This is a genomic window from Dissulfurimicrobium hydrothermale, assembly GCF_022026155.1.
Lineage (GTDB): Bacteria > Desulfobacterota > Dissulfuribacteria > Dissulfuribacterales > Sh68 > Dissulfurimicrobium > Dissulfurimicrobium hydrothermale.
The window spans coordinates 1092217-1322902 of record NZ_CP085041.1 but is presented as its reverse complement, the minus strand read 5'-3'; the positions used below and the strand labels follow the sequence as shown (position 1 = coordinate 1322902).

General features: G+C 49.1%; 206 protein-coding genes, 4 pseudogenes and 2 riboswitches (1 of these 212 cut by a window edge). Of the genes and pseudogenes, 99 read left to right on the top strand and 111 right to left on the bottom strand.

Annotated elements, in window-relative coordinates; translation table 11 throughout:
- The 3 genes in view from LGS26_RS06335 to LGS26_RS06325 are tightly spaced (each overlapping or abutting the next) and all read left to right on the top strand, a layout consistent with a single transcriptional unit that may run on beyond the window.
- Positions 1-601, top strand: partial view of a LemA family protein gene (locus LGS26_RS06335; RefSeq protein WP_237888028.1) — the 3' portion only. It extends 59 nt beyond the left edge of the window; only the last 601 of its 660 coding nucleotides appear in the window; the start codon falls outside the window, past its left edge; its stop codon occupies positions 599-601.
- Positions 598-1455 carry a TPM domain-containing protein gene (locus LGS26_RS06330; protein ID WP_237888026.1) on the top strand — a complete coding sequence of 286 codons (858 nt, stop codon included), beginning with the start codon at positions 598-600 and terminating at the stop codon, positions 1453-1455. The genes LGS26_RS06335 and LGS26_RS06330 overlap by 4 nt, the downstream gene beginning before the upstream one ends.
- Complete coding sequence (locus LGS26_RS06325) at positions 1445-2203, top strand: ATP-binding protein (protein WP_237888024.1); 759 nt, start codon at positions 1445-1447, stop codon at positions 2201-2203. Before LGS26_RS06330 ends, LGS26_RS06325 begins: the two co-directional genes overlap by 11 nt.
- Here LGS26_RS06325 and LGS26_RS06320 read toward each other — a convergent pair.
- The 3 genes from LGS26_RS06320 to LGS26_RS06310 are packed head-to-tail and all read right to left on the bottom strand — an operon-like array spanning position 2154 to position 6621.
- Positions 2154-2783: an L-threonylcarbamoyladenylate synthase gene (locus tag LGS26_RS06320; protein WP_237888022.1), complete on the bottom strand. Its 630-nt coding sequence runs from the start codon at positions 2781-2783 to the stop codon at positions 2154-2156. The genes LGS26_RS06325 and LGS26_RS06320 overlap by 50 nt on opposite strands.
- Positions 2780-4573 carry a phosphoribosylamine--glycine ligase gene (gene purD, locus LGS26_RS06315; protein WP_237888019.1) on the bottom strand — a complete coding sequence of 598 codons (1794 nt, stop codon included), beginning with the start codon at positions 4571-4573 and terminating at the stop codon, positions 2780-2782. Before purD ends, LGS26_RS06320 begins: the two co-directional genes overlap by 4 nt.
- 26 nt (positions 4574-4599) lie before the next feature.
- The gene (locus tag LGS26_RS06310) at positions 4600-6621 is read right to left on the bottom strand and encodes a chloride channel protein (RefSeq protein ID WP_237888017.1); all 2022 of its coding nucleotides are present in this window, start codon (positions 6619-6621) and stop codon (positions 4600-4602) included.
- Between the two features lie 448 nt (positions 6622-7069).
- Here LGS26_RS06310 and LGS26_RS06305 point away from each other — a divergent pair, with 448 nt between their 5' ends.
- Entirely contained in the window at positions 7070-8401 is a 1332-nt protein-coding gene (locus LGS26_RS06305) for a chloride channel protein (RefSeq protein WP_237888016.1), read from the top strand.
- A 58-nt stretch (positions 8402-8459) separates the two neighbouring features.
- Here LGS26_RS06305 and LGS26_RS06300 read toward each other — a convergent pair whose 3' ends face one another.
- On the bottom strand, positions 8460-9092 hold the full coding sequence (locus LGS26_RS06300) for a class I SAM-dependent methyltransferase (protein WP_237888014.1): 633 nt from the start codon (positions 9090-9092) through the stop codon (positions 8460-8462).
- A 247-nt stretch (positions 9093-9339) separates the two neighbouring features.
- Here LGS26_RS06300 and LGS26_RS06295 point away from each other — a divergent pair, with 247 nt between their 5' ends.
- From LGS26_RS06295 to LGS26_RS06270, 6 genes are all read left to right on the top strand, one after another.
- Positions 9340-9804 carry a YMGG-like glycine zipper-containing protein gene (locus LGS26_RS06295; protein WP_237888012.1) on the top strand — a complete coding sequence of 155 codons (465 nt, stop codon included), beginning with the start codon at positions 9340-9342 and terminating at the stop codon, positions 9802-9804.
- 213 nt (positions 9805-10017) lie between these two features.
- Entirely contained in the window at positions 10018-11352 is a 1335-nt protein-coding gene (gene hisS, locus LGS26_RS06290; RefSeq protein ID WP_237888010.1) for a histidine--tRNA ligase, read from the top strand.
- A gap of 45 nt (positions 11353-11397) precedes the next feature.
- The gene (aspS, locus tag LGS26_RS06285) at positions 11398-13200 is read left to right on the top strand and encodes an aspartate--tRNA ligase (RefSeq protein WP_237888008.1); all 1803 of its coding nucleotides are present in this window, start codon (positions 11398-11400) and stop codon (positions 13198-13200) included.
- 1 nt (position 13201) lies between these two features.
- Positions 13202-15031, top strand: a complete 1830-nt coding sequence (locus LGS26_RS06280; RefSeq protein ID WP_237888006.1) for a triose-phosphate isomerase — start codon at positions 13202-13204, stop codon at positions 15029-15031.
- On the top strand, positions 14991-16739 hold the full coding sequence (locus LGS26_RS06275; protein ID WP_237888005.1) for a radical SAM protein: 1749 nt from the start codon (positions 14991-14993) through the stop codon (positions 16737-16739). Before LGS26_RS06280 ends, LGS26_RS06275 begins: the two co-directional genes overlap by 41 nt.
- The gene (locus tag LGS26_RS06270; protein WP_237887996.1) at positions 16736-18457 is read left to right on the top strand and encodes a flagellar assembly protein A; all 1722 of its coding nucleotides are present in this window, start codon (positions 16736-16738) and stop codon (positions 18455-18457) included. The genes LGS26_RS06275 and LGS26_RS06270 overlap by 4 nt, the downstream gene beginning before the upstream one ends.
- A 54-nt stretch (positions 18458-18511) precedes the next feature.
- Here the strand turns inward: LGS26_RS06270 and LGS26_RS06265 are convergent.
- Positions 18512-18807 (bottom strand): annotated as a pseudogene (locus tag LGS26_RS06265) (IS3 family transposase); the annotation flags it as partial.
- A 366-nt stretch (positions 18808-19173) separates the two neighbouring features.
- Here LGS26_RS06265 and LGS26_RS06260 point away from each other — a divergent pair.
- Genes LGS26_RS06260 through LGS26_RS06245 form a run of 4 tightly spaced genes read left to right on the top strand, consistent with a single transcriptional unit; the run spans position 19174 to position 23366 of the window.
- Entirely contained in the window at positions 19174-19833 is a 660-nt protein-coding gene (locus tag LGS26_RS06260; RefSeq protein WP_237887994.1) for a DUF5752 family protein, read from the top strand.
- A 9-nt stretch (positions 19834-19842) separates the two neighbouring features.
- Complete coding sequence (locus LGS26_RS06255) at positions 19843-21084, top strand: glycosyltransferase (protein ID WP_237887992.1); 1242 nt, start codon at positions 19843-19845, stop codon at positions 21082-21084.
- Positions 21081-21881 carry a trehalose-phosphatase gene (gene otsB, locus LGS26_RS06250; RefSeq protein ID WP_237887990.1) on the top strand — a complete coding sequence of 267 codons (801 nt, stop codon included), beginning with the start codon at positions 21081-21083 and terminating at the stop codon, positions 21879-21881. The genes LGS26_RS06255 and otsB overlap by 4 nt, the downstream gene beginning before the upstream one ends.
- A gap of 6 nt (positions 21882-21887) precedes the next feature.
- Positions 21888-23366: an alpha,alpha-trehalose-phosphate synthase (UDP-forming) gene (locus LGS26_RS06245; protein WP_237887988.1), complete on the top strand. Its 1479-nt coding sequence runs from the start codon at positions 21888-21890 to the stop codon at positions 23364-23366.
- A gap of 42 nt (positions 23367-23408) precedes the next feature.
- Here the strand turns inward: LGS26_RS06245 and LGS26_RS06240 are convergent, their stop codons facing one another.
- The 14 genes and pseudogenes from LGS26_RS06240 to pilM form a co-directional block, all read right to left on the bottom strand.
- Positions 23409-24182: an MBL fold metallo-hydrolase gene (locus tag LGS26_RS06240; RefSeq protein WP_237887986.1), complete on the bottom strand. Its 774-nt coding sequence runs from the start codon at positions 24180-24182 to the stop codon at positions 23409-23411.
- Positions 24183-24254: 72 nt separating this feature from the next.
- Positions 24255-24389, bottom strand: a complete 135-nt coding sequence (locus LGS26_RS09785; RefSeq protein ID WP_407932006.1) for a hypothetical protein — start codon at positions 24387-24389, stop codon at positions 24255-24257.
- Between the two features lie 344 nt (positions 24390-24733).
- Positions 24734-24889: pseudogene (locus LGS26_RS06235) on the bottom strand (IS481 family transposase); the annotation flags it as partial.
- Positions 24879-25025 carry a hypothetical protein gene (locus tag LGS26_RS06230; RefSeq protein ID WP_237887981.1) on the bottom strand — a complete coding sequence of 49 codons (147 nt, stop codon included), beginning with the start codon at positions 25023-25025 and terminating at the stop codon, positions 24879-24881. The gene LGS26_RS06230 and the pseudogene LGS26_RS06235, both read right to left, overlap by 11 nt.
- A 230-nt stretch (positions 25026-25255) precedes the next feature.
- Complete coding sequence (locus tag LGS26_RS06225) at positions 25256-25993, bottom strand: UPF0280 family protein (protein WP_237887979.1); 738 nt, start codon at positions 25991-25993, stop codon at positions 25256-25258.
- 34 nt (positions 25994-26027) lie between these two features.
- Positions 26028-27056: an NAD(P)H-dependent glycerol-3-phosphate dehydrogenase gene (locus tag LGS26_RS06220; protein ID WP_237887977.1), complete on the bottom strand. Its 1029-nt coding sequence runs from the start codon at positions 27054-27056 to the stop codon at positions 26028-26030.
- Positions 27053-29509 (bottom strand): DNA gyrase subunit A, encoded by a 2457-nt coding sequence (gyrA, locus tag LGS26_RS06215; protein ID WP_237887974.1) that lies wholly within the window; start codon positions 29507-29509, stop codon positions 27053-27055. The genes LGS26_RS06220 and gyrA overlap by 4 nt, the downstream gene beginning before the upstream one ends.
- 228 nt (positions 29510-29737) lie before the next feature.
- The gene (gene nikR, locus LGS26_RS06210; RefSeq protein WP_237887972.1) at positions 29738-30181 is read right to left on the bottom strand and encodes a nickel-responsive transcriptional regulator NikR; all 444 of its coding nucleotides are present in this window, start codon (positions 30179-30181) and stop codon (positions 29738-29740) included.
- A 425-nt stretch (positions 30182-30606) separates the two neighbouring features.
- Positions 30607-32505, bottom strand: a complete 1899-nt coding sequence (gene mshL / locus LGS26_RS06205; RefSeq protein WP_237887970.1) for a pilus (MSHA type) biogenesis protein MshL — start codon at positions 32503-32505, stop codon at positions 30607-30609.
- Between the two features lie 27 nt (positions 32506-32532).
- Entirely contained in the window at positions 32533-33705 is a 1173-nt protein-coding gene (locus LGS26_RS06200) for a tetratricopeptide repeat protein (protein WP_237887968.1), read from the bottom strand.
- Entirely contained in the window at positions 33705-34250 is a 546-nt protein-coding gene (locus tag LGS26_RS06195; RefSeq protein ID WP_237887966.1) for a pilus assembly protein PilP, read from the bottom strand. Before LGS26_RS06195 ends, LGS26_RS06200 begins: the two co-directional genes overlap by 1 nt.
- Before the next feature lie 21 nt (positions 34251-34271).
- Positions 34272-35021 carry a type IV pilus inner membrane component PilO gene (locus LGS26_RS06190; protein ID WP_237887964.1) on the bottom strand — a complete coding sequence of 250 codons (750 nt, stop codon included), beginning with the start codon at positions 35019-35021 and terminating at the stop codon, positions 34272-34274.
- Positions 35022-35618, bottom strand: coding sequence for a PilN domain-containing protein (locus LGS26_RS06185; RefSeq protein WP_237887962.1), 597 nt, complete (start codon positions 35616-35618; stop codon positions 35022-35024).
- Between the two features lie 2 nt (positions 35619-35620).
- Positions 35621-36703, bottom strand: a complete 1083-nt coding sequence (pilM, locus tag LGS26_RS06180) for a type IV pilus assembly protein PilM (RefSeq protein WP_237887960.1) — start codon at positions 36701-36703, stop codon at positions 35621-35623.
- Positions 36704-37003: 300 nt separating this feature from the next.
- Here pilM and lepA point away from each other — a divergent pair, with 300 nt between their 5' ends.
- Together lepA and LGS26_RS06170 are read left to right on the top strand one after the other, a co-directional pair.
- Positions 37004-38800 carry a translation elongation factor 4 gene (gene lepA / locus LGS26_RS06175; RefSeq protein WP_237887958.1) on the top strand — a complete coding sequence of 599 codons (1797 nt, stop codon included), beginning with the start codon at positions 37004-37006 and terminating at the stop codon, positions 38798-38800.
- A gap of 6 nt (positions 38801-38806) precedes the next feature.
- Positions 38807-39592 (top strand): prepilin peptidase, encoded by a 786-nt coding sequence (locus LGS26_RS06170; RefSeq protein ID WP_237887956.1) that lies wholly within the window; start codon positions 38807-38809, stop codon positions 39590-39592.
- Positions 39593-39805: 213 nt separating this feature from the next.
- On the opposite strand, the gene LGS26_RS06165 is transcribed toward LGS26_RS06170, so the two are convergent.
- Together LGS26_RS06165 and LGS26_RS06160 are read right to left on the bottom strand one after the other, a co-directional pair.
- Complete coding sequence (locus LGS26_RS06165; RefSeq protein ID WP_237889885.1) at positions 39806-42130, bottom strand: heavy metal translocating P-type ATPase; 2325 nt, start codon at positions 42128-42130, stop codon at positions 39806-39808.
- A 94-nt stretch (positions 42131-42224) separates the two neighbouring features.
- Positions 42225-43052 (bottom strand): prenyltransferase/squalene oxidase repeat-containing protein, encoded by an 828-nt coding sequence (locus LGS26_RS06160; RefSeq protein ID WP_237887954.1) that lies wholly within the window; start codon positions 43050-43052, stop codon positions 42225-42227.
- Between the two features lie 374 nt (positions 43053-43426).
- Between LGS26_RS06160 and LGS26_RS06155 the strand changes: the two genes are divergently transcribed.
- Complete coding sequence (locus LGS26_RS06155) at positions 43427-46126, top strand: glycosyltransferase (RefSeq protein ID WP_237887952.1); 2700 nt, start codon at positions 43427-43429, stop codon at positions 46124-46126.
- A gap of 205 nt (positions 46127-46331) precedes the next feature.
- Entirely contained in the window at positions 46332-47192 is an 861-nt protein-coding gene (locus tag LGS26_RS06150) for a YihY/virulence factor BrkB family protein (RefSeq protein WP_237887950.1), read from the top strand.
- Here the strand turns inward: LGS26_RS06150 and recO are convergent.
- Both recO and LGS26_RS06140 read right to left on the bottom strand, forming a co-directional pair.
- Positions 47178-47957: a DNA repair protein RecO gene (gene recO, locus LGS26_RS06145; RefSeq protein ID WP_237887948.1), complete on the bottom strand. Its 780-nt coding sequence runs from the start codon at positions 47955-47957 to the stop codon at positions 47178-47180. The two genes, LGS26_RS06150 and recO, sit on opposite strands and share 15 nt — an antisense overlap.
- 14 nt (positions 47958-47971) lie before the next feature.
- Positions 47972-48988, bottom strand: a complete 1017-nt coding sequence (locus LGS26_RS06140) for a peptidylprolyl isomerase (protein ID WP_237887947.1) — start codon at positions 48986-48988, stop codon at positions 47972-47974.
- Positions 48989-49079: 91 nt separating this feature from the next.
- On the opposite strand from LGS26_RS06140, the gene LGS26_RS06135 reads away from it, so the two are divergent.
- Both LGS26_RS06135 and LGS26_RS06130 read left to right on the top strand, forming a co-directional pair.
- On the top strand, positions 49080-52271 hold the full coding sequence (locus LGS26_RS06135) for a UvrD-helicase domain-containing protein (RefSeq protein WP_237889884.1): 3192 nt from the start codon (positions 49080-49082) through the stop codon (positions 52269-52271).
- A 123-nt stretch (positions 52272-52394) separates the two neighbouring features.
- Entirely contained in the window at positions 52395-53300 is a 906-nt protein-coding gene (locus LGS26_RS06130; protein ID WP_237887945.1) for a selenium metabolism-associated LysR family transcriptional regulator, read from the top strand.
- A 13-nt stretch (positions 53301-53313) separates the two neighbouring features.
- On the opposite strand, the gene LGS26_RS06125 is transcribed toward LGS26_RS06130, so the two are convergent.
- The 5 genes from LGS26_RS06125 to LGS26_RS06105 all read right to left on the bottom strand — a co-directional run bounded on the left by LGS26_RS06125 (position 53314) and on the right by LGS26_RS06105 (position 58271).
- Positions 53314-54111 (bottom strand): outer membrane protein assembly factor BamD, encoded by a 798-nt coding sequence (locus tag LGS26_RS06125; protein WP_237887943.1) that lies wholly within the window; start codon positions 54109-54111, stop codon positions 53314-53316.
- Between the two features lie 17 nt (positions 54112-54128).
- On the bottom strand, positions 54129-55046 hold the full coding sequence (gene trxB / locus LGS26_RS06120; protein WP_237887941.1) for a thioredoxin-disulfide reductase: 918 nt from the start codon (positions 55044-55046) through the stop codon (positions 54129-54131).
- Positions 55046-55378, bottom strand: a complete 333-nt coding sequence (trxA, locus tag LGS26_RS06115; protein WP_237887939.1) for a thioredoxin — start codon at positions 55376-55378, stop codon at positions 55046-55048. The genes trxB and trxA overlap by 1 nt, the downstream gene beginning before the upstream one ends.
- A gap of 131 nt (positions 55379-55509) precedes the next feature.
- The gene (gene radA / locus LGS26_RS06110; RefSeq protein WP_237887937.1) at positions 55510-56880 is read right to left on the bottom strand and encodes a DNA repair protein RadA; all 1371 of its coding nucleotides are present in this window, start codon (positions 56878-56880) and stop codon (positions 55510-55512) included.
- Positions 56877-58271 (bottom strand): sensor histidine kinase, encoded by a 1395-nt coding sequence (locus LGS26_RS06105; protein ID WP_237887935.1) that lies wholly within the window; start codon positions 58269-58271, stop codon positions 56877-56879. The genes radA and LGS26_RS06105 overlap by 4 nt, the downstream gene beginning before the upstream one ends.
- Positions 58272-58406: 135 nt before the next feature.
- Positions 58407-58602: riboswitch (cobalamin riboswitch) on the top strand.
- 171 nt (positions 58603-58773) lie between these two features.
- On the opposite strand from LGS26_RS06105, the gene LGS26_RS06100 reads away from it, so the two are divergent.
- From LGS26_RS06100 to aat, 23 genes are all read left to right on the top strand, one after another.
- The gene (locus LGS26_RS06100; RefSeq protein WP_237887933.1) at positions 58774-59766 is read left to right on the top strand and encodes a sirohydrochlorin cobaltochelatase; all 993 of its coding nucleotides are present in this window, start codon (positions 58774-58776) and stop codon (positions 59764-59766) included.
- A gap of 11 nt (positions 59767-59777) precedes the next feature.
- Positions 59778-61208 carry a cobyrinate a,c-diamide synthase gene (locus LGS26_RS06095; RefSeq protein WP_237887931.1) on the top strand — a complete coding sequence of 477 codons (1431 nt, stop codon included), beginning with the start codon at positions 59778-59780 and terminating at the stop codon, positions 61206-61208.
- Positions 61198-61833 carry a precorrin-8X methylmutase gene (locus LGS26_RS06090; protein ID WP_237887929.1) on the top strand — a complete coding sequence of 212 codons (636 nt, stop codon included), beginning with the start codon at positions 61198-61200 and terminating at the stop codon, positions 61831-61833. Before LGS26_RS06095 ends, LGS26_RS06090 begins: the two co-directional genes overlap by 11 nt.
- On the top strand, positions 61830-62900 hold the full coding sequence (locus tag LGS26_RS06085; RefSeq protein ID WP_237887927.1) for a cobalt-precorrin-5B (C(1))-methyltransferase: 1071 nt from the start codon (positions 61830-61832) through the stop codon (positions 62898-62900). The genes LGS26_RS06090 and LGS26_RS06085 overlap by 4 nt, the downstream gene beginning before the upstream one ends.
- Positions 62893-64101: a precorrin-6y C5,15-methyltransferase (decarboxylating) subunit CbiE gene (gene cbiE, locus LGS26_RS06080; RefSeq protein ID WP_237887925.1), complete on the top strand. Its 1209-nt coding sequence runs from the start codon at positions 62893-62895 to the stop codon at positions 64099-64101. The genes LGS26_RS06085 and cbiE overlap by 8 nt, the downstream gene beginning before the upstream one ends.
- Entirely contained in the window at positions 64098-64841 is a 744-nt protein-coding gene (gene cobI / locus LGS26_RS06075) for a precorrin-2 C(20)-methyltransferase (RefSeq protein WP_237887923.1), read from the top strand. Before cbiE ends, cobI begins: the two co-directional genes overlap by 4 nt.
- Positions 64838-65590, top strand: a complete 753-nt coding sequence (gene cobM, locus LGS26_RS06070; RefSeq protein ID WP_237887921.1) for a precorrin-4 C(11)-methyltransferase — start codon at positions 64838-64840, stop codon at positions 65588-65590. The genes cobI and cobM overlap by 4 nt, the downstream gene beginning before the upstream one ends.
- Positions 65587-66570, top strand: coding sequence for a cobalt-precorrin 5A hydrolase (locus LGS26_RS06065; protein ID WP_237887919.1), 984 nt, complete (start codon positions 65587-65589; stop codon positions 66568-66570). Before cobM ends, LGS26_RS06065 begins: the two co-directional genes overlap by 4 nt.
- On the top strand, positions 66522-67292 hold the full coding sequence (gene cobJ / locus LGS26_RS06060; RefSeq protein WP_237887917.1) for a precorrin-3B C(17)-methyltransferase: 771 nt from the start codon (positions 66522-66524) through the stop codon (positions 67290-67292). Before LGS26_RS06065 ends, cobJ begins: the two co-directional genes overlap by 49 nt.
- 11 nt (positions 67293-67303) lie before the next feature.
- A complete protein-coding gene (locus tag LGS26_RS06055) occupies positions 67304-67579 on the top strand; it encodes a lipid-A-disaccharide synthase N-terminal domain-containing protein (protein WP_237887916.1) in 276 nt (91 codons plus the stop codon).
- Between the two features lie 27 nt (positions 67580-67606).
- Positions 67607-68131: a (Fe-S)-binding protein gene (locus LGS26_RS06050; RefSeq protein WP_237887914.1), complete on the top strand. Its 525-nt coding sequence runs from the start codon at positions 67607-67609 to the stop codon at positions 68129-68131.
- Positions 68132-68296: 165 nt separating this feature from the next.
- Positions 68297-68971, top strand: a complete 675-nt coding sequence (locus LGS26_RS06045; RefSeq protein WP_237887912.1) for a winged helix-turn-helix domain-containing protein — start codon at positions 68297-68299, stop codon at positions 68969-68971.
- Positions 68952-70421 (top strand): sensor histidine kinase, encoded by a 1470-nt coding sequence (locus LGS26_RS06040; protein WP_237887910.1) that lies wholly within the window; start codon positions 68952-68954, stop codon positions 70419-70421. Before LGS26_RS06045 ends, LGS26_RS06040 begins: the two co-directional genes overlap by 20 nt.
- A 115-nt stretch (positions 70422-70536) precedes the next feature.
- Positions 70537-72201 carry an ArnT family glycosyltransferase gene (locus LGS26_RS06035; RefSeq protein ID WP_237887908.1) on the top strand — a complete coding sequence of 555 codons (1665 nt, stop codon included), beginning with the start codon at positions 70537-70539 and terminating at the stop codon, positions 72199-72201.
- On the top strand, positions 72198-72569 hold the full coding sequence (locus LGS26_RS06030) for an EamA family transporter (RefSeq protein WP_237887906.1): 372 nt from the start codon (positions 72198-72200) through the stop codon (positions 72567-72569). The genes LGS26_RS06035 and LGS26_RS06030 overlap by 4 nt, the downstream gene beginning before the upstream one ends.
- The gene (locus LGS26_RS06025) at positions 72569-73759 is read left to right on the top strand and encodes an aminotransferase class I/II-fold pyridoxal phosphate-dependent enzyme (protein WP_237887904.1); all 1191 of its coding nucleotides are present in this window, start codon (positions 72569-72571) and stop codon (positions 73757-73759) included. Before LGS26_RS06030 ends, LGS26_RS06025 begins: the two co-directional genes overlap by 1 nt.
- Before the next feature lie 13 nt (positions 73760-73772).
- Complete coding sequence (locus LGS26_RS06020) at positions 73773-74720, top strand: glycosyltransferase (RefSeq protein ID WP_237887902.1); 948 nt, start codon at positions 73773-73775, stop codon at positions 74718-74720.
- Positions 74713-76437, top strand: coding sequence for an ArnT family glycosyltransferase (locus LGS26_RS06015; protein WP_237887900.1), 1725 nt, complete (start codon positions 74713-74715; stop codon positions 76435-76437). Before LGS26_RS06020 ends, LGS26_RS06015 begins: the two co-directional genes overlap by 8 nt.
- Positions 76437-77372, top strand: coding sequence for a formyltransferase (locus LGS26_RS06010; RefSeq protein WP_237887898.1), 936 nt, complete (start codon positions 76437-76439; stop codon positions 77370-77372). The genes LGS26_RS06015 and LGS26_RS06010 overlap by 1 nt, the downstream gene beginning before the upstream one ends.
- Positions 77373-77416: 44 nt before the next feature.
- Positions 77417-78475: a bifunctional UDP-4-keto-pentose/UDP-xylose synthase gene (locus LGS26_RS06005; protein ID WP_237887896.1), complete on the top strand. Its 1059-nt coding sequence runs from the start codon at positions 77417-77419 to the stop codon at positions 78473-78475.
- 157 nt (positions 78476-78632) lie between these two features.
- Positions 78633-79589 (top strand): polysaccharide deacetylase family protein, encoded by a 957-nt coding sequence (locus LGS26_RS06000; protein ID WP_237887894.1) that lies wholly within the window; start codon positions 78633-78635, stop codon positions 79587-79589.
- Between the two features lie 10 nt (positions 79590-79599).
- Positions 79600-80088: a ribonuclease HI gene (rnhA, locus tag LGS26_RS05995; protein WP_237887892.1), complete on the top strand. Its 489-nt coding sequence runs from the start codon at positions 79600-79602 to the stop codon at positions 80086-80088.
- Positions 80089-80101: 13 nt separating this feature from the next.
- Positions 80102-80821 carry a leucyl/phenylalanyl-tRNA--protein transferase gene (aat, locus tag LGS26_RS05990; RefSeq protein WP_237887890.1) on the top strand — a complete coding sequence of 240 codons (720 nt, stop codon included), beginning with the start codon at positions 80102-80104 and terminating at the stop codon, positions 80819-80821.
- A 6-nt stretch (positions 80822-80827) separates the two neighbouring features.
- Here aat and LGS26_RS05985 read toward each other — a convergent pair whose 3' ends face one another.
- The 9 genes from LGS26_RS05985 to LGS26_RS05945 all read right to left on the bottom strand — a co-directional run bounded on the left by LGS26_RS05985 (position 80828) and on the right by LGS26_RS05945 (position 88412).
- Positions 80828-81403, bottom strand: a complete 576-nt coding sequence (locus LGS26_RS05985; RefSeq protein WP_237887888.1) for a flavodoxin family protein — start codon at positions 81401-81403, stop codon at positions 80828-80830.
- A 92-nt stretch (positions 81404-81495) separates the two neighbouring features.
- Positions 81496-82692 carry a deoxyguanosinetriphosphate triphosphohydrolase family protein gene (locus LGS26_RS05980; protein WP_237887887.1) on the bottom strand — a complete coding sequence of 399 codons (1197 nt, stop codon included), beginning with the start codon at positions 82690-82692 and terminating at the stop codon, positions 81496-81498.
- A gap of 125 nt (positions 82693-82817) precedes the next feature.
- Positions 82818-83297 (bottom strand): hypothetical protein, encoded by a 480-nt coding sequence (locus LGS26_RS05975; RefSeq protein ID WP_237887885.1) that lies wholly within the window; start codon positions 83295-83297, stop codon positions 82818-82820.
- 153 nt (positions 83298-83450) lie between these two features.
- Positions 83451-84569: a glycosyltransferase family 4 protein gene (locus tag LGS26_RS05970; RefSeq protein ID WP_237887883.1), complete on the bottom strand. Its 1119-nt coding sequence runs from the start codon at positions 84567-84569 to the stop codon at positions 83451-83453.
- The gene (locus LGS26_RS05965; protein WP_237887881.1) at positions 84566-85396 is read right to left on the bottom strand and encodes a lipopolysaccharide kinase InaA family protein; all 831 of its coding nucleotides are present in this window, start codon (positions 85394-85396) and stop codon (positions 84566-84568) included. The genes LGS26_RS05970 and LGS26_RS05965 overlap by 4 nt, the downstream gene beginning before the upstream one ends.
- A complete protein-coding gene (locus LGS26_RS05960) occupies positions 85396-86160 on the bottom strand; it encodes a methyltransferase domain-containing protein (RefSeq protein ID WP_237887880.1) in 765 nt (254 codons plus the stop codon). The genes LGS26_RS05965 and LGS26_RS05960 overlap by 1 nt, the downstream gene beginning before the upstream one ends.
- A complete protein-coding gene (locus LGS26_RS05955; protein WP_237887878.1) occupies positions 86157-86843 on the bottom strand; it encodes an alpha/beta fold hydrolase in 687 nt (228 codons plus the stop codon). Before LGS26_RS05955 ends, LGS26_RS05960 begins: the two co-directional genes overlap by 4 nt.
- The gene (bioF, locus tag LGS26_RS05950; protein ID WP_237887876.1) at positions 86840-88006 is read right to left on the bottom strand and encodes an 8-amino-7-oxononanoate synthase; all 1167 of its coding nucleotides are present in this window, start codon (positions 88004-88006) and stop codon (positions 86840-86842) included. The genes LGS26_RS05955 and bioF overlap by 4 nt, the downstream gene beginning before the upstream one ends.
- Positions 88007-88070: 64 nt before the next feature.
- Positions 88071-88412, bottom strand: a complete 342-nt coding sequence (locus LGS26_RS05945) for a cytochrome c3 family protein (protein WP_237887874.1) — start codon at positions 88410-88412, stop codon at positions 88071-88073.
- Between the two features lie 136 nt (positions 88413-88548).
- On the opposite strand from LGS26_RS05945, the gene LGS26_RS05940 reads away from it, so the two are divergent.
- Together LGS26_RS05940 and LGS26_RS05935 are read left to right on the top strand one after the other, a co-directional pair.
- Positions 88549-89376, top strand: coding sequence for a purine-nucleoside phosphorylase (locus LGS26_RS05940; protein ID WP_237887872.1), 828 nt, complete (start codon positions 88549-88551; stop codon positions 89374-89376).
- Entirely contained in the window at positions 89364-90662 is a 1299-nt protein-coding gene (locus tag LGS26_RS05935) for an amidohydrolase (protein WP_237887870.1), read from the top strand. The genes LGS26_RS05940 and LGS26_RS05935 overlap by 13 nt, the downstream gene beginning before the upstream one ends.
- Positions 90663-90760: 98 nt before the next feature.
- Here LGS26_RS05935 and pdxA read toward each other — a convergent pair whose 3' ends face one another.
- Together pdxA and pyrR are read right to left on the bottom strand one after the other, a co-directional pair.
- On the bottom strand, positions 90761-91795 hold the full coding sequence (gene pdxA / locus LGS26_RS05930) for a 4-hydroxythreonine-4-phosphate dehydrogenase PdxA (protein WP_237887868.1): 1035 nt from the start codon (positions 91793-91795) through the stop codon (positions 90761-90763).
- The gene (gene pyrR, locus LGS26_RS05925) at positions 91788-92336 is read right to left on the bottom strand and encodes a bifunctional pyr operon transcriptional regulator/uracil phosphoribosyltransferase PyrR (RefSeq protein WP_237887866.1); all 549 of its coding nucleotides are present in this window, start codon (positions 92334-92336) and stop codon (positions 91788-91790) included. Before pyrR ends, pdxA begins: the two co-directional genes overlap by 8 nt.
- Before the next feature lie 133 nt (positions 92337-92469).
- On the opposite strand from pyrR, the gene fusA reads away from it, so the two are divergent.
- From fusA to LGS26_RS05900, 5 genes are all read left to right on the top strand, one after another.
- Positions 92470-94506 carry an elongation factor G gene (gene fusA, locus LGS26_RS05920; RefSeq protein ID WP_237887864.1) on the top strand — a complete coding sequence of 679 codons (2037 nt, stop codon included), beginning with the start codon at positions 92470-92472 and terminating at the stop codon, positions 94504-94506.
- 137 nt (positions 94507-94643) lie between these two features.
- Complete coding sequence (locus tag LGS26_RS05915) at positions 94644-95141, top strand: DUF2934 domain-containing protein (protein ID WP_237887862.1); 498 nt, start codon at positions 94644-94646, stop codon at positions 95139-95141.
- 5 nt (positions 95142-95146) lie between these two features.
- Positions 95147-96892: a YcaO-like family protein gene (locus tag LGS26_RS05910; RefSeq protein ID WP_237887860.1), complete on the top strand. Its 1746-nt coding sequence runs from the start codon at positions 95147-95149 to the stop codon at positions 96890-96892.
- 237 nt (positions 96893-97129) lie between these two features.
- Positions 97130-97450: a TusE/DsrC/DsvC family sulfur relay protein gene (locus LGS26_RS05905; RefSeq protein WP_237887858.1), complete on the top strand. Its 321-nt coding sequence runs from the start codon at positions 97130-97132 to the stop codon at positions 97448-97450.
- 188 nt (positions 97451-97638) lie between these two features.
- Complete coding sequence (locus tag LGS26_RS05900; protein ID WP_237887856.1) at positions 97639-99252, top strand: hypothetical protein; 1614 nt, start codon at positions 97639-97641, stop codon at positions 99250-99252.
- A 54-nt stretch (positions 99253-99306) separates the two neighbouring features.
- Here LGS26_RS05900 and LGS26_RS05895 read toward each other — a convergent pair whose 3' ends face one another.
- Genes LGS26_RS05895 through LGS26_RS05885 form a run of 3 tightly spaced genes read right to left on the bottom strand, consistent with a single transcriptional unit; the run spans position 99307 to position 100881 of the window.
- Positions 99307-100077 carry an ATP-grasp domain-containing protein gene (locus tag LGS26_RS05895; protein ID WP_237887854.1) on the bottom strand — a complete coding sequence of 257 codons (771 nt, stop codon included), beginning with the start codon at positions 100075-100077 and terminating at the stop codon, positions 99307-99309.
- Positions 100074-100376, bottom strand: coding sequence for a hypothetical protein (locus tag LGS26_RS05890; protein WP_237887852.1), 303 nt, complete (start codon positions 100374-100376; stop codon positions 100074-100076). Before LGS26_RS05890 ends, LGS26_RS05895 begins: the two co-directional genes overlap by 4 nt.
- Before the next feature lie 37 nt (positions 100377-100413).
- Entirely contained in the window at positions 100414-100881 is a 468-nt protein-coding gene (locus tag LGS26_RS05885; protein ID WP_237887850.1) for a YbhB/YbcL family Raf kinase inhibitor-like protein, read from the bottom strand.
- Positions 100882-101188: 307 nt separating this feature from the next.
- Here LGS26_RS05885 and LGS26_RS05880 point away from each other — a divergent pair, with 307 nt between their 5' ends.
- The 3 genes from LGS26_RS05880 to LGS26_RS05870 all read left to right on the top strand — a co-directional run bounded on the left by LGS26_RS05880 (position 101189) and on the right by LGS26_RS05870 (position 104209).
- Positions 101189-102871: a phosphoheptose isomerase gene (locus LGS26_RS05880; protein ID WP_237887848.1), complete on the top strand. Its 1683-nt coding sequence runs from the start codon at positions 101189-101191 to the stop codon at positions 102869-102871.
- Positions 102872-102885: 14 nt separating this feature from the next.
- Positions 102886-103881, top strand: coding sequence for a potassium channel family protein (locus LGS26_RS05875; RefSeq protein ID WP_237887846.1), 996 nt, complete (start codon positions 102886-102888; stop codon positions 103879-103881).
- A gap of 88 nt (positions 103882-103969) precedes the next feature.
- The gene (locus LGS26_RS05870) at positions 103970-104209 is read left to right on the top strand and encodes a YgaP family membrane protein (RefSeq protein ID WP_237887844.1); all 240 of its coding nucleotides are present in this window, start codon (positions 103970-103972) and stop codon (positions 104207-104209) included.
- On the opposite strand, the gene LGS26_RS05865 is transcribed toward LGS26_RS05870, so the two are convergent.
- The 3 genes from LGS26_RS05865 to LGS26_RS05855 all read right to left on the bottom strand — a co-directional run bounded on the left by LGS26_RS05865 (position 104206) and on the right by LGS26_RS05855 (position 107592).
- Positions 104206-104796, bottom strand: a complete 591-nt coding sequence (locus tag LGS26_RS05865; RefSeq protein WP_237887843.1) for a 5-formyltetrahydrofolate cyclo-ligase — start codon at positions 104794-104796, stop codon at positions 104206-104208. The genes LGS26_RS05870 and LGS26_RS05865 overlap by 4 nt on opposite strands.
- 28 nt (positions 104797-104824) lie before the next feature.
- On the bottom strand, positions 104825-105313 hold the full coding sequence (locus LGS26_RS05860; protein ID WP_237887841.1) for a hypothetical protein: 489 nt from the start codon (positions 105311-105313) through the stop codon (positions 104825-104827).
- A gap of 914 nt (positions 105314-106227) precedes the next feature.
- Positions 106228-107592: a sigma-54-dependent transcriptional regulator gene (locus tag LGS26_RS05855; protein ID WP_237887839.1), complete on the bottom strand. Its 1365-nt coding sequence runs from the start codon at positions 107590-107592 to the stop codon at positions 106228-106230.
- A gap of 43 nt (positions 107593-107635) precedes the next feature.
- Between LGS26_RS05855 and LGS26_RS05850 the strand changes: the two genes are divergently transcribed.
- Both LGS26_RS05850 and LGS26_RS05845 read left to right on the top strand, forming a co-directional pair.
- Positions 107636-108712, top strand: a complete 1077-nt coding sequence (locus LGS26_RS05850; protein ID WP_237887837.1) for a diacylglycerol/lipid kinase family protein — start codon at positions 107636-107638, stop codon at positions 108710-108712.
- A gap of 72 nt (positions 108713-108784) precedes the next feature.
- Positions 108785-109183 carry a PilZ domain-containing protein gene (locus tag LGS26_RS05845; RefSeq protein ID WP_237887835.1) on the top strand — a complete coding sequence of 133 codons (399 nt, stop codon included), beginning with the start codon at positions 108785-108787 and terminating at the stop codon, positions 109181-109183.
- A 37-nt stretch (positions 109184-109220) separates the two neighbouring features.
- On the opposite strand, the gene pyk is transcribed toward LGS26_RS05845, so the two are convergent.
- From pyk to LGS26_RS05810, 7 genes are read right to left on the bottom strand one after another with little or no spacing between them, the layout of a single operon-like run.
- Positions 109221-110663 (bottom strand): pyruvate kinase, encoded by a 1443-nt coding sequence (gene pyk, locus LGS26_RS05840; protein ID WP_237887833.1) that lies wholly within the window; start codon positions 110661-110663, stop codon positions 109221-109223.
- On the bottom strand, positions 110660-111391 hold the full coding sequence (locus LGS26_RS05835; protein ID WP_237887832.1) for a lysophospholipid acyltransferase family protein: 732 nt from the start codon (positions 111389-111391) through the stop codon (positions 110660-110662). The genes pyk and LGS26_RS05835 overlap by 4 nt, the downstream gene beginning before the upstream one ends.
- Before the next feature lie 17 nt (positions 111392-111408).
- On the bottom strand, positions 111409-111786 hold the full coding sequence (locus tag LGS26_RS05830; RefSeq protein WP_237887830.1) for a NifB/NifX family molybdenum-iron cluster-binding protein: 378 nt from the start codon (positions 111784-111786) through the stop codon (positions 111409-111411).
- A 23-nt stretch (positions 111787-111809) separates the two neighbouring features.
- Complete coding sequence (locus LGS26_RS05825) at positions 111810-112691, bottom strand: Mrp/NBP35 family ATP-binding protein (RefSeq protein ID WP_237887828.1); 882 nt, start codon at positions 112689-112691, stop codon at positions 111810-111812.
- A 28-nt stretch (positions 112692-112719) separates the two neighbouring features.
- Positions 112720-113586: an ATP-binding protein gene (locus tag LGS26_RS05820; protein WP_237887826.1), complete on the bottom strand. Its 867-nt coding sequence runs from the start codon at positions 113584-113586 to the stop codon at positions 112720-112722.
- On the bottom strand, positions 113583-114437 hold the full coding sequence (locus LGS26_RS05815) for an ATP-binding protein (RefSeq protein WP_237887824.1): 855 nt from the start codon (positions 114435-114437) through the stop codon (positions 113583-113585). The genes LGS26_RS05820 and LGS26_RS05815 overlap by 4 nt, the downstream gene beginning before the upstream one ends.
- A 3-nt stretch (positions 114438-114440) precedes the next feature.
- The gene (locus LGS26_RS05810) at positions 114441-115037 is read right to left on the bottom strand and encodes a NifB/NifX family molybdenum-iron cluster-binding protein (RefSeq protein WP_237887822.1); all 597 of its coding nucleotides are present in this window, start codon (positions 115035-115037) and stop codon (positions 114441-114443) included.
- A gap of 227 nt (positions 115038-115264) precedes the next feature.
- Between LGS26_RS05810 and LGS26_RS05805 the strand changes: the two genes are divergently transcribed.
- From LGS26_RS05805 to LGS26_RS05750, 12 genes are all read left to right on the top strand, one after another.
- Positions 115265-115516, top strand: a complete 252-nt coding sequence (locus LGS26_RS05805; RefSeq protein ID WP_237887820.1) for a sulfurtransferase TusA family protein — start codon at positions 115265-115267, stop codon at positions 115514-115516.
- A 28-nt stretch (positions 115517-115544) separates the two neighbouring features.
- Positions 115545-115955 (top strand): hydrogenase iron-sulfur subunit, encoded by a 411-nt coding sequence (locus LGS26_RS05800; protein WP_237887818.1) that lies wholly within the window; start codon positions 115545-115547, stop codon positions 115953-115955.
- A 15-nt stretch (positions 115956-115970) separates the two neighbouring features.
- A complete protein-coding gene (locus LGS26_RS05795) occupies positions 115971-118214 on the top strand; it encodes an FAD-dependent oxidoreductase (RefSeq protein ID WP_237887816.1) in 2244 nt (747 codons plus the stop codon).
- Complete coding sequence (locus tag LGS26_RS05790; RefSeq protein ID WP_237887814.1) at positions 118204-119937, top strand: CoB--CoM heterodisulfide reductase iron-sulfur subunit A family protein; 1734 nt, start codon at positions 118204-118206, stop codon at positions 119935-119937. Before LGS26_RS05795 ends, LGS26_RS05790 begins: the two co-directional genes overlap by 11 nt.
- On the top strand, positions 119937-120203 hold the full coding sequence (locus LGS26_RS05785; RefSeq protein WP_237887812.1) for a MarR family transcriptional regulator: 267 nt from the start codon (positions 119937-119939) through the stop codon (positions 120201-120203). Before LGS26_RS05790 ends, LGS26_RS05785 begins: the two co-directional genes overlap by 1 nt.
- Positions 120190-120492: a 4Fe-4S dicluster domain-containing protein gene (locus LGS26_RS05780; RefSeq protein WP_237887810.1), complete on the top strand. Its 303-nt coding sequence runs from the start codon at positions 120190-120192 to the stop codon at positions 120490-120492. The genes LGS26_RS05785 and LGS26_RS05780 overlap by 14 nt, the downstream gene beginning before the upstream one ends.
- 12 nt (positions 120493-120504) lie before the next feature.
- Complete coding sequence (locus tag LGS26_RS05775) at positions 120505-121479, top strand: (Fe-S)-binding protein (RefSeq protein ID WP_237887808.1); 975 nt, start codon at positions 120505-120507, stop codon at positions 121477-121479.
- A gap of 140 nt (positions 121480-121619) precedes the next feature.
- On the top strand, positions 121620-121994 hold the full coding sequence (locus LGS26_RS05770; RefSeq protein WP_237887806.1) for a DsrE family protein: 375 nt from the start codon (positions 121620-121622) through the stop codon (positions 121992-121994).
- Positions 121995-122355: 361 nt separating this feature from the next.
- Positions 122356-123705 carry a cytochrome c biogenesis protein ResB gene (gene resB / locus LGS26_RS05765; RefSeq protein ID WP_237887805.1) on the top strand — a complete coding sequence of 450 codons (1350 nt, stop codon included), beginning with the start codon at positions 122356-122358 and terminating at the stop codon, positions 123703-123705.
- Positions 123702-124556 carry a c-type cytochrome biogenesis protein CcsB gene (gene ccsB, locus LGS26_RS05760; protein ID WP_237887803.1) on the top strand — a complete coding sequence of 285 codons (855 nt, stop codon included), beginning with the start codon at positions 123702-123704 and terminating at the stop codon, positions 124554-124556. The genes resB and ccsB overlap by 4 nt, the downstream gene beginning before the upstream one ends.
- A 101-nt stretch (positions 124557-124657) precedes the next feature.
- Positions 124658-124882 carry a twin-arginine translocase TatA/TatE family subunit gene (gene tatA / locus LGS26_RS05755; protein ID WP_237887801.1) on the top strand — a complete coding sequence of 75 codons (225 nt, stop codon included), beginning with the start codon at positions 124658-124660 and terminating at the stop codon, positions 124880-124882.
- A 17-nt stretch (positions 124883-124899) separates the two neighbouring features.
- On the top strand, positions 124900-125805 hold the full coding sequence (locus tag LGS26_RS05750; RefSeq protein ID WP_237887799.1) for a sugar phosphate nucleotidyltransferase: 906 nt from the start codon (positions 124900-124902) through the stop codon (positions 125803-125805).
- Here the strand turns inward: LGS26_RS05750 and LGS26_RS05745 are convergent.
- The 3 genes and pseudogenes from LGS26_RS05745 to LGS26_RS05735 form a co-directional block, all read right to left on the bottom strand.
- Positions 125769-126128: a hypothetical protein gene (locus LGS26_RS05745; RefSeq protein ID WP_237887797.1), complete on the bottom strand. Its 360-nt coding sequence runs from the start codon at positions 126126-126128 to the stop codon at positions 125769-125771. The genes LGS26_RS05750 and LGS26_RS05745 overlap by 37 nt on opposite strands.
- A 3-nt stretch (positions 126129-126131) precedes the next feature.
- Positions 126132-126578 (bottom strand): annotated as a pseudogene (locus LGS26_RS05740) (cellulose synthase subunit BcsC-related outer membrane protein).
- Positions 126568-126744 carry a hypothetical protein gene (locus LGS26_RS05735; protein WP_237887795.1) on the bottom strand — a complete coding sequence of 59 codons (177 nt, stop codon included), beginning with the start codon at positions 126742-126744 and terminating at the stop codon, positions 126568-126570. The pseudogene LGS26_RS05740 and the gene LGS26_RS05735 overlap by 11 nt, the downstream one beginning before the upstream one ends.
- A 611-nt stretch (positions 126745-127355) precedes the next feature.
- On the opposite strand from LGS26_RS05735, the gene hcp reads away from it, so the two are divergent.
- The 7 genes from hcp (at position 127356) to LGS26_RS05700 (ending at position 133940) form a co-directional block, all read left to right on the top strand.
- On the top strand, positions 127356-128987 hold the full coding sequence (gene hcp / locus LGS26_RS05730; RefSeq protein ID WP_237887793.1) for a hydroxylamine reductase: 1632 nt from the start codon (positions 127356-127358) through the stop codon (positions 128985-128987).
- Positions 128988-129052: 65 nt separating this feature from the next.
- Positions 129053-129352 (top strand): hypothetical protein, encoded by a 300-nt coding sequence (locus LGS26_RS05725; RefSeq protein ID WP_237887791.1) that lies wholly within the window; start codon positions 129053-129055, stop codon positions 129350-129352.
- A complete protein-coding gene (locus LGS26_RS05720) occupies positions 129327-130076 on the top strand; it encodes an ATP-binding protein (RefSeq protein WP_237887789.1) in 750 nt (249 codons plus the stop codon). Before LGS26_RS05725 ends, LGS26_RS05720 begins: the two co-directional genes overlap by 26 nt.
- A 111-nt stretch (positions 130077-130187) precedes the next feature.
- Complete coding sequence (locus LGS26_RS05715; protein ID WP_237887787.1) at positions 130188-131459, top strand: multiheme c-type cytochrome; 1272 nt, start codon at positions 130188-130190, stop codon at positions 131457-131459.
- A 154-nt stretch (positions 131460-131613) separates the two neighbouring features.
- Positions 131614-132564: a 4Fe-4S binding protein gene (locus LGS26_RS05710; RefSeq protein ID WP_237887785.1), complete on the top strand. Its 951-nt coding sequence runs from the start codon at positions 131614-131616 to the stop codon at positions 132562-132564.
- A gap of 135 nt (positions 132565-132699) precedes the next feature.
- Positions 132700-133404, top strand: a complete 705-nt coding sequence (locus LGS26_RS05705) for an OmpA family protein (RefSeq protein WP_237887783.1) — start codon at positions 132700-132702, stop codon at positions 133402-133404.
- Positions 133401-133940, top strand: coding sequence for a hypothetical protein (locus LGS26_RS05700; RefSeq protein WP_237887781.1), 540 nt, complete (start codon positions 133401-133403; stop codon positions 133938-133940). The genes LGS26_RS05705 and LGS26_RS05700 overlap by 4 nt, the downstream gene beginning before the upstream one ends.
- On the opposite strand, the gene LGS26_RS05695 is transcribed toward LGS26_RS05700, so the two are convergent.
- From LGS26_RS05695 to LGS26_RS05635, 13 genes are all read right to left on the bottom strand, one after another.
- Positions 133937-136381, bottom strand: a complete 2445-nt coding sequence (locus LGS26_RS05695) for a Lon protease family protein (RefSeq protein ID WP_237887779.1) — start codon at positions 136379-136381, stop codon at positions 133937-133939. The genes LGS26_RS05700 and LGS26_RS05695 overlap by 4 nt on opposite strands.
- A 30-nt stretch (positions 136382-136411) precedes the next feature.
- Positions 136412-137428, bottom strand: a complete 1017-nt coding sequence (gene ruvB / locus LGS26_RS05690) for a Holliday junction branch migration DNA helicase RuvB (protein ID WP_237889879.1) — start codon at positions 137426-137428, stop codon at positions 136412-136414.
- On the bottom strand, positions 137425-138057 hold the full coding sequence (gene ruvA, locus LGS26_RS05685; RefSeq protein ID WP_237887777.1) for a Holliday junction branch migration protein RuvA: 633 nt from the start codon (positions 138055-138057) through the stop codon (positions 137425-137427). Before ruvA ends, ruvB begins: the two co-directional genes overlap by 4 nt.
- Positions 138054-138599: a crossover junction endodeoxyribonuclease RuvC gene (ruvC, locus tag LGS26_RS05680; protein ID WP_237887775.1), complete on the bottom strand. Its 546-nt coding sequence runs from the start codon at positions 138597-138599 to the stop codon at positions 138054-138056. The genes ruvA and ruvC overlap by 4 nt, the downstream gene beginning before the upstream one ends.
- Positions 138600-138601: 2 nt before the next feature.
- A complete protein-coding gene (locus tag LGS26_RS05675) occupies positions 138602-139351 on the bottom strand; it encodes a YebC/PmpR family DNA-binding transcriptional regulator (RefSeq protein WP_237887773.1) in 750 nt (249 codons plus the stop codon).
- A 107-nt stretch (positions 139352-139458) separates the two neighbouring features.
- Complete coding sequence (locus LGS26_RS05670) at positions 139459-140628, bottom strand: geranylgeranyl reductase family protein (RefSeq protein WP_237887771.1); 1170 nt, start codon at positions 140626-140628, stop codon at positions 139459-139461.
- Positions 140615-141988 (bottom strand): protoporphyrinogen oxidase, encoded by a 1374-nt coding sequence (gene hemG / locus LGS26_RS05665; protein WP_237887770.1) that lies wholly within the window; start codon positions 141986-141988, stop codon positions 140615-140617. Before hemG ends, LGS26_RS05670 begins: the two co-directional genes overlap by 14 nt.
- A complete protein-coding gene (gene hemH, locus LGS26_RS05660) occupies positions 141976-142968 on the bottom strand; it encodes a ferrochelatase (RefSeq protein ID WP_237887768.1) in 993 nt (330 codons plus the stop codon). The genes hemG and hemH overlap by 13 nt, the downstream gene beginning before the upstream one ends.
- On the bottom strand, positions 142965-143987 hold the full coding sequence (gene hemE / locus LGS26_RS05655; protein WP_237887766.1) for a uroporphyrinogen decarboxylase: 1023 nt from the start codon (positions 143985-143987) through the stop codon (positions 142965-142967). Before hemE ends, hemH begins: the two co-directional genes overlap by 4 nt.
- A complete protein-coding gene (locus tag LGS26_RS05650) occupies positions 143984-145057 on the bottom strand; it encodes a radical SAM/SPASM domain-containing protein (protein WP_237887764.1) in 1074 nt (357 codons plus the stop codon). The genes hemE and LGS26_RS05650 overlap by 4 nt, the downstream gene beginning before the upstream one ends.
- Before the next feature lie 77 nt (positions 145058-145134).
- Entirely contained in the window at positions 145135-146445 is a 1311-nt protein-coding gene (mtaB, locus tag LGS26_RS05645; protein ID WP_237887762.1) for a tRNA (N(6)-L-threonylcarbamoyladenosine(37)-C(2))-methylthiotransferase MtaB, read from the bottom strand.
- Positions 146436-147467, bottom strand: a complete 1032-nt coding sequence (gene mnmA, locus LGS26_RS05640) for a tRNA 2-thiouridine(34) synthase MnmA (protein WP_237887760.1) — start codon at positions 147465-147467, stop codon at positions 146436-146438. The genes mtaB and mnmA overlap by 10 nt, the downstream gene beginning before the upstream one ends.
- 9 nt (positions 147468-147476) lie before the next feature.
- Entirely contained in the window at positions 147477-147905 is a 429-nt protein-coding gene (locus LGS26_RS05635) for an NIL domain-containing protein (protein ID WP_237887758.1), read from the bottom strand.
- 520 nt (positions 147906-148425) lie between these two features.
- On the opposite strand from LGS26_RS05635, the gene LGS26_RS05630 reads away from it, so the two are divergent.
- Genes LGS26_RS05630 through LGS26_RS05620 form a run of 3 tightly spaced genes read left to right on the top strand, consistent with a single transcriptional unit; the run spans position 148426 to position 151947 of the window.
- Positions 148426-149922: a sensor domain-containing diguanylate cyclase gene (locus LGS26_RS05630; protein ID WP_237887756.1), complete on the top strand. Its 1497-nt coding sequence runs from the start codon at positions 148426-148428 to the stop codon at positions 149920-149922.
- A gap of 32 nt (positions 149923-149954) precedes the next feature.
- A complete protein-coding gene (locus tag LGS26_RS05625; RefSeq protein WP_237887754.1) occupies positions 149955-150572 on the top strand; it encodes a protein phosphatase CheZ in 618 nt (205 codons plus the stop codon).
- Positions 150573-150579: 7 nt separating this feature from the next.
- Positions 150580-151947, top strand: a complete 1368-nt coding sequence (locus LGS26_RS05620; protein ID WP_237887752.1) for a DUF342 domain-containing protein — start codon at positions 150580-150582, stop codon at positions 151945-151947.
- A gap of 37 nt (positions 151948-151984) precedes the next feature.
- Here the strand turns inward: LGS26_RS05620 and LGS26_RS05615 are convergent, their stop codons facing one another.
- From LGS26_RS05615 to LGS26_RS05595, 5 genes are read right to left on the bottom strand one after another with little or no spacing between them, the layout of a single operon-like run.
- The gene (locus LGS26_RS05615; RefSeq protein ID WP_237887750.1) at positions 151985-154549 is read right to left on the bottom strand and encodes a cation-translocating P-type ATPase; all 2565 of its coding nucleotides are present in this window, start codon (positions 154547-154549) and stop codon (positions 151985-151987) included.
- A gap of 53 nt (positions 154550-154602) precedes the next feature.
- Positions 154603-154932 carry an ArsR/SmtB family transcription factor gene (locus LGS26_RS05610; protein ID WP_237887748.1) on the bottom strand — a complete coding sequence of 110 codons (330 nt, stop codon included), beginning with the start codon at positions 154930-154932 and terminating at the stop codon, positions 154603-154605.
- A gap of 38 nt (positions 154933-154970) precedes the next feature.
- A complete protein-coding gene (locus LGS26_RS05605) occupies positions 154971-158102 on the bottom strand; it encodes an efflux RND transporter permease subunit (protein WP_237887746.1) in 3132 nt (1043 codons plus the stop codon).
- Positions 158099-159241: an efflux RND transporter periplasmic adaptor subunit gene (locus LGS26_RS05600; protein WP_237887744.1), complete on the bottom strand. Its 1143-nt coding sequence runs from the start codon at positions 159239-159241 to the stop codon at positions 158099-158101. The genes LGS26_RS05605 and LGS26_RS05600 overlap by 4 nt, the downstream gene beginning before the upstream one ends.
- Positions 159238-160545 carry a TolC family protein gene (locus LGS26_RS05595; RefSeq protein WP_237887742.1) on the bottom strand — a complete coding sequence of 436 codons (1308 nt, stop codon included), beginning with the start codon at positions 160543-160545 and terminating at the stop codon, positions 159238-159240. Before LGS26_RS05595 ends, LGS26_RS05600 begins: the two co-directional genes overlap by 4 nt.
- A 530-nt stretch (positions 160546-161075) precedes the next feature.
- Here LGS26_RS05595 and LGS26_RS05590 point away from each other — a divergent pair.
- Positions 161076-161597 carry a MerR family transcriptional regulator gene (locus tag LGS26_RS05590; protein ID WP_237887740.1) on the top strand — a complete coding sequence of 174 codons (522 nt, stop codon included), beginning with the start codon at positions 161076-161078 and terminating at the stop codon, positions 161595-161597.
- Between the two features lie 37 nt (positions 161598-161634).
- Here the strand turns inward: LGS26_RS05590 and LGS26_RS05585 are convergent, their stop codons facing one another.
- The gene (locus LGS26_RS05585) at positions 161635-161949 is read right to left on the bottom strand and encodes an FmdB family zinc ribbon protein (protein WP_237887739.1); all 315 of its coding nucleotides are present in this window, start codon (positions 161947-161949) and stop codon (positions 161635-161637) included.
- A gap of 42 nt (positions 161950-161991) precedes the next feature.
- Positions 161992-162267, bottom strand: a complete 276-nt coding sequence (locus LGS26_RS05580) for a TMEM165/GDT1 family protein (RefSeq protein ID WP_237887737.1) — start codon at positions 162265-162267, stop codon at positions 161992-161994.
- A 255-nt stretch (positions 162268-162522) separates the two neighbouring features.
- On the opposite strand from LGS26_RS05580, the pseudogene LGS26_RS09670 reads away from it, so the two are divergent.
- Positions 162523-163635 (top strand): annotated as a pseudogene (locus tag LGS26_RS09670) (ATP-binding cassette domain-containing protein); the annotation flags it as partial.
- 22 nt (positions 163636-163657) lie between these two features.
- Here LGS26_RS09670 and LGS26_RS05560 read toward each other — a convergent pair.
- From LGS26_RS05560 to LGS26_RS05550, 3 genes are read right to left on the bottom strand one after another with little or no spacing between them, the layout of a single operon-like run.
- The gene (locus tag LGS26_RS05560; RefSeq protein WP_237887733.1) at positions 163658-164389 is read right to left on the bottom strand and encodes a DUF190 domain-containing protein; all 732 of its coding nucleotides are present in this window, start codon (positions 164387-164389) and stop codon (positions 163658-163660) included.
- An 8-nt stretch (positions 164390-164397) separates the two neighbouring features.
- Entirely contained in the window at positions 164398-164769 is a 372-nt protein-coding gene (gene crcB, locus LGS26_RS05555; protein ID WP_237887731.1) for a fluoride efflux transporter CrcB, read from the bottom strand.
- A 44-nt stretch (positions 164770-164813) separates the two neighbouring features.
- Positions 164814-166244, bottom strand: coding sequence for a mannose-1-phosphate guanylyltransferase/mannose-6-phosphate isomerase (locus LGS26_RS05550; RefSeq protein WP_237887729.1), 1431 nt, complete (start codon positions 166242-166244; stop codon positions 164814-164816).
- 203 nt (positions 166245-166447) lie between these two features.
- Here LGS26_RS05550 and LGS26_RS05545 point away from each other — a divergent pair, with 203 nt between their 5' ends.
- Positions 166448-166981, top strand: coding sequence for a ferritin family protein (locus LGS26_RS05545; protein WP_237887727.1), 534 nt, complete (start codon positions 166448-166450; stop codon positions 166979-166981).
- Between the two features lie 39 nt (positions 166982-167020).
- On the opposite strand, the gene LGS26_RS05540 is transcribed toward LGS26_RS05545, so the two are convergent.
- The 13 genes from LGS26_RS05540 to ftsE form a co-directional block, all read right to left on the bottom strand.
- Positions 167021-167806 (bottom strand): sirohydrochlorin cobaltochelatase, encoded by a 786-nt coding sequence (locus LGS26_RS05540; protein WP_237887725.1) that lies wholly within the window; start codon positions 167804-167806, stop codon positions 167021-167023.
- The gene (locus tag LGS26_RS05535) at positions 167790-168149 is read right to left on the bottom strand and encodes a DUF2149 domain-containing protein (RefSeq protein ID WP_237887723.1); all 360 of its coding nucleotides are present in this window, start codon (positions 168147-168149) and stop codon (positions 167790-167792) included. Before LGS26_RS05535 ends, LGS26_RS05540 begins: the two co-directional genes overlap by 17 nt.
- The gene (locus LGS26_RS05530; protein ID WP_237887721.1) at positions 168139-168750 is read right to left on the bottom strand and encodes a MotA/TolQ/ExbB proton channel family protein; all 612 of its coding nucleotides are present in this window, start codon (positions 168748-168750) and stop codon (positions 168139-168141) included. The genes LGS26_RS05535 and LGS26_RS05530 overlap by 11 nt, the downstream gene beginning before the upstream one ends.
- Positions 168741-169481 (bottom strand): DUF2162 family putative transporter, encoded by a 741-nt coding sequence (locus LGS26_RS05525; RefSeq protein WP_237887719.1) that lies wholly within the window; start codon positions 169479-169481, stop codon positions 168741-168743. The genes LGS26_RS05530 and LGS26_RS05525 overlap by 10 nt, the downstream gene beginning before the upstream one ends.
- Positions 169482-169487: 6 nt before the next feature.
- A complete protein-coding gene (locus LGS26_RS05520) occupies positions 169488-173468 on the bottom strand; it encodes a cobaltochelatase subunit CobN (protein ID WP_237887717.1) in 3981 nt (1326 codons plus the stop codon).
- Positions 173469-173620: 152 nt separating this feature from the next.
- A riboswitch (cobalamin riboswitch) is annotated at positions 173621-173799 on the bottom strand.
- Positions 173800-173907: 108 nt separating this feature from the next.
- The gene (locus LGS26_RS05515) at positions 173908-174303 is read right to left on the bottom strand and encodes a YidH family protein (protein ID WP_237887716.1); all 396 of its coding nucleotides are present in this window, start codon (positions 174301-174303) and stop codon (positions 173908-173910) included.
- Between the two features lie 20 nt (positions 174304-174323).
- Entirely contained in the window at positions 174324-176312 is a 1989-nt protein-coding gene (gene acs / locus LGS26_RS05510) for an acetate--CoA ligase (RefSeq protein ID WP_237887714.1), read from the bottom strand.
- Between the two features lie 122 nt (positions 176313-176434).
- The gene (gene queF, locus LGS26_RS05505; protein WP_237887712.1) at positions 176435-176794 is read right to left on the bottom strand and encodes a preQ(1) synthase; all 360 of its coding nucleotides are present in this window, start codon (positions 176792-176794) and stop codon (positions 176435-176437) included.
- A gap of 42 nt (positions 176795-176836) precedes the next feature.
- A complete protein-coding gene (locus tag LGS26_RS05500) occupies positions 176837-177838 on the bottom strand; it encodes a divergent polysaccharide deacetylase family protein (protein WP_237887710.1) in 1002 nt (333 codons plus the stop codon).
- A 68-nt stretch (positions 177839-177906) separates the two neighbouring features.
- Positions 177907-179277, bottom strand: coding sequence for a S41 family peptidase (locus tag LGS26_RS05495; RefSeq protein WP_237887708.1), 1371 nt, complete (start codon positions 179275-179277; stop codon positions 177907-177909).
- A gap of 68 nt (positions 179278-179345) precedes the next feature.
- Positions 179346-180524, bottom strand: coding sequence for a murein hydrolase activator EnvC family protein (locus tag LGS26_RS05490; RefSeq protein ID WP_237887707.1), 1179 nt, complete (start codon positions 180522-180524; stop codon positions 179346-179348).
- Positions 180524-181408: a cell division protein FtsX gene (locus LGS26_RS05485; RefSeq protein ID WP_237887705.1), complete on the bottom strand. Its 885-nt coding sequence runs from the start codon at positions 181406-181408 to the stop codon at positions 180524-180526. Before LGS26_RS05485 ends, LGS26_RS05490 begins: the two co-directional genes overlap by 1 nt.
- Positions 181405-182079: a cell division ATP-binding protein FtsE gene (gene ftsE, locus LGS26_RS05480; protein WP_237887703.1), complete on the bottom strand. Its 675-nt coding sequence runs from the start codon at positions 182077-182079 to the stop codon at positions 181405-181407. Before ftsE ends, LGS26_RS05485 begins: the two co-directional genes overlap by 4 nt.
- A gap of 177 nt (positions 182080-182256) precedes the next feature.
- Here ftsE and LGS26_RS05475 point away from each other — a divergent pair, with 177 nt between their 5' ends.
- The 3 genes from LGS26_RS05475 to LGS26_RS05465 are packed head-to-tail and all read left to right on the top strand — an operon-like array spanning position 182257 to position 185168.
- Positions 182257-183342, top strand: a complete 1086-nt coding sequence (locus LGS26_RS05475; RefSeq protein WP_237887701.1) for a type IV pilus twitching motility protein PilT — start codon at positions 182257-182259, stop codon at positions 183340-183342.
- Complete coding sequence (locus tag LGS26_RS05470) at positions 183343-184515, top strand: type IV pilus twitching motility protein PilT (protein WP_237887700.1); 1173 nt, start codon at positions 183343-183345, stop codon at positions 184513-184515.
- Entirely contained in the window at positions 184491-185168 is a 678-nt protein-coding gene (locus LGS26_RS05465) for a zinc-ribbon domain-containing protein (RefSeq protein WP_237887698.1), read from the top strand. Before LGS26_RS05470 ends, LGS26_RS05465 begins: the two co-directional genes overlap by 25 nt.
- A 285-nt stretch (positions 185169-185453) precedes the next feature.
- Here the strand turns inward: LGS26_RS05465 and LGS26_RS05460 are convergent, their stop codons facing one another.
- A complete protein-coding gene (locus LGS26_RS05460; protein WP_237887696.1) occupies positions 185454-186116 on the bottom strand; it encodes a class I SAM-dependent methyltransferase in 663 nt (220 codons plus the stop codon).
- A gap of 4 nt (positions 186117-186120) precedes the next feature.
- Entirely contained in the window at positions 186121-187179 is a 1059-nt protein-coding gene (locus tag LGS26_RS05455; RefSeq protein ID WP_237887694.1) for an Mrp/NBP35 family ATP-binding protein, read from the bottom strand.
- Positions 187180-187317: 138 nt separating this feature from the next.
- On the opposite strand from LGS26_RS05455, the gene LGS26_RS05450 reads away from it, so the two are divergent.
- The 4 genes from LGS26_RS05450 to glgP all read left to right on the top strand — a co-directional run bounded on the left by LGS26_RS05450 (position 187318) and on the right by glgP (position 193463).
- Positions 187318-188073, top strand: coding sequence for a TlyA family RNA methyltransferase (locus LGS26_RS05450; protein WP_237887692.1), 756 nt, complete (start codon positions 187318-187320; stop codon positions 188071-188073).
- The gene (gene clpS, locus LGS26_RS05445) at positions 188066-188386 is read left to right on the top strand and encodes an ATP-dependent Clp protease adapter ClpS (protein ID WP_237887690.1); all 321 of its coding nucleotides are present in this window, start codon (positions 188066-188068) and stop codon (positions 188384-188386) included. Before LGS26_RS05450 ends, clpS begins: the two co-directional genes overlap by 8 nt.
- Before the next feature lie 229 nt (positions 188387-188615).
- Positions 188616-190862: an ATP-dependent Clp protease ATP-binding subunit ClpA gene (clpA, locus tag LGS26_RS05440; protein WP_237887688.1), complete on the top strand. Its 2247-nt coding sequence runs from the start codon at positions 188616-188618 to the stop codon at positions 190860-190862.
- A gap of 39 nt (positions 190863-190901) precedes the next feature.
- Positions 190902-193463 carry an alpha-glucan family phosphorylase gene (gene glgP, locus LGS26_RS05435; RefSeq protein WP_237887686.1) on the top strand — a complete coding sequence of 854 codons (2562 nt, stop codon included), beginning with the start codon at positions 190902-190904 and terminating at the stop codon, positions 193461-193463.
- 86 nt (positions 193464-193549) lie between these two features.
- Here the strand turns inward: glgP and adk are convergent, their stop codons facing one another.
- The 3 genes from adk to LGS26_RS05420 form a co-directional block, all read right to left on the bottom strand.
- A complete protein-coding gene (gene adk / locus LGS26_RS05430; RefSeq protein WP_237887684.1) occupies positions 193550-194209 on the bottom strand; it encodes an adenylate kinase in 660 nt (219 codons plus the stop codon).
- Between the two features lie 181 nt (positions 194210-194390).
- Positions 194391-196412: a biotin/lipoyl-containing protein gene (locus LGS26_RS05425; RefSeq protein ID WP_237887682.1), complete on the bottom strand. Its 2022-nt coding sequence runs from the start codon at positions 196410-196412 to the stop codon at positions 194391-194393.
- A 1-nt stretch (position 196413) separates the two neighbouring features.
- Complete coding sequence (locus LGS26_RS05420) at positions 196414-197871, bottom strand: acetyl-CoA carboxylase biotin carboxylase subunit (protein WP_237887680.1); 1458 nt, start codon at positions 197869-197871, stop codon at positions 196414-196416.
- Between the two features lie 350 nt (positions 197872-198221).
- Here LGS26_RS05420 and LGS26_RS05415 point away from each other — a divergent pair, with 350 nt between their 5' ends.
- The 7 genes from LGS26_RS05415 to LGS26_RS05385 are packed head-to-tail and all read left to right on the top strand — an operon-like array spanning position 198222 to position 206232.
- A complete protein-coding gene (locus LGS26_RS05415) occupies positions 198222-198899 on the top strand; it encodes a helix-turn-helix domain-containing protein (RefSeq protein ID WP_237887678.1) in 678 nt (225 codons plus the stop codon).
- Positions 198896-200869, top strand: coding sequence for a proton-conducting transporter transmembrane domain-containing protein (locus tag LGS26_RS05410; protein ID WP_237887676.1), 1974 nt, complete (start codon positions 198896-198898; stop codon positions 200867-200869). Before LGS26_RS05415 ends, LGS26_RS05410 begins: the two co-directional genes overlap by 4 nt.
- Before the next feature lie 4 nt (positions 200870-200873).
- A complete protein-coding gene (locus LGS26_RS05405) occupies positions 200874-201788 on the top strand; it encodes a respiratory chain complex I subunit 1 family protein (protein WP_237887674.1) in 915 nt (304 codons plus the stop codon).
- On the top strand, positions 201788-202441 hold the full coding sequence (locus LGS26_RS05400) for a hydrogenase (protein ID WP_237887672.1): 654 nt from the start codon (positions 201788-201790) through the stop codon (positions 202439-202441). Before LGS26_RS05405 ends, LGS26_RS05400 begins: the two co-directional genes overlap by 1 nt.
- Before the next feature lie 12 nt (positions 202442-202453).
- The gene (locus LGS26_RS05395; protein WP_237887670.1) at positions 202454-203881 is read left to right on the top strand and encodes a proton-conducting transporter transmembrane domain-containing protein; all 1428 of its coding nucleotides are present in this window, start codon (positions 202454-202456) and stop codon (positions 203879-203881) included.
- Positions 203874-205448, top strand: a complete 1575-nt coding sequence (locus tag LGS26_RS05390; protein ID WP_237887668.1) for a hydrogenase large subunit — start codon at positions 203874-203876, stop codon at positions 205446-205448. The genes LGS26_RS05395 and LGS26_RS05390 overlap by 8 nt, the downstream gene beginning before the upstream one ends.
- A 37-nt stretch (positions 205449-205485) precedes the next feature.
- Entirely contained in the window at positions 205486-206232 is a 747-nt protein-coding gene (locus tag LGS26_RS05385; RefSeq protein WP_237887666.1) for an NADH-quinone oxidoreductase subunit B family protein, read from the top strand.
- Positions 206233-206317: 85 nt separating this feature from the next.
- Here the strand turns inward: LGS26_RS05385 and LGS26_RS05380 are convergent, their stop codons facing one another.
- The 11 genes from LGS26_RS05380 to LGS26_RS05330 all read right to left on the bottom strand — a co-directional run bounded on the left by LGS26_RS05380 (position 206318) and on the right by LGS26_RS05330 (position 218503).
- Positions 206318-206719, bottom strand: coding sequence for a hypothetical protein (locus LGS26_RS05380; RefSeq protein ID WP_237887665.1), 402 nt, complete (start codon positions 206717-206719; stop codon positions 206318-206320).
- On the bottom strand, positions 206716-207357 hold the full coding sequence (locus LGS26_RS05375; RefSeq protein WP_237887663.1) for a hypothetical protein: 642 nt from the start codon (positions 207355-207357) through the stop codon (positions 206716-206718). Before LGS26_RS05375 ends, LGS26_RS05380 begins: the two co-directional genes overlap by 4 nt.
- Entirely contained in the window at positions 207335-207559 is a 225-nt protein-coding gene (locus tag LGS26_RS05370) for a hypothetical protein (RefSeq protein ID WP_237887661.1), read from the bottom strand. The genes LGS26_RS05375 and LGS26_RS05370 overlap by 23 nt, the downstream gene beginning before the upstream one ends.
- Before the next feature lie 135 nt (positions 207560-207694).
- Positions 207695-209068: a hypothetical protein gene (locus LGS26_RS05365; RefSeq protein ID WP_237887659.1), complete on the bottom strand. Its 1374-nt coding sequence runs from the start codon at positions 209066-209068 to the stop codon at positions 207695-207697.
- A gap of 119 nt (positions 209069-209187) precedes the next feature.
- The gene (locus LGS26_RS05360; RefSeq protein ID WP_237887657.1) at positions 209188-209967 is read right to left on the bottom strand and encodes a rhodanese-like domain-containing protein; all 780 of its coding nucleotides are present in this window, start codon (positions 209965-209967) and stop codon (positions 209188-209190) included.
- Positions 209968-209985: 18 nt separating this feature from the next.
- On the bottom strand, positions 209986-213210 hold the full coding sequence (locus tag LGS26_RS05355) for a molybdopterin-dependent oxidoreductase (RefSeq protein ID WP_237887655.1): 3225 nt from the start codon (positions 213208-213210) through the stop codon (positions 209986-209988).
- Positions 213210-214472 (bottom strand): NrfD/PsrC family molybdoenzyme membrane anchor subunit, encoded by a 1263-nt coding sequence (gene nrfD / locus LGS26_RS05350; protein ID WP_237887653.1) that lies wholly within the window; start codon positions 214470-214472, stop codon positions 213210-213212. The genes LGS26_RS05355 and nrfD overlap by 1 nt, the downstream gene beginning before the upstream one ends.
- Before the next feature lie 17 nt (positions 214473-214489).
- Positions 214490-215218 carry a 4Fe-4S dicluster domain-containing protein gene (locus tag LGS26_RS05345; protein ID WP_237887651.1) on the bottom strand — a complete coding sequence of 243 codons (729 nt, stop codon included), beginning with the start codon at positions 215216-215218 and terminating at the stop codon, positions 214490-214492.
- A 167-nt stretch (positions 215219-215385) separates the two neighbouring features.
- Entirely contained in the window at positions 215386-216069 is a 684-nt protein-coding gene (locus tag LGS26_RS05340; protein WP_237887649.1) for a response regulator transcription factor, read from the bottom strand.
- A complete protein-coding gene (locus tag LGS26_RS05335; RefSeq protein WP_237887647.1) occupies positions 216066-217571 on the bottom strand; it encodes an ATP-binding protein in 1506 nt (501 codons plus the stop codon). The genes LGS26_RS05340 and LGS26_RS05335 overlap by 4 nt, the downstream gene beginning before the upstream one ends.
- Positions 217535-218503 (bottom strand): substrate-binding domain-containing protein, encoded by a 969-nt coding sequence (locus tag LGS26_RS05330; protein WP_237887645.1) that lies wholly within the window; start codon positions 218501-218503, stop codon positions 217535-217537. Before LGS26_RS05330 ends, LGS26_RS05335 begins: the two co-directional genes overlap by 37 nt.
- 234 nt (positions 218504-218737) lie before the next feature.
- On the opposite strand from LGS26_RS05330, the gene LGS26_RS05325 reads away from it, so the two are divergent.
- From LGS26_RS05325 to LGS26_RS05305, 5 genes are all read left to right on the top strand, one after another.
- Positions 218738-220576: an AAA family ATPase gene (locus tag LGS26_RS05325; RefSeq protein WP_237887643.1), complete on the top strand. Its 1839-nt coding sequence runs from the start codon at positions 218738-218740 to the stop codon at positions 220574-220576.
- Positions 220573-220944, top strand: a complete 372-nt coding sequence (locus tag LGS26_RS05320; RefSeq protein WP_237887641.1) for a response regulator — start codon at positions 220573-220575, stop codon at positions 220942-220944. Before LGS26_RS05325 ends, LGS26_RS05320 begins: the two co-directional genes overlap by 4 nt.
- On the top strand, positions 220941-221912 hold the full coding sequence (gene hemB / locus LGS26_RS05315; RefSeq protein ID WP_237887639.1) for a porphobilinogen synthase: 972 nt from the start codon (positions 220941-220943) through the stop codon (positions 221910-221912). The genes LGS26_RS05320 and hemB overlap by 4 nt, the downstream gene beginning before the upstream one ends.
- Positions 221913-221991: 79 nt before the next feature.
- Positions 221992-222990, top strand: coding sequence for an ABC transporter substrate-binding protein (locus LGS26_RS05310; RefSeq protein ID WP_237887637.1), 999 nt, complete (start codon positions 221992-221994; stop codon positions 222988-222990).
- A 5-nt stretch (positions 222991-222995) separates the two neighbouring features.
- Positions 222996-225359, top strand: a complete 2364-nt coding sequence (locus LGS26_RS05305) for an ATP-binding protein (RefSeq protein ID WP_237887635.1) — start codon at positions 222996-222998, stop codon at positions 225357-225359.
- Here the strand turns inward: LGS26_RS05305 and LGS26_RS05300 are convergent.
- Genes LGS26_RS05300 through LGS26_RS05285 form a run of 4 tightly spaced genes read right to left on the bottom strand, consistent with a single transcriptional unit; the run spans position 225356 to position 230494 of the window.
- Positions 225356-226465: an ABC transporter permease gene (locus LGS26_RS05300; RefSeq protein WP_237887633.1), complete on the bottom strand. Its 1110-nt coding sequence runs from the start codon at positions 226463-226465 to the stop codon at positions 225356-225358. The two genes, LGS26_RS05305 and LGS26_RS05300, sit on opposite strands and share 4 nt — an antisense overlap.
- 6 nt (positions 226466-226471) lie before the next feature.
- Positions 226472-227593, bottom strand: coding sequence for an ABC transporter permease (locus LGS26_RS05295; protein ID WP_237887631.1), 1122 nt, complete (start codon positions 227591-227593; stop codon positions 226472-226474).
- Positions 227583-229451 (bottom strand): ATP-binding cassette domain-containing protein, encoded by a 1869-nt coding sequence (locus LGS26_RS05290; RefSeq protein WP_237887629.1) that lies wholly within the window; start codon positions 229449-229451, stop codon positions 227583-227585. The genes LGS26_RS05295 and LGS26_RS05290 overlap by 11 nt, the downstream gene beginning before the upstream one ends.
- A gap of 5 nt (positions 229452-229456) precedes the next feature.
- A complete protein-coding gene (locus LGS26_RS05285; RefSeq protein ID WP_237887627.1) occupies positions 229457-230494 on the bottom strand; it encodes an efflux RND transporter periplasmic adaptor subunit in 1038 nt (345 codons plus the stop codon).
- Positions 230495-230686: the final 192 nt, after the last annotated feature.

The following is a 230686-nucleotide window of genomic DNA, read 5'->3' as shown; positions in this document are numbered from 1 at the left end:
TTTGGTGTCGCTGCTGTTCTTGCTCTCCGGCTGCGGTTACAACACCATTCAACAGCAGGATGAGGCAGTCAAGGCTGCATGGGCAGAGGTGTTGAATCAGTATCAAAGGCGGGCCGACCTTGTCCCCAATCTCGTAAAGGTCGTCCAAGGCTATGCAGCCCATGAAAAAGGTGTCCTAACGCAGGTCACAGAGGCCAGGGCAAAGATCGGAAGCATACAGGCATCAGAAGAACTCCTGAGGAATGAAGAGGCCTTCAAGCGCTTCATCAAGGCCCAGGCGGAAATGACATCGGCCCTATCAAGACTTCTAGCCGTCTCCGAAAACTATCCCCAGCTAAAGGCCGACGGCCTCTTCCGCGACCTACAGGCCCAGTTGGAAGGCACTGAAAACCGCATAGCGGTGGCAAGAAACCGCTATATAAAGGCAGTAGAGGCCTATAACGTGACCATACGCTCCTTTCCTAGCAACCTAACTGCCAAGGCCTTCGGATATGCCCCAAGACCCACCTTTCAACCGGAAAACGAAGGTGCAGTCTCCAAACCACCTGCGGTTGATTTTGACATCCATACCAATGAGAAGGCCATACCCGCATCAAAATGACCCTATCGAGGCGAAAGGCGCTGCACTTCATCGCAGCGCAACGGCTTCTTCTATGTTTATTTGCCTTATTTGCGCTGTTGCTTTCGGCAGCAGCCTATGCACAGGGACTCCAGCCCATTCCAGAACTCAGCGCCCGCGTTACCGACTTGACGGGGACACTTTCGAACATACAAAAGACGGAGCTCGAATCAAAGCTTGCAAAACTTGAAGAGAAAAAGGGCAGTCAGATAGCTATCCTGATGGTGCCTACCACAAAGCCTGAGGATATAGCATCCTTTTCAATCCGCGTGGCCGAGGCCTGGCAGCTTGGCAGAAAAGGGGTTGACGACGGCGTCCTGATACTGGTAGCTAAAAACGACAGAAGAGCCCGTATAGAAGTAGGCTATGGGCTCGAAGGGGCTATCCCCGATGCAGTTGCCAAAAGGATCATAAGCGAGATCATGGCGCCGCGTTTCAAAGACGGTGACTACTACGGAGGATTGTCGGCAGCAGTAGATGCACTGGCTGGGTTCATAGAAGGGGAACCGCTTCCGGTGCCTAATATGCAAAAGACCCCTGCGACTGCACAGACAGGTGCGGCAGGATTCTGGCAAACACTCGTCTTAATCATCCCGTTCATGATCATACTGGGTATTGTTACAGCCAGAATATTAGGCCGCATCCTGGGTGGCTTGATCGGTTTTTTTGTTGCAACCATGGCCGTTTGGTTCATCTTGGGCTCACTGCTTCTTGCCCTGGTCATAGGGGTTTTTGTATTTCTGCTGATACTGTCAGGTGAATGGGGGGGAGGTTATACTGGAGGCTTTGGCGGTGGGGGCGGGTTCGGCGGCGGAGGTGCCTCAGGTGACTGGTAAGACAGAAAAGTCATCCTACTTTCTCCGAGTAAACCGACTAGTAGGCAAGGCCATCCATGGATACGGTCTTCTCCATCAAGGGGATCGCATCATGGTCGCACTGTCAGGTGGATCAGACAGTCTGCTTACCCTGTGGTTTCTAAGGAACTGGCTCAAAAAGGCTCCTATCTCCTATGAAATCCTGCCGGTACATCTGGATATGGGCTTTGGTGGCGGGACAGTCGAGACATTGTGGCGCTACCTCTCCGAGAATGGGCTTTCATACCATATCGAAGAGACAGGTTTCGGCATATATGCCCACAGTCCTGGAAACCGCGGCAAAAGCCCATGCTTCATCTGCTCCATGCTAAGACGCAAGCGTCTTTTTGAACTCGCTGCAAGATTCGGCTACAACAAGATTGCGCTAGGTCACAATCTGGATGACATGATAGAAACATTCTTCATCAACCTAAGCTTCATTGGCGAAATGAGCACGCATGTGCCAAGACAGGAGATGTTTGGAGGGCTGATCACTATCATCAGACCTCTGGCATTGGTCAATAAGGGGCAGATCGAACGCCTTTCACGCGAATTAGGACTGCCAATTACAAAAAATGCCTGCCCTTCCTCTGGAAGGACCAGACGGGAAGAGATTAAGGGACTGCTTGAAAACTTCTATCGATTGAACCGCCATGCAAGGGGCAACATCGCCAAGGCGCTTACCCGCATAAGGCCAGAATATCTTCCGCTCCTATCGCCCCTTCCCTGATGATAGCCGGGGGATTGACCGTCACGTCCACTATACTCGATGGCGGTTCACCTGGACTTGGACCGCCATCGAGTATATAATCAGGGGCCGGATCGATCAAATATTCGGCCACCTCTTGAGCGGTCCTTGCTGCAATAAGACCTGAACGATTGGCACTTGTAGCTGTTACAGGCCTTCCAACCTCATTGACCAAGGCCCTGGCCACAGGGTGGCTGGAGATACGCAAACCTATCTTCCCTGTCTGTCCGCATAAAGGCCACGGCAGACCAGCCTTTGCAGGAAAAAGGATGGTGAGCGGTCCGGGCCAAAACCGCTCCATAAGCATTTTTGCCTGGTCTGGCACACAAGCGGCCAGTTCACTCAAAAAGGCAGGATCACCGATTATCACCAACAGTGGTTTGTCTTTTCTCCTGGCCTTGACCTCAAAGATCCGGGACAATGCGCCTTTGCAATCTATAACCGCACCAAGACCATAGCTGGTCTCAGTCGGATAGGCTACAACCCCGCCTGCGCGAAGGACCTTCGCAGCCTCTGATACGGCCCGATCCAGATCGGAGCCTGTCAAATCAGCCTCTTTCAATACGCCTCCCTGTTTAATCCTTTTATTTCATCTGCCTGCCTCTTTCGAAAAGCCTCTAGGGCCGCCCTTAATCCATGATCCTTAAGAGCAAGTATCTGAAGGGCCAAATACGCAGCGTTCTTGGCCCCTGCCTTACCTATGGACACGGTAGCCACAGGTATACCAGGCGGCATCTGGACCGTGGAAAGCAAGGAATCCAAGCCGTTAAGAGGCGAACCGTCCAAGGGAACGCCGATCACTGGAAGTACTGTGTGCGCTGCCATGGCCCCGGCCAGGTGCGCAGCCATACCAGCCCCAGCGATTATCACCTCGATACCCCTTTCAGCCGCACCTTTTGCGTATCCGGCTGCAAGTTCAGGGCTCCTGTGTGCAGAAAGGACCATCGTCTCACAAGAAACCCCGAATTCCTCTAATATCTCTGATGCCTTATGCATAACCTCCATGTCGCTCTTGCTCCCCATTACAACAGCCACCCTTGCAGATCTTGCCCGGGCCTTTAGGTGTCTGAAGGCCTTCTGCCCTATGTCACGGCGATAATGCATACCGTCCCAACTAATTTTGGCAACAGCCTCATAGACAGTCTCCACTGCCTTGGGTATGGTCTCACCCAAGGCAGTGACGCCCAAGACCCTGCCACCCGAAGTGACCAGACGGCCGTCCTTTACAGCTGTGCCGGCATGAAAAACCTTTACATCTCCCAAGGTTTCGGCCTCTTCTATCCCATCGATAACCTTACCTGTCTCATAACGGCCTGGATATCCCTTCGAAGCCATAACTACGGTTACCGCCGGCCTAGGATCCCACTCAGGCCTCATTTCATCAAGCCTGCCGTCTACAGCAGCCATAAGCAGCTCAAAGAGGTCGGTCTTCATGCGCATAAGTATGGGCTGGGCCTCAGGATCGCCGAAACGGCAATTGAACTCAAGGACCTTTGCATCACCATCCTTTATCATAAGCCCTGCATATAGTACGCCCATGAACAGCCTTCCTAGTGACTCCATCGCCTTAACGGTCGGAAGCATAATCCTGTCCATAATCCTATTGAAGAGCCGCTCATCTATGACGGGGGCCGGGGAATATGCCCCCATGCCGCCTGTATTGGGCCCTTGATCCCGATCAAATACGGCCTTGTGGTCCTGCGACGTGGCAAGGGGTATCACGGTCTTTCCGTCGGTTACGACCATAAACGAGGCCTCCTCACCATCAAGAAACTCCTCTACCAGCAGCCTGGCACCCGCCTCGCCAAAGGCCTTCTCTTCCAAGATAAGCGAAACCGCATCTTTGGCCTCATCGATAGTCTTCGCTATTACTACGCCTTTTCCAGCGGCCAGGCCATCGGCCTTGAGGACAACGGGGACTCCCATCTCCCTTTCTATAAACCGCACCGCCTCTCCCGGCTCGCTAAAGACCTTATAGGCGCCGGTAGGTATACCGAACCGCCTGAGCATGTCCTTTGCAAAGACCTTGCTTGCCTCTATCTCGGCTGCAAGCCTTGACGGACCGAATATGGAAAGCCCCTCAGCCTTGAACCTGTCCACGATCCCGCAGGCAAGCGGCGCCTCAGGACCTACCACCGTAAGGTCTATCCCTTCCCTTTTGGCAAAATCCAGCAGGCCGTCAATATCAGATGACTTTATGGGGACACATGTCGCATGCCGGCTGATACCCGCATTGCCTGGGGCGCAAAATACCTCCTGGACCCCTGGGCTCTGGACAAGTTTCCAGACAATGGCATGTTCTCTGCCCCCACTTCCGATCACCAGCACCTTATTATTCTTATTCCTGCTCATGAGACCTCCTTGATAAAATAAAAAAACTATCGACAAGGCATGGACATATCAACCTGGCCTTGTGGCTCATCGGTCCAGGAATCCTTTGTCACCACCACAATGACGTCATCACCCTGGAGCACAGTCTCGCCATGGGGTATTATGAGCCTGTGCCCCCTCCTTATGGAGACCACAAGGGCGTCCCCTGGCCAGGCTACCTCGCTGATCTTCTTTCCTGCACAAGAAGATCCAGGCCTCACGACAAACTCCCTGACGGTAGCGCCGCTTACTGCCCCGAGCCTTATCTGTTGCATATGATGCCGCCCCTCCGCCCTCAAGGTAAGAGCAACGTTATAGGCCCGAATGATGTCGTCCCGCTGCAAGAGGCCTATAATACGCCGGCGATTGCCCTTTTCGACCACCGGAAGCATACCTATATCCCTAATCCCCATCTTTCTAAGTGCCTCTGCCGAGGTCTCTTCGGGATAAGTTACCAACAGTTCCCTTGTACACGCCTCACCCACGTTCTTTTTGCCCTCGCCATACGCCCTGTCCAGATCCTGCATTGTAAAGATACCGACAAGCCAGCCGTCGGAATCGACCACAGGAAGACTATGAGTTCGCAAACGCATAAAGGTATTTGAAGCGGCTGCAAGTGAATCGCTTTCATGAAGCACTTCTATCTCGCGTTTCATGATCTGGGAAACGGTAAGCCCTTCCAACACCTCCACATCCCTGCCATGCTCTATGCGGATCCCACGCCTTGCAAAGGCGTAAAAATAAATCGAATCCCGCTGCAGACGCCTTGATACAAAAAAACTCACGGCGACAGCAAGCATCAGCGGTGGCATCACAGTATAATCTTTGGTCATCTCAAAGATAAGTAGGATGGCGGTCAGGGGGGCATGTACCGCGCCTGCAAGAAGCGCTGCCATGCCTATCATCGCAAAGGAGGATGGATCTATGAATAGGGTCGGAAAGAGACTATCCGCTACCGAACCATATGCCGCCCCGAGTATTGCACCGATAAACAAGGCCGGTGCAAATAGTCCACCTTGAAAACCACTTGCTATGCTCATAGGTGTAACGATAAGCTTTGCGGCCAATATGGCAAACAGCAGCAACAGGCCCAGATGTTGCCCGCCCAACACCCCTTCTATAGTCCTGTAGCCTACTCCTAAGACCTGCGGCAGAAATACCCCAATGATCCCCAGAAACACGCCGGCAATAGCTGGTTTCAGCCAGCCAGGAAACCGCCATGCCGAAAACATGTCTTTAAATATATAGAGAAGTCTTGTGTAAATGGCTGAGATAGGACCTGAAACCAGGCCAAGCCCAAGATAAAGCGGGAGGTCTTTGAATGCACTGATTGAGCGGTGAAAGACATGGAAGGCAGGCTCAGGCCCGCTAGCCCACTGGGTAAAGATTGCAGATATCACCGATGACAATATCACGATGCCCAATGCCCCACCGCTTATCTCGCCCAAAACTATCTCCATGGAGAAAAAGACGCCTGCGATAGGGGCGTTGAATGCGGCTGATATCCCACCTGCAGCTCCGGCCGCTACAAGTATCTTAATACGCTCGTCCGAGAGTCTGAGCTTCTGGCCGAGCATTGAACCAAAACTTGCACCTATTTGAACCGATGGGTCCTCTGGTCCGACTGATCCTCCAGAACCTATTGAAAGGGCGGATGCTACAGCCTTAACAGGCGCAAACATATAGGGTAACCGCCCGCCGGCTATGGCGACCGCCTCTATAAGACCCGAGACACCCTGTAACCGCTTCTGACCTCCAACCAAATATACAAGCAGGCCTACTGCAAACCCACCCAAAACCGGCAATGGAAGCACACGCCACGGACCCAAAAAATTTAAAAAATAACCCAATCTTTCAAAAAAGAACAGGTGCGCAAGGCCGATCAAGCATTTAAACAGCCATACCCCTACGCCACTTCCAAGCCCTATAAACAAGGCCGCTCCGCCCAGCACCATAGACTCGGATGGCTGCCAACGCTCTAAAAGGCGCTGCAAATTAAAGATGTTATAAAGATATCTATGGCGATTCATTTTAGATCACAGCCAGATCACGATCCCTTGATCTAAGGAGATCATAGTCATTGATAGACATAACTTTGTCAAGGATTAAAGCAATGTTGGGGTATCATGAAACATATTTGTCGACCCATTATACCGCGTAATTAATTTGTCCTTTTTCATAGTCTCAGGAGATCTGGACCATGAGCAGTTGAGATCACCACAGAAGGTTTTACAGATCTAATTTGGATAGGCACACAATTGAAAGAGGCGCGTTCTTCAAACCGAGGTGGTTTGCTTGACCGTCTATGTCGCCTCTGATATATGTTTGACATCTTGATATGATTATTATACACGATGAGAAATCAGCTAGTGACCTAACCGATCTAAATACCGCCATGCCAGAGATAGAAGTGGGGGTCACATCATGGGCGCAGACTTGTGCAATAGCAGCATTTTGCCTTCTCAACTCAAATAGACGTTGAAAGCCTTGATTCCTTCCGATCTTCCACAGCCTGCCTACAACACCTCCTCCGATCTACATCTGTTGCGGATGCTTGCCCTTGCGATTGCAGTCGGCATACTAGGTGCATTTGCCGTACTGTCATTCCGCTGGCTTCTGATCTTCAGCGAAACCTGCATCTATGGAACGCGGCTGGGGCTGGTGGCGGATGCAGCCATGCTCCCGCCTCTACTACGCGCTGTCTCGCCAGCCATAGGCGGACTGCTGGCGGGCTTGATCCTGGAGTATCTCGCAGGGCAGGGCAAAGGCAAAAACGGCGCAGACTATATGGAGGCGATAGTCGCGGGAAGAGACCTGCCGGCGCGTGATTCGCTCCTGAAATCAGCCGCATCGGCTGCATCGGTGGTCTCGGGCGGCTCTATTGGACGCGAGGGTTCGATGGTGCAGCTTGCAGCGCTTACCGGATCCGCCATTTCTGACTGGCTCCATTCCGCCCCTAGCGAACGCCATTTTTTGATCGCATGCGGCGCGGCTGCCGGTGTAGCCGGCGCCTACAACACACCCATCGCCGGGTCGCTTTTTGTAGCGGAGATCGTGCTCGGAGGCATCACCATAAGCAGACTCGGGCCGCTTCTCCTTGCATCCACTGTATCCGATCTAGTGGTGCGCCATATTACCCATGTCGGGCCGATCTATGCCGCCGCCCCTGGTAAGCTCTCCACGGCACCAGAATTGATGCTCGTCGCACTGCTCGGAATCGGCGCCGGGGTACTCGGTTCTGTTTTTGTCCGCCTTATGGACACTACACATAACGCCTTCAGACATCTAACCCTGCCGCTCTGGATAAAAATGGCAACAGCCGGGCTTGCGGTAGGCACCCTTTCGACCATACGTCCTGAGGTCTGGGGCAACGGCTATTCTGTAATCAACTCGCTGCTGCATAGACCCCATGCCTGGGACATAGTTCTGCTTATCCTTATCCTAAAGACCGCTGCTACAATATTAACAACCGGTTCAGGGGCGGTTGGCGGCGTGTTTACGCCTACACTATTTGTAGGCGCGGCGCTTGGCAGTCTAGGTGGGTCTGGTATACACATGATACTGTCAGGCGCCTCGGAAAATGCCTACGCCATCGTAGGCATGGGTGCCTTTCTCGCGGCGGTCACACATGCCCCGCTCACATCGGTGATTATGGTCAGCGAAATGACATTTGGTTTTACGCTGGTGCCGGCGCTTACCCTTGGGTGCTTAAGCGGCTATTATGTCTCGGCATCACTCCATCCAGCCTCAGTCTATGGACATTCCAAGCCGCCTACGCACCCAACGGAACACCTTGACACAGGATCATGAAATCGTCCCGATTTCAATCAAAAAGTATGCCGGGGATCCGGCCGGGCAACAGATAATCTTAATCCCTTTCACAACAGATGAGCTTTGTCTTTCCATTTGCGGTGATCTCCCTGGAGACATTGCTGAATATACCCTGCAGCTCCTGTATCTCGTTTTGAACTATCCGACGCCCCTCCTTCCCCATGGAAAGGAGCCTTATGTGATACAAAAATCTTGTTATGGGCCTTTTTGGTTCCTCATGCTCCATCATACAGAAACGACCCATAGGCGCCAGAATACGTTTTATCTCTTTCAGCGCCGAACCTCTGGTCTGTCCTGTCAATTCATAAATTGCATGGGAACAGGTAACGACATCAAATATATTCGCCTTGAAAGGCAGATCAGCCGCATCGGCAACGACAAAAAATATATTTTTCAAACCTTTTTGGTCCGCCTTCTCCATGGCCTTTTTCAACATCCCGAAAGAAAAATCCGCCCCTACGACCAAACCATCCTGTACATATTCCGACATAACCGATGCCACCGCACCCGTCCCTGTACACAGATCAAGCGCCCGATCCCCAGGCTTGACCTTTGTACTCCTGGCAAGGTAATGTCTCAGAGAAAGGGTCTTGTCCTTGGAATGCAGACTGATAACCCAGTCATAAAAATGAGAAAAGATATCATAGTATTTACGTCTGTAATGTATCATAGTCAGTCTCAAACAAAGTCATATTAATGGCTTATAATCCCAACGATACCGGTCAGCTTCAGTCGATTAGAGGCAGATCGACAACAATATGGGCGGCATCATCTTGCTATTTAAACCCTATTCGTTTAATTTTATATCCTAAGTTAGGACCTGCCTATACACAAGGCAGGTGCACCATATTCAGCAAAAATTTAAAGACAACCTGTCCGCCGCTGGACAGGGCAACAAAAAACAAGAGGAGATGACAATGATGGGAAGAACACAAAGATTGGAACGGCTGATTACGGCAATAAAGGTCAATCGATTCCGCTGGATCAAAGGCCTGTCCTTCCTGACCGCGTTTATCTTTTCATGCAGTATCATGGCAGGATGCGCTCCTACGCAGTCAAACTATGAGGGCGCAGGCGTAGGGGGCGCTATAGGGGCTGCCGCCGGCGCACTTCTTGACAGAAGCAATCCGTGGCGCGGCGCTGTCATAGGAGGTGCCCTCGGTGCGGTTGCCGGCGGGACTATGGCCGAGATCTCGAAGAGGGCGGCCATGGAGGCCAGGGATCAGGGTAGACCTGTAGTTTATGAACGCCGGACCTCCGAAGGGGGCTGGCAAAAGGTGGAGGCCACCCCTACAAACAGATACAATGGTACAAAGCGATGTGTGTCCGTCAAAACCTATGAAAACGGCCACCTTGTAGACGAAACCATGAACTGCGATTAGCACAGCTGATCTACCTGCCGCCATCTGCCTGCTTGTAAACATGATAAGTAGGCAGATGTGTATTTCTCTACTAGAAAGGTGACGTCTTCGTCCTAAGCGCAGGCGGAAGCAGCAGTCAACAAATCAGCGCAGAATAACCAGTGCAAAAGGCCGGTGCATCCCGGCCTTTTTCTCGTTATTTTAAAATGCGACACTGAGATTAAGGATCAATAGATGTCAATAAACGCAATACGCGGCTTTAAAGACATATTGCCGGACGAAAGCGGCATATGGAGCGGGATAGAGACGACTGCTAGGAAGGTATTGGCCTCTTTCGGCCTTAGAGAGATACGCGTACCCATACTTGAAAGGACCGATGTCTTCACCCGCGGCATAGGAGAACATACCGATATAGTCGAAAAGGAGATGTACACCTTCTCCGACAGAAATGGCGATTCCATAAGCCTTAGACCAGAAGCCACCGCAGGTATTATCAGGGCAGTAATAGAACACAAACTCTATACCGCTTCAAAGGTCTTGAAACTCTTCACCATCGGCCCGATGTTCAGGCATGAGCGGCCTCAGAAGGGCAGACTCAGACAATTCCATCAGATAGATGCAGAAATAATCGGAACTGATGCGCCGCTTTCAGACGCCGAGGTGATTGCCGCACCTTGGGAGGTCATAAAACAACTCGGAGTTGATGACGTAAGGGTCGAGATCAATTCCCTTGGCTGTCGTATCTGTAGAACTACCTACAGAAAGACACTCGACGATTTTCTTGACGAAGTACAAAAAGATCTATGTCCCGACTGCCAAAGGAGGAGCAAGACCAACCCATTGCGGGTCTTCGATTGCAAACAAGAGGGATGCAGGGTTGCATTAAAGCCTGCGCCGCTCATAAGAGATCATCTATGTGAAGCATGTACACGACACATGGAGGCGGTGTCGGACTACCTGCTCCTGTCTGATGTCCCGTTTACGGTCAATCCCTATCTAGTAAGGGGGCTTGATTACTATGTAAGGACCACATTCGAAATAGTCTCGTCTGCCCTTGGGGCCCAGGGCGCCGTTGCAGCCGGCGGGAGATATGATGGACTTTTAAAGACCATTGGGGGGCCTGATTTGCCGGGCGTAGGGATGGCAATAGGGTTAGAACGTCTAGCATTGATGGTGTCCGGTAGGAAGGCCGCACCGGAAAATATCGATCTTTTCATAGCTGCCCTTGGAAAAGAGGCGAGACGAACGGCCCTTCCATGGATAAATTCCTTAAGAAGGATGGGATTTGAGGTACAAACCGTTTACGAGGAAGACAGAGGGCTGAAGTCTCAACTCAAAGACGCCGATAGATTAGGCGCCAGGTTCGTTCTTATAATTGGGGAAAACGAGATAGATTCAGGGAAATTGATCTTGAGAAATCTTGTCTCCCATGAACAGCAGGAAATACAAATAGATAATAACATAGTTGATGAAATTACACTAAAGATAAAAAAGGCAAAAATCATAACACCGCGCAGAAACGGCTTTCACGCCAGCAACAAAAGAGATACGAATGAAATTAATAAATAAACGGCCGACTGACGACTCTGCAACGCAAGGAGGCGCAAGGATTTGATGGATTCTATAAACGGGCTTAAACGCACCCACGACTGTTCGAGCCTCACGGAGGCTGCCTTTAATCAGGAGGTGACGCTAATGGGCTGGGTCCTGAGGCGGAGGGACCACGGAGGGCTCATATTTATCGACCTAAGAGATAAGACAGGCATCACCCAAGTGGTCTTTGCACCCGAGGTGGACGCCAAGACCCATAAAAAGGCCCACAGGCTCAGGAGCGAATATGTAATAGCAGTGAGGGGCAAGGTCAGAAGGCGCCCTGAGGGGATGGAAAACCCTAAGATAAAGACCGGCATGATAGAAGTAGCCTGCAACGAATTGAGGATATTGAACACATCCAATACCCCACCGTTTCCACTGGATGACGATGAGGCAGAGCCATCAGAGACCTTGAGGCTCAGATACCGCTATCTAGACCTCAGGAGGCCCAAGATGATGGAAAACATCATCTTCCGCCACAAGGTATGCCAGGCCGCGCGTTCATATCTAAACGACCATAACTTTATCGAGGTTGAAACGCCCGTCCTGACCAGGAGCACACCTGAGGGCGCCCGAGATTATCTTGTCCCGAGCAGACTGAACCCGGGTTGCTTCTATGCCCTTCCGCAATCGCCGCAACTTTACAAACAGATGCTCATGGTAGCCGGTTTGGAGAGATACTACCAGATAGTACGTTGTTTCAGGGATGAAGATCTAAGGGCCGATCGTCAGCCCGAATTCTCTCAACTCGATATAGAACTTTCCTTTGTAGATGAGGAAGACATCATCGTCCTCATAGAAGGCCTGATCTCTCACATATTCAGAGAAACCACAGGGAAAAGGTTGACGACGCCTTTTCCAAGGCTCACATACAACGAGGCCATGGAGCGCTTCGGAACCGATCGCCCTGACGTCCGCTTCGGTCTTGAGCTGAGGGATATAAGCGATATAGCAGCAGGGTGCGGATTTTCCGTATTTGCAAACGCAACAGCATCAGGCGGGGTGGTCAAGGCCGTAAACGGGAAAGGAATGACGGATATCTCAAGAAAAGATCTGGATGACCTTACAGAATTCGCAAAGGGATTCGGCGCGAAAGGACTTGCGTGGGTAAAGATAAAAGAAGATGGTTCATGGCAATCCCCGATTGCAAAATTTTTCACCGAAGACGAAAAACGTGCGATAGAGTCGCGGCTCGACGCTGCAACCGGAGACATCTTGTTTTTCGGGGCCGATCAGAAGCCTGTCGTATATAAAGTCCTTGGCGAACTCAGGCTTGAGATCGCAAGGCGGAGGGGGATCATCCCAAAAGAGGTTTTTGATTTTGTCTGGGTGACCGACTTCCCGTTGTTTGAATATGATCAGGGAGAAAAACGTTTCGTCGCAGTCCATCATCCATTCACCGCACCGAAAAACGAAGATATAGATATCCTTGAAAAGGACCCGGCGTCTGTAAGGTCAAGGGCCTATGACCTGGTACTCAACGGTATTGAGATAGGGGGTGGGAGTATCCGCATCCATCAATACCCGCTTCAGAAAAAGATATTCGAGGCACTTTCGATACCTGAAGAGGAGGCGAAGGACAAGTTCGGATTTCTCCTTGAGGCCCTTGAATTCGGTGCGCCGCCCCACGGCGGTATAGCCTTTGGCCTTGACCGTCTTGTGATGCTCATGAAAAACTTGGAGACCATAAGGGATGTAATAGCCTTTCCTAAAACCCAAAAGGCCCAGTGCCTACTCACCCATGCACCTGCAGAGGTGAGCATGACTCAGCTTGCCGAGCTTTATCTCAGGCCGGGTTGGAATCCAGACAAAAAGGAGGTGTAGTATGGCAAAATGGAATCCTGATCGCGGACTGCTGGATCATGTGCACAGCAAACACTGGCGCCATAGGCTCCAGGATGTGTCTGAACCCAATCTCATGCGTGAGATATTCCCTTACAGTGAGGTCTGCCGCATTGATTTCGAACACAAATATCTCATTCCATCCCCTTCTAAAGAGATGCTCATCACCGATACGACATTCAGGGACGGGCAACAGGCCCGCCCTCCCTACACAGTGGAGCAAATCTGCAGGATATTCGACTTTTTAAAGAGGCTCAGCGGACCGCGCGGCATAATCAGGCAATCCGAGTTCTTCCTCTATACAAACAAAGACAAGGAGGCGGTCGCAAAATGTCTTGAAAAGGGCTATGAGTTCCCTGAGATAACCGGCTGGATAAGGGCGAAAAAAGAAGACCTCAAACTCGTAAAAGATATGGGTCTGAGGGAGGCTGGGATACTCACATCCGCCTCCGACTATCATATATTCCTAAAACTCAACAAGACCCGGAGGGAGGCGCTGGATTCATATCTTGCCATAGTAAAAGCTGCCTTGGAGTTGGGGATAAGGCCGAGATGCCATTTTGAAGACGTAACCAGGGCCGACATCTATGGCTTTTGCGTCCCATTCGCCATCGAGCTTATGAAACTAAGGGAGGAAAGCGGGATAGATATAAAGATAAGGCTCTGCGATACCCTTGGTCTGGGTGTGCCATACCCAGGGGCCGCCTTACCGAGAAGCGTCGCTGGCCTTGCGAGGGCTATGATCGACGATGCAGGGGTCCCAGGTGCACTCCTTGAGTGGCACGGCCATAACGACTTCCATAAGGGATTTGTAAATGCGGTGACGGCATGGCTCTATGGCTGCGAGGCAGTGAACGGGACGCTCCTCGGTTTCGGAGAAAGAACCGGCAATACGCCTATCGAAGCGCTTCTGATAGAAAGAATGGCCCTGAGGGCCACAGATGACGGAATAGACACCCTGGCTATAACGGAAATGGCAAGTTACTTTGAAAAGGAATTGGGCGTACATATACCTAAAAACTATCCCCTTGTCGGGGCAGATTTCAATACGACCAGTGCAGGCATCCATGCCGACGGCCTTTTGAAAAACGAAGAAATATACAACATCTTCGACACAGCCAAGATATTGGGTCGCCCGGTCTCCGTTAACATTTCCGACAAGGCCGGCACGGCCGGCATAGCCCATTGGGTCAATACAAGGCTAGGGGTCACTGATGAAAAGATGGTGGACAAAAAACACCCTGGCGTCGTTAAAATATATAAAAAGATCATGCAACAATATGAACAGGGCAGGGTTACATCGATGTCTGACGAGGAAATGGAGGTCTTGGCAAGGAAATATATCCCGGAACTCTTTAAATCAGACTTTGATGAACTCAAGGCAGAGGCCCATGACCTTGCCTTCCACCTTATAGGTTCACTTGTGGAAGGACCGGAGATCAGGTCAATGGATCCTGCACGGATAGAACCAACTCTGAAACAGGTCATAGACGATTATCCGTTTATCCAATTTCTCTATGTCGTTAATGCCGATGGCAAGAAGATCACGCGTAACATCACCCACTTAAAATACAGGGCTAAATATGCAACCTTTAGGCTTGACGAGGACTTCTCCGACCGCCCATGGTTCATAGAACCCATGCAAAACGGTAAGGTCTATATCTCTGACTTTTACACCTCAAAGATCACAGGTGCCCTATGCATAACCGTCTCAGCGCCCATATTGAACAACGAAGACGAAATCGTTGGCATACTGGGCATGGATATAAGATTTGAAGACCTCGCAAAAATGGAACAAGACGAAGAGGATTGAAAAGGGAGCGATCCGCAAAAAACGAACCGGGCGGACGCCTATCGCTCTGGTCTTCCCAGATACCTATCAACTGGGCATGGCCAACCTGGGCCTCCAAACAGTATATGGCGTACTCAATAGCGATGATCGAGTAGTAGCGGAACGTTTTTTCGTGCCTGGGCCACCGTTTGACCCACTAAATGATGCCCTGCTCTCAGAGGAATCAGGAAGACCGCTTACAGACTTCAGGATAATCGTCTTTTCGATAAGCTTTGAGTCAAGCTATCCAAATCTCGTAAAGGCCTTGGCCTCTGCCCGCATCCCGTTAGATTCCAATGAAAGAGGCGAAGGAGACCCTGTCATTATAGCTGGCGGGATTGCAACGATCATAAATCCAGAACCGGTAGCGGCGTTTATAGACATATTTCTGCTCGGAGATATAGAGGCCATGACCCCGCAACTTACGGTTGTGTTGACTGCGCTTGAGGATGCCAAGGCCTCAAGAAGAGAACGACTGCGGGAACTGGCTGCGCGCATGAATGGGGTTTATGTCCCGCAGGCATACACGCCTATCCACAAGGACGGCGCACTCACAGGCTGGGGGCATGAGGACGGCTTTAATATACCGGTCGCCCCTGCCGTATTTCTTGACAGGCCCGAGATCGCACCGCACACCCAGATCATCTCATCCGATTCGGCCTTTCCAAATATGTTCATGGTCGAGGTCTCAAGGGGTTGCGGACGGGGCTGTAGATTCTGTGCCGCAGGGTTTGTCTACCGTCCACCGCGCCGATGGCCCATGGAGGCGGTAGCCTCCGCCCTTGCGCAACGCAAAGATGCAAAGGATATCGGACTAGTAGGTCTTGAATATCTAGGGCTGGATGAGATAGAATGGCTTTCCGAGCGGCTTACGTCAGAGGGCTTAAGGCTTTCGTTTTCATCATTGAGGGCTGACGCTGTAACTCCGTCATTTGTAAGGTTGCTCAGGGCATCAGGGGCCAAGGTGGCTACCATTGCACCAGAAGCCGGATCCGAAGCCTTGAGGCGTACGATAAACAAGAATCTTACTGATGACCAGATACTTATAGCTGTCGATGCGATAGCCTCAGGCGGCGTGCCGAACCTTAAGCTCTACTTCATGCTTGGGCTCCCGTTTGAGACGGATGAAGATGCGCTGGCCATCGTGGAACTCGTAGACAGGATACGCTTGACCATGAGGCCAATTGGCCAGGCCAACAAACGGCTTGGCAATATAACCGTATCCGTGAGCGCTTTTGTCCCAAAGGCCTGGACTCCATTTCAATGGGCGGCCTTCGCCGATGAAAAGACCATGATAAAAAGGATCAGGATTCTAAAAGACGGATTAAGGCTTCCGAATGTTATTATACGTATGGAGCCTTTTAAAAACGCAAGACTCCAGGCCCTCCTGAGCAGAGGGGACAGATTGCTTGCACCAGTTGTCAAAGAAATAGCGCTTTCCAGGACCTCGTTGCATATGATATTAAACAAAAATGACCTGTTTGCCGAAAAATATCTTAGCGGCAGGGAGATAGGTGCCATTTTGGCATGGGAGATAATCAAACATAGGGTAAGGAAGGATTATCTTGCCATGGAATGGAGAAAGGCTGCAGCGGCCAGGCAAACAGGTTTCTGCAATCCCCCTGCCTGTAAAAGATGCGGCGCATGTGGGTCTGCCGCCATCGGTCCCCAGATTGGCAAAACATCATGAAAGACGACTTGCTCAAATCTCCGGCATACCTTGCAGACGCCATCTCAGATACCATGCTTGAGGTATTTGTTGATGAAAGCATCCAGGCCTCGTTTATGACCCTTCCACCGGTCGGCATGTTCGATGAAGCCATATTGGCAGAAGCGATCAGGATCGTGTTGAAGAGATTCAACATAGACATGCCAGGGGAAATATATGAAAAAATAAGGTCAGGCGCCCAAGAAAAATTCGTCTTCCAGGTCGATACCATAATAAAAGGCCTGCCGCGCTTCAGAACGATAAATGTAAATTGCGTGGTGACGGCAAGAAATCTGACCATCACTGGCGAGCCGCCTTCAAACGGAGAGGATGGGGAGGCGGCTATCTATTTTGACTATAGTTTCATGCCAAATGCCGTATCTTTTAAAGGAGACAGCGCATTTGATTTAAAAGATCTTCAATATCTACCACAGACAAAAGGAAATGAACTGCTTCTCAATATCTATGGACCAACCGCTGGATCGCCAGGCCTGGACGTCTTCGGCACTCCTATACTGCCGAAACCAGGCAAACCGTTTATGCTGGAATTAGGTGAAGGTATCGTCGAAAAAACCTGTGCATCCCAAGATAAAGACCGTTCATGTACAGCAGTATATTCACTGAATCATGGCATTATATTTGCTGAATTTAAAGACAAATTAAGAAGACCTCAGAACCTAACCAAGATATCAATACTCAATCACATAAAAATCCTACCGCTCAATCTAACGCCAGCCAATATAGTAGATTATCCAGACGAAATAACATCAATGGCTGACATGTTTGTCCAAGGAGACATTCGCGGTCCAATTTCAATTTTTGTAAATGGCAATTTAACAGTTGATGGAGCAATAGAGTGCAAAAAAATAGAAGCATCTAAAATAATAAAGGCAAATTTTGCTAAAACTGAAGCAAAGGCAGGAAACTTAATAGATATAGCAATAGTTTCAAATGCAATCTTGCAAGCAGAAAAAATGATTAAAATTACAAAAGAAATTGTACATTCCAAAATTACTACAAGACATCTAATATTACAAAAAGAAGACAAAACAGAAATTCTATGTGCATATCTACAAATTATAGCAGAAAAAATTGAGATGAATGGTGTAAGTATAAGAAATATAGTAGAAATAAATCTAGGAAAGACTATTTTTAATGAACTGAGAGAATTAAATGAAAAAGCATCGAAAATTTTAGCTTTACTGGAAAATATAATAAAAGATATACGTGAAATGATAATTATACTGATTGAAAAAATCAAACTGATGATTACAGAAACAGACAAACAACAAAAAAAAATACTTATTTCACTATTAGATATTTTAATAGGAATGGTTAAAGGTTATAATTCTCCATTTAAGGTAACTGAAGAAGTTAAAAATTGGATTAAAATATATGGACATCAATTTTATAACATTACCAAAAAAACTATGCAACTAATTCCTCTATTGGATGGCTATAATACAGCACAGACTGAATTTCAAACTATCACTAATCAAAAAAAAGATATCTCAAATAGATTAAAAAATATCAAGGCTGATATAAAAGGTAATATATTTACATCTGGTCTCATTATAATCAAATGCGACGATCAAGAACTAAAATTCGGATGCAGGCCACAGATAGCTAAAGAGCAGATTGACATTTCTTTATTCTATGTGCCTGACAAAGGATTGATATCATCAAAAGATATGTCTTAAAAAACTTCTAAAAGTTGTAATGATGCTTAAAGATATTAATTCTTCAGTCCATGTCTCCCTCCTAGTTGCAAATTGACAATGATGGACAAGCTCGTTTTTAAGGGTACCCCAGAAACTCTTCATAGGGACGTTATCATAACAATCGCCCTTTTCACTCATCGATACCTTCATAATCTAATAATTGATTGAGCAGTTTACGGTATTTCCGTGGACCCATGGCATATCCCACAATCTCTCCGAAAGAAGTCCTTGTGACCTGCAAGATAAAGCCAGCCTTCTGTAATATCTGTAAGCCATATCTGGTTCGGGGCCCTAGCCTTGAATTGCCGATTGAGCAGGTTCTCGGCGACCCAATATCCAATTGTCGAAGAGGATACTAATAACCTGCGACCTGCCTCAGATATGCTCAACCCACCCTCTGTTATGAGCTTAACCGCTTCTCTCGAAACTTCGTACAAACCGCTGCGGAATCCCATCCATGTTGACACCTTTATATTGATATTATACCGTAACTTTGGTTCCCACTAAAACCACATAAGTCAATTGGAATAAATCAAATATCTCATAAGGAAAGGATATGGATACTAGCTAGACAAAAATGATAAATATTTTTGGACGATGAAGCTAATTGACACATCGCTACATTATTAAGTATTTGGAAGCAATATTGCTTAGACGTAATGATGATATAAAAATGTGTAGACAGAGGGGGATTTATGCCAACAAAAAATGAACCCTTCAGGATCATGGATTGCGCGCTCGTGGGTATCTCTACTGGTTATAAGGCACAGAATCTCAGAGAGCTAAGGGATTGCCTTTCAAAGGCCCCCAAAAACAGCATATACAACCATTTTTGGGGAAGATTCCTGCAGCCACATTTTGACGAACCTGAGTATAATAACGACTTTGCCGCCTGGATATACAGGGGATTGCACGTAAAGGCCCTTGCTGAAAAGCTCAGCGTAATAGATCCCACGGATTACTCCGATATCGAAGCATTGAGACAGGAGCTTCTGGAGGTCATCGATGAATATCTGGATGAATCTGAATACGTGCCCTGGGCAAAGGCGGACGACATGTTTTATTTCATACAATCTCAAATAATCATCTTCGATACCAATCGCATGATAAATCATCCCGCTGAACTTGTTCAGACCGTACCTGCAATGGGGCGCGGAAGCATTTTTTATCACTATATAGATGCTAGGAGACGGACGCCGGACAGATCCGATGACTTCAGCGCCTGGCTCATGGCATGGGGCGATGGATATAACGATCTTAGGCTTAAGATAATGTCAATAGATCCATATTTCAGTTCATTAAATGAAATAAAAGAAAAATTAAGCAGGATCTTCACAGAATATTTTTTGGGGTAACTACGAACAATGAATGATCTATTAAAACAATATGCAGAGGCCGCAGGCTACGATGCAATAGGGCACCTCCTGCAGATTGCAGAAAAGATAAAAGGAAAAAGGATAGTCCATGTCAATTCCACTAAGGAAGGAGGGGGTGTAGCAGAAATCTTGAGGAAGATGGTCCCATTGATGGAGGCCCTTGATCTTGATGTAAAATGGGCCGTAATAAAGGGAACGGCTGACTTTTTCCAGTGCACAAAGGGCTTTCACAACGCGCTTCAGGGCTACAAAATAAGCGTCAAAGAAGGGCTCCTCAAGACATACGAAAGGGTAAATAAAGAAAACGCCGAGGAATTGAGGCCCTTGCTCTCCGATGCGGACTTTGTGATAATACACGACCCGCAGCCTGCCGCGCTGTTGAATTACATGCCTGAGAGACGCGGTAAGTGGGTATGGAGATGCCACATTGACTGCAGCAGGCCTTACCGCCCGGTCTGGAAATATCTGAAAAACTGGGTAGGCGGCTATGACGCCAGCATCTTTTCGCTGCCCGAATTCGCCCAGCCGCTCCCGCATACGCAATACATCATCGCGCCAAGCATCGATCCGATCAGCGACAAGAATATACCCTTGCCTGACAAGGAGGTTGAAAACGTGTTCGAACGATTTGGACTCGAAAGAGACCTTCCCCTTCTTGTTCAGGTGTCCCGTTTCGATCGGTTCAAAGACCCAGTTGGGGTGATTCAGGCATTTAAACAGGTACACAAGATGACGCCTTGTCAGCTGGTGCTGGCTGGGGGTGGTGCAACAGACGACCCTGAGGGAGAAGTAGTGTTCAAAGAGGTGATGGAGGCCGCAAACGGCGACCCTAACATACACATCCTCTTGCTTCCGCCCGATGCACACAGGACCATAAACGCCATTCAAAGGGCTGCCGACATCATCATCCAGAAATCCCTGAAAGAAGGCTTCGGCCTCACTGTGACAGAGGCCATGTGGAAGGGGAAACCCGTTGTGGCCGGAGACACCGGTGGCATCAAACTACAGGTAGTGGACCACTACACAGGCTTTAGGGTCAAAACCCCCGAAGGTGCGGCGCTCCGCATACGTTACCTGCTATCTCATAGAGACATAATGGCTAGGATGGGCGAAAAGGCTCATCGGTTTGTATATGAGAATTTTTTGATCACCCGCCATGTCAGGGAATATCTCACATTGATGATCAGTCTGATGAACGGACTTAGCGATAGGATAGACATGACGTTATGAAATTGCTAAACGATGGCCTATCAATCGATTCATTCTGGGGGCGCCTGGCATCGAGCGGCAACCGCATCCTGATGCTGGATTACGACGGGACCCTTGCACCTTTCAGGCTGGAAAGGGACAAGGCTATGCCGTACTCAGGCGTTAAAGATGCACTAACAAGGATAATGGACATTCCAAGATGTCGGGTAGTCCTCGTGACCGGAAGGACGGTAAGCGACATAGCCTCGCTCATAGACATACATCCGCTCCCTGAAATATGGGGGGCTCACGCCATGGAACGACTGGACAAAGACGGAATATATGAGCGGAATCCCGTTCCGCCACAGACCGAACAACTCGTGACCGATCTTTATAATTGGCTGTTTTTAAAAGGATACAAAAGCCAAACAGAACTGAAACCAGGCTGTCTCGCCTTTCACACAAGAGGGATGGAGGAGGATGATGCGAAGAGGCTCATTCTTGAGATAAAAGACAAGTATTTGGAACTTATCAAGAATAATAAACGGGAAGACGATTTAGAGACACATTTATTCGACGGAGGAATCGAATTCAGAACCAGGGGCGCAGATAAGGGCAGGGCTGTAAATGCCGTTCTGAGAGAAGGCGGTATGGATGCGGCTGTTGCATATCTCGGGGATGATTTCACCGACGAAGACGCATTCAAGGCCATCAAGGAAAAGGGCTTAGGGGTTTTAGTCAGACGGAAATATAGGGAAACGGCCGCCGATCTCTGGATCTCGCCGCCTGATGAATTGATCGATTTTTTATCGTACTGGGAAGAGATGTGCAGGAGGTGAAAAAATATGGCAAACACTCCGGAAAGACTCGTTGTGGTCTCCAACCGCCTGCCGGTTTCCATCAAGAAGACCTCCGCCGGCTGGGAGATCAGGCCAGGGAGCGGCGGGTTAGTCACGGCCCTCGCACCTGTACTGAAGGATCAGGGAGGTATATGGATAGGATGGTCAGGGGGCATAGGAGATCAGGAAATTATGGAGCACATCAAAACGGCCTCGGCCGATTCAGGCTTTGATCTCCATACAGTGCCGCTTACCGCCGATGAAATAAAAGACTATTATTATGGCTTTTCGAATGAGATCATCTGGCCTCTTTTTCACGATCTGCAGACAAGGTGCAATTTCAGACCTGAATATTGGTACCGATACATCGAGGTAAATAAAAAATTCGCCGATAGGATCGCCGCCTTGTCAGATGAGAATGATTTTGTCTGGGTCCATGACTATCATCTGATATTGACTGCCCAAAAACTAAAAGAAGCCGACGCATCAAGAAAAATAGGTTTTTTCCTTCACATCCCCTTTCCATCTGTGGATATATTCATCAAACTGCCCTGGAGGGGTCAGATATTAAAAGCCTTGCTCAACTATGACATAATCGGTTTTCAGACCGCCAGAGACAGAAGAAATTTTGTAAACTGTATACACATGCTCTATCCTGATATAGACATAGATTGGGAAGCCCATATTGCAATAACGACGGTAGGGGGAAGGGAAGTCAGGATCGGTGCGTTCCCCATCAGCATAGACTTCGGGGCCTTTGCAAGGGATGCTGCCTCCCGCGAGACCAAAGAAAGGGTGCAATACCTCAAAGAGGCGATGCCAGAGTGCCAGGTGATCCTGGGGGTGGATCGTCTGGACTACACGAAGGGCATACCCGAACGGCTTGAAGCCATGCGCAACGCCCTCAGGCGATATCCGGATCTGCATAGAAAGATCACACTAGTCCAGGTAGTTGTACCAAGCAGACAGAATATCCCCGAATACGGCCTGCTCAAGGCGAGGATAGAACGTATGGTTGGCGAAATCAATGGCGAATTCACCAAGGCGGGGTGGGTCCCTATTCATTATTTGTATCGGCACCTGGACCGATGCGAGCTCCTTTCCTATTACAGATTGGCGGACATCGCCCTGGTAACACCGCTCAAGGATGGCATGAATCTGGTTGCAAAGGAATATTGTGCCTGCAATTATACAAACCGCGGCGTACTCATCTTGAGCGAGTTCGCAGGCGCTGCATCCCAATTGCATCAGTGGGCATTAATAGTTAACCCATATGATATCGAAGGGGTATCGGATGCAATACACAGCGCCTTTTATATGGATGAAAAAGAAAAGATGGACAGGATGAAAAAACTGAGGGCATCAATAAAAAAAAGGGATATCTTCTGGTGGGTCAAGAATTATCTCGAAACTGCACTTTCCAAACACCCTTCAAGCAGACCTACAAACAAGGAAACCACTTCCCTGGCAGCTAAGGTTCCATGACCATATGGTCGCCTAGTGCTGTCTTCGATCCCAACCGCCATACTAAAAGTCCATCACGATACGCATGAGGTCTTCAGCCAGAATCACGGCGCCGTCGTAGACAGCCTTGCATGGACCCATGATATCATGTTCATCACAGATAGGATAGAAATGCGTAAGGAGGAGCGCCTTTACACCGGCTTCCGCGGCGATGCGCCCGGCCTCTGACGGAACGAGATGGCCCCCGACCTTGAACCCTTCAGGTGCCGCACATTCACACACCAATAAATCCGCCCCGCTTGCGAGCTCTACAATACCATGGCATATATCGGTATCGCCCGAAAAGACAACAACCTTGCCATCAGGACACTCGATACGGTATGCAAGGCTCTGGGGGGTGTGCTCCACAGGGGCGGAACGTACGACAAAGGGCGGCAGCTGAATAGCGGCCGACATCTCGCATGGAAGCTCCTCAACCATCAAACGTCCGTCTTTGGGCTCAACCCATTTCCCAAAGGCCTCTTTCATGGCTGCATAAAACTTTTCAAACCCACGGGCAGCAAATATCTTGACAGGGGCCGTTCTTTTATAACCAGGCGCATATTTCATGGCAAAGATAAACGGGACGAACTCGCCCACATGATCCGGATGAAAATGGGTGTAAAGGACTGTGTCAATTGCATCGTGCGGTATACCGGCCTTGGCCAGCTGCCTGAGCGTCCCGGCTGCACTGTCAATCAGGAATGTCTGTCCGCTGGCCATGAGGCAAGCCGACGGCCCGGCCCTCCTAGCGGAAGGTACACACGTGCCTGAGCCAAGCACAATAAGTTCTATCATATAATCTCCTTAACATTGATGATCTCGTAAAAAGTCATTATATGAGATGGCTATCTGTCGCCTCTCGTGAGATTATACAGATTTTTGCAGTATCTGATTATTATATATTCTGAGATAGTGATTTAAGGTGTCCCTCAGTTCTTTTGCTGAGTTGAATCTCGTCTGTAAGATTATCTCCTCAATACGTCCATTGAACCGTTCAACCATTCCATTGGTCTGTAGATGACGCGGCCTTATCAGGCTATGCTCTATCCCGCTTTCAAGACAGACCTTATCGCATTCATGTCCTCCTGAAGGCTGTCTTTCCCCAGTACAGGAAAACCTGTCAGTAAACTCCTTGCCATTATCAGTAAGTACCTTTTTAATATTAAATGGCGCCTTTTTATAAGCCTCTTCATAAAAGACAGGGATGAAGAGGCAGATTTACCTGTCTGCGTGCAACGCACAGGCAGATCAGATAATACCTCAAAATATACCCATCTGGTGACGCGGTCTATGGCCGCGAACAGATTCCGGCTGATTTTCATCTGTCATACTTTTTTAAGTTCAGACAGATTGGAGACGCCATAACGCCTCAGACACCGATCAAGACCGGATCTTGATACATGGGAGTTTATAAACTCATGCACAGGCACCAGAAGGTCATCCAGCGGAAGCAAAAGGGTCTTTCTCAGTTCAACCGCTATTATCTCCTGTTCAGGACTGAGCACAGCCCTCAGGTTGTGGGGTATAGAGGGATATGCCATACTGTCTGGCCAAGGCGCGTTCAGAAAGCCCTGACTGTCTGATCTCTTTTCTTATAATGGGCGTTGTCCTGGCATTCTTATGCAGTCTTATTGTCATCCCACACCCCCATCCTGATCTCTTCTTTTAACCTGCTCAAAAACAACCTGCCATAAAATAAACCGTAACTCCTGATAGGTAAATAATTAGAGGGGATGGAATGGCTAAACAAAAATCGTCAAATGCAAGGCACGCAAATCCTGAGGAATGAGACGTACTTCCTATACGCCACAGTGACGACGGATGCAGCGCAATACAGCAGTCGGCGACTTTTTGCAACGCCATCAACATTAACAAGCTGAAACTGGTGCAAGCTCCACCTCACCCCATGCCCCAAGTCTTGTGCCCTTGATTATCACTCCGCCCATGACCCCTTCGATCCCGCCCATATATTCAAGGGCGGCATCTATATCCATCTCGGTCTTTACCATATTTCCAACGGCCGTCGCTGCAGCGTCTGCGAGCGCCGTTGATCTTGACAGTATGGTCACAGCATCGGCCGTTCCAAAACTCCTCGAATGTCCAACGGTACCGGATGAGGTGCAAATCCCTAGCGGAGTCGCTTCAGGCATTATCCTCAGCCCTATCCTTCCACTCAATGGAGACTTCCCGGCCCAGATAGCCGAAATAAGGGGCCTTCTATCTATGCAAATAAAGATATCGCCACCGTTTTCCACGATAACCTCTCCTGATGTAAAATCAGCGCATCTCACCCCGACATATTCAGCCACAGCACCTGCAACTGCCGCCATCGGACCGACCCCTGCCGTTTTAGCGGCGGCAATCATCTCTTTGACAACAGGCGGGGCAAATGGGTCTTCAGGAACGGGCGTATAGCTCTTAAAAAAACCTGGATGTCTTGCCCCGTATTCCTCGATAAAAAGTCTTGCCTCAATCACCCAGCCCGAGACTTCACGGGATAGGTCTTTTCCGGTCTGTATATGGAGATCTGTCTCTTTATGACGCACCTCAAAGGAAACAAGACCTTCTCTCGTCATGAATGCACGATAGATACGCCTCTCGCCCATAGACTTTTATTGACGACCGGCCGGCCCGGCCGGATCAAAGGCCACCCAATTCTTCATTGAGCGGTCTTGAAAGGAGTTCTCTTACCGCATCTCGCGGGTCTTTGCCTTTATAAATTACACTATAGACCTGAGCAGTAATAGGCATTTCGATATCATATTTTTCGGCCAGGGCATGGGCGGAGCGGGAGGACCTCACACCTTCCGCCACCATCTTCATCTCATCAAGTATTACATCTATAGACATGCCGCGGCCTAACTTCAAGCCGACCTGTCGGTTCCTGCTCAGATCCCCAGTACAGGTCAGTACCAGGTCTCCAAGGCCAGCAAGCCCTGCGAATGTCAAGGGATTCGCCCCGAGACGCACCCCTAGGCGGGTCATCTCCGCAAGTCCTCTTGTGATGAGCGCGGCCCTTGTATTTGCCCCGAAGCCCATACCGTCCGAGATGCCTACGGCGATAGCCATCACATTCTTAAGGGCGCCGCCAAGCTCCACGCCAGTCACATCCTGGCTTGTATAGACCCTGAAGGTCTCCGTAGAAAACAAGCTCTGGAGCGCCTTACAAAGGTGTCTGTCACGGCAGGCAAGCGTTATAGCGGTAGGCACAGAAGCAGCTACCTCTTTTGCAAAACTGGGCCCGGAAAGCACAGCGAACCTGCCGTAAAAGGCTGAACAGAACACCTCTGTCAAAACGCCGGTCATTGTAAGGAGCGTCTCGTTTTCTATGCCCTTTACGGCAGAGACAACGGCCTTCGGGAGACGCGGGATAGGGATCTCTTTAAACACATCGGAAACAGCCTCTGCAACCATCCTCAGGCCATGAGACGGTACGGCAAAGACAAGCAGGTCCCTATTCAGCAAGGCGTTTGAGAGATCAGATGCGACGCATAGCGGATCAGGAAACTTGATGCCTGGGAGATAATCAGGATTTTCTCTGAACCTGGCCATGATCTCAGCAAGTTGAGGATTCCTGGCCCAGAGCATCACGTCAAACCCTTTCCCGGCCAGAAGCACGGCGATGGCCGTACCCCAACTGCCCGCACCTATCACGGCGACCCTCTTCATTCCCCTTCCCGTTCAGCAAGCTTGGCTACAGCCGCAAGTTTATCGCCCTCTGCAAGCTGGATGAGGCGCACACCCTGGGTAGAGCGCCCTATCGTACGCACATCAGACGCCCTGATCCGTATTATGTTTCCGCTTGTACCAACAAGCATGAGCTCGTCTGTATCATCAACCATCAAGACATTTACAACGCTTCCAACTTTATCTGTAGTCTTTATATTTATAATACCCTTGCCGCCCCTTGACTGCACCCTGTACTCTTCAATGCTTGTACGCTTACCGTAGCCGTTTTCGGTAACGGTCATAAGCGTGCCGCGGCCACCTGAAATGATAACCATATCAACGACATGATCGCCATCCTTGAGGGCTATCCCTTTGACGCCGGCCGCAGTACGTCCCATCTGCCGCACGTCGTTTTCGGGGAATCTTATGGAAAACCCCTCCCTTGTCCCAAGAAAGATATCCGCCTTTCCATCGGTCATATCCGCCGCAATCAGCTCATCATCCTTATTTATCACTGCGGCGATGATGCCGGAAGGTCTGGGCCTTGAAAATTCATCAAGCCTGGTCTTCTTTATCAAACCCTTCTTCGTAGCCATCACTACAAAACGGTCAGGTTCAAATGTCCTTACGGGTATGACGGCAGCTATGCGTTCGTTTCGCCCTTGGTCAAGGGGTAAGAGATTGATAAGCGCCTTTCCGCGACTGGCCCTGGACCCTTCGGGTATCTCATGGACCTTTATCCAATATATGCGGCCCAGATTGCTGAAGCACAGGAAATAATCATGTGTGGATGCAACAAAAAGGTGCTCGGCAAAGTCATCTTGTTTGGAGGATACCCCGGCAACCCCCTTTCCTCCGCGCCTCTGACTCCTGTATAGACTTACCGGATTCCGTTTTATATAACCACCATGTGATAGCGTTACAACCACATCCTCCTCGACTATCAGGTCTTCAATATCGATCTCTTCAGGATCGTCGACGATTTCACTCTTCCTTGCATCGCCATATTCGGACCTTAACGCCTTGAGTTCCTCCTCGACGATCTCCAACACAAGAGCGTCACTCGCCAAAATGGCCTTATACCGCTCTATGTCTTTAAGTATCGCGGCATATTCATCAAGGATCTTATCGCGCTCAAGACCGGTCAAACGTTGAAGCCTCATATCCAAGATGGCCTGCGCCTGTATAAGTGAGAGGGCGAACCGCTCTATAAGGCCTGATTTCGCCTCCTGAGGGGTTTTCGATGCCCGGATCAGACCGACAACCTCATCTAGGTTTTCAAGGGCTGTTTTAAGCCCCTCCAGTATATGGGCCCGCTCTTGCGCCTTTTTTAGTTCATATGTAGTACGCCTTATAATGATGGTCTTCCTATGTTGGAGAAAGTGGGTCAAGAGCCCTTTGAGATCAAGGAGTTCCGGCCTTCCGTTTACAATAGCGATCAAGATGACGCCAAAGCTTGTCTCCATCTGGGTATGTTTGTAAAGATGATTCAAAACCACCTGGGCCACCCCGTCTCTTTTGAGCTCCACTACTATCCGCATCCCATCCCGGTCGGACTCATCGCGGACATCATGTATGCCATCAACCTGTTTCAAGCGCCCGAGCTCTGCTATTTTTTCGACCAGCTTGGCCTTGTTGACCTGATATGGTATCTCGGTGATAACAATATTCTCACGCCCTCCCTTTGCGACCTGCTCAATAAAGGCCCTGGCGCGGATCTTTATAACGCCTTTGCCTGTCTCGTAGGCCGATCTCATGCCGGCCTTTCCACAGATAAAACCGCCGGTCGGAAAATCAGGGCCATGGATATATTCCATGAGTTCGGAGATGGTTATGTCAGGGTTCTTTATAAGGGCTATGAGGCCATCCACCACCTCGCCGAGATTGTGGGGCGGGATGTTGGTGGCCATACCGACAGCAATGCCTGATGCGCCGTTTACAAGGAGATTGGGGACCTTGGAAGGCAACACAACCGGTTCTCTCAAGGAATCGTCGTAATTCGGTACAAAATCAACGGTCTCCTTATCTATATCTGCCATAATCTCATGAGCGATCTTGGCAAATCGTACTTCTGTATAACGCATGGCTGCAGGAGCATCCCCATCGACGGAACCGAAATTGCCCTGACCGTCTATCAGCGGATAACGCATTGCAAAACCCTGGGCCATCCTGACGATAGTATCATAGACGGCGACATCGCCATGTGGATGATATTTACCTATGACATCACCCACTATCCTTGCCGACTTTTTATATGGCTTATTGTAATCATTTCTGAGCTCGGACATGGCATACAATATCCGCCTATGTACAGGCTTAAGCCCATCTCTTACATCAGGCAATGCACGTCCTATGATTACACTCATTGAATAATCCAGATACGACTTTTTCAGCTCATCCGCGATGTCTCGGGTCTTTTTCTGCTCAACAAAAAACTCTCCCTGTTCATGCATCTCTATGGCTCCTGAATCGTGAAAATATGACTCGACCTTTGTGACTGATCATTTTGTTAAAATCTGAAAGATATATTCTGCCGGTAAATAAACAGGACATGCCGTAAAATATCCCAAAGGGACCTCTAAAAATCTAGATTTGTCATTTCTGCACAAACAGAAATCCAATGAAGATCAACAAATATGGATCCAGGCTTTCGCGGAAATGACGGATCGTCAGGGACACAACTAACTAAGATCAGCCCCTGTAGTAGTCATGGTGAGCTTGCAATGTTTGACACCCTTCAAGGCCTTCAATTTATCGGCAAGGCCTTCCAGGGCCCCTGCCTTGCCGCGGACTATGGCGACCTCAAGGCAATTACTGTGATCCAAATGGACATGCTGCGATACTATGACATGCTCCGAAAAATCATGCTGAATATCAACGATTGAATTTACAAGTTCCCGCTTATGATGATCATAGACATAGGTGATGGTCCCGACCACCTCCTTGCCTTGTACTTCCCTCTCCCATTCCTGTGCTATCAATTTTTCCCGAATAAGGTCGCGAATCGCCTCAGATCTGTTACTGTATTGACGTGCCCTAATGTAATCATCAAAATTTCTAATGAGATCTGATGGTATGGAGACGCCGAATCTCGTTATGGATCTGTCGCTTGTCAACTCACCCATAATTCACCTGAAATTTAAAAAATATTAAACAGCAACGTCCTAAATTGTCAATAAGTTAAAGTACCTTGATTAATGTATTTATTTGAATTTTAAAGATAGAGAATTAACACTCCCAGCTGAAACATGCCAATAAAAATAAAACACCTTTATTTATAAATTAATATAGCGCTTTTTGAATTAATGATGCAAGGCAATGGCATCAATCCTGTCTGCCGGCAGGCAGGCATCCATGATTCTGTGTATAGCTGAAATGTTTGCGCCCGAAGGGTTTGAACAGGGAATGCCTTGACCTCAACGATACCTGATGAGGGATTTATCCAGACATTGACTGGTGCCTTGCCACATAAATGACCTGCCACACCTGCTGTTTAATTAAATGCCACCCCAGACATACCCCCTGTCTTAAAAGGGAAGCAGGGGGTCTCTTAAAGATTCACGATTTCCGGTCTCAGTAAAATGACAAGCTCCCTTTTTTGCGTAGTTTTTTGAGTATTCTTGAACAGCCTGCCGATCAGCGGCACATCGCCAAGCAAAGGGACTTCGCTGTTATTGGTTTCTATATTTTCATCGATCAGACCGCCAACGACTAGTATCTGGCCGTTCTTCACGCGGGCCACTGTGGTCAATTCCCTCATAAAAACTCTGGGAAGCCCGACTTGTGCAAAACCTGTCGCCTGACTCCCGATAACTACCTGATCCGGAGGGTCTTTCTCCAATTTTGAGGTTACAGGCGTAAGTTGCAAAACCACTTCATCATCCGATGAAATATTGGCCATTACACCCAATCCGACACCTGAAAGAACATTTCCAGTCTCCGTCGTATAGGTGGTCTGGCCGCCGCCACCGATGTTATTGTTTATGGTTGAAGTGACCTTTGCCAGATAACTTATGCTCGTACCGACGGTCATCATCGCGCTCTGGCCGTTCATCAAGGTCAATTTTGGATCGGACAGGACCTTCGTATGACCATATTCTCCAATGGCGTTGAGGAGAAGGGTGAAGGCCTTGTCTCCCATTGTAAGCTTGCCGATAAATTTCGTACCCTGTTTTGGGACAACAACACCGCCATTGCCGAATGTCACCTTGAAATCAAACGGCGAATTCTTAAGAAGGCCAGTCCAGTCGATGCCTTGCTGAGAATTTTGGTTGAGATATATCTCGACGATCTTCGCCTCTATAACAACCTGTCTGGACATCTCTTTTTTAAGCGTATTGAAATAGTTTTCAACCTGCTCAAGTATTGATTTAGGTGCCGTGACGGTGACAATGCCGAGCGGTTTATCTATTGTATAATAATATCCTTCCCTTTCGCCGAGTTTATCCGTAGCATCACCTGGTTTGACTTTTACTTTTTGTTTACTAGAGTCCGTTTCGGACCCCTTAATCAAAAAGGCCATCTTTCTTTCAGACCTAGCCTTCTCAAGACACAAGGCCTGTTCAGCCGGCATTTGGGGAAACTGCTGCTCGCAAAGCGCCCTGATCCTGTCCTCCTCTTCAGGCGTAAGCTCGCCGCCTATCTTTTGCTGGGCCTGCGCAGTAGCAAGATTGAGTATCTTGTCAAGATTTTTCTTGATAGACACCCAGATATCCACCTTATCACTATCATGTTCAGAAGAAAGCACGGCCTTCAGTTTATCACCGCCGCCCGAACCGCCTTGGCTGCCACCAGAGACACTTGCACCACCCAACAAATCCCCACCTACGCTTGTCTTGTATGAAGTTTCCATAAACGGCATGGGTAGATAAAATCTCTTTGTGTCTTTATATCTTACTGTTATCGTGTTATCTTTGAACTCGTAAAAGTAATCAAGCTGTCTCAATATGCCTGAAAGGGCCTTCCAGAAGTCATCATCGGCATTGATGTTGACCTCGACCGGTAGATCCTGATTGACGTCGCTCGCCCAATTGACGCTCATACCCTTTAATTTGGCAAGTTGTCTTACTGCATCGCCCAACCTCACTCTGCCGCCCCTCGTGTGGATATCTGCACCCACAGGCATGGCGGAGAGCTTGGCCTCGTTTGTCTGGATTGCGACATCTCCGACGGAATACGCAGGCTGCCACATCACACCAGGACGATAGACCTTAGCCGCCGCACCACCTGTATTATGGGCACCGGCGGCGAGAGACGAACCATCTGCCGCATTAGCACTATGCGGTATTGCAACCTGCTCTATGTCCACTGCAGCGGCAAAGGGTTTCTTCTGCACACTGTCTGTATTTACTGCGCAGCCATAGGCAATCATCACAAAAAACAGACATAAAAAAATAAGACTGTATCTTGCCGCCGGCCTTTCTTTAAATTTAAAATGGATTTCTCCCATACCCAATCCTCCAAACCGCTTAAAGATTCAATGAAATCCGCCTGCGTGGGTTGTAAGCCGATCTAGTCTCGCCCTGGCCTGTTGCGAGATGTCATCAGGGACCCCATGTCCAGCGTTTATAATCGCCCTGTATTCGGCGATCGCCTCCCTGGTACTGCCAAGGCCTTCATAGACCTCGCCTTTCAACATCATCATCTCGGGAGAAATCGAATAGTTATTCTCAATACGGTTAATAACGCGAAGGGCATCTCGATAAAGACCTTGGGAAAAACAAAACACTGCATAGTTGTAAAGCGTCTTGAGAGAGGGTTTGTCAACGCTGATCGCCTTTTCAAAATAGGCCCTTGCCTCTGTATTTTTCCCCATTCGGGCGAGGGCTATAGCCGCAAAGGTTGCAGCCTCGCTGTCTTTAGGAGTAAAGCTCAAGGCCTTTCTTGCATAATTCAATCCTGTAAGCTCATCGTCTTCACGGCCAAGCGCCATTGAAGCCACCTTCTTGGCAAGGCTTGTATTTTCAGGCCACATATCAGATGCGCTTTTATACAATTCAAAGGCCTTATCAAACTCACCCTGCCTTTCAGCCTCGATGGCGTCTTTGACAAGCCCTTCCGCCCTTGTTATCTGGCCCATCGGGGTCTGATATCCAGCTCTTGACTCCACAACCAGCCTGTTCGCCGGCATAGACTTGAGCGTCATATCCAGACTCCCGAGCCCCGACATGCCACTCTCGCCCACCCACGCAACTTTCTTGCCCGCAGGATATATCATGATGGTATTATCACGTTCGATGCTTTCAAGCCCCTTGAGGCTCTTAACGACCTGCAATACGAATGTCCACGGCACATTTTGTAGGGAAAGGGTCAAGTCACCTTTTACATCTTCATCAACAACTATGTTTTTGCCGCTTACCTCGCCGATAAGCCTGAATACGTTATGTATATCAGTCTTATAAAAATCAACACTTATGAGCGCAGCAGACCTTACGGGATTGGGTGCTGGCGAAACACCATCGACATTCTGCCGGTTGTCCAATCCCTGGGGTGCACGTCTCTGCAGGTCATTCAGCCACGATGAGACATCTGTCTGAGCCTGTGTCTGGGCATATAAAGCCGACATACCTACATGTAGAGGCGTATCGAACATCAGGGAGATCATGAGCAGAAAACCCAAAAAAAACCGTACCCTCATTTGCCGAACCATTATTGTCCCTCCGGATGCAGTGGCAAAACCCTCTCTCTTTCAAGCGGCCGCCCTCTCATATCCTCGATTTCCTCTTCAACTACCACCCGGTCTGAAAGGATGTCCTTTACGACACCCTTATTATAGCCGATCCTAACCCCCCTTTTTATGATGTATCCCTTTCCTGAGGCGTCCTGTACCATCGCTATCTTCTTACCGCCGGTTTCAGTGACAATCGCTGTCAGGTTCAGCTGCCCTAAATCCATGCACTCAAGTGGTGTCGCGCAGGCCTTCTCAACCCCTCTCTTGGCAACCTGGGCCCTGATAAACGGTTGAAAGGGATCGGGCTTCCCCTCTGGGTCATAGGCGTATGGAAGCGGCGCAAGCAGTTTCCGGAGCCTCTCCTCCATATCCTTCAAATCCGCTGAGCTCGCCTTCCTTGGATGGACCTGGGTAACGACTATAGTAGGTTTACTTTCACAGCCTGCACACATCCATACACAAACAGCCGCGGCCAAAACCGCAAGAAGCCCCTTAGTATGTATACCTATGTGTCTTTTATCCATGACTACTTCTTGTCACCCTTGTTATTTGCCATTATTTTTTTTATTTTTGGCTGCGGCTGCAATAGCCTTTTGTTCATCTTCACTCAAAAAACGGAAGGTTGCCGCCTGGCATTTCACATCAACAATCCACCCCCCGCCACCTTGGGTCTCAACCCAGGCATTGTCGGCGGCGCTGTCCGCTTTATCTCCAGGGTGCGCTGGATGCCGCTGACCCTTCAGGCTCCAGACATCTCTACCCTGTCTGGGATTGTCCATGCTTATCTCTCTCATTTGAACTATCCGGCCCATGCGGCTTACTTTGTCAAAAAATCCCATAATGTCAAAAAATGAACCAGTGAATTCCATCTTGACAGGTATAACCGCATAAAATCTTTCCAAAACCTCAGTCTGCGGACTAAAGAGATTAAATTCAAGCCTGGCGTCGTTTCCCAAGTTTGATATCTCGGTCAATACCGATGGAATGTCTTTCTTCTCGGGCAAGAGCCTCAAGGCCTCGGATAAAAGGGTCTGCATCGACCTGAGCTCCTCTTCGATCTGAGGGATCTTCGCCTTTTGGATCTCAAGCCTTGTGACTTCATCTCTTAATCTGGGGATATCTTCTGACAATCTCGTCAACTCCTGGAGGTCACCGGAGATGATGAAAAACCAAAAAATCGCTATCGGAATCACCCAGGAACCTGCCAGGATCACCAATTTTTGCCATAGTTCCAGGTTTAAAACAAATTGCAGAAACCTCTGAGGTATCTCAAATTTTATCTTGCCTGTTTTCACTTATATTCCCTTCTTATCCTCTTTCCTGCCTTTGTCCTTTTGAAGCATATCTCTTGCCGTCTTGACGCCTAATTGGATCTCAAAATCCATAAGTTTATGGCCTTGATAATCAGCCCGTTTTGTATCTGTAAGGTTGACCGCATAAAACATCGGCACGGTCTCAAGACGTTTCATGAAAAGGGCTACCGTCTGATTGTCCATTGCCACGCCGTTCAATTTCATTATCTGATCATTTAGAAATATCTTTGTCAGCCAAAGCCTGTCTACGGGTATCGACCCAACCATCTTGTCCAAGGCCTCAACATCCCTCGTCCTGTCTTTCTGTAATGCCTCGATCGCGCTGAACTTTTCTTTAACGATCTGTCGCTTCTTTTCCACCTCGACTAATGCCCTATTTACATAGATAAGATGCGCCTTTGCCTCGGTCAATGAATTAAGCTCCTGTCTAAGCGAATTCAGCCGGCCTTGAATGGTTATCCATATCCCACCGAGGATGGTCAAGAGCAGAATAAAGGAAAGTGAAAATATTGATACCTGTTTCCTGACAGACTCTTTTCTGCACCACTCTCTTACAGGTAGCAGATTGATCTTTATCATCTTTATGAATCCCTAAGCGCGAGCCCAAGGGCTATCGCCATTTGAGGCGCTATTGAATATGCATAGTCGATATCTATTGATTTATCAAAAACCACGCCCTGAAACGGATTGAACACCAAGGTCTCAAGGCCGGTAATCTGTGATATCTTGTCTGGCAAACCCTTCATGAGCGAGGCCCCGCCACTTAAATAAATACGTCCAGGCCAATCTTCTTCAGGCGAATTGGAGCAGTGAAAATCTAGTATCTTCTTTATCTCTTGGCCCCATTGATTGCAGATCTCGTCGACTATAAGGGAAAACTGCCTCATAATCCCTTCTTCAGGACCTCCAGCCATCTTGATCTTTTCAGCCTCCTCAAATGAAATCCCACCCGCCTCCTGAAAGGCCTCTGTTATCTGTGCACCGCCCATCGATATGTCTCGCGCAAAAAGCGGTATCCCATGGTTAACTATATTTAAATTTGTCTTGCGGGCGCCTATATCCACTAAACACACCGGATCAGTTACACTGTAAACGCCTTCAAAAGAATTGCTCAAGGCGAATGCATCTATATCAACCACTGCTGGCGTAAGGCCAGCATCCTGCATCAAGGCCGCATAACTGTCGACTATCTCCTTCTTTGCCGCTGTCAGAAATATCTCAGTCCCTTGCTTTCTTGGGATTTCCGCATCGGATGATCTGAGCATGTGGAAATCCATATAGACATCGGTTATCTCAAACGGCACGTAGTTCTCGGCCTCTATATCAAGATTCTCTTCTATCTCTTTTTCATCTGTGTACGGGACACGAACCTTTTTGACGATTACGGAATAGCCCGCGATTGACGTGGCCGCGAGTCTGGATTTTGGTTTGAGGTTGTCCAAAAGGGCCTTCAAGACATCTGTCAGTGCCGCCCTGTCTTCTGCTATGATACCGTCTTTAATTGCACCAATCGGGACAAGTGCACGTCCCATTTTCTTGAGAATGACCTTGTCGCCGCTTGCAACCAATTCGATTATCTTTATGGAATGAGAACCTATATCAACACCAAGCACATGGCTTTTGGTCTTTCTGATTAAACTCAACGGCAATGACGGCAATTTCATAATGACCAGCACTTAGACATGGCGACTGTCTAAATTATTTTTTTATATTTATGTTATTGTCTTTTATTCTAATTCGGCAAATATTTTCTAATCTTTAAAAATTGATGGTCTTGTAAAAAGTCGTTATATACTATAACTAAGCAAAAATCGTCAAATGCAAGACGCGCAGATCCTAAGAAATAAGGCGTACTTCCTGTGCACCGCAGTGACGAAAGCTGTAGCGCAGCACGGCACTCGGCGACTTTCTGCGACGCCATCAAAATTTATCCTTCACCAAATAAAAAGTAAAGGGATGATACCATGACAGATCTTGAATGCATACGTAATTTTTGCATCATAGCACATATAGATCACGGAAAATCCACACTGGCCGACAGGATCCTGGAGATCACCGGCGCAGTAACCTCAAGAGAGATGCGTGAACAATACCTTGACAAGATGGATATTGAAAGAGAAAGGGGCATCACTATAAAATCTCAGACCGTAAGGCTGAATTACAAGGCTGACAACGGCCATCATTATATATTTAATCTTATAGATACACCAGGGCATGTAGATTTTTCCTATGAGGTTTCAAGGAGTCTTGCCGCATGTGAAGGTGCACTAGTGGTTGTTGACGCCACACAGGGCGTGGAGGCACAGACCCTTGCAAATGTCTATCTTGCCCTTGAAAACGACCTGGAGCTCATCCCGGTCCTGAATAAGATAGATCTGCCAAGCGCAGATCCCAAAAAGACAGCAAAAGAGATAGAAGACATCATTGGGCTTAACTCATCCCAGGCCCTTATGGCAAGCGCAAAGACCGGGCTCGGTGTAAAAGAGATACTCGAAGCGATCGCGGCAAGGATCCCGCCGCCGAAGGGTGATCCCAATGCCCCTTTGAGGGCCCTAATCTTCGATTCCTGGTTTGATTCTTATCAAGGCGCGGTGGTGCTCATCAGGGTAGTTGACGGGGTGCTCAGGCGCGGGATGCGCATTCGCATGCTCGCCACAGGTCAAACATACGAGGTAGAAAGGCTAGGGGTATTCACCCCAAACCCAGAGGATGTAGAGACGCTTTCTTCGGGTGAAGTAGGTTTTCTGACCGCGGCCATAAAGCAGGTGAGAGACACCAAGATCGGTGACACTATAACAGAAGATAGGCGCCAGGCGGCTAAACCACTTCCTGGCTTTAAACCTGTAAAGCCCATGGTCTTTTGTGGCCTCTATCCAGTAGACTCGGCTGAATATGATCAACTGAAAGAAGCGGTTGAAAAACTCTGGCTTAACGATCCAGCCTTTTCATACGAGCCGGAGAGCTCAACCGCCCTTGGTTTTGGTTTTAGATGCGGCTTTTTAGGCCTATTGCACATGGAGATAATCAAGGAACGCCTGGAAAGGGAATATGGCCTGCCGATCATAAGCACCGCCCCATCAGTCTCATATGACGTTCATCTCACCAGTGGAGAGGTATTGCACATACACAACCCGGCTGAGATGCCGAGGGCAGACAAGATAGCGTTCATCGCCGAACCTTATGTAAGAATGGAAATATACCTACCAAGGGAATACGTCGGTCCCATTATGTCACTTTGCGATGAAAAGAGGGGTAGGCAGATCGACATACGCTACATCACGGAAAGCAGGGTTGTACTCAAGTATGAATTGCCGTTTAACGAAATAGTACTTGATTTCTACGACCGTTTAAAATCAATCACAAGGGGCTATGCCTCTATAGACTATGAACCTATAGATTATAGGCAGGCAAAACTCATAAAGATGGACATACTAATTAACAAACAGCCGGTAGATGCCCTTTCTATTATAACGCATCAAGATAAAGCCTACTACCGAGGAAGAGATATTGTTGAAAGACTTAAAAAAGAAATACCAAGACAACTTTTTGAGGTTGTAATTCAGGCCGCAATAGGTAATAAGATCATAGCCAAAGAACGTATAGCACCACTTAGAAAAGATGTTACAGCTAAGTGTTATGGAGGTGATATAACACGAAAAAGAAAACTTCTTGAAAAACAAAAGGAGGGTAAAAAACGTATGAAACAGGTGGGGCAGGTTGAAATACCACAGGAGGCATTTTTAAATGTGCTAAAGGTATAGAAGATTATGAACCATTTAAATGACATATTGTTGCAAATTTCTATCTTTCTAGTTGGGCTTTGCATAGGAAGTTTTTTAAATGTCTGTATCTGCCGCATTCCGGAAGGGCGATCTGTTGTCAAACCTGGTTCGGCATGTATGAAATGCGGACACAGACTTACCTGGTGGGAAAACATCCCAATTGTGAGTTTCATTATATTGAGGGCAAAGTGCAGCTCATGCGGCGCAAGGATATCATTCCAGTATCCTGTTGTAGAGGCGCTTACAGGCGTGACAATCCTGCTGCTATGGCGAAAATTCAACTTGACCCCGGACTTTTTCATCTATTCATGCTTTGTGGCAACACTGATTATCATCACATTTATTGATCTTGAGCACCAGCTAATACCGGATGTCTTATCGCTGCCGATGATTGCCCTGGGTCTAATCTCATCTTTCTTCTTAGCCGATCTTAAATGGTATGACTCCCTTATCGGCATACTTTTGGGAGGAGGGGTGTTGTATCTGGTGGCCGGGGGCTATTATCTCCTTACGCACAAGGAAGGCATGGGCGGCGGGGACATAAAGCTCCTCGCGATGATAGGGGCGTTTCTGGGCTGGAAGGCCATACCGCTTGTGGTATTTATAAGTGCGGGGCTTGGATCGGTGACAGGGATCGTTCTCATCCTCATGCAAAAGGCCGAGCGACGTACAGCCATACCCTATGGCCCTTTTCTGGCATTGGCAGCTATGATCACCATCTTCTACGGAAACGAACTCACCGCATGGTATCTCAATCTTTCGCAAGGTTAGTGCTGCGGATCAGATATGATAGACCCGTAAAAAGTCAAAATTGGGATGGCTGGAACCCACTGTAAAACGAAAATTCGGCTTCAGACAAGGCGCGAGGAAGACAAAAAACATGTAGAAGGCAGACCCCTGTGTCTACCCTCTCTGTATGTGAGCATTTTTCGCCAACAAGCAACGCAGCATCAAGCCGAAATCCTAAGTTATACAGCGAGTTCATCAGATATCGAGCCTCTTAAGCCGTAAGGCATTGGTAATGACGGACACCGAGCTGAAACTCATGGCCGCGGCTGCGATCATTGGGCTCAGGAGTATGCCAAAAAATGGATAGAGCACACCTGCCGCGACCGGAACGCCGAGGGAGTTGTAAATAAATGCAAAAAACAGATTCTGACGGATATTGCGCATAGTTACACGGCTCAGCCTCCTTGCCTTTACGATACCCATGAGATCGCCTTTTACCAAGGTTATGCCTGCGCTCTCCATCGCGACGTCCGTCCCTGTGCCCATTGCTATCCCGATATGAGCCATAGCAAGAGCCGGGGCGTCGTTTATGCCGTCGCCCGCCATGGCTACAATCCTGCCCTGGTCTTTAAGCCTCTTTATCACCTCATTTTTTTGTTGCGGCAGGACCTCTGCCTCAATCCTGTCTATGCCAAGCCTGCGTCCGACGGCCTCAGCCGTGGTGCGGCTGTCCCCAGTGAGCATGACCAGATCGACCCCGTCCTCACGAAGCGCCCTTACGGCCTCGGCGCTTGTCGCCTTTATCGGGTCGGCCACACCCAAAATCCCGCAAAGACGCCTGTCCACAGCCACAAATATAACTGTCTCACCCTCGGTGCGACACCTCTCGGCCTCATCAAAAAGCGGCCTCACATCAAGGCCTAACCCTGCCATCATATTCTGATTTCCAAGCGCGACCTCTCTGCTGCCGATCCTGCCGATTATGCCCTTACCAGGAACGGCCTTAAAATCGCCAACATCTGCCGGCTCAAGGCCGCGTTCCATCGCCCCCTTAATAATCGCATCAGCCAGCGGGTGTTCGCTTGAACGCTCAAGCCCGGCGGCCCATCTTAAGACATCATCTGCATCAAAACCCTCCAAGGCCTTTACGCCCATGAGCTTCGGCCTCCCTTCAGTAAGGGTCCCGGTCTTGTCAACAACAAGGGTGTCAACGCGCTCCATGACCTCAAGGGCCTCGGCATTTTTTATAAGGACCCCAGCCTGCGCCCCCCGGCCTGTACCGACCATTATGGACATGGGCGTTGCAAGGCCAAGGGCGCACGGGCAGGCTATAATCAGAACGGCTACGGCGTTCAGGATGGCGTAGGCCATTCGAGGTTCTGGCCCGAAAAGGGCCCAGACCGCAAATGTTATAACAGAAGAGAGTACCACTGCGGGCACAAAATAGCCTGCAACCATATCAGCAACCCGCTGGATAGGGGCGCGGCTCCTCTGGGCCTCACCCACCATCTTTATGATCTGCGCAAGCAGTGTCTCGCTCCCCACCCGCTCCGCCTCGACAAGGAGGGTACCGGTGGTGTTGATGGTCGCGCCTATCACACTGTCCCCGGCCCCTTTTTCAACCGGCATGGGCTCACCTGTAATCATGGACTCATCCACATGACTTGCGCCCTCAACAACCCTTGCATCCACAGGTATCTTTTCGCCAGGCCTCACCCTCAGGCGGTCTCCGATTCTGACTGCATCAAGGGACACATCTTCTTCAGAACCGTCAGGGCGCACCAGTCTTGCCGTCTTGGGAGAAAGCCCCAGAAGCGCCCTTATCGCACCGCTTGCGCCCTTTCTGGCCCTGATCTCAAGCACCTGGCCGAGAAGGACAAGCGTCGTTATGACACCAGCTGCCTCAAAATATACAGGGACCTGGCCGCCTTCCGTGCGGAATGATGGAGGGAAAATATCCGGAACCAGGGTTGCGACAAGGCTGTAAATCCATGCGGTACCGACCCCGATCCCGATAAGAGTGAACATATTTAGATTGCGGCTTGCTACAGACTGAAAGGCCCTCTCCAGAATGGGCCAGCCGCACCAAAAGACGACCGGCGTTGAAAGGATGAGCTCGACCCACGGACTTAAGGCCATGGGCAGAAACCCGCCCAAAGACATGCCGTGACCCATATGGGACATGGCTATTACAAACAGGGGCGCAGTAAAGACCAGTGCAAGCCAGAAACGCCTGGTCATGTCTTTTAATTCCGAATCATCTTCCTCCTCAAGGCTGAAGGTCTCCGGTTCAAGTGCCATGCCGCACTTCGGGCATATCCCCGGCCCTGCCTGTCTCACCTCGGGGTGCATGGGGCAGGTATAGATAGCGCAAGGCGGCGCCTCTTCCATCCCACTTTTTTTGCGGTCCGGGTCAAGATACATATCAGGGTCTTTGGCGAATTTTATTTCGCAGCCCTTGCTGCAAAAATAATAGGTCTTTTGGTCATAGATGTATTTAAATGGTGTTTTACCGGGATCCACCGTCATACCACAGACAGGATCTATAGCAGCTGAAACAGCAGGCCCCTTCATGGCCATTGGACTCTGAAGCCTGCCAGACCCACAATGGGGACAGGCATCTATTTTTATGCCTTTCAATTCATCCATGGCTCAATTCTCCTTAATTTTATTGTTATTTACTCAACCAACGGCTCAATGCAATAAGCGAAAGACTTGCCACGGCGTGCCATGTTGCGTCAAGAAAAGGAGCGGCCGCCCCCTTTCTGGCAAAACCACCAACCGCTGTATGACAGCCCATTATAAAATCGAATGCGGCATCCGCGTCTTTCGGGGCAACACCGAGAGATAAAAGGGTGTCCAGACAAAAATGGCAATTTTCTATATAAGATGTAGTTTGTGGTAAAAAACCGAAACCACCGTCTTCATTCTGACAATCCTTGAGCCATTGGGCCATCTTGATTTCATCAAGCTCGATTCCGCAACCTATCCTCGCAAGATATAGACCCATACGCGCCTCATCAACAGTCCGCCATGTAAAATACCTAGGACCTTTTGAAACGATACCGACAAATGCTGATCCTGCATCCAGCACCTCATTCAATATCCTTGCAAGATAATACCATCTTTGCAGGGAAAAAGGCGTGTTTAGCTGTGCAGACACATAAGATAAAATGGCGTCGTCGTCTATATCGAGGCCGATGATACGAAGGCATTTGAGGAACCGGAAAACGGTCTTCGGGTCGTCGGGAAGCGAATGGAAAGGGATGGAAAAATAGCGCAGAAGGGCGCCGTCTTCTTTTGGGTAATAATCTGGGGTCACTGTACAATGGCGGTAAAATTTGTCGATAAGCCCGAAGATGTTGACGGCGTGATATGTATCTTCGATAGTGGCTGGAAGCCTCGGAGTAGCAGCGAATCCGCCAGTATCCTTACGCCTTGCCAATACAAAAGAAGAGACAGAAGGCAAGATGTCAATTGTTTTTAATAAATGATTCGGCATCAATGGCCTTCCTTAATAAAGGGCCTATCATAAAAAAAATATCTTGTTATTCCTATACAAACCTGTCTACAGTAAACTGAGAACCAGCGAAACTAAAACAATTTCCTTTTTCTGAACAGATAAACAAACTCTGCCGGAATATGGATAAATATGGATATTTAGATATGTTAGATATGCCTAAAGCCAAACAAATTAAAAAAAACCACTGGACAAGTTTTAAAAAAGTGCTAGCATTGGACCTACATTAATTATACTAGAAGAAAAATTTTTTAAAAGACGCCATAACTAGATCTAACATCTAAGATAAATTCACATCTCAAGATCGTTACTCTATGACCAATCGGTCAAACTAACCCATAGAAACGGAACAACCCATGTCAAAAAAGATGCTATTGATCCCTCATCTAAAGGAGTTATCCGCCAAGATAGCAAGGACTGTCTTGACCTGCGGCAAAAAATTAGGAAGGACGGGCACATTGATCCTACTGTTCATCCTCGGGGGGAATCTCCTCTTATGGGCCGGACTTAATCGACCGGTACAGGATGAACCATGGAACGGCATCGTAGCCGGTGTCTCTTATTCACCTTATCAAAAATGGGAAGACCCGTTCAAGGACAAATTTCCAACGGTAGTAAAAGAGATGGACAGGGACTTGGCCCTCCTTAAGGGTAAGGTCTCGAGCATCCGTACATACTCATCAATAAACGGCATGGAGGAGGTCCCGCGCCTTGCCAAAAAATACGGCCTTACTGTCACGGCAGGGGCATGGCTTGACAAACGTCCTGCCAACAATGAACGCGAGATAGCGAACCTAATAAGAAGCGCAAAGAAATACGACAATATAGAACGGGTCATTGTGGGCAATGAATCAGTGCTGCGCGGAGACCTTACTGTACCGGAACTCATCCGATATATCGAAAGGGTGAGAAAAGAGGTTAAGGTCCCTGTAAGCACTGCTGAACCGTGGCATGTGTGGCTTGCCCACAAAGAGCTTGCCCAACATGTGGATTATATAGCCATACACGTCCTTCCTTACTGGGAACGTGTGCCTGCGGAACGGGCGGTCGACTGGGTCATGAGCAGATATGAACAGGTAAAAAATGCCTTTCCAGGAAAACACATACTGCTCGCCGAGGTGGGCTGGCCAAGCGCCGGCTCCAGGCGCGGGCCTGCAAAACCAAGCGTCATCAACGAGGCGAAATTCGTCCGCGAGTTTCTAAACGTGGCAAGCCGACAACAACTTGACTACTTTATAATGGAGGCGTTTGATCAGCCCTGGAAACTCCCACTTGAAGGCTCTGTCGGTGCACACTGGGGCATCTTTAATGTAGAGCGCCAGGCTAAGTTCCCGATGCAGGGCGACATCCTTGAGAATCCACTCTGGCCCATGGAAGCAGGACTCGCATTCGCCTTGGCCATCTTTCCCATCCTTTGGTTTTTCATACATTTTAAAGAGATACGACCCCTGGGCCAGGCAGTCTTCGCCTTTTTGATACAGGCTGCTGCCTCTTTAATGGCGTGGACGGCCTTTGTGCCAATAGTGGACGATCTCCCCTTGTTCAGCGAAATCATGTGGGGCGTACTCCTTCCAGCCCAGTTCGGTCTCCTTATGGTAGTGCTGATAAACGGCTTCGAGATGACAGAGATGATATGGAAACCGAATTTGAGGCGCCGTTTTCTGTCTTACAATGGATCTAATGACAGATATTGGCCTATGGTCTCACTGCATGTCGCCGTCTGCAACGAGCCTCCAGACATGGTCATACAGATGCTCAACTCCCTGGCGAGGCTCGATTATCCAATCTATGAGGTGCTTGTAATAGACAACAATACTTATGATGCAAGGCTGTGGGAGCCTGTCAAGAAACACTGCAAACATCTGGGACGCAGATTTAAATTCTTCCACCTTGGCAGATGGCCTGGATACAAGGCCGGGGCGTTAAATTTTGCCTTGACTCGGACAGATCCAAAGGCTGAAATCATAGGCGTGGTAGACAGCGATTATATAGTACAGCCAAACTGGTTGAGGTCGCTTGTTCCGCATTTTGACAGGCCGTCCGTCGGCTTTGTCCAGGCCCCGCAGGACCAAAGGGGATGGGAGGGGAACCTATTTAAAGAAATGTGCAATTGGGAATACAATGGCTTTTTCCATATTGGCATGGTGCACAGGAATGAACGGAACGCCATTATCCAACACGGCACCATGACGCTCATAAGGAAAAAGGTGATCGATAAAATCGGCAAGTGGTCTGAATGGTGTATATGCGAAGATGCCGAGTTCGGCATGAGACTGCTCCATGCTGGCTATGAATCTGTATATGTAAATGAATGTTTCGGCCGCGGACTCACGCCTGACACGTTTGCCGGTTATAAGGGTCAGCGCTTCCGCTGGGTATATGGTGCCATGCAGATAATAAAACACCATTGGCGGTGGCTTGTACCCGACCTTAAAAAGGGACGGGGTCTAACCATGGCCCAAAAATATCACTTTGCCATGGGTTGGCTGCCATGGTTTGCCGACGCCCTACACATGATATTTACCTTTGCAGGGCTGTGCTGGACCGCTGGACTGGTTGTATGGCCGCAATATTTCGAGTTTCCGCTTGCGGCATTCATCGTCCCGACCCTTGGTATATTCGCCTTCAAGATCACGCACAGCCTGGCCTTGTACAAGACACGTGTTCCATGTACCCTGCCCCAAAGGATAGGGGCTGCTATAGCAGGCATGTCCCTGACGCACACGATCGCCAAGGCGGTCTTCCGCGGGTTGATTACATCCAAACAGCCTTTTTTGCGAACCCCAAAGGACGAATCAAGACCGCCATTAATACAGGGAATACTCATGGCGCGCGAAGAAGGGCTTATGTTTCTCTTGTTGATGCTGGCGGCGTGCAATATCTTCGTATTCTACGGCGGCAGCGACCTTGAGGTGTTGACCTGGATCGCAGTATTGCTTATACAGTCCATTCCATATCTGGCGGCGATAATCGTATCTGTAGCAAGCACTGTTCCGACACTCGCCGATTTCAAGACATGGCTGAATGTCAAACGTCCACAGATGCAACGGATATAACGGATATAAAAGACCACACAAAAATCCTTTTTCTCTTAAAAGCAAAAGGCCGGGCGGCTTACAGCCAACCGGTCTTTGTATCTCGCGGAAGTTTGCCGCCTGCTCTTTGACCCAATACACAGGGTCAGATATAAACAGTACCTTGTACGATATCCATTCATGGTGTAGGGATCTAAACTAGAAATTTCCAAGAGGGATTTGTGGTATGCGATATACTGCCATGTCGATGCAGCTATCCAAGGATATCTGGCTGACATTGAAGTTGGCATCAAAAAAATTCATCGACGACCGCTGTATAATGGCTGCACAGGCACTTACCTATACAACCATCTTCACGTTGATCCCGGCCCTTTCCCTTTCCTTCTCGCTATTTCATTTTTTCTTCGGCGATCTGACATATCTTGAACCACTACTCTTCAGATATCTTTCAGAAATACTTGCACCAGGCCGCCAAAAAATCGTATTCGAGACCATAGAAAATCTTATCCAAAAGACACAAGAGGCCCCCTTGGGTATGTTCAGCTTCTTGTTCTTCTTTCTTATAGCGGTCATGCTTGTAATAGAACTTGAAGATATATTGAACCACATATGGAAGGTCAAGAGCCGCAAACCCTTTTGGCGAAAAGGGATAGTATATCTAACAGCCCTTACATTTGTCCCGATGCTGATCGCCATGCCCGTCATAGCAAGGGCGTTTCTCGCATCACACGAGCTGGCGCTGTTAGTCTTAAAATACCTTCATATATTCAAATTACTAAGGCTTGCGCCGTTATTTTCTATCTGGATATTTCTTTGGTGCATCTATTTTTTTATACCTGACACGAAAGTCGAATCCCAAGCGGCTGTTGCCGGGGCCTTGAGCGGCGGCATCCTTTGGCTCGCTGCGGCGAAATTATACAGCATCTACACCAGAAAGGTCTTCATATATTCCATTCTTTATGGATCTATAGGCGCTATACCTGTCTTTCTACTATGGCTCCTCATAAGCTGGATGGCGATACTCTTTGGCGCAGAGGTCTCGTACTCGTTTTCATTCAGGCGCAGCCGCACTCTACCGGCCGCCTAAATGCCATGAACGCCTTTCACACCCCTCTATAACATGATATGCAAGCGGGGTCATATGCAGACGGTATGAATGGAGCGCCTTGATCAAGGCCCATGCCTCTGTCAACGCCGAATCGGAGATTATAAGCCTCCCAAGTGCAGTTAAAGGCCTTTGTTGAATGTGATGGAGGGTCTTGAGCGTACCGAGCGAGACTACCCTTGCCTCGCTCCCCCTGTTGGCACAGCCTTCACATATAAAACCGCCATCTTTAAGCGTTACTTGGACGATTTTACCTACCGGAACGTCCTTGCACATAGAACATTTTGTCCAGTCAGGGGCATAGCCTACAAGACCCAAGAGTTTCACTTTAAAAAATAGCGCGATCTTTTTGTGAGACGATGTCGAATCCAACGCCTTCAGACACCAAACAAGGAGATGAAAGACCTCTCTGTGCGGATCGAGCTCCCTTGTCCACCTATCCACCATCTCGCAACAAAGACTGGCCATGCAAAAGAGCTGCATATCCGCCCTGATAGCTGGAAAGCTTTCACATACCTCTGCGGCATCTACATGGCCCAAACCGTCTGTGCGGGGCGGCACAACACCAAGCCTTATCAACGTAAATGGTTCAAGGACGTTTAAAAAACGACGGCGGCTCCTCTTTGCACCTTTAGCTACAGCTTTGAACTTACCGTTTCCAGGCGTATAAAAGGTAACAAGCCTATCGGACTCTCCAAGATCGCTTACAGAAAGGATAACCGCATCTGTCTTCAAGATCCCGTGCATCTAAATATCTTAGGTTAAAGGAGTATCCTTATAGTGGCCTTTGATCTTAAATCATTCAGCCATTCTTCAAATCTCGCATTCAATTTTTTACGATAAAGTTCCTCACGGATAGTCTCCATCTTCTCTTTATCGATCTGTCCTGCAGGATTTTTGGTGATCTCCTTGACCCCCACAATCTGGAAACCCTGTGGGCTGTTTATTATGCCCGTAAACTGACCGGCCTTCAGTTTGCAGACCGCATCCTGTATCTCTTTGGACATATCTCTCTTTGCAAATGTGCCGAGATAGACACCTGCCTTATCAAGAGGCGGATATGAATATTCCTGCGCAACATCTTCAAAGTTTCGGCCCTTCTTTAATGCATCCAGGGCCTCTTCCGCCCTTTTTCGCGCCTCATCCTTTGATCTTGGATCACCTGGATCTCTGGGTGATATCAGCACCTGTTCCAATACATAAAATACGTCTCCACCGGATCCTTTGTTTTCAAAGGAAGACCCTTGTCCGTTGCGTTTAATATATGAAAGCACCTCTTCATCGGTCACGACGATCTTCGAATGGACTTGAGAAGCTACAAGCTGTGAGTTTTCAATGCGTTTTTTTATATCGTTACTATAGTCCTCCCATTTAATGCCGTCGGAAGAGAGTTTGTTCTTCAGATCATTCAAAGTCATATTATTTTCTTTGCATATCCTGTCGATTGCAAGATCCACCTCTTTGTCGCTGACCTTGATGCCAAGTCTCTTGACTTCGGCCTCGACAAGACGCTCATCTATTAACTGTGCAAGGACCTGTTTGAGTATCTCTTCCTTTTTGCCCTCTCTTTCATCCTGTGCAATGTCACTTGTCATATACTTTTTAAGTATCGGCTCTGCATATCTCTCCAACTCAGAGAGGGTGATCACGTCCCCATTGACTACCGCCGCCACCCTGTCTATAACCACACAAAGGGCATCTTGGGTCCAGAAAAACAGGACAAGGACAGTGACAAAAAATGCGATCAAGGGAAATGGTGCGTCTTGCAGTCTTTTCATAGGTTGTTTATCCTTTTTGAAATTGATGATCAAAACATAATTAAATTTTATTCCAGCCCCGGTTAATTGCAAGTATCAACAGTTGAAAACCATGAATCCGCTCCCGTCCGACAGTGAATTGAAGTTTCCGCATATATTACGCGTAAGCGCCTCGGCAGGTGCGGGCAAGACCCATCTCCTTGCCATGAGGTTCATCCAATTGCTGCTTTCAGCCAAGATCCCCCATAACATACTCGAAAACATCATGGCCATCACCTTCACCAGGGAGGCCACTGCCGAAATGAAAAGGCGGATCCTGCTCTTTCTAAAAAAGATGGCCCTTGGAGATGCCGAGACAATGGACGAGGTCTTGAAACTGACGGATCTAACCGAAGACGAGGCAAGACATAGGGCACACGCGCTGGTGGATGAAATCATCAATGCCTATGATAAATGGCAGATAAAGACTATCGACAGCTTCCTCTATAAACTGGTCAAAGCTGCACCTCAAGAATTAGGCCTTACGGAACAGGATGAACTGACTGAATTTCCCAAACCATTTTATGAAGCCGCCATGGACGTGCTACTTGTCTCTGCCAAAGAGAATGAAAAGGCAGCCGCCTTCCTAAAAAAAGCAGTGCTGCACTATCTTTCCTTTCAAGACCATAAAAGCTGGTGGCCAAGAGACGCCATCCTCAAAGAGATCATGGACCTCTATGAAATAGAATGCATATATGGGGCCGATCTTGATGAAGGCCGCCGTCCAGAAAATATCCATGCCCTGACAAACCTCTTGAGCGATGAGGCGGCAGAGATCATGAGACTTGCCGACGCCCAAGGGATAACGCTGAACAAGAAGGCGTTCGACGCCTTAAATAAGATCGCGTGCGGAGACGTAGCGGGCGGTCTGTCGAGCAAATATCTAGCAAAAGATGATCCGGGGGACATATGCAACCGCTGCGACCGCCGTCGGTTAACCAAAGAATTTATGAAGGCATGGCATAAGATAAGGGATACAGTCAGGCGATATGCTGTCTCGAGGGCCACAGAAGAGTCATTTCCATATATAATCCTTTTGAAATATTGGAAGAAAGAACTGGCCCTATCCAAGAAGCGATCACATGTCCTCTTTTTTAGCGATATCGCCAGATTGGTCAAGAAGATGCACGATAAATTCATCGTCTCTGAGCTGGAGTTTAGGATTGGAGAAAGGCTCTTTCACTACCTGATCGATGAATTCCAAGACACAAGCCTCATCCAGTGGCAAGGGCTGGCACCACTGATAGAAAACTCCCTCTCTCAAGGTGGATCGTTATTCTGTGTAGGCGACGTGAAGCAGATACTCTACCGCTGGAGGGGAAGCGACAGGGACGTCTTTGAAAAAAAACCTGACAGCCTCAAAGGTATCGTTGAATCCGGCGTACTCAATATCGCACTACCCCACAACTGGAGAAGCGGAAAGGTCATCTTGGATTTTACGGCAAGTCTCTTTGACCCTGATTGTCTGAAAAGATGGACTGAAGACCAAAAACTTGGCTTTAATTCAGACTTTTCCTGCTTTTCAAGTGCCGCCCAAAAACCGCCACCAGGACGGAATGGCAAAAAAAATGGTGGTTATGTAAGGATAGAATTTTTAGAGGAGGCGGAAGACACCAAAACAGCCATTGAGGATGCGGCAATGCGGCTCTTGGTCCTGCTAGATGACATATTGAGACGCAACAGGCCTCAGGATATCTATGTACTGGTGAGAGACAACAACCAGGCCGCAATATTTACCCATGCTATCTCTCGGGCTGGCATAGCGGTCCTATCGAATCGCCAGATGGATATAAGACAAGACGGTATAGTACGTGAAATCCTTCAATTTTTAAACTTTCTCGACAATCCTGCCGACGACCATGCCCTTTCGGCGGTTGTCACAGGCAAGATCATCGAAGACAGGTGGAAGACATCGGTCGGAATAGACCCATGGAGATTTTTGGAATCGATAGGACCGGACAGAGATCAACCACTTTACAGCAAGATAAAAAAGAAGGCCCCGAGATTCTGGCAGGCTGTACTGAAAATACTGATAGATATTTCGGGATATCTAACGCCATATGAACTTACCACCTATATCGTCAAGGATCTTGAATTAAAGACCAGGTTTACCAGGCACTGGCCTGCCATTTTGCACCTACTTGAGATATTTCATCAAAAATCTCTGGACACCGGACTTTCCGGCCTCCTGTCCTGGATAAGGCATGGACCGGATGAGCCATTTATTTTAAAAGGGGCCGCCTCGGTTGATGCGGTCAAGGTCATGACGATCCACAAGGCAAAAGGGCTCCAATCGAAGGTGGTGATCCTGCCCTTTATCGGGCTCTCAGTAAACAGCAGTAAGATAAGGATTGTAGAACAGTCCGATGAAGGGCTTAAGGTATTAAAGCTGCCGGCCAAACTTGTCGGGCTCTCGCCAGGGCTGAAAAGGCTGTATGAAAACGAAAGAAAAATGACATGGCTCGATGAACTGAACACCCTCTATGTAGCTGTCACAAGGGCTGAAAATGAACTTTATATGCTGGTGCCGCCCAAACTGGGGGGTGGCAAAAATAGACTCAAGGACCTTTTGGAGATGGTCTGGCAACCGAGTGACGGCATCCTCTCACTAGGACGCCCCGAAATCCATGAAGTCTTTGCGGACACTAGAGATGATAATAGGGGGACAGCTGAGACAGGGCAAGCCATGGAATATTGGCTACAAAAACACCCTGGTTGGCAGCATTTGTTGAAAAAAAGAGATGTCCAGGCCATGACGGATGCGGCAAGGAGATATGCCGCCAGGATCGGAGATTCAGTTCACAGGCTGTTGTCCCTATTGAACGGACCGATCAAAACAGGATGCGAACCTACCGCGGTTGAGTCATATCTAAGGATCATGCTAAAAAACCAAGATATCTTTGCGGGATTCCCGACAGATGAAATACATATGTGGATAGCCAAAACAGCAAGGACCATCTGCCTTCCGGCTGCAAGGCGACTTTTTTGGCCGGGAGATGGCGCGGAGATCTCGGTTGAGATGGAGGTCGCCGATGAAAACGGAGAAATATCCAGGGTTGACAGGGTGATCAAGAGCGATGCAGGCATCCTGATCGGTGAATTCAAAACCTCAAGCGGCTCTAAACGGACCGATCTCGAACAGATAAAGAGATATATTAGACTCTTCGGCGATATCTATCCAGACAATAACATAACAGGACTCTTGATCTACATCGACCTGGAAGAAGTCGATGAAGTCGCCGCTGCAACGACTAGGCGTCATTGATATCATTATTAAAATAAGGCCTTGTCTTTTATATCGGGCCGTATAACCTGTTTAAAGGCCGAGGTATTTATTCAAAATTATTATCGGGCTGCTGACCGAGATCAAAATAAGATATAATAGATTATGTTGGATATCCATCAACTCAGAATCTTCTTGGCTGTATGGCAAGAAAAAGGCTTCAGCGGCGCATCCAGGGCTGTATATCTCACTCAACCCACTGTCAGCGGCCACATAAAGGCCCTTGAAGAGGCGCTCAACACCAAGTTGTTCGACAGAACGGGCAAGGAAGTGCTGCCTACAAAGGCCGGGGAGGCGCTTTATCCATATGCCAAACAGATCCTCCATCTCGTAGCCGAGGCCGAAGAGGCAATGAGTGCCTTTGTAAAAGGTGAAAGCGGACGATTACGCATCGGGGGCAGCAATATACCCGGCCAATATCTACTGCCAGACCTCATTGGACGATTCAAGACCTCACGAAAAGACGTAAACATTGTCCTCCGCATCAGTGATACGGCAGGGATCATCGATATGGTTGCATCCGGAGAGATAGAACTAGGCATTGCAGGTGCATGTCTGGAAAGACCTGAGCTGATATTTGAGCCATGCATGGACGATCAAATGGTGTTGATCGTCCCAAAAGGCCATAGACTAGACGGTTTAAGCGAGATAGACCTCAACGACGTCTTATATGAACCGTTCATAGTCAGAGAAAAGGGATCGGGCAGCAGGCTGGCAGCGGAAAGGGCGCTTACGTCCGCAGGATGGCCTTGCTTTGACAGATTAAATATAGTAGCCGAGATAGGGAGTACAGAGGCAGTGCGGCAGGCGATAAAGGCCGGACTCGGTCTTGCGATAATCTCAAGACAGGCGGTCGAGGAAGAAATCCGCACGGGCATCTTTCATGCAGCCTCACTAAAAGGCGTGGATCTCCGGCGTAGATTTTATCTCCTATGGCGTAAAGACAGAACTCTGTCGCCGCTTGCACTCGCCTTTATAGACCTTATAAAATCAATCCGCGCCGATCGTTGATAAGGCCTTATGGCTAAAATGGAAACAGCCTATATATCCAGCCCCTTTTTTCGCGCCCACCCGCAACCCGATCTGCCCTTGTGCCTGAATGAGCTATCTTTGACAATAGCTTTTGAGCACTAATGCTTGCAGGAGTATCAGGGTATAGATCTAGGACATTTTGAAGACGCGCCCTTGCCTGTGGATACTGCCCGGTTCGTATATACCAACGGGCCACGACCAACTCATGTTCCGCCAACATCTGCCTGGCTTCTTTTATGCGCCTCTTTGCCTCAAAGCTATAAGGGCTATTGGGAAAGCGCTTTAAAAGGCGATCATAGGTCTCAATGAGTTTACGCGTATCCGTCTGATCCCTATCTGCAGTTGACATGAGCCTGTGGTAACATCTACCTTCCTGATAGATCACATAAGGGACAACTTCATTGTTGGGATGAAGCTTTTCAAACTCTTCGTAAAGGGTTACAGCCTCTTCATATTCACCCTCATAAAATTTACAATCCGCCAAATGAAGCTCGGCCAATGTGGCATAAGGGCTGAAAGGAAACTGGTCTTTTATCTTCTGAAATTGCTCGGCAGCTGTTGAATAAAGCCCCCTTTCATAGTCGTACATGGCCTCCATGACCATCTCCTTTTCATTGCCTCTGCTTGCCTTGCTTGTTGGATACAGAGACGAAAACGGCATCTCCTCCTCTCCGGTCTTCTTTACATTGCGGCTGAAAATATTTTTACCACAACCTGACACGAGGCTAACGAAAAATACAACCAGGAACGCGGCGGAGATCCACCTGATTAGAGACGTTGTCTTTCTCATTTAGTGATCACTTTAATTCACTCGATTAATTGTTCTGCTGCAAAAGCGGCCGTAGCGCCGTCTCCGACAGCAGTGATTATCTGCCGCAGCGGCTTGGATCTGCAATCTCCGGCCGCAAACACCCTTGGAAGCGATGTACGCATCCATTCATCGGTAATCAAAAAACCCTGTCCGTCTTTCTTTGCAGCATCAGGCACAAACCCTGTATTTGGATCCATGCCTATAAAGACAAAAACCCCATCCACCGGCAGCCTCTTCGGCTCGCCGGTTACCTTGTTCCTAAGGGCAAGTGCACTGACCACACTATCGCCCTCTATTTCTTCGACTATTGTATTCCATATAGGCTCTATCTTAGGATCGGACAAGGCACGCTGCGCCAGTATCTTAACCGCCCTGAATCGATCCCTACGATGTATAATATAGACCTTGCTGGCAAACCTTGTAAGGAAAACGGCCTCCTGCACGGCCGTATCGCCACCACCTACAACCGCCACTTTCTGGTCTTTGAAAAACGCAGCGTCACATGTAGCGCAATAAGAAACCCCCTTGCCCGTAAATTCAGCCTCACCTTTTACACCAAGCCTCCTCGGGCTTGCCCCTGTGGCCACAATGACGGCGTTAGGGGAAAAGAGCTTATCGCCAACCTTTACGTGCACACAGCCATGCGCCTCATCGGATTCGATGTTAGAGACTTCGCCTGCCATCTCTTTTACGCCAAATCTCCTCGCATGGGCAGCCATCTTCTCAACCAGCTCATAGGCCAGCACCCCGTCTGGAAAGCCAAGATAGTTATCAACCTTATCTGTCCATAACATCTGACCGCCTGGCGCTATCTTTTCGATCAAAAGGGTATTGATCATGGCCCTTCCGGCATAGAGGGCAGCGGCCATGCCGGCTGGTCCGCCTCCTATAATGATCAGTTGCGGCTCTGACATTAGGACAATACCCTGTTTAGGACCGCTTCTATAGCGCCCTTGCCGACAGCGCCGGTTATCTGATCCATTACCTTGCCGCCCTTAAAGATAATCAGGGTTGGAATGGCCCTTATACCATACCTTCCAGGGGTGATTGGATTTTCATCCACATTCATCTTGGCTATCTTGACCCTTCCTGCATAATCAGATGCAAGCTCATCTATAACAGGGGCGATGGCCCTGCAAGGCCCACACCAGGCAGCCCAGAAATCAACCAAGACAGGTAGGTCAGACTTAAGCACCACTGAGTCAAAATCGGAATCACCAACATGCAACACGTTGTCAGCAGACATAATTTTACTCCTTTTATTATTAAATTGTTGATTTCATCGTGTATAAAAACATGCATCAATTTTTGTGAATTTATGGCAATAACATCTGGCTGTCAAGGAAAGCAAATAAATTTCTTTATCCACAGAAGGGATCAGAGGCCTAGGCGCTCAGCACATACCTTGACGTCGCGCACAAACTCCACACCAAGACCCTTTGGCGTATCTGACTGTTTACCACCCATCCAAGGTATCAAACAACATTTAAGGCCTAGTCTAGCTGCCTCATTCAGCCTGGCGCCTGACATTGTAACAGCCCTGACCTCACCAGTAAGCCCGACTTCGCCGAACAAAGCTGTTCCTCCAGGGATCGGGATCCCCTTAAGGCTCGAAACAATGGCCATCAGGACCGCGAGGTCGGCGGCTGGTTCAATTATCCTGAGACCGCCTGCCACATTAATAAAGATATCCTTGTCATAGAGCACAGTCCCCAGATGCCGTTCGCCTACAGCTACAAGCATGGCAAGGCGATTTGCATCAAAACCCGTAGATGTCCGTCTGGGATTGGCAAGATAAGACCGACTCACCAAGGCCTGTATCTCAACGAGCATTGGTCTTGTACCTTCAAGACAAACCGTCACAACCGAACCGGCTACGGCCTCCGATCTGCTGGTAAGGAATATCTCTGAAGGATTCACTATCTCTCTAAGACCTGCGCCGGTCATTTCGAACACTCCGATCTCGTGGGTCGGGCCATAGCGATTCTTTACGGTCCTCAATATCCTGAAGGCGTGGCCCCTTTCCCCTTCAAAATAGAGTACGGTATCCACTAGATGTTCAAGGACCCTCGGACCAGCAATGACACCTTCCTTTGTGACATGACCTATCAGAAATACGCTCAACCCCCTCGGTTTCGACATGCGGATGAGCCTTGCAGCCGATTCCCTAATCTGTGAGATGCTCCCTGCGGCCGATTCCAAATCCTCACAAATCACGGTCTGGATGGAATCTACCGCCAAAAACATGGGTGACAGTTCAGATACATATCTCTCTATGCGTTCGAGCATCACCTCACCAGCCAACCAAAAATCTTCCTTCCCGCCCATCTCGATGCCGAGCCTCTCCGCTCTCATCCTTATCTGTTCAGGCGACTCTTCGCCGCTTATATATAAAACCTTATTGCCGAGACCAGAAATATGACCAAGGAACTGGAGGAGGAGCGTGGATTTTCCGATCCCCGGCTCACCGCCGAGCAAGACAACCGAACCAGGAACTAGCCCTCCACCCAAGACCCTGTCCAGCTCCTTTATGCCGGTGATTATGCGGCATCCTTCGGCTCGCGTCGCAATCTCTGACATACGCTCAGGACAACCGCCAGCATTAAGGGATATCCCGCTTGCGCAGGTTTCAATCTCTTCTGTGAATGAATTCCATACGCCACAGTCAGGGCATCGACCAAGCCATTTAAATGATCGATAGTTACAAGACTGACAAATATATATCCGCTTCATCTTCTCTTTACTCAAGATTCTTCCTCCTGCTCAGGAATCGGTATAATGACCTCTGCCAACGTACCGCCACCCTCTCCAGTAGGCCCTACAGGACCTCGATCTTTAATGGTTACTGAACCGCCAAGGGATTCTGTCAGACGCTTGACAATGGCAAGGCCGAGCCCGGTACCTCTAGCCTTTGTAGTAACAAACGGCTCGAACAGGTGCTGTCTTACTTCCCCCGGAAGACCTGGGCCGCTGTCCCAGACATCCATAACAAACCTTCCTTCACCATATCGCATGGCGACTCCGACCTCGCCGCCATGCTCATGCACAGCATCAACCGCGTTTTGAAGTAGATTTATCCCTATCTGTGTAAGCTTAGCCTTATCCAGGCGTATCTTTGCCTGCTTGCAGTCTAAAACAATGCTGATTCTGTCGGAAGGTACGACCAGACCCCTTACAAGCTCTTTACAGAATTTTTCAAGATCAAATTCTTCTTCATGCGGCATAGCAGGTCTGGCATAGGCCAGGAGATCGAATGTAAGACGCTCGAGTCTCTCCGATTCCCCGACGATAATACCCATATCCTCCTTTAAGACCGGCGATAGGTCGCCCTGTTCAAGATGATATTGGGCAAACCCCTTTATACTGCTCAATGGATTCCTGATTTCGTGCGCAAGAACCGCCGCCATCTCCCCCAGGGCCACAAGCCTCTCCTGCTCTCGAAGCCGCGCCCTGAATCTCTCTCCGCGCCGCCAGGCAAGGAAGAAAAAAATGGCAAGCACCCAAAGTATCACAAGCGAGAATCCTACCAGGATTATCTGAAAATTCGCCTTCCTTACGATCCCATTTGCAGGATATGGATGAATAGCCACCCTGAGACAAAATACCTTTTCTGTCTTTTCCTGATCCATATCCTTTTTCATGCCCCTTTTAAATCTAGATGAATGATATACGCGCAGAAACCTCTTGTGTAGCTGCAATGGGAAGTCCAAAATAAAGACCTCTTCGCCTGTAGCAAGGGTTGAAAAATGTATGAGCGGAGATTCATCTCTTATAACCTTCTCTATATATTCGTCTTTCTGTTCCCTACCAAGGAGTTTTGGATTTGAATGTAGGATGATCGTGCCTTCCTGATCATACAAACTTAAAAAGGCCAGATCTCTCCATCTCTCTGAGCGGATCAACTCTTCGAAGAACTCCTCTTTGAAGCCGAATCGGTCTAGCGTGATGCCAATGTTCACCGCTATGTCCACCGCCCGCTTCTCCATAAGGTTCCTTGCCCCATCGATGGATATCTTATATGTGCCTATGCCGCTTATTACGACGACAATCGAAAACAACATCAAGATACTAAATGCGACAATTTGATAGGGCACAGAAAAACCAGTCGGGCTGCGGCTTGTTTTTATCGTTTCTGGCATCTTTACCGGTTGTGCGGTTTATCTAATTTTTTATTTACTTTTTATTTACCATAACACAAAATCCATCAAAAGCGTGCGAAGTCTTCCTTGCAAATAAACGCTATCTTGACAAGCCCCTTTAAGGCAAATAATTTACATCCAAAATCTAAACCAGGTGTCGTAAGGCTTAATAGGGAATCCTGTGCAAATCAGGAACGGGCCCGCCGCTGTGATCGGGGACTAAGGCTGCAACTGCAACGAGTCACTGGGCAAGATAATAATCGCCTGGGAAGACTTGCAGCCGCTAGGAAGATCCGTTAGTCAGAAGACCTGCCTGTCTTAAGAAACCGCGCTCTTCGCGGCAAAAAGAGCAACGGCCGCCCATTTGGGCTGAAACGATAAATTTTAAGGATTTAAGCGGATAAAAAGGGCTGTCCCGAATCCAACTGCCTATCAACCAAGGCGTTTGATTCGGGATTTTTGTTTTATGTAAAAAATCTACTAGATCTTAAGGAGGTAAAAAATGATCAAAGAATCAGCATGGTTAATAATAACGCTTTTAATATCTTTGGGATTGCAATCCGTGAGCGTCTCTGCAAAAGAGACAAAAGGAGAAAACGCCGCTATCGTGCTTGCCGCCTTTGGAACCAGCTATCCTGAGGCACTTACCGGCATCATGAATATCAAAAAACGGGTCGAAGATGCCTGCCCCGGCGTACCGGTCAAGGTCGCATTTACATCAAACATGATCCGCAAGATATGGCACAAGAGGATACACGATAAGGACTTTAAGGCAGCAAACAAGTCGTTGCCGCCCGATATCTTCAGCGTCAAAGGCCCGTTGGCGACCATAGCCGACCTTCAAGACAAAGGCTATTCTAATATAATAGTTCAGTCGCTACACATATATAACGGCGAGGAGTACGACGACCTTGTCTCTTATGTCAAGGGGCTTGAGGCCATAAAAACCCTTAAAACCAAAAATATGCCGTTTGAAAGGCTGGCTATAGGCAGACCCGCACTTGGCGCAAACGGCGATGTCCATCCGTATATAGACGATATTAAGGAAGCGGCAAGGGCTGTAGCGGAAGATGTCCGAGAGGCCCAAAGAAAAAAGGCGGCCCTTGTCTATATGGGACATGGAAACAAATATTATTCGTCAGGAGCCTATGCAGAACTCCAAGACGTCATGCGCTCCATGTACCCGGATGCCAAGATCTTCATAGGTACAGTAGAAGGCTTTCCATCTTTTGATCAAGTCATGGACAAACTTAAGGCTGAAAAGATAAGAAAGGTGCTGCTCAAACCATTCATGGAAGTGGCTGGTGACCATGCACGAAATGATATGGCAGGCGACGCTAATACTTCGTGGAAACGGCGGCTTGAGTCAGCTGGAATAAAGGTGGTCGCAGACATCCACGGTCTTAGTGAAAACGATGCATTTGCAGACATCTTTGTAAGACATATAAAAGATGCCGCTAAAGACAGTGGTATAGAGATATGCGGAGAGAAGTGAATAATGTCTCTATGAAGACGTTCCTCATCGCCGGCACCCAAAGCGGAGTAGGTAAAACCACCGTGGCACTTGGCATCATGGCGGCCCTTAAGTCAAAGGGTCTCGATGTCCAACCCTTTAAATGCGGGCCCGACTTCATAGACCCCACCCTGCACCACATGGTGACAGGAAGGATGTCAAGGAACCTGGATATATGGATGTGCGGGGAAAATTTTGTAAAAGAGACCTTCTTTGACCATGCAAAAGGGGCGGATATAGCCGTAGTCGAGGGGGTTATGGGTCTTTTTGACGGCGGGGTCTCGAGCAGTGCATCTCTCGCAAGATGCCTTGGATTACCGGTTATCCTGGTCATTGACGTACGTTCAATGGCAGAAACGGTCGCCGCTATTATAAAGGGCTTTGAGGTAATCGACCCAGATCTTGTCCAGGGAATAATTCTTAACAGAGTCGGGAGCCGGAGACACCTTGATCTATTGAAAAACGCCATCGTAAGGCATTGCAACTCTGATCTATTTCTAGGATATCTCCCAAGGGATCAATGGTTTGAGATACCAAGCCGCCACCTCGGGCTATTTATGGCAAACGACGCCCCGCTCGATAAAAAGGCTGTAGAAAGGCTTTCCTGTGCGGTGTCCGATTTCATTGATCTAGAAAGACTTATGGACCTCCAGATAAAACCAGTTAAAATCAAAGAGCCTTTGAATCTGGACTGTACTATTTCCGAGACAGGCGGAGACGGTCCTAAGAACAACAATGACGGATACACCCAAGGGCATGAAATAACCATAGGAATTGCAAGAGATGAGGCATTCTGTTTCTATTATGAAGACAATCTCGATCTGTTCCGAAAAATGGGGGCGAGGATAACAGAATTCAGTCCACTTTCAGATACAGCCATCCCTGATGGTATAGATGCTATATATCTTGGCGGCGGCTATCCTGAACTCTATGCTGAACGGCTCTCTGAAAACCATGAGATGCTCAATTCGATCAGGGACTGGTCGATTAGAGGCGGGGTCGTTTATGCCGAATGCGGCGGTTTTATGTACCTTACCCAGGGTATAGAAGGCCTTGACCAAAAATTCTATCCAATGGTCGGCATATATCCGGTCAGAGCCAAGATGAACTACCGCTTGTCAGCACTCGGATACAGGGAGATAGAACCTGTCTCTGGACCATTTGCGGCTATGTACAAGGGTTTGCGGACCGCCTTTGCACAGCATGGCATCCCCAGGCTCAAAGGCCATGAGTTCCACTATTCGACCATAGAAGAGATGCCGCCTGAGGTCGATCGTACATTCCGGCTTGCAGACGGGAGGTTCAGTGGCTATCTAATCAAAAATACGCTGGGCAGCTACATACACATCCATTTCGGCAACACACCGTGGGCGGTCAGGAGGTTCATCGAGTTTTCAAAGGGAGCAGGAGGCCATGGAATTTGAGCTGAGGTTTTCAAGGCCAGACGAGATCGAAGAAGAGAGTTTCAGGATAATAAGGGAGGAACTCGGACAGACACCGTTTAACCAGGATGAGCTCTCCGTAGTTATACGGGTGGTTCATGCCACTGGTGACGTCTCGATCGCCTCCCAGATGAAATTTCATCCAAAGGCCATTCAGGCCGGAATCGAGGCTGTAAGGGCGGGAAAAGACGTGCTGACCGATGTAAACATGGTTGCCGCAGGTATAGACAAGACAAGGCTTTCAAGGTTCGGCGGCAGGGTCATGTGTTTGATCGCGGATCCTGGTGCCGCGAAGAAGGCACAGGAAGAGGGTCGTACAAGGGCCGATGCGGCCATAGAGATCGGAATAGATCAAAACGATATTGGTATAATCGCCATAGGAAACGCCCCGACCGCACTTTTAAGCGCCGTCAAATATATAGACAGGAACGGCTGCAACTCGCTGCTGGTCGGTACTCCGGTCGGCTTTGTAAATGCAGCGGAATCAAAGGAACTTCTGTCTTCAAGGCCATACCCCTTCATAACGATCCTCGGCAGAAAAGGCGGAAGCCCTGCGGCCGCCGCGATTGTAAACGCACTCCTTCGTCTAGCGGAATGCAAGGCATGAAGAGGCTCCGCTCAGGCTATACCACAGGGGCCTGTGCAGCTGCAGCGGCAAAGGCTGCAACACTCTGTCTCCTTACAAAAGACCTTCAGCCACGGGTCGAGATACCATTTCCACAAGGCGGCAGGGTGACATTCGCCGTGCATATGGCAGCCCTGGCCGGCCCTTACACAGCAGTTGCATCAATAATCAAGGATGCAGGGGACGACCCTGACGTAACGAACGGTGCCGAGATAGAGGCCTTGATAAGGGTTATCGAGACAGGGAAAGATAGGATCAGGATACTCGGGGGGCCAGGGGTCGGCATTGTTACAAAGCCAGGACTGCCTGTACAGGTTGGCGAGCCAGCCATAAACCCTATGCCAAAAAAGATGATCAAAAAGGCGGTGGAAGAGGCGATTTCGGAATCTGGTTGCGCTATAGGGCAAGTGTTGGGCATTGAGGTCATCATCTCCGTGCCGAATGGGGAGAGACTTGCGGAACACACCCTGAACAGACGCCTTGGAATATTGGGAGGGATTTCCATCCTCGGCACCACCGGTATCGTAAGGCCCATATCCGCCGAGGCATGGACGGCCACCATCAAGGCATCCATGGATGTGGCGCGGGCAGCGGGGCTTTCAGAGGTGGCGCTCTCCACCGGCCGCACATCAGAGGCAGTCCTTGAGGCGGAACTGGGGCTTCCTGAAGAGGCCTATGTGATGATGGGCGACTACCTCGAATTCTCCCTCCTTGAGGCCAGGGCCCACGGCTTTTCAAGGCTGCACCTTGGGTGTATGTGGGCAAAGCTTGTAAAAGCCGCAATGGGCATCCCTCAGACCCATGTGCGGCACGGGGCCCTTGAGATCAAAGCAATGGTCTCGTTCCTGAAAGACCTCGGCCTCAAGGACTCCGATAAGTTCTATAATGCGAACACCGCAAGGGAGATCTATTGGCGGCTAAAGGAGGCTGGGGAAAAGGAGATAATCTGCCTTGTGTGCAAAAGGGCAAAGGCATTTGCAGAGGGTGTGGCAGGTATCCCGGTCTCGGTCTATCTGATAGATTCAGGCGAGGTGGCTGAACGTGCATAGGTTGCACCTTATCGGCATAGGGCCTGAAGGTCCGTCGAAAATGGGCAGAAATGCTATCTTATCTTGTGGCTATGCAGTAACTCCTGAGAGATTCCGTTCTTTTATCCATAGCGCAGACCTCGGCATCATTCCGATCGTCCCGATAAAAGAGGCCATAAAGGCCATAAGGGATGCGCTAAACAAAACAGATGTCGCTGTCCTTGCAGATGGAGACCCGCTCTTTTACGGCATAGGCCGCCTGATCATCAAGGAATTTGAAAGGGACGTCATAACGATCTACCCTGCCCTTTCCTCCATGCAGCTTGCCTTTTCATGCCTTAAGGAGCCATGGGACGACGCACACTTTTTGAGCCTGCACGGGAGGGAGATTGACGATATCCATGGCCGCATCCTGCTGCATCAAAAGACATTCATCCTGACCGACGATGTGCACGATCCATCCTTTATAGCGAAAAGGCTCCTTGACGCCCTGCCGCCTGATCGCCGCGGTGATTATCTGGTCTTTGTGGGGGAAAGGCTTGGGATGAAAGACGAGCGGGTCTTTGAGGGCAGACTTGATGAGGCGGTAGGCCAGGAATTCGCCGAGCCGAATGTCATGATCGTCATCAGGAAGACAAGGGCTGAGGATGAAGATCATCCATTTGTCTTCGGCCTCACTGAGTCTCAAATCGAGCACAGCCGCGGGCTTATTACCAAGGATGAGGTCAGGGCCGTTACAATCCACAGGCTCAGACCCCCGAAAGAGGGCGTACTCTGGGACATAGGGGCTGGAAGCGGCTCCGTCTCCATAGAGACCGGGCGCATCTCGCCTAGGCTCAAGATATTCGCCATCGAAAAAGATGGGGCTGAGATGTTCAATCTCCGCACAAACATAATGAGATTTGGCGTTTGGAACATAACCCCTGTCCATGGCGAGGCGCCTGGCGTGCTGTCCGGCCTTCCGGACCCTGACCGGGTCTTTATAGGCGGAAGCGGCGGAAGCCTCCCTGGGATTATCGCATCCACTGCCAGAAGGCTTAAAAACAGCGGGCGGATCGTGATAAACGCCGTAACGGCAAAGACCAGGGATCTCGCCCCAAGGCTTATGTGCGAGGCAGGGCTTGAAGTAGATATAAGCGAAATAAGCGTCACGAGACGGAAACTCGAAGACGGGACGTCTTTAAATCTAAATCCAATTTCCATTATAACAGGGGTAAAATGACCGGAAAATTCTTTGTTGTAGGCGTAGGACCGGGGGATCCAGGGCTTATGACACTAAAGGCCTTGGATGTCTTAAAACAATCTCCCGTCTGGCTTGCGCCAAAGGGGAGAGAAAATGGCGGAAGCGTGGCCCTTTCCATCATTGAACGCCTGGTCTCAAGGGAAGGTAAGGAGGTCCTTGATGTCCACTTCCCCATGAAAAAGGTCAGAAAAGGCCTTGGGGACAAAGACATGGTCATGGCCTGGCGGGAGGCGGCAAATGCCATATCAGCAAGGCTCTTACAGGGCAAAGACGTAGCCTTCCCGACAATGGGCGATCCAGGCATATACAGCACTGGTTTCTATGTCTGCGAGACCCTGATGGATCTCATGCCAGATTTTAATGTCACAATCATCCCCGGGGTATCATCCATAAGCGCGGGTGCGGCCTCTGCAACCATCCCTTTGTGTCTTGGAGATGAACAGATGGTCGTCATCCCTGCGACATTTGAAGACATACGCATAAGAGACGCCCTTTTGACCTTTGATACGATAGTCCTTATGAAGGTGCATAACGTAATGGATAAAATCACAGCTATCCTGGATGAGCTCGGCCTGACCAAAAGGGCCGTACTTATTGAGCGCTCAAGTCTTGAGGACGAAAGGGTCATTCGTGACATAAAGTCCTCATCCATTGGGCCGCTTCACTACTTTTCCACCATTATTGTAAGAAAGGCAACTGGAACAGGGGTTCGGCGATGAAACCGGTCTCTTTTGTAGGGGCGGGCCCAGGCGACCCCGAGCTCATCACATTAAAGGGCAGGAGGCTGCTCGATGAGGCAGATGTGGTGATCTATACAGGAAGCCTCGTGCCAACGGCCCTGATTCAGGACATAAAGGCCGAGGCCCATGACTCTTCAGGGCTTACACTCGATGAGACAACAGCAATCATGGCCAGGGCATGGAGAGAAGGAAAGAGGATTGTGCGCCTGCACACAGGGGACCCTGCCATCTACGGGGCCATACAGGAGCAGATGGACGCGCTCAAAGACCTTGGCATCCCGTTTGATGTCATACCTGGTGTCAGCTCTGTGACCGCGGCGGCTGCGGCGTTAAAGACCGAGCTTACAATCCCAGGCATCTCACAGACCGTCATCATTACAAGACGCAAAGGCCGCACCCCTGTGCCCGAAGGCGAGGGGCTTAAATCGCTCGCCGGGCATCAGGCCACCATGATGATCCTCCTGAGCGCCGGCATGATAGACGAGGTCGTGCATGATCTGATAGACGGCGGATATCCGAACGATACGCCTGTCGCAGTGATAGAGAAGGCGACATGGCCTGAAGAGAGGATAATAAGGGGCAGGCTCTCCACCATATCAGGGCTGGCAAGGGATGCAGGGGTTGAAAAGACCGCCGTCATAGCCGTTGGCAAGGTTTTTGGAGAAAAAGAAAGTTACGAAAAATCGAGGCTTTATGCAAAAGACTTCACACATGGGTATAGGAAATGAATGTAGCGATTCTTGCCCTTACAGACAGGACGAAAGGGCTTGCAAAGAGGATCGCCGATGATCTTTCCAAGACCGGCAGGGCCGAGGTGATCCCTGAGCCCAGCCCTGTCCGTGAGACAGTCGGACGCATATGGACGGATTACGACGGTTTTGTCTTCATCATGGCGACCGGCATTGTCGTAAGGGCCATAGCACCTCATCTTAAGGACAAGAAAAAAGATCCTTGTGTAGTGGTGGTGGACGAGGTAGGGAGATTCGCCATAAGCCTGCTTTCAGGACACATAGGCGGCGGAAACGACCTTGCAAGGCGTGTTGCAGAGAGCATAGGCGCCGAGGCCGTGATAACCACTGCATCGGACATCCTAGGTCTGGCCGCCGTTGATCTCTGGGCAAAAGGGCTTGATCTTGCGGTGGAAGACGGAAAGGCGCTCACCCGTGTAAGCGCCAGGCTTGTAAATAAGGGCTCGGTCAGCATATATTCAGAGGTCAGGCTCCCCGCCCTTCCGCCAGGACTTGTAAAGACTGATGCGCCGGATACAGCCGATATTGTTGTATCGAACCGTATATGGTCTTTTAAAGGTCCGCTGTTCCTCAGGCCGAGGAACCTTGTCGTAGGAATCGGGTGCAACCGGGGCACATCAATGGAAAAAATCGCCCACGCTGTAAACAAAACATTTAAAATTAATGGCCTTTCCCCCCTTTCCATTCGCAATCTCGCCTCAATCGACATAAAAAAGGATGAAGACGGGCTGATGAAATATGCAAGGATGCTCGGCGTAGACGTCGAATTTTATTCAAAAAACCTCCTCAGCAAAATTCCGATCAGGGAGTCTTCAATGATCGTTATGGAGGCCACAGGTGTAGGCGGGGTATGTGAGCCCGCGGCCATACTGAGCGCCGGGACAAAAAGACTTTTAGTGGAGAAGACCAAATGGAAGGAAGTTACAGTGGCGGTGGCCGAAGCAGACTTTACGTGGTAGGAACAGGTCCAGGAGGGCTTGAGCACGTCACCCCGGCGGCGATGGATGCAATCAGCAAGGCAGACGTGGTCATCGGATACAAGACCTATCTCGAACTCATACCTGCCCTGCTTACGGGCAAGGAAGTCATCTCCTCAGAGATGATGAAAGAGGTCGAGCGCTGCAGAAAGGCGCTTGATCTCGCGGGAAACGGGAAGACCGTGGCCCTTGTCTCGGGCGGAGACCCCGGGATATATGCCATGGCCGGTCTTGTATTCGAACTGGCAAGGGCAGATGGTTTGGATGTGGATATCCGGGTCATTCCGGGGATTGCTGCTTTAAATGCCTGCGCCTCAAGGCTTGGCGCCCCGATCATGCACGACTTTGCAGCCATAAGCCTTTCGGATCTCCTTACCCCATGGGAGGTCATAGAGATGCGGCTCAAGGCCGCTGCATCCGCTGACATGGTGATAGTACTCTACAACCCCAGATCCAAACGCAGGGAAGGACACATCATGAGGGCCAGGGACATCATCCTTGAATACCGTCCGCCCGAAACCCCTGTTGGCATAGTCATGGCAGCCACAAGGGACGAAGAGTCAGTGACCATCACAGACCTTGACGCCATGTGCAATGCAGCAATCAACATGCAGACAACGGTTATCATAGGTAACTCCTTGACCTTTGTCTGGAACAACCGTATGATCACCCCACGAGGTTATCAAAACAAATACCTGCTATGATCCTGGAAAATTTGACAAAAAAAGAAATTTTAGTCCTTGCGATAGGATTTACCGGCCAGTTTCTGTTTTTTATGCGCTTTTTTATCCAGTGGATATATTCTGAAAGGCGCAAAAAGAGCATGATCCCAACGGCATTCTGGTATCTGAGCATCGCAGGAAGCCTGGTGCTGCTAATCTATGCAATTTTAAGGCGCGATATAGTCTTTATTGCAGGTCAGGCCTTCGGGATACTTATATATCTCAGAAATCTCTATTTCATCTCGAAGGAAAAGACGCATCATACATGAAAATCTCATAAAAAAAGGGGGAGTCGCATGGAAGAGTTTGTAAAATATACAGAACCCGTACTCGAAGCCGCGGCCTGTCATGTAGACAAGGCCTGCTACAAGGCAAAAATAAAGACAGAAAAAGACCTGTCGCCCGTCATGCCCTATGTGAACGCTGAGGCAAGGGTGATATCGTTTGACCCTGAAGGGCCGGTGATCATCTTCAGACTCGGCAGGTACAAAGTTGCTTTAAGGCCTTATGAACTGGCCGTTGCAACCGTACCTGACCTCATCGAAGGCAGAGAGGCTGTATCGAGTGCCGTAAATTACCTAAATGCCCTGTGGGAAAGGCGGGGGGCGATCACCCCTGACAATCGGGAACGTAAACGCCCTCAGGCGTTCGATATATACAAACTACTTCCAAAAACCAACTGCAGGGCCTGTGGAGAGGCATCATGTCTGGCGTTTGCAACAAAGCTCGCCCTCGCCGAACTCGATATTGACTCATGCATCCCTTTGAATGAAGACACCGAAGCCAAGGAGCGCATCACTAAACTGGTTGAAGGCGGTTGACACTTAAAGATGAAAAGGTCCCCATCTCCAAAGAGACGTAAAAACTCTGAATCCATATATCAGTGACAGGCCTGCCTGCTGCAGGCGGGTATACTACAAATCCCGGCGCGCATAGGAATGACACATTAAAAAAATAAAAATATACGATGCACATTAATTGAAATCATGAGAATACTGGTTGTTGAAGACGACGAGAAGATCAGCTCTTTTGTAGCATCCGGCCTGAAACAGGCTGGTTTCGCAGTGGACCAGGCGCAAGACGGCGATGAAGGCCTCCATTTGGCGTTGACCGAACCGTACGACGCAGCTGTAATAGACATAATGCTGCCCAACCTTGACGGCCTGTCTCTTATCGAAGAGATGAGACATAGGGGCGTCAACACACCAGTTATAATATTAAGCGCCAAACGATCAGTTGAAGACAGGATTAAAGGGCTTGAGACAGGCAGCGACGATTACCTCATCAAACCATTTTCATTCTCTGAACTCCTTGCCCGCGTACAGGCCCTTATCCGTAGGCATACAAGGTCACCAAAACCTGCTACCCTCACCGTTGGTGACCTCTCTATGAATATACTCACTCGTGAGGTAAAAAGGGGGGAAGTAAAGATAGAACTTCAACCCAAAGAATTTTCGCTCCTTGAATATCTAATGCGCAATGCGGGCAGGGTCGTCTCGAAGACCATGATACTCGAACACGTGTGGGACTACAATTTCGACCCACAGACAAACGTGGTTGACGTAATGGTCTGGAGACTCAGAAACAAAGTGGACAAAGACTTTGAGAAAAAATTGATCCATACCATTCGCGGCGTAGGTTATGTCCTTAAAAATTCCTGAGATATTGAAGATGCCGAGGGCGATAGGCTTCAGGCTGACCCTTTGGTATTCATCTATATTCCTCATCAGTTCACTCATAATATTCGGAATAGCCTACGTGCTCCTTACCTCTGCTATTGAAGACGACAACCGAGGTATTATCGAAGATGAACTCAACGAATACAACCTGGCATATAAAATCGAAGGCTGGAGGGGTATCATAGACAAGATCAGGCTCGAACAGGCCAAAGATAAGGCCTCGACCTTCTTTGTAAGGATAGCCGACGCAAAAAACAAAACCCTATTTTTAAACATACCAAGGCCGTACAACACACTTTACAACACACTTAAAGATGAAATTGAAAAAAATATCCCGCAAAATAAAAAGGGTTGGCTGTTTATAAAACTAAGACTGAAGAGCGAGGGCGAAGAAGACACCATCGAAACCGCCTACAGCCGCCTTGCCGACGGAACTATCATAGAGGTAGGGAGAAGCCTGGATGCTAAAGAAGATCTGCTCGAAGAATTCCAGATTATATTCGCCTGCATCATAGCCTCGACCGTCATGCTCAGCCTAATAGGCGGGGGTTTCCTTGCCTTCCGTACCCTGCGGCCCATCAGGGACCTAATCTCCACCGTAAAGACAATAGGCAGCGGAAAAATAAGCGCGAGGGTGCCGTCCCGCAATACAGGGGATGAATTGGACGAGCTTATCAGGCTCTTTAATGAGATGCTGAAGAAGATTGAGACCCTTGTAAACGGCATGAAAGAGGCCCTCGACAACGTAGCCCACGACCTTAGGACCCCCATCACTCGCATCAGGGCCGTGATCGAGACTACACTGGCAGCTGACAACGACAAGGAAAGGCTACGTGAGGCCCTTATGGATTGCGCAGAGGAGGCGGAGCGCATATCCTCCATGCTCAACACCCTCATGGACATCTCGGAGGCCGAGACAGGGACGTTAAGGCTCAGATTCGAGGATTCAGATGTTGGCCGCATCATAAAAGACATAGCTGAACTCTATCAGTACGTAGCGGAAACCAAGGGTATAAGCATATCGGTGACGGCACCTAAGGGTCTGCTGGCTCGGATCGATCCAAATCGGTTCCGCCAAGCCATAGCCAATCTGCTCGACAATGCGATCAAATACACAGAAAAGGGCGGGAGTGTCTTCATAAACGCTGACAAGACTGAAACAGGAAAGGAGCTCATCATCTCCGTCAAAGACACAGGTGCCGGAATAACTCAGAATGACTTGCCGAGGATATTCGACCGCCTATTCCGTGCGGATAAAAGCCGTTCACAAAGAGGTCTAGGGTTGGGTCTCAGCCTTGTGAGGGCGGTGATTCATGCCCACAGGGGAAGAATCGAGGTCAAAAGCACGCCCGAAAAGGGATCAACTTTCATTATATTCATACCGGCTGGAGAAGGCCCTATCATATCTGGCGCTTCAGGGGATCTCGCTTGAATCATTACCGATTTTTAATCTTGCTGGAAACAATTGTTAATCTCTGGCCTGTATAATTATTAATGATTTTGTCATCAGAAAAACTAAATGGAGGCAGGCCCTGACGCTATTCAGTTTGGATTCATCCGACTATGAAAGGGATAATAAAGGACCATGGCACATCATTGTCGCCGTCGCAGCCTTCGTATTATATATCTGGACTGCACCACTCAGGGACCTCTACGGCTTGGAGGCCAGGACTGCACTCATAGCGCGCGAGATGCTCGAAAGAGGCCTGGGCTTTTTCCCAACCGCTTTCGGCAATATCTATCCGGACTACACCCCGCTCTATTTCTGGCTTGAAGCAGTCTTTTCCATGCCCACCGGACATATCTCGACACTCAGCGCTGTATTGCCAAGCGCCATCTCTGCTGCAGGTCTCGTGGCCATTACGTCCAAGCTCGGTTCAAAGGTCTCAAGACGTGTAGGTCTTTTCTCGGCCGTGATACTTGCATCTAACCCCCAGTTCTGGCAAGAGGCAGCCCATGCGGCGATCGATATGCTGCTTGCATTTTTTGTCGGCCTTTCTATCCTATACCTGTTTTCGAAGGATAAAAATCTACTACAAAATAAGAAAATCAACTTCAGGCATTATTTATTCGTCGCCCTTGCCATATCCCTTGCGTTCCTGACAAAAGGTCTAATAGGGGTCATTCTGCCGTTGGCCATCTGGGGCGGGTATCTAATCCTGAGTGGCAGATTCAGGGATCTCTTGCCCTTTTTCATCTTCATCGGGTTATTGGGTGCGCTCTTGATGGGGGGTGAACTTCTTTACGCCTGGCATACCGGCGGAACAGCACTTGCACAAAAGATACTGACCGCCCAGGTGACTGGAAGGGTTGGGGAGGAGGCGAATAAACCTGCATATTACTACGCTATATTTTTAGCCCAGGGTATAGGGCCCTGGTGGATTTGGATAATTTCGTGGGGGATTATGACGTTCAGATCAAAGGCGTCAGGCGCAAGATCGTTCGTCATTGGCGTTTCCGAAAATAATATCTTACGGCTTTCATTGGCCTGGCTTTTCTCGGTCCTTTTGATCTTTAGCCTCGCAAGCTCAAGACATGGGAGATATCTTGTGCCGCTCCTGCCGGCGCTTTCGATCCTCATTGGCATGGCCGTCCAAAATGTGGTAAACACGCCCATCCCAAGACATAATAGGCTATATCTCCGACTTGCCGGCATCGTCTTGGCTGTTTTGTTGATTGTCGGCCTTGTATGCGTATTCAGGCCGCCATTTGGCCTTGCCGTGCCGACCTTCATGGTTTTAATATGGTTGTCGGTGGTCATCGCGGGCTGGCTTTTAATTATAAAACGAGCAAGTCTTGAGACGGTGCTCCCGTCCATGACCGCACTCATCCTGGCATGTGGGATTTCAGGATACGAACTCATCTTTGAGCCCGCTTTATCCAAGGCCGAATCAGGAAAGAGTTTTGTAATGGACGCCGAAAGGGATCTGAAAAGACCGATGCAAATAGTCCTCTATGGCATAAAACAAGATGGTGATGGTGTCAAATACGCCCTGTTCAGCAAAACACTGTCAAAAGACATCTTGTTTATACCGAAGTCCGTAAAAGACCTTAAAAGATATATGCTTCCCACAAAATTTATTATGGTTGGATACAAAAAAGACATACTTGAACTTGAAGAAAGGACTCGACACACCCTTGCATTTACTCAGACCGCCATAGGCCACATCCACAAAAAGGAGGTCACGGCTGTAACCGTAAGGCAATTATGAACAGATATCTGCCGATCATTCTGCTTGGGGTATTTCTCAATGCATTCGCCCAAATCGCCCTGAAACAAGGGATGCGTACAATAGGAGAATTCACTTTTTCAATGGAAAATCTGATCCCGATAGGAGTAAAAGTGGCATCAAGCCCCTATGTGCTCCTGGGGCTCTCCTGTTATGTCATAAGCCTTGTGGTCTGGCTCCTCGTCCTTTCAAGAGTCGATGTAAGCTTTGCATATCCATTTTTAAGCGTAGGCTATATAGTAGCTGCGCTATCCGGCATGGCGTTTTTCGGGGAGGCGGTCGGCCCAATGCGATGGGCTGGCATAATTACCATCTGTCTCGGGGTATATCTCATAACAAGGAGCGGCTAATGACATCAAATAGACCGACAAGGGAAGATTTTTTGCCGTTTTCAAGACCTACAATAGGCGAAGAAGAGATAAGCGAGGTAATCGACAGCCTCCGCTCAGGATGGCTCACCACTGGACCGAAGGTACTCAAGCTTGAAGAAGCGTTTATGGAGCTTACCGGTGCAAAGGCTGCGATTTCAGTAAACTCAGCCACTTCGGGGCTACATTTGGTGCTCAAGACGCTTGACCTTGGTCCTGAAGACGAGGTTATCACAACACCCATTACCTGGCCATCCACGGTAAATACCATCGAAATCTGCGGGGCAAGGCCTATATTCGCTGATGTGGACAAGGAGACGCTCCAGATCGACCCTTACGACGTCGAGCGTTCAATCACTCCAAGGACAAGGGCTGTAATCCCGGTGCATTTCGCAGGTGCGCCGTGCGACATGGACGCCCTTTCTGAGATATGCAAAAGGTATAGGCTTTATCTCATAGAAGACGCGGCCCATGCCGTAGGAACTGAATATAAAGGCCGTGTCATCGGAAACAGCAAAAATGGCTCGGATGCCGCTGTCTTCAGCTTTCATGTGATCAAAAACATAACCACAGGTGAAGGTGGAATGATAGTCTGCAACAATGAAGAACGTTCTGCCAGGATGCGCAGACTCAGGTTTCACGGCATATCAAGGGATGCATGGAGGCGCTACTCAAAAGGCGGCAGCCCCCAGTATGAGGTGGAAGAACCAGGCTTTAAATACAATATGATGGATATCCAGGCCGCAATCGGCATACATCAACTTAAAAAATTGGAAAAATTCAATGAAAAACGGGCCAAGCTCGCATCAAATTACAGAAAGCTCCTTGCCGATGTTCCCAGAATAACGCCCCTTGGGAGTGTACCATACAAACACAGACATACATGGCACCTTTTTGTCGTCAGGCTTGAGATAGAGGCCCTTACTATAGACAGAGATCAATTCATCCTGGCGCTGCAGGAAGAAAACATCGGAACCGGCCTGCATTTTCCAGCCGTGCATCTCCAAAGATACTACCGCGAACACTATGGTTTTCAAAAAGGGATGCTCCCCAACGCCGAATGGAACAGCGAGCGCCTGTTTTCACTCCCACTATATCCGACGCTTGAAGAAAATGATCAGGCTGATGTGATATCGGCTATGAAACGTATAATCAAACGATATGAGAGATAGCTAAAGACGAAACATGGCAAGCGAAACCAAACCAAAGGTATCCGTGGTAATTCCATTCTATAATGAAGAGGCAAATGTAACGGCCCTGTTAAAGAGGCTCTTCGATACACTCAATACCATCCCAGAATCATGGGAGGTGGTTTGTGTAAACGACGGCTCAAGGGATGCCACATTAAAACTCCTCCTTGAGGAGAAGAAACGGCGCAAAGGCATGGTGGTAGTAGATCTGGCGAGAAATTTTGGGCAGCATTCAGCTGTCATGGCAGGCTTCAGGATCTCGCGCGGGGAGTGGGTCGTCACCCTTGACGCAGACCTCCAAAACCCACCAGAAGAGGTACCAAGACTCCTCGACGCATTCAGAAAGGGCCATGACCTAATCGGAACAATAAGGCAGGGCAGGAAAGACACCTTGTTCAGGAAATTCGCATCCCGCATTACAAACAAACTTACGACAAAGATGTCGGGCATATCGCTTCAAGATTTCGGCTGTATGCTAAGAGGCTACAGCCGCGAGGTGGTGAATGGGATACTTTCAAATCCAGAATATCGAACATTCATACCTGCCCTCGCCACTTTTTTCGCCAGGAATCCGGTTGAGATACCTGTCAGACATGAAGAACGGGCGGGCGGGCGCTCTAAATACTCACTCATGAAACTCCTGGGTCTTCAGCTTGACCTGATGCTTGGCTTTTCCATGTGGCCGTTGAGGATACTCTTTTTTGTGGGTGCGGCAGTCGCCGCCTTGGGTCTCTTTTTGGGCGCGTTTATACTTGCCATGAGGCTATATTTCGGCGCCGGTTGGGCGGCAGAAGGGGTCTTCACCTTGTTTGCCGTACTTTTTTTTATTGTCGGCGGCCAGTTCTTTGCACTCGGCTTGATCGGGGATTATATAGGCCGCATATTCCAGGCAGTAAGGGGCCGGCCGGGTTATGTGCTTAGGGAGATATACCGCAATGAATAACACGATAGCGATAAGGACGAAAAAGGACTATTTTACGGCCGTTTTTTGGGCCGCCGCGGTGATCATACTCTTCTGGGGGGTGGGCGGAAGAAGCCTCTATGTAGCAGAAGGACGCTGGGCCGAGATAGTACGCGAGATGTTCATAAAACACGACTTTTTCCATCCTGCCGTCAATTGGGAACCCTATTTTGATAAACCGCTTCTTAGCTATTGGCTAATAGCCCTTGCCTCTTTTATTACAGGCGGACTCAATGAATGGGCCTTGAGGCTTCCAAGTGCTATTGCAGGGGCATTGAGCCTTTGGGCCGTCATGGACCTCGGCAGGAGGTTGTGGTCAAGGGAAACAGGCCTGGTGGCTGGATGGATACTCTTGACCGCCTATGGCATGATATTTTGGTCCCGTACCGGGGTCAGTGACACAGAAAATCTGGCAGCCTCCATCCTGGCAGTAGCATGGTATTGGTCAAAACGGGATGGCCTTGAAAATATGAAGGGCATGGATGCCTTTTACATCTCCATCGTCTTCTATCTCATATGCTTTATCGGGGCGCACACAAAGGGCCTGACCTCAGTAGTGATACCGATGATCGCCATCGCCCCCGATCTATTAAGACGGGGTCGCTGGAAGGCCATCTTTACGCAAGGGCACATCCTGGCCCTTATGATCGGGCTTGCGATATATCTCTCTCCTTTTGTCTATGCGACAATTACAGCGAAAAACTACAGCGAAAACGGATTGTTTATGGTATTCAAAGAAAACATCCAGCGTTTTTTCGAACCATTTGACCATAAAGAGCCTTTTTATGTCTATTTTTACTATCTCCCGCTGCTCTTCATGCCATGGAGCCCACTCTTGATAGCGGCGCTGGCAAAGACAACCGCCTCATGGAAACGACTAGACGAAAAAACGACGTGGCTTATTACTGTATTTTTTCTAATATTCCTTTTTTTTACTGCATCAGGCTCAAGGCGAAGCTACTACATCCTGCCCATATTCCCCTTCTCAGCCCTGCTGGTTGCAGTATTTCTTGAAAAGACAGGGGAAAACGGTTTTAAAAAGACTGCACTGCTCATTCAGACATGGATTGTCCTCGCCGCCTCATTTATCGAGGTCTTAAGCCCTGTTATATTGCCCATACTTGAAAGATTCACTGGGTTTTATACCCCATCTGCGTTCAAGATCGCGACGGTATTAATCGGACTCATGGCCCTTTTACCCCTGTTTTTAAGACGTATATTACCTGAAACGCTCAAGTCCCTCACAGGCATCGCCCCAAAGACCGCCGCAGTTTTGTTAAGCACGGCGATAATCATGGGCGGCCTTTTTTGCATACAATTTAATATGCTCGACAACTACAGAACAGAAAGGGCATTTGTGGAAGATGTCCGCCAAAGGCTGCCCAATATATCGCAAGGCTCTGTCGCATTCTATCCGAAGACTATAACCAACCTGGTATTTTATCTAGACATGCCAGGCCCGATCAAGATATTGAAGGATAAAAATGACGTCAGCGCCTTTCTAAATGGGGGCAATGGGGATAAACTTATTATTACTACCCAGAGATATGCCAATGAACTATCCGGTATTATCTTTGGCACAAGTGGTGCAGCGAGAGGACCTGACATCAGGGAATCCGTCAACCCGTGGGAAACGAGCAAGGGGAAATTGATGGCTAAACATGTGGCCTGGTTTATAAAAGGCCAAAGGGGTAAGTGATGTCGGTAGTGCTTTTCGGTTACCACAATATGGGGTGTGTCGCCCTAAAGGCCTTGAAAGAAACCGGCGTGGACGTTTCGGCAGTGATAACCCATCAAGACAACCCCAATGAAAACATATGGTTTGAATCTCTCAGGGCGATGGCTGGATCGATGGGCATACCTGTCTACCATCCTGACGATGTAAACACGCCTGAGTGGGTGGGATTCATCCGTAGGCTTTCACCGGACGTCATACTTTCCTGCTATTATAGAAATATGATAAAAGAAGAGATCCTCGCTATTCCGAAGATAGCCGCATTAAACCTCCACGGCTCGCTCCTCCCAAGATACCGCGGCAGATGTCCGGTGAACTGGCAGATAATCTTCGGCGAGACCAAAGGAGGGGTCACGCTGCATCATATGGTAAGGAAGGCGGATGCAGGCGACATCGTAGCACAAAAAGAAGTCGATATTTCGGAGACCGATACGGCCTTCACCTTGTTTAAGAAGATGGAGGCTGCGACCTACGAACTCCTTAAAGAATTTATACCTAGGGTCCTGGACGGCACGGCGCCACGGACACCACAGGATCACAGCCTTGCCACATACTTCGGCGGGAGACGTCCGGAGGATGGTATAATTGATTGGAATCTACCGGCCCGTGACATATACAACCTCATAAGGGCGGTAACCTGGCCTTATCCAGGGGCATTTTCATTCCTAAACGGCAAAAAACTCATAATCTGGTGGGCTGAACCATTGAGCGACATGGAGCTTGGACTTATCCCGGGCACGATAAAGGTTGAAGGATGCAATGTATTCGTACAGACAGGTAAGGGCATTCTTCGTCTGGTTAACGCCAGCGAAGATGATATACCGCCTAATAAATGCCCTGATGTCCTAAAATTGGTCAGAGATGGAGACAGATTCATAATCAAATACAGCCTTGGATAGACCAATCTATTACATATAAAAATCTAGCAAACGGAGAACTTGAATTGAAGATCTTAATTGTCGGCGTAAACGGTTTCATAGGAAGCCACCTTGTCAGACGCATCCTGGCCGAGACTGAGTGGGAGGTATACGGAATGGATCTCTCCTCCGACAGGCTGGGCAGACTCATACACGATCCGAGGTTCCATTTCCTTGAAGGGGATATCTCCATCAACAAGGAATGGATCGAATACCATATAAAAAAATGTGATGTATGCCTACCGCTCGTGGCCATAGCCACACCAGCCTCATATGTCAAGGATCCGCTCGCGGTTTTTGAGTTGGACTTCGAGGAAAATTTAAGAATCGTACGCCAATGCGCCAAATACAAAACGAGGGTCATCTTCCCCTCTACCAGCGAGGTGTATGGCATGAGCCAAGATCCCATATTTAATGAAGAAACAAGCCTATTGGTCTATGGGCCAATACACAAACAACGCTGGATTTATGCCTGCGCCAAACAGATGATGGATCGGGTTATTTGGGCGATGGGAAGGGATCGGGGGCTCCAGTTTACGCTCATCAGGCCATTCAATTGGATAGGCCCTGGCCTTGACAGCCTCACTACACCGAAAGAGGGAAGCTCACGTGTGGTGACGCAGTTCCTTGGGCACATACTGAGGGGTGAACCAATAACTCTAGTTGACGGCGGACGCCAAAGGCGCTGCTTTACATATGTCGATGACGGCCTGGACTGTCTGATCGAGATATTAAAAAATAAAAATGGAAGATGCGACGGCCAGATATTCAATATTGGCAACCCGAACAATGACTATTCTGTGCGAGAACTTGCGGAGACCATGATAAAGGTCGTCAGAGAATTCCCGTCCCTCGCCGCCCTTGCCGACAAAGTCGAGTTTCGGGAAGTGCCTGCCGAGGTCTATTACGGACCTGATTATCAGGACGTAGGTTATAGGGTGCCCGACATCACTCGTGCACATACGGTCCTCGGCTGGACGCCTAAGATCGGCCTCGAAGAGGCCCTTAGGCGTACCATCTCTGCCTATGTGCTCGACCAGAGCAATGGGACTGTAAAAGACCTCGGTACGCTGGATGAGGCCTGACTACCTCTAAAACCCATACTTTAAAAGGACCCTTGCTCGATCCGTCCTTCCAAGAGGCCCCCTATAGCCTAATTGATATACGGCCTTCCGGCGAGAGGCATCTTGACACAGACGTGCCAGACAAACCATGAAAAAGGTGTGCAAGGATATTTTTTGAATGGATCTTAAACTTAAAAATACCGGACGAGGCCGGTTGCTTGCCCTAAAGATAGACGTTGATACACATGACGGTATGGCCAAGGGTGTACCGAAACTCCTCGACATCTTAAACAAGGAAGAGATAAAGGCTACCTTCTGTCTCTCGTTCGGACCTGACAATGCAGGGAAGGCTATCTTTAGGCTCTTTAACGACCCGCTGTTTCTGAAAAAGATGCTAAAGACAGGGGCCCCGAGGCTCTATGGCCTGAGGACCATTCTTTCAGGGACACTTCTACCTGCCAGGCCTATAGCAATTGCATTTCCTGATCTTGTCAGAAGAATCGAGGCCGATGGACACGAGGCCATAGTTCATGCCTGGGATCACAGAAAATGGCAGGATAGACTTACTGATATGACGAGCGAGGAGATTGCCCGCGAATTTGACAGGGCATTCTCCGCATTTCAAGATATACTGGACAAACGGCCTGAGGCGGTTGCAGCCCCAGGCTGGCAGGTTACACCCGAAAGCCTCGAGATCCAAGACGAACTCGGCCTTTTATATGCAAGTGACCTGAGGGGAGGCGAACCGGCAAGGCTATCGATAGGCGACAGGATATTCAAGACCCTTCAAATCCCATCTACAGGCCCATGCATCGAGGAACTCCTGACCATAGGTATACGTGACAATGAAGACCTATTCAAGGCCATCCTGCGCCAGATATACAAGGCAAAATACCCGGTGATCCCGATACATGCAGAGGTTGAAGGCGGACCGTTCAGCAGATTTCTCATCCGTCTCCTTCGAATGCTCAAGACCAAATACAATATCGTCAGACTCAAGGACATGGCAGCTATCTTGCTTGGCGGTACAGTGCCGATTCGTGAACTTTCCTTTATGGAGCTGCCGGGCCGGGCCGGAACGGTCGCCACATCAATAGGACCAGAGGCGCTCAGAGAAATCTCCGAACAAAGTTGATGGCTGATAGATGAATGACGTCATTTTTATCTTTACCGACGGTGCCTGCTCAGGAAACCCAGGGCCAGGCGGATGGGGTGCAGTCCTCAAATCAGGGGGACACGAAAAGAAATTGTCCGGCTGGTCGAGTCATACCACAAACAACAGGATGGAACTCCTTGCCGCCATAAGGGCGCTCGAGGCGATCAAGAGACCATCCCGCATCGTCATGATGACCGACTCGCAATATCTCAAACAAGGCATCACTGAATGGATCCACCTCTGGAAAAAGAGGGACTGGAAGACCGCATCGGGGAAACCGGTAAAAAACAGCGATCTCTGGAAAGCGCTTGATGCGCTTTGTAATGTCCATGACATCCACTGGGAATGGGTCAGAGGACACAATGGTCATGTCGAAAACGAGATTGCAGACGGCCTGGCGACCAATGCGATAAAAACCGGACTGGCCGGCGTACTTGAGGAAGATCCCGCCGGGCTGCCGACAGAAGGTCTGAAATAAAAGGGATAGGGAGATGCCGGTCTATGTGCTTGGAAACGACCCCGTCTTTCCGCCGCCAGAATCGGCCAGATCCGACGGGCTGCTAGCTATAGGCGGAGATCTTGACCCGCAGAGGCTCATTGCGGCCTACAGACTGGGCATATTCCCATGGTACAGCCCTGGGGAGCCAATCCTCTGGTGGTCGCCAGATCCACGGCTTGTCCTCAATCCAAAAAGACTTCATGTCTCAAGACGTCTCAGAAGGACAATAAGACAGGCGAAATTCAAGATAACTTTTGACGCCGCCTTTAGCGACGTAATAAGGGCATGCAGGGAGACAAGGATCGAGGCCGGTGAAGGGACGTGGATCAGTGATGAGATGGTCGCAGCCTATACAAGACTCCATAATATGGGTATTGCCCACTCTTCGGAGGCATGGGCCAGCGGCAGACTTGTCGGTGGACTCTACGGCGTGGCGATTGGCAGGGTATTTTTCGGAGAATCCATGTTTAGTACCGAAAGAGATGCATCGAAGGTCGCCCTTGTAACACTTGTGCGCCAACTTGACGCCTGGAGTTTTGAACTCATCGACTGCCAAATGACAACAAGGCACCTGCTGAGTCTAGGGGCAGAAGAAATACCTCGAAAGACCTTCCTTTCAATCCTTGCAAGGCTTGTGGACGCCCCCAACACCGCACCGTTCACACCTGCCGATCAAGCCGCTGGTCTTCCGCCATCAAACCGACGTTATTGATACCGTCTATGGATTGATCCTCTTCAGCAACCATGCCATGTTCCTGCCGAGGTCTTTCATGGTCTGTATACCTTCCGTGTCATTACTTACCTCACCTGGCTGCCTACCCATGCCTATATTCCAATAGCTCGAACCAACAACAATCATCTCGCTGATTGTAAAGAAAAAATTGATCGAATTGAACACGTGTACCGCCCCCGCGCGCCTGGCCGCCACAACAGCAGCACCGACCTTGCGTCTATACATACCGTTATTAGCCCTCCCTACCATGCCGCATCTTTCGATCAGGGCCTTCATCCCGGCGGACACATCGGCGAAATACGTAGGGGAACCGAGCAGTATGCCATCCGCCTTATCCATCTTCTGGATACAGTCATTAACGACATCGTTTTCCACTGCACACCGCCTGTTCTTTTTCTCAAAACATTGATAACATGCGATGCACCCTAGAATCGACCTTCCTGCAAGGGAATAGAGCTCGGTCTCAATGCCCTCGGCTTTAAGTTCCTCGAGCACAACATTCAAGAGAATAGCCGTGTTCCCATCTTTCCTTGCGCTGCCGTTGAATGCCACCACCTTCATACACACACCTCCTATCAGATCGACACAATATTCAGAAGATTCAAAAACTACATTTGTACGCCCGACTGGCGGATGCCAATGCGGGTTACGCCTTAAAACCTAGCGGGGAATGGCCTCGGGATAAGGATATCCTTCCCCATCCTCAAAAAATAAGCATCAGTCATGCCTGCGATAAAGTCCCTTACGATCTCAGGGGGACTGAACGCCTCCCTGTAAGACGGATCCATGCCGTCAAGATAGTCTTTAAATATTACGGATTCCTTACGGTTCAGATTCAAATCATTCAAAAATCGATCAAAAAGTATCCTATAAAGCCATTTTATTTTGTCTGATTCTGTCTTTATCTTTGGATTTTTATAAATGAACTCATAATTAAACTCCTTAAGCATAAAAAGGGCGTCGGCCATCTCTTGGCTGAATGCAATTTCGTCTTTTTCAAGACTATTTGAGATGAGATCTTCAACAAGGCGATAGACTATAGTGCCGTTCGTCTCTCCAAGCGTCTCCCTACACTGCATCGGCACCTGGTCCTTCGTTATGAGGTTTATACGTAAGGCATCTTCGATATCCCGCCCTATATAGCTTATCACATCCGCCATTCTTACAACGCAACCTTCAAGGGTCATGGGTGGACTCAGATCGACGTCAGGATCTGATAATTTTATTGCGATCTCGCGGTCAAGGAACTTAAAGTCCTTTTTTCTCAACGGCTTCAGTGACTTAAGGTGCCTTTCGCCATCATGGCACAAGATTCCGTCCAGGACCTGGCAGCTCAGGTTCATCCCCTTGCCCTTGCGCTCGACATGTCTTAAGAAATGCACGCCTTGCACACTGTGGATAAACGGCGGAATACCGTGCTCTATGCATATCTCTGAGAGATAGCGCTCACCGTCGTGACCGAACGGCGGGTGACCTATGTCGTGGCCGAGCGCGATGGCCTCTATAAGGTCTTCGTTCAGACGGAGCAGCCTGCCGATGGTCCTTGCAATCTTTGAGACGAGCTGGACATGAAGTACGCGGTGCGTGATATGATCATTCGGTATAAGGAAAAAGACCTGCGTCTTGTCTATGTATCTTGTGTAAGAAAGTGAGTGAAGTATCCGGTCGGCGTCGATGGAAAACCACTGCCTGTGGCCGGCGCTTATGCGCTCCTCCTCCATTTCGCGAAAGGCCTCGGTGCTCCTTGCGGCATACGGCGAAAGCCTCTTGTCTTCCTCATAATCCAGTCTTGTTCTCAAATTCGACAGATCAATCATGTCCACTCCCTCAAGACCATGTGAGGTTTTCATGCCCAAGCCCTTGCATAATAAATAATATACCCAAGGTTCGTCGCCTCGCCCTGACATCTCGACTAAAGGCATTACCGTCAGGGAGATATGCCAGCACGATCAGACCAATTGCAACAATGGGCCTTCTATGCCACGGGATGTCTTGCCTTGATTTCCCCGATCCATCTCGCCCAGAATGTGCGGCTTGAAAACAAAAGTCCGGTGCCGATGGCCGTATATACGCCCCAGACGAAACTCGGAGGCAGGGGACTCAGGCGCAGGATACGCCCAAGCATGATCATCGCTAGGATGAGCCCCCAACTCCTAGCACCAAGAAAACCGCCCATACACCTGCCGTCGCCCCTTTCGACTATCCTTTCAAGCACCTTGACTGCAGCCCTGTCCAAGATCAGCCGACCTTTCAAAAGGCCAACCGCTGCCCACGCTGCAAGGAAAACCGGATAGACGGGGCGACCTACGAACCCATTCATGTTCAGTCCACCCCTCAAAAGAAGAAACGTCCCTACCAACGACCACATAAGGCCAGCCAGAAAGAGATTGGTCAAGGCCGACGACCTTGGTGTGTGCGAACAAAACCAGCCGTTTATTTCAGGATATCTTGACATATAAAAACCTTTCATGAATCGAAACGGACACTGCAGACGACTCAAATCCCATCTGCCTGCCCTAAATATCTCCCGCTTAATATGAACATAATGGTCTTTATGTCAAGCCGGCCTATAAAACAAACAAGACACACCTACAAAATAAGATGGACATCAGGCAAGGTTGACACCTTTGGTAAGGAAAACCGTCTGCAATGAAGCCATATGGGCCTCCCAACTGTACTTAGCGGCGACAGAGACTGCCTTCCCCCTCAGAAAAGACCTCATGTCGCCTGACAACCCGACAAAACGCCTTAAGGCGCCGTGAATAGCATCGGCTGTAGAGTTTTTGATCACCAGCCATTCATCAACCTCACGGGCCACCTCTGATGCCCCATTGTTCACTGTAGTGAGGGCTGGCGTCCCGCACGCCATTGCCTCAAGGACTGCATTTGCAAACGGGTCATAGAGAGTGGGCAATATAAAGAGATCCGATATGCCGTAAAGTCGGGCCATATCCCTTGTATAGCCAAGCCATCTGACCCTTTTTGAAAGGCCGAGACGCCTTATCTCTGCCTCCATGGCCCTGTCGCTGCAGACACCTGCAATCAAGAGTGCAAAATCACAACAAGAAGAAAGGCTGTCAAGCCCATGGATCAAGGGGGCAAGGCCCTTGCGCCTCAGGTCAGTACCAGCGAAAAGAAACACCGTGATATCAGCTGGCAGCCCCATGGAAAGCCTGACCATCTCTCGTTCGTCTGGCAGCATGGGTGCAAAAAGGCTTGTATCCACACCATTATACACCACATGGACCTTATCCAAGGCCATGTCGTAATAGTGTTCAATCTGTGCTTTTACCATATTAGAATTGACTATGATGGCCCTTGCCTCCTCTATCGCCATCCTCTCCATCCAAAGGAGCATCTTGTGTCTCGGCATGAATCTCCTGAGCCTCCCTGTCCATGGATAACCAAGATCAAGCCAGGCGGCATGAAGTGGATCTGAGATGCGAAGGACATCAACAGGGGCCACTCTAGAAAGGCCATAGGTCAGATCAAAGCCCCCGACCTTCAATATCCTTCTTGAATTGACAAAAAAGCTCAGATTTTTCATAATACTTCCACGGCCCATTACCATTGCCCTTAGAAGACATGCGGAATCTATCTCGGCCCTGTCGGCTACTAATGTCACCTTATGGCCGAGGCGGGAAAACCGGTTGCAGATATTTGCGCAATAGGCCTCGGCCCCGCCTATGTCAAAGCTGCACTCCCTGCGAATGACGGCCAAATTCATCTGGCCGACCCCTTTTTAAGCTTAATGTCGTGCCTTTCAATTCTGGCGATCTTCTTCTGGATCTTTTCCACGATACGCCCATCCTTAAACTTCGGGAGCACAGAAGTATAGGTATCCCAAAAAATATCTGACAGTTCGGCCCATTCCTCTATCTTAAGGACGTTTTTTGAAGAATAGCCGATCTGTGCAAGGTCTTTTATCACCCATGGCAAGATAAGGTGACCCGTCCTTCGCAACCTTTGGAGATCGATCACACCGATTTCGCCAGTTTCTTTGTTCCAAAACAGATGACACAAGTAGAAATCCTGATGGGTGAAACCACAGGCATGAAATCTTGCAGCAAAATCAGCCAACCTCTCTGTCACATTTACCTTATACTCAAATGGAACGTCTCTCTTAAAAAAGTCTTCAAGACGCTCGCCTTCAATCTTTGCTATCACGAGTATTGACCTACCAGAACCGTCAAAACCTATGGCCACGGGCTCAAAACTCTTGAATCCAAGGTCCTTAAGGACGTGCGCGCCCACCCACTCGACGACGCTGCCCTCCAGCCTCGACAATATGGAAGACAATAGACTCTTTTTATAATAACGCTTGACAAAAAGCGTTTTACCGCCAAGCTCCATAGTGGAGATGTCACGACCTGGCTTTTCGCCGAAACGATTGAGCCTGCCCGAATCCCAGAGGGCGTCAAAGCCTAAAATCCCTGCCGAATCAAAAAGAGAGACCCATCCATTGGCCACCTCGAGTCCTTTACGCAAAGGCATGGCAGGATAAAGTGAACCCCCTAAAAACCTTGTCAAAACCTCAAGTACGTGCAAAGACATCAGCTTACTTCACACAAAAAGACCTGATATGAGGCCATTATTGAACCAAACCGTCTCCTATAAAGACCGTCTATAAAAGAGAGCTTAGAGGCAGTAAATCTCAGCGGACGGCCGCCCCTAGAAGATGCAACCCCTGTGGCCTTCAGACTACGAAAGAGAGAGAGTGTGTCCCTATATTCCCTTAACACCACGACTTCCTCCATAGCTGTATGTCTAAAAAGATCGGATATCATGCCCTTCAAACCTGCATAGTCTGGAAAGGCAACAGCTGGGAGCAAAATCCAGCGGCCGAACGCCTCATCCAGCACAGTCTTCAATTCCCAAAGGGTCTTAGGTCCAAAAACTGAAAAGAGTATTGTCCCGCCAGGTCCGAGGAGATCCCTATATCTCACAAGCGCACCAGCCAAATCATCGAACCAGTGAAATACGCTGTTTGCAGTAATCAGGTCAAACGGCCCTGTTATGAATGCAGGAAGGCGCTCCCCATCAGCCACATAAAAACTAATCCTTTGGTCTTTAAATTTCTTCCTCGCCTCCTCCAACATAGCAAGGGATATGTCTACGGCCTCGATCTCGGCTTCTCTAAACGCCTCTGCAAGCATAAGGGTATATCGGCCGGTCCCGCAGCCTATTTCAAGTATATGCCCGAACGATCTCCCTGTCAGCATCGCAATGAGACGCCCTGCAACCTCAAGCTGTACATCGGCATGGGCATCGTAAGTCAGAGAGGCCTTGCTGAATGACCTTTCGACACTGGATTTCAAGACCTGAGAAATCTCCCTCTAAACTCTTGAGATAAAAATGGCAGATGTCCAGCAGCTCTAATGATCTCAATCCTCACCTCCCCGACCATTTCCTTGAAAAACATGGAGTTAAAGGGCGAGATAACATCCCTTGCCCCGTAAAAGAGCCAAGGCCTCTTACTGATACATTGGGCCGCAAAAAGGCTGGATGCGTCTTTTTGCGCAAGATATTCAAGTCCCTTTTTAAGTCCATTTAAATCTATGCGTGACAAATGGATATCAAGCAACTCCTCCTTGAACCACCTATAGTCTTCCTTCTGCCCCAAAAACGCCCTCCTATAGAAACGCCTCATCGCCCCCTCAAAATCCGCCTCAAGATCCCTTTCCTGTGCCAATAGCTCCTCTTTCGCGAAAGATGGACGCAGCGAGACCAATATAAGGCCTGAAACCATCCAGACGTAATCAAGGCAAAAATCAACGGCCTGATACGCCCCCATGGACCAACCAAAAAGCAGGACCGATTGTATACCGTAGGCGCGTAAAAAATCATAGAGTCCACGTGAGATGTCGCCGTTGACAGGCCGGGTCGGAAGGATATAGTTAAATGGGAGATCAAGCCTTGAAAATATCTCCGGCAAAAATCCCCAACCAGGGAGCAACACCAGGGATGCACCAAATCCCTTGTCTATAAAAATGAAATTCACCTTGCCATGGCCTCCACAAGGGCGTCGATGTCTCCTTTTGAATGCCATGCAGTGACAGAGAGCCTGATGCGCGCTGTTCCTCGTGGGACAGTGGGCGGCCTGACGGCCTTTACAAAAAAACCGACGGCCTTAAGCCGCTCGGCAATCCTCACCGCATCTTCATTCCCTCCAACCATAACCGGGACGATCTGGGAACGGCCGACGACGTCCATGCCCATAGATTGCCGAAGCCTGGTTCTGAGATATCCAGAAATCTCAAGGACCTTAAGTCCCATCGCCCTTTCTTTACTGACAAGTCGAACGGCCGCGATATTGGTGCCTATCACAGACGGAGGTAGTGCGGTAGAGAATATAAATGTCCTTGCCCGATTGATCAAAAACCCCTTCATCGCCTTGGACATAGCCACAAATGCACCATAGCCGCCAAAGGCCTTGCCAAACGTCCCGACCATCAAATCCACATCCCTGGCCTGTGACATCGTCACCAGGCCTTCGCCGTACTCACCAAAGACCCCAACCGCATGGGCCTCATCCACCATAAGAAGGGCGTCAAAATGCCTTTTAAGCTCGATAAGACCTGCAACATCGGCCTCGTCGCCCTCCATGCTGTAAAGGCTTTCAACAAGTATTAAGGCCTTTTTGTGTCTGCCTCTATGTTGCTTCAAAAGACCCTCTAGATGATCAAGGTCATTGTGTCGGAATCTGAAAAGACGCGCGCCTGAAAGGAGTATGCCATCCACCATGCTGGCGTGGATCAGGCGGTCCGCAAAGACCGCATCTCCTTTTCCGCACAGGGCGCTTATCATACCGAGATTTGCAAGATAACCACTCCCAAATAGGAGTGCGGCCTCTGTGCCCTTGAGCCCGGCCACTGCATCCTCTAATTCATGATGAATCTCCATATCGCCGCTCATGAGCCTCGAGGCCCTAGCGCCTGCACCCCATCTTTTCATAGCCTCCATTGCGCCTTCTACAAGGGCAAGATCTTGAGAAATGCCCAAATAATCATTGGATGCAAAGTCGACCAAGGTCCTACCGTTTATTGTGATCCTACCTTGCCCAATGGTCTCAATTGGCTCGAGCGTCCTCAAAAGGTCTGGATCTATTGGTGAATAGAGATATGCCGATCGTTGTTCATCCATTGTGTTTTTATCGTCACCCATAAACAAAGACCCCTTCAGACCGGCATAGCCTGAAGGGGTCTTAGCATGAAAAACTACAATACTGCTACTTCTTGTGGCAGGTTGTGCAGACCTTGCCCTTTGGTACATTCATCTCAGTGTGACAGGGAAAACACATCTTATCATGGAAATCGTTTTTCATACCCTCTTTCTTTTCAATAGTTACCTTGAGCTTTCCACCCTGTGCAGTCTCATGGCACTTATCGCAGGTAAGCTTGGGATTAGCCTGGTGTTTTGCGTGCGGAAAAATGACCGCTTCTTTGTTGCCCTTAACCCCGAACTTCTCTTTGAGATTTATGTCGGCAGGACCCTTGTCGCCGGCAAAGGCCAGGACAGGTGCGAATGCCAACAATGACGCTGCTATCAACCCTAATGATTTGACCCTCATCTTTGTAGCGCCTCCTTTAAGATTAAATTTTATAAATTCATAGCAAGCTTTAATCAAAAAAGCAAGGGCTTTTTCAACAAATTTGAATGCATCATTGACTTTGCCCATTCACTCATTTATTCATAATAACGTCATCATGCATGAAACGCTAAACACATCGCTTACTTATTTTAAAAAGACACTCCCTTTAATTCCTGATGTCTGCCTCGTGCTCGGGACAGGGCTTGGCGGGGTAGTAAGGGCCATGGATGTGACCTGGTCGAAGGACTATAAAGACATACCAGGCTTCCCGATCTCGACTTCTCCGACGCACGCTGGCAAGCTCCTTGTCGGTACCATTAACGGGACAAAGGCCGCCCTGTTCCAAGGAAGATTCCATTACTACGAAGGATACTCTGCAAGAGAAGTGGCCATGCCTGTGCAAATCATGGCCCTTCTTGGGGCAAGACTCCTCATCACCTGTAACGCCGCAGGCGGGCTTAACCCTGATCTTTCATCCGGGGACATCATGCTGATCAAAGACCATATAAATCTCATACCGGATAACCCTTTAAGGGGGTCAAACATAGACGCTGCAGGGCCCAGATTTCCAGACCTTTCATGCGCATATCCGAAAGAAATCAGGGAAAAAGTCTTGAGTCTGGCCGAAGGTATGGGGATCAAGCTGAAAGAAGGGGTCTTTGTTGCCGTGCCAGGACCTAGTCTCGAGACAGCTGCAGAAACCAGATTCCTTCGGATGATAGGCGCAGATGCTGTAGCCATGTCCCTTGTGCCTGAGGTGATCGCTGCAGTTCATGCCGGGATGAAGGTCATCGGTCTCTCGGTCATCGCAAATATAAACGATCCTGACAACTTCAGACCCATCCTGATAGAAGATGTCATCGAGCAGGCGCACAGGGCCGAAGGCCGCCTGGAGCAACTCATAGTAAATATCTTGGAGGAGTGGCGCAATTGGAAAAAGTAGATATCGTCGTTACAGGGGAGCTTCTGGTGACAGACCCCTTCAGCCCGCCTGTAAAAGACGGGGCTGTGGCCGTCAAGGACGGTAAAATCATTGCGCTTGGCCCAAAAAATGGAATAGAGACGGCATTTTATGCCGCAAAACGGATTGACAGACCCAATGGCCTCATAGCCCCAGGACTCATAAATGCCCACACCCATGCAGCCATGACCGTATTCAGAGGCCTTGCAGACGATCTGCCACTCAAGACCTGGCTTGAGGAACACATATTCCCAAAGGAGGCGCGCCTTACGCCTGAGATTGTAGCAATTGGGACAGAGCTTGCCTGTGCGGAGATGATCCGGTGCGGGACCACAGGCTTTGTGGATATGTATCTCTTTGAAGACACAGTCGCATCGGTAGTGGACAGGATCGGGTTAAGGGCCTGGATTGGTGAGGGGGTCTTTGACTTCCCCTCCCCTGCCTTTTCATCAGGCATCGAGGCCCTGAAAGAGACAGGACGGCTTATCTCAAAGTGGCAAGGCCACCCAAGGATTACCATAACCGTCGACCCGCATACCCCTTATACCTGCTCACCTGATCTCCTTGCCATGGCAAGAGATACTGCAGAAAGGCATGGGGCCATGACGGTCATCCATCTTGCCGAGACGGACTGGGAGGCGCATGAAATACAGACGAGATTCGGGACCTCACCAGTCTGCCACCTCGACAGGCTCGGTCTTCTGAACGAAAGGCTCCTTGCCGTCCACTGCGTTTCGCTTGATAAAGATGACATAAAACTCCTGGCCAGGAAAAGGGCACGGGTGGCGCACTGTCCTGAAAGCAACCTGAAACTCGCCTCAGGAGTGGCGCCCGTTGCGGAGATGATCCAGGAAGGCGTGATCATAGTCCTTGGGACAGACGGTGCGGCAAGCAACAACGACCTCGACCTCATGAGTGAGATGGACACAGCCGCAAAGCTGCAAAAGGGTATAATGAAGGACCCTACATTTGTTCCTGCATCACAGGCCCTTGCCATGGCGACCACATGGACCGCAAAGGCTCTCCACCGCGACGATCTTGGGGTCTTACGTAAGGGCGCGCAAGCGGATCTCGTAGTGGTCGACCTCAATCAGGTACACTTGAGACCATGTTACAACCCTGTCTCACATATAGTATATGTGGCGAGGAGCGGTGATGTCCAGGATGTGATCGCCTCAGGCATGGTCTTGATGGAAGACCGGAGGCTTACCACAATAGACGAAGAAGACCTGCTTTCAAGGCTTAAAAGGATTGTCCAGGCAATATAAAATCTCCCGCCCAAAAACCTCTCTTTAAAATTAAAGTGGCATCCATTGCTGATACGTTCGCCCCCCAACCCTACCTGTATTGATAAAAGGTGCGCAGATCAAGACCCTGCCTTCTTACGATTGCATACAAGCCTATATGCCAACTCAACCGCAGCAATAAGACTTGAAGGGTCGGCTATGCCAGTCCCCGCTATGTCATAAGCCGTGCCGTGATCGACCGATGTCCTGATTATAGGGAGGCCGAGGGTAACGTTTACACCGTCTTTAAAGTGTAGGAGCTTGAACGGGATCAGACCCTGATCGTGATATTGACAGACCACGGCGTCAAACCTGCCATCCATGACTGCATGATAAAAGATCGAATCAGGGGGATAAGGTCCTGTGACATCTATTCCTTCGGCCCTGGACAGGTCCACTGCAGGCGATATGACTTCTTCCTCTTCATGACCGAACTGGCCGGACTCACCGCCATGCGGATTCAGACCGGCGACCGCTATCCTCGGTCTTTGAATGCCGAAATCATGCATCAAGGCCTCATGTGTAATGGAGACGACCTCGCATATCTTTTCTTTTGTCAAGAGCCTCGATACATGCTTAAGCGGACAATGTATGGTCACAAGGACTACCTTCAACCTGTCGCCTACAAGCATCATGGCATATCTCTCGGTATTCGTCTTCTCTGCAAGCATCTCTGTATGGCCAGGATATGAAATACCGGCAAGCCTCAAACCGTGCTTGCTTATAGGTGCGGTGACAATGCCGGAGATAATGCCGCTCAATGACAATTCAAGTGCCTTGACTATATATTTGTAAGAAAGCTCACCCGTAAGAGCGGTCGGCCTCCCGCATCTGACTTCATCAGGCTGGAGATTCGAAACCGGCAGGACGTTTATCGCACCGTCAAATATGGTCCAATCAGATAAAATACTACTTATCGGCACATCCTCCCCAAGGAACGCAGCTGTTGTTTGAAGTATGCCAGTATCCCCCAAGACGATAGGTACAAACCTGGCGTAACCAGAACGCCAGAGCGGCCTTTGGACAAAGGCCTTGACGATTATCTCCGGCCCGATGCCCGCAGGACAACCCATCGTGATGCCCAATTTGATCCTCCGATCAACTGGATCAGTCATCGCTGCCCCTTTTGATTACAACCTCATCCCTCCCATCTATCTCATTCAGATAGACGTTTACATGCTCATCGCCAGAGGTTTGTATGGAAAGCCCTGTATAGTCGGACTGAATCGGAAGCTCCCGTCTGCCCCTGTCAACCATAACAGCAAGCTGGATCTTGCGCGGACGACCGAGGTCGGTAAGGGCGTCAAGGGCGGCGCGGACGGTCCTTCCAGTGTAGAGCACATCATCAACCAAAACAATCACCTTGTCGTCTATGGGAAAAGATATATCGGTCTTCCTGACGATAGGATGGTGACTTAATCTGCTCCAGTCATCACGGTAGAGGGTTATATCCAGGACCCCGAAATCGGGCTTTGTCCCCTCGATGGCACCGATTCGTTCTATCAATCGCTCAGCAATAGGCACGCCACCGGTCCTGATACCGATAACAGCCATGCCCATCACACCTTTATTAGCCTCAACTATCTCATGGGCCATCCTGGTGATCGCCCTGTCCATCTCCTTGCCATCCATAATGATTTTGGCCTCAGAACCCATGACCTGACTCCTTATCGCGCCTAGATACCTTAGAATATAAATGCGTAAAATGATCTGGCGGTCTGTATTGTATAACACATGACTTTTTGTTAAATAGATTCCTTACCCTTTGTCAATAAAAATAGAGGAAAATATGGCAGGCGAAAACCGCATCAAACTCATAAGGAATATAGGAATTATCGCACATATAGATGCAGGCAAGACCACACTTACAGAACGTATCCTTTTTTACACAGGCAAGACCCACAAGATAGGTGAGGTCCATGATGGGCAGGCCACTATGGATTGGATGCCAGAAGAGCAAGAGCGAGGTATCACCATAACATCCGCGGTTACTACATGTTATTGGCAAGATAAAGAGATACACATTATAGACACGCCTGGGCATGTAGACTTCACCATCGAGGTGGAGAGGTCACTGAGGGTCCTGGACGGTGCCATAGGTGTTTTTTGTGCAGTAGGCGGCGTAGAGCCCCAGTCCGAAACCGTATGGCATCAGGCTGACAAATACAATGTCCCTAAAATAGCCTTCATAAACAAGATGGACAGGCTAGGAGCCGATTTCTGGGGTGTGGTGGAGCAATTAAAAAACCGGCTCGGCGCACATCCCTTGATACTGACTATGCCAATGGGCTCGGAAGATTCATTCAATGGGGTATTCGATCTCATAAAAAGAAAATTGATCGTTTGGAACGAAGAGACCCAAGGGATGGAATTCGAAGAACGCCCTGTGCCGGATGAATACATGGACAGCGTTGCAAAAACCAGGCTTGGGCTAATAGAGGCGCTGGCCGAGGTTGATGACGGGATAATGGAAAAATACCTTTCTGAAGAGGAAATAAGCGATAAAGATATCCATGAAGCGATAAGAAAGGCGTGTATCTCCCTTAAAGGTGTGCCAGTCTTCTGTGGTTCAGCGCTCAAAAATAAAGGGGTCCAGCCGCTCCTGAATGGCATAGCGCGCTACCTGCCTAGCCCTGTCGACATCCCGGCCGTAAAGGGGATAAACCCTGTCACGGGCGAAAAGACTGAGCGTCCCGGCCGCGAAAATGCCCCCCTTTGTGCCCTGGCCTTCAAGATACAGATGGACCAAGGAAGGAAAATGACCTATTTAAGGGTATATTCGGGGGTGCTCAGGGCAGGAGACGAGGTCCTGAACCCGGGCAAAAAGCTTAAAGAGCGGGCTGCGCGCATACTCCAGATGCATGCAAACAAACGAGAAAGGATAGAAGAGGCGCGGGCCGGGAATATCGTAGCCGTAATGGGGCTTAAAGACACAACGACTGGCGATACCCTATGTGATCCAACGCACCCCATCCTCCTGGAACCGATAGAGGCCTACAAACCAGTAATCTCGATCGCCATCGAACCAAAGACTACTGGCGATCAGGAAAAGGTAGAGCTTGCCTTGAAAAAACTTGCCGAGGAAGATCCGACCTTTAAGGTGCACACAGATGAAGATACAGGACAACTGATTGTGTCGGGCATGGGGGAGCTGCATCTTGAAATACTCGTCCACAGGCTGTCGAGGGAATTCAACGCCCCTGTCACGGCAGGGAAACCACAAGTAGTCTATAAAGAAACTGTAGGAAATGAGGCAGTATGGGAGGAGCGCTTTGAAAAGGAGATAGCCGGTCACCTCCAGGCGGCTACAGTGGTCATCGGAATAGGTCCAAGACCAAGGGATGCCGGAAACCTCGTTGTAAGCGAGTTGCCGCCCGAGGAACTGCCGGTAGGCTATGAAGACATGGTCCTTGAGGTGCTAAGGCAAGGGCTTGAAAGTGGGGTCGTCCGCGGTTTCCCTATGATCGACACAAAGGTGGTTTTAAAAGACGTTGTCTTTGAAGAAGGCGTTTCCACCGACATTGCCTTGAGGGCTGCAACCTCTATAGGTTTCAAACACGCGTGTGAAAATGCGTCTCCTATACTCGTCGAACCCATAATGAGACTTGAGATACTCGTACCTGACAGTTATCTCGGCGAGGTTATAGGGGATATAAACTCCAGGGGCGGGAACGTAGAATTCATAGAACCGAAAGGTCCAATACAGGTCATAAGGGCCGTGGCGCCCCTTGCCAAGATGTTCGGATATTCCACGGCCCTTCGTTCAGCTACGCAGGGCAGAGGTACGTTCACTATGGTATTTTCCCACTATGCACCCGTCCATTAACCAACCCGAGCTCGACGACATACAAACAGGATGAGGACCTTGGTTGATTTCTTGTAATTTGACAAAAGATACGAAATGATACACACATTAACTAGTGAATTCTTCACATTTTTGACCCACCAAGGAGGATCCAAAAAATGGCACCCAAAAAGACACGGATCATCAAGGGCGAATGGCAGAGTTTCATAAGGGATTTCAACAGACAGAATCAGTTCCGCTTGGCTACATTTGTATTGGGAGAAAATACGATAATAGGGGGACAGGGAGCAGTTTTTGTCGGTCTTTCCTATGAGCCTAAGGCCAACAAGATGGAAGTCTATTTTGGTGGACAGGATGCAGCGCATCCTCTAAACCTTGCACATACAATAAATGGCCCGCGGGCTGTCTATCTTGTCAATGATTATGAAGCCGACAATCCGGTCATAGGCCTCAACATCCAGGGCGCGCCTGGATCACGGACAGCATATCTTGCATTTGCAGAAAACAGTCCCGGGGAAGGTAGGCGACACTGGACATCATGCATCGCCTACCATATATACGAAAACCGCGGAATGGCCTGTGGTCTCGACCAACAAGACTGGTACGAGGCTGAATCCGTCATTGAAGACGTGTCACGCCGCTTTCTGAAAGGATAAGACGCATGTTTAAAGACAGTTTTAAGGCATCAGGCGCCGACATAGACAAGGCCATCGCCCCCGGCGATACTGTTGCATGGGCACGAAGTCGCCTCGAGGCCTTTGATACCCAGATACTCAAGACGGCCGAACGCATAGACAAAGGGCGGCTAGGCATACCTGTATATATCAGCCGATACACCCCTCAAGCAAGCCGCATCACTGGCACTCAAAAACAGATGGGCAAGGGTGCGACGCCGGAACAGGCTGAGGCAAGCGCTGTGATGGAACTCGTAGAAAGATTTAGCATCTTTAGTTTTGTAAAAGACGGTACGAGATCCAATCAAGGGAAATTTACAGATATCTTTGCAGATATCGCCATTGATTGGGATGAGTTCGAATTGCTGCCCATAGATGAGATGCTCATGGCCGCTGGCCTCAAAAATGAATCAAGGTGCCCAGAGGCCTTGGCGTGGCTTGTATCCACAGCGATGTCTTTCAAATGGACAAAGGCCTTGCGCCCCCATGATGGAAAGGGATTTCTGCTGCCGTGGTCATGGTTCTGGCCCATCAACGAATATAACGGTTCAGCCGCTGGAAATTCACTGGAAGAGGCGGCTGTGCAGGCAATATGCGAGGTAGTGGAGCGCCACGTGTGCTCAATAATAAGCAGGGACAAGCTCGAAACCCCTACGATCGATCCAGGGAGCCTTCAAAATCCAGTTGCAAGGGAATTGGTAAGGAAATTCAGAGAGACGGGCATTCATCTGATCCTTAAAGACTTTTCTCTAGGTCTCGGCATCCCGACCGTAGGAGCCATTGCATGGGATCCGTCCACATTTCCGAGAAGAAGCGAGATTGTTTATACAGCAGGGACATCGACCAGCCCGGAACGGGCGGCCATAAGAGCGATAACTGAAATAGCCCAGTTGGCCGGCGATTTTGATACAGAGGGAAGATATGTTGAAAGCGGCCTCCCGAAATTCTCAGTCCTTGAAGAGGCGGATTACATCTTAAGGGCGCAATCGATCACGCCAATAAACGCCCTTCCTGACTGCAGCTCGAAAAATTTCAAGACTGAGATAGAAAACGCTGCACTTGCCCTTAGAAAGGCAGGGATGAACACATACCTCATAGATGTAACGCACCCCGATCTAGGCATACCGGCAGTATATGCGATAATCCCCGGCAACCATTTTAGAGACAGGACTATTAAGATAGATCCTGTCTTTCATTGCGCTCGCCTCGCCACTTTACAAGAAGACCATGCCGAAGGGCTATCCGTGCTGCACAAAATTGATCACATCTCCTCGAAAGGGCGCTATGAAGTAGCATTTTATATAGGGCATCTTCTGGAACGGAGTGGCAGATACGATGATGCACTACACTGGTATGACGAGGCCATTAGCCGCGGCCCTGACCCTGATGAACTCGCCAGCATCCATTGCCACAAAGGTTTCTGTCTCAAAGAAAAAGGGGAGTTTGAGATGGCAGCGGTCGAGCTCGAACGCTCAAAAGGACTGAACCCTGAACTCAAAGAGACCTACAATCTCCTTGGTTATTGTTTTTATCGTATGGGTGATTATATAAAGGCCATCGAGGCCTTTGAACAAGCCATCGCCATTGACCCTGGCTCGGCTATAGATTATGCAAATATAGGCAGGAATCTCCACCTTCTCGGCATGAAAAAAATGGCTGCTTTGTGGTATGAGGCAGCCTTGGAGCTTGACCCAGATATCGTATGGGCAAGAGAACAACTCTCAACAATCTAAACCTGCAGTCCTCCGTCTATTAAATGTAAGACAATTTTTTGAATTATTATTCAATTTTTTACATTAATTTTTATAGTTGCATTTCACAACTATCTGTAATTAAGAAATAAAATTTGATATAAATTAATGCAAAAAAGCACAAGTCTGGCTTGACAAACATTTTTTACTATAGTATGAAGCAAATTGAAAAAACTTAAGACGTATTAAATGTATCAATAATCTCATAAGGAGGACCGCATGGCAACAATAGAGTACAAAGGAAAGACGTTTGAAGTCGATGAAGACGGCTTTCTAGCTAAGGGCATGGAGGAATGGTGCAACGAATGGGTTGATTACGTCAAAGAACAAGAGGGTATATCAGAACTTACAGACGAACACTGGAAGATGATAAATATCCTTCAAGATTACTACAAGAAAAACGGGATTGCTCCGATGGTGAGGATTCTTTCAAAGACGACCGGATTCCCCCTTAAGAAGATATATGAGCTCTTCCCGTCAGGACCTGGCAAGGGAGCTTGTAAAATGGCAGGACTGCCTAAACCGACCGGGTGCGTATAAGTTTATTTTTAAGCCCTTGTTTTTATTTCCTCCTCAAAAGCCCTTGCCTAAAGGCAAGGGCTTTTCTATCATATTTTTTATCTTATCTCAATACAAAATTAACTATGCACCCAGGATACGCACCAACCAATAGACCACGACCAGGCCTGGCATGTCGCCCAGCGATCTCATCTATCACGATCTTATCGTTGGCCCTAGCCATAATCCAAGGCCTTTGTCAATCCTCTTTTGCTGCGGCATATCAGGGGCCCCTGGCTATATATTCTGAAGTCGCCAAAGACTTTGCCCCCATCGCCGCCATGGTTATGAATGTCACAGGCGACCTCGCCACAATAGATAGAGGCAGGGCGCAAGGTATAACCACCGGCGATATCTTTATAGTTTATAACAAAGGAATTGCAATAAAAGATCATGAAAACAATGGAAAAATCATTGGCTACCTGAAACAACCAGCCGCCTTGTTGGAAGTAGTGCATCTAGAGGAGCAAAAGGCAGATTGTCATATAATATCTGGAAAAACACTGATCAGCCCGGGGCTACCCGCTACGCGATACAGCGATATCACCGCAGCCTGCGTAATTGGAAACAGCTCAAAATCGACGCAGAATAGTTGCGAGACACTAATCCAAACCCTTCCTAACCTGATATGGCTCCCTTCGTCCAGTGTCCCATCAGAGATATTGGACGCCAAATCTATGGAAACACTAGGCATAAAGATACTTTTTTCTTTTGAGGCAGATGATCTAAAGGTTTATGGGCCTGGATTCAAACTTCTGCACCAATATCCTCTCGGAAAAGGCAGGTGGGAAACATCCGAACAAAAGACAGCCGAAAAAACCAATGCGGTTGTACAGAATGTCACCTCTTCAAACCCTCAGATACATATAGACCTTGCAAACGCCGTAACTGTAGGCCGTCTTCCTGAAGGCGCATTACAAACGGATATACTTGACCTAAACGGGGATGGAAAGCTGGAGATGATCTACCTTGTACCGTCTGGGCTTTACATCTGCCCCTTTAGGCAACAAGGTCCGACGGCGTCGTATAGATTCTACGGCCCAGGGCGTCTAGTAAGCTTTTCCGCCATGCCTGGCGAAGGGTGGCTCACCCTCAATATAATTATGGATAATGCAGGGATGAAATCTGTCCTGCTTTCCTACAAAGAGGGGAGGCTTATCGAGGTCCAAGACGGGATAAATCTGTGGATGGCGTTCTTGAACATGGGAGGCAATTCAAAAACGCCGTCAATGGTCGGACAAAGTTTTGATCAGGATACATTGTTCGGACAGAGGTTCTATTTACTTAAACCCGATCAAAGAGGCATACTATACGCCGACACATTGAAATTCCCGGCTCAATTTTCAATATTGGGCGCATATTGGGCCGATCTTAGCAGAGATGGCGAACAAAAACTCATAGCAGCTGACATCTTTGGCAGACTTTCGATCTACAACAGCCTGGGTCAATCTATCTGGTCCACAGCCGAACCCGTAATGCAACCGATCGCCAGACAAGGCATCTTGAAGGCCTGTTTGGTCTCAAACCCAAACGATCCAAGACTATCGTGCCTGCTGTTCGCTGGACGCGACTCCACTGACAATGGTGAAGCAATGGAAGACAGGATAATGATGCTATCATGGCAAGACGGCAGATATGTCCTGCAAGCAATAAGTCAACCCCTTGGAGGCCGCATATCTGGCATTTCAAACGTAAACGGGCAGCTTCTGATCTGTATCGTCAGAAACAATCCCAAAAAACCAGGAAACCACGAAAGTATCCTTTACGCAGTAAAGGTAAAGTAAAGGGAAGTAAGAGGGCGTCCAACCACCTCTATTAAAAATGATACGCGCTTTATTTCAAGGCCCTTGGTCTACAAAGGCCACTTCAAGCGCTGCTATGCGCTCATGATATTCTTTAGTTGAGATCTTGGCGCCTTTCAGCCCGCCTCTAAGATTTATTTCAGATAAAAAAACGCCCGCCGGAGATATCATAAGATCAATATGCGCATAAGGGAATTTTCCTCTGTCCATCACCCTTCTACACAGCGACAACTCCTCGTCAGTAAGCCTGTATTCGCCACTGACCCCCCCAAAATACAGGTTGTTCCGCAGCGTGTAAGGATTCCGCCGCCAATATGCCTCAACATAATCTCCTATAATCACTACACGGACATCTGTAACAGACTCAACAAAAGGCTGAACAACAAATGGATATCCCAAAGAACCAAAACACGCCTGGTTATATACATCCTCGATGGAAGACCATATATGTATACCAAGGCCGCAATTCAGACGATTCTGCTTAGTAACTACGCTTTTTACACCTTGTTTTCCATAAAAAGTAATACCTTGGACCAAATCATGGCGATCTCTGGCCACAAAGGTATGTGGAACCATCCATTCCTTGAATATCATAGCCTGAAGACACTTTGACCTGCTTAATTGCTGGGCGAGGGCCGAAGGAAACAAGATGACGCCGCGCTCAACCAGATCAAGAAACAAGACCTCTTCTGTTGGTTTTATATTCAGGAGACCTATGACCTTGTCACCGTAACCGAGCACGGCCATGTGTTCCCTGAAAGAGCGGTTGTCTGTAATCACAAGCGGGGAACGTGCGGCGACATTCAAAAGAGCATCTCCATGAACCTGCTATGGAATTGGCTCATATCCGTCTGGCACTCCCCACAATACAACTTCACCTCACCCAGAATCCTTGATTCATCGCTCTGTGGGGTAAAACTGCCGTCAGGATTTTGTGTATAGCGGGTGGTAAGCATTACATCTTCGGCTATTTCATAAAAATGCCTGTCATTCCCGCATGTCGGACAGACGATGCGCCGGTTGTAATAAGAAAATGCATCGAGACATATATAGCCGACCGCCTTGCCTGATTTAATCTTGCCCTTACTTTTTTCTATCGTCGTCATGTATTAAACTCTCATTGTGATTTAAATATTATTGTGGTCATCGACCGAAATAACCAGTTATTGAAGCCTGGCCTATTATATGTGTCTTTATCGCCTTCATAAATGCATCAAGCGTTGTGTCGTCCGGTAGATCGAGGCGATCCAAATCAAGTGCATATACAGTAAAAACATATGGATGAGCGCCTGTACCGGCAGGGGGTTGTGGGCCGCCGTAACCAAGATCGCCGAATGAATTCCTTAGCTCCCTTGCACCTGGCGGCATGGCCTTACGCGATGCCCCCTCCGTGAGCCCGCTGCAATCCTTCGGTATATTGATCACAAGCCAATGTACCCATCTCCTTGCGACAGGATGTATATCCACAACAGATAGCGCTATGGATCTCGTCCCGCGCGGAAGGTCTGCCCAGGATATAGGCGGCGAGACGTTCTTTCCGCCAACGCGCGGCCTCGTATAGACCACCGGGATGCTTGAACCGTCGGGAAACGCCTCAGAATGTACGTACATCTTCACCTCCTCGGCCTTCGGGATAGCGACATTAATCAACAAAATCAACCAAGTAAAGACAAAGATATTCTTTTTTATCTGGATATTTTTCATAATTATAATAATATAACTTTTAAAATAAAAATCCAGTAGATAGCCTATTGAAACTTGCAGATTATTAAAGTATTTCTATTGATCAAAATTAATCCCAAATTGAGCAGGTAATCATAAAAAAACGACCGGAGATTTTGCTCGATACCGACAACGACTGTCGAGCAAAAAGGCATTCTTAGAGACATCTTAAGAAGATACTAAATAAGGATAAACAGTGTTTTACCGCCCATCTTATATAAACGAGGAAGAAAAAAACGCCATTTTAAAAAGGCTTTGGGAGAAAGACCCATCCCTATGGTCAAAAGATGAAACCGCCCAGATCCTGATCAAGAAACGTCTTGGCTGGCTGGATGTCTTGCCTGACATGAAGCAGGCGAGGACGGAGATCATCGATTTTGTCAAGATGCTCCATGATATGGATATAAAAAGGGTAGTAGTCCTTGGAATGGGTGGCTCGAGCCTCGTCTCAATAGTATTGAGGGATGTCTTCGGCCCGGCAGAAGGCTATCCGATATTAGATGTCCTTGACACCACCGATCCAGATGAAATAAGAAAGATTGCTGATAAAAATAAACCAGGCAAGGTATTCTTTTTAGTTGCAAGTAAATCAGGCACTACCTTGGAACCGAATGCCCTTTTCAACTATTTCTGGTCCATGCTGGAAGCTGATCTTCCAAACACCGGGAGATACTTTGCGGCCATTACAGACCCAGGGACGCCTCTTGAAAGTCTTGCTGCAGAAAAGGGATTTCTAAAGATATTTTTAAACAGATCCGATATAGGGGGGAGATATTCGGCCCTTTCTTATTTCGGTCTTGTGCCGGCTGCCATCTTAGGTCTTGATCTTGACAAGATATTCAACCAGGCAGAAAAGATGATAAACGACTGCGGCCGGTCCGTTCCATGGATCAAAAATCCCGCTTGTATGCTCGGCGAATTTCTAGCCGAATACGCCTTACAAAACAGGGATAAGCTCACTATCTTCGCCGACCCAAAGATCAGACCTATGGCACTCTGGCTGGAGCAACTGATCGCTGAGAGCACAGGCAAAGAGACAAGGGGCATAGTACCGATAATCGGAGAGACGACCGGAATACCTGGATTTTACGGCGGAGAGCGCTCCTTCATCTACATAAGACTGAAGGAAACGCCCGATAAAGAACGACTGGATGAGTTCTTTTCAGAAATCAAAAAGGCCCAATTCCCCGTATATGAACTTTCACTGAATAATGTCTATGAAGTTTGGGGGCACTTTTTTCTTTGGGAAATGGCCGTTGCAATCGCATCCCATTTTCTGGACGTCAATGCATTCGACGAACCCGACGTCAAATCGACAAAGGAAAAGGCACGGGCTGTGCTTGACCGCTATAAGGCCGAAGGCAAGATGCCCGTAAGTTTCTGGATCGACCAGCAGAGTCAGTTTAACTTCAGACTTTCCAATATGCTGGCAAGCTCCATGAAAGGCCTGTCAAGGGCACTGCGTGATATATTCCAAGTTCTGCCTTCGTGGGGCTATCTGGCATTTCTGCCCTATCTTCCCTATGACAAAGATGTTGAAGAAATTATAGGTGAGATGAGGCACATCGCAAGACAAGAACGCAGTTGCGCTACAACCTTGGGTTTTGGTCCCAGATATCTACACTCTACCGGACAGATACACAAGGGAGGGCCTATGAGCGCTGCATTTTTGATCTTCACAAGGAAAAGAGCTGGAGATTATCCTGTAATCCCTGGACTCGACGTATCCTTCTGGCATGTCGAGTTGGCCCAAGCCGTGGGGGATTTTGAGGCCTTGTCTGAGGCCAGGCGCAGGGCAATACATATACACCTGCCAAGCGATTATATACTTGGCCTTAAAAGCTTCAGCAAACTCTTCTCAAGGGCAGCCCGTCTATAGGACAGCAGGACCTCATGCAGGGTGAGCGCAGGGTTTTATTCATATTTCTGCTCATTATCGCCCTTATACTATTCGGCACATTCGGATATATGATTGTCGAGGGATGGAGCGCCCTTGACGCCCTTTATATGACCATAATCTCCATTTCTACAGTAGGTTATGGTGAAGTAAGGCCGCTTTCATCAGCTGGCCGCATCTTTACAATGACCTTGATAACCATGGGCGTAGGGTTATTTTTTTATGCAGTAACCGCCCTTGCGGAAACTATGCTCGAAGGACATCTAAAAGGATTGTGGGAGAAAAGAAAGATGGAAAAGACCATCTCGCGCTTGTCTCAGCATTTTATAGTCTGTGGCTACGGGAGGATCGGAAGGTCCATTTCAGACATGATCTCAAAAGAAGGTCATACGGTAGTAGTTATTGAAAATGACCCCGAGGCCTTGAGAAATACACAAAAGGCCGGGTTTTTGTATATTGAAGGCGACGCCACCCAAGATGAGTACCTCATAAAGGCGGGCATAGAAAAGGCAAGGGGTATCATATGCGTCCTCAAATCCGACGCCGACAACGTCTATATTACACTTACTTCAAGACTTTTAAACCCTGGCCTCTTGATCGTTGCAAGGGCCAGCGACTCAAGGGCTGAGAAGAGAATGGCCCAGGCCGGGGCCAATAAGGTTATATCGCCCTATGAGATAGGTGCAAGACGCATGGCGCTTTCTGTCTTGAAACCCACGGTGATAGAGTTTCTGGACCTGGCGGTCCACTCATCGGACCTTGGCATATCCATCGAGCAGATAGTGGTAAACGCCGGATCTGCGGTCGATGGCGTTACCATTAGAGACATAGGCCTTAGACAAAAAACTGGTGTAACCGTACTCGCCGTACAAAAACTGGCCGACAGCATGATACTTGGACCTGACCCGGATTATATCTTAAAGGCAGGCGATATTGTAATAGCCCTTGGGAGTGAAAAGGGGCTGAATGAGCTAAGGACACTGGTCAGCTGACCCAATGTTACATATCAGCCTTACAAATCTTATATTATATGCTAGCGACTAGGCTGTTGGGTATTTTAAAAAACAAAAAGGAGGATCTATGTATCTTGCACATACCGACAGATGGTATCTTGAACGTATCCTATGGCTCATAGCAGGAAGCGTGGTATTGACAGGCACGATCCTGGGGATCGTTGTCCACCCTTATTGGTTCGCCCTGCCTATACTAGTGGGCATAAATCTGCTTATTTTTGCATTCTCAGGCTTTTGCCCAATGGCGGTATTGCTCCATAAAATGGGCGTAAAATCCATCACTGAAACACGAGGCGTGAGGAACTAGCCCAATCTCCCGCATCTTATAACCTCATTTTCAGTGACAATAAGGTCCATCTTTTGATCGTGAGGCGCAAGAGGCATCTCCTTCACCAGCTGCAATTGAAATGCAAGACCTATACGTAGGGCGCAAAGGGCCTCTTGCGCTAAAAAACGATCATAATACCCGCCTCCATATCCATACCTACCACAACGCCTGTCAAATACACTGCCCGGAACGATAATGATATCCAGGAGTCCGGGCCGAACGGCCTCGGCCCTTGAAGGATCAGGCGCCAGTATTCCATAGCTGCCCGGCCCGAGATCACGTTCCCAATTCCTTATCAGAAATGGTATTATTCTCTTATTTTTAATATCGGTAAACGGCACAGCCACAGCAAGCCCTTTGGCCAATCTTTCCTTTATGAGGCCGTGGGTTGCCACCTCGCTTCTGAATGAAACGTAAATAAAGGGCAGCGCTGCGTCTCTATAATCTGGAATCGAGTCAAGAACCTCTGCAATCCGTCCGCTTTTTCTGAATATGACATCCGGTGAAAGGCCATCTCTTTTGGAAAGGATGGACTTTTTGAGACTAAGGTGTGCGAGATCAGACATCGGGCTCTCTCTTTTTCTTATAATTCAACTACTTTGAAGGCGTTGGATAAAATATGCGCAGACATGACGATTCGCCCACCCCTTTTGCACACCAAACAGGCCGGCACTCTTTATCTCTCAGGATGTACACTCGTCCTTTTGGGGTAAATTTTATCGATCTTGAAAGTAGATACACCGCTCCGTCTTCGCCAAAAAACTTCGATCCCCTTATCTCCACTGCATCGCCGTCTCTCGGCGAAAACCCTGTCTGCTTTATAAACCACATAGGGGCTATCAATACCCTAAATAGGCAATTCTTGGATTTGACAAGCATACACTCAAGCCCCATGACCTGTACAAAAGATGCGTTGACCACCTTGCCCTTGATCGTAATCTCGGTATTTTCATCATAACCTATCTCTTGGAACCCATGCGCGATCAGGCGTGTCGAAATAAACAAGAAAAACACGACGCAAAATATACAAAAACACATCGCGCCGTGGGCTGGCAGATGATCAACCTCGCCCTGTTTTTTCATTCTCCAGCCTCCAACCTTAGATCAAATACACAGAATAAGCACACAATAATTATATATATGCAGGGGTCGTGCCGGATAAGGCGCCCAAGGACCATTTCATCTTTCCTTTAAATACAGATAAATACAGATCCTGCCATATCAAGTCAATAGCGCGATTATTGGTCATCTATTCGCCAGCATCATCGAGAATGTACAAAAAGAAAGGCCTCCTGACCAAGATCAGGAAGCCTTTCCGGAGAGGAGGGTTGGGAGGGTTAGGGAATTCATCTCTCTTGTCTTTATTTATATTGCATGCAATCTATATACCATTTTAAGGACTATCACTTATTAGACTAGGCCAACACAACAAACAGATATCTATTATCCTGAAATGCCTGAAGATATATAACTTCACGTCTTTCAAATTGGCCATGGCGGGCCCTATTTTATAAATGCAATTTTTGCATATAAATCTCTGCATTTTTTGCACTTCAACCAAAAAAGAAAGGCCTCCTGACCAAGATCAGGAAGCCTTTCCGGAGAGGAGGGTTGGGAGGGTTAGGGAATTCATCTCTCTTGTCTTTATTTATATTGCATGCAATCTATATACCATTTGAAGGACTATCACTTATTAGACTAGGCCAACACAACAAACAGATATCTATTATCCTGAAATGCCTGAAGATATATAACTTCACGTCTTTCAAATTGGCCATGGCGGGCCCTATTTTATAAATGCAATTTTTGCATATAAATCTCTGCATTTTTTGCACTTCAACCAAAAAAGAAAGGCCTCCTGACCAAGATCAGGAAGCCTTTCCGGAGAGGAGGGTTGGGAGGGTTAGGGAATTCATCTCTCTCTTGCTCTTGAGAAAATTGAAGCAATATTTGTGCCACAATTAAAAAGATGGGACCCCATAATCTGAGCAAGGCGATTACGTCTCTATTTGATACTGCTTTAATTTGTATTGCAAGGTTCTTAAGGATATGCCTAATATCTCGGCAGCCTTCCGCCTATGTCCCCCTGTCTCTTTCAAAGCCTCTTCTATGGCATCTTTCTCGAGCTCTTCCAGACTTTTAAGCCTTCTCGGCCCTGGCTGCAGGGAGGTATCGCCTTTGTCTATTTTTGGTTTTGGTTCAGGCCAAAGGACAGCGGGCAATAAGAGTTCCAGACCTTGATTTAAGATGATGGCTCTTTCGAGTACATTATGCAATTCCCTTATATTACCCGGCCAACTATAAGATTGCAGCCTCTTTATCGACTCTTCAGTGAGTTTAACAGGCTTAACCCCGACCTTTGCCGATATGGTCTGTATCATATAGCCAGCAATGGTCGGCATGGCCCTGATCCTCTGTCTTAAGGGAGGAAGGGCTATGGGAAACACATTCAGGCGGTAATAGAGGTCTTCCCTAAAACGTCTTTCCTTGATATTTAATAAAAGGTCCTGGTTTGTAGCCGCTATAACCCGAGCCGTAGTCGTCAAGGTGGTAACCCCCCCTACCCTTTCAAAGGACCTCTCCTGAAGGACCCTTAAAAGTTTAGATTGGAGACCAATAGGCATCTCACCTATCTCGTCCAAGAAGATAGTACCTTCCTGCGCCAATTCAAATTTGCCTTGTTTGGTCTTTATTGCACCAGTAAAGGCACCTCGTTCATGACCAAAAAGTTCTGATTCGATAAGGGTCTCTGGGATCGCAGCGCAATTTAACTCCACAAAAGGCCCTTTCCTCTCGCTGAGACTATGTATAGCCTTAGCTATAAGGCTCTTTCCCGTGCCACTTTCACCCAAAAGAAGCACAGTCACCCCAGTCTTTGCCACCTGTTTTATTTCATCCCAAATCCGTTCCATGCCAGCAAAAAGGACATCCGCTGGCGGAAGCCCATCGGAGAGCTGATTTTGCCAAAGCCTATTCGCTGCAAGCAATGCCTGGCGTTCCAGTATCTTCGAGACCGCTATCCTCAACTCGTCCGGATCTTTCAGTGGTTTTATAAGATAATCTTGCGCACCTTCCTTCATAGCCTGAACAGCGTTTTCTACCGTTGCAAACGCTGTAAGAAGGATAAAATCTATCTCTGGTCTCTTTTCTTTCACCTTTCTCATGAGTTCGATGCCATTCATATCCGGCATCTTTAGGTCGGTTATCACTATATTCGGCGAAAATTCTTCCATTACATCAAGCGCTTCCCTGCCGCTTTCGGCGGTTTTAACCCTATAGCCAGGCTGTTGTAATATCCTGCTAATGAGTATCGTGATAGCGTGCTCATCATCAACCACCAGTATTCTTATCTCGGGTTCCATAAAAGACTTTCTTTCCTTGAGCCGTCCATATAATATAAAAACTATGGACTATTTATTTTTAATAAATCCGGTCGCCGGATCAGGGCTAGGCGCCAGGATCGCCGATGAGATTGAAGGCGGGGTCCAGTGCCCGAGTTTTTCCATCCAAACGGTCTTTACAGACCCCAAACGCATCGAGAACCAAGTGCTTTCCCTTACCGGCAGCAAAAAACTTATTGTCATCGCAGGTGGAGACGGGACGGTCTCCACAGTAACCAGGATATTATCTAAATTAGTCAATCCTCCGCCTTTTGCAATCCTACCGCTAGGTACAGGAAATGATATCGCAAGAAGCCTTGGCTGGTGGGACGTATGGGATACAGGCGGACTACCGCTCTTTTTTACGGCCCTTGCAAACGGCAGAGTTGAACCGATCGACGTATGGTCATTGGGGCATGGCGATACCTTCCTTGGTTACATGGGCATCGGCCTTGACGCCTCCATAGTGCGCTCCTTCTACAAAATGCGCAGATATTTCAAGAACAGTGCCGCACCAAGCATCAGACAAAATAAGCTATTTTATCTCCTTGCAGGGATCAAAAGCATAATAAGAAATACGGTAAAAGGGTCTATCCCTGAACTAGATATCTCATTAACCGATCATACCGGGAAAAAGGACTCTTTTACATTAAAAGGAAATTTCAGTTTTATCCTCTCCAATATAGAATATTATGCTGGCGGAGGAAGGCTTTCCAAAGGCGCAGACCGCTCCGACGGTATCCTTAATATATATAAACTTGATGATATGTGCGAATATATAAAATTTCTGGCGAAGGGCAGATTTGCTCCCCTATCAGCCCAAATAAGGCCGATCACGGCCAAGCTTATAAATATCGCAGTAAAGACCCCCGTACAGATACAACTTGACGGCGAATGGGCAGGTGAAAAAAGACCTGGCGACGTGATCAGCGTTGAACTTGCAAGGGTCATCGCGGCCTTTTTGCCACCCAAGGATTTTTTTGCAAGGGCAAGGCTTGAAAAAATGTATAATAATGGACATTCTTTTAAAAAGAAATCCGTCTCGGCATATCCAAGACCGGCTACAATTAAAAGGGGCAAAATCAGATCAACCATTAAGTAACATGTCTAGCGAATACATAAAGACCACTAAAAAAATACCTTCTGGTCGGCAATGCGATACTAAGGAGACCATATGAACGAACGCCGTAAAACCCAGCGTCATCCGTTACACTTGCGCGTATATTTTCCGTCGCAAGACATCTTAGGTCATACCTCGAATATTTCCCTTTATGGATGTTTTGTAGAAACCGAGGTGCCCATCGACGAGGGAGAGGTCATGGATATGCTAATAGAATTGCCTGTGATCGGCCCAATACCCCTCAAGGGTTACATACAGCACAAAAACGGTGAGAAAACAGGCATCGGCATGCAATTTGTCCAAGTGCGATTCGCCCAAGAGGAATCGGAATATTTCAATATATATCAACAGTTCATTAAGCTGATGTCTCAGCTCGAAAAAATAAGGGAATCATATCTTGAGCTCGTTCAAAAAGGGGCTGTGAAACTCCATGCCATGCCTCAAAAAAAATAGACACCAAATGAAAACTCTATAGGCACTTACAAATCTGCTAGGTCCGCTCGAGATCCATGATCTCCATGCGATTTGTGCCGCCTGGATGCCAGATTGATGGCCCTTGCGTAAGAACAACAAGACCTTTTGTAACGCCCATCTGCAAAAACCATTTGCGACAATAGGCCCCCCAGCTTGATACATCCTCGGACACATGGACAGGATAAACGCCGCATGAAAATACGAGCCGCCGGCACGTCTTCTCGTCAAAACTGAGGGCTGCAATCCATACACTGGGTCTGAGACGCGCGACTCTCCGTGCAGTGGCCCCGCTGGCAGTCGGCGTGACGACTGCAATCGGCCTCAAACTCCTGACAGCTCCGCAGACGCCCTCGGCTATGATATCTTCTACGGATGTTGTCTCTTTTCCTGGGACCTGACTAACGGATATAGATAATGCCATATTATAAAAATCTGGCTCGTTTTCCGTCACCTCAGCGATCCTTGACATCATGGACACAGCCTCAACAGGATACCGCCCCATGGCGGATTCCTCGGACAACATCACACAATCAGTACCGTCAAGGATGGCGTTCGCCACATCGGTCACCTCAGCCCTGGTCGGGCGACTATTTTCCACCATGGACTCGAGCATTTGCGTGGCGGTTATAACAGGTCTGCAGAAAAGTCTGGCCTTGCGGATAATACGCTTCTGCACAGCAGCGACCTCTTCTATGGGGATCTCGACCCCGAGATCACCCCTTGCCACCATGATACCATCCGCAGCCTCAAGGATGGCGTCAATATGTTCAAGGGCCTCTCTCCGCTCTATCTTTGCTATTACAAACGGGTCATAGCCAATAGTCGATGCCGCATCTCTAAGGTATTTTATGTCCGTTTCGTCCCGTACAAAAGAGATGCTGACCGCATCAATCCCCTCATCCGCTGCAAAGGCGAGACACTTAAGATCATATTCAGTGACAGCCCTTACGCCAAGATCGATCCCAGGGAGATTTATACCCTTGTGCGACCTGAGCGTGCCGCCCACAACGACCCTGCATTGGACGTCACCTCTATCAATCCCCTCCACTTCAAGCTGAATGAACCCATCGTTCAGATAGACCTTATCTCCTTTGCGTACAGCCTTTGAAAGACCATCAAAACTCACAGGGATCCGATTGTCGTCCGCGCCTTCCTGTACATCACCCACGAACAAAACGATACGTTTCCCGTAATCAAGCTCTAAAGGCTCTTTCTTAAGCCTTCCAACACGCATCTTTGGGCCGGGGAGATCAGCAAGGATGGCCACCTTCTTGCCGACCGCATCAGCCGCCCATCTGACGTTGGAGACAACCATTCTGTGACTGTCAAAATCGCCGTGGGCCAAGTTAAGCCTGGCCACATCCATACCTGCCCTGGCCATCCGCTCAAGCACATCCGGCCCGCTTGAAACAGGACCGATAGTGCACACGATCTTCGTCTTATGCGAAGGAAAAATCATGATTGCACCCTTGGATCAGACCGGTTTAGGTTGCCGAGCATGGCGTTTATTGCATCCCATACCTCTTTTGTCAGATCGTCTCTTGAACCTTTAGGGTCAATAGGCCTACCTATGGATACAGAGATGATCCCCCCCGGCCTTATCATTAGACTACCCTTGGGAAGCACCTTATGGCTGCCACTTATCGCCACAGGAACTATTGGACAACCCGATTCTATGGCCACCTTTATACCACCTGTCTTGAAAGGTTGAAGACGGCCGTCACTACTCCTCGTCCCCTCCGGAAAGACAACGATCGACGTGCCTTCCCTGATCCTTTTGGCCGCATCTCTCAGGCCCAAGACCGCAGTCTTGCCGCCCGATCTATCTATCGGTATATAGCCGGCCATACGCATGGCCTGACCGAAAAGCGGGATCTTAAAAAGCTCTTTCTTTACCAAGAACCGAAACTGTACGCACAAGGCAAGGTATAAGACAGGTATATCAAGCTGGCTTGCATGATTAGATGCAAAGACTACAGGCCTGCCCAACGGGATATTTTCAGATCCTGTGACATTTAGCCTCAACCCCGCCACTATAAAAAGCAACTTTGACCAGAACCTTCCCAGATTATGACCATAATCCCCTGTCCCTGTAAGTAGAGAGAGCAATATGGCTATTGAACCCAGCAATACATAGCTGCTCACGGCAAATATCAAGAAAAATACAGCCCTTATCTTGTGAAACATAACCAAGTGCCATCTCTCTAGTGTCCGCCGCAACTATGACCGTGCTCATGGCCATGACTGTGGCCTGCGCATGTAGATCCGGCCACCCCCTTGAGCCTCCCGGAAAGCAATGCCTTCACCGCCTCACTCGGCTCCATGGGTTGAACGCCTGCTATGACATTTATACCGGACGCCGTAAGTATCTCCACTGCCCTTGCCCCAATGCCGCCACAGATAAGATGAGTTACCCCTTGTTCATGGAGCCATCTTGGTATAACACCAGGTTCATGAGGAGGCGGTGCGAGCATGGCAATCACCCCTGGCTGGCCGTCTTTTACATCTACAAAAGCGAATTTTGGTGCATGGCCGAAGTGGCCCGCTGTCATTTGACCATCTATAGGCATGGCGATCTTCATTTGTCCCTCCTTCATCCATGATATCATTGTCGCCCAGAGGCCTGTCTGGCCTTCTTTTCCGCCCGTAGCGCCTGCGTTGCATTTATTGTATTCCTTATAATTTGTTCAAAGGCTTCTGACGTATGGCTGTTTGGATATGCAGCCACAAGCGGTCTTCCAGCATCACCGGTGGTCACTATCCTTGGGTCAACAGGGATACGCCCAAGAAACGTTATGCCGAGCTCTTCAGCAAGCTTTTCACCACCGCCCTTTTTGAAGACATCCACCGCCTTCCCACAGTGCGGGCAGATCATACCGCTCATATTCTCAACAATCCCCAGAATAGGCATATTTACGTGTCTGCAAAAGCTTATTGACTTCCTGACGTCAAGCAGAGAGACCTCCTGCGGGGTGGTGACGACCACCGCAAAGGCATCTGGTATCATCTGTGCAATGGTCATTGGCTCGTCTCCAGTGCCTGGGGGTGCGTCTATCACAAGGTAATCAAGATCTCCCCATTCGATGTCATAGATGAACTGCCTGATGGCCGACATCTTCAGGGGCCCGCGCCACATGACAGCCGAGTCTTTTTCTGGCAGGAGCGGTTCAACCGACATAAATTGGAGATTGGGCGAGTAAAACACCGGCCCCACCGTCCCGTCAGATCTCCGTTTAAGCTCACCCCTTTCAAGGCCGAGCATCTTCGGGACATTTGGACCATGCAGATCGACATCCAAAAGACCCACATAAAAATTCTCAAGGGAGAGACCGAGCGCCAGATTTACGGCCACGGTGCTCTTGCCGACCCCGCCCTTGCCGCTCATGACCATTATCTTGTTTTCAATCCTGTCAAGCTTCTGCTTTATCATCTGGTCCTGTTGGTCAAGAACAGGATTCGCCCTGACATTTTGTTGTGTTGCTTCCACAGCTCTTTCCTCCAATCATTCATTATGGTTAATCAAGCAAGATCGTCAATCCGTTGAAGAGCCGCCTTATTGAATCGGCTATCGGCCCTCTATCGTACCCTACAATCGGCCTTCTCGCTATAATGCTTTTTACGGCCTCACGGTCGAAAGGCAGCCTGCTTATCACTCGAACACCTTTCTTCAAACATATTCCCTCTATTTGAGCGGAGATCTCTGGATTTATATCCCATTTATTTATACACGCACACGATAAAAGCTTAAAGTGTCTTGCAAGATCGATAACTCGCTCAAGGTCATGAAGACCGGAAAGCGTCGGCTCTGTGACCACGAGCACAGCGTCTGCATTTGAAAGGGACGAGATTACAGGACATCCGATCCCTGGCGGACCGTCGATCAGAATGAAATCCGAGCCGATATCTTCGGCGATCTGCCTTGCCTTTTGCTTCACAAGGCTTACAAGCTTCCCTGAATTTTCCTCACCTATACCAAGCCTAGCGTGTACCATTGGACCGTAAGGGGTATCGGAGACATACCATTCACCGCAGGTATTTTCTCTGAGCGACATGGCTGATTCGGGACAGAAATGGACACAGACCCCGCAACCCTCGCATAAAAATTCATCTATTTTTGCAATCTTCTGGATCTCTATGGCGTCAAAACGGCAAAGCCCGGCACATGTACCGCAGGCCGTGCATCTCTTTTCATCTACAACCGGCCTCACCCCTGCCTTGAAATCGTATGTTTCGATAACCTTGGTGGCAAGTATAAGGTGTAGATCAGCGGCATCCACATCACAATCAGCCAAGACCTTATTTTCCATCAACACTGCTAGACCGCCAACGATTGTAGTCTTGCCTGTGCCGCCTTTGCCGCTTATTACGACTATCTCCTTCATACACAAAGCCTTCTCAACAAACCATCAAACACAGGTTTGAGATCGGGACAGGTCGTTATAAGCGGCTCACCCCTTGAATATCCCTCTATAATCCGACGGTCAAATGGTATCTTCATATGGATTGGTATCCCCTGCGTCTGGCACCAATCCTCCACTTGATCATCACCTATATCGGATCTGTTTATAATCACACCAAATGGCTGATTGAGCCTTTTCAATACACCAACTGCAAGCTTGAGATCATTTAAACCAAAGGGCGTTGGTTCTGTGACAAGGATGGTATACTGAGCACCGCGGACTGCCGTTATGACAGGGCATGAGGTCCCTGGCGGGGCGTCTATTATTACGACACACCTCTTCTTGCCTTCGGCCTCCTCCTTATAGGCCTTACCATGTGCCCTCACCGCCTTTATAAGCGGCGGGGCCATGGCCTCTCCTATCTTCAAAGTGCCACTGACAAAGACAACATCACTCGCCCTTCCCTTTTCGATCACACCTATCTCGCGCCTGCCTTCGATTATGGCTTTTTGGGGGCACACGAGGAAACAGCCGCCGCAGGAATGACACATTTCAGGGAATGTCATGATATTTTTCCCAAATACGGTTATTGCGTTGAATCGACAGATATCTCTGCATTTTCCACAATAATCACACCTTCCTAGATCGACGACCGGCACAGACAAATCTACCAGCAGCCTCTCTTCTATTAGCGGCCTTAAAAAGATATGGCAGTTCGGCTCCTCGACGTCACAATCAGCGAGCACTGATACGCCTTCAGCGCACAGTGCCAAACTGACCGCCACAGTGGTTTTGCCAGTCCCGCCCTTTCCGCTTGCAACGGCGATCTCCATCGGCTAAACGCCTTTTGGAAAGAAAACACCGCGTCTTCGGCCACTGATCATACCGATACCCCTATCCACACCCCTCAGACAGGAAAAGTCCCGTCTTCGGGCCCTAATGCCGATGCCCCTCCCTAAGCCGAGGCACCCACCCATAAAACGATCGACCGCAATGCCCATGCCTGTCATGAAGGCCCTACAACGGCCTCTGCCGCCACCCATACCTCTACCCATAGCCATACCTGCACCTCCAAAATGCCCTGGATTATCAGGGCCGCTTGACTCTTGATAATCACCTTTCAAAAAACCATCTAACGCCTCGCCCACAGTACCTGATACCCCGGAAATGATCTTTACGCCCGCAGCCCTAAGCACATCAAAGGCCTTGGGGCCCATTCTACCGGTAAGGACCACCTCTACCCCCTCATTCACTATACGGCTTGCGGTATTTATCCCGGCACCCTGGGCCGCATTCTGCGATCCCCTGTTGTCTATGACCTTGAGCATCTTTCTGGAAGATGCGTCGATTATAAGCAGATAATCCGCCCTTCCAAATCTTGGATCGATCATGGCACTCATATCCTGTCCTTTTGCACTGACTGCAACCTTCATCGTCCTTCTCCTTATATTTTATAATAATGAGCAAAAGTTAAATTATAATATGCTATTTGTCAATAATATTTTTGAGCATAAGATCCTAACTAAAAAATTAGATTTTAATAATTTTTTAGTTATTTCAATAAATTAATACCAAATAATAAAATAATGATTCATAAAAATGATTGACAATCATCTATCTTACATATATAAAGATTTAAAAAAAATATGGAGAAATAAAGATGGCCACGGATCTTAAAAATTTAAAGGCAGACAAGACGATCGATGCAAGAGGCACGGCTTGCCCCGGTCCTTTGCTGGCAGCAAAACGTGAAATAGCTTCGGTGCCGGTGGGCGGAATCATGGAGGTGCTCTCTTCTGATGAAGGCACTAACGACGACCTGCCGCTCTGGGCAGACAAGGTAGGACATGAATTCTTGGGCACGCTTGAAGAAGCGGGTTATTGGAGGCTATTTGTAAAGAGAAAAAAATAGATACTACTTTACTTAAGGTTATAATCTTATGTACGACGATAAGGGCGGTCCAAAGATATTGGTGTTTTCCACCAACAGCATCTCCGATCTTGGGATAGACCTTGCTGGGGCATCGCACATGGACTATCCGGCGTCAGTGGTGTCGATCTCTGTGCCGTGCTCCAGTGGAATAAGACCTGAATGGGTGATCTATGCCTTAAAAGAAGGCTTCGATGGTGTGTTCATAGCCGCTGACGGTACTGACTGCCCATATCTTACCGATTGCACAGACAGAACGGCCGAGATCGTGAAAAATGCGCAGGAGATGTTAAGGGCCGATGGGCTCGATCCAAGGCGGCTTAAAATGGCTGCAATATGCTCGGTCTGTTCCGAGTCATTTGTGAGTCACATAAAAAAATTCCACAAGGCACTTGGCGAAATGGATCAAGCAAAGACATAAAGAAAGGGATATGTCATGGATTATGGCGTCCTTGTAATCGGGGCCGGGATCGCAGGAATGGAGGCCGCTTTGTCTCTTGGAGACATGGGCTTCAAGACGCTTCTGGTAGAAAAAGAAGCCAGCATCGGCGGCAAGATGATTCTACTGAGCAAGGTATTTCCGACACTCGATTGCTCAAGCTGTATATCCACACCCAAGATGGCAGCGGCGGCTAATCACCCGAATATCGACATCTTGATCTACAGTGAGGTCAAGGAAATACTAAAAAGAGGCGACGGCTTCACTGTAAAAATTGAAAAAAAACCCACTTTTGTTGACCATACAAGGTGCACTGGGTGCTCACAGTGCGAATTCGCTTGTACCGTAGCGATCCCTGACCAGTTCAACAGCGGCATGATCGCCAGACGCGCTATCTACATACCATTTCCGCAGGCCGTGCCCAAGAAGGCTATTATAGAAAGGCACGGACAATCACCTTGTTCACACACCTGCCCTGGCGGCGTCAAGGCCCATGGTTACTGTTCCCTTGTACGTGCCGGCAGGTTTGACGAGGCATTTCATCTACACATGGAGGATGCACCTCTCCCTGGAAGCCTGGGTAGATTGTGTTTCGCACCATGTGAAAAAAGATGCACGAGAAGTACGCTTGAAGGGCCTGTCCGGATACGTGCCATCAAACAATTTATGGCTGATAGATATTATCAAAACCACGCCGAGCCTGAATATGGACCACCAAAAAATAAAAACGACAAAAGAGTGGCTGTAGCAGGATCAGGTCCGTCGGGGCTTGCCGCAGCCTATTTTCTGGCCAAATCCGGCTACGAGGTCACGATATTCGAGTCAGAAGCAGAGATAGGCGGCATACTTCGCGATGCGGTAAAAAACGGCCGCCTGCCAGAACGCATCCTGGACCGCGACATCAAAAACATAACGGCCGTTGGCGTCAAGGTGATGACCAACATCGGCCCGATATCACTCAAAACCCTAAAAGACGAAGGGTTTGATGCTGTATATATCGCCCTTGATCGATCAAGTGCCAATAAATCAAAAAACACCGCTGGACTTATCTGCGATCTCAAGCTCAGACCCAATAAGTCCATAGAAACCGATAAAGAGACGCTCCAGGCTTCCCTTCCCCATGTCTTTGCAGGAGGAGACGCGGCTACAGATCCTTCCAAGACAATCCTTGGCATAGCTCAGGGCAAGCGGGCTGCATTTTATATCGACCGCTACCTCAAAGGTGAACCGCTGAAGTGTGCCAAGTTTGACGACAGATTCCATGCGGCCGATAAACAAGATGTGCTGTCAAGGACAACGAATGGGATAACACACAGGATGCCTATCAAGCCTAACGCCACCCTCATGACTGACGAAGAGGCACGCCTCGAGGCAAACCGCTGTCTGGATTGCGGCGGATGTTCCGAATGCCATCGATGTGTTGCTGTCTGCCCGGCAGAGGCTATCTCGCTTGATATGAGGCCAAAAGAATTAGAATTGACCGTTGGAGCGGTACTTATAACGACGGGATTTAATCTCTTTGATGCAAAAAATAAACCGGCACTCGGATACGGCCGTTTCCCAAATGTGATAGACGCTATGCAGATGGACCGCCTTCTTGCACCGACTAGGCCTTATAACGCTGTCCTCCGACCCTCTGACGGCAAGGCGCCGAACAACATTGCATTTGTCCTCTGTACCGGCTCAAGGGACAAGACGATCAAAAACTCAATCTGTTCCCGCATCTGTTGCATGTATTCGGTCAAACAAGCGCAGCTCATCATGGGTGCCCTGCCTATAGCCGAGGTGACTATTTATTACATAGACATACGGGCCTTTGGCAAGGGCTATGACGAATTTTACGAACAAGCCAAGGCTATGAGCGTCCGCTTCATAAAGGGCAAGGTGGCCCGTATTGAAGAGACTGTCAACCATGATCTCATACTCTATTATGAAGACATAGAAGGGGGCGGCGGGGTTAAAAAGGCTGAACACGACCTTGTAGCACTCTCGGTGGGTGGGCTGCCCAACTTGGATATGCTCGGTTGCTTTAAAGGCGAAGGGCTTGGGGTCGACCCGAATTCCTTCTTCATAGCCGAATCAGACGAAGCCATTGAACCGGGACAGACCAACATCGAAGGGGTTTTTGTGGCGGGGGCGGCCTCCGGCATAAGGGACATACCTGACAGTGTGCTACATGCAGGGGCTGCTGCTGCCCAAATTGCAGCTTATCTAAAAAAGGCGGCGAAAGATGAACACTGATGCCGAAAACAAGAAGATCGGGGTATTCATATGCCACTGTGGGGGGAACATCTCCGATTATGTAGATGTAGAGAAGGTCCGTGACGTCATAAAAGACGAAAAAGGCGTAGTCTTTGCCAAGACCAATATGTTCTCGTGTTCCGACGCCGCCCAGCAGGAGATGATTCGGGCAATCAAAGAAAACGGCCTCGACGGAATTGTTATAGCCTCCTGCTCCCCCAGGCTGCACCTCCAGACCTTCAGGGCCATGGCCGAACGGGCCGGGCTCAATCCATACAGGTACACACAGGTCAATATCAGGGAACAGTGTTCATGGGCCCACACCCACAACAGGCAGGCGGCAACCGAAAAGGCCGTCAGGCTTGTCCGTTCAGGTGTGGCAAGGACCAGACTCGCAATTCCCCTTCAAGAAATCCGTGTAGATACGACACCAGGCGTGCTCATCATAGGGGCGGGAGCGGCCGGGCTCAGGAGTGCAATCGCCCTGGCCGATATGGGTCTGAAAGTTTATCTTGTAGAGCGTTCACCGGAGCCAGGAGGCTTCATCAAAGGCCTAGGAAGGTTGTTTCCTGACGACAGAGACGGGGAAGAAATGGCTCATTCACTATCAAAGGCCGCAATAGAACATGAGAACATAACACTATTTACAGAGGCGGAAGTCGTTGAAAAGGGCGGGAGCGTTGGAAACTTTCTGATAAAAGTAGACATAAAAGGACAAAACCCCGCCTCCTTTAATGTTGGAGCGATTATCGTAACCATCGGCTTCTCTCCATACACGCCAAAAAACGGTGAGTTTGGCTATGGAATCAAAGGGGTCATCACCCTTCCTGAATACAAAAAACTCCTTGCCAAACAGAAAAGAGGGGTGGAATATGCGGGTAAGACGGTCCGAAGCATCGTCTATATCTACTGCGTAGGATCAAGACAGTCCGCCGGCGACGATCGATATACCTATTGCTCGCGCTATTGCTGCGCCTCGGCGGTTCATACCGCCATTTTGGCCCATAAACTCGACCCCCATATCTCACAATTCCACATCTATCGCGACATAAGGACATATGGAAAATATGAATTGCTGTATACTCGGGCGCTTGAAGCTGACTCGCTTTTCCTTAAGTATGATCCGGACGAACCACCGACCGTGGAAAAAACTAACGAAGGACTGCTCGTCAGGGTCAAGGATAGGCTAACCGGCAACGAGGAAATAGAGATAGGCGCCGACCTGGTGGTCCTTGTAACCGGCATGACACCAGGCAAAGGCGGCAGGCTTTCCGGCATATTAAAGATACCTATAGGCAAGGACGGATTTTTCACCGAGATACACCCAAAACTGAGGCCGGTTGAGACGGTGATGAATGGTATATTCATTGCTGGTACGGCGCAAGGCCCGAAGACCCTCTCTGAAAGCGTAACAAGCTCTCTAGCTGCCGCCGCTAAGGCTGCAGGACTCTTGCTAAAGGGACATGTAGACATCGAACCGCTCGTTGCCAAGGCGGATGCCGATATCTGCACCTGGTGCGGGGCCTGCGTCCCGGCATGCCCATTTGACGCCATAAGGCAAGTCGAAATCAAAGACAAAAAAATAGCCGGGATCAACCCGGCGGCCTGTAAGGGCTGCGGGGCCTGCGTCCCGGCATGCCCTAAAAGGGCAATCGACATAGAAGGCTATACAGACGCCCAGATAAGGTCTATGATCTCAGCTATGGCAAGGGAGGCCAAGTGATGGAAAGGCAGTCAAATCGAAATATTCGCGAGGTCATGCGGGACGAAATGTATCTCAAAGACAAGATAGCAGGCCTCTTGCACGAAGGGCCTAAGACAATACCGGAACTTGCCGACGCATTGAACCTCCCTTCGCATGAGATGGTAAGGATTGTCATGGCCATGCGGAGATATGGATATATAGAAGAGATACCCAAAAACAGAAGGGACGACTACTTCCGATACAAATTTGTCGGAAGGATGGGCCAGGATCATGCAAAGGCTTGACATAAAATTCTCAAAAGAGATAGGGTCGTACGACAAGTTCAATGCAGCACAGTGCTTTAACTGCGGCACATGTACAGCCCTTTGCCCCATGGGGATCAATATCCTTCCAAGGATACTATTTCGCTACGTCCTTATGGGGATGAAAGACAAACTCATGGAAAATAAAGACGCCATCTATTCGTGCCTGCTTTGCAGGATGTGCGAGGACAACTGCCCGGAAGGGGTCAGAATTGCGGAAAACATCAGGGTCCTCAGGAGATATATAGGCAGGCACGTATATGGATTATAAAGGAACTGCGCCATGCCACTTCCTATAGGAGATATCCTTGGTATCTTGACCGACAATATAAGGCTGAGAGGCAGTGTACTCCCACTGCCGAAGAGGTTGATTTCGGCCTGGGCAGACGGACTCGGAATAAAAGAGGGTGGAGAGACCATCATCTACACTGGACACATGTATCAGCTCATTCCCTCCATCAAGATCATGGCCGAGAAGATGGCCGGTCTTGAAAACTCGATCCTGACAAGATATTTCTGGATGGGTCGCATTGCAAACAAGGCCGTAAACCTCATTACATTCATGGGCAGCCCATCCCCGGAGGAACAGGCGCGATATAACAATTACCTGCGGAATATCGCCATGTTGCTCAAGGAGGCAGAGGTTGACTTTGGCTGTCTCTTTGAAAGAGAACTTTATACAGGGGCGCTCATATTCGACCAGGGGATCGACCATGTCTTTGAGATGCACGCACGGAAGGTCTATAGGCTTTTAAAAGAAAATAAAGTAAGGCGTGTAATTACCGTAGATCCACACACCACAAATATGCTGAGGACTATATATCCAAAATTCATCAAGGGCTATGACCTTGAGGTCGCAAGCTATCTCGAAGTCCTTTGTGAACAAGATACAGACGCCAGAAACCCCCTTGATGCTGACCTTGTCATCCATGACTCATGCGTCTATGCAAGGCATGAAGGCGTCACAAAAGAGCCAAGACTTCTACTTAAAAAGACAGGGGCAAGACTCCATGAACCTGAACTCTCTGAAAGGCTCACCCATTGCTGCGGAGGACCTATAGAATCGCTCTTTCCAGGCAAGGCGCATGAGATCGCCCGAAAACGCCTGGGCCAGCTTGCCGAGTGCGGCAATAAAATAACAACCATGTGCCCGATATGCCTTGTAAACCTGCAAGGTGCAGCAGCCAAGGCCGATGTAGATCTAAAGGTTACTGATATATCAGAGTATCTTGCCAAGGCCTATTGTGCACATGTTTGACTGACCCATAGCAGCTGCTAGTCTTGCAAAAACTTCGCTATGCGCCTCCCATCACCTGCGACATGGCGTTAGACCAAAAGCCGGAAGATGAAGGACCATTACGAATAAAATCAAATAAAATATAAAATAGGAGGATGAAAATGTCGGAGAGCAAGAGTGAAAAACTGGTCATAATTGTAACCCATGGTCCGGAAGACCCTGAAAAGGCATCACTTCCCTTTGTAGTGGCCAACGCCGCCCTGGCGATGGATGTTGAGGTGACCGTGATACTACAGGCCAAAGGCGTGCTTACGGCCAAAAAGGGGGTCTATGAGCACATAGTGGCACCAGGGCTTGAACCCCTCAAAAAAATGGTGGATGACTTTATTAGACTCGGAGGTAAGCTCTTCATCTGCATACCGTGTATTGAGGAACGCCGCATCTCGCTCGATATGATGGTCGAAGGCGCACAACCCATCAAGGCAGGCCGCCTTGTGCATACAGTGCTTGAGGCCAACGCAGTTCTAAATTACTGATCCCCACGGCCGCCCTTTTTCCTTACGCCATCAGACTATATAAAAGCAGGAAAGGGCGGTCGCTGTCCTTAAAATAACCTCATTGACATAAAAATATACAGGCGGTAAATTGAGCCGCAAATCTTTGGGACTCTAGGCGTCATGCCCATGGAGAGGGGGTTTTGGCGTGTTTAGGTTGGGGGGATGGCGGATCTGCTGTATATCGCAATGACAAACAGAATACAGCGGCCAAAAATTCCTTATAAGCAAGGAGAAGGCAAGGCATAGTTAAAGGTGCGATCAAAACCCTCGAAAAGGCATTTGATATTAAAAATGCACATTGTTGATCCCAATGTCATCTAGGCCTTAGCCCAGCGAATTTATGGAGACAAATACGAGCCGCAAGGGCAACCCTTTATGGAATACCCTCGCCTCTATCAAGTTGGCTGTATTTCTATTCATCACCCTTGCCGTCACTTCGATCATTGGCACCCTAATCCCTCAAGGCGAAGCCGACCAATTTTATCTTGAAAGATACGGCCAGGATCTCTTCAAGATAATAAGCACACTGCGACTTAACGATACATATCATGCCTGGTGGTTCGTATCCCTTTTGCTCCTCTTCAGTTTGAACCTTGTAGTATGCACTATAAACCGCTTCCCCGTTACACTCAGGATATTCAAACGCGACAGCCTTTCATGCGGTCCCGATTATCTCTCAAGGCTTCAATTGAAAAAAGAATGGGTACTTAAAGACAAAGAGGCGGATTTGGATCCCATATTGAATTCCTTTAAAAACGCGGCCGGGATCCCAAAAGAAAGGGACACGGGCGATAGACGCCTATACCTGGTCGAAAAGGGAAAATGGAGCTACTGGGGGGTCTACGGCCTGCACAGTAGCATTATAATCATATTTATCGGCGCCTTGGTCGGATTGTTCTGGGGATTTAAGGGCTATGTAGAGCTCTTTGAAGGTGAAACCACCGATCACGTGATAAACCGCTCGACGTTTGAGGATATACCGCTTGGTTTTGATGTACGATGCGACAAATTTGCGGTGGATTTTTATGACAACGGTGCACCCAAAAGATATGTATCCGACCTCACTATCCTGGAAAACGGCAAAGAGGTGCTCCACAAATCGATAATGGTGAATTCCCCGTTGACCTATAAAGGCGTCACCTTTTATCAGGCAAGTTACAACAGTATCCCTGAAGTCAATCTACATATAATTGCGTCCAACGGCAGGCAGGGTTCACTGACAGTGCCAGCCATGGAAAGGGTGGCATGGCCGGAGGGGAGGCTCTCTGTCGGAATAATTCAATATCTGCCGAGCATCCACGGCGAGCCGGCAGCCCAGGTATGGGCGGCGTCGCCTAATGGAGAGGCTGATACAGTATGGCTTCTAAAAGGCCACGAAAGAGAACTGAGCCTCGGCGGCAATACATATAAGATCTCTCTTGTGGATGCAAAAAACCGCTACATGACGGGTCTTCAAGTCAAAAAGGACCCTGGCGTATGGATAGTCTGGCTTGGATGTACGGCATTAATACTCGGCTTTATAGTTGTCTTCTGGGTCGCTCATTCAAGGATATGGCTCTGGATAGGACAAAAAAACGGAAAGATGACCGTCCTCTTGGCAGGCCAGGCAAACAAAAATCAATTGGCATTTGAAAAGGACTTCACAAAGATCAGAGAGGCTGTAGAACGGGCGATTGGAGACAAGGCATGACACTATCCAGTTCTTTTCTCTTGAGTGTTACGACATTCATTTACCTTGCAGCAGCTGTCCTTTACCTGACGACATGGGTTTTCAGGGTACAAAAATTGGGGGTGCTCGCTACGGCAGTAACCATCACTGGATTCTTGGTCCAGACTGTAGGCATGGGCCTCAGGTGGACGGAGTCATACCAGCTGGGATATGGGCATGTGCCGCTATCAAACCTCTATGAATCCCTTGTATTTTTTTCGTGGGTCACTATACTTGTGTATCTGGTCATAGAATGGCGGGTCAGAAACAGGGTGATAGGCGCATTCTCAACCCCGTTCGCCACATTCGCCATGGCCTATGCGTCGTTCAGCCCTGACGTGCACGACGAGATCCAGCCGCTCATACCGGCCCTTCAAAGCAACTGGCTCATAGCCCATGTCATCACCTGTTTTTTAGGATACGCCTCTTTTGCAGTGGCATGCGGCCTCGGGATCATGTATCTTATAAAAAGCAAGGGCGGAGAAGAGGCTTCAAGCGGTTTGCTTGGCGTGCTACCCAGCAAAAGGGTTATGGATTCGCTCATGCATCAGACTATAGTCTTCGGCTTTCTGTGGCTCAGTATCGGCATCATAACCGGTGCCATATGGGCCAACGAGGCGTGGGGTACCTACTGGAGCTGGGATCCTAAAGAGACCTGGTCGCTTATCACCTGGTTCGTGTATGCCATAGCCCTCCACGCCAGATTCATAAAAGGATGGACGGGCCGTAAGATAGCCATCTTGGCGATAATAGGTTTTATATCAGTAATCTTTACATATTTTGGTGTAAATTTCCTGTTGTCAGGGTTGCACAGCTACGGATCAACCAAATAGCCAAATAAACTAGATCCCCGATTAAACCTTCGGGAATGGCAAAATTGTCTGAGTAGTAATAGCAAACGACTTGATTTCAATTTAATATGGAGGACCGGCTCATGTTTGGACTCGGGGCGCAAGAACTTCTAATCATACTTCTCATAGCATTTCTCGTATTCGGCGGAAAAAAGCTGCCTGAAATAGGCGCAGGGCTCGGAAAGGCCATAAATTCCTTTAAAAGAGGGCTAAAGGAGACAGAAGACGCGGCAAATCCTGAAAAACCCCTTGAAAAGCCTGCCCAGGACCCTAAAAAGATCGCAAGCGCAGGAGAAAAGGCGGCTTAGCCAGGGATAGCCTGAAAATGCAGGCCATGATTTTGGCTGCGGGCCTGGGAAGCCGCCTGCGGCCCTTGACCTCTCACCTCCCAAAGCCCCTCTTTCCTGTCCTCAATACCCCATCGGTAAGACGAATACTGGATGGGCTCAAGGCCGCAGGCTTTAAAAAAATAGTCATAAACGCCTGTCACCTGACAAATCTATTGATTGGCGCAATCTCCGGATGGAATCTGGGCCAGGAAATCGTCATTGTTAAAGAACCGTTTCTCCTCGGCACAGGCGGGGCGCTTAAGAATGCCATGCCCTGCCTTGAAGACGGCCCGATATTGCTGATAAACAGCGACGTGGTTACGGATATAGACCTTAAGGCCGTATTCGAGGTCCACTGCCAGAAACACCCCATTGCAACGATGGTGTTGCACGATCACCCAACATTTAACAGCATAAAGGTCACGGGCAGGCGTGTCAGCAACTTTAGCTTTAAAGGCCGTGGCGCCCTTGCATTTACAGGGATATCTGTCATTGAATCCGCGCTTATAAGGTCAATGCCTGATCATTTTCCAAGTTCCTTGATTGACACCCTTTCTGATGCCATAGGGGCAGGCGAAGACATCATAGCACTTATGGCGGATGAACTTAAGCCTGGCTATCTCTGGGAAGACATAGGAAGCGTAAGGGGTTATCTTGCCGCGCACGAGGCCCTTTTGAAAAAAAAAGGCTGGACTGTATTTGCCGGTGCCGATTCAAACCTTCAGCCTGATACCAGCATTGATGGATGGTGCGTAATGGGAGACGGCGTAAAGGTTGGAAGGGGGGTCACCCTATCGAGGTCTGTCATCTGGGACGGGTGCGCCATAGAAGACGGAGAATACATTAAAGACTCAATCGTTACGCCCTATGGAAGACTGGGGCTCAACGGGCCTTTTGCATGAAACTTGACCGCATTCCTTCCCGCCAGGCCTGTTTCTGGGTCATAGGCCTCAACCTGGAGCGTGTAATCGCCCACACCCATCAACTCAAACCTACATTCAGATATGCCGATGTCTTTTTTGTAAGTCATGGTTGCCTCGGAAATACGAACGTCATCTCTAAATAGCGCAGCCGCCACCTTGAACCGTTCGGGATTGAATCTACCTCCTGCGCAGGCGGGAAGGCCGCAGTCCAAGGTCACCTGCGCCTGCGCCAGAATTTCGCCTGAAGTGACAACACTCCCTGAAAGCGGAGAGATTATCTGGATGAACAAGGCCTGCGCCATGAATCAATACATCTCCTCAAAGGATCTTTCCTTGAGGTCGGATCGAATAATCGAGCCTCGCCCGCCAAAGGTATAGGTCAAAAAGACCATGAAGTTGTTGTCGTTATAATCCTGGCTGCGCCTTATCCCGACGCCTGCCGAAAAGATCAAGCTGTCAGACACCCTGACGGCCCCAAGGAACTCGGTGGAAAAATTCAGCCCATTTTTAAAATTTGAAGGATAAGGGGCATAGAGCCGGTCTTTTTCATGATCGAGTGGAAAGGCCGGGCTTTCCGCCTCATATTTATACTGTCAACCTAAATCTATGTTACCTTTAAGCACGAAGTACTTCAACTCCTTTGTAAGAAACCGTCCTGACATGCCAAGCAAGAGAAGGGTTTGAGGGCTATAATAGCCGCCGTTTCCAAGGGTAAAATGGTCGAGATTTCTGGCATACGCCTCATAAGACAGGACTGGGCCAAGTGTGAAATATCGGGAGGCTCAACAAAAAACCTGCATCCCATATAGGTTGAGGAGAAAGCGGACCCCGTGTCGGCGTAAGCCCAACCCCTCCATGAAATGTCATCCAGTCTTCATGGGTGTATGACAGACGCGGCTCCCAAAGGTCATAGAGCATGACGATCGGCCTCTTTACATAAGGCAGGAAATACCCAATATGATAGATTTACAACTATGCCGTTTTTTCTGAAACCCGGTCTCACCCGGTAAAAGCAGTAAATAACCTCCTGTTTTTACAATCAATTTCGATCATATCGAATCAACTATCTTCGACGCCTAAGACTTGTAGGCAGACTCACCCCCTTTGATGGATGCCCTGAGAAGGGCCCAGGCTATCAAGACATCACCGAAGGATTTTTAATAAAATTAAGCAAGATACTATCGATGTTAAAATAAAAAATCCTCTAGCTTGTATTTAATTCTCTCTGTATCCATTTTTATTATATAACCAAATTTAGTTATTAAGTAACTATTTTTTGGTGTAACTTTGAAGATCGAGCAAAATGGCGACTGCATGACCTAAAATAGGGCAGGGAGCAGAAAAGCAGAAAAAAGGGCTGCATGAGTTCATAGAAAAGCCGATAATATTTAAAATTCTATCTTCTTGACTTAAGTCAAGGCTATCACCTGGTTTCCATTGTATTGTCCAATCAAAAGGCCGATATTCTTTTAAGAAGTTCCCTTTAAGAATAGACGCCATGCACAACCATCACAAGGAGGAATAATCAGATGTTTTGTTTTCAATGTGAACAGACGGCCAAGGGCAAGGGTTGCACGACGATAGGCGTATGCGGGAAACAGCCCGATGTTGCGGCGCTTCAGGACCTCTTGATCTATGCAGTAAAGGGCCTCGCCCTTTATGCCGTGGAGGGAAGGAGGGTCGGTGTCGTCGACCATGAGGCAAACGTATTTACCTGCGAAGCCGTATTTTCAACGCTTACCAACGTGGACTTTGACCCGGAGCGGTTCGAAGGGCTGATAAAACGAACCGTTGAGCTCAGGGACAGACTTAAAGAGAAGGTGAAGGCAGCGGGCGGCAAAGCGGATTTCTGTGAAGGACCAGCCACATTCAAGCCGGCAGACACCCTTGAGGGCATGGTCAAGCAGGGGGAGGCACATGGGGTGATGTCCAACGGCGAGGCAGTTGATCCCGATATCCGCTCACTTCGTGAGACCCTGGTCTATGGCCTTAAAGGGATCTGCGCATATGCAGACCACGCCCAGATACTGGGTCAGGAAGACGACAGGGTCTATGCCTTCATCCATGAAGGCCTTGCCGCAACCCTTGACAAGGGCCTTGGCCTTAACGACTGGGTCGGCCTTGTCTTAAAATGCGGCGAGATAAACTTGAGGGCCATGGAGCTTCTGGATGCCGGAAACACCGGCGCATACGGCCACCCTGTGCCGACAAAGGTACCGCTGGGGGCAAAGAAAGGAAAGGCCGTCCTGGTATCCGGTCACGACCTCAAGGACCTCGAAGAGATACTGAAGCAGAGCGAAGGAAAGGGCATCTATGTCTATACGCACGGTGAGATGCTCCCATGCCACGGCTATCCAGGCCTTAAGAAGTATTCTCACTTCTATGGCCACTATGGTACGGCCTGGCAGAACCAGCACAAGGAGTTTCCAGGGTTTCCCGGGCCGATCGTGATGACCACAAACTGCATCCAGAAACCGCTTGATTCCTATAAAGACCGCATATTCACAAGCGGGCTTGTAGGCTGGCCGGATGTCGCACATATAAAGAACCGGGACTTTGGCCCTGTGATAAAAAAGGCCCTGGAGATGCCTGGTTTTGCTGAAGACACGGATAAAGGCTCGGTGATGGTGGGCTTTGCAAGAAACGCCATATTGTCCGTTGCGGACAAGGTTATCGAGGCGGTAAAGGCAGGCAATATCCGCCGCTTCTTCCTGGTGGCTGGCTGCGACGGGGCAAAACCAGGGCGCAACTACTACACTGAATTTGTGGAAAAGGTGCCAAAGGACTGCATTGTCCTCACCCTTGCCTGCGGCAAGTTCCGCTTCTTCGACAAGGACCTTGGAGACATAGACGGCATCCCGAGGCTCCTAGACATCGGCCAGTGCAACGACGCATACTCAGCCATCCAGATCGCGGTCGCCCTTGCCAAGGCGTTTAATTGCAGCGTAAATGAGCTGCCGCTCTCAATGGTCCTTTCCTGGTACGAACAAAAGGCTGTCGCGATCCTGCTGACGCTTCTCTCTCTGGGCATAAAAAATATAAGACTTGGGCCGAGCCTTCCAGCGTTTATTACGCCCAATGTGCTCGATGTATTGGTCAAGAACTATGACATCAAACCTATAACCACCCCGGATGAAGACCTGAAGGCCATTTTGGGGTAATTACAACAAACACGACGACAAGGAGGGACAAGACCCTCCTTGTCAAACACTTACGGGGGCTAGATATGAAATGCCCAGGGCAGGACACGAGATACTGGAGGTCAGACGCCATCTTTGAGACCAAGTGTCCCAATTGCGGCGACGATGTGGAATTTTTCAAAGACGATGCCTGGCGTACATGCCCGAACTGCGGGCATAAGATCCGGAACCCCAACCTGGACATGGGCTGCGCTTCCTACTGTCCCTATGCCAAGGAGTGCATCGGGAGTCTGCCAAAGGAACTCTGGGAAGAACGCGAGAGACTCCTGAAAGAAAAAGAGACAAAAAAGGAAAACAAAGATGAAAACGTTGAGAAAGATCATTGAGATTGATGAGGCCCTCTGTAACGGCTGTGGCAAGTGCGTCCCGTCCTGCGCTGAGGGGGCGATCCAGATAATAGACGGCAAGGCAAGGCTTGTGGCCGAGAGATACTGCGACGGCCTCGGAGCCTGCCTCGGCGAATGTCCTCAAGGGGCGCTGAGGATTGTAGAAAGAGTTGCCGATGACTTCGATGAAGAGGCGGCCCATAGACACCTGAGCAGTCCAATGCCTGCCGAGACCAAGGGTGCGATTCAAGGAGCGGCACTGGGCTGCGGCTGCCCGTCCACGCTCGTGCAGGAATTTGGTCCTCAAAAAGACGCATGCGCCAGGGCCAATCAGCCGGTCAATTTTGGCTCTCTCCGCTCCGCACTTACTCACTGGCCTGTGCAGATAAGGCTTGTCCCGCCTGCCGCACCATTTCTTAAAGGGGCGGACCTCCTGGTGGCGGCTGACTGCACCGCCTTTTCCTATCCGGCCTTTCACATGGACCTCCTGCCAGGCAAGGTCCTGCTTATAGGCTGCCCCAAATTTGACAACGCCCATGAATATGTGGAAAGATTTATTGAGATATTCAAAAAAGCCCAGATAAAATCGCTTACGACGGTCATCATGGAGGTGCCGTGCTGTTCTTCCATGCTGGGCATTTTGAACAAGGCCATGGAAGGGGCGAGTGTCTCGATCCCGCTTAAAAAGATAGTCGTCAGCGCACGGGGCGAACTGCTGGATTGACGGCATAAATCTAAAAAAAGGAGGGTGGTTATCTGGAAGGTGCGGTGAAAGACGTGTTTTAGGTTGGGGGTGTCTTTAATTTTTATACTTAATTAAAAGGGAGGATTTGTCATGGGAAATGTCCTGGGTTTTTATCTCTTTTTATTTGGTTTGTTCAGCTTTATCGGCATGGGGACAGCTATCGCAAAGCCTTCACCATGTGAAGACTGTCACGTAAAAATCACGCCCATGATGGTGAAAGACTTCAACCGAGGTAAGATGGCGAAGGTGCTTACATGTGCTGACTGCCATGGAAGCGACCACATGAGCGAAAAAGACGTCGACAAGGCGAAACTGCCGACCATCGAGACCTGCAAACAGTGCCATCCGGAACAGGCCAACCAGTACCTCGAAGGAAAACATGCGCTCGGCCTTGTGGCGCTCCAGGCCATGCCCTATACGCACATGCAGCCCAAGGCCTTTGTAGAGGGGCAGAAGGGCTGCGGAGGCTGCCATACCCTAGGCCTCAAGACCCAGGCCGATCGTCAGACAGAGGGCAGGAAGTACTACAAATATGGTATGGATTGCCAGAACTGCCATACCAGGCACGCATTCTCAAAGGCCGAGGCCTCTGAACCCGAGGCGTGCGAGACCTGCCACATGGGCTTTGATCACCCACAGTGGGAGATGTGGTCAGGCTCCAAACACGGCGTGACCTATCTCATGGAACGGACCATTGATCCCAAGAACAAAGACAGGGCGCCGAAATGTCAGACATGCCACATGCCAAAGGGTAATCACAGGGTCTTTTCAGCCTGGGGCTTCCTGGCCGTAAGGCTTCCCGAGGACGATCCGGAGTGGATGGGATACCGCGCTACTATTTTAAAGGGTCTGGGCGTGCTTGACCCGAACGGAAAACCCACGGCAAGGCTTGATGTGGTAAAGGCCGGCAAGGTCGCAAGGCTTACGAAAGAAGACTTTGAAGCAGAAAGAAGGCGCATAGTTGATGTGTGCAAAGAGTGCCATTCGCCTGCATTCGTCGATGCAAACATCCAGAATGCAGATAAGATGGTGAAGGCCGCGGATAAACTGTTCGCCGAGGCTATAGCCACTGTGGCTGGGCTTTATCAGGACGGCATCATTCAGAAAAAACCTGGCCAGGCCTATGCCTATCCTGATCTCCTTACCTTCTATGACGTAAACACCAAGGTCGAGGAGATACTCTATGAGATGTTCATGGACCACAGGATGAAGGCATTCCAGGCCACCTTCCACATGAACCCGGATTACGCCACATGGTACGGCTATGCCAAGATGAAGAAGGACCTGGTGGAGATCAAGGAGCTTGCCCAGGAGATGCGGCAGGCGCACTTTAAGGCTACCGTCAAGACCAGAAAAAAATAGGCTGATTTAAAACGCTATGGGGCATCCAGCCGCGATGTATTAGGACGGGTGCCCCAAAATCTTAAAAAAGAGAAGAAAATACCCTGAATTCTGGTTCTAATTTATCGCTATGTCTTTAATTATCCCTGTTCGATATGCAAGAAGGGCTGTGCAGTTGGCCTTTTCACTATATCTTCTCTATGCCGGTTACCGATTCTACCGCTACTACCTGTGGGTAAGTGGACAAAGCAATGTCTATGCGCCCAAATTCCCCTCTGTCGAGGCCTTTCTGCCCATCGGGGCGCTGACCGCCTTGAAACACCTGGTGCTCACGGGCCAGTTCGATCCGATCCACCCCGCCGGGCTTGCCATCTTCATAGCAGTCCTGCTGACGGCCTTCCTGTTCCGCAAGGGCGTCTGTGGCTGGGTCTGCCCCGTTGGCCTCATCTCCAATCTCTTCGAGGGCCTTGGCCGGAGGTTTGGGCTCTCCTTCTGTCTTAAGGGCTGGCCATCCATACCCCTTTATTCATTAAAATACATACTTCTTTCCTTTTTTCTCTACATAATCCTCTTTCGCATGGATGGGCGGTCCATCGCGGCCTTTATGTCAAGCCCCTACAACATGCTTGTTGATATAAAGATGCTCCTATTTTTCATTAAGCCATCCCTGACGACGGTCGTCTTTCTGGTGGTCATCACCTCCCTGTCCATCATCCTCAGAAATCCATGGTGCAGGTATCTGTGCCCATATGGGGCGCTCCTCGGCGTTATGGCGCTCTTCAGCCCCATCCATGTGAAGCGTGACGAGACACTCTGCATCAACTGCAAAAGGTGTACAAAGATATGCCCAGCCTGCATAGAAGTGCACAAAAAAACAGCAGTGCGCACCCCTGAGTGTCAGGGCTGCATGGAGTGCATCGGCGTCTGTCCTGTAAAAAATTGCCTTGGACTCAATACACTGCTAGGTATCAAGCCTTCTCCATTGGGTGTCGCCGCCCTAACCATCACCCTGATCTTCGGTGCATGGATATTGGCCTCTGTTACAGGTCACTGGGAGTCTGCAATACGACCGGAGATGCTCCGCAATCTATTTTTATTGACAGGCGGGCATGTCATGCATCCATGACATTCACTTCATTCCTCAATAAGGTAGGATCAGAGGTTAAGAGATATGATAAATAGACAGAGGTGCTGGCTCCTTGACAAAGAGACAACTGTTGCGCTATTTTTAAAATCATTAAAAGAGGAGAAAGGAGGTTCTATGAAAAAAATTTGGCAGATAGGTGTAGCGATGCTATGCGCCGTCACAATGACAACCGGTTGCGCAAATATGTCAGCCCGCCAAAAGGGATTTCTTAAGGGCGCTGCCGTAGGAGCGGTTATAGGCGGCGGCGCTGGCGCGGCTATCGGCAACGGCAGCGACAATGGCAACAGAGATGCAGCGACAGGCAACGGAGCGATGATTGGGGCTGCTAGTGGCGCCCTAATAGGCGGCATCATAGGCGCTCTGATGGCAAAAGAAGAGGTCAAACCGCCGGCACCAGCACCGGCCCCAAAGGTAGAACCACCAGCACCTATGCCTGAACCCAAGGTAGAGACACCGCCGCCGCCACCACCAGTGGTGAAGGAAAAAATCGTCCTCAGAGGCATCAACTTTGACTTTGACAAATCAAACATCAAAAAGGAATTCGTGCCGGTGCTTGAGCAGGCCGTCGAGATACTCAAGGCCCATCCTGATGTGAAGGTAGTCGTTGAAGGCTATTGTGACTCTATTGGTACAGTTGCATACAACTTAAAACTCTCAGAAAGACGTGCTGAATCTGTAAAGAAGTTCTTGGTACAACATGGAATAAATGCCGACAAGATCCAGACGATCGGCTATGGCAAAACCCATTTTATCGCCAGCAACAAGACAGCGGAAGGCAGGGCCATGAACCGTCGCGTAGAGTTCAAGATACTTGATTGATCAAAACAGTTGCTCATTCCATGATTCTTGAGAAAAAAGCAACTCTTATATCAGTTGTGACAGTACTGCTGGGGTTAATCGCCTTGGCAGTACTGTCGTATCCTCAAACGATCTTTGCCAGCAGTGGCGATAGAATCAAAAACAACCATCAATATGTCGCAAATAACCGCCAAGATAAAAAAACTAGACTGAGTGACGATGAAATCAGACAAAGCTTTGAACGATTTGCAAAGGCATGGATGGCCAAGCTGGAGGCTATAAGTAGAGAAAATTCAAAAAAAATCAGGCTCGAACCATTAGAACGGGATGGTGTATATGTCGGAAGATATGTCTGCTACGGGCCTGAATGCAATATTTCCATAAAAAGAACAGGCTCGAAAGAAACACCTTATGTAGGAATGATTTATTATTCCGAAAAACAGGTCCTCAAAAAAGGTCCTACACGGCAAGACGCCCTGAATGACCCTGGCACACCCATTGAAGAGGTGCCTGTCACTGAGATATTCCGCTATACCAAAGGCAAGTGGGTCTATTAAGACCCAGCCCCTTCCGCCGCCTCCTCCATTACGCCTTCTTCCTCATGGCCATAGCTCTTGGCCGCCTCGGCCAATTCCTGAAGCCTCAGATCGACTAAATAGAAGAGGGTTCCCTCCGGATAATTCCCATCCACATCTCTGACCCCTGCGGGGATGCCTGTAAGTATCTCAATGCCTTCCTCTACGGTCTCTATAGCCCAGATATGGAATCTACCTGCCTCCACCGCCCCGACAACCTCTTCTTTCAACATCAGGTCCTTTACATTTGCCTTAGGGATGATTACCCCTTGACTTCCTGTAAGTCCGTGCGCCTTGCATAGATCAAAAAAGCCCTCTATCTTCTGTGTAACCCCTCCTATAGGCAATATCTCTCCCTTTTGGCTCACAGCGCCAGTTACGGCGATCCCTTGGTCGATAGGCATACCGGAAAGCGCCGAGAGCAACGCAAACAGCTCGGCACCAGACGCAGAATCTCCGTCAATCATCCCATAGCTCTGCTCAAAACAGATGGTAGCTGCAAGGGTCAAAGGCCTATCCGCAGAAAAATATGCCCTAAGATATCCCGACAGGATCATGACCCCTTTGGTATGAATACTGCCGCTCAATTCTGCTTCACGTTCTATGTTTATAACGCCTTCCTTGCCCAAGGATATGTTGGCCGTAATCCTGGATGGCTTGCCAAAGATATAGTCCCCGAGGTCGTAGATGGCAAGACCGTTGACCTGCCCGACCGCTCTGCCGCTAGTATTCACCTTAATGATACCCTTGGCCAAAAGCTCTTGGAGGTGATCTTCATAGAGCCTACACCTGTAGGCCTTTTCGTTCATAGCCTTTTGGATATATTCGCCGGTGATCAATGGGCTTCCATCCTTTGCGGCCCAAAAATCGGCCTCACATATAAGATCAGCGATATCTGATACCTTAAGGCTCAATTTCTCCTGCGAGCCGGCAAGTTCGGCGCTGTATTCGATAAGTTTTGCGATCCCAGTGTTATGGATATCCCTGAGGCCGTTCTTTTTTACTATCGTCTTAACCGACTGCAATAACTGACCCAATCTGGCCTCGTTCCTGTCCACATGCACATCCATATGGGCCTTCACCTTAAAAAGCTCTCTAAAATCCTCATCAAAATTATAAAGCAGCTGATATATCTCTGAATTCCCCACAAGGACAATCTTTATATCCAGTGGAATGGCCATGGGCTTCAATGTCTTTGTGGTAAAAAGACCAAATTGCTCACCCGGATCTTCGATTTCAAGCCTCCGATCTCTTAAAGATCTCTTTAAGGCCTCATAGGAAAAGGGCCACTTTAGGAGATCCATGGCCTTGATAATCAGATATCCCCCATTGGCCTTGTGGAAGGCACCGGCCTTGATCATCGTAAAGTCTGTAACAAGCGCCCCGAATTGGGCCTTTTTCTCGATCGAACCAAATAGATTCGGATAACTCGGATTGCTCTCTATGACTACTGGCGCACCCTTTGTCTCAATGTTATCGACGATGAGGTTGACTTCATACTGGGTGAAACTCGGGGTCATCATAGGGAAAGGGAAAGGCGTCTGTGCCTGTGGCTTTGAACGGAAGTCGTCCATATTCTTTATGACATCCGCCTTGACGTCAGACAAATAATCCTGGATAAGGCCATGACCTTCATATTTTTTCTTGAGCTCATCAATAAAGCGATCACACACCTGTCCTACCATCTCCGCATCAAGGGCCCTCAGCCTTTCGCTCACTTCCTGTTCAAGTTGATGGACGTGGCGCATGGTGCTGCCCATCTCTCTATGCAACATCTCAGACCTGGTCTTGAGCTCCATTTGCTGTTCTTCGGAAAGGGTCGAAAGCTCATCAGGGGTAAATGGGACGCCCTCTCCCTTGGCAGGGATCACCATCATACCGGTCTGGTCTGCCTGAAGGATAAAACCGCTTTCACGCACCTTCCTATCGAGTTCTTCGAATACCTGACTCCTCGCCTTATTGAAGGCCCTTATAATCTCCTCCTTGCGGGATATGTAGATCTCACTCTCAAATATCTTCGGGATATGCAGCTTAAGATTATCCACAAGCACAGACATATCCCTTTTAAATTCACGCCCCCTCCCCTGCTCAAGCCTTATAGCTATGGGTGAATCATGGTCTTTGAAGTTATAGACATAGCACCAATCGGAAGGGGATGACGGCAAGGTCTTTGCCACCTGCTCGACATACATACGCGCCAGATCAAAAAGCCCTGTCTCCTTCGGCCCTGCAACATATACGTTGAAGTCAGGATGTCTTATTTCAAGGCCGAAGGCGAGGGCCTTGACAGCCCGCTCTTGGGCCAAGGTCTCTGTCTCCTCGTTTTCTTCAAGTCCAAAGAGGGTCTCGAACCCAAGGCCATTGGGGTCAATGTTCAGCCGAAGTGCACTTGGTTCAAGTGGCACATGCGTTATTTTTTCCATAATATGGTTGTATCGCTCCTTATTTTTTAATCAGCGCCTCCTCCCCAGGTGTCTGTAGGCCATATCAGTTGCGACCCTGCCCCTCGGCGTCCTGTGAAGGTAACCTTTCTGGATGAGATAGGGCTCATAGACATCTTCTATAGTATCACTTTCCTCTCCGACAGATGTTGCTATAGTCTCAAGTCCGACCGGGCCGCCTGAAAATTTGTCGATTATAACCTTTAATATCAATCTATCCATACGATCAAGTCCGCTTTTGTCAACGTCGATCAGAGACAGGGCCATGTCCGCCACCTCGGCGGATATATGCCCGTTTGCCCTAACCTCGGCATAATCTCGTACACGCCTCAGGAGCCTATTCGATATCCTGGGCGTACCTCTGGACCTCGAGGCTATCTCCATTGCTCCGCCTTCGTCGATTGAAATACCCATAATGGCTGCAGAACGTCTTACTATTTCATAGAGTTCGCGCTCATGATAGAATTCCATCCTCAATACCACACCAAACCTGTCCCTTAACGGCGGCGACAAGAGACCCGTCCTTGTGGTGGCCCCGATCAGTGTAAAACGCGGCAGATCGATCTTGATAGTGCGTGCGCTTGGACCCTGTCCTATAACAAGATCGAGCTGGAAATCCTCCATTGCAGGATAGAGTATCTCCTCGACCACCGGGTTGAGTCTGTGTATCTCGTCTATGAACAGGCATTCACCATCTTGTAGATTTGTAAGTATAGCGGCAAGGTCTCCAGGCCTTTCAATTACAGGACCGGACGTGGCCCTCAGACTGACACCCATCTCGTTTGCTATGATATTAGCGAGCGTAGTCTTTCCGAGGCCAGGCTGACCATGCAACAATACGTGATCAAGGGTCTCTCCACGCATGCGGGCAGCTGAAATGAAGACCTCAAGGCTGGATTTGACATCATTTTGTCCGACATATTCGGACAACTTTTTTGGGCGAAGCCCAGGCTCTATACCTCTTTCTTCTCCTATGGGCTTGGGATCAAGTTCTCTGTCTCGGTTGAGCAAGGGCGCAGCCTCTTTCATGATGAACATACACCTTTACCCAAAAAGCTTAATGCGGTCTTAACGAGCCTCTCGATCCCCGTCCCTTCTCCAAGCTCGGCATGCGCCCTTTCAAGCGCGGATCTGGCCTCTAAACGACTGTATCCAAGGTTTAAAAGGGCCTGCATAACCTCTTCTTCGTAAACACCTGGACCTGCTTTTGCAATGCCACCGCTGGCCTGCGTTTTCTGTTGTTCGACAAGAATAAGCCTTGCCTTTTCCTTAAGATCGACGCACAGTCTAGCTGCCGTCTTCTTGCCCACGCCGTGTATGGCCTGAAGCCTTTTTATGTCATAACCGGCTATCGTCTTTAAGAGTTCCTGTACAGTAAACATCGAGAGGATATTCAAGGCCATCTTTGGACCTACGCCCGACACCTCGATGAGCATCCTAAACATATCGCGCTCCTCCATCCCCTCAAAACCGTAAAGCGAAACCGCGTCTTCTTTCCATACAAGATGCGTAAAGACGGTTATTTCCCTTCCTATGGATTCAAGTCTTGAAACGGCCGGAGCAGGCATCTGTATCTCATAACCTATGCCGTTTACGTCAAGGATGATACCCCTCTTGTCCCAAAGCCTCTCCACTCTGCCCTTGAGATAACCTATCATCTCCTATTCAACCTTGACGAGATACCTACCATCATGCGCCTGCATCTCATTGAATTGGCATGACATATGGCAACGGCAAGTGCATCCGATGCATCCTGAGCCACCTTTTCCTGTAGATTCAGCATCACCTTAACCATCTGTTGGATCTGGTGTTTTTCCGCCCTGCCATAGCCCACGACAGCCTTTTTGATTTCCATCGGCGAATACTCATAGACACAGAGACCGCGGTGCACAGCGGCCAAAATGGCAACCCCCCTTGCATGTCCAAGAAGCAGGGCCGATCTAGGGTTGTTCTTGTGAAATATACCTTCTATAGCCGAGGTCTCAGGGGCAAGACGCTCTATCACCTTGCCAAGACCGGCATATATACACTCAAGCCTCTTTGCCAAATCGTTCCCATCTTTATCGCCGTGAGCCCTGCGACATCCTGGCCTAATGACACCTGCATCAACAAAGCAAAGCCTGTCCCCATCCTTCTTTATGATGCCGTAGCCTGTGGCAATGCTGCCGGGATCAATGCCAAGAATAAGCCCATCTGACATCTTTATCCTAACTTCTCAAGAAGACTGTCGGATATATCGAAATTCGCATAGACATGCTGAACATCGTCATTATCTTCTATTGCCTCCATAAGCCTCAATATCTGACCTGCCTGCTGTTCATCCTCGATCTTTACGACAGTCTTAGGGACCATTGTCACCTGTGCCTCCTCGATCTTTATGCCCTTGGCCTCTATTGCGGCCCTTACGGCTTCGAACGAATCAGGGGTGGTGCGTATCTCCCAATCCGACTCATTCTCCTTCAGGTCTTCAGCCCCTGCCTCAAGGGCCAATGTCATAAGCGACTCTTCGTCAATGCTCGATTTCTCTACAATGATAAGCCCTTTTTTCTCAAACATCCAGGCCACACTACCCGGTTCACCTAGACTCCCACCCCGCTTTGAGAATATATGCCTCACATCAGAGACTGTCCTCTGGCGGTTATCTGTCATGGCCTCAACCAGCACCGCAACGCCGCCAGGCCCATAACCTTCATATAAGATCTCTTCATAGTTGGCGCCTTCAAGCTCGCCAGTCCCCTTTTTGATAGCCCTTTCTATGTTCTCCTTCGGCATATTTTCCGACTTGGCGGCCATAATAGCATTCCTGAGCCGGGGGTTACTGGCTGGATCGCCCCCGCCAAGACGGGCGGCAACCATTATTTCTTTTATAAGCTTGGTGAAAATCTTGCCCCGCTTGGCATCCAACGCCCCCTTTTTGTGCTTTATGGTACTCCATTTTGAATGTCCTGACATAGAAAACCTCCGGATACTATACAGATCTGGGCATAAAGATAACTTTTTAACCGGCCGTTAAAAAGATGTCTATATAATAAAAAAAATAGTCAAACCATAGGCTATGCCTAGCCGAAGGCGGAAGACAGAAAGGTCAGCGGATTTACAGCCTTCAAAAAGAGATCTCTATAGGCCCTTCTACCGGTTATGATGTCCAGATGATAACCTATGACCTTATCAGTTCCAACCCTCATCATCAGGCGACTGAGTCTAGGCATCCCATAAAAAAGATGTGCAAGACGCCTTGCATATGACAGTTCCCTGATAAATTCCTCCTGAACAAGGCTGTTATAGACGGTCAACCTGCCGTTTTTACCAGTTAAGGTGGCGGCAATACATCTTGCAGCCAATTCCGCCTGTCTCAGGGCATGATAAATACCCTCGCCAGTTATCGGATCGGCAAGACCAGCCGCATCACCTACGAGAAGACCCACGGGGCTAGCAAAAGGGCCGTTATGCGGTCCAAGCGGTATCATATGACCCCTGATCCCTTTTATATCCTGCTCTTTCAAGCCCCTTGAAACCATAAAATCGAACAGGCGACCCCTCAGGCCCTTCGTCTCTTTACCTGTTGAGAATACCCCTACAGAGAGGTGATCGGCCTTTGGAAAGACCCAGCCATAACCCTTAGGCGCCGCACTGAAGTCAAACTCAACCATGCCGCGCCAGGCATCAAGGGATTCTCGGCTGAGGGGATAAACCTCCGCCTCTACGGCGGGACATCCGACCCTGTTCTTCCAGAGCCCGAGCGCCCTAGCCGTCCTGCTACCTGCCCCGTCGGCCCCGGCAAGGACCAGGGCCTTAAAATCGCCTGCAGTGGTCTGCACCTCGAGGCTTCCGCCAGATGCGGCCTTGACATCCTTGAAAGCCACTCCTGTCAAGACCACTGCGCCCGCTTCCTGGGCCTTTGACACCAAAAAGGAATCGAGCCTCGACCGCATCACAAGACCGATCACCGGTTGATCGAATAAAACCTCCCGGATAAAACCGCCGCCGAAGCAAAGCCTAGCCTTTACAGCCCAATCTTCAACAATCCCTGTCAAATCAAACGGCAGGAGATCAAGGGCGCGTTTTGTAAGCCCCCCGCCGCAAGGCTTGTAACGGGGGATGGATTTCTTTTCGAGGATAAGGCACTTCAACCCAAGCGAAGAAAGTAGATAACCCAGATAGGCACCACCTGGTCCTGCCCCTGCTATAATGCAATCAAAGCTTCTGGTTAAACCCTCAACTGTTCCCATCCTGCGCCATCTCTCTAGCCAAGGTCTCTGAGTTTGCAACGCAGTCGTTCAGGCTCACACCTCCGACCCAATTGCAACGTATCTTTATCCTGTCACTGTCAAACCCTTCGACAACCCTGCGGACTACATCGGCATGTCCCACGTTGTATTGCGGTATCGCTTCATCCCACTTGAAGACCCTGACGAATTCAGGGCCGGCCTTTAGGCCCAAAAGGTCTTTAAGTTCCTTCAAGGCCGTTTGGACAATATTTTCTTGAGGCATCCTTGCCAGTTCAGGCGCCCTCGCGCCCCCTATAAGGACCCTTATCAAACAATACCCGCTCGGCGCCCTTCCGGAAAATATCGACGAATCCCAAAGGACGCCAAGGATATCCCTCTTCTCCCTCGATGGACACAGGAAACCAAAACCGTCAAGAGGTCCGGGCAAATGCCTTTCGTGCACACCGATGGCCACTATGCTTATCGGCGGATAATAAATAGAAAAGGCCGCATCCGCTGCTGCAGGGAAGGACCTTGACATGATGCGCGAGGCCTCTCTTGCAGGACAGGCCACAACAACGTGGGTTGCCTCTATCTCTTCGCCATCCGCCGTAAGGCAGGAAAAACCATCCCTCCCCATCCTCCTGATGGAAATCACCTGTGTATCAAGCCTGACGATGTCTGACAGGTCTCTATAAAGGGCCTCGACAAGCTCGTTCATACCGGCCGCGAACGACATGAGCACACCACCTGGTCCTGCCGTAGGGACGTTTAAGCCCTTGCGCCTCGCCTCTTTTTTTAAGACCATCATGGCCCGAATAAGGCTGCCATAGCCTTGCTCAAGCTCATATATCTTTGGAAAACAGGCCTTCAAGGACAATGCATAAGGATCTCCAGCATAAATGCCGGCGGCCATCGGATCGATCAGATAATCGAAGGCCTCCTTGCCCAGGCGTCTTATTGCAAACCCTGCAAGCGATTCTTCTTTGATGGCGCTGGCCTTTGGAATGAAGGGCTCCAACGCCAACCTGACCTTGCCGACAGGCGACAACAACTTTGAACGCAAGAGGGCCAACGGGGATTCAGGAAGCCTTAAAAGATCACCGTCTTTTACAACAAAACGCCTTCGCGCCGAATCATTGCTCTTTAAAAGACTTAGACCCAACAAGCCTGCCAATCTCAAGGCCGCCGGTTTGTTATCAAGAAAACCGTTCACCCCCCTCTCCCAAACAAAACCCTCTTCTATCGCCGTCCAGACCTTGCCGCCTGGCCTTGGCGCCCTTTCCAATATCAATATCTCCCAACCTGGCTTTAGCCTCCTTAAATACCACGCAAAAGAAAGTCCGGAGACACCACCTCCTATTACAATCACCCTAGCCATCCGATCTCCCTGAAACTATCCTCAACCAGCATCCCCAATGCCGCAATAAAGGCCGGCCTGTCATTCAACGATGGCGCGCGAACGAGCCTCACTCCCATTTCGGCCGCCATGTCTTTATACAGCATGTCTATTTCATAAAGGGTCTCGACATGATCCGAAACAAAACTGATCGGCACGACCAATATCCTTTTTTTGCCTTCTTTTGCAAATCTCAAGATCATAGTATCTGTACCAGGCCCAAGCCATTTCACAGGACCGCTCCTGCTCTGAAAGGAGAGTTCGCCCCTGACGCCCGTCATCCCCTCAAGCGCCTCTATAGTGAGGCGAAGGTTATCCACGTATGGATCGCCTGATTCAATGAGGTATTCCGGCAGACTATGTGCGCTATATAGGAGAGCGAAATCAGACGGCAGATGCGGCAACAAGGCCTTTTCTTCAGGACGGAAAAGGGCATCCAGGCCATCTTCCAAGCACTCGGCCAAGGCCTCAATATAAGGCCTATAATCAGGGAAGGCCATGATCTCTATGTGCAGCAAGCCCAAATCCTCACAGGCTGCACTGAAATCCGCAAGAGATGAACCACTCGTGGCCCTGCTGTAATGAGGATACAGCGAAAGCCCTGCGACGCTTGATATGCCCTGTTCCTTTAATGATTTCAAGACGTCTGGTGTCCTGGGCGACCAATATCTCATACCGGCCGCTGCCGTAATGTCTATACCTTTATCATTGAGCAATCTTTCGACAGCCCTCGCCTGAGACATAGTGATCTCTAAAAGCGGGCTCTTGCCGCCTATAAGGCCATAGCTCTTCTCGCTCTTCGGCGCCCTCTTTTTTGCTATCCACCAGGCGAGCAACGCCTGAAAAGGTCTCGGACCAAGCCTGATTATGTCCCGATCGGAGAAGAGATTTTGAAGAAATGGTCTGACGGCGGCCAAACAATCCGGCCCGCCCATATTTAAAAGGACGACACCCGTCTTCATGCCGAAAGTTCGTGCACCAGCTCCACCAAAAGCCTTACCTTTTCATATGGAATTTCAGGAAGAACGCCATGGCCGAGATTAAAGATGTGGCTTTTGGCAAGGGTACCCTGTTCAAGTATGGACCTCACCTTCTCCCTTAAAAAATTCTCCGGTAAAAACAAGGAACATGGATCCAGATTCCCTTGTATGGACACATCGCCAAGTCGAAACACGGCGTCTTTTATCTCGGTTCGCCAATCCAGACCGATGACATCCGCTCCGGCGTCAGCCGTCTCTTCGAGGAGATGACAGCCATCCAGCACAAAATATATACCTGGAACCCCGGCCTTTTTTATCCCGGTGAATATCTGTTTGACATATGGAAGCACGAAGGCCTTATAGTCAGTCCTTGAGAGGACGCCTGCCCAGGTGTCAAATACCTGGACGGCCTGCGCCCCGGCACCTATCTGCCCCAAAAGATAGGCCATAGTCACATCTGTCAGAAGCGCCATCAGACGGTGAAAGAGCTCGGGCGCAGAAAACATCATCTTTTTTGTATGTAGGAAATTTTTAGAGCTTCCACCCTCTATCATATAGGTCGCCAGGGTGAAGGGGGCGCCTGCGAAACCTATGAGCGGGACCTTGTCCTTCAGTTCATCCCGAAGAATGGCTATGGTCTCCAGGACAAAAGGGGTATCTGCCGCAGGATCGATGTTGCGGAGGGCCGATATGTCCCTCTCCGTTCTGACAGGCGGCGACAAGATAGGTCCCTTGCCCTCCGAGAAGACAAGATTTATCCCCATCGCCTCTGCCGGTATGAGTATATCTGAAAACAGTATAGCTGCATCCATACCCAAGATATCAACAGGCTGGAGGGTGACGTCGGCGGCAAGTCTAGGGGTCTTGCAGAGGGTCAAAAAATCCATGCCACCGCGCACTCGCTGATAATCCGGCAGATATCGTCCGGCCTGCCTCATGACCCAGACAGGTATAGGTCTGGTCTTTTCCCCTTTACATGCCTTCAAGAAGATGTCTTTCATACAACCCTCCCACTCCTTACCTGCAGTGGCATGTATCTGCAAAACGGTTCCTCGGCGAGATAATCTCCGGTCAAGGCGTATGCCCTGGCCCTGCAACCCCCGCATATAGAAACGTACTCACACCGCCCGCATCTGCCTTTATAGGATAAAAAGTCTCTAATTTCTTTAAAAAGCGGGCTGTTCAGCCAAATATCCTTAAATGGCCTTTCCCGGATGCTCCCTGCCGGGAGTGGGAAATAACTGCAAGGAAGGACGTTTCCATCTACATCCAACAACGCTATAAGTTGACCTGCCAGGCACCCCTTTGACCCACCAGTAGAGAACTTTAGGGTCCTTTTTTTTGGAATTTCCCCCTTTTCCTTGGCGAGCTGAAGCCTTACGCGGTAGTAATGTGGGGCACACGTGGGTCTTACCAGAAGTTCGTCTTCATGCCTTTCCATCTCATAGTGCCATCTAAGTATCTCTTCATAATCTTCAGGGGAGATAAGCTCGTTCATCACGTCCTCACCCCTTCCTGTAGGGACTATCATAAACATATACCACGCCGTTGCCCCAAGTTCCTTGGCGAGTCTCATGACCTTCGGTATCTCAGCCTGATTCCTCTTGGTGAATGAGGAATTAATCAAAAAATCTATGGAATGTCTTTTGAAAAGCCTTGCGGCGTTCATAACGCCGTCAAAGGCCCCTGGCTGGTCCCTAAAATTATCATGGACCTCAGCGCTTGCACCGTCCAGACTCAAAGAGACCATCTTTATGCCAGATGTCTTTATCTCCCTGCACACCTCATCGGTGACAAGGAGACCGTTTGTAGCAAGACACATCCTGAGGCCCTTTTCCGTGCCGTAACGGGCAAGCCTGGGCCAATCCATCCTCAAAAGGGGTTCGCCGCCTGAAAGAACCACAACAGGCCTTGCGAAATTAGATATGTCGTCGAGTATCCTGAAGCCCTCTTCGGTAGAAAAATCGGGATGACCCTTTATCTCCAGCTCTGATGAAGACCTACAGTGGATACAGTGGAGATTGCAACGTCTAGTTATCTCCCAGGCAAGCCATTTCAATTCGAAATCCATTCAATTTTACCCTGCAGTGCGGTTATAAACGATCATATAACACATCGATATTAAAATCGATATTAAATTTGAGGAAATTAACCCTCCATATCCAAAAAGGCAACAACTCTATCGTCTTTTACGGCGTCAAGACGCACAGGGACGATCAAATTTTGCATATGCGCATTGCTTAGACCCTTAATGATCACAGGTATATAATTCTCAGTATGACCAAACCAATCACCTGTCTCACCGGTCCTTGACTCCACCAAGCACTCAAAGGTTTTTCGAAGCTGGGATCGCCAGAATTCCATGCGCTTTACCTCACCAAGGGCCCTTAAGGCGGCCGCCCTCCGCACTCTCTCTCTTTGAGGCACAACGTCTTTCATGACGGCAGCCAAGGTGCCCTGTCGCTTTGAATAAGGAAAGGCATGGACATAAGCGACAGGAAGGTCTTTCAAAAGATTAAGGGTCATCAGAAAATCCTGTTCATCCTCAACGGGAAAACCAGCCATGACGTCAACCCCTATAGCTGCATTAGGCATCGTCTCCTTGATCTTGGAAACAAGTTGTACAAAAAGTCCTGGCTTGTAGCGCCTATTCATCGCCGAAAGCACCTTTTCAGAACCACTTTGGAGCGAAATATGCCAATGGGGGCAAAAATTATGCTGCGAACCGGCGAATGCCAACAGTTCATCACTTACTTCAGTCGGCTCGATAGAACTTAGGCGGAACCTGATGTCAGGAAAGGCAGGGCAAAGGGCCTTGATTAGATCAAGGAGACAGGTCTTCTGCGCAAGATCCCGCCCATAAAGACCTATGTGTATGCCTGTCAGCACCACCTCCTTTATGCCACCTACGGCAAGCGCCTCGACCTGTCTAAGCACGGCTTCAGGCGCCAGACTTCTGGAGCGCCCTCTGGTATATGGGACGATGCAATAACTGCAAAAGGCATCGCAGCCGTCCTGCACCCTCACATACGCCCTGGTCCGATCAAAAGGCGCTGTAATGAAAAAAGGGGCTATTTTTTTAACCATCCCGACATCGCCTGTATACACCTCCAGGCAACCCAAGTCTTCGAAGGCTATCTCGGGAATGGTGTGTTTTTGATCATTGCCTACAAGACAAACCTTGCATGGCATGGTCTCAAGCAGTTCCTGAAGGCCGATTTGGACGTAACAACCCGTAGCTATTACCCTGGCAGCCTGGTTTATACGTCTTGCCCTCCTGATCGCCTGCCTGGACTGATAGGCCGCCTTAGAAGTAACCGCGCAGGTATTTATAACATAAAGATCGGCTGCATCTTGAAAGGAAACAATCTCGCCTCCTTTGCACGCCAGACTCTCCGCTATGGCTGCAGTTTCAAACTGGTTTACCTTGCACCCCAAGGTATAGAAGGCTATCCGCATATCTTCCCGCCTCCAAGGACCTGCTCATCGTTGTAAAAAACTGCAAATTGCCCCGGCGTAACCGCACGTTGGGGCATATCAAAGATGACCCTTACCATACCGTCTTCTGCAGGTTCAACAATTGCTCGAACGCCCTGATGGCGGTAACGGATCTTGACCTGAGGCCGGCAGTCAAAGACCATAGCCGGATCATCAACCAGCCAATTTATGCCGTTCACCAGGCAACCAGTGGACAAAAGTTCGTCAGATCTGCCCACAATCAGGCGGTTGTTTTCATGGTCAAGGGCCAACACATACCAAGGCGAGCCACCTGGCAGGCCGCTCAGACCCTTCCTCTGCCCCACTGTATAGGCCCAAAGCCCCTTGTGCCGTCCAAGAATGCATCCGTCCCTTGTAACAACCTCACCTCCCTCGCCGTCTGCGTCCACACCCAGAAAATCCCGGTAATCGCCCTTTAAAAAACAGGCCTCCTGACTCTCCTTATGCACGATATCCAAGAAACCAGCCTTCCCCGCCAAGGCCTTAATCTCTTCTTTCGTAAACAAACCATTCGGGAACCAAAGGCGGTCAAAGGCCGTACGCTGGATCTGGTGCAGAAAATATGACTGGTCCTTAGCTGCATCGACACCCTTAAGGAGCACGGTACCGATGTCGTTGCGGCCAACCACCCTTGCATAGTGACCAGTGACTAGAACATCCAACCCCAGCCTGTCCATCAATTTCAGCCCATATCTTATCTTAATCCTGGGATTGCATACTACACATGGATTCGGGGTCTCACCAATCAGATAAGAGGTCTTGAAATAATCTATAACCTCCTGCTCAAATTCATTAAGGCAATCGACGATGTGGAGCCTTATGCCAAACCCCTCGGCGATGGCGGCTGCAGCGGAAAGACCGACATCATGCTTGGAGAGCCTCAGGTGAAATGCCTCGGTATGATAACCGGCCTCAACGGCCTTCATGACCGCAACCGCACTATCAACACCGCCGCTTATCGCAACCAATACCCCCTTTGTCATACAGTCCGACTAGGCGAGCGCCTTTTCCTTACTGAAGCGCACCTCCATGGCCCTGACAGGACAGACAAGGACACATAACTCGCAGCCAGTGCACTTCTTGGGGTCAAACATTACACACATAGTAGGTCTGTCGATGTAAAGGGCCTTTGTGGGACATACGCCTGTACAGGCACCGCACTGTATGCATATTTCGTTGTTTCGGCTTATCTCCTGCTCGACAGGTTTTACTACAACCCCTTGCGAGCGAAGATATTTGAGCCCCCTAGTGACCTCCGGCTTTTGCCCTGAAAGTTCCAATACCATAAGGCCTTCCTGGCCTGGAAAGACAGCTGCCTTCAAAATATTGAAGCAGAGACCGAAGTCCTTACTGAGCGCCCAAACTATGGGCTTGTCTGTTATCTCAGGCGGGAAACGAAGAACCAACATCCTTTTATACATAATCATAACTCCTTTTTAGACGACAAAGACCTCGGCTGCACACCAGGCACCGTGCATTTGCTTGAAAAGCATTTTTAATTAATTTATACTTTTTTTATGGAAAGAAAAGCCTCAACAAGTCTGAATCTTTATCAAATATTCATCGAGCTTTTCATCTGTTTTTCAATCTTCTTTTCAATTTTCCAATCTGGGCGTCTCTGCAACCCAATCCTGCAAAACCTTATTGCGGAGAACTGCCATGATATCTAAACTAGATCAGGCGACAAGGGACATCTTAAATGGGTTAAATATAAGCATAATCCTAATTAATCAAACATGTAAAACCGTATTTGTAAATCAGGGCGCAGCCTCAATGCTTAAAATAGGCGATCCCAACAAAAACAAACCATATAGTTCTAATAAATGTCTCTTAAAATCTCTATTCGGACAAATTCAATGCCGCGACTGCCCTGTAAAATCGAATAAAACACATCTCCAAAGAGTCATAGACTGCTCGATCAGCGGCAAGCCAAAATACATTTTGGCGAATTTTAAAAAACAAAACGATCTATGCATCGTTTCATTAAAAGATATCTCAAGAGAACGTAAACTCATAGAAGATTATTTCTTTCTCAGAAAAGAGCTAACCGCAAAAACGATCTTAGAGGAATATAAAACTAAACAGTTAAAGATACTTCAAGAAAGATTAGAGATACTTTTTGATCATCTCCCAGATGGCCTAGCAATAATAGGCCTAGATCACACCATCATAGAAAGCAATCTCTTTCTAAAAGAAAAGTTGTCACAAAAATATCCTGCCAAGTCATACGTCAAATGCTTTGAAATATTCGGATACAAAGACCCTTGTAGACAATGTCCTATAACTGAAACATCCCAGAATAGATTTCAATTAATAGGTCATGAACGTGAAGGTGAACACATCACCGAAAATTTTATACCCATCGCCAATCAGTCTGGAGCACTTCTCGTATTCAAAGATGATACAAACAAGGTCAAACTTATCAAACAAATAAAGGCGCAACAACGGCAACTCAACGAACAAAAAGACCTTTTCGTGGAACTCTCGGGACTGATGCTCCTCATGCAGCAGCCGGGGGAAGATGAAACGAAACTGGCACATACAGTATTAAGCTCCATCCTTTCAAAGATAGGCGGTACAAAATGCTTCTTGCTGATAGAAGATATCCGAAGGGGTGTGATATGGCTTCAGATCTCCATAGGCCTTGAACATGACTGCGCCCAGGGGTTGATAGGTTCGTACCTCTCGCACCTTCCAAGGAAGTGTGATACGTTTGTCTTTCCACTCGAAGCCCTGCCGCCGGCTAGCGACGGTGGAGACAGAACATGGTTTCAGATGCCGCTGCGCTCAAACAAAGGCGGACAAATAGGGATCTTACTCCTGAATCAAGGTCGGGTCTCATCGATGCATGAATGCGGCTTGGATGCAAACAATATCATTGATCTCTATTCCAAGTCGTTTTTGTCGTGGATACAGAATAAACTCCTTTTAAAAAGGCTGGAAGAGAGGGCCAACATCGACGGTCTCACAGGGCTTTATAACCGTTATTACTTCGAAAGGGCGCTTTCTGAAGAAATCTCTAAAAACGCAGGGCATGGCATACATTTCTCTGTAATAGTTGCTGATTTAAACGGCCTTAAGTTCATAAACGACGTTTACGGCCACCAGGCCGGAGATGAACTTATCAGGGCCGCGGCTGCAATTCTGTGCAAAAACGTCAGGGAGACGGACGTTCTGGCCAGAATCGGTGGCGACGAGTTTTATATCCTGCTCCCCAATACGACCTCTGGAAATGCTGTAAATTTACTCAATCGAATTAAAGAGACATTCAATGACAAGGAATTGCCTGTGGCCGAAGGTGTCTCTGTGCCGATCAGCGTCAGCCTAGGCTCGGCCGGTTCTGACCTTGTCCCGCCTGATGAGGTTGTAAAGGCGGCCGACAACGCTATGTATGCGGATAAAGACCGCTATTATGCTGACCATAAAAGATACCGATAAGATTTTCAAGATCGGATGGAGGGGTGAAGACCATGTCTTTAAGTTATGAACGGGAGTTGCAGGCCATACTCCGTTCCACGCAGGCCATACTAAACGGCGAGGTAGATCACGAGATAAGGCTTGACGCAGAGGGCATCATAGGGAATATCGCATCGGCAATCAATAAACTGATAAAAAACCTCAAGGAGGCCAAACCGTCGTTTGAACGAGTTGAAAAGGAGACCCCGCAATTTGCCGTTACGACCAAGACGGTCGCAAATCTCATGGGTGACTCCACTGGAAAGGTGCTGGATATATGCGACAACATAATAAAAGAATGCGACATCATTATGGGATCTGGCGCATTGCAGCAACTGCCTGAAATCTATGAACACCACAAAAAAATCAAGGCGGAGGTATTTGAAATCATCTCGGTGCAGTCGTATCAGGACGTGGCGAGGCAACAACTGGAACGAATGGAAAAACAGCTCGAGGAGATGCGCGATACGCTTATAAAGGCACTTATTATCCTGAATATCAAAAAATCGCCTCAGAGACAGGTAGCGGACGAATGCAAAGAGATTATAAATCAGATCAAGGCCGGCTCGGACGCCGGCAGGCTTGTTACCCAGGACCTCGTTGACGAACTCCTGGCCGAATATGGATTATAAACCATTGATGAAAAAAGAAGAACTGGACAAGGGTGTTATCTTGTACGGCACGGCAGTACTGAAGGTCTCAAAAAACGGGATGGAGGCCGCGCTTTCCCCCATCGAACAGGATATTGATCCAGACTGCCTGCATGACCTGCCGGAGATATTAAAACAATACGAGATAATATATGGGATACAACGACCGCCTCAATTTGAAAACGGTAGATGGGTGGTCGCAAGAGGAAATCCGCCTGTGGACGGCGAGGACGGCGGACTCGAATTTATGCCGAGATTCGAGGGGCTTAAAGAGCCGGAATCCAACTCACACAAAAGATTTGTCAATGTAAGCAAAGACGATATAATCGCAAAGATCATACCACCAACGCCTGGAATCCCTGGAAAAGATATATTCGGACATGAAATACCGCCGAAACCAGGAAAACCAGCACAATTCAAACTGGGTCAAGGCGCCGCAGTCTCCTCTGACGAGATTGCCATCATAGCGTCGAGGAGCGGGAAGGCGGAGATCAAGAACGGCGAGATAACCGTACTGGATGAATATATCATCAATGGAGATCTTGACATAACCATAGGAGATATGGAGTTCTGGGGGAGGTTACTGACTATCTCCGGGTCTATCTCAGGTGCGTTCAAGGTCTCAACCTGGAACGATCTGACCGTGACTGGCAATATAGAAGGCGAGGCGCAGATATATGTCAAGGGCAACCTTAAGGTTGGAGGCATAATCAGAGGGAATAAGACCCGAGTAAACACGGGAAACGATCTGTATGCAAAGGCCATTGAATATGCCGATATATCGGTAGGTGGCGACATGGAGGTCGAAGACTATATCCTCAAGGCTGAATGCAGGGTAAAAGGATATGCCTGGATCATCCAGGGACGCGGCATGATAAGCGGTGGAAACCTCTTTCTTGGGCATTCGCTGGCAGTAAACACGCTTGGATCGCCAACTAATATCTTTACAAATATCTCAATAGGTTTTGATTTCGATTTGATGTCAAAATATAAAAAGATAGTTGATGACCTGGAGACTATTGCCAAAAAACTTGAAGATGTGAAAAATGGGCTTAAAAAAATTGACCTACTGGAACGCAGTGGTCCACTCGATGAAAAATTCAGTTTTATCAAACAGCATCTCTCAAATACACTTATCAAGCTAGGTGAAGAAGCTATTCTAAAAAAAGGGGAGCTTGAAAAGCTTCAAGAAGAATTGACGGCAAAACAAAGCGCAACTATTTTCGTCAATAAAAATATCTATTCAAACACAAGAATAACAATCTATAACGCTACTTTCGATTGCCCTATCGATTTAAATGGCAAATATAGACTAATCTATCAAAATGGAGAGGTACTTACCATCCCATTTACATAATTAAATTTAAAATCAAAGTTATTTTTCTAATTATTACTTATGTGAAGCATGACTTATTTCTGAAAAACAACTTACATATTTCAAACCATAAAATACTTATAAAAGCGGCTGTAAAACAAAATGCAAGGTCGTCCAAGTGCAATATGCCAAAATGAAATGTCTCACGCAAAAATGGAACATACAAAATAAGCCCAAGGAATATGACGATTCCGCATATGACTATCGACAGCGTTGAGTTCCAGGTCTTTAATGTCTCAGGGATGGTGCGCTTCCATGATCGGTTGGTCAAGGTTAGACCTATGTCCGCCATTATCAGTGTAGCAAATGCAAGTGCACGCACAACTCCTACATCTTTATCAAGATACAAAGCTGCCCAGTAAACCAATCCTATGGCCACCAAGATACCTAATCCCTGGAATATACTTATAATGATATAGTTGATATCAAAAAGCGGCTCATTCACAGGACGAGGTGGTCTATCCATGATATCCATCTCTTCTTGCTCGGCCTCAAAGACGATAGAACAGGTAGGGTCGATTATCAATTCAAGAAAGACGATATGCGCCGGCCAAAGGATGACCGGAAGACCTTTAAAAAGCACAGGGACAAGGGACATACCGGCAATGGGGACATGTATCGAAAGGATATACGCCATCGCCTTTCTCAGATTATCAAAAATCCGGCGGCCGAGCCTGACGGCATCAACGATCGAAGAAAAATCGTCATCCAGCAGCACTAGATCGGCTGTCTCCCTTGCTACATCAGTCCCTCTGCCGCCCATCGCGATGCCGATATTGCTCGATTTCAATGCTGGCGCATCATTTACGCCATCACCAGTCATTGCAACAACCTCTCCATTTGCCTTGAATGCATTTACTATTCTCAACTTTTGTTCAGGAAGTATCCGTGCAAAGATAGAGACATCTTTCACCCGCTCTCTCAATTCCGTGTCCGTCATACAGTCAATTTCAACGCCGGTAATGCAGTTTCCGACATTCTTGAGACCTATCCGCCGTCCGACATATTGTGCAGTTACCAAATAATCACCTGTAATAATTACGACTCTTATCCCGGCCCTATAAAACTCTTCTATGGCGTCTTTCACGGTCGGCCTGATTGGATCGGAAAGGCCTATGAACCCTAGAAACTCGAACTCGAAATCATGCTGGATTTGAGGCAACTGCCCAGGCCCTAAAAATGACTTCGCAACACCGAGCACCCTCAGGCCTTCCGAAGCCATTTCCTTGATGGTTTCTGACAATATCCGCCTGCTGGCGTCAGACAGGTGGCACAAATCAAATATCGCCTCGGGCGCACCTTTTGCCGCTATGACATACCTGCCGTCACCAGGGATCCTCCAGACGTGCGACATGGCGAGCAACTCCTTTGACAGCGGATATTCCTGAATAAACTCCCAATCTGCATGCAGGCACCTGGCGTCGCCGACAAACTTAAACCGCCCGAGCTCTGCAATCGCCTTTTCCATCGGATCAAACGGATCTTTCTGGCTTGCAAGTATCCCATATTCTATAAGCTGATAAAAATCTTCAGGCAAAACAGCTTCTTTTCCCATATCTACATCAAAATCAAAATAACACCCCGCCGAATAAATCTTTCTCACCTGCATCTTATTTTGCGTTAAAGTACCGGTCTTGTCCGTACACAACACGGTAGCCGCACCGAGTGTCTCAATGGCTGAAATTTTACGCGTCAGCACGTGTTTTTTCGAGATCCTCCACGCCCCAAGCGCCATAAAAACGGTCAATACCACGGGAAACTCTTCAGGGAGCATCGCCATTGCAAAGGTTATGCCGGAAAGAAGACCTTGAATAAAATCACCCCTCGTAACGCCGTATACAATAATAATGACGATACACAATATGCCGCCTGTAATGAGCAATACCCTCACAAGGCGCCCAGTCTCTTCTTTAAGCCTTGAATCTTCCTCTGCAAGGCCTTCCATCGCCCTGCCTATCTTCCCAAGCCTCGTATCGACGCCTGTTGCGACCACCCTGGCATATCCCAGCCCCCGCGTGATCATTGTCCCGGAATAGACATAAGGCCGGTCGTCGCCACCAGGACCGGCTCTGTCCACACCTCCATCCCAATCCACCTTCCGAACAGGCATGGACTCACCGGTTAGAAGCGATTCATCCACGGCAAGATTGACGGCCCGCAGGACAACCGCATCAGCCGGCACTCTATCGCCTTCTCTTAAGATGATAATGTCGTCCACTACGACATCTCGGCCCGCTATGCGCATCTCTTTGCCGTCTCTTATGACAAGGGCCCTTGGACTTGAAAGACGCTTAAGCATATCGAGCGCCTTTTCTGTCTTTCTTTCCTGATAAAATGTGATCCCCATGACCACAAATACAAATCCAAGGAGCATCAAGGCCTCTTTAAAATCGCCAAGCATCAGATACAATCCACCGCAGATCACAAGGAGCACAAACAGAGGCTCCCTTACAACCTCCAGAGTCGTCTGAAAGATATTCCTTGGCCTTGATGAAGGCAGTTCATTCAGACCATATTTTTTAATCCTTTCCTTGGCCTCTGCCTCCGACAACCCTTTTATCGTTTTTATGTCGAAATCCGCCATTGGCCACCTAAAATGACGATCTCACTACTACGCAGAAATGGAATTAAAGTAGGTCAACCGGATTGCTTTTGTCCTTTGTATTCCAGAAAGCTCTTGAGCCTCTTGCTGTCGTCTTTTGTGTCCTCTTCCCCGACCTTTTCTATCACGGTAAACAACAAGAATCTTCTCAATATATCGGCGTCGTTCAGGCTATAATAACTCCACTTGCCATCCTTTCTGTCTTTTATAAGACCTGCCTCCTTCAATACCCCCAGATGGAATGAGACCTTGGGCTGAACCATATCGAGTGCGGCCACTATATCACATACACAATGCTCGCCGTCTTCAAGGAGTTTTATTATCCTGAGCCTGGTCTCGTCTGAAAGGGCCTTTAGTATCTTCAATAGTTCCTGCATCTTATTTTTGACCTATCTCCTCATTTTTATTGGGCTACCCGGCGTATACGCAATGGCATTGAAAGAGACATCTTCAGCCTAGTTGTCTTTAATCCATCAAACAGGCTGTAGAGTATCGGGACATAGACAAGCGTAAGAAATGTGGAGACCATAAGCCCGCCGATGGCGACAATCGCAAGGGGCGAGAGCCGTTCTAACCCTATCGCCCACTCAAGGGCTATGGGGATCATGCCTACGCTCGTTCCAACCGCGGTCATAAGTATGGGCCTCGTCCTTATCCTTACGCTTTCAATTATCGCATCCCTGATAGCTTCCCCGCGTCCCCGCGCCTCCTCGATAAAATCTATGAGCAGGATGGAATTTTTTACCACTATTCCGGCCAGGAGGATCATCCCCATGAAAGAGGGCATGCACTGATGTTTGCCCGTGATAAGCATGGACCAGATAGCGCCGATAAGCCCAAGTGGTATGGCGGACATTATCGTAAGCGGATGTATCCAGGATTTAAACGCCGGCACCAAAGAAAAATAAAGCAGTATGAGGCCGATTACAAGGGCGGACAGGAGTCTTCCAAAGGACTCCTTCATCTGCTTCAAATCCCCTTCCTGCGAGATGGCGTAGCCGGGCGGAAGCCTTATGCCCTTGAGCGCCTTTTCAATATCGTCGTGAATGTGCGATACAGCGGCGGTGGAGCGGTATCCATAGATGTCAAGGGTGGGCTGGAGATACTGCCTTGTCATGGAGGTCTGGGTCTTTATCATGCTGAGACTGCCCAATTCCCTTACAGGCACCGGGCCCTTGGGAGTCTGGATGAGCATGGATTCTATGGCAGGCAGGCTATCCCTGTACCTTGGCCCATACTGCACCCTTATGAAGTAGCCGTCCTGTCCCGGGACCCTGAATACCGATGACACGCCTCCCCTTACAGCCGCACCTATCTCTTTTGAGATGGCCACCGGCGACATGCCATAGATCGCCGCCTTTTCCATGTTGACCTTAAAGGCCACCTCCCTTTTGTCATAGGTCCAGCTTCGGGCGATACTTTCAAGCCCTTTGACCTTCTTGAGCCTCTCCATGATATCGCTTCCTATGGAATCGATGATCTTCGGGTCAGGTCCGCTTACCATGATGTCAACAGTGGCCTTTATGGATGAAAGCGCTGTTGCGCCGTAGTCAAAGACGTCCACATACTTTATCCCCGCGATCTTCCTGAATTCGCTCCTTAATATGTCCTCGGCCTGCCAGAGGGACTCCTTTCTGTGGAATCTGTCCACAAGGTGTATGGTGATCGTCCCCTGCTGCGGGACCCTGCCGCTTCCAAAGCTTATCACCCCCGGCTCAGAGCCCACGGTTGTCGATATCCTCAAGACCCCCGGGGTTTTTTTGATCACATCTTCCATCTGGTTGAGGATGCCCTCTGTCCCGGCAAGCGACGTATTTGAGTCCGCCTCGAAGTTTACCTTGATGATCCCTGTATCCATGGGCGGCATGAGGTCCCTGCCAACAAGAGGCATCTGCCTGAGGCTAAAGACCAGCACGATCACCGCCCCCGCAAGAAAGAGCGCCCTGTGTCTGAGCGCAATCTCAAGTATGCCCACAAAGAAATCCCTTATAGGTGAGATAATGCGGTCGTCAAAGAGCTGAATGAGCCTTTCAAACCGGTTCTTTTTCGCCTCGGCCTTCAGGATCATCGGGGCGAAGAGCGGGATTACGGTTACAGATACGACATAGGATACAGCCAGGGCGATACAGAGGGTGACAGAGAGGGGGCGGAGTATCGTCTGGACAAAACCGCCGATAAAGATAATGGGGATCAGGACCATTATTGTGGCGTATGTCCCTGAGAATATGGCGAGCATCACCTCGTCCGTGCCACCGAATACAGCGGTTTTCAGCTCCTCCTTGTTCTGGTGGTATCTGCGCTCGATATTTTCTATGACAACGATCGCGTCATCAAGGAGCATGCCTACGGCCAGGATGATGCCGGTAAGCGTTACAAGGTTAAATTCCATGCCAAGCATGTACATGATGGCAAATGTCAGAAGATAGGTAAAAGGGATGGAGATGGCGGCTATAATCATGCCGCGGATGTCCGCAAGGAAGAGAAATATGACGATCACTGTCATGATAATGGCATCTCGAAGGGCGTCAATCATGTTGTCAACGCTGTTTTCGATAAGCTCCTTCTGGGTGTCCGCTATCTCGAAACTGATCATGGGGTACCTGGCCCGGATGCCCGGCAGGGCCTTTTCCACCGCCTTTATCGTGTCAAGGTCATGGCCTTCGTGTGAGCGCAGGATGCTTACGCCGATGGCAGGTTTGCCATTTCCATGATAAAGGGACTGTCTCTCCTGAAATCCAGGCGTGATGTCGGCCACATCTCTTAAGTGCACATCACCCCCCTGAGCATGGGCTATGACTATCAGGCCGGCGTCTTCTTTCTTTGCAAGCTCGCCCTGGGTCTTCAGAATATACTGGTCTTTTTCCCTGATGATGAACCCATTTGGAATGTTCAGGTTCTGGGCTGCGACTGCCGCCATCACCTGAGCGAGTGAGACGCCATAGCTGTTCAGGCGGTCAGGGTTGATCTTGATGGTAAGCTCAGGGTTGTAACCGCCGAAGACCTCGACATTGGCGACATTTGGTATGCGCAGGAGGTCTTCCTTTATATCGTTATCCGCAAGCTGCCTGACCTTCGCAAGATCAAATGGCGAGCCTTCCTTCGGGCTCAGGGACAGTATGAGATCGGGCTGTGTCGCCTTGCTGATCTTAAATATCTGGGGCGGCCTTATCTCGGGCGGAAGCTGCCCCTCGACCTTTTTAATGGCGTTTGAGACGTCGGTAGCCGCGGCGTCAAGGCCCTTTGTGTATTCAAATTCAGCGGTAATGGCGGTTATCTCGTCCTTTGTCGAGGAAGAGACCTTTCTTACCTGATCTATGGTGTTGATCTCTTTTTCCACGAGTCTTGTAACCTGGTCCTCGATGTCCTTGGCAGATGCGCCTGGATAGGAGATAAGGACGGCTATCTGCGGGTAATCGCTGTCAGGAAAGAGGTTTATTGGAAGCTTGTTAAACCCGATCAGGCCGATCGCGGCAAAGAGAAATATAATAGAAGTGATAAGATAGGGCATTTTCAAATACTTTTCAGTAAATTTCATCTCAAAGCCCCTGCCTTTTGCGGTATCACGGTCATGTTGCCGGAAAGCCTCATAAGCTTTCCTTCGTCCCCAGTAACAACCATGTCGCCGTCTTTTATATCCCCTCTGATCGCGGCATGATCGGCGTTTTTCCCAAGAACAGCCACCTTTAAAACCTTGATATTATTCACCTCAATTTTATAGACAAAACTCCCGCTCTGATCCTCAAGGAGGGCGTTCAGCGGGACGATTGTCGCATTGGGGATATCTCCTGTAATCACGTCCACGCCGACAGTCCCGCCGGACGGGCAATCAAACGGGCGCTTGGTCAGGTCTATCTCAATGCTGCCAAGGGTGCCTGTGCCAACAGCAGGATAAACGCGGCTGATCAGGGCATTAAAGCTATCTTTTCCGTTTGAAAGCACTACCTTTCCCCCTTTTTTCATAAGGGGCATCTCGGTCTCCGGTATCTGGACAACGAGCTTGAATCTGTCTGTCCCTTCAACCCTCACTATGGACCTTCCAGGCACGGCAAGGTCCCCTGGCTCGGCAAGCCTCTTTGCCACCACGCCGTCCATGGGAGAAGAGAGCACTGCATATGAGGTCTCAACCGCCTGGGCCCTCTGGATATTTTGCAGGGCGTTTATGTTGTCTTCCAGGCTTTTTACCTGTGCAACCGCCAGGTCTCTCTGGGCCCTTGATCGCTCAAACGCCTCTTTGGAGATGGCCCCTTCTTTATAGAGCGTCTCATCCCTTTCAAAGATCGCCTGCTGGGTCTCACAGGCGCTCTTTACGCCGGCAAGCTGCGACCGGGCAGCGGCCACCTGAAGGGCCTGGGCCTGCTCCTTTTCTCTAAGCTCCCTGTCGTCAATGATCACGAGCACATCACCTTTGTGGACGACGTCGCCCTCTCTCACCCTTACGCTTATTATAGAGCCTGTTATCCTTGGCGCTATGTCCGCATAATTGAAAGGCTGAATGGTGCCGAGATAGTGCGACGATATCTCGAAATCCCCCCTTGTCGCCACGGCGGCCTCAACCGGAAGCGGATAAGCTGCGACAGCAGGCGTGCGGGCGATCATGTCCTTCTTTTTCTTTATGACAAAGATCGCCCCGCCGATCAAAACCAATGCTACTAAAATAGCTATAATCTTTTTCATTTCTCCACCCCTATGGTCCCTGTCGCCCTCTTGAACTCGGTCACTGCTGAGTTGTAATCGTAAAGGGCTTGATAATAATTGGCATTGGAAAGACTCATGGCCGCTTCAGAAAGGAGCACATCAGTTATTGCGCCAGCGCCTGTCTTGTATTTAAGGGTCTCTATGCGAAGGCTCTCTTCTGATTGCGCGACGGCCTTCCGTGCGAGGTCCAGCCTTGCCTCTGCATCTCTTATGAGAGAAACGGCGTCGGCGATCTCCCGCCTTGCCTGAAGCATGACACGCCTAAGCTCCTCTTTTGCCTTCTCATAGTGTGCCTTTTGGCTATTTATCTCTGAAGAGATCACGCCTGCATCAAAGATATTTACCGAGGCTACAAAACCTACCTCCCATATCTCCTCCCTTTGATTAAACCCTACACCAGCACGGTTGCCGTAATCACCAACCAGGGCGACAGACGGATATCTCTTTCCTGAGGCTATATTCACCCCGATCCTTGCCTCCTCCGCCCTCTTCAATGCGGCGACCACGTCAGGTCGAGCCCTGACAAATACATCTACATCGATATCTTTTGTCTCTGCGTGCTCGCCGGCCGTAAGTCGACCTTCTACATCCTTTATTTGACCAACATCTACACCAAGGAAAAACGCAAGGGCGTTTTTTGTCCGGGCTATGGACTCCTCGGCCCTTACCAGATTCTGTCTTTCCGAGGCAAGCTGAACCTCTATCCTCAAGAAATCCACCTTTGCCACACGGCCTATTTTCAATAGGAGTCCCGCATCTTTCTTTTGTTCTTCCAGCGCCCTCACCGACTTAATATAGGCCTTACGCAGCTCTTTCAACTCCAGGAGCTTATTGAATGTATTAGTAACGTTTGCAATAAGGTCCTGCGTTGTAAAATCTTTCCTTGCGGATTGTACAGCCTGTTCAAGCTCAGACGCCTTGAGCTGCCCGACAAGCCTTCCGCCTTCATATATGGGTACTCTCAAAAATGCACCCCACGAATAGACCTCATTGCTGAACTTAGCGGGAATCGTTGTGCTCTGGGCCGGTATATAGGGCACATCCTGATTTTCCTTGAGATAGGAGGCGTTAAAATCAATCTTTGGGAACATCTGTCCCTTTGCCCCCTTTACAGCCTCTTTTGACGCCTCGACATCGAATCCTGCCCCTTTTATGAGCGGACTCTGTTCAAGGGCTGTTTTGAGACACTCCTTAAGGGTAAGCGTCTGCGCCTCTGCTGCAAAGACACCAGCCGGAATCAAGACACAGCAGATAAGCATGAAAGCCCTGATAGATGCCTTCACATAGCCTCCTTTGTATTTTATAATATTTTTTTATCTTCCCGAGGATCATCAATGACCATCGGGCTATTTCAGAGAAAAATATAAAATATTTTATATATGATTTGTCAAGAAATATTTTTTATATGACTTTATAAAAATTATCATATCGATTTTTTTAGAATGAAAGTTTAATTTTCAATTATTATTACATCTTAAATGTATAATTAATTGATAAAAAAATCTGGAGAAAATTGAAAAAAAATAATATATTATTGTAACTAATTGATCCAAATGATATATAATTTTATTATCTAGTTTTTTATCTATTATTTTGTTCAGAATATAACATTCAATTCGATTGGAAGGGATTGAAGATAAAAGATGTTGATAATCATCAAAAAAGATAGGCAAAAATAAATAACAATTTTATTTTATAATTATCTTTAAAATTTTTATTGTTAAAAACATTGACAATCTACATAATTATCTAATAATTAAAATTAAACGATCTTTAATATCCTAAATAATAAACATGAGCAAAAGAGTGAAAAATGAAGCTCGCTGATAAAAACAGTCCCATTTATCCCATAAGCGTCGCCGCCAGACTGCTCGGATTACACCCAAGGACCTTAAGACTTTATGAGGAAGAGGGCCTTATAACCCCTGCCAGACAAGGCAACAAACGTTATTATTCCCAATCAGATATCGACTGGATAAGCTGTCTGCGCCATCTTATTCATGAAGAAGGGATCAGCATCCCTGGGATAAAAAAACTCCTGGAGCTCACTCCATGCTGGGAAATAAAAAAATGCCCGCCTGAACGCAGGGAGAAATGCACAGCCTTTGCAAACAAGGTGGTACCTTGTTGGGAAAGGGCGAGCTCAGCCTGCGCCAAAGAGCTCAACCATTGCCAGGAATGCGACGTATATATCAAGGCCATGAAAGAAGCCCGAGACGAAGCAACGGAAAACAACAACGCCAAGAAACAACTAAAAATTATCAAAGTCAAAAAACGCGAGCCTACCCTTGCAGTTTGTACAAAACCAGGCTGTTCTGAGCAGGCACCGGCCTAAGCCTTGCCCGCCCGAATTGAATCTGAGATTCAGACCCCTAATGGCAGCAGGTAGCATCTGCGCCCTCTGTACCGCATCCCTTTGATGAATGAGGACTTGAAGCCGTTGCAGGCGGCGACGCAGCAGGAGTTTTTGGCTTGTCAGCCTCACTTGCAGCATGGACGTTATTGCCGCCGCGATTTTTGTAATCTGTAACATACCAACCCGTACCCTTCAAATGAAAGCTGGAGTTAGAAATCAGCTTGCGGAACCTGCCGCCGCATTTGCACTGCGCAGGATCTGGATCAGTAAACCTTTGCATAAGTTCTACAATCCTTCCGCAAGATAGGCATTCATATTCGTATATCGGCATAACAAAACCTCCGTTAAACTCGATTATTTTTATCAAGCCGGCTTATGCCGTCCTGAAAAGCATCCATGCACCAATAGCGATAAAACCTGTCGCGGCCATCAGTCTCAAGGGTTTTTCGCTTACATATTGGGAGACAGCATCTCCAGCCAAGACGCCTACAGCCGAAGCCAATGTCAGTGCCAACGAGGCACCGACAAATACAGTCAGCGAATCTGCCCGCTTGTCCGTTGCAAAAAGCATGGTAGCAAGCTGGGTCTTATCGCCAAGCTCAGCTATCAATACAGATACAAAGACCGTCAAAAACAATTTGACATCCACTCAAACAACCCTCTCGAATTTTTCTTGCAACAATTTAATTTAATCCTTGCCATGCCCATGTCAAGTTCTATCCTGCAGAGTGCTAGAAGCAAATGATTTGACCGCTTTTGTAGCACGTGAATTATCCAGTTTTATATGGTCAGGAGGACTGGCCCATGACACGGACAAAATTGCTGCAGGATGTCAAGAAGATGCATTTTGTGGAGATTTACAGGGATTGGAAGAAATGTGTGTTGACTCAGAAGGAAGTTGCGCGGTGAATGCAGACGTGTCGCCCTTTGCCGCCTACTCCTTACGGAACCGGATATCCTCTTGCTGGATGAACCGACAAACCACCTTGACGCCGAATCCGTGGCATGGCTTGAACAACACCTTCGTGAGTACAAAGGCACCGTAATAGCTGTCACGCATGACCGATATTCCCTTGACAATATGGCAGGATGGATACTAGAGCTTGACCGCGGTCATGGGATCCCATGGAAAGGTAACTATTCCTCGTGGCTTGAACAAAAAAGAGAGCGTCTCGCCATGGAGGAAAGGGTGGAAACAAAGCGACAAAAAACCCTTGAACGAGAACTTAAATGGATAAAAATGACCCCAAAGGCGCAACAGACCAAGGGCAAGGCGAGGATCAACTCATATGAGAAACTCCTTGGCCAGGAACATGAAAAGGCAAGGGAGGAAAGGGAAATATATATCCCAGCGGGGGCGCGGCTAGGCGCAATATAGTAATCAAATTCAATGATGTCTTAAAGGCCAAAAGTGACCGCCTGCTCATTAAAAATTTAAACTTTTCCGTGCCGCCGGGTGGGATCATTGGTGTCATCGGGCCAAATGGTACAGGGAAAAGCACCTTGTTGAAATTGATAGCAGGTATCGAGCAGCCAGACAGCGGTTCAGTAATCACCGGCCAGACGGTAAAGATGGCCTATGTGGATCAGGTGCGAGAGGGGTTAAATACAGAAAAAGCGTCCGGGCATACTGTGCCAGTTTCAATTTTTTGAGACCCGATCGACAAAAAAGATAAGGGACCTCTCGGGCAGCGAACGAAATCGTGTCTATCTTGCAAAGATGTTGACCCTCGGAGCGAATGTAATCCTGCTCGATGAACCCACGAACGACCTTGATGTAAATACACTTCGGGCCCTGGAAGACGCCTTAAACGACTTTACGAGGAGTACCGTCATAGTCAGCCATGACCGATGGTTTCTTGACCGTGTTGCAACACACATCATGGCATTTGAAGGCGAAGGGCAAGTGGCTTGCTTCGAAGGCAACTCCTCCGACTATGAACTAGCCAGGGAAAAGAGGCTTGGTCTAGGAGCCGATACGCCGCAGAGGATGAGATATAGGGGGCTTGGGCGATAACTATATGGACTCGCAGATACACTTAGATCAGTTTGGTTTCTATGGCATCAGAATGTCTGTGAATATATTTTATTACATTTACATCTGATAGAACAACTAACCCTTCTTTTACTATATCATCAAGAATAGGTAATATTTTGTTTATATTCTCCTCTGAATCAATAACTGTGATTAAGATCGGCAACTCACCGGTAGTCGTCAGTGTTTTTTTCTTATGATATCGCTTGTGCGGTCCAAATCCGGCTATTGCCTTATAAATAGTTGCGCCTGCAATATCCATCATCATCATCCTTTTTACAATAACTTCATATAATGGTACGCCTTCCCATTTATCATCTTCATTTACAATTATTCTTAGCATCTTTGCCTTACCTTCTAGTTTCATATTCTTCCCCTTTTCATTTTTCTTCCCTTCATCCAATCTCTTGCGGCAACACTTAAAGACAGTCGTATCGCTTATTTCTACTAGACCTTTTTCTACTATTGTATAGACATCAGGCAAAATTTTGCTAATCATCTCTTCACTTTCAACCACCTCGATTTTAAGTGGCATAGTGGTTGATAATTCCAATATCTTTGATGTATGGAATACCCCGTCCGTTCCGTAGCCGGCCATGCCTCTAAATATACTTACACCAGCTATTTTATTCCTATAAAACAGATCCATCAAAACCTCATATATTGGCTTACCGCCGAACTTGTCTGTTTCATCCACATAAATAACAAGCTTCTTAGCTGGTCCCTTTATAAGCATGCCAACTCCTATATAGTCTTTGCAAGCATTTCGCCAAGCTTCAGCGCCACAAAACCAGTAATAACGCTTGATGTTACATTTAATATGGCAAAAAACCACTCGCCATCCTTCAAAAGATTGCTCGTTTCATACAGAAAGGTGGAAAAGGTCGTATAGGCGCCTACAAAACCAACCACTAGAAACAGCCTCCACTGCGGGCTGACCATAAACCTTTCGGTCAGGAGCTGCATAAGAAAGCCTATAAGAAAGCAGCCGCTTATGTTGATGAAAAATGTACCCAGCGGGAAACTCCTACCCCATCTCTGACCGATCCACATAGCCAAGACATAACGTACAACGGCTCCAAAAAAACCCCCTGCACCGACAAATAGATAGGCCATAATCAACACACTGTCACAATTAAGAGGCGTCTCTAAAAATAAGCTTAAGGCTGTTCCTGTCCCCTGCCATATTGGTCATCGAATCTCACAATATCATCTTCTTCAAGATATTCACCGGTTTGCACCTCTATCATCACCAGGTCGATCATACCCGGATTTATGAGCCTGTGACGGTTTCCGGCCGGGATATAGGTTGATTCATTCACCCTCACCAGTCTTTCATCCTTTCCATTTATCACCTTTGCGGTCCCTGAAACCACTATCCAGTGTTCACTCCTGTGGTGGTGCATTTGCAGCGAAAGCGCAGCCCCTGGTTTTACGACGATACGCTTTATCTTGAACCTGTCCCTCTCTTCAAGGACCGTATATGTCCCCCAAGGTCTATGGACCGTCCGGTGAAGGCGGTATGTCTCATGGTCTGCCTTTTTGAGCCGACCAACAACCTCTTTTACATCCTGAGTGCGCTCAATGTCTGCCACAAGGAGGGCGTCGGGGGTATCGATCAGCACCATGTCTTTAAGGCCTATCGCAGCGATAAGTCTATCGCTTTGAATGTAACAATTCTCGGTATCTATCAACACGGCATCCCCGTCCACGCGGTTTCCTGTCTCGTCCGGTTCGATCAGACCGCTCACGGCCTTCCATGAACCAATGTCGTTCCATCCAAAGTCGCCTGGCACCATGGCTATACGATCCGCCTTTTCCATCACGGCATAATCAATGGATATATCTGGCATCGAACTAAAACTCACGGCGTCGAGCTCAACTGGCTGCGCGTTCCAATCGGTCCTGTCCTTGCACTCAAAGCAAACGGCGTGCACGTCCGGGCTGTAACATTTAAGGGCATCAAGATATCGGGCTGCCTTAATGCAAAACATCCCGGAATTCCAGAAGAAAAACCCTGATGCAAGATAGTCTTCGGCATCCTTGAGCGTAGGCTTTTCTATAAAGCGCCTAACACAGAAGCCGTGTTCATCAAGCTGTGAACCCATTTCTATGTAACCGAAGCCAGGCTCGGGACGTGACGGTCTGATCCCAAAGGTCACAATATAGTCTTCCATGGCCAATTTATACGCCTTGTCAGCGGCAGCTGCAAAGGCCGCTTTGCCTTCAATAAGGTGGTCGGCCGGCATGATGAACATCACTGCGTCAGACCCCTCGGTCTCCATCAGTCTGACAGCAGCCATCGCAACGGCAGGGGCGGTATTCCTTCCGACAGGCTCAAGCAGATAATCAAAAACAAGGGTCGGATCAGGCCTGAGCGCGCCGTATTCATCGCGCGTTTTGAAATAATAGTTGCGGTTGGTAATTGTCAGGACCTTTCTGACTCCATTAAGCCCGATCGCCCTCATCAGCGTCTTCTGAAGAAGACTCAGACCGTCTTTCAGCTTCATAAACGGTTTAGGATGCGCAAGCCTTGATACCGGCCAGAGCCTCGTCCCAGCTCCGCCGGACAATATCACTGGTGTGAGCATAACAAAATCCCCCACGACAGTTATTCTTAATCTCACAGACTCTACATGGCGTTACCGGATATTTCAATAAAATCCTGCGATCCTTTCGAACCCAAATATCCTGCTCTAGACATAACGATGCAAATTATGTTAGGTTTTAAAAACAGATAAACAAAACCATGGTCTCAAAATATAAACAGACCGGCAGGCAAAGGAGGATGGGTATGGCTCGAAAACATAACAGGGTAACGGACATGCTATGTGCCGCCATGCGGATGGAAGAAAAAGAACTGGAATTTTTCCGCAAGGCCGCCGACAACTGCCCTGACGGACCAGGGAAAGAGATATTCCTCGCCATCCTGGAAGATGAAACAGGGCATAAGAAGGAAATAGAGGAGATAAATAATTTTCTGGAATCCAACGGCGGATGGCCTGCCGCATGCAGGCTCTATGAACAGAAACAGATAGATGCTGAAAAGACGTTTGCAAAGGCGGCCAAGAAGTATGGCCCCTCCGTCAAAACAGCAACAGGCGTGACAGAGGCACTCCAGATCGGGATCGGACTCGAAAAGGCCGCCATGGACTTTTATGCAAAACGCCTAGACGAGGCCGACGGTCAGGCCGAGAAGGCCTTTCTCCAAAAAATGCTGAGCGAAGAAAGGGCCCATCACGGGATGCTCATTGATATGCAGTACTACTATCAAGATCCACAAGGTTACTTCATGGAAAAGGAAAAGAGCGGACTTGACGGTGCATGAGAAGACCGACCGTCTTGCCGCCAGTTATCAATCGAAAAGTTAAAGAACCACCTCAATGGCATCTTGTATATGCCCACAAAATACATCGGCCACCCCGGGCAATTCGCCGATACCATCGCAATGGACGACGGTCTCCAGCCCGACCTGTTCAAACATACATTTCCAGGAGCCGCCGCTTCCAGCCAAATCCTCTTGGAAATGCCGCCCAGCAACAAGGAGCAACGGCACAAGCCTAACTTTTAAAAAACCTGCCTCCATAACAGTCTTTAACGTGTCTTCCATGGTCGGCATACCATCTTCTATCACGCCGATAAAAAACCTCGGCCCGAAACGCCGCCTCAACACCCATAAAAACGCAAGATAACTCGACCATGCAGGGTGATCCGTGCCATGCCCGATCAGGACCGTCGCCTCAAGATCATAGGCGGGAAATGCACGACCGATGACGTCCGCCATGCGCCCATAATCCATCGGTGAGGAGAGAAGGGGCAGGCCTACCGATACACGTACAATATGGTTACTTATCTCATCAATCATACGATAAAACTCATGGCCGCATAGGAGATGAAGGGACTGTACCACCGCCCATGAATGGCCTTCAGCAGCCAGGTCATTCAAGACCTCAGACGGCGACTTTATCTCTCTGCCCTCTTTCCGCGCAGAATCTTTGACTACGCGAGAAGTATACGCCCAACGTATATCATGCCCAGGGAAATGCATCCTAACGACCTTATCCACGACAGCATAAGTCTTCATAGCCCGACTAGTGGTTCCAAAGGCGGTAAGCACGATCGGGATCTTTGATCTATCATTGTTCAGGCACATAGACAAGACTCCCGTCTTCAAGCCTGTACGCAGTGCCGAGACGCTCCCCCCTGCCCTCGGCCTTCTCTTTCTCGACCTTCATTGCAGTAACTTTTTTGCCTTTTTTAGTAATGATCTCAAGCCGGCCATCTTTTGACTGCTTCATGATAGTAAATTCTGCCTTTTCACTAAAGAGGTCCTGCATTCTGTAGACGGAGAAGAGAGTAAGAATGAGACTTACTATGAATACTACGCTTAGATCAAAGAGATTTACAAGACCTGCGAGCGGATCATCGTCGCCGTCGCGCGGATCGTCTTTTACTGTCAATATCCTTTTGAAAAAACGCCTTCGTCTAAGATACATCTCTGACATCGCTCTCCATTAGTATCTCGGCCGTAAGTTCGATATTCTTTATATCTTCTTCCACCCATCTGCGCTTGACTGTGTAAAAGAAAAAGGCCATAAGCCCTATGGCAAGACCTACGATGGTTGTTGTAAAGGCCACGACAAGGTCCGCTGAAAGCCTGGTCATATCTCCCTGGCTCAAGGCGGAAAGGCCAGTACCCATCGGTATAAGGGTTCCAAGAAGCCCAAGTCCTGGACCAAGCCGTATGAGCAGGCGCAGATGATCAAGGGATTTCGAGAGTCTGATGGTGTAATCGTAAACCAGATTCTCAACGGAAAGCGATGAAAGTACACCGTTGCCTATTAAGTCTTCGAGCTTGGCGATAAAGCCCTTGACGCTGTGAGAAAGCATATCGAACCGGCCGCCATTCTTTATAATATCGGGCAAGGCCGATGGATCGCACCTTGTAAGCCTTGCCCTCTCAAGCCATTCTGCAAAAAAGGAACCCGAATATATACATATCCAGATCACGAGCATGGATAATATAAAGATAACTGGCAGAAAAAGGGTGGAGGAAATAATATAGAGAAATGATTTGAGGATTGCCTCTACGTCCAAGTCTTGATCCTCCTTATCTTCATGAGGGTCCAAAAAAATCCTGGGACAGCGGTCAAAAGAAACAAGATCAAGACGGTAGTAAGGCCACGACCTGTATTTTGTGCTGCATTTTGCATGGAAAGCCGATATATCCGCTCAATATCAGAAACCTGAGGGATTATCATGGCGGACAGGATAAAATAGCCTGAAATCGCCAGCATGGCCCCGCCTAAAAGCGACTCAGGCGAGCCCTTGAGGCCCTTTCGAGCCGAATGCATCACGAAAAACGTAAAGAGAACGACGGCCACAAAACTGCCGGTTGCAAGATAAAACGCCGTGCCCAAGGCCTCCGGAAATATACTCATCAAAAAGGCACTGGTCGAAAATATGACGATCATGCAGACAGGGCATGGCACAGAAAGGGTGAGCCAGCCAAGGCTGTATCGGCTGCCTTCTTTAAGGAGGACTACACCCCAAACGGCCGTAAATGCTGCCAGGACAAGATGGATAAGCATCCCGGCCCTCAAAAGACCGTTTATAAAATCGAGATGACGAACAAGATTAATCCGCCCCAAGACAAAAAACGAAAGCCCGAACAGCCCTACATATACGGCAATGAAGGTCAAGACGAGCAACGTCTTACCGAAAATGCCTTTTTTTTGGATTGCGGCGTAATACAACCCCGTCCCGCTCTTTAAGGCAAAGATCCCTATACTAAAGAGCAGGCCAAGAATAAGCGCCTTAAGCTCCATGATAAATCATCTCCTTTTTTGTCTGTATATCCCAAGGACTACGAGCACCACAATCCCCATGACGAAGACGGCCGCAGCCCACTGGACACCCGATGAAGAGACATCGGCCTTGTCCGCCCTTTCTTTCTTATCCCTTTGACCAAGCTCTTTCACCTTATACCCCTTGACATCAGCCTTTTTGGAGGCATTTTGGATGCTATGCGTACCTTTTATGCCCTCAGTTCCAACCCCTCCTTTATCGTTTCCTGTCGTCTCGCCGATCGTTGCCCTGGCCTTGACCCACGGATCGTATGAAGGCCTTTCATCTGACACCAGGATGGCCCTATTCCCCAGTCTAGTGAGGAGATCGATCCTCTGCTTGACCTGGGCATCGATGGTCTTCCCGGCCGCCTTTTGTATGGCGAGTTTGAACCGCTCAACGAGCTTCGGGGCCATGACACCTGGGATGGATATAATATTAACCACCATCTGATTTAAAAGGGGATTATTGCATGTATGATCACAGCACGCCACACCCTTGTTAATCACATCCAGTGCATATTCTTTTGAAAGCCTCATCAATGTCCTGTCGTCGGCCTTCCAATAGCCCTTTCTTGCCGCCTCAAGCATCCGCCCAGTAATAGACTGATATGCCCATGGATTTTCCCTTGAGAAGAATTCTTTAAGTCCCAACCTGTATTTATCTTCCACATATACTGAATAGACCTCGTCCCATTTGGCCCTGTCTATCATCTCAGGGGTAGTCACCTGCCACCCCCACATGTTATCCACAAACCTAGACATCTCACGCGCCCCGGCATAACCCTCCTTCTTCATACCTTCTATCCAGACAGGGTTCAGATACCTAGCCCTGAGCTCCGTACCTATAGCTAGGGAAAGGGGTTCCATTCGGCTGTTTCGAGGATCTTTCTGATCGGATATGAGGCTATCCGGCGCCTTCCCAGAGATCTTTTTTACGGCCATATTGAGTCCGCCAAGATACTGAAAGACGTCATCGTTGTCCATAAGGCCGTAGAGATTCGAAGAGCGCGACTGGACGGTGACGCTTACATCCTTGAGCTGTGAGCGGAACACAGCTTTTGCATCCTGCCCCCACATGTCTTTTGAATAACCGAATGAGACCATGTTCATAAACGCCTGAGCGATCTTTGAATCATCCTCCCAAAGACCACTTGCGCCGGTCATCTCGGCTACCTTTGTACCATATGCCCCAGGTCTTTCGGAAAATATACGAACTGTCGAGAGTTTATCGGCCTCGGCTCTGGTATAACCCGCCTTTATGAGGGTCTTTTTAAGCGCCTCGGTGTGATCCTTGATATAGTTCTCAACGTCTGTGAGTACAGCGGCTTCTTTCACCGCCTTGTCAAGAAGAAGCGCAACCGATGGGAAGGTATCCCTGTAAAGACCAGACATCTGCAAAAGCACATCAAGCCTCGGCCTGTTCAATTCTGTGGCCGAAATAGGCTCGACGCCCTTTACCTTGTCCCTACGATCCCATATGGGTCTCATGCCCATGAGATAGAGTGCGGTCGCCTCGTTCACCCCCTCGTTTCTCATAGTCTCGACGGCCCAGAGGACTATGGCTGTCTTTTCGGGATACCTGCCGCCGTGAGCCTTTCGATAACCATCAATAATCTCCTCCGCCGCCTTTTTCCCCTGGCCCCACGCCTCTTTCGACGGGACCTTTTCCGGATCAAAGCCATAGAAGTCCCTGCCTGTCGGTAGACTCTCGGGGTTCCGAACCGGATCCCCGCCGGGGGCCGGCGGGATAAAACCGCCGTTTAAGGCATTGACAAGCGCATCGAGTTCATCCCGACCCGATTCAGAAATGAGCCTAAGGTAGCGATCTTTTCCACCATTTGCACCTGATGAAACAGCTGCGGCCATCTCATCAAGCGCCTCACCTTTAGGGGATTCCCCAAAGGTATGGAGACCGTACGGTACAAGGCTGGTTTTTATCTCAATGAGATAGTCTTCAAGTCTCTTGACTGAGTCTTTATCTATTTTTTTTACCCCGAGGTCCTTACAGAGCCCGAGCGCTGTTGCAAGCTTACCTATGCGTGCAAGCCTTGCGGCCTTTATATCGTTCGAATCGGATGCCTCGTACTCACTTATGAGGGCTGCGAGCTTTGAATACTCGGCATAGAGACCGCCTTGCCTGAACGGCGGGACCGCATGGTCTATTATCACAGCCCGCCCCCTGCGCTTGGCCTGGATGCCTTCACCCACGTCATCAACTATATATGGATAGATATTTGGGATATCGCCTATCAGCACCTCCGGTGAGCAGCTGGCCGAGAGGCCGGCATTCTTCCCAGGCAGCCACTCATGTGTACCATGAGTGCCGAGGCTTATCATGGCATCAGGCCTCAAGACCTTTTGAAGCCAGAGATAAAAAGCCACGTATTGATGGTGCGGATAGACAATCGTGCTGTGATAGAGCTTGTCGGGATCATCGCTGAACCCCCTTACAGGCTGCGGCGCAATGGTCAGATTGCCCAGACGGATGCATGGGATGATAAACCGCCCGTCGCGGGTCATTATCTTTGAATCCTCAGGCCTCCCCCAATCCTTTTCGACCTTCTTTAAGAATCCCTGGTCAATTCCCTTTATCCACCTCTTATATTGCCTCATGTCGATCGCGACATAATCATTGCTGGCCATAAATCTGTCAAGCTCGCCTGGGGCCCACGAACCTATATTCCTCCCAACCTTTACAAGAAGGTCCTTGATCTCGTCCTCGCTTACATCCTTCGGGATCATATATCCTTCAGCTCTCAGACGGTTAACAATGACCTTGATGCTCCTCGCCACATTGAGGTAGCTTGCCCCTATATTCTGTTTGCCTTGGACATGGTTATAATAAATCAGGACGATTCTTTTATCCCTATTCGGTTTTTCTTTAAGCGCATGCCATCTTGCCACCCGCCTTGCAAGTATATCTATCTCATCCTTGATCGGGACATATATCGGACCCTCGTTGCTCATATCTTCTTTCGCCCCGACAACAGTAGGTTCTACAAGGCCAGAGAGCTCCGGCATGGAGAACTGCATGGTGATCTCGCTGGCGGCCATGCCCTGCGACGACTTCATCCATTCGTCCCTCGATGTGTAAAAAAGATATTGGGGATTGAAAACGGGGCAATTCGCCTTCTCAAGTACCTTCAAAAGTCTAGGGGAAAGGAGAGAGCTGAATCTGAATACAAAACTCGTGATGGAACCAAGGGCGTCATTTAAGGGCGGTTCAGAGATCAAACGGTCTATCTCGGATGGCCCGTCCTTTGGGGAATAGAGGAGTGTCAGCGTATTTATACCATTGGCCTCATATGCCCTTATAAGGGCGTCAAGCGGCCCTTTCCTTGAATCAACGGTAAAAGTTGGAAATACGACCACTAGTGACCAGAGACCTTTGTCATTGAAATGGCCTGTTTTTTTATACCAGTTCACATATTCGCCGACGTCAGCGAAAAAGGCATGGGCATCGGGGTGATAAAAACCCCCTTCGGGCGGCACGACCGGCGCTGGCGGAGAGACATGAACGCCTAAATCGGTCTTCGCAAGATATAGAATGAGCCCTCGGATATTTTCTTCACTCGTATAATCGAAGTATCTCCTGACCGTCTCGTCGAATATGACACCCTGACCTTTCAACTCCCTTGATCTGCCTGGCGAACGGACGGCATATATCTTAGCCATTGGATTTATTAAATTTTTATGCGAGGTCAACCAATCGGTAAGTCCCCCCTGCATAGCATCCAAGACAGCTACATCCATAGACGAAAGCACAGCCGAGGCCCTTGGGGCATCGAGATCCTTTTCAGTTAAGACCAAGACCTTAAGTCCAGGAAGATCAATGGACGATAACGCTTTCCGACAGGTATAGACGTCAGAATCCCCGACAAAAAAGACCATCAGCCCTTGGGCCGAGGCGGTTTTCGGGATAAAAAATGAAAAAATAGTTATGACAGTAAAAATCCAGCAATACATCAGACACCTTCTCTTAATAGAATAGAGCTCCAAATAAAGAACCGGATCAACACCTTAAGAAAACAGGTGCATGGATCCGGAATAGCCCTTTTATCCGCTTAAATCCTACAGCTACCGAACAGGACAGCAACCGCCCCACTCCTTGCCTCGAAAGGGCAGCTATCAAACAGGCAGGTCTTCTGACTTTCGGATCCATCTACCGGCCGCGCCTTCCCAGCCTAAGCCAGTGGCATTACTACGACCTCCGTCCCCGATCACAGCGGCGGGCCCGTCCCTGATTCTCACAGGGTTCCCCATTAAGCCTCGCGGCGCCTGTTGTCTTGTTTAATTTTAATATAAAACTCTATTTGCCCTCAGAAAGGTTGTCAAGCATATAAATCGCTCAAGAATCGACTGCGGCGGATTGTTTGGCTTTTGCACCTTCCATCCCGACAAACAATCAACCAAGCAGACGTATGAGATAGAATACGACAAACAAAGAAATCATCAAAAGTATGAGGGCCACCATGATATCAAGCAATATCGACGGTTTGAATGTATCTTGATCTATCTGGCGCTTGATCTGATAGTGCCTGACGACGGCAAATATACCCAGGAGCCCGCCTATGGCTATAGTGCCTGCCCCGAGATATAGGGGTATGTCAGACTGAAAGGTCGCAGCCTCAGGATGGGTCTCGGAAAGCAGTCTTGTCAGAAGGGAAAGCTTTGCCACCAGAAAACCAAAGGCCATGATGGCGATGGCAGTCCTTATCCAGGCGAGAAACGTCCTTTCATTTGCAAGATGTGTCCTTCTCGGCGCATTTGCATCATGGCCTTTGCCCATTACTTTGATCATGCCTCCGCAATATCAGCGTTTCAGCGTGTCTTAAACAGCTCTTCCTTGCCCTTTATAAGCCAGTCTATCACAGCTGGATCCGCCAAGGTAGAGGTATCTCCAAAGTCTCCTGTATCGCCTGCAGCAATCTTTCTGAGTATCCTGCGCATGATCTTGCCGCTCCTGGTCTTCGGCAACCCCTCCACAAACTGTATCACCTCAGGGTTTGCAATGGGTCCTATCTCCTTCCTGACATGGTCTTTCAATTCCTTTCTCAAGGCCTCTGTCCCTGCAATACCGGCCTTCAGGATTACATAGGCATATATTGCCTGCCCCTTTATCTCATGCGGCATCCCTACGACCGCCGCCTCGGCCACAGCAGGATGGGCCACAAGGGCCGACTCTATCTCCGCAGTGCCGAGCCTGTGACCCGAGACGTTGATTACGTCATCGATACGCCCCATGATCCAGAAATACCCATCTTCATCAAGGCGCGCGCCGTCGCCTGATTCATACATACCAGGAAAGTGGTCAAAATACTGGGTCTTAAAACGACCAGGGTCCCCATATACACCCCTCAACATCCCAGGCCACGGACGCTTTATGACAAGGTTGCCGCCTTCGTTTACATTGGCAGGTGTACCATCACCTCTTACAATCATGGCTTCAATACCTGGAAGAGGAAAGGTTGCGGAACCCGGCTTTAAAGGCGTTGCATAAGGGATAGGCGAGATGAGTATGCCGCCCGTCTCCGTCTGCCACCACGTATCTACGATTGGCATCCGGCCTTGCCCGACATTTTCATGATACCACATCCAGGCCTCAGGATTGATTGGTTCACCCACGGATCCGAGCAATCTCAAGCTGGAAAGGTCGTGTCGCTTGACCCACTTTACATCCTCTCGCATGAGCATACGTATGACAGTGGGCGCAGTATAAAATATATTGACCTTGAACTTTTCAACCACACGCCAAAAGCGGTCAGGTCTCGGCCAGCTCGGCATACCCTCAAACATAAGAGATGTACCGCCCAAAGCCAAGGGTCCGTAAAGGATGTACGAGTGACCTGTAATCCAGCCTACATCCGCGGTGCACCAATAGACATCGTCGTCTCTGAGATCGAAGACCCATTTGGTCGTACTGGCCACATAGGTAAGGTAACCTCCAGTAGTGTGAACAACCCCTTTCGGCCTACCAGTGCTGCCGCTGGTGTAGAGTATAAAGAACATGTCTTCTGAATCCATCGAAACCGGCTCACAGGAATCGGATATATCCTCGGCCCCTATCTCTTCATGCCACCATCTGTCGCGCCCACTCTTCATCGTGACGTCGCAGCCAGTCCTTCTCACCACTAGGCAATGTCGCACAAATGGACAACATTGAAACTGGTCGAGCGCCTCATCCACGCGGTCTTTAAGCGGTATAATCCTGCCGTTCCTGAAAACACCGTCAGAGGTTATAACCACCTCGGCCTGACAATCCTTGACACGGCTCATGAAACTTGCAGCACTAAAGCCTGCAAAGACCACGCTATGCGCCGCACCGATACGCGCACACGCTAACATAGCTATTGCGGTCTCCGGGATCATCGGCATATATATCGCCACCCTGTCTCCCTTCTTGACCCCCATCTTTTTTAACACATTGGCAAAACGGCACACCTCGCGGTGGAGCATCTGGTATGTATAGACCTTGACATCATCTTCGGGTTCACCTTGCCAGATAATCGCAGCTTTGTTGCGTCTGCCGTCAATGAGATGGCGATCCAAACAATTATAAGAGACATTCAACTTACCGCCCAAAAACCACTTAATCTCGGGTTTGAAAAAATCATATTCAAGTACCTTATCCCATTTCTTGTCCCAGCGGACGAATTCCTCTGCCTTTTGCGCCCAAAATCCCTCGAGATCCTCCATTGAATATCTGTAAATTGCCTCATAATCCTTAAAACTGTTGATCCAGGCATCCTGTCTTTGATGTCTGAAGATCCTCTTTTCATGCATCAAGCTCTCTATGTCTTTCTCAGCCATGAATTCCTCCAATTAAATATTTTTTGTTAGACCACAAAAATATCCAGTCCTCCAGCTATTCGACAAGCCAGACCGCCTGCATCGATTTTTATCGGCAACATGGCCAACCGCATGAGGCATATCTATGTCTCAATCCTTACAACGGTATGGACGTTGCCCCTTGGATGAAAATCGGCTTCCAGTTTTAAAAAACGCGGTTTTAAAAGATCAAGGAGGTCCGAAAAGATTGCATTCGCCGCCTCCTCATGGGAGATATACCTGTCCCTGAAACTGTTGAGATAGAGCTTCAGGGACTTGAGCTCCACTATGAAATCATTCGGTATGTATTGTATTTTGATGGTCGCAAAGTCAGGGTAGCCCGAACGCGGACAAAGGCAGGTGAATTCCGGAAAACTTATCTCAATTATATAATCCCGCTCAGGGCATGGATTCGGCCACGGCTCAAGTGTCGCCTCCATCACCGCCTTTTCGCCGTATTTCATGGAAGTCCTTTAAATCAAAATAGTCATTGCAACCGCAATAGATCAATCAGTACGTACAAGGGCATGTATCGGCGCCAATTTCACTTCCTTTTTCAGCATCGGTAGCTCCTCGCAGAGCACCTTTTTTGTATTGGGAAGCGGGTGCCCTATTACGATAACGCCTCTGCCATGTTTTGCAAGCCGCACAGCCTTGTTAAGTTCCATTTTTATGAGTAAAGGGTCTTGATTATGGTCAAGAAAAACCGATCTAGCCGCGGATGGCACGCCCATCTCGCGGGCCACAGAATAGGCTACTGACTTATTGTTCGTCTTACTGTCCACAAAAAAAAGACCACGCCTTTTTATCTCCGGCATAATGACCTCCATAGCCTGTCTATCGGCGGTGAATCTGGAACCCATGTGATTATTGACCCCTATCGCCTCAGGTACAGCATCCAGGTCTTTTTTGAGCATCATGAGCATGACGTCAGGCGACATGTCGACCTTGAGCGCCCCTGGTCCAGGATCTATATGTGGGTCCAATGGTTCGAGCGGAAGGTGGACGAGAACATCCCTTCCCATTTGAGAGGCCTTTTTGGCCAGCCTTGCCGTATGCGGTGCCAACGGCAGAAAGGCGAACGAAATGGGGGCATCGAGCGACAAAAGGGCATCGTCTATAGCTAGATTATAACCCATATCGTCAATCAGAATAGCGATCTCGGGCCTTTCCTTTTGAGGCAAAGGGTGCCGGGCCTCTCTTCCTCTTGTCTTGGCAAGCGGCCCAGGCTTCGCAGGCGGGATTGCAGGCTGGCTTGGCCGAACCTGAGGCGGCTTCGTCTGAATAGAGGATGGCGGCACGATTATACCTGGTTCTTCAAGCAGGGGACGGAGCGGCTGCTGGCCTTGATGTTGCGGACCCTTTACCTCCGGTGCCGGAAGCAAATATATAAAGACCACCAACGCCGCTATTATTGCAATTACCGCCAGTATAAAGACCACACTCATGGAGTGCCAAAGCCGATTCTTGGTCGGCCTCTTAGATGGCCTTGGCTTTGTTCCGGTCATACCCGCTTGCCTGACGCCCTAAAGGAAATGGTGTCGACTCGAAGAATGGCTTGAAGATCCAAAGGCTCTCAGTTGGCGGCTGCGGCCGTAACGGTCTTTCCTGAAAGCTGAGTAAACAAAGACCACGCCTTTAATATCCTGAGGGCTTCTTCGACCTGATTATCCAGCGGTTTGTGGTCTAACGAAATGTTACCCTTTTGCTGTTCGTCGATCTGACGCCTCTCTTTTTTGGTCTTGGACGTCTTATCGTCTTCACTTGGCAAATGGCCGTCAAGGTCCCGCTCCTTAAGGAAATGCGTGGGTTCGCCGTTTTCTTCAGCCTTTGTCTGAGGTATATAGGGCACTACTATATCAGGCGTTATCCCCTTTGCCTGGATGGATCTCCCATTCGGTGTATAATATCTCGCTGTTGTCAGCCTGACCGCCGAACCGTCTTCCAGGGGAATAATGGTCTGCACGGAGCCCTTTCCAAAGGTCTGCGTGCCCATAATTATAGCCCTCTTGTGGTCCTGAAGCGCGCCAGCCACTATCTCTGAGGCGCTGGCTGTCCCCTCGTTGACCAACACCACAATGGGGTACTTTCTGACATGTTTTTTAGGACGGGCATCGAATCTCATCTTCTGATCGGGCATCCTGCCATCCGTATAAACAATAAGGCCTTTGTTTATAAACTCGTTGGAAATACTCACCGCCTGATCCAGAAGACCACCTGGATCATTCCGCAGGTCAAGAACCAGGCCCTTGAGCCCGCCGCTCTTGCCCTCTAACTCTGACAAGGCCTTTTCAAAATCAGAGGTCGTATTGGTCTGAAAATTACTGATTCTTATATACCCGTAACCATCTTCAAGCATCCTTGAATGCACGCTTTTGATAGGGATTACGTCTCTCGTGATGGTAAAATCCTTAGGCTGCGTCCATCCATCGCGGAAGACCGTGATCGTGACCTTGGTGCCTCTTTCGCCCCTCAAGAGCTTTACAGCCTCCATCAGCGTCATATCTTTGGTGCTCTTATTGCCTATCTTTATTATCTTGTCGTTCGCCTTCAGCCCTGCCTTGTCAGCTGGCGTGCCTTCTATGGGCGAAACAACCGTAATTATGCCGTCTTTCATGCTTATCTCTATACCAATTCCGGAGAATACGCCCTTGGTCTCCACTTGAAGCTCTTTATATTCATCTGGTGTGAGAAAAGAGGAATGGGGATCAAGCGATGTAAGCATGCCCTGAATGGCGCCATATATAAGTTTTTGTGGATTGACTTCCTCCACATAGTTACGTTGGACAAGATCAAAGACTGTGGCAAAGAGCTTTAATTGCTCATAGGTCCCACCTTCCTTGGCTGCAGACAGATAATGGGCTTGATAGATGCCGGCGGCTATAAAAAACAGGGAAAAGGCGGCTATAACCGCCCACTTGCGAATGGCTCTTGGAGACCTAAACATCTTTTATATACCTCGATTGAATTACAAACATTAAAGCACTATTTAAAAAGATAGGCAATAAGCAATGATCAGTTTTTGACATTCAACCATTTCAATGGATTTATTTGGACCCTACCATGTCTCAATTCAAAATATATCCCCTCAGACACCAAGGGCCCGCCGTCTACAACCCCTATGACATCCCCTTCCATAACCCTATCACCAACGGATCTGAAAAACCTCCCCTGGGCCGTGAGACTGTAATAACCACCGCCGTGATCTATTATCAGCACATTTCCATATCCCGGCAATTCATTACAATATACCACCCTTCCATCAAAGACAGCCCTTATTTCCGCACCTAAAGGTGCCTGAATGATAATGCCGGGCATCTTTCTCTGACCGCCGTTCCTGTCGCTCATTATGATGCGCCCATCCACAGGCAGTGGCAATTCGCCCCTCTGTGCTGCGAATGAGTAATTCTCCGCATCCTTTCCTTCTCCAATCCCCACTCTCCTTCCTGAAGCCGAACCCATTTGACCAGGTCCGGCGGCAATATCCTGAAGGGATTGTGCCGCTTTTTTAATGTCCCGCAAAAGCGCCTTGTGGCCTTCCATCTGTTTTTCAATCTGTGCAAGATAGGCCTGTCTCTCCTTCCTTTGAGTCTCAAGCAACAACGTCTGTGCCTCTATATCCTTTGCCGTCTTGACAAGAAGCCCTTCCTCATCTTCCATATCTTTTTTTGTCTGATAAAGCCTCTTTAACCGCAACAAATATGCATCCCTTATTTTGCGATCATGATCCAGTATCAATTTTATATAGTTTTCATAGGAGATCATCTCAGGTATCGTCGATGCAGAGAATAATATATTGAGCATGCCTATTGCGCCAACCTTACTGATCGCCCTCAACCTAGTTTCTATATGCCTGCTGATATCCTGAAAGGCCATATATTGTCTTTCATAGTCGTTTTTAATGTCCAAAAGCCTCAACTCCATCTCGGTCCTCTTCTTTTTGAGGCTATCGATCAATGTCCACTGTCTAACAATCTTTTCATCAAATCTGCGCAGCTCATCAAGAATGGATTGTCTTTTAAGTTCTAGCTCGCTGACTTTTTTCGCCTGGCCAGCAAACTCTTTTTGCACCAACGCCAAGTTGCCAGAAGGCTTGGAAACGGCATTCCCGTTTCGATCACTTGCCTCACAACCTGCCTCAGTAACCACAAAAAAAGCCAGGCTTAAAAGGACAAGCGCTAAAAGGCGCATCATCACAGACTAAGAGGCCCCCTCATAACAAAGGCCGTCCATATAGTACAGACGAAACCGCTAAATATAATAATCAATGCGACATGCAGCCAGGGCAAAAAGCAAAACCCTACCCCCATCAAGAACGCGGATCCGGTAACGAGACCTTTCAGGTAAAGATAGCAGAAAAATACGATGCATACTGCCAAAGACGCCCCCAGAAGGCCTTGTATAAGGGCCTGGATAAGGAACGGGCCCTGGATAAACCCGCGGGTCGCCCCAACCAACCTGAGTATCTCTATCTCCTCCCGTCTTTCATAAAATACAAGCCTTATAGTACTCGATACCACAAAGGCCGCAGCCAATAAGAGAAAAATCGCACTTATCCATACGACCACCTTTGCCGTCTTCAAAAAGGCCTTGAGTTTTTCCATCCATTCTTTGCCGTATTTGACCTCTGATATGCCTGGCCACTTCTCGATCTGCGCCGCAAGGGACTGCATATTTTCAGGGGCTCGAAACCCCTTCTTCATCTGCAATTCAAAAGAAGAGGGAAGGAAGCCAGGATCAACCCCTTCCAAGACATCCTTTTCGTCCTTCAGAAACGCCACAAGCCTTCTCATGGCCTCTTCTCTGGAAACATATTTCACAGATTCAACCTCGGGCAACCTTAAAAAACGTTGATATATATCCGGAATCTGCGCCGCTGCAACATCCTGTTTTAAGAAGACCACAAGGCCCAACTCGGTCCCGAACCGCTCGACAAAATGCTCGAGATTAAAATAAATGAAATAAAAAAAGGTGAAGATCAGGACAGATAGGGTGACCACCGCAGCGGTCATTAAGTGGATAACGATGCGTCTTTTGAGGTCGAAAAACGCCCTCTTAAAGGCTATGCCTAGATTCATGGTGTCAATTTCCCATCAACCAATCTCAGGATCCTTTTATAACCGTGTTCATAAAGGCGTTCGTTGTGGGTCGCACATATTACTGTCGCACCCTCTGCGTTTAACTCCTCTAGTATTGACATAACCTCTTTGGCCCTCGATCTATCAAGATTTCCGGTCGGCTCATCAGCCAATATTATCTGAGGACGATTCGCAACCGCCCGTGCTATCGCGACCCTTTGCTGTTCACCGCCCGAGAGCTGCAGTGGAAAGCGATCCATCTTATTGCCGAGCCCAAGCCTTTCGAGGATCTGTCTCACGCGCCGCTCAAGCTGTTCACGCGTAAGTCCGATCACCTCGAGGCTCAATGCTACATTTTCAAATACTGTACGCCGCTCAAGCAACTTAAAGTCTTGAAATATCACCCCTATCTTTCTCCTAATAAAAGGGAGCTGCGAAGGGGTAACCGTGGAGAGGGCGATGCCGTCTATGTATATCTCACCTGAAGAAGGCCTGTCTGCGCAACACAGGAGGCGCAGAAGGGTGGTCTTGCCCGAACCGCTCTGACCTGTGACGAAGAGAAACTCGCCTTTGTCCACATCTAAATTTATATCATAAAGAGCTACAATGTCAGGAGGATATCTCTTCAAAACCCCTTCCATGCGTATAATTGAAATCTTATGATTTGTCATGAGTGGTCTTTTTATTTATATTTTGTTTTAATCACCAGGTTTAAGCTAATCTTTGGTATATCCGATAAATTTTAATGTTACAATCTAATTTGAAAAGCAGCCCAATGGCATTTACGCCCTCATTACTTATCGATCCAATCGAAACGGCACTCAAATTCCAGGGAGGAAAGGTCTTCAATGGCAAAGATCGACGCTTTTTTTAAACTTATGAACGAACAAGGGGCATCGGACCTACATCTGACGTCAAATTCTCCACCCATACTACGCATAAGGGGAGATCTCCAGAGGGTCAAGTACAAGGTACTGGAAAACGACGAGCTAAAGGCCATGCTATATGAAATAACGCCTGAAAACAAGATAAAGGCCTTTGAAGAGACCGGAGATATAGACTTCGGCTACGAGATCCCAGGATTTGCCAGATACAGGGTGAATTTTTTCATGCAGAAATACGGTGTAGGGGCTGTATTTAGAGAAATCCCAAACCGAGTACTATCGGCAGAGCAGCTTGGGCTTGCCCCTGTAATCACTAAGCTGGCCATGCTGCCAAGGGGCCTTGTGCTAGTCACAGGCCCTACAGGCAGCGGCAAGTCCACAACGCTTGCCGCAATGATCGACTATGCAAACCAACACCGCAAGGATCATATAATCACCATAGAAGACCCTATCGAGTTTGTGCACGAAAACAAGGGCTGTCTTATCAACCATAGGGAGGTGGGCACCCATACCAAGTCGTTCCATGCCGCCTTACGAGGGGCGCTCCGTGAGGATCCTGACATCATCCTGGTGGGTGAGATGAGGGACCTTGAAACCATTTCACTCGCTATAGAGGCGGCCATGACCGGCCACCTCGTAATGGCCACTCTCCATACCATAAGCGCCGCAAAGACAGTTGACAGGGTGATAGAGATATTCCCTGCACACCAACAACCGCAGATAAGGGCCACGCTTGCCGATGCCTTAAGGGCAGTCATATCGCAGACCATGTTTAAAAGAATTGATATAAAGGGCAGGTGCGTTGCCTTTGAAATACTCATTGCAACCCCTGCGGTGAGGAATCTCATCCGTGAAGGCAAGACATACCAGTTGCCGTCTTTAATGCAGACCGGCAAGAAATATGGGATGCAAACCCTCGATGATGCCATTATGGAACTCCTCCAGGCAGGGAAGATCGATCCGGATGAGGCGTACAACAAATGCGTTGACAAGGCGAGATTTAAACCCTTTGCAAAGAGCGCCCCATTGGATTTTACAGAGGTGGCATAGATGAGACGGATAGAGCTGGACATCGTTCTAAACGAACTCCTTGCGGCCCATCCACGGATATCAGACCTCAATTTTACCGTAGGAAAGCCATGTCAGGTAGCGGCGGATGGGCAGCTTCACGCAGCTAACTTCCCCTTGGCCGGCGGAAAATTAACGCCTTTCCACACCGAAACGATAGCGCTTTCCCTTCTTGGCAACAACAGGCGCCTCATCACGGATCTGCTTAGGCATGGTTCATGCGATCTGTCTTATCATATCAAAGAAGGTCCGCGCTTCCGAGTCAACATATTTTCTCAAAAGGGTTTCTTGAGTATAGTGATGCGTCTCCTGGCCAACAAGGTCCCGACCATAGACGAATTAGGTCTGCCGCAATGCTTCAAACTGATGGCAAGGGAAAAAAACGGGATCATCCTCTTTACAGGTGCCACTGGCGCAGGAAAGACTACGTCTTTAGCCACAATATTGAATGAGATAAATGAAAACTTCCCTCTGCATGTAATCACGCTTGAAGACCCGATCGAATATCTGCATCAACAGAAAAGGGCCACATTTAATCAAAGGGAGCTTGGGACAGACTTTGATACGTATGCAAACGGCCTGAGAGCGGCGCTACGTCAGGCGCCCCATGTCATACTTGTAGGAGAGATGCGCGACAGAGAGACCGCTGAGATAGCGTTCAACGCCGCTGAAACAGGACACTTGGTCTTTTCGACCCTCCATACAATAAGCGCAGGCCATACAATAAACAGGATACTCGGCATGTTCGACACAGAAGAAGAACGCCAAATACGCTCTCGCCTTGCTGATTCCTTAAAATGGGTTGTAGGCCAGAGACTTCTTCCGAAAATCAATGGCGGGCGCGTTGCCATATTCGAAATCATGCAAAACAATGTAAGGGTCAAAGACTCTATCATAAACGGTGAATCAGAAGGAAAGACTTTTTATGAAATCATCGAGGCTGGGAAAAGCTATCATATGCAAACATTCGACCAACATATCATCAAACTTTTCTCAGAAGGTATAATAGATGAAGATACTGCAATAACATATGCAACCAGCAAATCAGCTGTAAGGATAGGAATAGACCATATAAAAAACACCAAAGGTGAAAAAACATCAGATATCGAAGAATTAAAGATCGATATGGATTGGGATATACAAAGAAAAAGATAATAATGATGAAAATTACATGCAGTGGATGTGGACAACATTATTATATCGACGACAATAAATTATTTAAAAAAGGATGTTTTTATTTAAAATGCCCAAAATGTAAAAGTACAATAACAATTAATCAAAGTGCAATAAAAAGAGAGGAAGAAGTCAAAATGACTACAAATTTTTCTATAAAAGAAATAGAAGATATAATACAAGATCATGAGATATTCCCACCAGAAATAAAAACGGCTCTCGTATATTCAAAAAACGAATTACTCAAAACAAATATAAAAGAACAATTATCAACTATGAATTATGAAACAAGATATATAGAAAACTATAAAGATTTAATAAAAAAACTTAAATACAATACATACCACCTCATATTTCTGCATCAACAAGACCCTGCCTTTACGGAAGATATTAATGCGTTTTTGGATTATATAAATTTCATGCCGCCTGATACAAGAAGACAGTCGATTGTGGTAGTTATCATGCCGAACGCCTATAGCCGCAATCCACTGACGGCCTTTTCGCTCGGTGCCGACTTCATAATACAGCCAGCAGATCTCTTAAACCTTGCCAAGATCATACAGGACGAAATAACCTCGAAAGAAAAAAAATATAGAGTTTTTTTGGACTGCAAGGCCAATGCGGCGAGGAACTAGGCCTCGGCATATTGAACTGTTTGAGCATCTCAGACTGTTTGATTTCCTGCTATGCTATATCGATCTTCCCATTACCTAACCTCATGATGGCGTTGAATCTCTTCGTTTAATAAAAATTTTATCTGTCCCTGAACCCCCACACCCTTTTGCCACCCGTCTCCTGGAGGCCAGTCATGGCATCCGCATGCCCGAACCATTCAAGACAAAATATATTATACACGTATCGGATATAGACCTGGACTTCCGGTCCCCATGCATATTATGCAATATGGCCTTGATCTTCCTTCAAGCATTATCATTAATAAAAACCAGCACATGAAATCCGGCCCCTTTAGCTGCACCGTTTTTCGGGGCCTCCGAGATATATTCTCTTGCATTCGGAGGCTGAAATAGTGTCGACACTGCACTTTTCAACAAAAGCCCTTCTTTCATCGCCAACAATATCAACCCTTCTGAATTGAAAAACCGTGCATGTCTATAGACCTTGTGCCCTTCTTCCTTTTTTTTCTGATAAAATACGCCCCATGGAGATTCGCCAGGTATAAGGCCCACTATAACCAGTCCACCCTTTTTAACGACCCTTGCAGCCTCGCGGAGTGCCATAATATGATCATCCACAAAACACAGAGACGTGATAAAGAAGACGCTGTCGAACGTGCGCGATTTAAACGGAACGGCCTCGGCGCGCGCCTGAACAACAAAGATATTGCGTGACCTTGAAATCTTGAGGGGTTCAATGGCAGGGTCTATGCCGAATCCGATCGAGAGGGCGTGAGCGAACCTCCCTGAGCCGACACCTATCTCTATGGAAACGCCAGGACCAAGACCAACGGTTGAAGTGGCCAATTTTAATGCGTTTAATTCATTTAAAAAAATGGCGTTATCTTCATACCACAGGTCATATTCCCTGGCTATTTCATTAAATATGTTCAGCCCGTTATCTGCCACCGTTTTAACGCCCGCATCTGAACTCAGAGATCACCTGTTCTGCAATGCCGGCAAATGCAAGGGCAACCTCGCCTCCTGCATCCAGTGTCACGGGCCGCCCTTCGTCTCCGCCCTTTCGTATGGCCGGGTCGATAGGTATCTTGCCAAGGAGAGGTACCTTAAAGGCCTTGGCAAGTCTCTCCCCGCCACCGCTTCCAAAAATGTCGACCATCTCCCCTGCCTCGCCTGGCAGGCGGAAAAATGACATATTCTCCACTATACCAAGTACCCTGATCTCCTTACTCCTGAAAAGACCTATCGCCCTGCGAACGTCTTCAAGCGCCACTTTTTGAGGGGTCGTCACCATAATAACGCCGTTTAAAGGAATTGTATTCGCTACCGTAATCGCGGCGTCCCCTGTACCTGGCGGCAAATCTATAAGAAGATAGTCAAGATCGCCCCACATGACATGACCAAGAAACTCCTTTATAGCCTTATTCACAAGCGGCCCGCGCCAGATGATAGGTGCCCCGGCCCCTGCAAGGGAGCCAGCAGACATCATCTTGACGCCGTATTTCTCGAGAGGCAGGAGCATCCCACCCATACCAACTGGATGCTCATCAATGCCTAGCATAATCGGGATGTCAGGGCCGTGCATGTCTGCATCGAGGATGCCCACCCTGGCCCCAAAATTCTTAAGTGCTATAGCTAGATTGACCGTTACAGTGGTCTTTCCAACCCCACCCTTGCCGCTCCCTATGGCTATAATGTATTTTATGCCCTTCATTCCATCCATCTCAGATGGCGCCTCCCCCATAAGCCTTGCCCGCTCCTCAGACGTCATCGTCCCCAAGACCACCTCAACATGACTTACACCCTTTATGGCTCGCACCGCATCTTCGACATCCGCTCTGATCTTATTCTTAAGGGGGCAGCCTGCCATGGTCAGGGCAACGGTCACCTTAACGGCATCGCCAGCTATCTCTATCTCATGTATCATCCCCAGATCCACCAGACTTTTATGGAGTTCAGGGTCATCAACCCCCTTCAAGGCCTCCAAAACCGCTTCTTTTGTAACCGACATCTCTTTTCACTCCTTGCCTTTGTTAGGGAATTCCCAAAAAATATAAATGAGTTTAATATCAATCTTGACAAAGGTTTCAAAACAATAAACCAATCATATGGTCATATGTCAAAACAAAACTACCAAACAATACCTGACATGGCAAAGAAAAAGATACGCCTTGACCTTCTGCTGGTCAAAAGAGGCCTTGCCCCTGCTGTGGACAAGGCGCAGGCATTGATAGGCGCCGGCAAGGTAAAGGTAAACGGCCTTCTGTCAGATAAGGCAGGCACAGCAGTCCTGATCGATTCAGACATAGAGATAACAACTCCTTCTCATCCCTATGTAAGCCGCGGTGGGATAAAACTCATCCATGCCCTTAGCTACTTTTCAATCAACGTTTCAGGGCTTATATGTATGGATGTAGGGGCCTCGACTGGAGGATTCACCGATTGCCTCCTAAAAAACGGGGCGCTGAAGGTCTATGCAGTAGACGTTGGATATGGCCAAATGGATTGGGTCTTAAGAAACGATCCAAGGGTTGTCTTGATGGAACGCACGAATATACGTCATCTCCCAGGCGACGCCATCCGCGATCCTATAGAGATAGCGGCGGTGGATGTCTCCTTTATATCGCTTAAGGCGGTGACGCCGGCACTCCTCCGCTTCATGAAACCTGGAGGGAAGATAGTTGCCCTTATAAAACCTCAATTCGAGGTGGCAAGGGAAAGGGTTGAGAGGGGGGGAATAGTCAAAGATCCAGCCTCTAGGCAAGAGGCGGTGGATGACTTGATCCATTTCTTCAAATACGACCTGGGTCTAGACGTAATCGGCGTCACGCCCTCACCAATCCTTGGAATAAGAGGCAATACCGAATTTCTAATATACATGCAGGTAAATAATCGCTATGAGTAAACGGCTGGCCAAGGAAGGGCCGCTCCAAGCACTGGAACTGGAGCTGGATCAAAATATACAAGAACCCCCCATGTTCAAGGTCCTACTCTATAATGACGACTACACAACCATGGAATTTGTGGTGAAGGTGCTGATGGAGATATTTAATAAATCTCAACAGGAGGCGACCAACATCATGCTGCGTATTCATAATGAAGGCAGCGGTGTATGCGGCCTCTACCCAAAGGAACTGGCTGAGACGAAGGTGGAAATGGTGCATGCCTTGGCGGCTGCAAACGGATTTCCACTCCTCGCCAGTTGCGAAGAGGCCTGATGGACCCCCTTTTCTACAGCCCAGGATCCAGCCTGGAGGCACATCGCCGATGTATGGAAGGGTGTTGCACGATAAAGTGCATCCCTTTCACCACCCAATCCCCAGCCGAAACTAAAGATACGGTTATGAACGACCAGGCTGTTCGTTTTTTTAATAGGTCCTAAATGATAAGCCCTATCATCTATTTAAGGCATGGTTTAATATATATTTAAAGACAAAGGTAAAGACCATGATAAGTAAAGACATAGACCTGATCCTAAATATTGCAAACCGTGAGGCGCATCTAAGGGGTCATGAATTTCTCTCGCTGGAACACCTGTTGTATGCCATCATAAACCATGAAGCCGGATCAAGGCTCATAAGGGCATGCGGCGGCAAACCGGACCGGATCAAGGCGCGCGTGGAAAATTTTTTTGATACCCACCTTGAAAAAACGGAAAGGCACACTGAGGCGCCAAAACCTACCCTTGCACTTCAAAGGGTGCTCCAAATCACCATAATGCACTGCCAATCCGCCGGCAAAAAACGCGCCGAGATCGGCGACCTGCTGTCAGCGATCATGACCGAACATGAATCATATGCCGCATATTTCCTTAAACTAGAGGGGATAAGCCGCCTTGATGTATTAAATTACATCTCTCATGGCATTACAAAGGCCAGCCATGACCCTGCTGGACGCCCATCAGATGAACCGTGCCCCCTTGACAGGGTGCCTGACGCCGATGAAGATCAAAGAGATCCGCTTGAGGCCTTTACCTCAAATCTCATCAAAAAAGCAGCGGCAGGTGAAATAGACCCCCTGATCGGGCGTGAACTGGAGTTGGAAAGGACCATGCAGATACTTTGCAGGCGGCGGAAAAACAACCCAGTGCTCGTCGGCGAACCAGGCGTTGGGAAGACAGCTATAGCCGAAGGACTGGCGCTCTGCATCTGGAAAAAAAGTGTGCCGCCGGCCCTTGCCGGGGCGCAGATATTCGCCCTGGACCTAGGCGCGCTCATCGCCGGAACCAAATACAGGGGCGAGTTCGAATCAAGGCTCAAGGATGTTATAGCCAGGCTGCAACAAACGCCAGGCGCCATCCTGTTTATAGACGAAATCCACACCCTTGTCGGTGCAGGCGCCACAAGCGGCGGTTCAATGGACGCAGCGAATATACTGAAACCGGTCCTTGCAAGCGGCGAACTGAGGTGCATAGGTGCCACTACTTATGAGGAATACAGAAACTTCTTTGAAAAAGACCGGGCTATTTCACGCAGATTCCAGAGGATAGAGATAAAGGAGCCTGCGATACCTGAAAGCATCAAGATCATGAAGGGTGTAAAATTGAATTATGAAAGGTATCATAAGGTGAGATATACGGATGAAGCATTGAAGACGGCTGTAGAGCTGTCTGCAAGGTATCTGACAGACCGATATCTTCCCGACAAGGCCATCGACGTAATAGACGAAGCGGCGGCGTCTCTGAGGCTTATGTCATCCAGCGACAGCCCCAGACTAGTGACGGCCCGTCATATAGAATGCGTCGTGGCAAAGATGGCACAGATACCAGCCAAGTCCATTTCGCGTGCATCAAGACTCAAGCTCGATGGTTTTGAATCATCGCTGAAATCATTAATATTCGGACAAAACAGCGCAATTGATCTCATTTCAAAGGCCATCAGGCGCGCACACGCAGGGCTTTCTCATCCCGACCGCCCGATAGGGTCCTTCCTCTTTGTTGGCCCGACAGGGGTAGGCAAGACCGAACTCGCCCGGCAGACCGCGTCGCTCCTGAACATAGGCTTCCACCGCATTGACATGAGTGAGTACATGGAAAGACATGCGGTCGCGAGGTTAATAGGTGCCCCTCCAGGCTATGTCGGATTCGATCAGGGTGGATTGCTCACCGAGGCCATAAGAAGAAATCCGCATTGCGTCTTATTATTGGACGAGATAGAAAAGGCCCACCCTGACGTATTCAATATCCTTCTACAGATCATGGACCATGCAACGCTTACGGACAATACTGGCAGAAAAACCAGCTTCAGAAACGTCATACTGATAATGACATCTAATGCAGGGGCAAGAGAGATGGAAGGTAGGACCATAGGATTCGGGCAAGATCTTGAAAATACCACCCACAAAGGCACAGAGGCTGTAAAACAGACATTCACCCCTGAATTCAGGAATCGGTTAGATGCGATCGTGCAATTCAATCCACTCACCCCTGATGTTATGATACGTGTTGTGGACAAGATGTTAAAGGAGGTGGAAGCCCAACTTGCAGCCAAAAAAATAGGCCTCAAGGTATGTAATGAGGCCCGTTCATGGCTTGCAAAGCATGGCTATGATCCCAAATACGGCGCAAGACCCCTTGGTCGCCTTATACAACAGACAATAAAAGATCAGATCGCAGACGCCATTCTCTCTGGCAAGACCAAGAAGGGGGACATACTGACTATTGAGTTAAAAGACGGCGGCATTGTCGTTGCCTAATATATTTTTCAAAACGAGACATTATTTGGAGCAGAGCCGATGCCCACTGTGCGGACCGTAAACATCTCCCCGAATCTCCCGGAGCGCCTTAAACCGCTCCTTGCCATAGCCAACAACCTGTGGTGGACATGGACCCCTGAGGCTATATATCTCTTCCAAGACATGGATAGGGATGTATGGGAGCGGAGCGGCCACAACCCCGTGGCAATGCTCGGCATGATTGAGCAGCCTAGGCTTGAGGAGCTTGAACGCGACGAAATATTCCTGGCTCGACTTGACGAGATATACAGCGAACTTGAACGTTATCTGAAGAGCAAGACGTGGCATAAGAAACAACTAGCTGAAGGCAAGCAGTCGGAGGGGCTCATAGCCTATTTTTCAGCAGAATTCGGGCTTCACGAATGCCTGCCGCTCTATTCGGGAGGTCTTGGGATACTGGCTGGCGACTTCATGAAATCAGCAAGCGACCTCGGCCTGCCGCTGGTAGGTATAGGGCTTCTCTATAAGCATGGATATTTTCAGCAATATTTAAACACAGATGGATGGCAGCTCGAGACTTATCCGTCAAACGATTTTTACAACATGCCCCTGAAACCGCTAAAGGGGTCGGACGGGGAGCCGGTCACGGTACAGGTAGAAATGGACGGCAGGGTTGTGTATGCACGGGCATGGTCTATAGCGGTAGGGCGTGTTGAGATATATATGCTTGATACGGATGTACTGTCAAATTCACAGGCCGATAGGCAGATCACCTCATACCTCTACGGCGGTGGTCTGGAGACACGCATCCAGCAGGAGATAATCTTGGGGATGGGCGGGATAAAGCTGCTGATGGCTTTGGGCCTCACCCCGACTGTATGTCATATGAACGAAGGGCATTCGGCGTTCATGGCCATAGAACGCCTAATCCAACTCATGCAAAACGACGGACTTTCTTACACTGAGGCAGTAGAGGCGGTCCGCTCCACCAGCATCTTTACGACGCATACACCTGTTCAAGCGGGCATAGACAGGTTTCCTCCTGAGATGATACGCCGCTATTTTACAAAAACAGTTGAAGGGCTTGGGATCGACATGGAAGAATTCCTTGGCCTCGGCAGGATCAACCCGAGTGACCCGACTGAGGCCTTCTCGATGGCCGTCCTTGCCATAAAAATGGCCTCTAAGACCAATGGGGTAAGCAAGCTCCATAGTGAAGTCTCCAGAAAGATGTGGGCCAATATATGGCCGCAGATACCACAACATGAGGTTCCGATCACCCATATCACAAACGGTATCCACACCCTTGGATGGATGTCAAGCGAAATGGCCCGTCTGTATCAACGCTACCTGGGGACAAGATGGATCGACGAACCGACGGATCACGCCATCTGGAAACGGGTGGAACAGATACCGGCCTTTGAAATATGGCGCTCTAGAGAAAGGATGATCGAAACGCTCATTTCATTTGCAAGGACCAGGCTTAAAAAACAACTCCAGGCAAAAGGACTTTCTTCATATCAGATCGAAAAGGCTGAAGAGGTGCTGGATCCGGAGGCCCTGACCATAGGCTTTGCAAGGCGTTTCGCTACATACAAGCGCGCTGCACTCCTCTTCAAGGACCTTGAACGACTCAAGAAGATCCTTACAGACCCTGAGCGTCCCGTTCAGATCATCTTCAGTGGAAAGGCACATCCACAGGATAAATTAGGCAAGGAACTCATCCACCAGGTGGTACAGACGGCAAGTCTGCCTGAATTCAGGAATCATATAGTCTTCATTGAAAACTACGACATTGAGGTGGCAAGGCACCTGGTCCAAGGTGTGGACGTTTGGCTCAACACCCCAAGAAGGCCCAATGAGGCAAGCGGCACGAGCGGTATGAAGGTAACGGCCAACGGCGGCATAAATCTGAGCATCCTTGACGGCTGGTGGGTCGAGGGATACAAAGACGGAAACGGGTGGGCCATAGGCTCAGGCGAGGAATACCAGGATCATGAATATCAGGACGAGGTCGAAAGCAGGCTCCTATATGAGTTGCTCGAAAACTCCGTCGTCCCACTATTCTACAAGAGGAACGTCCATGGCATTCCGGATGAATGGATTGAAATCATCAAAAATTCCATCAAGACCATCTGTCCATTTTTCAATACAAACCGCATGGTTGAAGATTATGCCAAACAATTCTACCTACCAAACACAAACAAGTGGCGGATACTCAAAGAAAACAACTGGAATGAACTTAAATCCCTTACCCTTTGGAAACAAAATATAATCAAAACCTGGCCGAATGTCAGGATACTTGAAATCCGCGTACCGCTTAACGATTCTATAAAGGTCGGAGACCGGCTGCCCATCAGCGCTATAATAGATCTTGCAGGCCTGGATCCGAACGAGATCAGGGCAGAGGCCTACCTAGGAAGGCTCGATGAAAAAGGTGAGATATCGCTAGGCTCTCCACTCCCGCTCCTTCCTTCCGGCGAAAATGAAGGAAGCGCCCATATATTTAAAGGGAACCTTCTGTGCCTTTCAAGCGGGCAAATAGGCTTCTCCGTACGGTGCTATCCGTACAGAAAAGAGCTCGGGCATAAGTTCGAGATGGGGCTTCTCACCTGGAACTAAAGACAGGGACATAAAAAAATTAAGATGCCACTTGCCGAAAGGAGCACAGGCCGCTAGGCAACCCGTGCTCCAATAAACCGAGACAATCAATTTGCACCCAATGCCTTGAATATCTGTTGTGTAATTGAGTTTACAGATCCTACTCCGTTTATCTTTACAAATTTCGGGGCATTCGTGTCGCCGGATTTCTCCCAATCCATATAAAATTTTATAAGGGGCTCAGTCTGCGCATGATAGACCTCAAGGCGTTTCTTGACGGTCTCTTCTTTGTCGTCCTCTCTCTGGATCAGCGGCTCACCGGTTACATCATCCTTACCCTCAACCTTCGGGGGATTAAATACAATGTGGTAAGTCCTGCCGGACGCCAGATGTACCCTCCTGCCACTCATGCGCTTGATAATCTCCTCATCAGGGACGTCAATCTCCACGACATAATCTATCTTCACACCCGCCTTCTTCATGGCCTCGGCCTGAGGAATCGTCCTTGGGAAGCCGTCAAACAAAAACCCCTTCTGGCAATCGGGCTGCTTGATCCGATCCTTTACAAGCCCGATTATTACGTCATCCGGCACGAGACCACCTGCGTCCATGTACTTCTTGGCCTCGAGCCCCAGCGGCGTACCAGCCTTTACTGCAGCCCTCAACATATCGCCTGTTGATATCTGAGGAATGCCAAACTTCTCCTTGATCAAATTGGCCTGCGTACCCTTTCCGGCACCCGGCCCTCCCAGTAGAATTAAACGCATTTCAAGATCCTCCTTTTTTGATAATTAGAGCCCCTTGCAGGGCCTTACGCACCATCCCGAACAATAGGCCTTCTTTCATTTATATTTATCCCTTAAGTCGTCGAATAGGTCGAAATGTAAAAATACTTTACCCCTTTGAAGGGCTTCATTTTTTATAATACGCCCAAAAATTATATTATATTTAAAGCTTTTTTAACTCAAAAAGCAGCTGGCCTTCCTGCACAGATTCATTGAGTTTTACACATATCTCCTTCAGTTGTGCATCAAACGGCGCAATGACCGCATTTTCCATCTTCATGGCCTCAATGTTGGCGATCTCCTCGCCCTTATGAACCATATCTCCCGGCCTCAATGTGCCCCTAACAGGATTTCCTATCCTCCATACGCTACCGTTTATTGGTGCGCCTATCTGAAGCGGCCCCTTGGCCATGCGAACCTCGACCTTTTTCGCCCTTGGCGTCTCAACGGTATAGACCCTGGTCTTGTTGTTCACACGCATGACCACATGAACAACGCCTTCATGTTCCTTGCCAAGAGATACAAGCTCGATGCAATAAGGTTTGCCCCAGAATTCAAACTCCACCTTATCACCAGGATTCTTGAGCCCCTCTCTCCAGACATTCGTAGGAAGCACCATAGGGGCCTCTCCATATACATCCTTAAATTCTATAAATGCAAGGGCGTCTTTCGGATGCATAAGATATAGGATAAACTCCTCCTCGCTTGGTTCGCGCATCAAATGCCCGCGCAGATCATCGCGGATCTGTCCGAGGTCGTCATTGGGGATGGCTTCAAGCGGAGAAAGCTCCTTTCTCTCCTTTATCTTTTCCTGCCACTCGTCGCCGAATGCACTCCTATAGACCCACTCCGCAGGCCAACCCATGGGGAGTCTGCCGTAATGTCCAAGGATGAGATTCTTAAAATCACCAGGCGCAGTCCGAAATAGGCTTAGCAGCTCATTTTGTTCATCTTGGGGCATCGCATCAAAATTCTGATCCTTTTCTTCTACAAATTTTGTAAGGAGACCGATCAGCTCCTTGACCCCTGCATCCCCTTTGGCCTTCACATATTTATTCACCATACCACTGCAGGTCACCCATGTGATCTGCGAACCAGGTGTAACATCAAAGTATCTGACGATGCGATTGTAAAGAGACATGACACGAAGGATCGCAGGCATAAGGTGCAGAAAACCGCCCTTTTCGGCCTGTTCGAATGAGCTTGGGAATGCGCCTCCGGGCATCTTGTGCTGAGTCACTGTATGGTCAAAGCCCTTGAACGGCGATTCAGCCCACTCGTATTGCTTGATCCAGTCCCTCACCTTTTGTGAGGCCTTCTCGGCCTCTTCTCTATTGAGAATGACCTTTATCCCGGATTCCTCAAGATACGCCTGGACGGTAAGCATGGGCGCCTGACCATAAAAACGAGTAAGGGCATCTTCCTCGACGTCTATTATCTTGGCCCCTGCCTTGGCCGCAGCCAGGAGTGCAGGCACCGCAAGGCCGTCTGTCGCATGGCGGTGATATTGGACCACGAGTTCAGGATAGACCTGTTTGATCGCGTCGACAAGGCTTGAGATACGCTCAGGGCTCCCAACACCCGCCATATCTTTTATGCACAGGATAATCTCGTCAACACCGCCGCACAGGTCAACGATCTCGTCAACCAGCTTAAGATAGTATTCATTGGTGGTCCAATCGGCCTGGGTAAAGGAGATGGCTGGCTGAAAAAGCCGCCCCCTCTTCATGACCACCTCCGCGACCGCCCTCATATTCCTTATATCGTTTAAAAAAGAGAAGCACCGCCATATGTCTATATCAACATTTGCCACGACGTACTCTATGACATTTTTCGGATAAGGCCTGTAACCCCAGAGGTTGGTCTCCCTGATGAGGGTTTGGAGAAGGATGCTCGGCATCCTTTCCCTCAAGAGCCTGATCTCTTCAAACGGGCTCTCCTTCCGATTCATTATACCCACATGCCACCTTGCCCCACCATGACACTCGGCGCTGAAGAGATTCATCTTCTCGTAAAAAGGGGCAAGGGTTATGAGGTCATATATGCGATGGCGGTTCTTATAATCCGACTGACCGGCATCCCTCATCCCTGTAGAGGTCAAAGCCACACCATCCAGCTCCCTAACCCGCCTTACAATCTCTGAGGGCTTCATGCCCGGTCTGACAAATCGATTTTCTGCACTCATGTCACATCCACTCCTGCGGTCCAAGGGCCGAGATCCTTGCAACAAAACTTGCGATCTTCAACACCTCATCTTCCATATCTTTCTCTTTAAATGTGGAGACGAGCTCATCCATGTGCTCCTCTATAAACCGCGTCGAGAATTCGCCGCGCCTGAATGACTCATGTCTTATTATGCTGAGGAGTAGGGGGGCCAGGGTCTTGATCCCCTCGACCCTGAAATTCCGACTCAAGACCCTGTCCATGACCCTGACGGCATCTTCCCTGTCAGGACCAGCGGTCATGATAAGCATGATGAGCGAGTCATAATAGGCAGGGATATCCGCACCTTCATAGGCCCCCTGAGAGATCCTGACGCCTGGCCCCTGCGGGACCTCCATGCGGGTGATCTTGCCAAATGAAGGACTGAAATTCTTTGGATCCTCAGCATTGATCCTCACCTCAAGGGCCCATCTGTTCGGATGTATATCAGCCTGCTTGAAGACAAAACGTTTCCCTTCCGCCACGTCTATCATGAGGTCCACTATATCAAGACCTGTTATGAGTTCGGTTATGCCGTGCTCCACCTGAAGGCGGGTGTTGACCTCCAGGAAATAAAAACGCTTTGTAGCGGAATCAAAGATGAACTCCACCGTACCCGCACTCCTGTACCCAATTTCGCGCATGAGTCTTACCGCCGTAAAACACATCTCGTTTCTTATGTCGTGGTCTATGGATGGAGAAGGGGCCTCTTCTATGATCTTCTGGTTCCGCCTCTGGAGTGTGCATTCCCTTTCATAGAGATGGAAGACATTGCCATATTCGTCTGCAACTATCTGTACCTCTATGTGACGTCCGCGCTCGATATATTTTTCAACCAAAAGCTTGTCATCGCCAAAGGCCTTCCTGGCCTCTGACCTCGCCTGCTCAAGTGCGGGGCCAAGATAGTCCTCGGATTCGACCTTTACCATACCTTTGCCGCCGCCGCCCAATGCCGCCTTTATCATGATAGGATATGAGACGTCTTCTTCTTTTAGCCATTTCTTGATCTGGCCTATATCGGCAACATCGCTGACACCTGGAATAGTCGGGACGTTCGCCCTGACGGCGAATTTCTTGGCCTCCATCTTGTCTCCCATGGCCTTTATGACCTTCGGCGGCGGCCCAATCCAGATGAGCCCTGCGTCTATCACCATCTGTGCAAAGGTGCTGTTTTCTGCAAGGAAACCCCAGCCGGGATGTATGGCGTCAGCTCCTGTCATAAGTGCGGCGTCTATCATCTTTTGCATATTGAGATATGACTCGGCTGGAGGCGCCTCGCCTATATGGATCGCCGAATCGGCCACCCTTACATGGTGTGCGAGCCGATCCGGGGTACTATAAACTGCGACCGTAGATATCTTCCTGTCGCGGCACGTATGCATGATGCGAACCGCCGGCACCCCGCGGTTCGCCACAAGGATCTTGTTAATTTTACATTCCATCCAGAGACTCCTTTGATCTGACCATAAGACAGCTACCTAATATTCAGTACTCCATGCACAACTGACCCAGTGAGATCGATACCTTCTCTTTCTTCATAAACAGTTGATAACACATGCATACAGGTCGGACTAAAGCCGCACCCTGACTCCTTGTCGAGATGCCGCCCGGCCAGCATGAATGATAATGAAAATTATACAAAGCCTAATTAAACATTATAGAAAATAATAACTGCCTTAACAAGCTGCCCAACTGTATTTTTTTGATTTTGATAAAATTCCTATTGACATCAGACAAAAACGGCATATATATCCTTGCTGCTCGAGACATTTCTAGACATGATTGGACAGATATGGACAAAACCTTCCTTGCGATCAAGGATGTTGCTTTAAAATTGGGTGTTTCTGATAAAACAATCTATCGCATGCTCAATGAAAATCAGCTCCCGTTCGCGGTCAAGATTGGCGGACAGTGGCGTTTCAGGGCGGATGCTATGGAGGACTGGATAAACGCCCAAACCAACACCGAGACAGGAAACAGGAGGATAAATTCAGCCATCACAGTCCATAAGGCCATTGAAAATGGGACCGTCATCTATCGTGTCCAAGGAGGCAACCGCGACGAGGCTATAGATGAACTCCTTTCCGCCATCCCTTATTCGGCCTCCTTTGATAAAAAGGCCATTAAGATCTCTATCTTTGCCAACGAATCCCTGGTCTCGTCTTCATTGAAAGGAATCGCATTCATGACGCCAAGCGTTGAGCGCCCTGTCTTTTTTGAAAGAACAATGCTCATTGTCGCATTTCTTGAAGAAGAGACAGACTTCAAGGCAATGGACGATATAAAGACAAGCATAATATTTCTTACGCTGCCAGCCAACAGGGCTGAACAGGCCATTATAGACATGAAACTTCGCCGCCTCTCAATGGATAACGAGTTTATAGAGGGAATCAAACTGCATATGACAAGGAAAGAGCTGTTGTCCTTTATCCAGAAAAAGGAGGGGGAGATATTCTCCAAAAGGCCATGAAGCCGCTTTTTTTATCCCTGATCACAATCCTGGCCTCTGGCGTCCTGCCCCTTTTCTTTTATAAAAGGTTCACCCTTTTAAAGGCCTTAGCCGCAGGCGGCATCTCCCTGGGGTGTATGATAGGCCTGTCCGGGGCCATAAACAGCCTTTATACGGCAAGACCTGCGGCTGCAGCCTGGACATGGCTCCATATCCTGCCGCTCTCGCTCCACGTGGATACGCTAACCGCCTTCTTTCTCATCCCCATCTTTCTGATAGGGTCTCTTTCAGCCCTGTACAGCTTTCACTATCTGAGCGATCAGACAAAGGGCCTGAGAACTGCGGCCCACTATCTCTTTTTCAGCCTCCTTATCGCGGCCATGGCCTTTGTTGTCATGGCGGATGACATGGTCACATTTCTGCTTGCCTGGGAATTCATGTCCATCTCATCCTGCTTTCTCGTAGTCTACGACTATGAACAGAAAGAGACCAGGCATGCGGCCTATATCTACTTTATCTTCACCGAGGCAGGGGCGCTCTTTATATTCGCCGCCTTTGGCGTCATCTACGCCGTAACCGGCTCATTCAACCTCACATCCGCGGCATCCCTTTTACCTGATATAAAACTCCTGGTCTTTTTCCTGGCATTTATAGGATTTGGCTCAAAGGCCGGCGTCTTTCCGCTTCACATCTGGCTTCCCCATGCCCACCCGGCAGCGCCGAGCCATGTCTCGGCCCTCATGTCAGGCGTGATGATCAAGATGGGTATCTACGGCATCCTGAGGCTGTACCTCGCACTAAGCCCGGATTCGGTCATATTCGGAAGGGGCATCCTCATCTTCGGGATCGTCTCAGGGGTGCTGGGCGTAGTCTATGCAATGGGACAGCATAACCTCAAGCGGCTACTGGCATATCACAGCATTGAAAATATCGGCATCATCCTGATAGGCCTTGGTCTTGGCATGACAGGGGTGTCGGTCGGCAATCCGGCCATGGCCTTTCTGGGCTTTACAGGCGGTCTCATGCATGTGTTAAACCACGCCATTTTCAAGGCCCTGCTCTTCATGGGCGCAGGAAGCGTATTCCACGGTACGGGCACGCTTGCGATCGACAGACTGGGCGGGCTTATGAAGCGGATGAAGATTACGGGTCTTACCTTTCTTGCCGGCTCTGTCGCCATCTGCGGGCTTCCGCCATTAAACGGCTTTGTGAGCGAATTTTTTATCTACAACGGGGCGTTCCAGGGCAGAACCCTTGAAAAGACAGACTTTCTATTAGTTATGCTGGCCGTTATCTCCCTTGCCGTTATAGGCGGGCTGGCCGTGGCCTGTTTTACAAAGGTGATCGGCATCGTCTTTCTGGGTGAGCCAAGGACAGATGAGGCCGGAAGGGCGCACGAATCAGATCCTTCCATGCTTTACGCAATGGGAATCCTGGCTGTGTGCTCAATTGCCATAGGACTCGCCCCGGCCCTGTTCGTTGGACCTTCAGCAATGGCGGCGGCCACGCTACTTGCAAAGACGCCTTATGACAACACAATCTATTCAGACCTGATGACCTTGTGCAAGGATATCTCGCTCGGTGCGGTAGTATTTTTAGTCTTACTTGTGATAGTCGCCATGATGCGAAAGGGTTTTTACAGGGCGAAAGAGACGGGCCTTGGTCCTACATGGGGGTGCGGCTTCACCAGGCCGAGTCCGAGGATCCAATATACCGGCGCCTCTTTTGCCGCATCCATCCTTGAATTTTTTCGGCCGGTTGCACCGGTGCATGAGGAATACATCGGTCCGGCAGGGGTGTTTCCATCAAGGGCAAGCTATCATTCAAGGCTTAATGATATAGCAGAAGACCTTGAGGTCAATTGGATGGCCCTGCCCATAGTGCGGCTTATGAGGCACCTGCGCTGGATACAGCACGGCAACATCCAGCTCTACATCGCATATATCGTGATAGCTATAGCTGCCCTGCTGCTTGCCGGACTCTGGAGGTAATCCTATGGAGGGCCTGGTTCTTCTCATTATTTTTCTTTTTCTGGCGCCATTCTTTTCAACCATCATCCAGAAGGTAAAGGCCTTTCTGGTCGGAAAGCAGGGCCCGCCTCTCTTCATCAATTATTTCACCCTGGCGAAGCTCCTTGCCAAAGGCTCAGTGTACAGCGCCTCGACCACATTTATATTCCGTTTAAGCCCTGTGATCTCCCTTGCGGCGTCCATGACCGCCCTGCTCTTTATGCCGTTTGCCGGGGCAGCCCCCATCCTTTCATTCCAGGGCGACGTCATACTGGTGTTCTATCTCTTCGGCCTTGCCCGCTTCTTCACCATATGCGCGGCGCTGGACACGGCCTCGCCCTTTGAAGGCATGGGGGCAGCGCGTGAGGCCTATTTTGCCTTTTTGTGCGAGGCCGCGGTCTTTACGGTCCTTGTCCTCTTTTACCGGCTTACCGGCTCATTGAGCCTTACAGGCTACTTTACCGGCCCGGACGTCATCAACCTCTGGCGGCCTGAGGGGGCGCTGCTGCTCCTTGTAATCGCTGCAATGTTCATGGTCCTACTTGCAGAAAACTCCAGGGTTCCGGTTGATGATCCGGCCACCCACCTGGAGCTCACCATGATCCACGAGGTCATGGTACTGGACCACAGCGGCCCTGACCTGGCGTTTATCGAACTTGGGGCATTCCTGAAACTCTTTTTTTATGCGGCCTTCATTGCCAACCTGGTACTTCCCTCAAGGCCGACAGTGGGGTTTGCCGGCATTGCATCGTTTTTTGTGGCCATTTCGGTAATCTATGCCCTAGTCGGTGTCATAGAATCGATCACGGCAAGATTCAAGATGGGACTTGTGCCAAAATTCATCCTTACATCCTTTGCCCTTGCCTTTTTCGCCACCATCCTCGTGTTGGAGCTAAAATAATGATCAATACGCCTGACGTATTGCTTGTGCTGATCCTTTTATCCGTACTTTTGTCCATTGGCGGCAGCCGGCTTCAGGAATTTATAAGAATCATGAGTTTTCAGGGGGTGCTTGTCTCCCTTGTCCCGTTTCTGCTGGAAAGGCATGAACAAACAAGCTGGCTTGACATAGGTTTTCTCCTGGTGCTCATTGCCATCAAGGGCGGGATTATCCCTTTTCTTTTGTGGTTTGCAAGCCGCAAGGTCTCGATCAAGAGGGATGCGGAGCCCATCGTAGGCTATCATGCATCCATCCTGACCGGACTCTTTATAATCCTTGTAGCGACCTTCATCAGCAACCGTATGGAACCAGTAAGTTTAAGCGGCCATCAACTCCTCCTGCCAGCTGCATTCACTACCCTGGCGGCAGGTCTCTTTCTGATGATGGCCAGACGCAAGGCCATTACCCAGGTGATCGGCTATCTCATGATGGAAAACGGCATATATCTCGCGGGCTCCGCCCTTGCCAAACAGACTCATACACAGTTTATCGTGGAATTCGGCGTACTTCTGGACCTCCTGGTCGGGATCATGATTATGGGCATCATATTGCACCAGATAAGCCGCTCATTCGATGATGCTGACACCATGTTTCTTGAGCGGCTAAAAGGATAAAAATATATCGCCATGTTAGAGCTTATCTTTATCATACCTGTCTTTCTGGGCGTCATAACCTTTTTTCTGCCGCGAACAGCAGGGCGCTTCCTGCTCATCATGGCCGGGGTCTTTCACCTCGCATTTACGGCCTCAATCTGGCTGAAGGGCGTCGCGCCCTACTGGGCGCCTTACTTTGGCATCGCTCCAGAGGGGCAGATAGTGCTTCTCGTGACCTCTTTTCTGTACCTGTTGATCGCGGCATACACCGTCTCATACATGGCAGAGGTGGAGATGCACAACGAACCGGTCTTTGCAGGCTGTATGCTACTTTTCCTGGGCGCAATGAGCATGGTGGCGGTGACTGACCACATCATCGTCCTCTGGATCGCCATCGAGGCCACCACCCTCATGAGCGCGCCGCTTATCTTTCTGCACAAATCAAAGGAGGCACTCGAGGCAACATGGAAGTATGTCATGATCTGCTCGGTCGGTATAGCTCTGGCCCTCCTCGGCGTCTTTTTCACCATCCTCGCCATAGATACAAGCGACATCAATGTGCCAATCACCTTTACAGACCTTGCAAGGGCATCAGGCAGATTTGATCCGACATGGCTCAAGGCCGGCTTCATTTTTATCCTGATCGGCTACGGCACCAAGATGGGGCTCGCCCCAATGCACACCTGGCTGCCTGATGCACACAGCGAGGCCCCAAGTCCTGTATCGGCCCTGCTCTCCGGGGCGCTTTTAAACTGCGCCTTTCTGGGCATCTACAAGACACACGGAATTATGCAGGCAGCTGGGCTTGGGTGGTATTCAGGCCGCATCCTCGTGGTCTTCGGGCTCATATCCATGGTGGTGGCTGCGGTATTCATCATGCAGCAGGATAATTACAAACGCCTCCTCGCCTATTCAAGCATCGAAAACATGGGGGTTATCGCATTCGGAACCGGTATAGGCGGACTTGCAGCCTTCGGTGCCATGCTGCACCTGATTCATCACGCACTGATAAAATCTTCGCTGTTTCTTACGTCAGGGAACATACTTCTTGGCTATGGCAGCAAAAAGATCAAGGAGACAGGCAGGATGCCGCTCTTCATGCCCGGCACATCCATCTCATTCATGGGAGGTTTTGCCGGCATCTCGGGCTTTCCACCGTTCGGCATATTCTTAAGTGAACTCATGATCATACTGGGGGCACTTAGAAAAGGTGCATATATCAGCCTCGGCATCTTTATCATAAGCCTCATCCTTGTCTTCGCCGGGGCGTCAAAGGGCGTGATCCGCATGTCGTTTGGCAACTTTAACGGCGAGTTGCTGGTTGGCGAAAAGTTTATGCGCCTTGCGCCGCCCTGTATCCTCCTTCTTGTCTCTGCAGGTCTTTCAATCTGGATGCCTGATACGCTTTACCAGACCATATTAAAGGCCATCTCCACCATAGGAGGCGGCATAAATGGATAAATTTCTGGAGATCAAAAATGGAGAAATGATCGGCCGCAGGGCCATACCCTATCTGAATTTCGCTGATTTCTGCAAAGGTCTTCTGCGGGTAGCAGCCAGGGGCGCCTCGGTGGTGCAATTTTTTGGCTATAAAGAAGACCCCCTGGTTCAACAGGATATTTCCTTGAACTTCAACGCCCCTTCAAGGGAATTCTTCGGCTATGAAGAAGAGGGCTCGGTTCAACTCCTGGCTGTCATGAGAATGGGCGGTCATCTCTATGCGATACAGACCACGGCGCCTGAATCCTTCGAGTCTCTGAGCCAGCATGAGATAAAATTTCAGCTCTTCGAGCGGGAGATAGCAGAACAATTCGGCCTGACCCCGCTCGGGCACCCATGGCTGAAACCGGTACGTTATCACACCAACTGGCGAGGGGTTAAAGACGTCTTCGACAACGACTATAATAAAGACATACCAGGAAATTATCCCTACTTTCAGGTAGAGGGCGAAGAGATACACGAAGTTGCCGTAGGTCCTGTACATGCAGGGATCATTGAGCCAGGGCATTTCCGTTTTCAGTGCATCGGAGAAAGGATCTTGCACCTTGAGATACAGCTTGGCTATCAGCACCGCGGGGTAGAAAGACTCCTTGCCTCGGTCCCGTTTAAACGGCTGCCCGTGATAGCAGAGGGTATCGCAGGGGATACGGCCATAGGAAACAGCCTTTGTTTTTCTCAGGCGATAGAGGCTTTAAGCGGTAAAAAAATAGACGATGGGACAAAAATAATCCGCACGGTCGCACTAGAGCTTGAACGCATAGCCAACCATGTCGGGGACCTGGGGGCGCTGAGCGGGGACGTGGCGTTCAATTCGTGCGCCGCATATTTCGGGAGAATAAGGGGTGAATTTCTAAACCTCCTACTTGTCCTCTCCGGCAACAGGTTCGGCAAGGGCCTTATCAGGCCCGGCGGCGTAACGGCGGGTCTTTCCGAAGACTCAAGACAATTCATCCTTGACAGGATCAGGGCCCTGAGGCCTGAAATTTTGGAGGTGGCCGATCTCCTTTTTACAGCCCACACAGTACTTGCCCGTCTTGAAGGCTGCGGTGTAGTGAGCAGGGAAATCGACATGGTAGGCGTGGCTGGCAGGGCCTCTGGCATTGATTATGACGCAAGACGTGATTTTCCAACTGAAAAGTATGCTGAGTTGCCCCCATGTCTTCATGAAAGGACCAACGGGGGCGTATTGTCCAGGGCCTGGGTAAGATATGAAGAGATACTGCATTCGCTTGATATTATTGAACTACTCACTGGCCGCGGCCCGATAGAGACCTTAAATGCGCCTCTTGAAGAAGATGCGGCCCTTGAACCCGATTCGTTGGTGGTGACAATCAACGAGGCCTGGCGGGGGGAGCTTTCGCATTGCGTGCTCACGGATTCAAAGGGCGGGATACTTCGCTACAAGATCAAAGACCCTTCATTCCACAACTGGATGGGCCTGGCCATGGCGCTTCGAAACGAAGAGATATCGGACTTCCCTTTGAACAACAAGAGCTTCAACCTGTCATACTGCGGATTTGATCTGTAACAGGCGGGCATAATGACCCTCTTGAGGACAAGAAAACATGTTTAAATTAATAAGGACAAGGATTCATCAAGGCTATAAGACCTGCAATTATCCCGGCAAAGAGGTCACTCTACACCCCGCTTTTAAGGGTCTCCCAAGGCTGAACCTCAATTGCGACCAGAACATTGTAGAGAAGTGCGCAGCCTCATGCCCGCAGGACGCTATTGATCCTGGAACCAGGCTGATCGACCTCGGACGCTGTGTCTTCTGCGGTCTGTGCGAAAGGATATCCAAAGGGGAATTCATCAGATTTACAAACAACTTTGAACTCGCTGCAACGCAACGCGATCACCTGATAACAGATGGAAATCTCCCGGATATCGCAGCCAATGCAAAGAAGCGCTTCAAAGACCTTTTCGGCAGGTCTCTGCAACTCCGGCAGGTCTCAGCCGGCGGCTGCAACGCATGCGAGGCGGATACAAACGTGCTGAACACCCCATTTTATGACCTCTCCCGTTTCGGCATCCAGTTTGTGGCGTCCCCGCGCCACGCTGACGGGTTACACGTCACCGGCCCTGTCACCCGGAATATGGCCAGGGCGCTTTTAATGACCTATGAGGCCGTACCTTCGCCAAAGCTGGTAATCGCAGCCGGAAGCTGCGCTATCTCCGGCGGGCCTTTCAGGGGGAGCCCTGAGATCATACCCCTTGAGACCCTCCTGCCAGTGGACCTCTACATTCCGGGCTGCCCTCCGCACCCGATGACGACACTGAACGCCCTCATCAGGTATTTTAAAGAAAGATAGATCAGAATGATTGGTGCCAACGCAGCAAGACTGCAATCCGCAATTCAATCCCGACACAAAACCTTCGCACACAAATAATCAGAATTTAACCTGGAGTCTTGTAAAAAAACGCCGTCTTGTCCCTGGCTGTATTGCTGTTGAAGGCTGTTCCTCCAATCACGCCTTTTGAGTACCCGCTTACCCCGTCGGCCAGATGGGCATAGGCCATCCCTGCATCCAAGGCGAGTATCTTGGTAAAGTGATAGGTCAATATGGTCAACAAGTCTGTCCCAAGATAGCTGCTCCTTCCATCTGGGGTGCGGCTGTTTCCAAACCATCCGGCGCCAAGGTAGATATCTGTGTCGTCTCTTTTTGTCTGAAAGGTGGTAAGACCATAGCCGTTATTTGAAATATTGACTGCATCACCATCGAAGCCCGTGTCAGTCGGGCCCTGAACAGTCAGAAGCCCTGTGTAGCCCCAATAACCATAGGTCTTTGCAAGGGTCATGACCAGAAGGAATCCCGTGCCGCACGTTCGCCTGAGGCGTATGTGCCCATGAGGCCAAATCTGTCCTTTCCGACAGTTCCTGCGAGTTCGATCTTGGAGGCAAGGCCTTCTCCGTCTCTGCTGGCCGCAAGGAGATGTCTGTCGGTATGGGAACCAAGCAGGATGGCCTTGGCCTTCAGGCCCATTCCGAGATCTATCATGGCGCCAAGGCCATAATTGATGTGTGGTTTGGTATGCGTTCCATAGGCGTCAGCTACATCGGCGCAGGTGACACCCGTGTTCAGTGTAAAACCCTCTGTCGGTTTAAATCTATAATCTATCTGGTAATGAGAGAAATCATCGTGGGCAATGGGCTCGTCGCCTTCGTTCAGCTGTGCGCCGAAGACCTTGAGCCTGCCAGGGCCGAGGTCTTTCTCAATTGAGAGGGCCACTGGGTTGTAGTCCCAGTCAGATGAAAAGAGTATATCATCAAAGGCATCGCTCAAGGGTACTATTCCGGCCTTGGCCTCTACGCCATTCCGGAACGTATAGTCCATGACCGCATGGCGGATGGAGATATCTGTGCGGCGAGAACTGGAATTTGTAGTAGAAATATTGTTATTGGTGTGTCCAGGCTCAAACTGAATCCGCAAGCTCACTCTTTAAGGCCTCTGTCTCCTCCACCAGTTTGTGAAGGGCGGAATCCCGTTCGGACATCCTGGCCTGGATCATTTTCATCTGCTCCATAAGGGTGTTGATAGACGCCTCATCATTTGCAAAGACAGCCGGGCTGAAGATAAAAAACGCCGCAATTATGACAAGGGGCATTACAAATTGTAGTTTTTTATATAGGAATTCCACTTTCCCATATCCTCCCTTTACTTTAAAAATGCGGGCGAAATAATCTCGCCCGCAGCGGAACTTGTCTCTAAGGCCTTCATGAAGGTTTAGCCTTAAAGGACAGGGGGGTCTTTAGAGTGCCTTATTTAATAAGGCCTAGAACGCCAATTGATATACGACCTGGAACTTGTAGTCGTTCCCCAGCTTATCGTTCAGACTTGGGATCTTGGTCTTCAGTCCGGTGTCGTTGTCATAGTTGGTGGATTCAAAGTCGGCCAGCACCATGTTTCCTTTGTAGATGTCATAGGAGAGGCCGGCTATGTAGAGGTCGTATGCGCCGTTATTCGTGATCTTGTTGTCCTTGTCCTGATCGAAGTGGTCATAGCGGCCAAAGGCTGCGAGTTTCTCTGTGATGAACGGCAATCTCACCCTTCCGAAGAAAGAATAGCCCTCGGTCCTGAGTGTGTCATAGCTGCCATCTGCCCTTTTAAATGTCCATGTGCCAGCCGCATTGCCTGTGGTCTGGAAGTACTGTGCAGTAAGGATATAGAGTGGATTTTCCAGGCTCAACATGCCCATGTTGACCACATAGTTTGGCTCATAGCCTGCGGTTCCATCCTTATTGCCCTTGCCGAACATGCCAAGATAGCTCGCCTGAAAACCTGGGATCATATCCGGAAGCGGTCTGATTGAGATCCTGCCTTCCAGGGCCTTGTTGTTGTTGGCCTCTGCGTCATGGTATCCGCTTCCGTTAAAGACACCTATATGCCAGCTCCCGTAACGGCCGTCATAATTACCATTGCCGGTCGCAGCCTTGGCATTGGCAAGCTTTCCTCCTATATTGCCTATCATGCTTATGCCCATATCAGCGGAGTTAAAGACACCAGCCCGCTCTATAGCCATGGTGCCCTGTGCACGATATGGATTTATGCTTTCCTCAAAATCAAGCCATGGGTTGTGGCCCTGCCCAAACTCCACCCTCATGTTGGTGAGCAGACCTAGGTCGTTTGGATTCATCTGGACATAGAGGTATTTTATCCTGGTCTCCCAGCTTCCGGAGTCATTATCACCAGGTACAGTACTGATCCTAGTGATGTCGGTCGTGATGCGTCCACTGAGCCATGGAGTGACCGCCTTCTGGACAGTCAGGTAACCACGGGTGAGATCAAATGTGTTAAAGTTTTTGGACCTGTTGCCCGAAAGCGGTTGCTGGCCTGCTGAATAGTCGATATAGCCGAGCCCGCTGATACTGAGACCCTTAAAGGCGTCCGGAAGCGCGACACCGCTCTTTGATACCTCTTTCACCACCTCTTCCTGCTGTTTTTTCTGGGCGACGGCCGCCTCTTTCTGTATGACAGCAGCCTCCTCCTTGGTCAAAATCCCCTTTTTTATGAGTACCTGTATAAGAGCGTCATCGGAGCTGCCGGCAGCCCATGCGCTCCCAAAAAGGCCCGTGGTCATGAACAAAAGCGCGCAGAATATCGACGCCAGGCATGACACCCTCTTGGTTCTATTTGAAACGATTCCCATTTCACTTCCTCCTTTTTATTTATTGATGGTTGGAAATACTTTTTTATTAAACGCCTCTTGTGTCATAGCCGTAACGAGACTATGACAAAAATGTTACAGTGATCAGCTCCAGCATCCCATCAACATCCGAAATCCTCTTCTTCATCCGAACCATTTGGTGAACTTTTAGGTTTATGCGATGATGGACCCTTACCTCCATTTTGTTTACTACCACCCCCTTCTTTTGGATTTTTAAGCCACTTGAGGTATTCCTCATAGCCACTCTTAAGTACATATACATTTGAGTATCCAAGTTCCCTCAAGATCACCAACACATGGTTGGCCCGCCTCTCTGTATGGCAGACAAGCAGTATCGAGGCCCCTTTCCCTGGAAGCAGATCAAGGTGTTTCATAAACTCCCGAAGCGGGATATTTATCGCCCCTTCAAGGTGGCCCTTGTCGAATTCATACGGTTCCCTTACATCGACAATGAAATACCTTTTGCCCTGCTTTATGTCTGCCGAGAATCGCCCAGGCGGGATTTCGTATCTGTCTTTAGGTATGGATGAGAGGTACTGATCCCCGGCCCAGGCCAGAAGCGCCTGGTTGTAGAGGGTACAGACATCATCTGACTTTGGTGACTTTGGAGACCTTGAAGACCCCGCGGATCCTGGCTGTGTCAGCAAGACGGCCTGTCTGTAGAATGATACGGCATCCTTGTATCTTGCCGCCTTGAATGCATCTTCTCCCTTTTGTATCAGCGAGGCGGCATCCCCTGTTGGGGGTAATGCCCCAGTCTGGCGGCTGTTCTCAGGCGCTGGGGCTGGAGGGTTTTGGCCCCCATCGCCTGAGCAACCGTCCAGTGTGAGAAGGAGGGTCATGAAGATGACCGTGTAGTAGAGCAACGTCCTCGTTGTCATATCGTCAGCGCTTTTACCTCAGGCCCTTACCACCCTGACCCATGAATCATAGAAGGAACAGCTCCCGCCGATCGGGTCGGAGAGGCATGTGTTTTTGACTGTCTGATCCACCATCATTACTGAGTTCGGACAGATACCTGTTGCGCGCCTCTTGTCCCCCTTGATAAGTGCGCCGTCAACCGACACATCCTGTGAACCGTAGGCCCAGTGGCCGTAACTCCAGCTTACAGCCACGGTTCCGGGGCGTATGCCTTCCTCGGTCTTGAGCACGCCGGTCACAGGTTTCTCAACGCCCGGCAAGAGCGGGATGGTCCCTTTGAGGTTGGTTGGTCCCTCAAGACGCACCAGGTCTCCGTCTTTGAGGCCAAATTTCTCTGCATCCCGTCTATTCATCTGAACATAGTTCTGCCCCTGCTGGGCCACCATGGTCCAGTAGTTACCTATGGTTCTTGACTGACCGCCCATGATCAGTTTGTAGGTAAAGAGCTGGAATGGAAATTCGCCTGAGAAATGGATATCTCTGCCCGCTGCGTCACGCACTGGCTCGGCAATTGGAAGACCGGAGAAGTTCTTCCCTGTCATGCTGTGTCTTCCAGTGGCCACCGCCTCACAGAACAGGTTGAACTGATTTTTATATTGATGCGTTACCTTGTCGCCTTCGTATGCCTTGCTTGCGTCTTCAAAACGCCCGCCGCGGTTTAGCACGTAGACGACCCTGCGCCAGAGATCTTCATCATTGCCAACGGCCTTTTTCCATCTTTCTTCATCAAAGACCGCCTTGGAAAGGTGCCTCCTTGCCTTTCTGAAGAGTTCGAGCTCTTCCTGATCCGCAATGGGCGCCTTGTCTTTACCGGCCTTGTTGCCATAGGCGATGTTGGCGACAAACTTAAGATAATATTCATCCCGATGGGTAAACGGCATGCCTGGTCCGAAGCCGTCCGGCCCGTAACCGGAAAGCCCCAGTTTTTCGGCAATGGCAAGCATCACGGCCTCCATCGAGATGTGCTGTTTCTGGCCGAAAACAGTGCATATCTCCGTGGGGGGTTCCACAGCAGGCTGTCTCACAGTACTTGAAGCTGTCAAGATGTTCGGAGGGCAGCTTTGCGTTGTCCATCTTTCCCATATAGCGGTGTCAGGGAAGATGTAGTCCGAATACATCGTGGTCTCCCCAATTACGATGTCGTCGGACAATACGAGGGGTATCTTTTTTGGATCACGTAAGATATCGATGGTCGAATTCGCCCCCGGGACTGAAAGGGCTGGGGTGCCCATGTGTATAAAGAGCACCCCTATGGCATATGGGTATCCGTCGGCCGCGCTCGGGATCACCTCCTGATAGACATCGCCGGTATATGGATACCAGGTCCTCCTGGCCGGATACCCATATTTTTGAAACATGGTGGTATCCTCATAATGCCTCTGCTCCCTGGTGATATGCACCCCGAAAGAACCAAGCTTATTGGGATGCAGCGTCTTTAACGGGAAGGGTTGCCCCTCCTTGCCGCCGTCCATATCCCAGCCGCCGCCTCCTGCCGAGAGGCCGCCCTTCCAGTCGCCGTTGCCGACCATAAGATTTAGGGCGAGTATGCACCGGCCGTTATAGTAGCCATTCGTGTGCTGTACCGGGCCGCGGTACATGTCAGCCACGGCCTTTCTGCCGTGGCTGGTGAATTCCCTGGCGACCTCTATTATCTGCTTGACCGGGATGCCCGCCTCTTCGGCCCACTCGTCAAGGCCCTTTTCCATGACGACGTCCTTAAAGAGCGAAAATGCCGTCTTGTACTTGACGCCTCTTATCTCGCCTTCGGCAAGGAGATCGCCCACTACTGGCTGGCCCTCTTCTGTATAGGGGTCAAAGGCCACAAGTTTTCCCCCTGCGCTTACGACGAAGCGATCAGATGGAGAAAGCCCGCAGTCATCGCTTCTCAACAGCCTCTCGCCGCGCTTCCCGTCTTTAGAGAGCATGACAAGGTGAGATGCGTTGGACCAGGTGGTATCCCCGTTTGCCTTGGCCGCCACGCGGTTTGCCGCCCTTAAGTAGGCCTCATTATATCTGTTGTTTTCGATGATCCATCTCGCCATGCCAAGGGCAAAGGCCGCATCTCCACCTGGTTTTATTGGCACCCAGTAGTTTGCCTTGGCCGCGGTATTGCTGAGCCGCGGGTCAACCACGGCAAAACGGAAATTGCGTTTCGCCTGGGCGTTCATGATGTATGACGTCCAGCTCGTCGGGCCGAAGTTCGCCTCAAACGGGCTTGTGCCGAAAAAGATTACAAACTCGCAGTTCGGCACATCCGGTTTCATATGGGCCTTGCCGTCTTTCCATTTTTTCTTGTCATATTCGTATGAGGCCGTAAACTGCTTGTATGCTATATGGTGTGACTGTTCACACACGGTTGTGTGCTCATAGCAGTTGACCGATCCAAAGGCGTCCTTGGTCCACCTCTTTGCAAATTCATGCCTGCTACCCTCGATACGGCCGGCCAGGAATACGAATTGGTTGTTCTTCGGGCCAAGGTCAGGGTGATCCGGGTCTATAAGGAGGTGGAGGTATTCCTGGTGCTTCGACTTGAAGTCATCAAGGCTCATCTCTTTCTTTGCGACCTTTTCAGAGTCTTCCTTCAGGGATTTCATAATGGCAGGGTCGCGAACCGCGTAAATCTCTTTAAGTCCAGGGACATTTCCTTCGCCAAAGATGTTACCGCCGTTTACTATCTCGGTTATGGCCTGATCAAAGTCCACTGTGATCCATTTGTTTTCACCACGGTTGGTGCCGGGCTTTCTCTTCAAGACCTTTCTTATCCTGTACGGGTCATAGAGGGTCTGGACCCCTGCGTTGCCCTTTGGGCAGAGACGACCATCATACAGGACTGCTTCCTGGGGTTTTGTGTCATATGAAAGCTGAGGGTTCATGTTCATAGGGCTATATGGATTGCCAGCCACGCTCACCATGACACCGTCTAATATTTTGCACTTGATGGTGCACGCGGTATGGCACTGGAGACAGCATGAATAGATGACGTTTTCCGCGTTGTCGAATGGATAGTTGTTGCCAAGAAGACCCTTTGCCCTCGCAGTCTCCAGGAGTCCAAGGCCCGGGACCTGAGATGCCGCCGCAAGGCCGCCCAGGAACGCAGTGCTCTTTAAAAAACCCCTGCGGGTCATCTGTATATGTATCTTTTCGCCATCAACCTCGATAACCTTGTTTGTCTTCATATCTTTTTCCTGTTTTTTGGCGCTCATTATGCAACCTCCTTATCATCTTTGTTTACTATTGGGAGCACGTTGTATCCGATCAGGAAGAGAAGCAGCCCAAAAGATGCGATCCAGATAGTAACCAGCCACTCGGATACGGTCGGCAGATATGTGTAGTTAAGTCCTGGGCCCATAAAGGCATACTGAAGCCCCTCTATCTCCGGGTTTATCTGGGCCGGAATGACGATATTGAGTCTCAGCGCCATAAAGGTGACTGCCACCAGCAGTGCGGCAAAGGCGATAGCCCCTGGACTGGTTTTTCCAACAGGTCTTGATACGGCGTTTCTGGTGAATATCCAGACAGGTACGATGACACCGAAAAGGACATGGACGACCCAGAATACGTACCAGTAATGCCCGAAGAGCACCGCCTTTATCGGTATGGCCTCGTCAGGGATACCGGCATACATGCCAACAAAATATTCGGATATCTCAAACAGTAGGTCTAAAAGGACAAGGGACAGGACTATTTTGCCCAGAAACCGCATCATGTCTTCAAATTGAGGTCTGTTTCTGTCAGGTCCCCAGACATAGACGATGGCGGTCAGAAGCGCCCCGCCTGATGCAAGCGCCCCCACAAGAAATACTATCGGCGTCAGTCCACTGTGCCAGTAAGTGCGCGCACCTACTACAGCAAAGAGCATACCGACCCCGCCGTGGAATGCGATGGCAAGGGGTACGCCGATGGAACCCAGGACCTTTAAGACCCTGCTGTCCCTGGCCCTTGACTTATCCGAGGTGTCTGAACTTCCAAGCGCGAGGAATCGACAGACAGCCGCAATGAGCCCTGTCCCGATTGAGGCCGTTTTGATGAGATCTACCCGCATTGCAAACCAGAGCTCAAACAGGATGACCACGAAATAGCTTGAGTATAGTATACCCATCCAGGACATCATGGATTTGAAGTTGGGGTGGAGGATAACCCTGTAAACCCTGAATTCATGGCCAAGATCGAGCCAGATGGAGATGAGCGCGGCTATCAGACAACCAAAGGCGGTAAAGAGTGAGAGCTTGCCTATCTTTTCCAGTTTTTCGATCTTGACCACGTAAACGAGGGTAGAGAGAAGGAAGGAGCCTGCAGAAAGGCCGATGAAGTAGATATATGTTGCAACCCAGAGGCCCCATGGGATGTAGGAGCCGTAATCGGTCAACCTGTGCCCGAAGGCGAACCTCTGGTATATGCCGTAACACCCTATAACGAATCCTATAATGGCGATAAGCCATATCAAGCTTGCGATCTGTTTTTTCATATTCAAGCCTCCTTTTATTAGACCAGGTAAAATGTGCTTGGATGGGTGCCGAATTCCTCTTTCAACCTCATGAGCCTCGGCGAGCCGAGCAGCGCGGAGACCAGGCTGTCTGGGTCGTTGGAATCGCCGAAGTAGGTGGCGTCTCCAAGGCATGTGGTGACACAGGCGGGCAGGATGCCCTTTTCAACCCGATGCAGGCAAAAGGTGCATTTCCGCGCGTTGCCGACAGGGGAGTCATCCCTGTTCTTTCTCGGCCATTCCTTGCCGTATTCAAAGGAAGGCAGTTTTTCATAGTCAGGGACAAAGGGCGTGTCGTCGCAATAATAAAAACCCTTGTCAAAGGTCCTGGCAGAATATGGGCAGGCGTTTATGCAATAACGGCAGCCGATACATTTGTCATAGTCGATCTCGACTATGCCGTCCGGCCGTTTCCATGTGGCGCTTGCCGGGCAGACCTTGATACAGGGCGGATTGTCGCACTGCATGCAGGGCCTTGGCAGAAATGTCTTTCTGACATTTGGATACCGGCCTATCTCCTTTTCCATGACCGGGCGGTAAACAATCCCTGGCGGCAGGTGATTTTCAGCCACGCACGCCGTGGTGCAGGCGTGGCATCCGACGCATTTTCCCAGATCGATCACCATGACCCAGTGCCTTTTATTCATGGGTTTTTTAAGGGCGCGTTTGAGATCATTCATCATCCTTTGCCGTATTTCTTCCTGAGGTTCGATGTCAATTATGGCCATTCACAGCCCCCTCGTATGATTTTGTAATCATGATATGGAATAATAGGGTTGTTGAATAAAAAAATAAGCGGGGAAAGCTTGATACTTTTGTAGGAATTAAAGGAAGGGACTTGCGGGGTTATGTCAGGATAATGTCTATGTTTAAGAGATATTTGTAGGGAAAATGATTACATCTCATCGTCTTTTTTCAGGATGCCAAGTTTCAACGCCAGGGCCACGAGCTCGGACCGGCTCTGGAGACCCAGTTTTATGAAGGCCCTTGACCGGTATGTAGTTACAGTCTTTTCGCTGAGGTTATAGAGCTCGGCGATCTCCCTGCATGTAAAGCCCCTGGCGACGTTCTCCATTACCTCTTTTTCCCTTGGGCTCAGGCCTTCCCAGAGTCTGGTCTCCTTGTCCTCAAGGGTTGCGCCGGTCTTTGAAGGTCCTTTCGCCATCTTTCCGACCAGCCCTTTTAACATGCTCGGAGAGATATACATCTCTCCCCTTGTCACTGATCTTATGGCGTAAATCAGGTCTTCGTCCATGGCTTTTTTGAGGAGGAACCCCGCGGCCCCGCCATCCATGGCTCGCTCAAGGTATTGCTGATTTTCGTGCATGGTGAGCATGATTATGCGCGATTCGGGGGAATTTTCGCGTAGCTTAGGGAGTATTTCAATCCCGCTTGCACCAGGGATGGATATGTCAAGCAGAACGCAATCAGGCTTGAGTTCTGTCACGGCCTGGATAGCGCCATGGGCCTCCGTCGCCTCTCCGACCACCTCCATGTCTTCCTGCGCGTCAATGAGCATCTTGAGTCCTGCAAGGAGCAGCGTGTGGTCATCTACTATTATTACCCGCGTCTTTTTCATCGAGGCGATTCGCTTGAGACACCCGCGGGTATGGTAAACGTCACCATCGTGCCCTGGCCAGGCTCGGATTCAACCTTAAATTCACCTCCGAGGAGTTTTGTCCTCTCTTCCATGCCGTAGATGCCAAGTCTGTTTCTGGTCTTTGCCACCATGTCGAATCCAACCCCATTATCTTCCAGAATACCCCTTATCTCTCCGTTGATCAATTCTATTATGACAGTCACCGCATCCGCCTTTGAGTGGCGGGCGACGTTCGTAAGGGCCTCCTGTACTATGCGATAGAGGCTTGTCTCGATATAGGACTCAAGGCGTATGTCTTTAAGCCCGTATATGTAGAGTTCCACCTTGATCCCGTATTTTGCCATGAATTTATCCGCATACATCTCAAGAGCCGCGGTGATCCCCATGTCGTCCAGGACCGACGGTCTAAGCTCAACGGCTATGTTATGGATCGACTCAAGTTCGCTGACAAGGGTGGCCCTCAGACGCTTGATGCTCTCTGTTATGAGCCTGCGCTCTTGCGTCTGCTCGAGGTATTTAAGCTCCAGCATCAGAGACGCAAGAGACTGGGCGACCTGGTCGTGAAGCTCCCTTGCTATGCGCTTTCTCTCTTCTTCCTGGGCGGTGATGATTTTTTGAAGGAGTTCCTCTCTTATCCCTTCCCTTTCGAGCCGCTCCCTTTCAGCCATTTCGAGTTTTGCTGCCATCTGATTGAAGGCCGATGTGAGCTGGCCGATCTCGTCTCCGGAATTTTTTTGCGCCCTTACTGAAAAATCACCCTCTGTGAGGATGCGCGTGGCGTTCAGCAAGATCATGACAGGTCTTGTAATCACCCATGTGAGAAGCCCTGAAAAGGCGATCCCAAGCACTATCACGCCCAGTGTCGTAAAGACGAGGGCCTTTATAAGCCTTGTAATGGCGTCTTCAGAGCCCTTCCCTGAAACCCCCACACGAACAACCCCTATGTCCCCGTTAAGTATGGGGGCGGATGAATCCAATACCAGCCCTTCATTTGTTTGAAGCATTTTGGTCCCAACGCCTGCCTGGGCGTCATGCTCCACCCTTAAAAGATCCAGCGGAAACCCGCCTTCAAAGGTATGCGCAAGGACCTCCTTGTTTGGAGAGACAATAAAGGCATAACGGAGGTCCGGCAGGTTCCTTACAGCATCCTTGAGCATACGGGTAAGGCCGAACATGTCGTTTAAGAGGATATAATCCTGGCTCCTGGCTGCAAGCTCCCTTGCTATGGAGCGGCTCATCTCCCGTAGCTGTCTGTATGACTCCTGCTCCATGGCCCGATAGACCTGAAGTGTGGTAAAGGTCCCGATGAGTATGGCGGTGCCCACGACCATGCCAATGATCTTTAGATTCAAAGGCACGGCATCCGCCATTTTCCAGAAAAAGGAAAGTCTGGAAGATAAGTGTGTTTTTCCAGGAATGGCTGCATCCCGATCGTTTTGTGTGGCTATTTTTTGCATGGCTGGTCTTTGTAGTCTATGCAAAAGGCCTCGTAGATGGCAGGCCTTGGCTCGACAAATTTCTCAATACCCAGGGCAAAGAGGGCGGTTTTGCCGTCTCTGTTTTTGTGCATGCGGAGAAAGATGTCTTTTAATCTCTTTGTTTCCGTTGGGTTCTGCTCGCGCGGCACTACGACCGGCGGCATTCCGAACTCCTGCGAGGTAAGTATGATGCGGATTTTTTTTGCTATGCCTGGGTCTTTGTTTATGGCGTTTTCATAGACGATTTCATCCACAGACGCCCCATCCGCAAGCCCTTGGGCCACGGCCTGTATGGAGCGGTCGTGGCTGTAGGTGAAAAAGGTGCGTTTAAAAAAATCCTCAGGCTTATAACAGGCCTTTTTGATCAGATATGCAGGGTAGAGATATCCCGTATTGGAAAGGGGGTCAGTAAAGGCAAAGACACTTCCCTTGAGGTCCATAAATGTCCTCGCCTTCGACGCGGAGGGCACGATTATGACTGCACGGTAGGTCACTTTGCCTTTTATCTGAGGCGTAACCAGCAGGGACATCTTTTTGTCGCTGCCTTGCTGGATATAGGCCCCTGTGCAGACAAAGGCAAGATCGACCCTGCCTTTTGCGATCAGCTCATTTACCTCCCAGTAAGTGCGCCGCTGTATAAGTTTGACAGGTCTTTCAGTGACCTTTCCAAGATATTTTAAAAGCGGCTTGTAGGACTCAACAGTCCCTTCCGGCGAGATAATGGCGGCAACCGCGACCCTCAGGGGTTGCGGGCCGCCTGTGCTGTTTTTCTCAGGAAGGGCGGAGAGCTTGTCAAGTCGTATGACGCCTTTGTTTTTTTCTTGGTCTTGTCTCGATTCTTTATCTTTATCTTTACTGCACCCGATATAGATAGAGAGAACAAAGACCATTGTGAAAAGTAGATATGCAACTCGGGGGCATCGGATGCCTTTCATAATTCTCAGTTTACAGCTTAAAATAATTTGAATTTATTTATGAAATTATTTTCAATATATAACGAATTTTATGTCAAATAAATTCAACTTTCAATACGGTTTTATAGATGAAAATAATAAGGCTCATCGCCCTTCCCTAGACGGCCTTGTCAAAAACAAGACGATGGATTAATTGTTAAGCAGCAGTTGTCTACTTTACAGCCTGTCTAACTGCCATTAAAAATATAATTAATTATGGATAATCAAAAAAACGATCTGGGTCCTAAAGAAGAACCAATGCACAGCGACACCACTAAAGAAACGGCGGCAAGGGAAGTCCCGTCCCAAAAAGACCTAGAGAAAGAAATAAGCGACTATCTCTCAAAACGATACGGCGGCAAGGTCCGCGTGATATCACACATGCTCTTGCCAGAAGAACTTGACCACAAAAGACTTTCCGATGGGACGGGAAGGGGTGTGCATGGCGGACATAAGATACACTTCAACCTCAAGCCCGAGGAGTTGGAGGCCTGGCTCAACAGGTTCGTCGTAAGACAGGAAAAGGCTAAGGCCATCCTAGCGACCAAGATCTGCACCCACTTCAATCGCATAGAATACCTAAGAAAGATGGGCAAAAGCGTACAGGCGCATGGGCCCGGCAACATAAAAAACAATATCATACTCATCGGTCCTACTGGCTCAGGAAAGACATTCCTTATAAAGCTCATAGCAGATCGCTTGGGCGTGCCCTTCGTCAAGGGAGACGCCACCAAATTCAGCGAAACAGGCTATGTCGGGGGCGACGTCGAAGACCTTGTCCGCGACCTTGTCCAAGAGGCCGATGGTGACATAGAGCTAGCTCAGTGTGGCATTGTCTATATAGATGAAATAGACAAGATAGCATCGTCGCCTAATGTACATGGACCTGATATCTCGCGCGCCGGCGTCCAGAGGGCCTTGCTTAAACCCCTCGAAGAGACCGAGGTCGATCTGCGCGTACCACATGATCCCATCTCCCAGATAGAGGCCATAGAGAGATACAGACAGACTGGCAAGAGGGAAAAGAAGACCTTAAATACCCGCGATGTCCTTTTTATTGCAAGCGGCGCCTTCTCAGGGCTCTCGGAGATTATAAAAAAGAGACTCACCAGACAGGGTATCGGTTTTGGTGCGGATATCTGCATAAAAGACGACGAATACTGGCTGGATTTTGTCAAACCGCAGGATCTTATCGAATACGGATTCGAGTCGGAGTTTATAGGCCGTTTTCCTGTTGTAGCCGTACTCCATGAATTGAGCGAGGACGATCTCTATCAGATACTCAAAAATCCTGAAAGTGCGGTCGTCAGAGGGAAAAAACAGGATTTCAAGATCTACGGTATAGATCTCAGGTTTGAAGACGACGCCCTGAGGCTGCTTGCCGCCCAGGCATATCAAGAGCACACCGGGGCCAGGGCGCTGGTAAGCGTCATGGAAAAGGCCCTTATGCCCTTTGAAAAAACATTGCCGTCCACCGAGATCAAATTCTTGCTCGTAACCGAAGAGCTGGTCAAAGATCCAGAAACTGCCCTGAAGGGCCTCCTGTCTCACCCCTATGACCACTCACTTATCAAGAGATATGAGGAGATAGTGGATGCCGAAAAAAGAGACCTCATGGAGCGCATTGAAGTGGATGTGTCGAGGTGCTGGCGAAATACGGATGTGCCCTTCAACCCAAACAGGCTAAAGATGATAAACCGTCTGATCCTGGAGCAAGACATGTGCCTAGATGCGGCCCAAGAAACAATCCTTTCCCGGATTGAGCAGATAAAAGGCTACGAAGACGCCTTTTTTGACAGATGCGGCATAAAAATCATCTTCGAAGAAGAGGCGATTGATGCGCTGATTGAAGGCTGCCTTGATGACCCAGAAAACCTACGCACAGCGTGCGAAACTATATGCAATATCCTGGAATACGGTCTGACGCTCATCAAAGAGAAGACCGGCCAGGAAAATTTCAGCATTCCAGCCGAGGCGGTGAAGGGCATCGAATCCTATATCAATAGACTCATCCGTGCAAGTTATCGTTCACCGCAAAAAAGCGAGGCGATGTGAAACAAAATCAAACTATACTGCTTGCCGACACATCCGAGAGGATAAGAAGACAGTTCCAAACGGCTGCCGAAAGGCTTAAACTGAGGCTCATACTTGCTGAAGACGGCCAGGAGGCGCTTGATTTGGCTGTCGAAAAACTCCCCGACCTCATAGTTATAAGGAGAAATGCAGCCGTATTGGATGCCCTTTCCTTCAGTGTACTCCTAAAGCAATCGGCGAATACCAAAGACATACCTGTAATCATCATCTGTACTGAGGCATCGACACAGGAACGGGAGCGCTTCAAAGATGCAGGTTGCTGCGGCTGCCTGGAAGAACCCTTTTCAGATCAAAGGGTTATCGAGATATTAGAGAGGTGGTTGCCATGATGTTTCCTGAGTATCGGGCAAGGAGGATGCGGCGTAGCGAGGCCCTGCGCGCCATGGTGCGCGAGACGGAATTGAGCGTAAAACATCTTGTATATCCGCTCTTTATCATCCCTGGGAGCGGGATCAAGGAACAGATAAACGCCATGCCAGGCTGTTTCCACCTCTCTGTGGACAAGGCCGCCGAAGAGGCAAAAGAGATACTCGACCTCGGGATACCTGCGGTCATAGTCTTCGGCCTACCTGAACACAAAGATTCAAGGGGGACAGAGGCTTGGTCGCAGCACGGCACCGTTCAAAAGGCTGTGCCAGCCATAAAAAAAGCAGCTCCCGACCTTGTGGTGATAACCGATGTATGTATGTGCGAATACACATCGCACGGCCACTGCGGCGTCGTATCCAAAGACGGGGTGGAAAACGACGCAACACTCGAATCTCTCGCAAAGATCGCCCTCTCCCATGCAAGGTCTGGGGCCGACATGGTTGCACCATCCGACATGATGGATGGCAGGATCGGGGCGATAAGAGAGGCCTTGGATGAAAATGGCTTTGAACACATCCCTATCATGTCCTATGCAGTCAAATACGCCTCCGCCTTTTATGGTCCGTTCCGTGAGGCGGCTGACAGCGCCCCACAATTCGGAGACCGTCGCTCCTATCAAATGGACCCGCCAAACCAGAGAGAAGCCGTTCGCGAGGCCATGTTGGACCTTGAAGAGGGCGCTGACATCCTCATGGTCAAACCGGCCATGCCCTATCTTGACATAATCCACCTCCTGAGACAGGAATTCACACTGCCCATAGCGGCCTATCAAGTAAGCGGCGAATACTCGATGATCAAGGCAGCGGCCCGATCGGGTTGGATAGACGAGGCAAGGGCCATAGATGAATCACTGACCTGCATCCGACGGGCAGGCGCCGACATCATAATAACATATTTCGCTAAAGATTATGCAAAGGGGCAGGCCTAAGGCCTCTTGCAGCAGCGCAAAACACAATCGTATATACGGCCTTAAAGGCATATAGGCCTCTATTAACCAGGACGGAGACATGAAAAGATTCATATTCCTCCTTGCCTTTGCCGCCACTGTCCTATTCCTTTCTCAACCCATTATCGCGGCGGACGAAGATATAAAACAGGTGGTCATAATCCGCTATCCCATAGAACCTATGGCCTTTCAAGGCGTTGTGGACGGATTTAAAAAGGCCATGGCATCACAGGGGTTAAGGGAGGGCAGGGATGTGATCTATATCGACATCCTTACCAGATGGAAGGATGAACGTTCGGTTCCTGAGGTGCTGGACGCTGTGAAGCGCTATAAGAAAAAAGCGGCCCTCTTCGTCACCTGCGGCTGGGTCTCTCTATATGTAAAACAGGCCCTGAAAGGCTCGGACACCCCGCAAATATTTGTCCCGGTACTGGACAGCGTGGCTCTGGAACTGGTACCCGGCCTTAGCCATCCATCCGGCTTGAACATAACCGGCGTCTATCTCATGTATCCACCCGGCAAAGTCCTGCGCCTGGCAATGGCGCTCATCCCCGGTCTAAAACGCATGGCCTATGTGTATGATTCCCGCATCCCAGCAGACCTCTCCTACAAAAAGGCCTTTGAAGCCGTCACCGAGACCGGCGCAGTCAAAGTAATCTACCCAGACATTGCGAAGGGCATGAACGAAGTGACAAGGGTGATAAGGCGCAGCGATGTCCAGGCCGTCTGCTATCTTGTCGGCGGCATGAGATATGTAAAGGAACTTAACGAGCTAGGAGTCCCAATAGTCACAGCCTACGCCTTTGACGTGGACGAAACGGCGCTCAAGAAGAGGCTTGCTAAAGAAAAGGCGACACTGGCAGGTTACTTCAACCCCTTTTCATACTGCGGATTCCGGGCGGGTCTCATGGCCGCCAGGATCTTAACGGGCACCAAAGCCGGGGAAATCGCACCGGAGGCCGCAAGGCAAATGCTATTCATAAACCTCACTGCGTCCAAGATGTTCCTCATCCCGATTGACCTCCAAGCCCTCGAGACCGCCGATCTCGTCATCAGGTAATTGCCATGGCCGTCAAGTCCCTTCGCACGCTCTCCTTTCTGTTCGGGCTTTTATTCGCCTCAGCAACGGCCCTGCCCATATTCTTCGTGGCCGAAGGGTCCCTGCACGACCTTGCGTTCAACCTGGCAACAGAGGGAATCTTCGAAAGGATAGATGGTAGCCTAAACAAAATCGACCAACGTTATGAGGAACTGCGCATCCTTGGCCTTGACGACAGCCCTGAACACCTGGCAACATTAAAGGCTGGCAGCCTGCGCGACCTCTCCAGAGATCTCTCGTCAAAAACCTATATCGTCCCCGGCACTGCGCTAGTAATAACCAAAGACGGCACCGTCCTTATAGGCAATGACATCCAGGACCTGAAAAGTCAGAACGGCGTGGTCCGGGGGCTCTTAAATGAGATGGACGGCAAGGCAAGGGGGGTCGCAACCTATACGGTGCACGGCACAAAGAAGATAGCCTGTCTCAGATATTACCCGCCATGGCAGGCATATGTCGGGATAGGGGTCAATATTGACGATATCCATGCCCTGCACAAGCGCTTCACGGAGATCAGCCTCGCTGCCATTACAGCGGCCTTCGCGCTGGCCGCCCTTCTTGCGCTCGCAGTGCATCGCTTTATCATAGCACCGCTCATCTCCCTCTCGGTCTATGCGATGGAGATCTCCAAGGGCAACTACGGGGTCGAGATAGAAGGCCGTTTCCCTATGGAGATCGGGGTGCTGAAGGCCGCCTTTGAAGGAATGGTAGGCAGGGTCAAGGAAAATATGGCCGAAATAGTAAGGCAATTGGAGATCATAAAGGAAAGGGGGGCCGAGAGGGACGAGGCGCTCAAGGCCTCACAACTGAACGAGGAACGCCTGACTGTCACCATCCGCTGCATGGGCGACGGTGTTATCTCCACAGACCTTTCGTCAAAAGTTACCCTCATAAACAAGACGGCCGAAAGACTCCTGGGGATTAGCCATGTCCAGGCCATCGGAAAAGAGATCGGCGAGATATTCACCATCAATGATGAAAACGGGCATAATATCGATCCAGTCAGGGATGCGCTGACACAGAACAGACTCATAGAAAGCCGCGGCAGGGAAAGTCTCGTACCAAAAACAAGGGGTGGATTCGACTGCGCCTACGCCTGTTCGCCCATACTGGACAGCTCGAGTTGCGCAATCGGAACGGTGTTCGTCTTCAGGGACATAACTGAACACAACCGTCTAGTCGAACAGGCCTTAATTGCTGAAAAACTTGAATCAGTGGGCCTGCTGGCAGGCGGTATAGCACACGACTTCAACAACATCCTGACCCCGATACACTCAGGCATCAGCGCCGCCCTGAGCCACATAAATGAACCACAGAGGCTTGAAAAGCTGCTTAGGCCAGCCCTCAAGGCAGCCGAAAGGGCCGTAGGCCTTACGCATCAGCTCCTGACCTTCGCCAAGGGCGGTGAGCCGGTGAAAGAAGACGCCTCTCTTGAGGAAATAGTAAAGGACACAGCCGGATTTGTATTGAGCGGCGCCAGCATTATATGCCACTACGAGTTCGCCCCGAACCTCTGGCTGGCCAGCGTTGACAAACGTCAGATCAGCCAAGTCATCCAAAACATTGTTTTAAATGCCAGACAGGCCATGAAAAACAACGGCCTCATCACTATCAGGGCCGAGAATCTCGAGTATACAAACGAGACTGGGTGCGAAGGAGAAAAGGATATACCGCTTGCACCAGGACGTTATGTAAAGCTGACGATCGAGGATAGTGGCCCAGGAATACCACAACACATCCTTGACCGTATCTTTGAGCCTTATTTCACCACCAAGACGGAGGGGAGCGGCCTTGGTCTCGCGGTGACTCGCTCCATAGTTACAAGGCACGGCGGGCACATAACGGTCAGTTCAAACAAAGGCAAAGGTGCCTCCTTTACAATCTATCTACCTGCATCATCAGGGCATGCCTTGGGTCATACCCTACATGTCGGACCAAGCGAGCACACAAAAAGGGACGGGAGGCTCATACTCATGGATGACGACGAGATGATCCTCGAACTGGCCAAAATACTCCTTGAAGACATGGGATATCAGGTCTTGACGGCACGAGATGGGAGACAGGCTGTCGACCTCTATAAAGCCGCAATGAATGAAGGCCGCCCAGTGAGTGCGGTCATCATGGACATCACGGTCCTAGGCGGCATGGGCGCAAAAGAGACCATGCCCGAATTGTTAAAGATAGATCCTGGGTGCAAGGGCGTCGTGTCGAGCGGCTACTCACAGGATCCGATTATGTCTAATTATAAGGAATATGGCTTTGCAGCGGCCCTGCCCAAACCATATCGGATGGAAGACTTGGCCGCGATGCTGGATAAGATACAGGCCTAATACATCCTATGTCTGAACATCAATGCGGCAGTAAAAAGGGTTACGAGCCCAATGACCGCCATGGGCCAGTATTGATTGACCAAAAGTCTGGCCCCAGCCCCTTCCAGAAAGACCTCCCGGACCACCACTAGAAAATATCGAAACGGGTTTATGAGTGTCAATTTCTGCACGACGACCGGCATATTGGCGATGGGTGTCGCAAAGCCGGACAGCGTCACAGCCGGCACCAGAAACAAAAACGCACCCAGAAGCCCCTGTTGCTGGGTCACAGCAAAGGATGAGATCATAAGACCTACACCTATTGCAGATAAAATAAAGAGACCGAGCCCAAGATAAAGGGCGATGACGCTGCCCCTCAGAGGGATGTCAAACCAGTAAACCGTCACAAGTATAATAAAACTCGCTTCAATAAGGCCAATTATCATGCCTGGAATGGTCTTTCCAAGGAGAATCTCAAACGGGTTCAAGGGGGTGACCAGAAGCTGATCAAAGGTACCGGCCTCCCGCTCCCTAGCTATGGAAAGGGCAGTCACTATAAGCGTCACTACCAAGGTCAAGAGACCGACGATTCCCGGGACTATGAACCACCTGCTCTCAAGATTCTCATTAAACCAAGCGCGGATATCGAGCCGGACAGGTGCACCGCCAATGCCATATCGCATCGCCAGATCCTCATTGAACCTGGCCACTATCTCGTTTACATAATTCAGGGCCAGCATGGCGGTGTTGGAATTACGGCCGTCGATTATCACCTGGACCGGCGCAGGACGCCTCTCCAAGAGATCACGCTCGAAGTTCCTCCCTATATGAAGGACCATCAACGCCTTCTGATCGTCTATAATGGGTCTGATGGACCCCTCGTCCAGGATATAGGCCACCTTTTCAAAGGCCCTTGAGCCATCGAAATGCGCTATAAGCTCTCTGGATGCAGGACTCCTGTCTTCGTCATAGATCGCATAGGGGACGTCTTTAAGATCAAATGTAGCGGCATAGCCAAAGACGATAAGCTGAATGACAGGCGGACCGATCAAGACGAATCTGCCTTGTTTGTCCCTTAAAAGGGCCAGAAATTCCTTTATCACGAGTGATATAACCCTAGCCAACATGTTTTCCTACCTCAGATGCTTTTTGCTCTTTATCGCCACAACACCCATAAAAAAAGACGCTATAACTACAAGGGCTGCGGCGTTTGCAAATATGACCGGATAGACATCCCCTGCTGAAAAGACGGTCTGGAGTATCGATACGAAATACCTTGCAGGGATCACATGTGTTATGACCCTGATGGGAAACGGCATGCTCCGTATGTCAAAGATGAAACCGGAGAGGATGAATGCGGGTAAATAGGTTGCAATGATCGCCATTTGACCGGCGACGAACTGACTCCTCGCTACGGTCGAGATCAAGAGCCCCATGCCGAGCGCGGCGAGGAGATAGAGAGACGACGCAATAAAAAGCACGACGTATGAACCATAAAACGGGACATTAAACAGATATACGGCCATCAAGACTGAAAGCCCCATACCGCCCATGCCGAGCATAAAATAGGGGATGACCTTGCCGACCAATATCTCGGCTATCGTGACAGGAGTTGACATCAGGGCCTCCATTGTGCCCCGTTCCCACTCCCTTGCCACAACCATGGCCGTAAGAAGCGCCCCGGTCAAGGTCATAATGACCGCTATAAGCCCAGGGACTAGGTAGTTTCTGCTCCTGACCTCTGGATTGAACCATATCCTTGATTCGAGCACTGCCCCCTGACCAAGGCCTGCACCGAATGACATCAGAGCGCGCCTCGTAAGCCACTGTCCCCAAACCCCTGTAAGATATCCCTCAATCAGACGCGCCGTATTGGCGTCGACGCCGTTTACGAAGACGCCTATAGACGCATCCTTTTCCTTTATCTTTCTGGCGAAATCCGATTTGAACCAGATGATTGAATCCACCTTTCCCCTCATCATGGCCAGCTGTGCCTCGCCTATAGAGCTAAATCCAATGGGCTCGAAATACTCCGACTGCCGGAGTCCGCTTACAAAATCAGCGGCCTCCGGCCCAGGGTTATCGATCACCACCCCTATCGGGACATGCCTCGCATCGAGAGTAACCCCATAACCAAATATAAAGAGGAGCACCACTGGCAATACAATAGCAATGGCTATGCTCGATGGATCGCGCACGATCTGAAGCGTCTCCTTTTTCATAAGAGCAAAGAGCCTTACGCGATCAATGGACATTCTCTCTCCTCCCCTCCAATATCGAAATAAATACCTCCTCCATTGTTGCATGCTTGATATCTGGGAGATATTTTGCCTTCAGCTCATCCGGCGCCCCGAGCGCCAACACCTCACCCCGGGCCATGATGGCAAGCCTGTCGCAGTACTCGGCCTCTTCCATGAAATGCGTAGTTACAAGGACGGTCACGCCGCTCTCGGCAAGGGTGTTGATCCTTGTCCAGAACTCCCTCCTGGCTATCGGGTCAACCCCGGAGGTCGGTTCATCCAGAAAGAGTATATGCGGCTCGTGCATAAGCGACGCGGCTAGGGCAAGGCGCTGCTTGTAGCCGAGCGGCAGCTCGCTGCTTGTCGTATCTTTATATGACTCAAGCTCAAATTCCTCAAGCGCCCAGCTGATGCGCTCTTTCTTCCGTGCCCCGTTCAGACCATAGACCCCTGCAAAAAAATTCAGATTCTGGGCCACGGTGAGATTAACATAGAGGGAAAACTTCTGGGCCATATAGCCGATCTTCGCCCTGGCCCTGGCAGGGGCGCGCCTCAAATCCTCGCCTGCGACCTCAAGGTGTCCGTCACTTGGCGGCAAAAGGCCACAGAGCATCCGGAAGGTGGTGGATTTGCCAGCGCCGTTTGCCCCCAAAAGCCCGAATATCTCGCCCTTTTTTACTGAGAAACTTACGTTTTTGACCGCACAAAACCCGCCGAACCACCGCTCAAGACCCTTCACAACAATCACATCATGGAGATCATCCAAATTTGATGCGCCTTCCGGCTGACACTCGACTGCCTGGATCTCGACATCAATCACGCCGTTAGCGACATCCGAGGCGGCAGAGACATCAAGACCGGCATCGCGCATCAGAGGACCAACGGAGGACGGGATCTCTTTCTGCCGGACAAGAAAGACAAATGCGTCTTCAAAACGGGCCGGAACAGGGCTGACATTAGCCTGTGGACAGACGTCTGACACAGAAGCGGCTGTATCCATGCCTTTTTTAACTACAAGCCGCACCCCATCGGCCTGAATGGTGCTGTCGATTACGCCCTTGATACCAGAAAGCCGCTGCCTGAGCGCCCGCTTCCCAAGAGACGGTGCGGTAACCATAAAACTCTGACCTGCCATCATATCAGTAAAGACCTTTGGCTCAGCCTGCTTTATAAGCCTTCCTTCATGCAGGAGTATCACATCCTGACAACGCTCGGCCTCATCAAGATATGCCGTGCTCAAAATGACCGTCATGCCCTCTTTCTCCACCATGCGATTCACTATCGTCCAGAGCTCACGGCGCGACAAAGGGTCCACACCAACAGTCGGTTCATCGAGGATGAGGAGTCGCGGACTGCTCAGGAGGGTACATATGAGACCAAGCTTCTGCTTCATGCCGCCCGAAAGTCTCCCTGCAAGGCGGGATGTAAATGGCGCAAGGCCTGACATCTTAAAGAGGTCTTCATAGCGTTTTTTGCGTTGATCGGCCGGGAGATCCTTGAGATCACCGTAGAGCTCCATATTCTCAAGTACCGTCAGGTCTTCATACAGACCGAAACGCTGTGGCATGTAACCAGCATCCTTTTGAACCACCCCTGGGTCTTTTATTACATCCGTACCAAAGACCGTTATCTCGCCTTCATCTGGTAAAATGAGGCCAAGGATCAAACGCATGAGCGTGGTCTTTCCCGCACCGTCAGGACCTATAAGCCCCGTGATACACGAAGGCGCCACATCAATGCACAGGTCGTCAAGGGCGGTTATAATACGTGATCCAGCCTTGAACATCTTTTTGACATGCCTTATGGAAACAGCCGCTGCAGGTCTTTCAACAGGTACACTGCCTGACGCTTGAACGGTTTCCAAGGCCGACATAATTATTAGCTTTCTCCAGCAACGGTGCCTTTCGACCCGGCACCGTCTGAAGACACAATCTTCACCGTGGCCGGCATACCAAGGCGCAGCTCGCCCTGTGGATTTGACACGAACACGCGTACCTGATAAACGAGCTTGGTTCTCAATTCAGTCGTCTCGACTGGCTTTGGAGTAAACTCGGCAGTAGGCGAGATAAAACCTACCCATCCCTTATAGACTTTGCCAGGGAAACTGTCAGTAGTTACCTCTGCAGGCATCCCAAGCCTGATCCTGCCGAGATCCGGCTCATCGATGTAGGCCCTGACCCAGACAGGATCAAAAAGCGCAAGCGTAAAGACCGGGGTATTCGGTGAGACCATATCGCCTGGCTCAAGGATGCGGTTTTCAATAATCCCACTGGATGGGGCATAGAGTCTGGTATCTTCAAATTCGCGCCTTGCATAATCAAGTGCAGCCTCATAGGCCTTTAGTGTGGACTTGGCAGCTGCTATGTCTTCCTTTCTCGGTCCTTCCACGGCAAGGTCAAGGTCTTGATGGGCTGCGTCCAATTCAGCCTTGGCCGCCTTGAAGTTCGCCTCCGCATCGTCGAATGCCTGTTTTGACACAAGGCCCTTGTCCACCAGCCCCTTAAGACGCCCATAATTGGCTTCCGCATCTCTCATCACCACCTCCGCCCTCCTCACCCTGGCGCGGGCAGCCGCTATCTGTTGATGTCTCGTGCCTGCAAGCAGGGCTGCAACCACCTCTTTTTGAGAGGCTACCTGCGCCTCAGCCTTTTTCAGATTTGCCTCATAGCGCGTGACGTCCAACTCGGCAAGGAGCTGACCAGATTTCACAACGTCACCTTCCTTCACGAGCATCCGCTCTATCCTGCCCGATGCGTCAAATGCCAAATTCACCTGGCGTATATCCACATTGCCGTAAAGGGTTATGACATTACCGGACGGTCTTTTATAGATACCAAAGACATAAAAGGCTACGCCCCCCAGGACAAGCAGGGGTATCACTAAGCGCAAGACGATTTGCTTCTTTGTAAGCCTCATTTCTCTTCTCCACTTACTTTATTCTCTATTTCTTACCCGAATAGTCACTCAAACGTCAAGTCAAATTCCCTGAGCTGCCGTTTCGTAAACATCTAGGACCCTGGACAGGTGACCCTAGATCTCTATCGCAAATAATCTTTGGCGATTCACCTAAAACAAACAAAAAGCCGTTAAAAACAAGTTGGTTATAGT

Bases quoted from the DNA above. Each gene is read 5' to 3' on its own strand.
- LGS26_RS06330 (WP_237888026.1), top strand. From the start codon at position 598: ATGACCCTATCGAGGCGAAAGGCGCTGCACTTCATCGCAGCGCAACGG.
- purD (WP_237888019.1), bottom strand. From the start codon at position 4,573: ATGAGCAGGAATAAGAATAATAAGGTGCTGGTGATCGGAAGTGGGGGC.
- LGS26_RS06310 (WP_237888017.1), bottom strand. From the start codon at position 6,621: ATGAATCGCCATAGATATCTTTATAACATCTTTAATTTGCAGCGCCTT.
- LGS26_RS06300 (WP_237888014.1), bottom strand. From the start codon at position 9,092: ATGATACATTACAGACGTAAATACTATGATATCTTTTCTCATTTTTAT.
- LGS26_RS06295 (WP_237888012.1), top strand. From the start codon at position 9,340: ATGATGGGAAGAACACAAAGATTGGAACGGCTGATTACGGCAATAAAG.
- hisS (WP_237888010.1), top strand. From the start codon at position 10,018: ATGTCAATAAACGCAATACGCGGCTTTAAAGACATATTGCCGGACGAA.
- aspS (WP_237888008.1), top strand. From the start codon at position 11,398: ATGGATTCTATAAACGGGCTTAAACGCACCCACGACTGTTCGAGCCTC.
- LGS26_RS06280 (WP_237888006.1), top strand. From the start codon at position 13,202: ATGGCAAAATGGAATCCTGATCGCGGACTGCTGGATCATGTGCACAGC.
- LGS26_RS06270 (WP_237887996.1), top strand. From the start codon at position 16,736: ATGAAAGACGACTTGCTCAAATCTCCGGCATACCTTGCAGACGCCATC.
- LGS26_RS06260 (WP_237887994.1), top strand. From the start codon at position 19,174: ATGCCAACAAAAAATGAACCCTTCAGGATCATGGATTGCGCGCTCGTG.
- LGS26_RS06255 (WP_237887992.1), top strand. From the start codon at position 19,843: ATGAATGATCTATTAAAACAATATGCAGAGGCCGCAGGCTACGATGCA.
- otsB (WP_237887990.1), top strand. From the start codon at position 21,081: ATGAAATTGCTAAACGATGGCCTATCAATCGATTCATTCTGGGGGCGC.
- LGS26_RS06245 (WP_237887988.1), top strand. From the start codon at position 21,888: ATGGCAAACACTCCGGAAAGACTCGTTGTGGTCTCCAACCGCCTGCCG.
- LGS26_RS06240 (WP_237887986.1), bottom strand. From the start codon at position 24,182: ATGATAGAACTTATTGTGCTTGGCTCAGGCACGTGTGTACCTTCCGCT.
- LGS26_RS09785 (WP_407932006.1), bottom strand. From the start codon at position 24,389: ATGGTTGAACGGTTCAATGGACGTATTGAGGAGATAATCTTACAGACG.
- LGS26_RS06230 (WP_237887981.1), bottom strand. From the start codon at position 25,025: ATGACAATAAGACTGCATAAGAATGCCAGGACAACGCCCATTATAAGA.
- LGS26_RS06225 (WP_237887979.1), bottom strand. From the start codon at position 25,993: ATGGGCGAGAGGCGTATCTATCGTGCATTCATGACGAGAGAAGGTCTT.
- LGS26_RS06220 (WP_237887977.1), bottom strand. From the start codon at position 27,056: ATGAAGAGGGTCGCCGTGATAGGTGCGGGCAGTTGGGGTACGGCCATC.
- gyrA (WP_237887974.1), bottom strand. From the start codon at position 29,509: ATGCATGAACAGGGAGAGTTTTTTGTTGAGCAGAAAAAGACCCGAGAC.
- nikR (WP_237887972.1), bottom strand. From the start codon at position 30,181: ATGGGTGAGTTGACAAGCGACAGATCCATAACGAGATTCGGCGTCTCC.
- mshL (WP_237887970.1), bottom strand. From the start codon at position 32,505: ATGGGAGAAATCCATTTTAAATTTAAAGAAAGGCCGGCGGCAAGATAC.
- LGS26_RS06200 (WP_237887968.1), bottom strand. From the start codon at position 33,705: ATGGTTCGGCAAATGAGGGTACGGTTTTTTTTGGGTTTTCTGCTCATG.
- LGS26_RS06195 (WP_237887966.1), bottom strand. From the start codon at position 34,250: ATGGATAAAAGACACATAGGTATACATACTAAGGGGCTTCTTGCGGTT.
- LGS26_RS06185 (WP_237887962.1), bottom strand. From the start codon at position 35,618: ATGATAAAGATCAATCTGCTACCTGTAAGAGAGTGGTGCAGAAAAGAG.
- pilM (WP_237887960.1), bottom strand. From the start codon at position 36,703: ATGAAATTGCCGTCATTGCCGTTGAGTTTAATCAGAAAGACCAAAAGC.
- lepA (WP_237887958.1), top strand. From the start codon at position 37,004: ATGACAGATCTTGAATGCATACGTAATTTTTGCATCATAGCACATATA.
- LGS26_RS06170 (WP_237887956.1), top strand. From the start codon at position 38,807: ATGAACCATTTAAATGACATATTGTTGCAAATTTCTATCTTTCTAGTT.
- LGS26_RS06165 (WP_237889885.1), bottom strand. From the start codon at position 42,130: ATGGCCATGAAGGGGCCTGCTGTTTCAGCTGCTATAGATCCTGTCTGT.
- LGS26_RS06160 (WP_237887954.1), bottom strand. From the start codon at position 43,052: ATGCCGAATCATTTATTAAAAACAATTGACATCTTGCCTTCTGTCTCT.
- LGS26_RS06155 (WP_237887952.1), top strand. From the start codon at position 43,427: ATGTCAAAAAAGATGCTATTGATCCCTCATCTAAAGGAGTTATCCGCC.
- LGS26_RS06150 (WP_237887950.1), top strand. From the start codon at position 46,332: ATGCGATATACTGCCATGTCGATGCAGCTATCCAAGGATATCTGGCTG.
- recO (WP_237887948.1), bottom strand. From the start codon at position 47,957: ATGCACGGGATCTTGAAGACAGATGCGGTTATCCTTTCTGTAAGCGAT.
- LGS26_RS06140 (WP_237887947.1), bottom strand. From the start codon at position 48,988: ATGAAAAGACTGCAAGACGCACCATTTCCCTTGATCGCATTTTTTGTC.
- LGS26_RS06135 (WP_237889884.1), top strand. From the start codon at position 49,080: ATGAATCCGCTCCCGTCCGACAGTGAATTGAAGTTTCCGCATATATTA.
- LGS26_RS06130 (WP_237887945.1), top strand. From the start codon at position 52,395: ATGTTGGATATCCATCAACTCAGAATCTTCTTGGCTGTATGGCAAGAA.
- LGS26_RS06125 (WP_237887943.1), bottom strand. From the start codon at position 54,111: ATGAGAAAGACAACGTCTCTAATCAGGTGGATCTCCGCCGCGTTCCTG.
- trxB (WP_237887941.1), bottom strand. From the start codon at position 55,046: ATGTCAGAGCCGCAACTGATCATTATAGGAGGCGGACCAGCCGGCATG.
- trxA (WP_237887939.1), bottom strand. From the start codon at position 55,378: ATGTCTGCTGACAACGTGTTGCATGTTGGTGATTCCGATTTTGACTCA.
- LGS26_RS06105 (WP_237887935.1), bottom strand. From the start codon at position 58,271: ATGCCAGAAACGATAAAAACAAGCCGCAGCCCGACTGGTTTTTCTGTG.
- LGS26_RS06100 (WP_237887933.1), top strand. From the start codon at position 58,774: ATGATCAAAGAATCAGCATGGTTAATAATAACGCTTTTAATATCTTTG.
- LGS26_RS06095 (WP_237887931.1), top strand. From the start codon at position 59,778: ATGAAGACGTTCCTCATCGCCGGCACCCAAAGCGGAGTAGGTAAAACC.
- LGS26_RS06090 (WP_237887929.1), top strand. From the start codon at position 61,198: ATGGAATTTGAGCTGAGGTTTTCAAGGCCAGACGAGATCGAAGAAGAG.
- LGS26_RS06085 (WP_237887927.1), top strand. From the start codon at position 61,830: ATGAAGAGGCTCCGCTCAGGCTATACCACAGGGGCCTGTGCAGCTGCA.
- cobI (WP_237887923.1), top strand. From the start codon at position 64,098: ATGACCGGAAAATTCTTTGTTGTAGGCGTAGGACCGGGGGATCCAGGG.
- cobM (WP_237887921.1), top strand. From the start codon at position 64,838: ATGAAACCGGTCTCTTTTGTAGGGGCGGGCCCAGGCGACCCCGAGCTC.
- LGS26_RS06065 (WP_237887919.1), top strand. From the start codon at position 65,587: ATGAATGTAGCGATTCTTGCCCTTACAGACAGGACGAAAGGGCTTGCA.
- cobJ (WP_237887917.1), top strand. From the start codon at position 66,522: ATGGAAGGAAGTTACAGTGGCGGTGGCCGAAGCAGACTTTACGTGGTA.
- LGS26_RS06050 (WP_237887914.1), top strand. From the start codon at position 67,607: ATGGAAGAGTTTGTAAAATATACAGAACCCGTACTCGAAGCCGCGGCC.
- LGS26_RS06045 (WP_237887912.1), top strand. From the start codon at position 68,297: ATGAGAATACTGGTTGTTGAAGACGACGAGAAGATCAGCTCTTTTGTA.
- LGS26_RS06040 (WP_237887910.1), top strand. From the start codon at position 68,952: ATGTCCTTAAAAATTCCTGAGATATTGAAGATGCCGAGGGCGATAGGC.
- LGS26_RS06030 (WP_237887906.1), top strand. From the start codon at position 72,198: ATGAACAGATATCTGCCGATCATTCTGCTTGGGGTATTTCTCAATGCA.
- LGS26_RS06025 (WP_237887904.1), top strand. From the start codon at position 72,569: ATGACATCAAATAGACCGACAAGGGAAGATTTTTTGCCGTTTTCAAGA.
- LGS26_RS06020 (WP_237887902.1), top strand. From the start codon at position 73,773: ATGGCAAGCGAAACCAAACCAAAGGTATCCGTGGTAATTCCATTCTAT.
- LGS26_RS06015 (WP_237887900.1), top strand. From the start codon at position 74,713: ATGAATAACACGATAGCGATAAGGACGAAAAAGGACTATTTTACGGCC.
- LGS26_RS06010 (WP_237887898.1), top strand. From the start codon at position 76,437: ATGTCGGTAGTGCTTTTCGGTTACCACAATATGGGGTGTGTCGCCCTA.
- LGS26_RS06000 (WP_237887894.1), top strand. From the start codon at position 78,633: ATGGATCTTAAACTTAAAAATACCGGACGAGGCCGGTTGCTTGCCCTA.
- rnhA (WP_237887892.1), top strand. From the start codon at position 79,600: ATGAATGACGTCATTTTTATCTTTACCGACGGTGCCTGCTCAGGAAAC.
- aat (WP_237887890.1), top strand. From the start codon at position 80,102: ATGCCGGTCTATGTGCTTGGAAACGACCCCGTCTTTCCGCCGCCAGAA.
- LGS26_RS05985 (WP_237887888.1), bottom strand. From the start codon at position 81,403: ATGAAGGTGGTGGCATTCAACGGCAGCGCAAGGAAAGATGGGAACACG.
- LGS26_RS05980 (WP_237887887.1), bottom strand. From the start codon at position 82,692: ATGAAAACCTCACATGGTCTTGAGGGAGTGGACATGATTGATCTGTCG.
- LGS26_RS05975 (WP_237887885.1), bottom strand. From the start codon at position 83,297: ATGTCAAGATATCCTGAAATAAACGGCTGGTTTTGTTCGCACACACCA.
- LGS26_RS05970 (WP_237887883.1), bottom strand. From the start codon at position 84,569: ATGAATTTGGCCGTCATTCGCAGGGAGTGCAGCTTTGACATAGGCGGG.
- LGS26_RS05965 (WP_237887881.1), bottom strand. From the start codon at position 85,396: ATGTCTTTGCACGTACTTGAGGTTTTGACAAGGTTTTTAGGGGGTTCA.
- bioF (WP_237887876.1), bottom strand. From the start codon at position 88,006: ATGGGTGACGATAAAAACACAATGGATGAACAACGATCGGCATATCTC.
- LGS26_RS05945 (WP_237887874.1), bottom strand. From the start codon at position 88,412: ATGAGGGTCAAATCATTAGGGTTGATAGCAGCGTCATTGTTGGCATTC.
- LGS26_RS05940 (WP_237887872.1), top strand. From the start codon at position 88,549: ATGCATGAAACGCTAAACACATCGCTTACTTATTTTAAAAAGACACTC.
- pdxA (WP_237887868.1), bottom strand. From the start codon at position 91,795: ATGACTGATCCAGTTGATCGGAGGATCAAATTGGGCATCACGATGGGT.
- pyrR (WP_237887866.1), bottom strand. From the start codon at position 92,336: ATGGGTTCTGAGGCCAAAATCATTATGGATGGCAAGGAGATGGACAGG.
- fusA (WP_237887864.1), top strand. From the start codon at position 92,470: ATGGCAGGCGAAAACCGCATCAAACTCATAAGGAATATAGGAATTATC.
- LGS26_RS05915 (WP_237887862.1), top strand. From the start codon at position 94,644: ATGGCACCCAAAAAGACACGGATCATCAAGGGCGAATGGCAGAGTTTC.
- LGS26_RS05910 (WP_237887860.1), top strand. From the start codon at position 95,147: ATGTTTAAAGACAGTTTTAAGGCATCAGGCGCCGACATAGACAAGGCC.
- LGS26_RS05905 (WP_237887858.1), top strand. From the start codon at position 97,130: ATGGCAACAATAGAGTACAAAGGAAAGACGTTTGAAGTCGATGAAGAC.
- LGS26_RS05890 (WP_237887852.1), bottom strand. From the start codon at position 100,376: ATGACGACGATAGAAAAAAGTAAGGGCAAGATTAAATCAGGCAAGGCG.
- LGS26_RS05885 (WP_237887850.1), bottom strand. From the start codon at position 100,881: ATGTACGTACATTCTGAGGCGTTTCCCGACGGTTCAAGCATCCCGGTG.
- LGS26_RS05875 (WP_237887846.1), top strand. From the start codon at position 102,886: ATGCAGGGTGAGCGCAGGGTTTTATTCATATTTCTGCTCATTATCGCC.
- LGS26_RS05870 (WP_237887844.1), top strand. From the start codon at position 103,970: ATGTATCTTGCACATACCGACAGATGGTATCTTGAACGTATCCTATGG.
- LGS26_RS05865 (WP_237887843.1), bottom strand. From the start codon at position 104,796: ATGTCTGATCTCGCACACCTTAGTCTCAAAAAGTCCATCCTTTCCAAA.
- LGS26_RS05860 (WP_237887841.1), bottom strand. From the start codon at position 105,313: ATGAAAAAACAGGGCGAGGTTGATCATCTGCCAGCCCACGGCGCGATG.
- LGS26_RS05855 (WP_237887839.1), bottom strand. From the start codon at position 107,592: ATGGAACCCGAGATAAGAATACTGGTGGTTGATGATGAGCACGCTATC.
- LGS26_RS05850 (WP_237887837.1), top strand. From the start codon at position 107,636: ATGGACTATTTATTTTTAATAAATCCGGTCGCCGGATCAGGGCTAGGC.
- LGS26_RS05845 (WP_237887835.1), top strand. From the start codon at position 108,785: ATGAACGAACGCCGTAAAACCCAGCGTCATCCGTTACACTTGCGCGTA.
- pyk (WP_237887833.1), bottom strand. From the start codon at position 110,663: ATGATTTTTCCTTCGCATAAGACGAAGATCGTGTGCACTATCGGTCCT.
- LGS26_RS05835 (WP_237887832.1), bottom strand. From the start codon at position 111,391: ATGTTTCACAAGATAAGGGCTGTATTTTTCTTGATATTTGCCGTGAGC.
- LGS26_RS05830 (WP_237887830.1), bottom strand. From the start codon at position 111,786: ATGAAGATCGCCATGCCTATAGATGGTCAAATGACAGCGGGCCACTTC.
- LGS26_RS05820 (WP_237887826.1), bottom strand. From the start codon at position 113,586: ATGAAGGAGATAGTCGTAATAAGCGGCAAAGGCGGCACAGGCAAGACT.
- LGS26_RS05815 (WP_237887824.1), bottom strand. From the start codon at position 114,437: ATGGAGATCGCCGTTGCAAGCGGAAAGGGCGGGACTGGCAAAACCACT.
- LGS26_RS05810 (WP_237887822.1), bottom strand. From the start codon at position 115,037: ATGAAGGTTGCAGTCAGTGCAAAAGGACAGGATATGAGTGCCATGATC.
- LGS26_RS05805 (WP_237887820.1), top strand. From the start codon at position 115,265: ATGGCCACGGATCTTAAAAATTTAAAGGCAGACAAGACGATCGATGCA.
- LGS26_RS05800 (WP_237887818.1), top strand. From the start codon at position 115,545: ATGTACGACGATAAGGGCGGTCCAAAGATATTGGTGTTTTCCACCAAC.
- LGS26_RS05795 (WP_237887816.1), top strand. From the start codon at position 115,971: ATGGATTATGGCGTCCTTGTAATCGGGGCCGGGATCGCAGGAATGGAG.
- LGS26_RS05790 (WP_237887814.1), top strand. From the start codon at position 118,204: ATGAACACTGATGCCGAAAACAAGAAGATCGGGGTATTCATATGCCAC.
- LGS26_RS05785 (WP_237887812.1), top strand. From the start codon at position 119,937: ATGGAAAGGCAGTCAAATCGAAATATTCGCGAGGTCATGCGGGACGAA.
- LGS26_RS05780 (WP_237887810.1), top strand. From the start codon at position 120,190: ATGCAAAGGCTTGACATAAAATTCTCAAAAGAGATAGGGTCGTACGAC.
- LGS26_RS05775 (WP_237887808.1), top strand. From the start codon at position 120,505: ATGCCACTTCCTATAGGAGATATCCTTGGTATCTTGACCGACAATATA.
- LGS26_RS05770 (WP_237887806.1), top strand. From the start codon at position 121,620: ATGTCGGAGAGCAAGAGTGAAAAACTGGTCATAATTGTAACCCATGGT.
- resB (WP_237887805.1), top strand. From the start codon at position 122,356: ATGGAGACAAATACGAGCCGCAAGGGCAACCCTTTATGGAATACCCTC.
- ccsB (WP_237887803.1), top strand. From the start codon at position 123,702: ATGACACTATCCAGTTCTTTTCTCTTGAGTGTTACGACATTCATTTAC.
- tatA (WP_237887801.1), top strand. From the start codon at position 124,658: ATGTTTGGACTCGGGGCGCAAGAACTTCTAATCATACTTCTCATAGCA.
- LGS26_RS05750 (WP_237887799.1), top strand. From the start codon at position 124,900: ATGCAGGCCATGATTTTGGCTGCGGGCCTGGGAAGCCGCCTGCGGCCC.
- LGS26_RS05745 (WP_237887797.1), bottom strand. From the start codon at position 126,128: ATGGCGCAGGCCTTGTTCATCCAGATAATCTCTCCGCTTTCAGGGAGT.
- LGS26_RS05735 (WP_237887795.1), bottom strand. From the start codon at position 126,744: ATGCTCTATGACCTTTGGGAGCCGCGTCTGTCATACACCCATGAAGAC.
- hcp (WP_237887793.1), top strand. From the start codon at position 127,356: ATGTTTTGTTTTCAATGTGAACAGACGGCCAAGGGCAAGGGTTGCACG.
- LGS26_RS05725 (WP_237887791.1), top strand. From the start codon at position 129,053: ATGAAATGCCCAGGGCAGGACACGAGATACTGGAGGTCAGACGCCATC.
- LGS26_RS05720 (WP_237887789.1), top strand. From the start codon at position 129,327: ATGAAAACGTTGAGAAAGATCATTGAGATTGATGAGGCCCTCTGTAAC.
- LGS26_RS05715 (WP_237887787.1), top strand. From the start codon at position 130,188: ATGGGAAATGTCCTGGGTTTTTATCTCTTTTTATTTGGTTTGTTCAGC.
- LGS26_RS05705 (WP_237887783.1), top strand. From the start codon at position 132,700: ATGAAAAAAATTTGGCAGATAGGTGTAGCGATGCTATGCGCCGTCACA.
- LGS26_RS05695 (WP_237887779.1), bottom strand. From the start codon at position 136,381: ATGGAAAAAATAACGCATGTGCCACTTGAACCAAGTGCACTTCGGCTG.
- ruvB (WP_237889879.1), bottom strand. From the start codon at position 137,428: ATGAAAGAGGCTGCGCCCTTGCTCAACCGAGACAGAGAACTTGATCCC.
- ruvA (WP_237887777.1), bottom strand. From the start codon at position 138,057: ATGATAGGTTATCTCAAGGGCAGAGTGGAGAGGCTTTGGGACAAGAGG.
- ruvC (WP_237887775.1), bottom strand. From the start codon at position 138,599: ATGTCAGATGGGCTTATTCTTGGCATTGATCCCGGCAGCATTGCCACA.
- LGS26_RS05675 (WP_237887773.1), bottom strand. From the start codon at position 139,351: ATGTCAGGACATTCAAAATGGAGTACCATAAAGCACAAAAAGGGGGCG.
- LGS26_RS05670 (WP_237887771.1), bottom strand. From the start codon at position 140,628: ATGGGAACAGTTGAGGGTTTAACCAGAAGCTTTGATTGCATTATAGCA.
- hemG (WP_237887770.1), bottom strand. From the start codon at position 141,988: ATGGCTAGGGTGATTGTAATAGGAGGTGGTGTCTCCGGACTTTCTTTT.
- hemH (WP_237887768.1), bottom strand. From the start codon at position 142,968: ATGAAGACGGGTGTCGTCCTTTTAAATATGGGCGGGCCGGATTGTTTG.
- hemE (WP_237887766.1), bottom strand. From the start codon at position 143,987: ATGAAAGACATCTTCTTGAAGGCATGTAAAGGGGAAAAGACCAGACCT.
- LGS26_RS05650 (WP_237887764.1), bottom strand. From the start codon at position 145,057: ATGGATTTCGAATTGAAATGGCTTGCCTGGGAGATAACTAGACGTTGC.
- mtaB (WP_237887762.1), bottom strand. From the start codon at position 146,445: ATGCGGATAGCCTTCTATACCTTGGGGTGCAAGGTAAACCAGTTTGAA.
- mnmA (WP_237887760.1), bottom strand. From the start codon at position 147,467: ATGACAAAGGGGGTATTGGTTGCGATAAGCGGCGGTGTTGATAGTGCG.
- LGS26_RS05635 (WP_237887758.1), bottom strand. From the start codon at position 147,905: ATGTATAAAAGGATGTTGGTTCTTCGTTTCCCGCCTGAGATAACAGAC.
- LGS26_RS05625 (WP_237887754.1), top strand. From the start codon at position 149,955: ATGTCTTTAAGTTATGAACGGGAGTTGCAGGCCATACTCCGTTCCACG.
- LGS26_RS05620 (WP_237887752.1), top strand. From the start codon at position 150,580: ATGAAAAAAGAAGAACTGGACAAGGGTGTTATCTTGTACGGCACGGCA.
- LGS26_RS05615 (WP_237887750.1), bottom strand. From the start codon at position 154,549: ATGGCGGATTTCGACATAAAAACGATAAAAGGGTTGTCGGAGGCAGAG.
- LGS26_RS05605 (WP_237887746.1), bottom strand. From the start codon at position 158,102: ATGAAATTTACTGAAAAGTATTTGAAAATGCCCTATCTTATCACTTCT.
- LGS26_RS05600 (WP_237887744.1), bottom strand. From the start codon at position 159,241: ATGAAAAAGATTATAGCTATTTTAGTAGCATTGGTTTTGATCGGCGGG.
- LGS26_RS05590 (WP_237887740.1), top strand. From the start codon at position 161,076: ATGAAGCTCGCTGATAAAAACAGTCCCATTTATCCCATAAGCGTCGCC.
- LGS26_RS05585 (WP_237887739.1), bottom strand. From the start codon at position 161,949: ATGCCGATATACGAATATGAATGCCTATCTTGCGGAAGGATTGTAGAA.
- LGS26_RS05560 (WP_237887733.1), bottom strand. From the start codon at position 164,389: ATGCTTATAAAGGGACCAGCTAAGAAGCTTGTTATTTATGTGGATGAA.
- crcB (WP_237887731.1), bottom strand. From the start codon at position 164,769: ATGGCCTATCTATTTGTCGGTGCAGGGGGTTTTTTTGGAGCCGTTGTA.
- LGS26_RS05550 (WP_237887729.1), bottom strand. From the start codon at position 166,244: ATGCTCACACCAGTGATATTGTCCGGCGGAGCTGGGACGAGGCTCTGG.
- LGS26_RS05545 (WP_237887727.1), top strand. From the start codon at position 166,448: ATGGCTCGAAAACATAACAGGGTAACGGACATGCTATGTGCCGCCATG.
- LGS26_RS05540 (WP_237887725.1), bottom strand. From the start codon at position 167,806: ATGTGCCTGAACAATGATAGATCAAAGATCCCGATCGTGCTTACCGCC.
- LGS26_RS05535 (WP_237887723.1), bottom strand. From the start codon at position 168,149: ATGTATCTTAGACGAAGGCGTTTTTTCAAAAGGATATTGACAGTAAAA.
- LGS26_RS05525 (WP_237887719.1), bottom strand. From the start codon at position 169,481: ATGGAGCTTAAGGCGCTTATTCTTGGCCTGCTCTTTAGTATAGGGATC.
- LGS26_RS05520 (WP_237887717.1), bottom strand. From the start codon at position 173,468: ATGTATTGCTGGATTTTTACTGTCATAACTATTTTTTCATTTTTTATC.
- LGS26_RS05515 (WP_237887716.1), bottom strand. From the start codon at position 174,303: ATGATCAAAGTAATGGGCAAAGGCCATGATGCAAATGCGCCGAGAAGG.
- acs (WP_237887714.1), bottom strand. From the start codon at position 176,312: ATGGCTGAGAAAGACATAGAGAGCTTGATGCATGAAAAGAGGATCTTC.
- queF (WP_237887712.1), bottom strand. From the start codon at position 176,794: ATGAAATACGGCGAAAAGGCGGTGATGGAGGCGACACTTGAGCCGTGG.
- LGS26_RS05500 (WP_237887710.1), bottom strand. From the start codon at position 177,838: ATGACCGGAACAAAGCCAAGGCCATCTAAGAGGCCGACCAAGAATCGG.
- LGS26_RS05495 (WP_237887708.1), bottom strand. From the start codon at position 179,277: ATGTTTAGGTCTCCAAGAGCCATTCGCAAGTGGGCGGTTATAGCCGCC.
- LGS26_RS05490 (WP_237887707.1), bottom strand. From the start codon at position 180,524: ATGATGCGCCTTTTAGCGCTTGTCCTTTTAAGCCTGGCTTTTTTTGTG.
- LGS26_RS05485 (WP_237887705.1), bottom strand. From the start codon at position 181,408: ATGAATCTAGGCATAGCCTTTAAGAGGGCGTTTTTCGACCTCAAAAGA.
- ftsE (WP_237887703.1), bottom strand. From the start codon at position 182,079: ATGACAAATCATAAGATTTCAATTATACGCATGGAAGGGGTTTTGAAG.
- LGS26_RS05475 (WP_237887701.1), top strand. From the start codon at position 182,257: ATGGCAAAGATCGACGCTTTTTTTAAACTTATGAACGAACAAGGGGCA.
- LGS26_RS05470 (WP_237887700.1), top strand. From the start codon at position 183,343: ATGAGACGGATAGAGCTGGACATCGTTCTAAACGAACTCCTTGCGGCC.
- LGS26_RS05455 (WP_237887694.1), bottom strand. From the start codon at position 187,179: ATGTCGGTTACAAAAGAAGCGGTTTTGGAGGCCTTGAAGGGGGTTGAT.
- LGS26_RS05450 (WP_237887692.1), top strand. From the start codon at position 187,318: ATGGCAAAGAAAAAGATACGCCTTGACCTTCTGCTGGTCAAAAGAGGC.
- clpS (WP_237887690.1), top strand. From the start codon at position 188,066: ATGAGTAAACGGCTGGCCAAGGAAGGGCCGCTCCAAGCACTGGAACTG.
- clpA (WP_237887688.1), top strand. From the start codon at position 188,616: ATGATAAGTAAAGACATAGACCTGATCCTAAATATTGCAAACCGTGAG.
- glgP (WP_237887686.1), top strand. From the start codon at position 190,902: ATGCCCACTGTGCGGACCGTAAACATCTCCCCGAATCTCCCGGAGCGC.
- adk (WP_237887684.1), bottom strand. From the start codon at position 194,209: ATGCGTTTAATTCTACTGGGAGGGCCGGGTGCCGGAAAGGGTACGCAG.
- LGS26_RS05425 (WP_237887682.1), bottom strand. From the start codon at position 196,412: ATGAGTGCAGAAAATCGATTTGTCAGACCGGGCATGAAGCCCTCAGAG.
- LGS26_RS05420 (WP_237887680.1), bottom strand. From the start codon at position 197,871: ATGGAATGTAAAATTAACAAGATCCTTGTGGCGAACCGCGGGGTGCCG.
- LGS26_RS05415 (WP_237887678.1), top strand. From the start codon at position 198,222: ATGGACAAAACCTTCCTTGCGATCAAGGATGTTGCTTTAAAATTGGGT.
- LGS26_RS05410 (WP_237887676.1), top strand. From the start codon at position 198,896: ATGAAGCCGCTTTTTTTATCCCTGATCACAATCCTGGCCTCTGGCGTC.
- LGS26_RS05405 (WP_237887674.1), top strand. From the start codon at position 200,874: ATGGAGGGCCTGGTTCTTCTCATTATTTTTCTTTTTCTGGCGCCATTC.
- LGS26_RS05400 (WP_237887672.1), top strand. From the start codon at position 201,788: ATGATCAATACGCCTGACGTATTGCTTGTGCTGATCCTTTTATCCGTA.
- LGS26_RS05395 (WP_237887670.1), top strand. From the start codon at position 202,454: ATGTTAGAGCTTATCTTTATCATACCTGTCTTTCTGGGCGTCATAACC.
- LGS26_RS05390 (WP_237887668.1), top strand. From the start codon at position 203,874: ATGGATAAATTTCTGGAGATCAAAAATGGAGAAATGATCGGCCGCAGG.
- LGS26_RS05385 (WP_237887666.1), top strand. From the start codon at position 205,486: ATGTTTAAATTAATAAGGACAAGGATTCATCAAGGCTATAAGACCTGC.
- LGS26_RS05380 (WP_237887665.1), bottom strand. From the start codon at position 206,719: ATGACCCTTGCAAAGACCTATGGTTATTGGGGCTACACAGGGCTTCTG.
- LGS26_RS05365 (WP_237887659.1), bottom strand. From the start codon at position 209,068: ATGGGAATCGTTTCAAATAGAACCAAGAGGGTGTCATGCCTGGCGTCG.
- LGS26_RS05360 (WP_237887657.1), bottom strand. From the start codon at position 209,967: ATGACAACGAGGACGTTGCTCTACTACACGGTCATCTTCATGACCCTC.
- LGS26_RS05355 (WP_237887655.1), bottom strand. From the start codon at position 213,210: ATGAGCGCCAAAAAACAGGAAAAAGATATGAAGACAAACAAGGTTATC.
- nrfD (WP_237887653.1), bottom strand. From the start codon at position 214,472: ATGAAAAAACAGATCGCAAGCTTGATATGGCTTATCGCCATTATAGGA.
- LGS26_RS05345 (WP_237887651.1), bottom strand. From the start codon at position 215,218: ATGGCCATAATTGACATCGAACCTCAGGAAGAAATACGGCAAAGGATG.
- LGS26_RS05340 (WP_237887649.1), bottom strand. From the start codon at position 216,069: ATGAAAAAGACGCGGGTAATAATAGTAGATGACCACACGCTGCTCCTT.
- LGS26_RS05330 (WP_237887645.1), bottom strand. From the start codon at position 218,503: ATGAAAGGCATCCGATGCCCCCGAGTTGCATATCTACTTTTCACAATG.
- LGS26_RS05325 (WP_237887643.1), top strand. From the start codon at position 218,738: ATGGATAATCAAAAAAACGATCTGGGTCCTAAAGAAGAACCAATGCAC.
- hemB (WP_237887639.1), top strand. From the start codon at position 220,941: ATGATGTTTCCTGAGTATCGGGCAAGGAGGATGCGGCGTAGCGAGGCC.
- LGS26_RS05310 (WP_237887637.1), top strand. From the start codon at position 221,992: ATGAAAAGATTCATATTCCTCCTTGCCTTTGCCGCCACTGTCCTATTC.
- LGS26_RS05305 (WP_237887635.1), top strand. From the start codon at position 222,996: ATGGCCGTCAAGTCCCTTCGCACGCTCTCCTTTCTGTTCGGGCTTTTA.
- LGS26_RS05300 (WP_237887633.1), bottom strand. From the start codon at position 226,465: ATGTTGGCTAGGGTTATATCACTCGTGATAAAGGAATTTCTGGCCCTT.
- LGS26_RS05295 (WP_237887631.1), bottom strand. From the start codon at position 227,593: ATGTCCATTGATCGCGTAAGGCTCTTTGCTCTTATGAAAAAGGAGACG.
- LGS26_RS05290 (WP_237887629.1), bottom strand. From the start codon at position 229,451: ATGTCGGCCTTGGAAACCGTTCAAGCGTCAGGCAGTGTACCTGTTGAA.
- LGS26_RS05285 (WP_237887627.1), bottom strand. From the start codon at position 230,494: ATGAGGCTTACAAAGAAGCAAATCGTCTTGCGCTTAGTGATACCCCTG.